The 230,686-nt window shown below is 44.2% G+C and carries 166 protein-coding genes, 14 pseudogenes and 1 other annotated feature (1 of these 181 only partly in view); of the genes and pseudogenes, 23 read left to right on the top strand and 157 right to left on the bottom strand.

Features of this window, described 5'->3' with window-relative positions; translation table 11 throughout:
- From SSV_RS04605 to SSV_RS04565, 7 genes and pseudogenes are all read right to left on the bottom strand, one after another.
- Positions 1-364, bottom strand: the 5' portion of a protein-coding gene (locus SSV_RS04605) for a hypothetical protein (RefSeq protein ID WP_072073867.1). 14 nt of this gene lie to the left of the window's left edge; only the first 364 of its 378 coding nucleotides appear in the window; it begins with the start codon at positions 362-364; the stop codon falls past the left edge of the window.
- A 24-nt stretch (positions 365-388) separates the two neighbouring features.
- Positions 389-2,400 (bottom strand): annotated as a pseudogene (locus tag SSV_RS12205) (EndoU domain-containing protein).
- A complete protein-coding gene (locus SSV_RS04585; protein WP_072073866.1) occupies positions 2,391-2,750 on the bottom strand; it encodes a cingulin in 360 nt (119 codons plus the stop codon). Before SSV_RS04585 ends, SSV_RS12205 begins: the two are co-directional and overlap by 10 nt.
- 1 nt (position 2,751) lies before the next feature.
- Complete coding sequence (locus tag SSV_RS04580; RefSeq protein ID WP_176693624.1) at positions 2,752-3,024, bottom strand: TIGR04197 family type VII secretion effector; 273 nt, start codon at positions 3,022-3,024, stop codon at positions 2,752-2,754.
- Between the two features lie 127 nt (positions 3,025-3,151).
- Positions 3,152-4,789 (bottom strand): hypothetical protein, encoded by a 1,638-nt coding sequence (locus tag SSV_RS04575; protein WP_072073864.1) that lies wholly within the window; start codon positions 4,787-4,789, stop codon positions 3,152-3,154.
- Positions 4,779-5,522, bottom strand: a complete 744-nt coding sequence (locus SSV_RS04570) for an ABC transporter ATP-binding protein (protein WP_072073863.1) — start codon at positions 5,520-5,522, stop codon at positions 4,779-4,781. Before SSV_RS04570 ends, SSV_RS04575 begins: the two co-directional genes overlap by 11 nt.
- Positions 5,523-5,675: 153 nt before the next feature.
- Positions 5,676-8,627 (bottom strand): CocE/NonD family hydrolase, encoded by a 2,952-nt coding sequence (locus tag SSV_RS04565; protein WP_072073862.1) that lies wholly within the window; start codon positions 8,625-8,627, stop codon positions 5,676-5,678.
- A 196-nt stretch (positions 8,628-8,823) separates the two neighbouring features.
- Between SSV_RS04565 and SSV_RS04560 the strand changes: the two genes are divergently transcribed.
- Positions 8,824-10,272: an alpha-amylase gene (locus tag SSV_RS04560; RefSeq protein WP_072073861.1), complete on the top strand. Its 1,449-nt coding sequence runs from the start codon at positions 8,824-8,826 to the stop codon at positions 10,270-10,272.
- Positions 10,273-10,432: 160 nt separating this feature from the next.
- On the opposite strand, the gene SSV_RS04555 is transcribed toward SSV_RS04560, so the two are convergent.
- The 13 genes and pseudogenes from SSV_RS04555 to SSV_RS04495 all read right to left on the bottom strand — a co-directional run bounded on the left by SSV_RS04555 (position 10,433) and on the right by SSV_RS04495 (position 36,767).
- Positions 10,433-11,470, bottom strand: a complete 1,038-nt coding sequence (locus SSV_RS04555) for a M42 family metallopeptidase (protein ID WP_072073860.1) — start codon at positions 11,468-11,470, stop codon at positions 10,433-10,435.
- A 324-nt stretch (positions 11,471-11,794) separates the two neighbouring features.
- A complete protein-coding gene (locus SSV_RS04550) occupies positions 11,795-14,212 on the bottom strand; it encodes a Spy0128 family protein (RefSeq protein WP_072073859.1) in 2,418 nt (805 codons plus the stop codon).
- 380 nt (positions 14,213-14,592) lie between these two features.
- Positions 14,593-23,267: pseudogene (locus SSV_RS04545) on the bottom strand (ZmpA/ZmpB/ZmpC family metallo-endopeptidase).
- A gap of 212 nt (positions 23,268-23,479) precedes the next feature.
- Positions 23,480-24,553, bottom strand: a complete 1,074-nt coding sequence (locus tag SSV_RS04540; protein ID WP_072073858.1) for a hypothetical protein — start codon at positions 24,551-24,553, stop codon at positions 23,480-23,482.
- Positions 24,540-27,023, bottom strand: coding sequence for a phosphoenolpyruvate synthase (locus tag SSV_RS04535; protein WP_072073857.1), 2,484 nt, complete (start codon positions 27,021-27,023; stop codon positions 24,540-24,542). Before SSV_RS04535 ends, SSV_RS04540 begins: the two co-directional genes overlap by 14 nt.
- Positions 27,023-27,922, bottom strand: a complete 900-nt coding sequence (locus SSV_RS04530; RefSeq protein ID WP_072073856.1) for a UbiA family prenyltransferase — start codon at positions 27,920-27,922, stop codon at positions 27,023-27,025. The genes SSV_RS04535 and SSV_RS04530 overlap by 1 nt, the downstream gene beginning before the upstream one ends.
- A complete protein-coding gene (locus SSV_RS04525; protein WP_072073855.1) occupies positions 27,907-28,779 on the bottom strand; it encodes a phosphatidylserine decarboxylase in 873 nt (290 codons plus the stop codon). Before SSV_RS04525 ends, SSV_RS04530 begins: the two co-directional genes overlap by 16 nt.
- On the bottom strand, positions 28,772-29,404 hold the full coding sequence (locus tag SSV_RS04520) for a CDP-alcohol phosphatidyltransferase family protein (RefSeq protein WP_072073854.1): 633 nt from the start codon (positions 29,402-29,404) through the stop codon (positions 28,772-28,774). The genes SSV_RS04525 and SSV_RS04520 overlap by 8 nt, the downstream gene beginning before the upstream one ends.
- Entirely contained in the window at positions 29,391-31,886 is a 2,496-nt protein-coding gene (locus tag SSV_RS04515) for a PEP/pyruvate-binding domain-containing protein (protein ID WP_072073853.1), read from the bottom strand. The genes SSV_RS04520 and SSV_RS04515 overlap by 14 nt, the downstream gene beginning before the upstream one ends.
- Before the next feature lie 13 nt (positions 31,887-31,899).
- Positions 31,900-32,490, bottom strand: a complete 591-nt coding sequence (locus SSV_RS04510; protein ID WP_072073852.1) for a CDP-archaeol synthase — start codon at positions 32,488-32,490, stop codon at positions 31,900-31,902.
- A gap of 348 nt (positions 32,491-32,838) precedes the next feature.
- Positions 32,839-33,840, bottom strand: coding sequence for a UDP-glucose 4-epimerase GalE (galE, locus tag SSV_RS04505; RefSeq protein ID WP_176693561.1), 1,002 nt, complete (start codon positions 33,838-33,840; stop codon positions 32,839-32,841).
- Between the two features lie 17 nt (positions 33,841-33,857).
- Complete coding sequence (gene galT / locus SSV_RS04500) at positions 33,858-35,369, bottom strand: UDP-glucose--hexose-1-phosphate uridylyltransferase (RefSeq protein ID WP_072073851.1); 1,512 nt, start codon at positions 35,367-35,369, stop codon at positions 33,858-33,860.
- Positions 35,370-35,588: 219 nt separating this feature from the next.
- Positions 35,589-36,767 carry a galactokinase gene (locus SSV_RS04495; RefSeq protein WP_072073850.1) on the bottom strand — a complete coding sequence of 393 codons (1,179 nt, stop codon included), beginning with the start codon at positions 36,765-36,767 and terminating at the stop codon, positions 35,589-35,591.
- Positions 36,768-36,973: 206 nt separating this feature from the next.
- Here SSV_RS04495 and SSV_RS04490 point away from each other — a divergent pair, with 206 nt between their 5' ends.
- Together SSV_RS04490 and birA are read left to right on the top strand one after the other, a co-directional pair.
- Positions 36,974-37,975: a LacI family DNA-binding transcriptional regulator gene (locus SSV_RS04490; protein ID WP_072073849.1), complete on the top strand. Its 1,002-nt coding sequence runs from the start codon at positions 36,974-36,976 to the stop codon at positions 37,973-37,975.
- Between the two features lie 16 nt (positions 37,976-37,991).
- Complete coding sequence (birA, locus tag SSV_RS04485; RefSeq protein ID WP_072073848.1) at positions 37,992-38,927, top strand: bifunctional biotin--[acetyl-CoA-carboxylase] ligase/biotin operon repressor BirA; 936 nt, start codon at positions 37,992-37,994, stop codon at positions 38,925-38,927.
- A 54-nt stretch (positions 38,928-38,981) separates the two neighbouring features.
- Here the strand turns inward: birA and SSV_RS04480 are convergent, their stop codons facing one another.
- From SSV_RS04480 to SSV_RS04435, 10 genes and pseudogenes are all read right to left on the bottom strand, one after another.
- Positions 38,982-39,173 carry a DUF3272 family protein gene (locus tag SSV_RS04480; protein ID WP_072073847.1) on the bottom strand — a complete coding sequence of 64 codons (192 nt, stop codon included), beginning with the start codon at positions 39,171-39,173 and terminating at the stop codon, positions 38,982-38,984.
- Positions 39,174-39,211: 38 nt separating this feature from the next.
- Positions 39,212-40,882 carry a DNA polymerase III subunit gamma/tau gene (gene dnaX, locus SSV_RS04475; RefSeq protein ID WP_072073846.1) on the bottom strand — a complete coding sequence of 557 codons (1,671 nt, stop codon included), beginning with the start codon at positions 40,880-40,882 and terminating at the stop codon, positions 39,212-39,214.
- A complete protein-coding gene (locus tag SSV_RS04470; protein ID WP_072073845.1) occupies positions 40,882-41,379 on the bottom strand; it encodes a GAF domain-containing protein in 498 nt (165 codons plus the stop codon). The genes dnaX and SSV_RS04470 overlap by 1 nt, the downstream gene beginning before the upstream one ends.
- A 139-nt stretch (positions 41,380-41,518) precedes the next feature.
- Positions 41,519-42,619 carry an alpha/beta fold hydrolase gene (locus tag SSV_RS04465; protein ID WP_072073844.1) on the bottom strand — a complete coding sequence of 367 codons (1,101 nt, stop codon included), beginning with the start codon at positions 42,617-42,619 and terminating at the stop codon, positions 41,519-41,521.
- Between the two features lie 10 nt (positions 42,620-42,629).
- Positions 42,630-43,040, bottom strand: coding sequence for a helix-turn-helix domain-containing protein (locus SSV_RS04460; RefSeq protein ID WP_008808897.1), 411 nt, complete (start codon positions 43,038-43,040; stop codon positions 42,630-42,632).
- 175 nt (positions 43,041-43,215) lie between these two features.
- A pseudogene (locus SSV_RS04455) lies at positions 43,216-43,344 on the bottom strand (GAF domain-containing protein); the annotation flags it as partial.
- A gap of 29 nt (positions 43,345-43,373) precedes the next feature.
- Positions 43,374-44,207 (bottom strand): alpha/beta fold hydrolase, encoded by an 834-nt coding sequence (locus tag SSV_RS04450; protein ID WP_176693560.1) that lies wholly within the window; start codon positions 44,205-44,207, stop codon positions 43,374-43,376.
- Positions 44,208-44,225: 18 nt separating this feature from the next.
- Positions 44,226-44,849: a Type 1 glutamine amidotransferase-like domain-containing protein gene (locus SSV_RS04445; protein ID WP_072073842.1), complete on the bottom strand. Its 624-nt coding sequence runs from the start codon at positions 44,847-44,849 to the stop codon at positions 44,226-44,228.
- A complete protein-coding gene (locus tag SSV_RS04440) occupies positions 44,846-45,475 on the bottom strand; it encodes a class I SAM-dependent methyltransferase (protein WP_072073841.1) in 630 nt (209 codons plus the stop codon). Before SSV_RS04440 ends, SSV_RS04445 begins: the two co-directional genes overlap by 4 nt.
- The gene (locus SSV_RS04435) at positions 45,472-46,053 is read right to left on the bottom strand and encodes a GrpB family protein (protein WP_072073840.1); all 582 of its coding nucleotides are present in this window, start codon (positions 46,051-46,053) and stop codon (positions 45,472-45,474) included. Before SSV_RS04435 ends, SSV_RS04440 begins: the two co-directional genes overlap by 4 nt.
- A 193-nt stretch (positions 46,054-46,246) precedes the next feature.
- On the opposite strand from SSV_RS04435, the gene SSV_RS04430 reads away from it, so the two are divergent.
- On the top strand, positions 46,247-47,008 hold the full coding sequence (locus SSV_RS04430) for a DNA/RNA non-specific endonuclease (RefSeq protein ID WP_072073839.1): 762 nt from the start codon (positions 46,247-46,249) through the stop codon (positions 47,006-47,008).
- A gap of 77 nt (positions 47,009-47,085) precedes the next feature.
- Here SSV_RS04430 and SSV_RS04425 read toward each other — a convergent pair whose 3' ends face one another.
- The 16 genes and pseudogenes from SSV_RS04425 to udk all read right to left on the bottom strand — a co-directional run bounded on the left by SSV_RS04425 (position 47,086) and on the right by udk (position 62,452).
- Positions 47,086-47,823, bottom strand: coding sequence for a DUF3307 domain-containing protein (locus SSV_RS04425; RefSeq protein ID WP_072073838.1), 738 nt, complete (start codon positions 47,821-47,823; stop codon positions 47,086-47,088).
- The gene (locus SSV_RS04420) at positions 47,820-48,485 is read right to left on the bottom strand and encodes a SatD family protein (protein ID WP_072073837.1); all 666 of its coding nucleotides are present in this window, start codon (positions 48,483-48,485) and stop codon (positions 47,820-47,822) included. The genes SSV_RS04425 and SSV_RS04420 overlap by 4 nt, the downstream gene beginning before the upstream one ends.
- A gap of 90 nt (positions 48,486-48,575) precedes the next feature.
- The gene (locus tag SSV_RS04415; RefSeq protein WP_072073836.1) at positions 48,576-48,893 is read right to left on the bottom strand and encodes a TfoX/Sxy family protein; all 318 of its coding nucleotides are present in this window, start codon (positions 48,891-48,893) and stop codon (positions 48,576-48,578) included.
- Positions 48,894-49,043: 150 nt separating this feature from the next.
- A complete protein-coding gene (locus SSV_RS04410) occupies positions 49,044-50,564 on the bottom strand; it encodes an ABC transporter permease/substrate-binding protein (protein ID WP_072073835.1) in 1,521 nt (506 codons plus the stop codon).
- Entirely contained in the window at positions 50,557-51,285 is a 729-nt protein-coding gene (locus SSV_RS04405) for an ABC transporter ATP-binding protein (protein WP_072073834.1), read from the bottom strand. Before SSV_RS04405 ends, SSV_RS04410 begins: the two co-directional genes overlap by 8 nt.
- A gap of 14 nt (positions 51,286-51,299) precedes the next feature.
- Positions 51,300-51,383 (bottom strand): annotated as a pseudogene (locus SSV_RS12410) (nuclear transport factor 2 family protein); the annotation flags it as partial.
- A gap of 111 nt (positions 51,384-51,494) precedes the next feature.
- Positions 51,495-52,799, bottom strand: a complete 1,305-nt coding sequence (locus SSV_RS04400) for an McrC family protein (protein WP_072073833.1) — start codon at positions 52,797-52,799, stop codon at positions 51,495-51,497.
- Positions 52,762-54,435, bottom strand: a complete 1,674-nt coding sequence (locus tag SSV_RS04395; RefSeq protein ID WP_176693559.1) for an AAA family ATPase — start codon at positions 54,433-54,435, stop codon at positions 52,762-52,764. Before SSV_RS04395 ends, SSV_RS04400 begins: the two co-directional genes overlap by 38 nt.
- Before the next feature lie 248 nt (positions 54,436-54,683).
- Complete coding sequence (locus SSV_RS04390; protein ID WP_037618002.1) at positions 54,684-55,463, bottom strand: L-threonylcarbamoyladenylate synthase; 780 nt, start codon at positions 55,461-55,463, stop codon at positions 54,684-54,686.
- A 99-nt stretch (positions 55,464-55,562) separates the two neighbouring features.
- Positions 55,563-56,153: a 3-isopropylmalate dehydratase small subunit gene (gene leuD, locus SSV_RS04385; RefSeq protein WP_002895722.1), complete on the bottom strand. Its 591-nt coding sequence runs from the start codon at positions 56,151-56,153 to the stop codon at positions 55,563-55,565.
- Between the two features lie 9 nt (positions 56,154-56,162).
- The gene (gene leuC / locus SSV_RS04380) at positions 56,163-57,545 is read right to left on the bottom strand and encodes a 3-isopropylmalate dehydratase large subunit (protein ID WP_072073831.1); all 1,383 of its coding nucleotides are present in this window, start codon (positions 57,543-57,545) and stop codon (positions 56,163-56,165) included.
- Position 57,546: 1 nt separating this feature from the next.
- Positions 57,547-57,813, bottom strand: coding sequence for a DUF1294 domain-containing protein (locus SSV_RS04375; protein WP_060976803.1), 267 nt, complete (start codon positions 57,811-57,813; stop codon positions 57,547-57,549).
- Positions 57,810-58,847: a 3-isopropylmalate dehydrogenase gene (gene leuB, locus SSV_RS04370; RefSeq protein ID WP_072073830.1), complete on the bottom strand. Its 1,038-nt coding sequence runs from the start codon at positions 58,845-58,847 to the stop codon at positions 57,810-57,812. The genes SSV_RS04375 and leuB overlap by 4 nt, the downstream gene beginning before the upstream one ends.
- 12 nt (positions 58,848-58,859) lie before the next feature.
- Positions 58,860-60,428, bottom strand: coding sequence for a 2-isopropylmalate synthase (locus SSV_RS04365; RefSeq protein ID WP_176693558.1), 1,569 nt, complete (start codon positions 60,426-60,428; stop codon positions 58,860-58,862).
- A gap of 537 nt (positions 60,429-60,965) precedes the next feature.
- Positions 60,966-61,634: a YoaK family protein gene (locus SSV_RS04360; RefSeq protein WP_072073828.1), complete on the bottom strand. Its 669-nt coding sequence runs from the start codon at positions 61,632-61,634 to the stop codon at positions 60,966-60,968.
- A gap of 182 nt (positions 61,635-61,816) precedes the next feature.
- Positions 61,817-62,452 carry a uridine kinase gene (udk, locus tag SSV_RS04355; RefSeq protein ID WP_032907433.1) on the bottom strand — a complete coding sequence of 212 codons (636 nt, stop codon included), beginning with the start codon at positions 62,450-62,452 and terminating at the stop codon, positions 61,817-61,819.
- A gap of 80 nt (positions 62,453-62,532) precedes the next feature.
- Here udk and SSV_RS04350 point away from each other — a divergent pair, with 80 nt between their 5' ends.
- Together SSV_RS04350 and SSV_RS04345 are read left to right on the top strand one after the other, a co-directional pair.
- Positions 62,533-63,543 carry a Gfo/Idh/MocA family protein gene (locus SSV_RS04350; protein WP_072073827.1) on the top strand — a complete coding sequence of 337 codons (1,011 nt, stop codon included), beginning with the start codon at positions 62,533-62,535 and terminating at the stop codon, positions 63,541-63,543.
- The gene (locus SSV_RS04345; RefSeq protein WP_176693557.1) at positions 63,533-64,624 is read left to right on the top strand and encodes a DEAD/DEAH box helicase; all 1,092 of its coding nucleotides are present in this window, start codon (positions 63,533-63,535) and stop codon (positions 64,622-64,624) included. The genes SSV_RS04350 and SSV_RS04345 overlap by 11 nt, the downstream gene beginning before the upstream one ends.
- Before the next feature lie 93 nt (positions 64,625-64,717).
- Here the strand turns inward: SSV_RS04345 and SSV_RS04340 are convergent, their stop codons facing one another.
- From SSV_RS04340 to SSV_RS04160, 37 genes and pseudogenes are all read right to left on the bottom strand, one after another.
- On the bottom strand, positions 64,718-66,115 hold the full coding sequence (locus SSV_RS04340; protein WP_072073825.1) for a polysaccharide deacetylase family protein: 1,398 nt from the start codon (positions 66,113-66,115) through the stop codon (positions 64,718-64,720).
- Positions 66,116-66,176: 61 nt separating this feature from the next.
- Positions 66,177-66,563 (bottom strand): lactoylglutathione lyase, encoded by a 387-nt coding sequence (gene gloA, locus SSV_RS04335; protein ID WP_002895748.1) that lies wholly within the window; start codon positions 66,561-66,563, stop codon positions 66,177-66,179.
- A gap of 113 nt (positions 66,564-66,676) precedes the next feature.
- A pseudogene (locus tag SSV_RS04330) lies at positions 66,677-67,615 on the bottom strand (ketopantoate reductase family protein).
- Positions 67,616-67,632: 17 nt separating this feature from the next.
- Complete coding sequence (locus SSV_RS04325) at positions 67,633-69,024, bottom strand: sensor histidine kinase (protein WP_072073824.1); 1,392 nt, start codon at positions 69,022-69,024, stop codon at positions 67,633-67,635.
- On the bottom strand, positions 69,014-69,688 hold the full coding sequence (locus SSV_RS04320; RefSeq protein ID WP_002895755.1) for a response regulator transcription factor: 675 nt from the start codon (positions 69,686-69,688) through the stop codon (positions 69,014-69,016). The genes SSV_RS04325 and SSV_RS04320 overlap by 11 nt, the downstream gene beginning before the upstream one ends.
- A gap of 104 nt (positions 69,689-69,792) precedes the next feature.
- Positions 69,793-70,275 (bottom strand): hypothetical protein, encoded by a 483-nt coding sequence (locus tag SSV_RS04315; RefSeq protein WP_072073823.1) that lies wholly within the window; start codon positions 70,273-70,275, stop codon positions 69,793-69,795.
- A gap of 332 nt (positions 70,276-70,607) precedes the next feature.
- Entirely contained in the window at positions 70,608-74,810 is a 4,203-nt protein-coding gene (locus tag SSV_RS04310; protein WP_176693556.1) for a GbpC/Spa domain-containing protein, read from the bottom strand.
- A 151-nt stretch (positions 74,811-74,961) separates the two neighbouring features.
- The gene (locus SSV_RS04305) at positions 74,962-77,502 is read right to left on the bottom strand and encodes a M1 family metallopeptidase (protein ID WP_072073822.1); all 2,541 of its coding nucleotides are present in this window, start codon (positions 77,500-77,502) and stop codon (positions 74,962-74,964) included.
- A gap of 166 nt (positions 77,503-77,668) precedes the next feature.
- On the bottom strand, positions 77,669-77,995 hold the full coding sequence (locus SSV_RS04300; protein ID WP_072073821.1) for a hypothetical protein: 327 nt from the start codon (positions 77,993-77,995) through the stop codon (positions 77,669-77,671).
- 8 nt (positions 77,996-78,003) lie between these two features.
- The gene (locus SSV_RS04295; protein ID WP_072073820.1) at positions 78,004-78,300 is read right to left on the bottom strand and encodes a hypothetical protein; all 297 of its coding nucleotides are present in this window, start codon (positions 78,298-78,300) and stop codon (positions 78,004-78,006) included.
- 10 nt (positions 78,301-78,310) lie between these two features.
- Positions 78,311-79,651 (bottom strand): annotated as a pseudogene (locus SSV_RS04290) (hypothetical protein).
- Positions 79,642-80,271 (bottom strand): hypothetical protein, encoded by a 630-nt coding sequence (locus SSV_RS04285; RefSeq protein ID WP_072073819.1) that lies wholly within the window; start codon positions 80,269-80,271, stop codon positions 79,642-79,644. The pseudogene SSV_RS04290 and the gene SSV_RS04285 overlap by 10 nt, the downstream one beginning before the upstream one ends.
- A 257-nt stretch (positions 80,272-80,528) precedes the next feature.
- Positions 80,529-81,125, bottom strand: coding sequence for a hypothetical protein (locus tag SSV_RS04280; RefSeq protein ID WP_176693555.1), 597 nt, complete (start codon positions 81,123-81,125; stop codon positions 80,529-80,531).
- A 156-nt stretch (positions 81,126-81,281) separates the two neighbouring features.
- Positions 81,282-81,935: a phosphate signaling complex protein PhoU gene (phoU, locus tag SSV_RS04275; protein WP_002900571.1), complete on the bottom strand. Its 654-nt coding sequence runs from the start codon at positions 81,933-81,935 to the stop codon at positions 81,282-81,284.
- Between the two features lie 14 nt (positions 81,936-81,949).
- On the bottom strand, positions 81,950-82,708 hold the full coding sequence (pstB, locus tag SSV_RS04270; protein WP_032906495.1) for a phosphate ABC transporter ATP-binding protein PstB: 759 nt from the start codon (positions 82,706-82,708) through the stop codon (positions 81,950-81,952).
- 75 nt (positions 82,709-82,783) lie between these two features.
- Positions 82,784-83,587, bottom strand: a complete 804-nt coding sequence (gene pstB, locus SSV_RS04265; protein ID WP_002895769.1) for a phosphate ABC transporter ATP-binding protein PstB — start codon at positions 83,585-83,587, stop codon at positions 82,784-82,786.
- Positions 83,588-83,597: 10 nt separating this feature from the next.
- Positions 83,598-84,482 (bottom strand): phosphate ABC transporter permease PstA, encoded by an 885-nt coding sequence (gene pstA / locus SSV_RS04260; protein WP_002895770.1) that lies wholly within the window; start codon positions 84,480-84,482, stop codon positions 83,598-83,600.
- Complete coding sequence (pstC, locus tag SSV_RS04255; RefSeq protein ID WP_072073816.1) at positions 84,472-85,389, bottom strand: phosphate ABC transporter permease subunit PstC; 918 nt, start codon at positions 85,387-85,389, stop codon at positions 84,472-84,474. The genes pstA and pstC overlap by 11 nt, the downstream gene beginning before the upstream one ends.
- Complete coding sequence (locus SSV_RS04250) at positions 85,386-86,267, bottom strand: phosphate ABC transporter substrate-binding protein PstS family protein (RefSeq protein WP_072073815.1); 882 nt, start codon at positions 86,265-86,267, stop codon at positions 85,386-85,388. The genes pstC and SSV_RS04250 overlap by 4 nt, the downstream gene beginning before the upstream one ends.
- A 130-nt stretch (positions 86,268-86,397) precedes the next feature.
- Entirely contained in the window at positions 86,398-87,702 is a 1,305-nt protein-coding gene (locus tag SSV_RS04245) for an RsmF rRNA methyltransferase first C-terminal domain-containing protein (RefSeq protein WP_072073814.1), read from the bottom strand.
- Positions 87,703-88,473 (bottom strand): inositol monophosphatase family protein, encoded by a 771-nt coding sequence (locus SSV_RS04240; protein WP_176693554.1) that lies wholly within the window; start codon positions 88,471-88,473, stop codon positions 87,703-87,705.
- Positions 88,463-88,741, bottom strand: a complete 279-nt coding sequence (locus tag SSV_RS04235; protein WP_072073812.1) for a UPF0223 family protein — start codon at positions 88,739-88,741, stop codon at positions 88,463-88,465. The genes SSV_RS04240 and SSV_RS04235 overlap by 11 nt, the downstream gene beginning before the upstream one ends.
- A 2-nt stretch (positions 88,742-88,743) precedes the next feature.
- The gene (locus SSV_RS04230; RefSeq protein ID WP_002906786.1) at positions 88,744-89,145 is read right to left on the bottom strand and encodes a Spx/MgsR family RNA polymerase-binding regulatory protein; all 402 of its coding nucleotides are present in this window, start codon (positions 89,143-89,145) and stop codon (positions 88,744-88,746) included.
- A gap of 111 nt (positions 89,146-89,256) precedes the next feature.
- Complete coding sequence (locus SSV_RS04225; protein ID WP_304362494.1) at positions 89,257-90,186, bottom strand: bifunctional riboflavin kinase/FAD synthetase; 930 nt, start codon at positions 90,184-90,186, stop codon at positions 89,257-89,259.
- A 249-nt stretch (positions 90,187-90,435) separates the two neighbouring features.
- Complete coding sequence (gene truB, locus SSV_RS04220) at positions 90,436-91,314, bottom strand: tRNA pseudouridine(55) synthase TruB (RefSeq protein ID WP_072073810.1); 879 nt, start codon at positions 91,312-91,314, stop codon at positions 90,436-90,438.
- Between the two features lie 3 nt (positions 91,315-91,317).
- A complete protein-coding gene (locus tag SSV_RS04215; RefSeq protein ID WP_072073809.1) occupies positions 91,318-92,118 on the bottom strand; it encodes an alpha/beta fold hydrolase in 801 nt (266 codons plus the stop codon).
- Between the two features lie 30 nt (positions 92,119-92,148).
- A complete protein-coding gene (locus SSV_RS04210) occupies positions 92,149-92,592 on the bottom strand; it encodes a GNAT family N-acetyltransferase (RefSeq protein ID WP_072074912.1) in 444 nt (147 codons plus the stop codon).
- 9 nt (positions 92,593-92,601) lie between these two features.
- Positions 92,602-93,873 carry a DUF2130 domain-containing protein gene (locus SSV_RS04205; protein WP_072073808.1) on the bottom strand — a complete coding sequence of 424 codons (1,272 nt, stop codon included), beginning with the start codon at positions 93,871-93,873 and terminating at the stop codon, positions 92,602-92,604.
- A gap of 194 nt (positions 93,874-94,067) precedes the next feature.
- Positions 94,068-95,081: an alpha/beta fold hydrolase gene (locus tag SSV_RS04200; protein ID WP_072073807.1), complete on the bottom strand. Its 1,014-nt coding sequence runs from the start codon at positions 95,079-95,081 to the stop codon at positions 94,068-94,070.
- Positions 95,082-95,086: 5 nt separating this feature from the next.
- Complete coding sequence (locus SSV_RS04195) at positions 95,087-95,575, bottom strand: GbsR/MarR family transcriptional regulator (protein WP_072073806.1); 489 nt, start codon at positions 95,573-95,575, stop codon at positions 95,087-95,089.
- Between the two features lie 109 nt (positions 95,576-95,684).
- Positions 95,685-97,430 carry an ABC transporter ATP-binding protein gene (locus SSV_RS04190; protein WP_072073805.1) on the bottom strand — a complete coding sequence of 582 codons (1,746 nt, stop codon included), beginning with the start codon at positions 97,428-97,430 and terminating at the stop codon, positions 95,685-95,687.
- Positions 97,423-99,189 carry an ABC transporter ATP-binding protein gene (locus SSV_RS04185; RefSeq protein ID WP_072073804.1) on the bottom strand — a complete coding sequence of 589 codons (1,767 nt, stop codon included), beginning with the start codon at positions 99,187-99,189 and terminating at the stop codon, positions 97,423-97,425. The genes SSV_RS04190 and SSV_RS04185 overlap by 8 nt, the downstream gene beginning before the upstream one ends.
- An 18-nt stretch (positions 99,190-99,207) precedes the next feature.
- Positions 99,208-99,819, bottom strand: a complete 612-nt coding sequence (locus tag SSV_RS04180) for a TetR/AcrR family transcriptional regulator (RefSeq protein ID WP_072073803.1) — start codon at positions 99,817-99,819, stop codon at positions 99,208-99,210.
- Positions 99,820-99,994: 175 nt separating this feature from the next.
- A complete protein-coding gene (locus SSV_RS04175) occupies positions 99,995-100,411 on the bottom strand; it encodes a GNAT family N-acetyltransferase (RefSeq protein WP_072073802.1) in 417 nt (138 codons plus the stop codon).
- A gap of 50 nt (positions 100,412-100,461) precedes the next feature.
- The gene (locus SSV_RS04170) at positions 100,462-101,127 is read right to left on the bottom strand and encodes an ABC transporter ATP-binding protein (protein WP_072073801.1); all 666 of its coding nucleotides are present in this window, start codon (positions 101,125-101,127) and stop codon (positions 100,462-100,464) included.
- Entirely contained in the window at positions 101,128-102,189 is a 1,062-nt protein-coding gene (locus tag SSV_RS04165) for an ABC transporter permease (RefSeq protein ID WP_176693553.1), read from the bottom strand.
- Positions 102,190-102,255: 66 nt separating this feature from the next.
- Positions 102,256-102,864 carry a TetR/AcrR family transcriptional regulator gene (locus SSV_RS04160; RefSeq protein WP_072073800.1) on the bottom strand — a complete coding sequence of 203 codons (609 nt, stop codon included), beginning with the start codon at positions 102,862-102,864 and terminating at the stop codon, positions 102,256-102,258.
- A gap of 109 nt (positions 102,865-102,973) precedes the next feature.
- Here SSV_RS04160 and SSV_RS04155 point away from each other — a divergent pair, with 109 nt between their 5' ends.
- Entirely contained in the window at positions 102,974-103,696 is a 723-nt protein-coding gene (locus tag SSV_RS04155; protein ID WP_072073799.1) for a hypothetical protein, read from the top strand.
- A 94-nt stretch (positions 103,697-103,790) separates the two neighbouring features.
- On the opposite strand, the gene SSV_RS04150 is transcribed toward SSV_RS04155, so the two are convergent.
- Together SSV_RS04150 and SSV_RS04145 are read right to left on the bottom strand one after the other, a co-directional pair.
- Positions 103,791-104,828, bottom strand: coding sequence for a zinc-binding dehydrogenase (locus SSV_RS04150; RefSeq protein ID WP_072073798.1), 1,038 nt, complete (start codon positions 104,826-104,828; stop codon positions 103,791-103,793).
- A 180-nt stretch (positions 104,829-105,008) separates the two neighbouring features.
- Positions 105,009-105,479, bottom strand: coding sequence for an SP_0198 family lipoprotein (locus SSV_RS04145; protein ID WP_002917416.1), 471 nt, complete (start codon positions 105,477-105,479; stop codon positions 105,009-105,011).
- 234 nt (positions 105,480-105,713) lie between these two features.
- Here SSV_RS04145 and SSV_RS04140 point away from each other — a divergent pair, with 234 nt between their 5' ends.
- Together SSV_RS04140 and SSV_RS04135 are read left to right on the top strand one after the other, a co-directional pair.
- Positions 105,714-106,181 carry a GNAT family N-acetyltransferase gene (locus SSV_RS04140; RefSeq protein ID WP_072073797.1) on the top strand — a complete coding sequence of 156 codons (468 nt, stop codon included), beginning with the start codon at positions 105,714-105,716 and terminating at the stop codon, positions 106,179-106,181.
- Positions 106,182-106,313: 132 nt separating this feature from the next.
- Positions 106,314-107,459, top strand: a complete 1,146-nt coding sequence (locus SSV_RS04135) for a cobalamin-independent methionine synthase II family protein (RefSeq protein WP_176693552.1) — start codon at positions 106,314-106,316, stop codon at positions 107,457-107,459.
- Between the two features lie 123 nt (positions 107,460-107,582).
- Here SSV_RS04135 and SSV_RS04130 read toward each other — a convergent pair whose 3' ends face one another.
- The 9 genes from SSV_RS04130 to trpX form a co-directional block, all read right to left on the bottom strand.
- The gene (locus SSV_RS04130) at positions 107,583-108,410 is read right to left on the bottom strand and encodes an alpha/beta fold hydrolase (RefSeq protein ID WP_072073795.1); all 828 of its coding nucleotides are present in this window, start codon (positions 108,408-108,410) and stop codon (positions 107,583-107,585) included.
- A gap of 150 nt (positions 108,411-108,560) precedes the next feature.
- On the bottom strand, positions 108,561-108,953 hold the full coding sequence (locus SSV_RS04125; RefSeq protein WP_072073794.1) for a YbgA family protein: 393 nt from the start codon (positions 108,951-108,953) through the stop codon (positions 108,561-108,563).
- 171 nt (positions 108,954-109,124) lie between these two features.
- Entirely contained in the window at positions 109,125-111,530 is a 2,406-nt protein-coding gene (gene pheT, locus SSV_RS04120) for a phenylalanine--tRNA ligase subunit beta (protein WP_072073793.1), read from the bottom strand.
- A gap of 244 nt (positions 111,531-111,774) precedes the next feature.
- The gene (locus SSV_RS04115; RefSeq protein WP_072073792.1) at positions 111,775-112,284 is read right to left on the bottom strand and encodes a GNAT family N-acetyltransferase; all 510 of its coding nucleotides are present in this window, start codon (positions 112,282-112,284) and stop codon (positions 111,775-111,777) included.
- A gap of 45 nt (positions 112,285-112,329) precedes the next feature.
- Positions 112,330-113,379, bottom strand: coding sequence for a phenylalanine--tRNA ligase subunit alpha (pheS, locus tag SSV_RS04110; protein ID WP_072073791.1), 1,050 nt, complete (start codon positions 113,377-113,379; stop codon positions 112,330-112,332).
- 281 nt (positions 113,380-113,660) lie between these two features.
- Positions 113,661-114,395 carry an ABC transporter permease gene (locus tag SSV_RS04105; protein ID WP_176693551.1) on the bottom strand — a complete coding sequence of 245 codons (735 nt, stop codon included), beginning with the start codon at positions 114,393-114,395 and terminating at the stop codon, positions 113,661-113,663.
- On the bottom strand, positions 114,392-115,141 hold the full coding sequence (locus SSV_RS04100) for an ABC transporter ATP-binding protein (protein ID WP_176693550.1): 750 nt from the start codon (positions 115,139-115,141) through the stop codon (positions 114,392-114,394). The genes SSV_RS04105 and SSV_RS04100 overlap by 4 nt, the downstream gene beginning before the upstream one ends.
- A 220-nt stretch (positions 115,142-115,361) precedes the next feature.
- Positions 115,362-115,592, bottom strand: a complete 231-nt coding sequence (locus SSV_RS04095; protein WP_023916089.1) for an AbrB/MazE/SpoVT family DNA-binding domain-containing protein — start codon at positions 115,590-115,592, stop codon at positions 115,362-115,364.
- 180 nt (positions 115,593-115,772) lie between these two features.
- Entirely contained in the window at positions 115,773-116,780 is a 1,008-nt protein-coding gene (gene trpX, locus SSV_RS04090) for a tryptophan ABC transporter substrate-binding protein (RefSeq protein WP_072073788.1), read from the bottom strand.
- A 126-nt stretch (positions 116,781-116,906) separates the two neighbouring features.
- Positions 116,907-117,141 (bottom strand) — a binding site (T-box leader).
- A gap of 171 nt (positions 117,142-117,312) precedes the next feature.
- On the opposite strand from trpX, the gene fbpA reads away from it, so the two are divergent.
- The gene (gene fbpA, locus SSV_RS04085) at positions 117,313-118,962 is read left to right on the top strand and encodes an Rqc2 family fibronectin-binding protein FbpA (RefSeq protein WP_072073787.1); all 1,650 of its coding nucleotides are present in this window, start codon (positions 117,313-117,315) and stop codon (positions 118,960-118,962) included.
- 186 nt (positions 118,963-119,148) lie between these two features.
- Here fbpA and SSV_RS12405 read toward each other — a convergent pair.
- The 19 genes and pseudogenes from SSV_RS12405 to SSV_RS03980 form a co-directional block, all read right to left on the bottom strand.
- Positions 119,149-121,623: pseudogene (locus SSV_RS12405) on the bottom strand (LPXTG cell wall anchor domain-containing protein); the annotation flags it as partial.
- Positions 121,572-129,248, bottom strand: coding sequence for a CshA/CshB family fibrillar adhesin-related protein (locus tag SSV_RS04080; RefSeq protein WP_304362493.1), 7,677 nt, complete (start codon positions 129,246-129,248; stop codon positions 121,572-121,574). The gene SSV_RS04080 and the pseudogene SSV_RS12405, both read right to left, overlap by 52 nt.
- A 430-nt stretch (positions 129,249-129,678) precedes the next feature.
- Positions 129,679-135,414: pseudogene (locus tag SSV_RS04075) on the bottom strand (CshA/CshB family fibrillar adhesin-related protein); the annotation flags it as partial.
- 208 nt (positions 135,415-135,622) lie between these two features.
- A pseudogene (locus SSV_RS04070) lies at positions 135,623-136,204 on the bottom strand (LPXTG cell wall anchor domain-containing protein); the annotation flags it as partial.
- Positions 136,205-136,208: 4 nt separating this feature from the next.
- Positions 136,209-137,057, bottom strand: a pseudogene (locus SSV_RS04065) (CshA/CshB family fibrillar adhesin-related protein); the annotation flags it as partial.
- A 342-nt stretch (positions 137,058-137,399) separates the two neighbouring features.
- Positions 137,400-137,993 (bottom strand): annotated as a pseudogene (locus SSV_RS12370) (LPXTG cell wall anchor domain-containing protein); the annotation flags it as partial.
- Positions 137,994-138,004: 11 nt separating this feature from the next.
- Positions 138,005-143,737 (bottom strand): annotated as a pseudogene (locus tag SSV_RS12400) (CshA/CshB family fibrillar adhesin-related protein); the annotation flags it as partial.
- Positions 143,718-148,343, bottom strand: a complete 4,626-nt coding sequence (locus SSV_RS12395) for a CshA/CshB family fibrillar adhesin-related protein (protein WP_255297035.1) — start codon at positions 148,341-148,343, stop codon at positions 143,718-143,720. The pseudogene SSV_RS12400 and the gene SSV_RS12395, both read right to left, overlap by 20 nt.
- 172 nt (positions 148,344-148,515) lie before the next feature.
- The gene (locus SSV_RS04030) at positions 148,516-149,010 is read right to left on the bottom strand and encodes a flavodoxin family protein (RefSeq protein WP_072073783.1); all 495 of its coding nucleotides are present in this window, start codon (positions 149,008-149,010) and stop codon (positions 148,516-148,518) included.
- Between the two features lie 74 nt (positions 149,011-149,084).
- A complete protein-coding gene (gene budA, locus SSV_RS04025; protein WP_072073782.1) occupies positions 149,085-149,804 on the bottom strand; it encodes an acetolactate decarboxylase in 720 nt (239 codons plus the stop codon).
- Positions 149,805-149,955: 151 nt separating this feature from the next.
- Positions 149,956-151,185 carry a tetratricopeptide repeat protein gene (locus tag SSV_RS04020; RefSeq protein WP_072073781.1) on the bottom strand — a complete coding sequence of 410 codons (1,230 nt, stop codon included), beginning with the start codon at positions 151,183-151,185 and terminating at the stop codon, positions 149,956-149,958.
- The gene (locus SSV_RS04015; protein WP_072073780.1) at positions 151,172-152,350 is read right to left on the bottom strand and encodes an AI-2E family transporter; all 1,179 of its coding nucleotides are present in this window, start codon (positions 152,348-152,350) and stop codon (positions 151,172-151,174) included. Before SSV_RS04015 ends, SSV_RS04020 begins: the two co-directional genes overlap by 14 nt.
- 170 nt (positions 152,351-152,520) lie before the next feature.
- Entirely contained in the window at positions 152,521-153,894 is a 1,374-nt protein-coding gene (locus tag SSV_RS04005; protein ID WP_072073779.1) for a sensor histidine kinase, read from the bottom strand.
- Positions 153,891-154,547: a response regulator transcription factor gene (locus SSV_RS04000; protein WP_002915478.1), complete on the bottom strand. Its 657-nt coding sequence runs from the start codon at positions 154,545-154,547 to the stop codon at positions 153,891-153,893. Before SSV_RS04000 ends, SSV_RS04005 begins: the two co-directional genes overlap by 4 nt.
- A 21-nt stretch (positions 154,548-154,568) precedes the next feature.
- Positions 154,569-155,528, bottom strand: coding sequence for an ABC transporter permease (locus SSV_RS03995; RefSeq protein WP_441005778.1), 960 nt, complete (start codon positions 155,526-155,528; stop codon positions 154,569-154,571).
- On the bottom strand, positions 155,510-155,785 hold the full coding sequence (locus SSV_RS12390; RefSeq protein WP_441005777.1) for an ABC transporter permease: 276 nt from the start codon (positions 155,783-155,785) through the stop codon (positions 155,510-155,512). Before SSV_RS12390 ends, SSV_RS03995 begins: the two co-directional genes overlap by 19 nt.
- Before the next feature lie 12 nt (positions 155,786-155,797).
- Positions 155,798-156,472, bottom strand: a complete 675-nt coding sequence (locus SSV_RS03990; protein ID WP_072073778.1) for an ABC transporter ATP-binding protein — start codon at positions 156,470-156,472, stop codon at positions 155,798-155,800.
- Complete coding sequence (locus SSV_RS03985) at positions 156,459-157,724, bottom strand: efflux RND transporter periplasmic adaptor subunit (protein WP_072073777.1); 1,266 nt, start codon at positions 157,722-157,724, stop codon at positions 156,459-156,461. Before SSV_RS03985 ends, SSV_RS03990 begins: the two co-directional genes overlap by 14 nt.
- A gap of 28 nt (positions 157,725-157,752) precedes the next feature.
- Entirely contained in the window at positions 157,753-158,025 is a 273-nt protein-coding gene (locus SSV_RS03980) for a YgdI/YgdR family lipoprotein (RefSeq protein ID WP_002895853.1), read from the bottom strand.
- Positions 158,026-158,268: 243 nt separating this feature from the next.
- Between SSV_RS03980 and SSV_RS03970 the strand changes: the two genes are divergently transcribed.
- Both SSV_RS03970 and SSV_RS03965 read left to right on the top strand, forming a co-directional pair.
- The gene (locus SSV_RS03970; protein WP_072073776.1) at positions 158,269-159,279 is read left to right on the top strand and encodes a lactonase family protein; all 1,011 of its coding nucleotides are present in this window, start codon (positions 158,269-158,271) and stop codon (positions 159,277-159,279) included.
- A 68-nt stretch (positions 159,280-159,347) separates the two neighbouring features.
- Positions 159,348-159,539 carry a hypothetical protein gene (locus SSV_RS03965; RefSeq protein ID WP_002910045.1) on the top strand — a complete coding sequence of 64 codons (192 nt, stop codon included), beginning with the start codon at positions 159,348-159,350 and terminating at the stop codon, positions 159,537-159,539.
- A 47-nt stretch (positions 159,540-159,586) separates the two neighbouring features.
- On the opposite strand, the gene mgtE is transcribed toward SSV_RS03965, so the two are convergent.
- Both mgtE and eno read right to left on the bottom strand, forming a co-directional pair.
- The gene (gene mgtE, locus SSV_RS03960; RefSeq protein ID WP_072073775.1) at positions 159,587-160,927 is read right to left on the bottom strand and encodes a magnesium transporter; all 1,341 of its coding nucleotides are present in this window, start codon (positions 160,925-160,927) and stop codon (positions 159,587-159,589) included.
- A 352-nt stretch (positions 160,928-161,279) separates the two neighbouring features.
- Positions 161,280-162,584, bottom strand: a complete 1,305-nt coding sequence (eno, locus tag SSV_RS03950; RefSeq protein ID WP_002897814.1) for a surface-displayed alpha-enolase — start codon at positions 162,582-162,584, stop codon at positions 161,280-161,282.
- 208 nt (positions 162,585-162,792) lie between these two features.
- Between eno and SSV_RS03945 the strand changes: the two genes are divergently transcribed.
- Together SSV_RS03945 and SSV_RS03940 are read left to right on the top strand one after the other, a co-directional pair.
- Complete coding sequence (locus SSV_RS03945) at positions 162,793-163,242, top strand: DUF1694 domain-containing protein (RefSeq protein ID WP_072073774.1); 450 nt, start codon at positions 162,793-162,795, stop codon at positions 163,240-163,242.
- 1 nt (position 163,243) lies between these two features.
- Positions 163,244-163,582: a nuclear transport factor 2 family protein gene (locus tag SSV_RS03940; RefSeq protein WP_072073773.1), complete on the top strand. Its 339-nt coding sequence runs from the start codon at positions 163,244-163,246 to the stop codon at positions 163,580-163,582.
- Here SSV_RS03940 and SSV_RS03935 read toward each other — a convergent pair.
- From SSV_RS03935 to SSV_RS03890, 10 genes are all read right to left on the bottom strand, one after another.
- On the bottom strand, positions 163,579-164,697 hold the full coding sequence (locus SSV_RS03935; RefSeq protein ID WP_072073772.1) for a glycerate kinase family protein: 1,119 nt from the start codon (positions 164,695-164,697) through the stop codon (positions 163,579-163,581). The two genes, SSV_RS03940 and SSV_RS03935, sit on opposite strands and share 4 nt — an antisense overlap.
- A gap of 9 nt (positions 164,698-164,706) precedes the next feature.
- Positions 164,707-165,354 (bottom strand): phosphoserine phosphatase SerB, encoded by a 648-nt coding sequence (serB, locus tag SSV_RS03930; RefSeq protein WP_072073771.1) that lies wholly within the window; start codon positions 165,352-165,354, stop codon positions 164,707-164,709.
- A 33-nt stretch (positions 165,355-165,387) separates the two neighbouring features.
- On the bottom strand, positions 165,388-166,056 hold the full coding sequence (locus SSV_RS03925) for a hypothetical protein (RefSeq protein ID WP_072073770.1): 669 nt from the start codon (positions 166,054-166,056) through the stop codon (positions 165,388-165,390).
- Between the two features lie 96 nt (positions 166,057-166,152).
- Positions 166,153-167,877, bottom strand: coding sequence for a septation ring formation regulator EzrA (gene ezrA, locus SSV_RS03920; protein WP_072073769.1), 1,725 nt, complete (start codon positions 167,875-167,877; stop codon positions 166,153-166,155).
- An 86-nt stretch (positions 167,878-167,963) separates the two neighbouring features.
- Positions 167,964-169,913 carry a DNA topoisomerase (ATP-hydrolyzing) subunit B gene (gyrB, locus tag SSV_RS03915; protein WP_072073768.1) on the bottom strand — a complete coding sequence of 650 codons (1,950 nt, stop codon included), beginning with the start codon at positions 169,911-169,913 and terminating at the stop codon, positions 167,964-167,966.
- A 12-nt stretch (positions 169,914-169,925) separates the two neighbouring features.
- Positions 169,926-170,492, bottom strand: a complete 567-nt coding sequence (locus SSV_RS03910; protein WP_304362491.1) for an HAD-IA family hydrolase — start codon at positions 170,490-170,492, stop codon at positions 169,926-169,928.
- 236 nt (positions 170,493-170,728) lie between these two features.
- The gene (locus tag SSV_RS03905; protein WP_072073766.1) at positions 170,729-171,277 is read right to left on the bottom strand and encodes a DJ-1 family glyoxalase III; all 549 of its coding nucleotides are present in this window, start codon (positions 171,275-171,277) and stop codon (positions 170,729-170,731) included.
- A 72-nt stretch (positions 171,278-171,349) separates the two neighbouring features.
- Positions 171,350-172,582, bottom strand: coding sequence for an FtsW/RodA/SpoVE family cell cycle protein (locus SSV_RS03900; protein WP_072073765.1), 1,233 nt, complete (start codon positions 172,580-172,582; stop codon positions 171,350-171,352).
- 12 nt (positions 172,583-172,594) lie between these two features.
- Positions 172,595-173,575, bottom strand: a complete 981-nt coding sequence (locus SSV_RS03895; RefSeq protein WP_072073764.1) for a YeiH family protein — start codon at positions 173,573-173,575, stop codon at positions 172,595-172,597.
- Between the two features lie 99 nt (positions 173,576-173,674).
- On the bottom strand, positions 173,675-176,119 hold the full coding sequence (locus tag SSV_RS03890) for a bifunctional DnaQ family exonuclease/ATP-dependent helicase (RefSeq protein ID WP_072073763.1): 2,445 nt from the start codon (positions 176,117-176,119) through the stop codon (positions 173,675-173,677).
- A 135-nt stretch (positions 176,120-176,254) separates the two neighbouring features.
- On the opposite strand from SSV_RS03890, the gene SSV_RS03885 reads away from it, so the two are divergent.
- Positions 176,255-176,893: an MBL fold metallo-hydrolase gene (locus tag SSV_RS03885; RefSeq protein WP_072073762.1), complete on the top strand. Its 639-nt coding sequence runs from the start codon at positions 176,255-176,257 to the stop codon at positions 176,891-176,893.
- 80 nt (positions 176,894-176,973) lie between these two features.
- Here SSV_RS03885 and ftsX read toward each other — a convergent pair whose 3' ends face one another.
- From ftsX to prfB, 3 genes are all read right to left on the bottom strand, one after another.
- Complete coding sequence (gene ftsX, locus SSV_RS03880; protein ID WP_072073761.1) at positions 176,974-177,900, bottom strand: permease-like cell division protein FtsX; 927 nt, start codon at positions 177,898-177,900, stop codon at positions 176,974-176,976.
- Positions 177,893-178,585, bottom strand: a complete 693-nt coding sequence (gene ftsE / locus SSV_RS03875) for a cell division ATP-binding protein FtsE (RefSeq protein ID WP_002895890.1) — start codon at positions 178,583-178,585, stop codon at positions 177,893-177,895. Before ftsE ends, ftsX begins: the two co-directional genes overlap by 8 nt.
- A 44-nt stretch (positions 178,586-178,629) precedes the next feature.
- Positions 178,630-179,725, bottom strand: a protein-coding gene (gene prfB, locus SSV_RS03870) for a peptide chain release factor 2 (protein ID WP_141640132.1) whose coding sequence is annotated in 2 segments (ribosomal slippage) — positions 178,630-179,652 and positions 179,654-179,725 — 1,095 coding nt in all. Because the reading frame shifts where the segments join, the coding sequence is not laid out codon by codon here.
- A gap of 311 nt (positions 179,726-180,036) precedes the next feature.
- On the opposite strand from prfB, the gene SSV_RS03860 reads away from it, so the two are divergent.
- Positions 180,037-180,897, top strand: a complete 861-nt coding sequence (locus tag SSV_RS03860) for a metallophosphoesterase (protein ID WP_072073759.1) — start codon at positions 180,037-180,039, stop codon at positions 180,895-180,897.
- 153 nt (positions 180,898-181,050) lie between these two features.
- Here the strand turns inward: SSV_RS03860 and SSV_RS03855 are convergent, their stop codons facing one another.
- A complete protein-coding gene (locus SSV_RS03855; RefSeq protein WP_176693549.1) occupies positions 181,051-183,747 on the bottom strand; it encodes a cation-translocating P-type ATPase in 2,697 nt (898 codons plus the stop codon).
- Between the two features lie 285 nt (positions 183,748-184,032).
- On the bottom strand, positions 184,033-184,419 hold the full coding sequence (locus tag SSV_RS03850; RefSeq protein WP_176693548.1) for a YwiB family protein: 387 nt from the start codon (positions 184,417-184,419) through the stop codon (positions 184,033-184,035).
- 115 nt (positions 184,420-184,534) lie between these two features.
- On the opposite strand from SSV_RS03850, the gene SSV_RS03845 reads away from it, so the two are divergent.
- From SSV_RS03845 to SSV_RS03830, 4 genes are read left to right on the top strand one after another with little or no spacing between them, the layout of a single operon-like run.
- A complete protein-coding gene (locus tag SSV_RS03845) occupies positions 184,535-185,836 on the top strand; it encodes an HD domain-containing protein (protein WP_072073756.1) in 1,302 nt (433 codons plus the stop codon).
- Position 185,837: 1 nt separating this feature from the next.
- A complete protein-coding gene (gene yidA, locus SSV_RS03840; RefSeq protein WP_072073755.1) occupies positions 185,838-186,647 on the top strand; it encodes a sugar-phosphatase in 810 nt (269 codons plus the stop codon).
- Positions 186,647-187,861, top strand: coding sequence for an aminoacyltransferase (locus SSV_RS03835; protein WP_072073754.1), 1,215 nt, complete (start codon positions 186,647-186,649; stop codon positions 187,859-187,861). Before yidA ends, SSV_RS03835 begins: the two co-directional genes overlap by 1 nt.
- Before the next feature lie 14 nt (positions 187,862-187,875).
- A complete protein-coding gene (locus SSV_RS03830) occupies positions 187,876-189,111 on the top strand; it encodes an aminoacyltransferase (RefSeq protein ID WP_072073753.1) in 1,236 nt (411 codons plus the stop codon).
- A gap of 33 nt (positions 189,112-189,144) precedes the next feature.
- On the opposite strand, the gene SSV_RS03825 is transcribed toward SSV_RS03830, so the two are convergent.
- The 8 genes from SSV_RS03825 to pcrA all read right to left on the bottom strand — a co-directional run bounded on the left by SSV_RS03825 (position 189,145) and on the right by pcrA (position 201,451).
- Positions 189,145-193,017: a GBS Bsp-like repeat-containing protein gene (locus SSV_RS03825; RefSeq protein ID WP_176693547.1), complete on the bottom strand. Its 3,873-nt coding sequence runs from the start codon at positions 193,015-193,017 to the stop codon at positions 189,145-189,147.
- Between the two features lie 64 nt (positions 193,018-193,081).
- Positions 193,082-193,840, bottom strand: coding sequence for a triose-phosphate isomerase (tpiA, locus tag SSV_RS03820; protein ID WP_002900651.1), 759 nt, complete (start codon positions 193,838-193,840; stop codon positions 193,082-193,084).
- Positions 193,841-194,121: 281 nt separating this feature from the next.
- On the bottom strand, positions 194,122-194,976 hold the full coding sequence (gene rfbD, locus SSV_RS03815) for a dTDP-4-dehydrorhamnose reductase (RefSeq protein ID WP_002919290.1): 855 nt from the start codon (positions 194,974-194,976) through the stop codon (positions 194,122-194,124).
- Between the two features lie 109 nt (positions 194,977-195,085).
- Positions 195,086-196,309 carry a DUF6056 family protein gene (locus SSV_RS03810; RefSeq protein ID WP_072073752.1) on the bottom strand — a complete coding sequence of 408 codons (1,224 nt, stop codon included), beginning with the start codon at positions 196,307-196,309 and terminating at the stop codon, positions 195,086-195,088.
- Between the two features lie 54 nt (positions 196,310-196,363).
- Positions 196,364-197,290 carry a glycosyltransferase family 2 protein gene (locus SSV_RS03805; protein ID WP_072073751.1) on the bottom strand — a complete coding sequence of 309 codons (927 nt, stop codon included), beginning with the start codon at positions 197,288-197,290 and terminating at the stop codon, positions 196,364-196,366.
- Between the two features lie 98 nt (positions 197,291-197,388).
- Entirely contained in the window at positions 197,389-198,669 is a 1,281-nt protein-coding gene (locus SSV_RS03800; protein WP_072073750.1) for an O-acetylhomoserine aminocarboxypropyltransferase/cysteine synthase family protein, read from the bottom strand.
- A gap of 98 nt (positions 198,670-198,767) precedes the next feature.
- Positions 198,768-199,166, bottom strand: coding sequence for an NUDIX hydrolase (locus SSV_RS03795; RefSeq protein ID WP_072073749.1), 399 nt, complete (start codon positions 199,164-199,166; stop codon positions 198,768-198,770).
- A complete protein-coding gene (gene pcrA, locus SSV_RS03790) occupies positions 199,163-201,451 on the bottom strand; it encodes a DNA helicase PcrA (RefSeq protein WP_072073748.1) in 2,289 nt (762 codons plus the stop codon). The genes SSV_RS03795 and pcrA overlap by 4 nt, the downstream gene beginning before the upstream one ends.
- A 260-nt stretch (positions 201,452-201,711) precedes the next feature.
- On the opposite strand from pcrA, the gene SSV_RS03785 reads away from it, so the two are divergent.
- Positions 201,712-202,908 carry a cation diffusion facilitator family transporter gene (locus SSV_RS03785; protein ID WP_072073747.1) on the top strand — a complete coding sequence of 399 codons (1,197 nt, stop codon included), beginning with the start codon at positions 201,712-201,714 and terminating at the stop codon, positions 202,906-202,908.
- 32 nt (positions 202,909-202,940) lie between these two features.
- Here the strand turns inward: SSV_RS03785 and SSV_RS03780 are convergent, their stop codons facing one another.
- The 5 genes from SSV_RS03780 to SSV_RS03760 form a co-directional block, all read right to left on the bottom strand.
- The gene (locus tag SSV_RS03780; RefSeq protein WP_072073746.1) at positions 202,941-203,678 is read right to left on the bottom strand and encodes a hydrolase; all 738 of its coding nucleotides are present in this window, start codon (positions 203,676-203,678) and stop codon (positions 202,941-202,943) included.
- Positions 203,679-203,819: 141 nt separating this feature from the next.
- Complete coding sequence (gene lepB / locus SSV_RS03775; RefSeq protein ID WP_072073745.1) at positions 203,820-204,377, bottom strand: signal peptidase I; 558 nt, start codon at positions 204,375-204,377, stop codon at positions 203,820-203,822.
- Between the two features lie 180 nt (positions 204,378-204,557).
- Positions 204,558-206,063 carry a pyruvate kinase gene (gene pyk, locus SSV_RS03770; RefSeq protein ID WP_072073744.1) on the bottom strand — a complete coding sequence of 502 codons (1,506 nt, stop codon included), beginning with the start codon at positions 206,061-206,063 and terminating at the stop codon, positions 204,558-204,560.
- Between the two features lie 56 nt (positions 206,064-206,119).
- The gene (gene pfkA / locus SSV_RS03765) at positions 206,120-207,130 is read right to left on the bottom strand and encodes a 6-phosphofructokinase (RefSeq protein WP_072073743.1); all 1,011 of its coding nucleotides are present in this window, start codon (positions 207,128-207,130) and stop codon (positions 206,120-206,122) included.
- Between the two features lie 84 nt (positions 207,131-207,214).
- Positions 207,215-210,325 carry a DNA polymerase III subunit alpha gene (locus tag SSV_RS03760; protein ID WP_072073742.1) on the bottom strand — a complete coding sequence of 1,037 codons (3,111 nt, stop codon included), beginning with the start codon at positions 210,323-210,325 and terminating at the stop codon, positions 207,215-207,217.
- A 179-nt stretch (positions 210,326-210,504) separates the two neighbouring features.
- On the opposite strand from SSV_RS03760, the gene SSV_RS03755 reads away from it, so the two are divergent.
- Positions 210,505-211,212, top strand: coding sequence for an ABC transporter ATP-binding protein (locus SSV_RS03755; RefSeq protein ID WP_072073741.1), 708 nt, complete (start codon positions 210,505-210,507; stop codon positions 211,210-211,212).
- 14 nt (positions 211,213-211,226) lie between these two features.
- A complete protein-coding gene (locus SSV_RS03750; protein ID WP_072073740.1) occupies positions 211,227-212,060 on the top strand; it encodes a lantibiotic ABC transporter permease in 834 nt (277 codons plus the stop codon).
- A gap of 42 nt (positions 212,061-212,102) precedes the next feature.
- Here the strand turns inward: SSV_RS03750 and SSV_RS03745 are convergent, their stop codons facing one another.
- From SSV_RS03745 to SSV_RS12185, 14 genes and pseudogenes are all read right to left on the bottom strand, one after another.
- On the bottom strand, positions 212,103-212,798 hold the full coding sequence (locus tag SSV_RS03745; RefSeq protein ID WP_141640131.1) for an LrgB family protein: 696 nt from the start codon (positions 212,796-212,798) through the stop codon (positions 212,103-212,105).
- Positions 212,791-213,171, bottom strand: a complete 381-nt coding sequence (locus SSV_RS03740; protein WP_002900667.1) for a CidA/LrgA family protein — start codon at positions 213,169-213,171, stop codon at positions 212,791-212,793. The genes SSV_RS03745 and SSV_RS03740 overlap by 8 nt, the downstream gene beginning before the upstream one ends.
- A gap of 173 nt (positions 213,172-213,344) precedes the next feature.
- On the bottom strand, positions 213,345-213,566 hold the full coding sequence (asp5, locus tag SSV_RS03735) for an accessory Sec system protein Asp5 (RefSeq protein WP_072073738.1): 222 nt from the start codon (positions 213,564-213,566) through the stop codon (positions 213,345-213,347).
- A 1-nt stretch (position 213,567) separates the two neighbouring features.
- Positions 213,568-213,750 (bottom strand): accessory Sec system protein Asp4, encoded by a 183-nt coding sequence (gene asp4 / locus SSV_RS03730; RefSeq protein WP_002897858.1) that lies wholly within the window; start codon positions 213,748-213,750, stop codon positions 213,568-213,570.
- Positions 213,743-215,095, bottom strand: coding sequence for an accessory Sec system glycosylation chaperone GtfB (gtfB, locus tag SSV_RS03725; RefSeq protein ID WP_072073737.1), 1,353 nt, complete (start codon positions 215,093-215,095; stop codon positions 213,743-213,745). Before gtfB ends, asp4 begins: the two co-directional genes overlap by 8 nt.
- Positions 215,079-216,599, bottom strand: coding sequence for an accessory Sec system glycosyltransferase GtfA (gtfA, locus tag SSV_RS03720; RefSeq protein WP_072073736.1), 1,521 nt, complete (start codon positions 216,597-216,599; stop codon positions 215,079-215,081). The genes gtfB and gtfA overlap by 17 nt, the downstream gene beginning before the upstream one ends.
- 12 nt (positions 216,600-216,611) lie before the next feature.
- Positions 216,612-218,993, bottom strand: a complete 2,382-nt coding sequence (secA2, locus tag SSV_RS03715; RefSeq protein ID WP_072073735.1) for an accessory Sec system translocase SecA2 — start codon at positions 218,991-218,993, stop codon at positions 216,612-216,614.
- On the bottom strand, positions 218,986-219,465 hold the full coding sequence (gene asp3 / locus SSV_RS03710; RefSeq protein WP_072073734.1) for an accessory Sec system protein Asp3: 480 nt from the start codon (positions 219,463-219,465) through the stop codon (positions 218,986-218,988). Before asp3 ends, secA2 begins: the two co-directional genes overlap by 8 nt.
- Positions 219,462-220,991, bottom strand: a complete 1,530-nt coding sequence (gene asp2, locus SSV_RS03705; protein WP_072073733.1) for an accessory Sec system protein Asp2 — start codon at positions 220,989-220,991, stop codon at positions 219,462-219,464. Before asp2 ends, asp3 begins: the two co-directional genes overlap by 4 nt.
- Positions 220,981-222,561 (bottom strand): accessory Sec system protein Asp1, encoded by a 1,581-nt coding sequence (gene asp1 / locus SSV_RS03700; protein WP_072073732.1) that lies wholly within the window; start codon positions 222,559-222,561, stop codon positions 220,981-220,983. Before asp1 ends, asp2 begins: the two co-directional genes overlap by 11 nt.
- 8 nt (positions 222,562-222,569) lie before the next feature.
- Positions 222,570-223,792: pseudogene (gene secY2, locus SSV_RS03695) on the bottom strand (accessory Sec system protein translocase subunit SecY2).
- Positions 223,793-223,824: 32 nt separating this feature from the next.
- A complete protein-coding gene (locus SSV_RS03690) occupies positions 223,825-224,829 on the bottom strand; it encodes a sugar transferase (protein ID WP_072073731.1) in 1,005 nt (334 codons plus the stop codon).
- 16 nt (positions 224,830-224,845) lie between these two features.
- Entirely contained in the window at positions 224,846-228,067 is a 3,222-nt protein-coding gene (locus SSV_RS03685) for an SP_1767 family glycosyltransferase (RefSeq protein ID WP_072073730.1), read from the bottom strand.
- Between the two features lie 343 nt (positions 228,068-228,410).
- Positions 228,411-230,686: pseudogene (locus tag SSV_RS12185) on the bottom strand (LPXTG cell wall anchor domain-containing protein); the annotation flags it as partial.

Raw genomic sequence — 230,686 nt, 5'->3', positions numbered from 1 at the left:
TCACTGGAAAAATATCCTCCCCTCTGTGCATTTTTTCTTCCATCTCTTTCCACTCAATAACTAATTTATATAGTTCATCAGTTGAAATAAAGCAAGGTTCCCCAAGACTTTCATCATCCATTTGATAATACACTTCTGTTTCTTCTTTGCCTATATCAATATTAAGCATATTACCGCCAAAGTCTGATTCTTCTTTTTGACCAGTAACAACCGCCTCTAATTCTTTATAAATGTGAGGGTAAAAAGTATTAACCTCAATGATAAAAAACTCGCCTAAAGTTTGATAGTTTTCATCCAAGAATTTTATCGATAATCTAATATCACCGTCAGGATATTTAAATATTCCATATTGTCTTTTTAACATTTGTTACGTCCTATATCTTTCTATTTATTTACTGCTAGGAAAAGCTGAAATAATCTTTTTCTCAGAGTCTAAATACATCGTAATTTTCATTCCATTCTTACTTATACCTTCATAAATGTTTCTTGAGTTAGTGTCAAATACCCTTGCTTCATATGCCTCATTAATGGCATCTACAACCTCCTGAGGGCTCATATGGTCAGGGAAGAAAGTTGAGTTCCCTCCATTAGCTTTCTTAAGAATTCCATTTACTTCAACTTTCGCTTCATAAACCCCAGCATCATTTAAGGCGGGTCCTTTCGTACCTTCGATAATATTTCCAGAAGTCCCTTCTACCATATCATAATGATAGCCACCTGCTTGTCCTCTCCTATTTAAATCACCTTCAAAGATATGGATTTTAGACTTCTCTGTAAAGTTCTCTGTGTGCTTAAGATTCGCTAAATCATCCATACTGTAGGTTTTAATCTCAACCACCGGCTGACTCCCCATACTCGGAATTTTCCCTTTAATCCAATCTTTTCCTTTGCCAAAAGCTTCGGGGATTGTTGTATATGGTTTATTGTAATACTGGTTATAGCCCACATAAGCAGAATACAAGGCAGCACCCCAGCTAAGTGTTTCAGTGATAGGATGGATGCGATTATACCATTCAGCTGTTTGGATTTCTTCGGCTGTTGCTGGCCCAAGTGTAATCGGATTGATCCCTTCTTCAAGGATGTAATGATTGAACTTTGCCATGTAATTTGGGTCGCGCCAGCTAAGTAATTTCTGACTGTCCATTAGGAAGTAACGATCAATTGCGTAACTGCGATTAGCCCTCTCAGTTTCTGACATGAATAGACCGCTATATGGATTTACATGAGCCTGGGAAATGGCATTTTTGAGCTCAGGAAATTCTTTTTCTATCTCCTCTTGGCTCATACCATCTATTTTTTTCTTGAAAGCTGGATCAACCTTAGCTAATTCTGTGGGGCTCAAGCCTCGATGATCACTTTTTACTTGGTCATATCTCGCCATAATCAACTGAAGAGCGTCTTGACTCATAGTAGCAATAGATGCATCACCACGCCCCGTTGTTAAAAAACGTTCATAGGCATGAATCTTGTCACCATACTTTTCCTCAAGCTCAGCTCGGGTCATATTGAAAACATCCAGGAGATTCTCCCCTTTTTCTGTCTTAAGATCTTTATTAAAGTTTGAAATTATTTTCTTCCATTCCGAACGCGGCTTCCCCTTCAGCTTCTCCTTGAGCTTTCCTCGGTAATAGATTTCAGCAGCACCGGATAACTTCATATCTTTGACAGCCTTGTCTATAGCCTGTTCTTGTGGTGTCCGATAATCACTCTTTGAAACAGTCTGAATCTCTTGAGCCTTCATCTTAGTAGACCAGCTCATATCTATGCCATCAGTAGAGTAATTACCCTCACTGTCTACCAATACCTGACTAAGCTGCGTCGCTCCTTGAATAGCTAAGCCCAAAACCTGCAGACTATCCGCAAAATACTGGGATACCTGAGCCACAAACCATTCCAGTTTGTCAATTTTTTCCTCAATTTCGCGAATGCCGATATTTAGCTGGTTTTCCACCTCAGTCAGAGAAATCGTCTTGGAGAAATTATCAGCTAATTTCCCTGTAAATCCGTCGCTAATTCGGCGAGATAGAGACTGATACTCCGCTAACTGAACTTTGGTTTTCTCCAACATCTCTTGTTTTATTTTCAGCTGTTCTTTCAATAAATCCAAGTCTAACTCGCCGTATTTGGCCACCTCGGTATCGGCACTTTTATAAGAGGAAAGCTCCCCCTGAATATCATCAATAGCCTCTTGCAGCTTCTTGATGGCGGGGATGATCACTTCGGTAAATAAGCCTTTCCCCGCTGTGTAAGCCGCTCCCTGCAACTCACCCGAATCCAAAGAGGAATCAGATGGTCGCAGCCACTAGATAGACGATCTGTCACCTGATTAGCCACCTGCAGGTTGCTGGTCATCGCTTGGATAAGCTGGGCTGAATCCGTCGCACTATATTTTACTCCCATGGCAGACTATTCCTTTCTTTGGTCAGTTTTTCTCGCTCTTCTTCCATAGTCTTTCTTGCTTGATGAGTGAGCTTTCCCAGTTCATCCATCTGAACATCCACATAGTTCTTAACCTCTTGGTTAAGATACTGAGTTTCTGCTAAATCTCGACTGAGGGCAGCAGTATTTTGCGGATGCTCATAAAGTAGATGTTCCATTCGGGTCGTCAAATAGTGGAAATCCGTCGCAAAATTCGCCAGAGAAATCTCGTATTGACGTTTCATCGTCATAAATTCGTCTTCTTTTTGGTCGACTTTGAGAATTTTTTCGTAAAGTGCCTGACGTTCTTTTTCGCTTTTATCTGCCTTCATCTCAACTCTCCCAGCGCTTGGCTTCCTCAATATCTCGTTTCTCAATTTTTGCAGCAATTTCTGGAAATTTATTGGCCTGAGTCAGAACAGCTGAGCTGAAGTCACTGACAGCCTGCAGCATTTGATTGCAGGCCTGACGGCCAGCTTCCATTCCAGCAATTCCTGTTGTATAGGAAAATTCGACTTGTTGATTTTGTGTATTGCTAGTATCAACTCCAACGAGCTCACTGATAGCAGAGCCAGCTGAAATGACGCTTGATTTAATTTGTCCCATCATTGCTTCTCCTTTTGAAATTGTATTCAAGAAAACATAAAATATACCCTTTCATTATAACATATCCCTCAAAATAATAGACTCAAAAAGAAAAAATCAGAAAGTCTTTCGACTTCCTGATGCTCTTTTAATAAAATACCGCTAATTCTTCATTCAGCTTTTTCATGTAGTGTCTGTGGATTAGATAAGATAGTATAGCTAAACCAGCTAAAACTAGAGCCACTATCATATAAATTACCAGAGGCGCAAGAACATTGGATATAAAGAAGAGAAGAGTAATGACAATCATCATTCCTAAAATCAGAGCGATGGCTAGGAGAGTTTTCACCATACTATTATCTCGGCTCATCAATTCTGTGACATTGGACCAATTAGTCACAAGATGCTTATAGTCTCGGTAGTAACCCCAAGAACTCCACATTAGACTAATCAAGGCCCAAACAATCACCATGCCCAAGAAAGTCACTGGATGCATACCGGAAACAAGGTTGGTTATCAAAAGCAAGGTCAGAGGCAGGATAGACTGGACGGCAAAGAGCTGCCAAAACTTCAGACGAATATATTGCTTCAAATCAAAGGGGAGAACCTTGAGATAATCAAAATTTTCCCTTTCCAGAGAAATCCCAATAGCCGTAAGGTTGCTGCCGCCTGAGTTTAGAGTTGCAATCAAAACAGCCAGAGCCATCATTGGCAAGAGGAAACGCGGTCCCAGATAAGGAGTCAAAGAAAGGCCGCCTTGTACCATCCCCATCCCCATACTGAAAATGACAATGTAAGGGAGAAAGGCCGACATAAAGATGGCCTGCATAATGACAGAACCCTCGCTCAAGAGCCTGATATTGTAGCGCCAGACAAACTTTTTGAGATTTTTTGCTTCCGCAATATTGATGTCATGCACGCGCTCCCGCTTTCCTACTGAGGAGCCCGTCATAAGAGCTGCCTCATAAAACTCTGGAATCACCTTGGTCTTTACGATGAAAAATAGAAGAACCGCAACTGCCACCCATCCCAAAAATGCCAGTAAGGAAGCTACATGAAAAGGATTAAGAATAAAATCATAAAAGGCTTGAACTGGCGGGAAGAAAGCTTTAACCTCTGTACGATTTATAACGCTTCTGTTGTTCATTTGATTAATCATAAAATAGAGGAAAAAGGAGCCGACGGAAACAAGAGCTAGAATGACATTGGACAGGATGGTCTTGTACTTCCTGAAAAATGCTGTCTTGGTAATGAAATGGACGGCAATCAAAATCAGAAAGGTGATAACCGAACTTAAAATCAGAATAGCAAGCAGAGCCAAGGGCAGCCCTAAGAAAGGATTACCACCTTGAAAAGCCAAAACCAAGAAATAACTGAACATAGGCAGAATCGCAATCAACAAGGTCAGGATAACCGAAATGCTTTTGCCGACGATGATTTCTGCTTCGCTAAAAGCATAAGGACGGTAAGATTGCAAGTCCTTGCTTTCATAAAATACATTGTAAAAAACCAGAAAGCCCTGAGACATAGAAAAGAGAGCAAAAGCAGAAACCAAATTGGCAAAGAGACCTGGATTGCCAACCAGTTGGTTCAGGGAGCCCATCAAACCGAAAAGAAAGAGATAGACCAGTCCTAAGATCAGATACATGCGGATAGCCTTCAGAGATACATTGACCTTGCGCTCAGGATTCTTAGCTTGCATCTTGCGGTACTGCTGCAGCTGAGACGGCTGAATGGCGTAGAGGATGTTGATATCAACGAGTTTTTTTATAGCTTTAATGCGCATCAGGACTCACCTCTTCTCTACGGCCTGCCAGACTAAGATAAATGGTTTCAAGAGACTGTTCTGGATGTTGGCCTTTTAGTTCTTCAATCGTTCCGTAGAAAATCAATTTCCCTTTTTTGAGAATGGCCACCTTATCACAGAGCTGCTCTGCCACTTCCAAGACATGGGTTGAAAAGAGAACTGTATTTCCTTTATCCGCATGCTCCCGCATCATCTGCTTGAGGTCAAAGGCTGCCTGCGGATCAAGACCAGTCAGCGGCTCATCCAGTACCCAAATATCCGGGTCAGACAAAAGCGCCGCTATAACGAAGACCTTTTGCCTCATCCCATGAGAAAATGAATCAATGACCTCATACCGATGAGAGCCAAAGTCGAAAATATGGAGCAGATTTCCCAGTCGCTCTTCGACTTCAGCATTTGTCATATCGTAAGAAGTCGCTACCAGTTCCCAGAACTCATTGGCAGTTAGGCGCAGAAAGAGATCTGGTGAATCAGCTACATAGCCGATTTTTTTCTTGACTTCCAAGCGATTAGCAGACAATTCTTTCCCATCTACAAAAATCTGTCCACTACTAGGATTGATGACGCTGACCAATGACTTAATGGTAGTAGATTTTCCGGCGCCATTGTGACCAATCAGACCGACGATTTCTCCGCTCTGCAAGGTCAGATTCAGCTGATTGAGAGCTACCGTTCCTTCATAAACTTTAGTGACATCTTTAAATTCAATCATAAGAAAGCTCCTTTACCGATTTCTATACGGATTAGTATACTCTTTTTGCAGCTTTTTGTCTCGTCTCTGCCTAAGGTCGGATATAAGATAAAGCTAAAAGCAGCTGAACTTCATCTAACTATGAAATTCTAACTGCTTTTTTAAACAGAATCACTAAGGTTGTTTGTGTTTCTTTGCTAAACTAGATAAACCTAGTGTGCTGACCAGTAGAGCCAGGCCAAGATGCAGGATTCCCTTATCTGAATTGCTACCAGTTTCAGGTAAGGCAGCTGGAGCTTGCTGCTTGCTTATTTTCTGAACTTTTCCTACTGCCCGATCATAATGTTCTGCATAGTGAACCACCAGCTGAACTGACGGAACTTCTCCGCCTTCCTCGCTATCTAAGATATACTCAGGAACTTCTAAAATTGCTGGTGCGACTAATTTTGCACCAATAATCTCTGGTAGAGCTGCATAAGCTGTATCAAGAGTATTCGGTATATAGTTTGCCTTTTGCAGTCGACTAGCTTCCAAAGTAGGTATTAGGGCACTGATGGAGTCCGTCTTGAAAGTCACTTCATATTGACGATCAATCGTGAGGTCGCTTGGGTCGTACGTGTTGAAAACCAGAGCCAGCTTATGGCCTTTTTTCACCGTATAGAGATTAGGCTGCAAATAGACTGTATAGTCGTGGAACTGGCCAATCTGAGGCTCAATACTATTTTGCGAGCTAGACGGTGCATAGCCCGATTCTGGATTAGCCAGATTGACCCATCCTTTGGCAATGACTTTGTATTTAGTTTTGACAGTCGCAAAATTTTTGATATCCATATTGCTGAGATTGCTGCCCATCCAGAAGCCATCTTTCTGACTTTCATCACTGGCAGCGCCACTTCCAACCACATCAAACTCTTGGTCAGATACATCCACTAGGAGAGCATTGACCTGCAGATTACTGCCGCCACCCTTTGCCAGAGCCGCCTTGAAATGGACTGGGATATGTCCTTTAATAGTCATATCCTCTTTGACATCTGTCATAAAGGTCAAATTAGCTTTAGAAGAAGCTTTGCTAACCGCTTCATCACGCTTGCTGGTATCAATTCCCGCTCCTGCGTAGTCACTGGAAATCGTTTCTTCTAAGCGCTTAGACTGAGCTGTCAGAATCAAGCGATTACTGCTTTTCCAGTTATCATAACTGGTCCATTTATTTGGATCATAGTTATTTTGCGCCAAAACAGCAGGAAGTTTGCTGACATCATTTTTTACATCATAGAGGTAATGAGAGAACCAAGTATTGAGTAAGTCATAAAAATCTTGCTTGTTAGCTGTAATACCAAAGCCTCTAGATACGGCAGCTGGATTGATATGATTCCCTTGGTGAAGATAAAGTTTCACATCTTGACCGGCTTTTTTTAGCGCATCATACATGAGCTCAAAGTGCTTGGTTTTGACATTGTCATCATTCAAACCATGAACTAGCAAGGCACTGGTTTTTATCTTTTCTGGATGAAGTGTATAATCCCGCTCCTGCCAAACAGGACTGTAGTTGCGGCCGTGCTCATTCTGGTCCTTATTTAACTGATTAATGTAGTCAGCATACTTGTTACTAATAGCAGCCCAATCTTTTTGATCCAGCAACCGTGTAGCGACATAGAGAGAAAGCCAAGATAAATCACTGTAGGGCGGATTGGTGTAAGCCGACCCCTGACTATTGAAATAATCATACCAGCTGGCAATTCCAGCAGCTGGAACAATGGTTTTCAAGCCTTCAACACCAGTCGTGGCCACACCGAAAGTTGTCGTACCAGCCCAGGACAGACCAGTCATACCGACCCTTCCATTAGCCCAGTCGGCCTTGATTTCGATATTATTAGTCCTGTCTGTGTAGGCCGTTCGTTTACCATTGACCCATTCGACAATATTTTTAAATGCTTCAATTTCTAAATCAGAGCCAGTTGTATTAAAACCCTCAGAACCTTTTGTTCCTAGACCAGCGCTAGAAACAAAAGCATAGCCTCGGACGAGGAAATAATCATACCAGTTCAAGTTTTCATAGTCATAGATCCCTTCATAAGGACTGTAGTAATACCAATCCGATGACATTGCTCTTTTTGCCGCATCAATACTGCTCATACTAGAAACTGGCTTGCGCTTAGCTGGCTGATTGCGCAGGCTCTTCATGTCATAAGAACCGTTTGTCGGTAGATTGAGACTTTCTAGCGTCACATGGTCTTCGTCTAAAGTTCCAGCGACATAGGGACGAGCTTCCAAGATTGTCGCAGCCTTATAATCACCCTTGGCAGCTGCTTTAGGAAGCTGCACAATAGCCTTGACTAAATCTCGCTTACCGTCACCATCCGTGTCGTGGTCAGTCTCTACATAGACAGGGAAACGAACAATCTCACTGCCTTCATAAGTATACTCCTCATATCTGTCTTCACCACTACTATATGGAAAAATTGGCTGTGAACGTCCATTCAAAAAGAGAGGCTCTTTCTTTTCAGAGCGATAAGCATCATGCAGTTGCTTGGCAACCGAATACATAGACTGCAGATTGGCTCTCTGGACATTGGCTGTCAAATCAGCCTCTTTTTCAATCATCCCCAAGCTCTTTGCTAGATTTGCTCTGTCCTCGGCACTGCTACCCAACTGAGAATCACTGACTGCTGCCCACTTGAGGAGCTCATCCACAGCCTCTTGCAGGGTTATTTCCTTATCTGCTAGGGAAGGGTTTGAAAGGCCGCCAGTATAGGCAGACAAATCTTGACCTTTCACAGCAGTTGAGCTAGCGGAAGGTACTGAGCTGACATCTTTAGCCAGAGCCAGAAGCTTTTGCTCCTGCGCTGGGCTGAGGCTAGGTGCTGCTTCATCAGGCACAAGAGGCGCCTTGTCTAGCTTTTCCGAAATCTGTTCTTCTGAAGAAGTCTGACTTGTAGTTTCTACTGCCGTTGACTCTTGATTCTGGGAGCCAGTTTCAGAAGCCTTTGCAACTGTTTCTGTCTTGAGATTGTCCGTGCGCTCGCTACTAGCTTGAGTCGCCTCATCCGCCTGAACAGCTTGTGCCAATACCAAAGGTGCAAGCAGCAAAGTCGGCAGGAGTAATGTAACTAGTCTTTTCTTTCTCATAAAGACACCTTTCCTTAGATAAAATCTTTTATAATAAGCCCATTATACTATGTAAGCGCTTTTATTTCAATCTATTCTATCTTTTATCTATGGAAATGTCAAAATATCTATAGAAGCAGAAAGACGCAAACGTTTGCATATTTCTGCTTCTTTTGGTACAATAAGGCCTATCAGTAGGAATGAGAGGAATCACAGTATGGAAAATCAAACTTTAATGCAGTATTTTGAATGGTATCTGCCGGATGACGGTCAGCATTGGAATCGCTTGGCGGAAGACGCACCTAACTTAGCAGCGAAAGGAATTCGCAAGGTCTGGATGCCGCCCGCTTTCAAGGGAACCAGCTCTAATGACGTCGGCTATGGTGTTTATGACCTTTTTGATTTGGGAGAATTCGACCAAAAAGGTACTGTACGCACCAAGTATGGATTGAAGGAAGAATACCTCCGAGCAATCGAGGCGCTTGGACAGAACGGCATCGAAGCTATTGCTGATGTTGTCCTCAATCACAAGGCAGCAGCTGACTATAAAGAGCGCTTTACCGTTGTTGAAGTTGATCCTAACGACCGAAACGTAGAAATCTCAAAACCCTTTGAAATAGAAGCTTGGATGCATTTTGCTTTCCCAGGCCGCAATAAAACCTATAATGACTTCGAATGGCACTGGTACCACTTCACCGGCACTGACTATGATGCCAAAAACAACAAGTCAGGCATTTTTCTCATCCAAGGGGACAATAAAGGTTGGGCAGATGATGAGCTAGTGGACAATGAGAATGGCAACTACGACTATCTGATGTATGCGGATATTGATTTCAAGCATCCCGAAGTCATCCAAAATCTCTACGACTGGGCTCATTGGTTCATTGAAAGCACTGGTGTACATGGATTTCGATTAGATGCTGTCAAGCACATTGATTCTTTCTTTATGAAGAATTTCATCCGTGATATTACTGAGAAATACGGCGATGATTTCTATGTCTTTGGGGAATTTTGGAATGGTGATGAGACAGCCAATAACGATTATCTAGAAAGTATTGACTACCGCTTTGACCTAGTCGATGTCAAGCTCCATCAGAATTTATTTGATGCCAGCAAATCTGGAGCAGACTATGACTTGCGCACTATTTTTGATCAGACACTTGCAAAAAATCATCCTGAATCGGCTGTAACCTTTGTGGACAACCATGATACTCAGAGAGGTCAGGCTCTGGAATCTACTGTCGAAGAATGGTTCAAGCCAGCAGCCTATGCTCTTATACTTCTAAGAGAAGCTGGATTGCCCTGCGTTTTTTATGGAGACTACTATGGCATTAGCGGAGAATTTGCTCAAGAGAGCTTTCAAGAGCTACTGGATAAACTCCTAGACATCCGCCTCAATCTAGCCTATGGTGAGCAGACCGACTACTTTGACGATGCAAACTGTATCGGCTGGACCCGCCAAGGCAAGGACGGAGGTCAGCCAATCGCTGTCATTATCAGTAATGACCAAGCAACCAGCAAATCTATGTTTGTCGGTCCAGAATGGGCTGGCAGAGAATTCAGCGACTATCTAGGCAACAACGCTCAAATCATAACTATTGACGACCAAGGCTGGGGAGAATTTCCTGTGGAGGAAAAATCAGTTAGTGTCTGGAGTGTTAGGTAATCAATTTTCTTACATATAGCAAACTAAAAACCGATTCACAGTACACTGACGAATCGGTTTTTAAGTTTCTCTCCTTTGAAATAGCTGAGGAAGAGCTCCTGTTTTATATAGAACTGACGTTACATAGAAATCCCAGCCAATAAGATAGAATGAAGTTCACTTACTCCACCAAGTCACTTCTTAGATAAGCATCTACCATGCGCTCTGTCGCGGCAACTGAATCAATATGGGTACGCTCATAAGAGTGGCTGGATTCAATGCCAGCACCTAGCAGAGCATGCTTGACTTCTGCTCCTGCACTCATGGCTGCAGAGGCGTCTGATCCGTAAAATGGATAGATATCCAGTTTGTAAGGAATGTCCTGCTCCTTGGCCAAATTTACCAAATGCTGGCGGAAGCTATAGTGATAAGGTCCTGATGCATCCTTGACACAGATGGAAACCGTATACTCATCTGTCTGCTGATCGTCACCCATAGCGCCCATATCAACAGCCAGATACTCTACTGCTTGCTCAGGAAGGCTGGAATTAGCCCCATGACCGACTTCCTCAAAGACACTGAAAGCAAAATGCGTCGTCACTGGCAGCTGAATATTTTCCTCTTTATAAACGCGCAAAAGATTGAGCAAAATAGCAGCACTGACCTTGTCATCCAGAAAGCGGGACTTGATAAAGCCTGAATCGGTCACTGTGGTTCGCGGGTCAAAGGAAATAAAATCTCCGACTTCGATTCCTAAATCCCGCGTTTCTTTCTCACTCGTCACTTTTTCATCCAAACGGACTTCCATATTGTCCTGAGTCCGTTCAACCGTCCCAGCATCTTTGTAGACATGGCAGGAAGTCTGGTGAACTAAGATAGTCCCATTGACGGTCTTGCCACTGCTGGCCATATGGACTAGACAGTTTTCTCCTTCAATCATGTTCCAAGGGAAACCGCCAATCCGATCCAGTTTAAGACGACCGTCTGGCTTGATTGCACGCACAATAGCCCCCAGTGTATCCACATGGGCAGTCACTACCCGATGCTGGGCATCATTTTCACCCTTAACCACAACATAGACGCCGCCTTTATTAGTCCGGACAGGCTCATAGCCCAATCTTTCCAGAGTGTGTACCAAATAGTCTGCCACCTCAGCCGTAAATCCTGTTGGCGAAGGAATAGCCATTAATTCCTGTAAATATTGAATAGTTTGATTCATGAATGCCTCCTCATCGTTTTTCTTTATTATAGCATAAAGAAAGCCTGAGCAAATAGATTTTCAGCAGGCTTTTAATGATTTTGAGAACTTATGGCACCTCAATTACTATCGCCGTACTGCTACTCTTTCTCCTCCCGAACTTCAATCTTTTTCAACTCCCAAAAGAAGAGATTGCCTAGAAAACCTAAAAGCAAAAACAGCCATTTAAATGACTGCTTATTTTAGAGTTTATAAATTTAACCGTCAGTACATTATCAAGGATAGATGGTGACAAAGACAAGAAAAAATCATCTCAGCTAGCTGAGATGATTCGTTTGGCTAATATTAATTAACTTTTTTGAAACGATAGACAAGAGCTGATAAAAGAATCAGAGCAAATCCTGCTGCTATCGCAAAGATAGATGTTTCACTGCCAGTTTTCGGCAAAACTTTTTTGCCAGTTGCTGATCCAGTAACATCTTTTCCATCTTTATCTGACGAATTACCTGGGGTTCCATCAGTCGAACCAACTGGTTTGTCACCAGATGATGACGGTGGTGTCGAATCTGAAGAAGATGGTGGTGGTGTTGGTCCTTGTGGACGTCTAGCTTCAAATGTCCATGTGCCTGTAAATTTGACATCTGCGCCTGCAATAGTCTTACTATCTGCGTCATATTTGAGGAATTTCCAAGTACCATCACTTGCTTCAACAGTTTTCTTAGCTGGCTGAACCGCTTGAACGGCAGCACCGTCTGCATATTCAGTGGCATCATTTGGTAACAATGCTGTGACTTCTGCTGGCAAGCTACGGTTCGGATCTGCGCTTACAAATTCATAAGTTGCCTTATATTTCGGTGCTGGAGTGAAATTCCATTTACCAGTAAATTTAAGATCCTTATCCGCAACAGTTTGTGCGTTCGTTTCCGCATAGCCTTCGAAAGTCCATGTGCCTTCAGTAACTGTAACACTTGTTTTAACAGGTTGCTTAGCGTCTACATTAGTACCACTAGTGTAGCGATTAGCATCTGCTGGAAGCAAATCAGTTACTTCTTTTGGCAGATTTGGATAGGCTGCATTGCTGCTGAGAAACTCATAGCTAACACCATAGTCTTTATAAGTGTTTGTGAATACTGGATTATTACCTTCGACGGTAGCTTCCAACTTGCCCTTGCTTGCGGTCACTGTGACAGACACTGTATGCTCTGCGCTATCGTAGGTCACACCAGCTTCATTTCCAGCTACTTCCGTCAGCTTGTAAGTATAAGTGCCTTCTTTATCATAGTTGATTCCAAGGAACTTGATATTACCATTGGCATCGTTAGCTGCTTGAAGCTCCAAGTTATTTCCGCCAACCTCAGTTAGTTTGAAAGTATACTTTTCAGATTCAAGTGCTTTACCATCCAGAACTTTCTTAGCGGTAATCGCTGCAGTTGCTGGCTCTAACTTGTAGGTATTCGTGAAAGCATCACGGTCATAATTAACCGCTGCTGTCTTAACGCCGTTGTTGTTTGTTACAGTAACAGTAACATTGATGTCTGAATTGGCATCGTTTGTCACACCTGGCAGATTGCTTGCTCGTTCACGAATGACATAGTTAAAGGTTCCTTCATTTTTGAAACGAAGTTTCTTAAAGGTTACGGCACCGTCTTTGTTTGTTACCGTTTGAACAACTTTGTCGTTGTCATCCTTATTGATCAAATCAAAAGTAAATTCACCATCTGCCAAATTGCGGCCAGTCAATTCCTTTTTGACTTTGAAGATAACTTCATCCGAACGGGTACCTTCCCCGACACCATCAAGAGTTGTCAAAGGTGCAAATGGACGTGATACTAAATCTGGCATCTTTTGTCCATTAGCCGTAACGGTTACATCGTTAAAGGCTTTTTTGGTCACCTTATCAACTGGCTCTGTCAAGCGAGTCCGGTAAACAACATAAATACCTCTTCCGCTCAAATCTCCAGCATTAACTGTGAAATGATTGGAGTCTGTAATTGAAACGACATCGCTTGGGTTAAAGGATTTACGTGTGCCAGAAGCACCTTCCCACTCAGTAAAGTAGTAACCTGTAATCCCTGTCTCTTCATCCAGCTCTTGACCTTCTGGAATAGTGTCCTCAATGACAACTTGACCAAGATTTTGGACATCACGATTGACACGGATACGCCAGTTGACGTAGTTAGGATCCTTAGAATCCTGAACACCCCACTTGGAATACCCCTGAGGCTCTTCATCAACCTTGATACGCTTCAGCCTATAGGTTCTAGCACCTGGGAAATTAACTTCTTGCTCTTGGTCATAAGGCATATTATCAGCCCAAACCACTGTGAAAGAAGATTGAATACGCTTGGTATCTGGCATTTTCGCAAAATACTCAGCATTTGTGACAGTAATGGTCGCTGTATTGGTAACAGGATCTGTCACCAACTTGGAAACAACAGTACCATCCGGTGCACTTATATTTTCCTCCAAAGTTCGCTCAATTTTGAACTGTGATGGAACACGATAAACCATGGTATCACCATTATTTAATACTTTGCTATCTGCAAATGTATAGGTCGGTGCAATGTAAAATTTACCTTCACCGTAGCCTGTATCCTTTAAAGGATTAGTATTAATAGTGACATCTGTAGTTAGCTGATAATCACTTTCACCTAACTCTGCAGCAGAAACCCTAGGACTTGAGCTTAACAAGGGAAGAAAGGTTGATACCAAAAGCAGCAAAGTCATCAGAGCATGAGACACTTTATGATAAGTTTGTTTCACCTTGAATGCGGTCCTCCTTCTTTTTAAATTTTATTTTTGACAAATGCTGGCAGGCACACCATCATTTGTCTACTCCCTCATTTTCAGTCGATTCTAAATCAAGATTTATTACCAAACTAAAAATGAATGTGTTTGTATATGATAAGCAAATATGACATATACATATCAATTATAACATAAAATATTATAATTTACGCTCTGTAAACTATAATTTTTATTAGCATTTATCTGTTTTTTGTCTACTTCTGTTGTAAAATCGTTACAAATTGTTTTTTATACTGACTTGTGTTAATGATTGTTTTTTTATTAGTAATAAATAAAATTCCTAGACTATCAGGAGTCTAGGAATTTTAGGAGGCATTTCCAAAAGAAACTCTCGCTTACTTATTAAAGATTGACTGTCTGAAGTCGTCTGTTTCACGAAGATAAGCATTGTAAATCTTCTTCTTAAGCAGATTAACCCAGCTGGCATCAACGCGGCTTGTAGCATTGGTAATGTTGCGTACATCCTCTGCTACTGCTTCGTCCATCAGCTTCTGCATCTCTTCATAAGAGCGAATGATTACTTTCTTGGTACTGTTTGGATTTCTGAGCTCGTACTCAATGGTGATTGGTTTAAGCTTGGTCAGCTGATCAATCCGCTCCTTATACATAGCCTTCTTGAAGGCTACCCAAGAGTCATATTCACCTTTGAATACATTTTCCAAGACTTTCTGGTCTGTTATCAGACCAACATCTCTTCCGGACCATCCATCCCACGTTTTCTTACCTTCATCAAAGGCTTCCTTAGAGTACTTACCAGAAACATAAGGGATAAATCCTTCATGGTAACCCTTGGCTGCCAGCAACTCATAGGCCGTACGGCGGAACATGACATCACCTGGCGCTCCATTTGGATTACTCAAGGCTGAGTAAATTGGTGAGAAGAGGCTGAGACTGAGGTAGCCATTTCGGCCATATCTTCCACTATCCTTGTTCTCCCGACGAGTGATAACATCATTTTCAATCAGGGAGTTAAAGGTCTTCAGCTGCTCGATTTCTTCAGCAGTAAAACTTCGCGTCTGGTTTCCAGCATGGGTCTCCTTACCATACTTATCTGTAACATAGTAATTCTCCATCTTCCTGAACCACTGAAGCTTAGCATCATCGCTCTGCTTCAGCATAGAGGTACCTTCTAGGTAATCTAGGGTGTAGATCATGTCAAACATACCATGGACATAGTGCTGCAGATCTTCTGCATTTTGAACGCGTTCCTTGAAGTTATATGTGTGTAGGCGCGTCTTAGAATCCTTGTCCACCTTGAAGAGGGTATTGAGCGTAATGGTTGCCTCATCTGCACTTGGAGTGGACTGCAGGAGTCCGCGAGCATAAAGCTCAGCTCCCAGACCTTCGCGGCGGCCATTGCCCTCAAAGTAAATGCCACCGTCAGAATTATGGGTCATTTCATGCGTGTAGACAGAGTTACCATAGTCTTCTAACAATTTAGCTGCATCAAAGTGGGTTACACTTCCTGTAGCATAGGCATTATAGCCCTTGCTAGGATACCACTTGCCGGCTGGTCCAAAGAATTCCTGCATAGCCAGTGATTTTTTGTCATTAGCTGGAGCCCAATATTTTTGACCATTCTTGTCAACCAATGAGAATCCATCGTAAACCAGAACAGAACGGAAGAGCTTGTCCTTGCTTTCATCGCTTAGAATCTTATACCAGAAGTCATAGTGATCGCGCTGGTATTCAGCTGTTTTTCTCACTCGGTCTTCGACAAATTCAGCTAGCTCTGCATCTGTCCGCACCCTGCCATTGGCATCAAGGCGATAGCGATCATAAGCCCCCATAGAGATGGTAGACATATTGGAGATAGCATAGACACCCTTCTCAGTCATGGTCAAGAGCGGCAGAAGCATGCCCTTGTGTTCCCAGTTATCAGCAGTAATCTTGTCGTAAACGCCGACAGAATACTTGCTCTTGTCCTCAGCAGCATCCTGAAGCTGTCTCGCTTCTGCTACATCCGACTTAGCTTCAACGATGTAGGCTTTTGAATTGGTCTTGAGCCATTCATTATTGGACTTGTCTGGTAGGAAGAGCTGACGATAGCCTTCCAGATAGTTGAAGAGCCCCCGTTTACCAGTCGCTTCAGAAAGTGAGGCATCATAAGCCATATAGTTGTTCTTGGCTTTAAGATTGTTCATGCCTGACTTACCAAGTGAAATGATGGTATCTAAGGTTGAAGCATTATGATTTCCAAAGAAGTCAAATTTATAGGCTGACAAATCCTTTACATTGATATTGTCATAGTTGATATTATACCAACGGTTGAGATAGGTCAGACCAAGTAAGAAGGCTTCTTTATTGTCTTTAATTTGCTGAGCTATATAGTCTGCTACAACATTGCCTTCCGTATTGATAGACTTGTCCATAGCCAGTACCTTGCGCAGCTCTTCTGACAACTTAGTCTTGACTTGATCAAAAGCCTTATCCAGATAGAGATCATCCAGAGAAGTATCTGCATTTACGCCTAAAACAGAACGCATAGCTGGTGAGTCAAGAACAACCTTGTTCAACTCTGGCAGCACTTGATTGAGAACTCTGCTATAGTCTGATAAAAAGGCTTCTGGTGTATAAAGGAGGTCCAAGCCATTTACAGTATATTCTGCAATTGCCTTATATTTGAAATCTCCCTTATAGGTCAGATCCAGGTAGTCAACCGTATTATCCTCAAAGTGCAGCATCAGACGGTTAATTCCGGTCTTGTTGCTATTGATATCAGTGATAATCTGGTCGCCCTTCATCGGAACAACATCCAGCAAGTACTCTGTATTGAGCTTGTGATTATCTGGAAGTTTATTTCCATAGGCAACGATGGTCTCCTTATTGTAGAATGGAAGGAGCTTTTCCATGTTAGCATAAGCTATCAGACGGTCTTCTCGAGCATTCTTTTCTTGGGCATAGTTGACAGAATAAAGGTTGAGATTCGTGTCTTCCAGCGTGGTCGTAATGTCTAGGCTAGTCAGCTTCTCTTCTGCCTGGTCCAGAGTCAGTGTTGATGTGACAAACTTGTCATTTTCCAGTGTTTTATTTCCTTCAACGGCATAAGCTTCTGTGATACGGTTATTCTCATATCCCTGATCGCCAGAAATACTGTAAACATTTGTACCGCTGACATTGCTGATGACATTATCAATCAAGCCATTGAAGTAATTGGAACCAACTACGCCACCAATCTGACCGTTCTTAGTAGAGTTTTGAATCTTTCCAGCTACATAGGAACGGCTGATGCGGGCATTGCTTTCCAAACGGCCAACCAGACCGCCGAAGCGTTGGTTGTTGGCTCTAGCGCCTGCTAGAATGGTCACATCTGCCCTGCTTTGGCTAATTAAGGAGTTTCCTCCCTTAAGATTGGCAACCAAACCACCGACATTGTATTCTTTGCCCTGTTTATCATTTGACACGATAGTTCCAGTAAAGGAACTATTGGTAATTTGCGTATTGTTAGCAATAACGACCAAACCTGCTACCTGCGAAGCATTATCTTTTACTTCTACTCTACCTTGGACAGAAACATCTGTGATTCGAGCATTTTCTGCATTGCGAGCCAGGGCAGCTGAGTCATAAGTACCAACAATATTGACTTCTTTCAAGTCCAGATTAGAAATAGAGGAACCACTCTTGAGGTTTTCAAATAAAGGCTTAGCTAGATTATAAATCGCGTACTGCTTGCCATTATGGTTACCTGTCAGACTGCCTGTGAAGTTCCCTTTGAGGTAGACATAGTCCGCAGGAGCCAGACTGACCTCGCTAGCATCCAAATCTGCTCCCAGAACATAGTTGCCGGCCATATTTTGCTTCATAGCGTCTACTAATCCAGCAAAGCTAGTGTAGACATTTTGTTGGCTGGGGACTGCCTTACTGATATAGAAGTCATAGCCAGACTTATAGCCTGTCTCACCTTCTTGGACCAGCTCAGGCAGAGATACCGTTACCTTATAAACATCCCCGCCATCCTTACGGCTTTCCGCTATGCTGTGAACCGGCAGGAGCATTTCCTTAGATTCACTTGATTTGACTTTGACAAAGTAGGTAGACAAGTCCGTAGGCATAGAGCTCATGGACACGACACGCTTAAACTGGTCGTTTTCTTTTCTGTAAAACTCTACCGAATCAATATCTCGGAAGGCAATCTTCTTGTATTCCAATTCAAAATTGCGGCTGTCCGATTCAAGGTCTGTAAAGCTGCCATTATCCAGTTCATAAGTCAGCTTGGTTTTCAGGGTATAGCCTGTGTAGTAGTCTAAGTCGCCAATCTTCAGACTTCCTGCGAAATTGATAATCGGAAGAGTACGAACAAGCTGATCACCCTGGTACAATTCTGCAGTTGCTGAACGGAAGGACTGGGTCAGGTCTTCTAATCTATATTGGACTGTAACCGACTTGTCATCTGCATTTTCTGTCAAACTTAGAATAGAAACTGTCGGCTTAACTTTAGGCACTCCATTTAGAGCTTCTTTAGCTGCTGTCAGGCTAGCAAATGCTTGATTGACCTGCACTTGTGTAGCAGTTTGATTGTTCAGAACTCTTTCGGCCTTGGCCAATTCGTCAGTATAAGTTGTCTGCTTATCTGAATCTGCATTCTTATATTTAGCAGTTGTTTTAACTTTTGGATTTAAATCGTATTCAGTTTGAAGAGCCGTTTTGACAACCTCAAGACCGCTTAACTGAGCTTTAGCTTGGTTGATTCGTTCAACAAGCTGGTTGACTTCTGCTTGGCTAGCATATGATTGGCTCAGAATCGCTTGACCTGCTGTCAAAGCAGTATCATAGCTAGATTGATGACTCTGACTATCGTTGAAATAACGTGCCTGAGCTTTAATCTGATCCGCTTCCTCTAACAGATTGTGTAGTGGAATTAAATCGAACTCTTCTAAAGCATCTGCTTTTGGCGCATCGTTTGGAACCAAATGCGGCTTAGCTGTACCAACTTTAACAACTTGCGTTACTGGAGCCAAGGTTTCTTCATTAGATAGTTCTTGACGATCAATTTCTTGACCATTAGAGCTGTAGACGCGAGTCTTGATGGTTCGCTCACCTTGAACACCTGGAGTGGCAATTTGACGGGCTTCGCGAACTAGCTCGTCCGTCTCTTCTTCACGAATGGTGAAGTTGATTTTTTCTACACGAGTTTCGTCGGTGTATGTTAGAGGGTATTCTGGAAGAGCATCGGCTTTCGGTGCATCACTTGGGACCATGGTTGGCTTAGCTGTACCAACTTTGACAACTTGCGGTACGGGAGCTAATGTTTCCTCATTAGATAGCTCTTGGCGGTCAATTTCTTGACCGTTGGAACTGTAGACACGGGTCTTGATTGTTCGCTCACCTTGCACACCTGGAATTGTGATTTGACGGGCATCGCGAACAAGTTCGTCAGTTTCTTCTTCACGAATTGTGAAGTTGATTTTCTCAACACGCGTCTCATCCGTATAAGTCAATGGATACTCTGGCAAAGCATCTGCTTTTGGTGCATCATTTGGTACCATGGTGGCTTAGCCGTGCCAACTTTGATGATTTGCGTTACCGGTGCCAAGGTTTCTTCATTAGACAGCTCTTGACGGTCGATTTCTTGACCATTGGAGCTGTATATACGGGTCTTAATCGTCCTCTCACCTTGCACTCCTGGAGTCGCAATTTGACGAGCATCCTGTGGCAACTCATCTGTGTATTGTTCTTCAATATTGAAGGCTATTTTCTCTACACGTGTCTCATCCGTATAAGTCAATGGATACTCTGGCAAAGCGTCTGCTTTTGGCGCATCACCTGGTACCATGGTTGGCTTAGCTGTTCCGACTTTAACAACTTGTGTTACTGGAGCCAAGGTTTCTTCATTGGACAACTCTTGGCGGTCAATTTCTTGACCATTGGAACTATAGACGCGAGTCTTGATGGTTCGCTCACCCTCAACACCTGGAGTAGCAATTTGACGAGCGTCTTGAGGCAATTCATCCGTATATTGCTCTTCAATATTGAAGGCGATTTTCTCTACACGCGTCTCATCCGTATAAGTCAGCAGATATTCTGGTAAAGCATCGGCTTTCGGAGCTTCATTCGGTACCATGTGCGGCTTAGCTGTTCCGACTTTGACAACTTGCGTTACTGGCGCTAGAGTTTCTTCATTGGAAAGCTCTTGGCGGTCAATTTCTTGACCGTTAGAGCTGTAGACACGGGTCTTGATAGTACGCTCGCCCTCAACACCTGGTGTTGCGATTTGACGGGCATCCTGTGGTAACTCATCTGTGTATTGTTCTTCAATATTGAAGGCGATTTTCTCTACGCTAGTTTCATCGGCATAAGTCAACTGGTACTCTGGCAAAGCATCTGCTTTTGGTGCTTCGTTTGTTACCATGGTTGGCTTAGCCGTACCAACTTTAACAACTTGCGTTACTGGAGGCAGAGTTTCCTCGTTCGATAACTCCTGACGGTCAATTTCTTGACCATTAGAGCTGTAGACACGAGTCTTGATTGTTCGCTCACCCTGAACACCCAGTGTTGCGATTTGACGGGCATCACGAACCAATTCGTCCGTTTCTTCTTCACGAATGGTGAAGTTAACCTTTTCAACACGTGTTTCATCTGTATAAGTTAGCGGATACTCTGGCAAAACCTCTGCTTTCGGTGCATCACTTGGGACCATGGTTGGCTTAGCGGTACCGACTTTGATAACTTGCGTCACTGGAGCTAAGGTTTCCTCGTTGGACAACTCTTGGCGGTCAACTTCTTGACCGTTGGAACTGTAGACACGGGTCTTGATAGTTCGCTCGCCCTGCACACCTGGAGTGGCAATTTGACGGTCGTCCTGAGGCAATTCAGCGGTATATTGCTCCTCGATGTTGAAGGCTATTTTCTCAATACGAGTCTCATCCGTATAAGTCAGCGGGTATTCTGGTAAGGCGTCTGTTTTTGGTGAATCGGTTGGAACCAAATATGGTTTAGCTGTACCAACTTTGACTACTTGCGTTACTGGCGCTAGAGTTTCCTCATTTGAAAGTTCTTGGCGGTCGATCTCCTGACCATTGGAACTGTAGATACGAGTCTTGATAGTTCGCTCGCCCTGAACGCCCGGAGTCGCAATTTGGCGAGCACCTTGGGCTAGCTCGTCCGTTTCTTCTTCACGAATAGTATAGTTGATTTTCTCTACGCGCGTTTCGTCGGTGTAAGTTAGCGGGTATTCTGGTAGTTCTTCAACCTTTGGTGCGTCAGCCGGAATCAGGATTGACTTACTTGTTCCGACCTTAATAATTTGAGTAACTGCTGCAAGAATTTCTTCATCCGATAAAACTTGGCGGTCAACCTCTTGGCCATTCGAGGTATAGATACGAGTGGTAATCGCCCGCTCACCCTGTACACCTGGTGTGGCAATTTGGCGACTGCCTTCTGGAATCTCATCAGTATACTGTTCTTCAACAGAAAAATCTATCTTTTCTCTTCTTGTTTCATCTGTCGCAGTCAGCTCTAATTCTGGGGCTTGATGCATGGGTGCTTCATCTGGTGCGGTACTGTAAGTTGTTAGTTCCGGAACTTCTTGTACTGGAGCGGTATCTGGCGCAGTGCCATAAGTGGTTAGCTCTGGGACTTCTTGAACCGGTGCGGTATCTAGCGTTGTGCCATAAGTCGTCAATTCGGGAACTTCTTGCACGGGTGCTTCATCTGGTGAGGTACCATAAGTTGTTAGCTCTGGAACTTCTTGCACTGGCGCTGTATCGGGTGCAGTGCCATAGGTTGTTAGTTCTGGAGCTTCTTGTACTGGTGCGGTATCTGGTGCAGTGCCATAGGTTGTCAATTCAGGGACTTCTTGGACTGACGCTGTATCGGGCGTCGTTCCATAGGTCGTCAATTCGGGAACTTCATTTACGGGTGCGGTATCTGGTGTAGTTCCATAAGTAGTCAATTCAGGGACTTGATGCACTGGCGCTTCTTTTGGAACAGATTTTACTGCAGCAGTTCCAACCAACACAATTTCCGAAACTGGCTCTGCAGTTACCTGGTCTGAAACGACTTCGCTTTTTACAATCTCTTTACCTGCAATATAATTGCGAGTGACGACAGTACGTGTACCAGCGACACCTGCACGAATGACCTGAGATTGCCCCTCTGCGAGTTCATTTGAATATTGGTATTCTGTTTGATAAGGCAGGACTTGGGTCTGGCTGCTTTCTTGGCTCTTGAATTCCAGTTCTGGTACTTCAGTGACTGGAGAAAGCCGAGCAAATTCGCGCTCTTTGGCAGCAATAATCTCTTTTTCTTGCTCGGTTAGTTTCTCTGTCTCAGTAGATACTGGCTTGTTGGCAGCACTCGGATTCCCAGAAAGACTAGCAGATTTGCCCGCCTGCGGATCGACTTCAACAGCTGACAAGTCCTTTTGTGCCGTAGGAAGCTGATGACTTCCTGCTGCGTTCTCCTTGCCCTGTTCACCGCTTTTCAGATAGCCAACATATTCGAAACCAGCAATCTCTAAAGGCTCCGGCAGCTTATCTCCCACTGTCAAATTCAGCCTTTGATTGTAGGCGGCTAATTCAATATTGGTCACTGCAAATACAGAAGGAGCTAGGAGAATAGATCCTAGACCCGTCACCAGCAAAATAGAAGACAGGTATCGCTTACCATTTCTACCTCGTGCAATTACTAAAACTGCTAAAGTCAGCCCAGCAGCTGCAAAAGTTGCTTCCCACAGACTTGAGTAGCCTGTCTTTGGCAAACTTTTTGCCGAAAGTCCCTGGGTCTTAGGACGGTAAACTAGATAATAAGCATCAGAGTTTACTTCCACAAACTTTGGAAGCTCCTTAACAACTGCATTCTTCTCAGCTTCAGTCAGTTCAGACTCTACTACGTAGTGATACTGGACTGGAACGGTTTTGCCGGCTGAGACTTCTGCAGCCTCAACCGTGCTTATATTTCCCCCTATTGCGGTACTCAAAAAGAAGCTTCCGATAGTGGCGGAAACCAATCCTACTGATAACTTTCTAAAAGAATAACGCTGGAGCGTATCGCCAGTGATTCTTTTTTCCATAATAATTCCCTTTTCTCCATATAATAATCTCTTAAAATTTTACAGAATTTCCTACAAAAATTCAATGCTTTTGCTTAAAAATATATCTTTGAAGGCTGAAATCATCATGTTTTTGAACAACCTGAAAATAGTGTTCAGTTTTAACTAAAAAAATTAAAAAACAAATCTTCGGTTAGAAAATCTGCTTTTTAAAATATGATTTACTTTGTTAGTCAGGAGTTCAAATTCAACTCAAAGAGACCATACTCATGCTTGTCTCCTAGCAATTCCGCTGCATAGTGGCGCGTGACTGTTTTTTGATGAATCAAGGCTCCAATAGCTGAGGCTTGTCGCTTCTGCGCTTCTTTAAAAATCGGATAGGCCAAGGCAGAGCCCAACCCCAAGAATTGCTCATCTACTCCTAGATACATAATCGTATAACGTTTGGGAAAACGCTTGGTCCAAAAAAGCTTGGCTAGGTTAAAAGGAGTCAGCTTTTGATAAACCAAAGAGCCATAGTCCGGCATGGCAATCAGAAAACCAGCTAGCTTGCCCTCCTTATAGGCCAGCTTAACCATAGAAAAATCAAGAATGTACTGGTATTTCTGAAAAATCTGACTGAACTGCTGACTGGAAATAGACCGATAAATCGGAAAATCTTGATAGAGGCGATTGAGGAGCTCAAAAACCTGCAGCGAGGCTTCTTCCCAGTCTTTCTTTTTGGGAGAGCAAATGGTGAAGCCCGCTTCTTCAAAAGACTCAAAACGATGAGCTAGCTTATCCTGATGAGTTTGATTGCTGACCTTGGGATAAAAATTGGATAGATAGCGCTCCTTGAGCTCAAAACCAGCAGCCTGCCACAGCTGGGGATAATAGGCTGGATTATGAGGTTCTCCAGTAAAAGGAAGCTCCTCTGTTCCAGTCAGCTGCATTCGATAGCCCAGCCAAAAACTTGCTTGTACGGGGCCGATTATCTTAATCGCTCCGAGACTGCGGGCAAAACCTACTAAATGCTTGATAAAAGCAGATGCAATCCTCTGGTCATTGATTGACTCGAAAAATCCCAAGTAAGCAGCCTCATCACCTGAATAAAAGGTCAAAAGTCCTCGAATACAAGTCTGACTGTCCTCATAGCCAATAAAGGCATAGGTATCTAAGTCACAACTCAGCGGGTGACTGCCTTCAATCAAAGCCAGCTCTTCCTCTTCCGACAGCATGAGGTGGTCTGGCCGGTAAATCTGCTTGGGCAGGGCTAGAAAATCGTCCAGCTCTGCAGTATTGGGTTTGACTGGTTTAATTTCCAGCATGGTCTTCCTCCTTGATCAGTCGAATCTTGCCAGTAAGGCCATCCATCTCAATCCAATCGCCATTTTGCAGCTGACTGCATGCGCCTCTGACATTGACAATGGAAGGAATACCTAACTCGCGGGAAATAATGGCCGTGTGCGAGAGCAAAGACCCCTGCTCGGCAATGACACCCTTGGCTTGAGTCAGAAGATAAACCCAGCCCGGATCGGTCATCTTGGTCACGATAATCCGGTCCTGAGCAGACTCAATCTCCTGCACATCTTCCACGACCAAAACCTGAGCCTTGACGCAGCCAGGTGAGCAGCCAATCCCTTGTAAGTCTTGATTGCCCGTATTATGACTGCTGGTACGGTTTTGCGGTTTCAGATATTTCTCAAAGACCTTTCCAGCAAAAACATAGCGACTAAAGGTTGGCAGTTCTTTATCAGCCTCCAACTTCTCTCGACGCTCGGCTATCAAGCCGCTAACATCTCTGGGCGTTCTGGTAAGCTCAAACAATTCTTCCTTTGTCAGGTAAAAAACATCATCTACTGTAGCTAAGTGGCCTTGCTCGGCTAATTGCTGCCCAAGCGTTCGGAAAATCTGCCGCATCATGCCGTAGATTCGTGTTCGGTTTAAGCGGGAGCTTTCCCGATATTTAACACCAGTCATGGCTCGCTTGCGAAGAAAATTCGTCCACCAGCCTGATTTTTGCACTTCTTCTTCAAGTTTCTGAGGGACCAACTTCTTCTCCTCTTGCTGGCACATTTGCAGCAGGAGCTTGAGCAGACGCTCTGGGTGCGTTCGGAAGGTTGGTGTTTCTAACTTCAACTCTTCCGGAGCCCGATCACCAAATTCATGGATAAAATGGACTATTTCTTTGACCAAAGGATGCTGGCGACTTAGAAAGACTGCTGGGCTTTCAGTTTCCATAGCCTGTCTAATCTCTGCATTTTCTTCTGCTTTCAGCTGAGCTGTTAAAGCCTGCAGAGCCAAAGCCGGCCGCATGCTTTCAATCTGCTCAATTCCCGCAATCTCAGCCTGAACCGCTCCGCCGCGACGCGACTTCTTCAGGAGTCCAGTATAGACAAAAGCATAGAGGTCATTGACCAGCGTAATGTCCCAGTGAGCCAGAATATCCTCCTTTAGCTTGCTTACCAAGGCAATCAAGGTCTCTGCATCTGCATCGGGAGAAAAGCTTGCTTCGTATTCTAGCTGAATCTGGGCAAACTGCTCTTCCAATTGCCGCATTTGCTTGGGTGCTGTCCAAAACTCTCGGATGATACGGAGCATGATTTGCAGGCGTTTGAAAGCAGACAAGTGCACCGGCATCTGAGGCACCTCTGTTTCTCTCACTCCCAGCATATCCTGCCAGATAGGAATAATTTTCTTCGAAAAAGGTAAAAGCTGCAGCAGCTGATACCAGCTCTGAATCTGGTAATATACTCGACTGTTGACCGGCTGCAGCATATTTTGAAAGGTGGCTTCATAGGCAGCCAACTCAGGGGCATCCTTGCCAACCAAGCGTTGAGCCAGGCTTCGGAAAATGCTGGCATAAGCCTCCTGGATAAAGCTAATGGTCAGAGGACTAGAAACGCCCGGATAGCTCTCGACAATGTTGCTGTTATCCAGAATAACCCGCTGTCCCTCTGGCAAGGTAGTAATAGGTCGTGCTTGCAAAAGATAGAGCTGGCCATTGGCGAAGGTAAATTCCATATCCATATAAGGTCCGAAAAGCTGACTTACCTGACTCGCCAAGGCCTGTAACTCCTCGAGTTGTTCCAATGATACGCCTGGTGAGTCCTCCGTCTGCTCTGTATAAAAGAGCTGATCCTTGGGATGGAGCGTCACCATTGTTGTAGGAATCTTATCCTCCACAATCTTATTGCCCAAGCCACGACCGATGACAATGATGTGCTCGTTCAAAATGCCCTTAGGATTAGCCGTGAAGTAAATCCCAGACAAGTCTCCCTCCTGCATGACCTGCACAAGACAAATCATCTGAGACTGTTTTAAAGACAGGCCTTGCTCAAATAAATAACTAAGAGCCGACTCCTGATAAAGAGAGAGCAAGGTCGCTTGTATGGCTTCTTTAAGTCCATCTGGCTTCACATTGAGTTGGCTCTCAAACTGACCGGCAAAGGATGAGGCCTTCCCATCCTCAATGGTTGCTGATGAGCGAACTGCAAAGCGGCAGTCTTTCTGAGAAAACTCCCGCCGAATCCAGTTTTTTGCTGCTGTCAGATCTTCCTGCGCAAACTGCTCTTTAGCCCAATCCTGCAATTGCTGACTGAGTTGGGACAAGTCCAACTCTCCAGACCGATAAGCTTCTTCCATCCGCTCCAAGTCAGCAAAGCTGGCAGATTTTTGAAAAAAGTCAAAAGCAAACACTGCAAAATCAGGAACCGGCAAACCAGCAGCCTGCATTTTCAGCAAATGATAGGCCTTGCCTCCAACCTGGTCAAGCCCTGTCTGCTTGATTCTTTTCATCAAAGTACCCCCATCAAGAGATAAACAGCAACGGACAGAACCATGGTCGTCTCCGTGATATAGGTATAGCGCTCCACCCGCTCCCGTATATTAAAGCGAGTCGGATCCTTGATAAACTGCTCAAACTGGACGGTCATCCAGATGACATTCAGCACCAAGACTACCACTCCGACACGGGAAATATTCCAAAGGAGAACGAAATTGGTCAAGATATCCAGCAGCGTCACGACCTCGATGAAACGAGTAGCTTTTTTGTAGCCAAAGAGTTTAGAATAAGTCACATACTCGGTCTCGTCTTTTGGTGCCCGAATCTTGCGGCAGACTTCCCAGATCAGACTTGGGAAATACATGGTAAAAGCCAGCAAGACGGTCGGCAGGGACAAGAGAGGCAGATTGTACTTGTAGCAGACAAAGGAGATAGTATAGAGATTCAAAATCATCATGACCGGATTATGGGTCACTAGAGCTAATGGCAAGGAATTTTGAATCTTGTCACGCTTGAAGAACCAGAAGGACATGAGGGTTCCGTAGATATAGAGAAAGAGGAACCAGCCGATATTGTTCATAAAGAGGATATTGAGAAGTACAGATACAGCTACGATAAAGCTGAGGGCAATAGCCAGGTCCTTCTTTTTCACTCGGCCAGATGGCAGAGCTCGATGAGGAAAGAGCCGCCTGTCGGTCTCGTAGTCCTTGAAATCATCTGCAATCCGCAGAATCATCAGAAAGACAAAAATCGTAAAAATTCCGATCAACTCCTGATGGTCAAAGTGAAACTTGGTCACTCCGTCATTGAGCAAGAGGACAAAATAAATCTCAAAAAACATGATAGCAGCCACAAAAAAACGCGGCAGCAAGGGAAACATTTCCTTATAATAAACAGCTAATCGTTTAAACATAGCTTTTCTCCAATCTTTTCACCCATTTGAATCTGGGTTTCTATTCCAAGGTCTGAGTAAGTCAGGATATCCTGATCCAAGCGAATCGTGCATGCTGGATAGAGGACAAGGATGGTTGAGCCGCCCAGACCAAAGCAGCCCTTCTCCTGTCCCCTGACCAAATGCTCCTGACTGTGATTGTATATTCTTCCGACCAGAAGTGCCCCTACTTCCATCTGCAGGACAGGTCCTAGGTCGGTATCTAAAAGACAGTATTCTCTTTTATTTTCCTTATAAATCAAGCGCCGCTTCTGGGCTACTTGCCTGACCGTATGCAGGCGGCCCTTGATTTTTCGTCTTTGGGTAATTCTGCCGGATTCAGCAGCCAGATAGCGGTGCAGGTCTTCTACTCCCAAGCGATAGACAAGCGCTGTTCCGCCACTGAACAACTGAACCAACTCTTCATCCAGCAGTAAGTCAGCTAGAGTATAAATCTGACCCTTAATCGTCAACTGTAAGTCCAGACTGATGGTAAAAGCCTCTAGCTTGGCATCTGCCACTGCCAGGACTTGACTGTCAGGACAGACTGGACGCAGAGCGGGCTTGATTCTCCGCTGGAAGAAAGCCGCAAAACAAGAATAGGGGCCATCTTCATGGTCAGCTAGATCCAGCTGATAATTTTCCACAAAAGCTGCTATTTTCTTGCGAGAAAAAGGAGTGTAGTCTTTCAAAGTCAGAAGATAAGACAGGCTAGGTCGGGTCAAGATAGGCAACAAGATGCGGCCCCAAGCAGTACCATAAAGCTTGTCTAACAGACCCGCCTTGTATTCTGTCGGTTCAACTACTTGGCCAGTCCTTCTCTGATAGACCTTAACCATGCGGGAGAACCCCCAGACCAATCAGACTTGCAACAGCTAAAATCGCAAAGACCAGATAGGCCAGCTTATTTGGCTTGGGAATTCGGCAGTTGTAGACAAATAAGAAGGTCAGCAAAAGAGACAAGCCCAGCCACACCCAGGAAAAGAGACCAGGCGCCAGCCATTGACAGACCAGATAGGTCAGAGGAAAAAATAGGGCACTGTAAGTCACGGGCAAGCCGATAAAATAAGCGCCCGATCCTTCATCATGCTTAGCCAAGCGATTAAAATGAGCCAAGCGCGTAACTGCAGCTAAGACATAGAGGACAGCCAAGATGATATTGGCCGCTCCCAAGGGCAGCTGAGTCATGAGGAGAACAGACGGAAGAGACGCAAAGCTAATCATGTCGCAGAGCGAATCAATCTCAATACCGAAGCGCTTCTGACTTTCAGTCCGCTTCATCCGTCGCGCCACGACACCGTCAAAGAGGTCACAGATACCGCTAACGATAAAAGCCATCATGGCTAGCCGCAGCTGGGACTGAATGATGGCATAGACTGCCAACAGTGCAAAAGCAGCACCCATATAGGTCAGGATAACAGATTTGTCGTATTCACCGATAAACAAAGGTTCATTCTTCTTCATGAATTCTTATTTCTCCTCTTCTTCCATCTAAAGTTACCATCATGCCAGTTTCTAGCAGCTGAGTTGCATTCTTAGCGCAGACCAGAGCTGGAATCCCGCATTCCCGAGCGACAATGGAGGCATGGCAGAGAACTCCACCGTACTCTGTCACAAGACCGCCTAGAATACCGAAAACATAGCTCCAACCCGTATCTGTATAGCGAGTGACAAGAATTTCTCCCGGTTCAATCGTCTCAATATCAGCCAAATCCAAGAGAACTCGAACCCGACCGGTTACTTGACCGCTGCTGGCTGGCATTCCCGTCAGCAGAGCCTGACTCTCATAGGCCACTTCTTCCAGTCTCATCTCTTTGTCGGTCAAATCACCGACTGGCTCAAAATTCCGATAGGCCTGGCAATAACGCTGATTATCAGCCGCTTCTTCTTGAAGCTGGTCGGCAGTCTTTTGCCCTTCCATAAAGGCAGTCAGACTTTCTTTCTTAATGTAAAAAATATCTTGAGAATCTTTCAGAAAGCCTTGCTTTTCATAGGCTCGGCCGAGTTTGAGGCTAATCTGACGAATGAGGTGGTAATAGCGCGTGGAAATATCCTTGAACTCCTCTCGCCACCAGAGCAAGTTCCGCAGGTCTTGACTGATTTTTTCAATTTTTTTCTGCTTGGATCGAGATAGATGAGCCAGATCCAGCTCAGACTCTGAGACAGGACTGAGCGAAGCTTTGGCAGCTTGATAATACGCTGAATCAGCAACCAACTGCTGAACCGCTGTCAGCACCTGATGAGCATCTTCTTCGTAGCTTGGCACTCGCAAGTCCAGCTCCCGAGCTGAGTGATAGCCAAAGTCCTTTTGAAGATCCTGAATCTTGATGAAATCTGCTCGCTCAGGATATTGTGCAGTCAGTTCCTGCAATTCTTCCATCGATAGCTTCAACCAGTCGTCTAACAGCTTCTCCTCTGCCAAAATAAGATCCGCAGCTTCCAGCATCCGAGCCAAAGGCTTGGTATGAGAAACATTTCCTAACTTAGCTATCAGCTGGAAAAACTCATCAACCGTCAGCCATTTGAGGAGATTGGTCTTTTTCATAGACAGCTGGATCGTATTGATGTAGGCCTGCCAGAAATAAGTTCCCTCACTGTCTAAATAAGCCTGATTTAGCACCAACTGCCAAAGACTCTCGACCTGCTGCAGTGGGCTTTGGTCGTCTAGTTCTCGTATTTCTTGATTCAGGCGGATAAATTGCTGACGCAGCTCTTGCAGCTTGTCTGGCGCCTGATGCAGAAAAGCCTTAGTTACTTTTTGCGTTTTTAACGCTACCCGCAGGAAATTCAAGAGCAAGGCTGGACTTAATTTGCTGGTAAAACCTTGACCTTGGTAGTCTTTATTGACTCCCAGCTCATCATCAAAGTCTCGCTCAATATAGCCCGGAATCTGCTCCATACCTTGCTTGACCACTCCTAAGTTCCAGAAAGGCCGAGCATAATGGAGACGCATCAGTGGAGGCATCACACCTTCAGGCTCTAGGCCAATTGCCAGCAAAAAGCTGGAGAGTGCCTCTTGCCAAGAGTGGCGATAAAGGCTCCACATCAGGTTTGGACAGGGCTGAGCCGCCACGCCTCCATCCCGAAAATTTGCTGTTGTCCAGCGGCCACTGTCGATTTTAGTTGGTACTGTTGTAATGGGCCGAGCCTGCAGCAGATAGACTTGCTCTTGTACAGCGCACCACTCAATATCCATAGGTCGACCAAAATGCGCTACAATCTCCAAAACCTGGGCATGCAGCTTCTGCAAGACTGCCAGAGGCATTTCAACTTTCTCAAACTGCCTCCAGTCAGGCTTGTACCAAGAAAGAGTCAGCTGCTCAGGATTAACTTGACCGCTAACCAAGCTCTCAGCTGAGCCTTTTACATACTCCAACAGCATGGTTTGGTCCTGGTTAGTCGCTACGTCTAGGGAAAAGCAGACGCCGCTGAAGTCAGGCTCTATCTGCTCTTGAATCAGTACTGCCATGGCAAAATCTTGCTCTGCCATACCCTGACGTTGCCAGTAGGCCAAGGCTTCTGGATTAAAGAGGGAAAGCAGACAAGAACGAATGCCCTGCTCAATTTCTGACAGTGTCCGGCAGTCGCCAATCGAGTCATATTGACCGGCAAATGACATGGCCTGTCCGTCTTCTAAAAGGGCACTGCTGCGAACGATATAAACTTGATTTTTCTGACAAAAAGCTGCTAACTCCTGTAGCCAAGCTGACTCCAAAGGATATTGCTGCAGACGCTCCGCAATTTCCTCCTTGCCCAGTTTGATTAACTCTTCAAGTCCCTGTTTTGAATATTCTAGCAGAGCCGCTCTTAGCCAAGCCATTACTTGGTCCGCAGGCAAAATCAAACCCTTAGGAACTGAAAGCCCCAGCTGCCAGAGACTGATTAACTGATTGATTTTACCGCCATAGACAGCCGAAGGCTCTTTTTCCAGCCATAGTTCTTTCATCAAAACTCCCATCTCACATACGATTTTTTCTAAGCTTAGCCCAGTAGAGCAGGCGATTGACTCCTAGATGCGTGCCCGCCCCTAGGATGAGTATGCCCAGCATCTGCTGCCAGGACAGAGGGATATAGAAAAGCAAGAAAATAATACAGCCAATCAAGGAATCTATCTGGTCAATCCAGATAAAAGTCCATTTCCAGCCATTCTCTGCCGTCTTGCCCTCTCTGATTTCCAAACGGCGCTTGATGAAGCTATTGGGCAGCTCAAACAAAACATAAGCCAGCCCCAAAAGAGCCCCAAAAACCAGATTAAAGAGCACGGTATTTTCGTAGAAGGCATAAACCAAGTGCAGCTTCTCTAGGGTGGGAATACCCTTTAAGAGCAAGCCCCAAAGGATCTGGGCCAAAGCTCCCCAGACAATCATGCCTAGAAAGCCTTTCCAGGTCTTGTTAGCCCCAAAAAGCCTCTTCCCATCCTTTAACATCAGCCCAGCATCCATGGGTCGATATGCCGCCTCTAACAGTGAAGACTTGCAAAAGATCATATTCAGAACTCCAGCCAGAATGACCGGCATCAGGGTGATATATAAGGCAAGAATCGAGTGCATACTTATTTCCTATTCTTTTTATGAAAATCAGTTTGAAAAGATTAAGAGACTTCTCAAACTTTTATGGCTTCATTATATCATAAGTCTCTAAAGCCCTTACACAACAAACTGTCAACATCTGTCTCATCTGATTGTGGTACAAAAATTCGTTATTCTAAAATGTTGTTTCCCGTCGCATCTGTAACTACTTGATTTCTCAAGACATATTAAGAGTTAGTAGCAACTAAACAAGATTGCAGATAATATGTCAATCAATCTTTCTTTTATTATAAAAGGCTTTTAAAAATTTGTAAAGAAGAGCTTCATGTTTCAAACCAAAAAACCAGCCTTTCAAGCTGGTTTGTCAGTTTATTCTCTGTCATCATAGCCATTTGGATGACTGAAATGCCATTTCCAAGCGGTTTCGATAATGGTTTCGATATTGTCAAATTTCGGTTGCCAGCCCAGAACATTTCTTGCTTTCTCAGAGGAAGCAATCAGCGTATCCGGATCCCCTGGGCGCCGCTCTGCTATTTCCAAAGGAATAGGATGTCCGGTCACCTTTCGTGCCGCTTCTACAATCTGCAAGTTGGAAAAACCAGTCGAAGAGCCAAGGTTAAAGGCATCTGAAGGCTGTCCGGCACGAAGATGCTCAACAGCTAGAATATGGGCGTCAGCCAAGTCGAAAGGATGGACATAATCGCGGACATTGGTCCCGTCCGGAGTATCATAGTCATCGCCAAAGACGGCAATCTTCTCACGTTTGCCCTGAGCTACCTGAAGCACAATAGGTAAGAGATGGGTTTCAGGTCCGTGATCCTCGCCGATTGAGCCGTCGGGTTTGGCACCGGCCACATTGAAATAACGCAGAGCTACAAACTTGATGCCATAGGCCTGGTCCGCCCAGCGCATAATGGTCTCCATCATGAGTTTGCTCTCACCATAAGGATTAATCGGCTTTTGCGGAGTCGTTTCCAGAATCGGCACTTCCTCAGGAATGCCATAAGTCGCAGCAGTTGAAGAAAAGACAATGTTTTTAACGCCGCATTCCTGCATGACCTCCAAAAGAGAAACCATGCCGGCTGTGTTATTGTCAAAATACTTGAGCGGATCCGACATAGACTCTGCCACAAGTGAAAAGGCAGCAAAGTGAATGACTGCATCGATGGATGGATGTTTGGCAAAAACGCCACGCATAAAATCCTTATCAGCTAAATCACCCTCATAAAAGACTGCTTGCGGATGGACGGCTGCCCGATGACCGGTCACCAAATTATCAACGACGACTACCTCTTCCTTGCCTGCCGCTACCAGACGGTCTACCATGTGCGAGCCGATATAGCCAGCTCCACCTAATACTAAAATTGCCATAAAACTTCCTTTCCCTGTTACGCTAGATTCATTATAACACATTTCCTAGGGCTGGATGCCAAAACGGATTGGACGAAGCGCATGAAAGCCTCCTGACCCTCCTCCGTTCGCTTGTAAACTCCCGCATCTTCAAGTACTCGGCTGAAAATTTGTCCAACCGAGGCCTGAACTACTCCTTCCACTGTCTCAGCGGTAACATCTGGATTCTGGTCTTTGAGTTGATTGGCCCACTCCTGATGATAGGCAGCAACCTGACAGTCTTCTCCCAGCAAGAAAAGTTCCACCTGCTTGAGTTCTTCCTTGAGCCGAGGCGGCAGAATAGCCAGTCCCATGACCTCAATCAGACCGATATTTTCTTTCTTAATATGCTGCACATCCTTATGAGGGTGATAAATGCCGTCTGGATGTTCTGGGGAAGTTTGATTGTCCCGCAAGACCAAGTCTAGCTCAAAAGATCCATCTTTTCTGCGCGCAATCGGTGTGATAGTATGGTGAGGCTCACCCTCAGACTCTGCCAAGACCTGCACACTCGGGTCAGAATAAGTCTGCCAAGCTTGCAAGATCTTGTCAGCCAACTCAATCAACTGCTCCTTCTTCTCAGACCTTAGACGAATAACGGACATAGGCCACTTGACAATGCCTGCCTCCACCTCTTCAAAGCCGCTAAAGGTAAAGCTGCAATCCAGCTCTGCTATTTCCATAGGGAAGGTGTGACGTCCGCCCTGATAGTGGTCGTGGGTCAGGATAGAGCCACCGACAATCGGCAGATCGGCGTTGGAGCCTACGAAATAACCCGGAAAGGTCTCCACGATGTCCAGCAGGCGCTCAAAGGTCAGCCGACTGATAGCCATGGGAAGGTGTTGGCTGTGCAGAAAGATGCAATGTTCATTAAAGTAGGCATAGGGCGAATACTGGAAGCCCCACTCCTGTCCAGTCAAGTCAAATCGAATAATCCGATGATTGGCGCGGGCTGGGTGGTCCAAGCGGCCTTGGTAGCCTTCATTTTCCATGCAAAGCTGACAGGCTGGATAATTACTATTCTTAGCCTTTTTAGCTGCTGCAATTTCCTTTGGATCCTTTTCTGGCTTAGAGAGATTGATGGTGATTTCCAAATCTCCATATTCAGTCGGCACTTTGAAAGCAATGTTTTTAGCAATAGCCTTGACCTTGATATAGTCATTCTTTTGACTAAGCTGGTAAAAATCAGCTACAGCTTGCTCGGGATTGGAGGCATAAGTCGTCCATAAGTCCCGATTGAGCTGGCTAGGGGCAGGTGTAATCAAGTCCATGAGTTCAGCTCCCAGTATATCCTGCTCAGCCAGAGTATCACCAATCTTGCCATTCTTCACAGCCACAGCTACCAAGTCATCCTTAAGGTCAATTAGCTGCTCAGCCTCAGTCTCCTGCTCTGCCACTGCCTCTCCGACTAAAGCCATGACACGATTGCTCAGATAGATAGTATCCATTTCCTCAAAAGTGCTATTGTCAATCACTGCTGATACAAAAGCATCCAGTAACTTCTTGGACATAGTTCTTCCTTTCTCTTGCTAGTAAAGAGAGTGGGACAGAAATCGGTAATTCGTTAGAATTCGATTTCGTCGTCCCACCTCCACACAGTTGATTAGGGCTGTAAAAGCTGATGAAATCAGCGTAATAGAGCCCACTCAACCACTGCGTCTTGCTCGACAATCCAAAGACAATTGAGAGGCTAGGACTTTTGTCCCAGACTCAAGTTCCTTTTCTGTGATTTAGTCCAGCACCCGGCTTCCGCCAGCTACTTCTGCAATGTAAAAGCTAGGGGCATAGCCGACAACTTCTTGATACTTGCGACCAACATTTTCTTTGAAAGATTCCACCGCATTCTTACCAACTAAAGCAATGGCGCAGCCACCGAAGCCTGCTCCGGTCATACGAGCCCCTAGAACACCTTCTTGCTCCCAGGCCGTGTGAACCAAGGTGTCCAGCTCTAGACCTGTCACTTCATAGTCATGTTCCAAAGAAACGTGGGAAGCATTCATGAGACGGCCAAACTTTTCAAGATTGCCTGCCTGCAAAGCTGCCTGTGCTTGCAAAGTACGTTGATTTTCCAAAACAGCATGGCGAGCCCGTTTGAGACGATTTTCGTCCTCTATCAGATAGCTATACTCGTCAAAGGACCACTCGTCCAACTCACCCAAGGTAGTGATAGACAGCTTACGATTGAGTTCTTCAACAGCTTTTTCGCACTCTGCCCGACGTTCATTGTACTTAGAATCCGCCAACTCCCTACGCTTATTGGTATTCATAATCACTACGACATTGTCCTTGAGATCAAGCGGCACCAAATCATACTCAAGAGTATTGGTATCTAAGTAAATAGCCCGCTGGTTAGCTCCCATTCCGATAGCAAACTGATCCATAATGCCAGAATTAACCCCGATAAATTCATTTTCAGTTAATTTACCGATTTTCACTAGGTCCAGACGTTCCAACTGCAAGTCAAAGAGTTTCTCAGCAATGATACCAGTTAAGAGCTCTAGTGATGCAGAAGACGACAAACCTGATCGGTTGGGAATATTTCCATAAACATAGACATCCATTCCTCGGTCAATCGTATGGCCTGCCTTCTGCAGAAAATACAGAACTCCTTTCGGATAGTTGGTCCAGTCATGCTCAGGCTCAAAGTGCAGGTTTTCCAGCGGCACTTCTATAATACCTTTTTCTTCAAAATTCCCTGAGAAAAATCTCAAGAGCTGGTCGTCCCGCTTGCGAGCTGCTCCATAAGTTCCTAGAGAAATTGCTGCAGGAAAAACATGGCCGCCGTTGTAGTCGGTATGCTCACCAATCAGATTGATCCGACCGGGTGAAAAGAAAGTGTGATCCGCTTCTACTCCAAAAACCTTGGCAAAATCTGCGCGGACTTGCTCCGCTGAAATTAGGTTTGACATAAGCTAAACTCCTTTAAAATGAATGATCGACATTGTAATCGTTTTCTTATATTTATTATAACTGTTTCCGAGTAAAACTTCAATAAATTTAGTAAAATTTTACTTAATTAAGTGCCACAATAATATTTACTAAATTCTTCTTTGTTATTTACTAATTTTTGAGTTATAATTTATGTAGACAGTAAATTGAAAAAGGACCAAATCAAATGGCTACTATCAAAGATATCGCACAGACTGCTGGTGTTTCTCCCGCAACTGTCTCTCGGGTTTTGAACTATGACAAGTCCATGTCTGTCAGTGATGAGACACGTAAGAAGATTTTCGATATCGCTGAACAGCTCAACTACAAAAAAACCAAAAGACAGAAAAAGACTGCACCTCAGACCCATCGCATTGCTATCGTCGAATGGTACACTGAGCTGGAAGAGCTGGATGATCTTTATTACTACTCTATCCGCCTAGGCATTGAAAAGAAAGCCCAGGAACTGGGCTATGATATCGTGCGGATTTTCAACAACGACTCTCTAAGCCAGCTAGAACAGATTGACGGCATCATTGCCATCGGAAAATTCAGCAGCAAGCAAGTCAAGGAGCTAGAGCAATACAGTTCTGCCCTGGTTTTCGTGGACAGCGATACACTCGACCAAGGCCACAGCTGTGTGACAACGGACTTTGAGCATGCCGTTACTCATGTTCTCGACCATTTTCTTCAGCAGGACATTCGAGAAATCGGTATGATTACTGGACGCGAAGAAACTACAGACGGAACGACAAGTCTTGACGATCCGCGCTTGGCCTGCTTCTGCCGTTACCTTAGTGAAAAAGGTCTCTATCAGCCGGCCTATGTCAAGGTTGGCAAGTTCTCCTCAGAGTCTGGCTACCAGCTGATGAAAGACATGATTGACCAGCAAAAGGAACGGATGCCCAAAGCACTCTTCATCGCCAGCGACGCTTTGGCAGTCGGTGCCCTCCGTGCTCTTCAGGAAGCGGGAATAGCTGTTCCCCAAGATGTCCAGATTATTTCCTTTAATGATACATCCATTGCCAAATATGTCTATCCGCCCCTCAGTACTGTGACAGTCTTTACAGAGGATATGGGCAAGCAAGCTCTGCAGATGCTGGACCAGATGATTAAAACTGACGAAAGCTCCATTCCTTACATGATTAAGCTCTCTACCAAGCTGACACTAAGAGAAAGTAGCCTTTAAGCTAGAAAGACCGCCTATGAAAACCTACGAAAAACTCTTTAACATCCTCAGCCAAGCTGACGACTATGTCAACGGTGAAAAAATAGCCCAAGAATTGGGCATTTCACGAACTTCTATTTGGAAGGCCATTCAAAAACTGGAGAAAGAAGGCATCCAAATCGAATCCGTCAAGAACCGAGGCTATCGATTGACAGCGGGTGACTTACTAATTCCTGATTGGATTGAGGAACACTCACCTGTTCAGGTCTCCTTTAATCCTGACTGCCAGTCCACTCAGATGGATGCCAAGGCTGGCATGGAGGCCGGACGCCCTGCCGACACTCTCTATCTAGCCGCTGCCCAATCTGCTGGCCGTGGCCGTTTCGGTCGTGCTTTCTTCTGCCCCAGCCAGGGCGGCTTTTACATGTCTCTCCACCTCAAGCCCAACCTCCCCTTCGACCAGCTCCCCTCCTATACAATCTTGACCGCAGGAGCTATCTACAAGGCAGTAAAAAATCTAACCCTTATAGAGGTTGATATCAAGTGGGTCAATGACATTTACTATCGAAACAAGAAAATTTCCGGCATCCTGACCGAGGCTACGACTTCTATTGAGACAGGACTCGTCACCGATGTCATCATCGGTGTTGGCTTTAATTTTTTCATTACAGACTTTCCAGCCGACATCAAAGAAAAAGCCGGCTCTCTCTTTGAAGAGAAACCAGCCATTAGTCGCAATGAGCTCATTGCAGAGATTTGGAAATGCTTCTACGAAAGTGACCCAGAAGAGCTCATCTATCTCTACAAGCAGCAATCCTTGGTGCTGGGACGGCAAGTAAGCTTCAGCCAAAAAGGCGCAGACTACCAAGGTTTGGCCAAAGACATCTCAGACAGCGGGCAACTCTTAGTCCAGCTGACAGATGGTCAAGAAATCTGGCTCAACAGCGGTGAAGTCTCGCTAAACAGTTGGTAATCAGAAAAATTCATTTCAAAAGGACTGAGTCTTAATGACTCAGTCCTGTTTTCATTATTTCGGTCCTAAATGTTTATCGATTTCATCCACAATCCGCCCCATGACATAGGAAATCTGCAGATTGCGCAGCACTAAAACGGCCAAGAAAGCAGCCATAAAATAGCGCCCCGCCATGATAGATTCATTGAAAAAATAGGTTTCTAAGGCCGTAAAAACAGCCATTACAATAAATTGTCGTCTGTTCATAAATTTATTATAACACGAAAAACTAGAAAAATCTTTTTTTAGTCCTCTTGAATGGTAATTTTTTCTGCTAAAAAGTCAAATCCCTCTGGAATCAAGCTTTCCTCTTCCTTCTCTTCAGCCTCTGCCTTGCCATTGCGGCTGCGAGCTGAAAAGTCCGCCCGAATCTTGGTCCACTCTTCTAAGGAAATAGCCAAAATCTCTGGTGAAAATCCTGCCGCATTGCTGAGGATATTACCAAACATAGTATTGAGATTGTCCCGCTTCATGGTCTGCTCAGCGTTGAAATTAGACCCAAAAGCTAAGATAGCATGGCTTTCATTGGCTGCCACTGGCTGCGATCCTGCCAGCAAGGCCTTATCAGCTCCAGCCAGACTTTCGATAATCTCAGCCCAAGCATTCTGCAGCTTAGTCAGGTTGCTGCGAGCCAGACTAGGATTGTCAACAGCCTCTTCTAGGATGGCATTGACCTTATTGCGGTCTGCTCGGTAGCCCTTAGATTTCTGCGGTCGAATATCCGAAGTTTTGACAGCTGCTGCAGGTTTTCCATTGCCATTAGCCAGCTGCTGTTTAAGACTATCTATCTCTTGTCTCAGACCCTTGAGCTCATCAGCTAGATTATCCGGAATCGCTGGCGCTGCAGGAAGACTGCTAGTCTCTGCCAGTCGAATGGTCATCATTTCTGTATAAATCTTGGGCTGCAGGCTGTTCTTGATGTCTGCCAAACTCTTGGTCGCCATATCGATCATGGCAAAGAGAGTGTCCTGCGGTGTCTTGAGGTTTTCCAGAAAGAGCTCACTAGCATGATGATTCTCCCCGCCAGTTTTGACAATGATTAGGTCACGTAGATATTGCAGGAGGTCCGTCACAAAACGGGCCATATTTTTGCCGCTATCAAAAATCAGATTGAGATTATCCAAGGCTGCTACTGCATCATGAGAAATCAAGGCTGCTACATAGGCATCCAAGGCTCCTAAGCTGATGGAGCCAGTGATTTCTTCAGCTATGTCTGTAGTCAAACGATTTTCCTGAGTTAAGCTAAGAGCCTGGTCAAGTATAGATAGGGCATCCCGCATACCGCCCTCAGCTCGACGGGCAATAATCTGCACACCTTCTTGCTCAAAATCAATACCTTCCTGCTCTAAAATCCACTCAATATGACCAATAATGTCCTGCGTCTTGATAGACTTAAACTCAAAACGCTGGACGCGAGAAAGAATGGTCGCTGGAATCTTATGCAGCTCTGTCGTCGCTAGGATAAAAACCACATTTTCCGTTGGCTCTTCCAAGGTCTTAAGCAAGGCGTTAAAAGCCCCAGTCGAGAGCATGTGGACCTCGTCAATGATATAGACCTTGTGCTTGGCAAGACTGGGTGCATAGGTTGACTTGTCCCGAATGTCACGAATCTCATCTACCCCATTATTTGAAGCAGCGTCGATTTCGATGACATCTTCAAGGCTCCCCTCAGTAATGGCCTTACAAATATAGCAGTCATTGCAGGGCTCGCCGTCCTTTTGATTCGGACAATTCATAGCCTTGGCAAAAATCTTGGCAACGCTGGTCTTCCCTGTTCCACGAGGACCAGAAAAGAGATAAGCATGACTGATTTTCCCTTGCTCCACAGCCTGCCGCAGGGTGGTGGCCACTACTTGCTGACCCACTAGCTGTCCAAAGGTCTGACTGCGGTATTTCCGATATAAAGCTTGATACATTAGGCTTTTTCTCCAAACATTTCAAAATTCCAAGTCGTTTTTTCAAGCAAAATCTGAACAAACTTTTCCAGATATTCGTGATCTACCTTATCATAATCACCCGTCAAGGATGAGTCCAAATCCAGCACTCCAAGAAGGCGACCGTCTTTTACCATGGGCACCACAATTTCGCTTTTCGCTCTGCTGTCACAGGAGATATAGTTGGCATGCTGAGTCACATCATCTACGATGATCGTCTCTTCTTTCTCCGCAGATTCCCCACAGACACCCTTGCCCAGCGTAATATGGACACAGGAAACACCGCCCTGAAAAGGCCCCAGAATCAGCTCATTTCCATCAAAAAGATAGAACCCAGTAAAAACAGAATTGGGCAGTGCTTGATTGAGCAGGGCGCTAGCGTTCGACAAATTTGCCAAAGCATTGGTCTCACCCTCCAACAAGGCTTCCAACTGAGCCAGTAAAAGTTGATAATTTGAAATTTTTTCTTTTGTGTTCATAGAGTCTATTATATCAAAAAAACAGTCTGATGACTGTTTTTGAAATAAAAATAAGAAGTACAACTAAAATAAACTTTAAACTTTTCGTCAAGTGAAAATCCCAATAGATAAAGCAAAAACATCTCTCACCTTTAAGATTCTATTTACACCTTTTTTGTAAATCATCAATCGCCCGAATAAAAATCTCAGGTTTTTCAGCATGAATATCATGCCCACTCTTGATATTATCTATTAGATGATTGTTCAACAAAAGTTTGTCTACTCGCTTAGCATCTTTGTCATCCATAGCACTCAAGAGAATCCCATTTTTATCATAGTAATTTTTCTGATTCAAAGGCCGAGCCACATGAAGCAATATAGATGGACATTGAACTTTTTTCAAGATTTCTTCCTGTTCAAATCCCTTGAACCAAGAAAAATCATAAAATGTTGAGCCAAAACGAAGATCGTAATCTCCTGTTCCATCCTGTAAATTAGCTGTTAAGTCATAGATGAGATTCACTTGTAATTCTGGCGGATAGTACCAAATTCTAGGAATCTTTCCTGGATGATTTTTCATATAGTTCAGAGCTGGTTTTTTGACAATTTTATTAAAATTTTCCTCACCAAAAAGTTTTTTTAAATAAGTATGTTCTAAAAAATAGGCAGTATAATTTTTTTTACCGCTTTTTAAGAAATCATACATATCTTTAAATCCTAACCAAGAAAAAGTAGAAAGTGCTCGACTAGGCTCTGTTGAAAAGAACGGTGCATCTTCTATCAATAGTCCTCTAACAGTATCAGGAGCTAGTGCAGCTACCATTGTTGCCAGAAGCCCTCCTGATGAATGTCCTGAAATGAACACAGGAGCTTTTATAATATTATGAATAAACCAAATGAAATCCTGACTATTTTCCAGTGCTGAATATTTAGCAGGATTTTTACTAGACCCACCATGTCCATAACAATCTACTGCATATACATGATATCGCTTAGACAATTCTCCAAAAACCTTGGCGTAGTCCTCCCAAGATACTTGCTGGCCATGGATCAGGAGTAAAGGGGGACCATTTTTGGGACCTTCGCCATAATTTATAAGAGATCCATCTGGTAAAGTCACTTGCTTTTCTATCATCCCAGCTTGTCGGATATATTCAAGATTAGCCTTATCATAGTGAAGATTACGATAAGCAAACCACCCTGCACTTACCAATATAACAGCTATCAATATCAAAATAACTAACATCATTTTCCTTTTCATTCATTGCCTCCTACTTTTCTGAAAAATACTTAGGAGTTTCTAGAAAAAAATTCGGATCTAATAACGCCAATCCTTGATTTTCATCTCCTAGCAAAAGAAGCTGATCTCCCGCTTTTATTTGAAAAATATTTCGTGCCCGAGGGGGTAAGTGGATTTCACCACGCTCTCCCACCGTTACTGTTCCAAAAATATATTTCCCTTTGATACTAGGAGTTGTCAATAAATTGCTCTCTAAATGTACTAGTTCATCCAAACTCACATCAAAATAATCAGCTAATTGAGAGGAATAAATCACATCTGGAACGCTTTCTCCTGCTTCCCATTTTGCTATAGTCTGTCTTGATACACCTATTTCCTCGGCCAGTTTTTCCTGAGAAATATTCTCTCTTTTTCTTAAAATAGCAATATTTTTAGAAATCATTTTTTAATCTCCTTTTTATGATTACACTGTTAGTATAGCAAAAAAGCTGGTTACTTCAACCAAGCTTTTCTTACTTTTTATAGACCTTTTGTTAAAAATCGTAGCAAAAATACTTTATTACTCCTCCAAAACTTTCACTTCTTCACCCTCCACAAGCAAAGCTTGGTGATTATTAAGGCAAAGCTTGATTGAGCAAGGCGCTAGCATTGGAAAGATTTGCCAAAGCATTGGTCTCACCCTCCAACAAGGCTTCCAACTGAGCCAGTAAAAGTTGATAATTTGAAATTTTTTCTTTTGTGTTCATAGAGTCTATTATATCAAAAAGCCGGTCTTTCAACCAAGCTTTTCTTTAATTTTGTTATCCAAAAATTCATCAATCAGTCTATTTACAACATCGGGTTGGTCGGTATTAGAATTATGCCCCGCCTTATCAATCCATTGAACATACTTCCCAGTATTTCTTTCATAGGCCTTCAAATATCGTATACAAGACCCTGCACGATCTTCTTTTCCACATATAACCAATTGTGGACATTTTACTTCATAAGATAGCTTCTTCTCTACTGCTTCTGAAAATATCTTATATCCGTATCCCGCAAGACGAGCATACCTTTCTTGATCGCCATCATAAACCATCATCATATCATACATCAATTTTCTTCCATAGTCTGTTGTTGATACGCTTTTAGGGCCTGATTTTAAAAGAGATTTCCATGGATAGATTCTATAAATTGCCTCCATATTTTTTAAGAGCCACAATTCCATAGCTGTATAATACTTCCTTTGAAGGGATGGTGAATCGATCGTAACAAGACCTTTTAATTTCTCAGGAAAAAGTTGAGCATAAACCTGTCCTACATATCCTCCCATTGACTGACCAATTACTATTGGATTTTCTATTCTCTCTTTGACAAATATTTCATCCAGCCAAGTTGCTAAATCAAATAAAGTAAAATCGAGACGGAATGGATTAGATGAAGCGTGTCCAGGTGCGTCCCAAACCAAGACTCTATATGTATCTTTAAAATATTCTATTTGTTTTTCAAATAACCTATGGTCAGCGGTTAATCCAGGTAAAAAGATAAGAGCACTTTTTGCTGACGCATCCATATCATTTGTCCAATAGTGAATGACTCCACTTGATGTTTCGTATGTCTTTTCAATCAAAATACTACACCCGCATTCTTATTTATTTTCCACCAAAACCTTCACTTCCTCATCCTCCACCAGCACTGCTTGGCGATTATTAAGGGGCAGCAAATTAAGCTTGTCTCCATAAGTATTTAGGATTGCCTGAGCACTTTCAGCAAAGGGTTCTTCGCCAACATGAGGCAGGACATAAAAATCCACCTCGCTTAGTGCCTCTGTATCATTCAGTTCCTTAGCAACCGCCTTATCGTCCATAATCTTATTATAGTCAATGTCCTTGGCTGTGATGATAGCACCAGCAGATTCGCCCACATAAACCATGCCATCCGCAATCTGCTCTTTTATCAAAGACAGAAGTTGCCTTTTCTTTAGTTCTTGCAGAAGATAAAAAGTATTGCCGCCAGAGACGTAGAGGAGCTTGCTTTGGAAAATTTTGGCCTGAGCCGTTTCTATATCACAAGCTGAAATATCCAAGACCTCTACTTGAAATCCCAAGTCCGCAAATGTTTGCAGGGCTTCGTCAATATAACCTCTGTATTCTTCTACATTTCCAGCCGTCGGGATAAAAAGCACATGTTTGCCCAATTGCTTTTCAGACACATATTGTCCGAACAAGTCCTTGACTCCCGCAAAATAAGAACATAAAAATAATTGTTTCATAGGATACCTCCTTGTTTTTTAACGATCTTATAAAGAATCAATTGTTCCTTTCTTTGACTATCGATGAGATGCAGGTCCAAATCTGTCAAATAGTTTTCCAGTTTTTCTTGCTTTGTAAAGTCTGGTAGGTAATAAACTAATTTGCTCCATTCACATGCCAGTAAGATGATTCCATCTGGCTTAAGTATCCGCTTAAGTTCTAGGAACGCTTGAGTTAGATTTGACCAATGAAAATGGGTCTGAAAGGCTACAATCAAATCAAATTCCTCAACCGGAAGATTTGTTTTCTCAACATTTTTCACCTCGAAAGATAGGCCAGGCTCAGACAATTCTTCAGCTGATTTGATGGCTGTAGTTGAAATATCAATCCCCAAAACTTGGCTATCAGGAAAGTGCATTTTCAAATACTTCGAGGATGCTCCATTTCCAACTCCAACATCCAAAATTGAATCAAATTGTTTCTTATAACCCAGCTGACTGACCGACCAAAAAACCATGGGCATATAAACACGATTCCACAATTTCATCATCCATAAGCCGACAAAACCTGATGGTTTCTTAGATTGGTAAATTAAGTAAGGAAAAGCCAGAATAATCATAAGGCCAATCATTGCTAGATAAATCATCTGTCTTCCCTCTCGTATCTTCTGCCATAAAGCTTTTTAGCTTTCTCTGTATGGTTCTTGATAAAATCTGTTTTCGCCTCTGTATAGGCATCACGATTGTGCTCATATTGCTTCCACAAGGACAGCTTGATCTTTTCATAGTCTTTGGCTACAGTAGGATGTTCCTGTAAATAGTCTCTAAAGTAAAGCTCATCATGATCACCCTCATAGCGCAGATGCAGATGGAAAACACGCTCCGCAAAACCGTTCGGTGTGTAACCTTTATTAAATGACATCCGCCCTTGGCTTTCTGACATAAGCAGATAACCATTTTGCAGCAGCAAGTCTCTCATTACTGCCATATCTGCCGCTTTAGGAATTTCCAGCAAGATATCCACTATAGGCTTGGCCCAGATGGTCTCTACCGATGTCGACCCAATATGACTAATCCGAACCAGCTGATTTGCAGGCAAAAAACTCAAAAGCCGAAGCCGTTCCTCCGCATACCAGTCTTTCCACTCATCCTGATGCTCTCTTAAAAAAATCGGAAAAAGCTGCCACAGCTCCTCGAGTGACATTTCCTCTAAAGTTGGACTCATAAGCACCTCCTTAGGTAATTTATACAAGCGTTTTCTCTAGTTATGATTATAGGAGAAATACACATCCTAGTCAAATCTTGCACTTATTGAACAAATATTTATTTTTGTAATATTTTTGAAAAGTTTCAGTTGTCAAACAATCTATTTTTTAGTAGAATGATGTCGGAGATATATTATTTAAAAGGAGTTCTTTATGAAAAAGTTTAGGTTTGGCACTTGGCTTGTCCTGTCAGCCGGCTCTTTGTTGTTACTTTCACAGGCTCTTCCTGCAGAAAATGTTGCTGCGAATCAGAAGAACCAGATTAAGGTCCAGTTGCTTAACCATAGCGATGAAACAGCTATCGGCACTCTGGAGTTGAATGGAGAGTATCAGCTAAAGCTTGGGAAAAAGGACAAGTACGGTCGGGCTACTGCTGCTCATGTTCAGATGCAGGAGAAACACAAAGCCAAAAAGAAAAAGGAGACCAAGGTCACTTACAATCCCATCGGTTGGCACAATTACAAATTTTACTACGGAAATGGAGATTATCGGGCTTGGCTCATGAATCGAGCTCATCTGATTGGCTTCACTTTCAGCGGCCTCAATAACGAAGGAAAAAACCTCGTTCCGATGACTGCTTGGCTCAACTCTGGCAGTTTCCAAGGACTGGACGACAATAACCCAGACAGCATGCTCTATTATGAACATCGCTTGGAGCGCTGGTTAGAGGAAAATCCAGATTATTGGCTGGATTACAAGGTTACTCCGATTTACACGGACAATGAGCTTCTTCCTCGCAAGATTGAGCTCCAGTATGTCGGGCTTGACGCAGAAGGAAATGTTGTCAGCATCCAGCTAGGGGGCAAGGAAACAATAGACGAGGACGGAATGTCTCATGTCCTCTTGGACAATGTTTCTCCAAATGCAGAGATTGACTACCAAACAGGCACTGCTGTCAATACCATGATTGAGTAGAATTATAGATAAGAACACAAAAACAGACCATCATTCGTGCTTAGCATAATAATGATGATCTGTTTTTTTATTTACTTTTACCAATACAGACAGCCGTAAACCAGCAGGACTGCAATCATACTGAACAGCGAACCAATCAGGTAGTATTCAGCAAAGGACTGGCTTTCTGAAATCTTATTATAGCGGGCGATAGACTTAGCTGTAAAAACTAGCCCAATGGCAGTAAACTGCCCGAAAATAAGAGAAAGTCCCATAATCAAGCGCTCCAAAATCCCAATCATGGCACCAGCCCCCGCAATAGTATCTCCACTGTCTTCTCCAGCCTGATACTTGCTGAAGAAGAGTTTAAAGAGGATATTAATCGGCTTACCAGTCAGGGCGAAGAAAAAGAGAGCCTGCAGCATGAGATAGCGCTCAGACAGCCAATTAGGAGCTGGAATTTGCTGCTGCCCTAAGAGAAAATAAAGAGCAAAAATACTAATCAAATGCAAGATCTGATCCAGTAAAAAGGCTGACTTTTGAACATGATGCCGGACAATCAAAGAATTCAGCCTATACTTCAAGAAGTCAATAAGCGCATGACTGAGCCAGACCAAGAGGAAATATAGCAGATACTTAGGGAAAATTATCCCCAAGAGCAACAAGGGTAATAGAACAATTCCCAAATGGAGAATCAAAAAATTCAACCGCCGGCTTTTAAGGTCGGCCATTTTCTGACTTTGAAGCTGAAAATCAGCTAGTACATGAGCCAGCAAAGTCAAAACAAGAATCGGATTCTGCATGAAAAATTCTGAAAATCCCAAAAAATTTGTCATTCTTCAGCCTCCTTTGCTGCCTGTAGAATCATTCTCATAGCTAAACGGCGATTTCTCAGATAGATCTTCAGACCAGACGACTTAAGCCGCTTACTAAGCGCACTGGGACTAATCTGCAACAGCTCTGCTATTTCTCCATGAGAAAAATTCTCGTCATAGATATATTCCATGAGCATCCGCTCCAGAACTTCTCTCTGACTGTTATTCCACTTACTCTGGATGAATGAAGTAGCTGCCAGCACCGTATTGACCGCCTGACTGAGTTCTTCCTCTCCCAAGGATACAGCTATACGACTGCTACCGTAGTCGTTCTTCTCATGAATAGCCTCAATGGCTGCGCGCGCCCTCCAGTAAGCCGGACCGTCCGCACCAATACTCTGCTCCCGATTAATATCCGTCACAATCTCCCCCAGACCAAGTCCAAAGCGAATCGGATGAGGAAAGCCCAAGGCAATCTGATCAAGGAGCTGCATGATCTCTGGATTAGGCCGCAGCAAAGCCTGAAACTCATCTCCAGTCGTTACCGTGAAAGGCGACACCAGATAATCCTGATAATCCTGATTTAGCGCTGCCATCATGTCCTGCAGGTCCTTCTGGGCCTGCTTACGATTTTTCAGCTGTTTGGATTCAATTAAATCTCCAATAAGAGCAATATAAAGCATACTAACCCCCTTTAAGTCCATTATAAAGGAAAATTTTAAAAATGTCTATTTAAACGGCAACTTTTTAGAATATCCATTGTAAAGGAAAGGCTATTTTTTATTTTTAGGTGCTGGTAAGGCAGGATAGGCAGCTTCAATTAGATTACAGAGGAAGGCAGCATCTTCTACTTCTTTTATATGAAGCATTGGCTTTGCGCCTGGATAAGGAGTTTCATAGACTGGATTTTCCAAAAGATCGAGAGCTGGCTGGACTGCCTTGAGCAACAAGAGATTGTCATAAATCCCACCAAATAAGCGCCCCCGATAATAGAGCAAATACTCTCCCATCATCTTGCGAAAGCTAATTTCTTGACCTAAACCCTGCAGCTGCTTCAGAATAAAATCCAAATATTCTTGACTAGATGCCATCGGAACACCTCCATGAATTGATACTTTATTATACCAAAAATGAATGAAGATTTCCTGACTAAGAGATCAACTCACCTCCTCCAATCCGTATTCTGTCTATCCTCAAGTAAGCAAAAAAGCTAGACCAGACAAGTCTAACTCTTTTACTTCTTATTTTTTTAAAAGTCCTTCCTTGACCAGATAATCACGCGCAACAGCTTCGGCTTTTTTGCCTTCGATGCCAACTTGATAATTCATCTGACTCATCTGGCTTTCCGTAATTTTGCCAGATAGTTTATTGAGAATACCTTCCAATTCAGGGTGTTTTTCGAGCAATTCAGCTTTCATGAGAGGCGCTCCTTGATAAGGAGGGAAAAGGTGCTTATCGTCTTCTAAAACTTGTAAATCATAACGCGCAAGTTCTGCGTCAGTCGAATAGGCATCCGTGATTTGAATATCACCCGACTGGATAGCTTGGTAGCGGAGCGCTGGCTCCATGGTTGACACATTGAGATTCAGTCCATAGACAGACTGGAGTCCCTTGTTTCCATCTTCACGATCATTAAATTCCAAGGTAAACCCTGCCTTAAGCTTGTCTTGGACTGCTTTAAGATCAGAGATAGTTTTAAGATTGTATTCTTTGGCGACACTCTTAGGTACTGCGATGGCATAGGTATTCTGATAGGCCATGTGATTGAGCAAGACTAGATTGTCCTGTTTTTTGATTCCATCACGTGCTGCTTCAAAAACTTCTTCAGCATCATTGCTGACCTTTGGAGCAGGCTGCAAGAGAGTTCCGGTAATCGTACCGGTAAACTCAGGATAGATATCAATATCACCTTTTTTCAGTGCTTGATAAAGGAAGTCGGTCTTCCCAAAATTAGGTTTGACTGTCACAGTCATATCCGTATTTTCCTCTATGAGAAGTTTATACATATTCATGAGAATTTCTGGCTCTGGACCCAATTTCCCAGCTATAACCAGATGATCCTTCTCCTGCTTGGGAAGCAGACTGGGTGTGTAAGAAGCGCCGAGGCCGAGGATTAAGACAGCAAAAGCTGTAAATACCGTCCGAAGCTTAGCTTTTTCCATCCATTTAAGGAGAGTGTTGAAAAGAATAGCCAAAACCGCGGATGAAATTGCTCCAATCAAAATTAGACTGGCATTGCGACGGTCAATTCCTAGAAGGATAAAAGAACCTAATCCACCAGCTCCGACAAGGGCTGCTAGAGTTGCTGTTCCGATAATCATAACTGTTGCCGTCCGAACTCCTGAGACGATGACAGGCATAGCTAGAGGCAGTTCAAACTTCTTGAGTCGTTCCCACTTGGTCATCCCAAAGGCGATTCCAGCTTCTTCTAAACTAGGATCAATCCCATTCAAAGCTGTGACAGTATTTTCTAAAATCGGGAAAATAGCGTAAATCACCAGAGCAGTCAGTGCCGGCAATGTACCAATCCCCATGAGGGGGATAAAGAGTCCCAGCAAGGCCATTGAAGGAATGGTTTGAAAGATTCCCGCAATTTGCAGCACCCAATTGGCTACTTTTTTATGACTATGTAGATAGATAGCAAGCGGAATGGTCAGGAATATGGCCACTAGTAAAGTCAGAAGAGACAGCTGGAGATGTTGCCCTAAGGCTGCCAACCATTCGCCAAAGCGCTCCTGAAAAGTAGAAAACAAATTAGCCATGTTGAACACCTCCAAATAAATCTGCTACGAAGCTGGTCGCAGGTGAAGATAAGATTTCATCAGGTGTCGCCACTTGACGAATCTCCCCATCCTGCAGAACAGCAATCCGATTCCCCAATTTTAAAGCCTCATCCGTATCATGGGTCACAAAGATTGTCGTCATTCCAAACTGGTCATGGATACTCTTGGTCAAGCTCTGCAATTGCTTACGCGAGATGGCATCAAGAGCTGAGAACGGTTCGTCCATCAGCAGGATTTTGGGTTGGGCGATAATGGCACGGACAATGCCCACCCGCTGCTGCTCACCACCAGACAGCTCACTCGGCATGCGCTGAGCATAGTCTTCAGCAGGCAAGCCTACTAACTCCAGCAATTCATCGGTCTTCTGCTCAATATCTGACTTGCTCCATCCTTTCATTTCAGGAATAAGAGCAATATTTTCAGCCACCGTTAGGTTTGGGAAGAGGGCAATCGCCTGTAAGACATAGCCAGTAGAAAGGCGCAGCTCACGCTCATCATAATCCTTAATCCGCTTGCCATCCATGTAAATATTTCCATCAGTTGGTTCCAAAAGACGGTTGATCATCTTGAGCATGGTTGTCTTACCGGACCCAGAAGGACCCACTAAAACCATAAATTCACCATCCTCAATCTGTAAGTTGACATCTCTCAAGACATCCTTTTCTGTATAGCGTAGCGCCACATTTTTATATTCAATCATTCTTTGTCCTCATTTTAAAACTTCCCTCGATTCGTCAAGTCTTCTACCTTAGGCATGACTTCTTTATTGTCCCAATGCTCAACAATCAATCCATTATCATCCAAAACGAACAGTTCCATTGTAACACTTGTGATTTCAACTATCAAGAATTTTGTTCTATTTTGATACAACTTAAAAATAGGTATAGAAAAAAGCAGGTTCAACCTGCTTTAAAATCTAAAATTTATTGTTTCCGATTGATGTATCTGTTGAACAAAATGGTCATAATTTTCAGCTTCTTGAGGAACAAGAATGGACCACTTTTTCAAGAGTGCCCCGTAACCTGCTAATGTACCTATGTCGTTATCAACAACCTTCTCCACGCTTGGGAAAATAAGACCGGCTGTTTTAGCTTCTAAAATGTATGTATAGGAAATCAGTTGATATAAATCCTCTCGATTGATTCCTTTTTCAGTAAATTCTAGCTTTTTATATTTAGCATCTAGTACGATTTTTAAATCTTTATGATAGAAGTCTGGATAAACCTTTCGAATATGACTGCTAAATACAGAAATCCCTTCCGTCTTTTCTTTATTTCGTGGATGAATAAAACCTTCTGGCAATAATGTCTGGACATACTCTTCCCAAAGCCAAGCAACATCAAAGAGAACACCGTGTATTTTTTGCTCTTGAAGTCCTAAACCGTGCTTTTCTCTACTTAGAATCAACAGACAGAGTTCCTGTAATTTTCTATATTCTCGAAAATAGGCATGACGAACAGGTTTAGTTTGATTCAGTCTGATAATCTTAATACGATCAGCTAGTTTATAAGACGGAGTCACGCGGATAATTTCTGTTACATTTTCACGATTAGCATCAAACACTCCACTTCCAATTGTTTTCTGATTCTTAATGTACTCAATAGTGTGTCGAATCAGCTGCATCAATGGATTATCATAAGCAAACTCTCTAGTAGTGTAGGAAATATTTCCTATAAAAGGAACATTTTTCTTAAGATGATTTCCTACATCAATCGCTCCCTTTACATGGCTATCATTATGGAAAAACCTCTGGTATTCCTTATAAAGCCCTTTTCTCAAAGCCGCTTGCAGATATTTTGGAAAGAGGTAAACCAATAGTTGATAGAGTTTATCTTCGCTAGATAAACCAACATCCAAGTTAGTGAGATTGATATTTAGGACCTTCTGCAAGAGATAATGTAAAAAATAGTCGTTATTAGCATTTGAAAAACGAGAGGAAATCGTTAATCTTTCCTGACCGTAACCCAGAAAACCAATCACATTTCCTGTCTTAATGTTCTGATTTACAGTTTCAAAAATTTTATGATCCTTGTCCAAGTCAGAAGTATTTTTCAAGTCATTTGGAAAAATGAAAACACCATCCTCTTGAGAAAGACTTTCTAAAGTTCTATCTAAAAGTACCTGACTAATTTTTGGGTAGATTTCAACAAAATCCTCTTTTTTTATAAGTTGCTGATTATCTGTTATCCGTATCGTCATTTCCATCGCTTTCATTGTCACCAGTTATTGACTGATTGGTTCGCTCGTTGCTTGTCTTATCAAATGCCTTTTTCAAAGTTTCCAAAGTTTCAACTTCTTCATAAGAACCTCGCAAGTAGTCTTCTAGGAGCGGCTTAATATAATCGGACCAGAGCAATTCATAGTCAAAGTCTACTTCCTGCAACTTAAGGAAATAACTTGGTCCAACATGGTAATGACTATTGAGCTCTTCTACTTTTTCTATGGCAGCATTCAAGTTTCTTAGACGTATTTTCGCTTCTTCAGCACCATCTCCAAGAAGTTTATCAAGCATTCCCAGCTGACTTTCAGCCGTGATTTCTACAAAACGGAAACGACGGCGCATGGCAAAATCAAAGGTATCCACCGAGCGGTCAATATCATTCATCGTTCCGATGATGTAGACATTTTCAGGAATATAAAACTTCTCATTAGTTTCATGTAAATTAGCATATTGGGTCGAAACCTCTCCATCCTTACCACGATAGCCCGGATCAATAGAGAAAAAAAGTTCCCCAAAAATCTTAGAAATCTCACCACGATTAATTTCATCGATGATGAAGACGAATTTCTTGTCTGTATCAATTTCTGTTGGAGAAATATAGTCTTTTAGACCAAATTTTTTTCTTAACGTTTCAAGAACTTTTTTTCCCTGACTACGATAATAAGTCTGTTTTAAATAATTTTCATCTTTATAGAGTTCATAGACATAGGATTTAGTCAAGACTGTCCCTTGACTTTTGCTCTCATAATTGACATTAAAATTATTCCGGCTATTAACAGTAAGATAAGAAAAATCTGTCAAACGCTCTTTTTCATTTCTATTATTTACATATTCAAGATAGGCATTCCAAGCTTCATCAAAATTATCTTGTCCTCCTGTTTTTTGAGCTTCGTTAGCTTTCTGACAAAACTTCTTAAAAATTCCATCTTGTAACTCAAAACTTATCTGGCTATTATCATTAGAAACAGGTCGCAACCCCTCTACAAAATCTGTATAGTCATAAGATGGATGGAATTGTACAAAATCGATTTGTTCCTCATTTCCTCCAGTCAACTCCCTTGCAATTTGTCTAGCAAGATAGGTTTTTCCCGTACCAGGAGCACCACGGAGGATGAGGTTTTTTGATTTTTCTAGTTTTTCTATATAATTATTTATATTTTTATTCATAACATTTTTCTCTGTATTGTTTCCGTATGTATCATTTAAAATAGATTTATATAAATTAATACGATCGGTAGATCTATCCCAATTTACAGTCTGCCTAGCTCCTTTTTTATTTTGATATCTCCACTCACCATCTGCTTTTAACCAATCAACTCCAATACAATGTCTAAATTTTTGCTTTCTATCATCATAATAATAAGTTTCTACACATCGCCCAATACCAAAAATTCTATCAAATCCAGAAGTTGCAATAATATAATCATTTACCTTTATATCATGAGCAAATTGCCAGATGAACTGATTTTGTCTAGTTCCTTGATTTAAATCTTCTGGACTTGTATAGTCTAAAAGATTTCCTAGATCTGAACTAAAATCAATGCACGCAATCTTCTCTTTTTTAAAAAGCTCCCATAAGCTTCCACCACTTCCGGCTACTATCATCCAGTAATCTACTTTATTTTCCATAAAAATCCTCCAACTTTTTAACCTAACCTTTAAAATCTTATATTCATTTTCTAATCCTTTGCGTTGCTGCGAAAACAATACAGATAGCGCTCTACATCATGAGATAAGAATTAAAAAATCCTAATTTTAAAAGGATAATATAGTTTTTTTCTATCATAGCATAATTACAGGAAAAATAAAAGAAATTATAAACAAAAAACTCAGTGTAAAGAGGAAATACCCCTACCACACTGAGCTTCTTTTTTATCTTAGTAATATTCACCCTGACGGTAATCCCATGAGTTGAAAGTATCGGACAGGTGCATCATGATTTTATCGATGTCCAAACCTTTGCGAATGACCACTGGTGCTGGTGAGATGGAACGTTGGCCACCTTGTTCTGGAATCAGTTTTCCATCCTTGTCCACCATGGAGACCATAACGCCTTGCTCATAGCGAGTTTCAATGGTCTTGTCTGGCTGGATAGAAGCTACATAGTCATCTGCTTCAATGACTAAGTCAACAGCATTTTCGATACGCTCGCCAATTCCTTCGACCTTGCCGCGGTTTCCTTTACCGGATGGGTTAGCTGAGGAAGCATAAACCATCTTGCCTTCTTCCCAAAGCTTAGCTGCCAGCTGCTCGCCCGCCTTACCAAACTTAATAACAAAACAGCTAGTTCCACGAACATCTGTCATCAGCTCTTCCCGACCGTCACCATAGGCTTTAAGCTTTTCAAATGCTTCTGGCTTCCATGGAAGGATACAGCCCAAGAGGATGTCTTCATCCCAATGCTTTTGATAAAAAGCTTCAATTTCCGGATTCAGCTGAGCCAAAGCACGGAGCTCATCCATACTGCCACAGAGGACAACACCTGGCTTATTACGGTTACGAGCCTTAGCTTCGAACTTACGCTCCAAACCAGCTTTATCGCTGGTCATGATGATGTAACCCACCTTGGTCGGGCAAACGATGCAGCCGCCGTCGCCTTTCAAGATGTCATAACCTTCTTGTGAAAGCTGTCCGTTCCATTGAATGTGTTTTGTCATAAGTTTCTTCCTTTTCTATTAAATTAAGATTTATTTTACCATATATTTTTATCGGATACAAGGTTTTTTCAGAATTTTCTCAATATATCAAAAATAAGGTTACTGCCAATAAGATGGACGATTTTTTTCATATTCTGCAATCAAATCCTCATACTGCAGCGTAATGCCGATGTCATCCAGACCGTTGAGGAGCTTGTGCTTCCATTCACCATCAATGTCAAAGGAGAATTCTCCAACCGGTGAAAAAATCTTCTGCTGCTCCAAATCCACCGTCACTTCATCCGTCGGCTTCAGATTAGCCAAGGCTTGCCGGACTTCCAGTGGCTGGACGATAGGCAGCATACCGTTATTAAGCTCGTTATTGTAGTGAATATCGCCAAAAGATCCGGCAATAACAACCTTGAAGCCATAGTCAGCTAAGGCCCAGGCAGCGTGCTCCCGAGAGGAACCCGCTCCGAAATTATCCCCTGTAATCAGAATAGTCGCCTTGCGGTACTCTGGTCTATTAAAGACGAAATCAGGATCTTCGGTGTACTGATTGTCCAGATAGCGCCAAGCGTACATGAGGTACTTGCCAAAGCCTTTTTTATCAATTAACTTGAGAAACTGCTTGGGCAAAATTTGGTCCGTGTCGATATTATCGTTCATGAGAGGAACCGTTGTCCCCGTGTAAATTGTAAATTTTTCCATAAAACTTCCTTACTGGACCTCCGGTAGTTGGCGGACGTCTACGAAGTGCCCGGCAATGGCTGCCGCTGCTGCCATAGCTGGACTGCAAAGATGGGTCTTAGCACCAAATCCCTGACGATCCTCAAAGTTCCGATTACTAGTCGAAGCACAGTGGACTCCGTCTGGCACCTTATCTGGATTCATTCCCAGACACATGGAGCAACCCGGATCACGCCACTCAAAGCCCGCATCCATGAAAATTTTATCCAGTCCCATCTTTTCAGCAGCCCGCTTGACCGGACGAGAGCCTGGCACGACGATAGCTGTTAGATTGGGAGCAATATGCTTGCCAGCGACAAACTTAGCTGCCAGCTGCAAATCGCTGAGTCTGGCATTGGTACAGGATCCGATAAAGATATAACCTAGGTCAATATCTTCTGCTTTCTTACCCGGTGAGAGGTCCATGTAATTGTAAGCCCGCTCGTCGTTCATATCACGGATTTCAGGGAAAGTCGCGCCGAACTCAACTCCCATAGAAGGATTGGTTCCCCAAGTCACCATAGGTGCCAACTGGGAAACATCAATCTCAATGACCTTATCATAGACAGCATCAGGATCACTGACTAGAGTCTTCCAATCAGCCACCGCCGCCTCAAAGTCCTTAGGAGCGCCCGGCCGCCCTTGAACGTAATCATAAGTCTTCTGGTCGGGGTTCATAATGCCCATCTTAGAGCCAAACTCAATGGACATATTGCAAATGGTCATGCGCTCCTCCATGGTCAGATGCTCAATCGCATCACCAGCATATTCAACCACATGACCGACACCTGCAGCCACACCATATCGGGCAATCAAAGCCAAGATAAAGTCCTTAGAATAGACACCTTTCGGTGGCACTCCGGTAAATTTGACCAACATTTTCTTAGGCTTAACCTGCCAAATGGTCTGCGTAGCAAAGACATGCTCCACCTCCGAAGTACCGATTCCAAAAGCAATGGCACCAAAAGCACCGTGAGTGGCCGTGTGACTGTCACCGCAGACGATGAATTTGCCTGGCTGGGTCTTGCCTGTTTCGGGTCCAACCATATGGACAATCCCCTGCAACTCTGATCCGTGAGACGCATGCTCGATGCCAAAATCCTTGACATTCTCAGAAAGTTTATCAATCTGAGCCTTGGAAATCACATCCCGAATATCATAGATATTGACCGTAGGAACATTATGGTCAAAGGTTCCAAAGGTCAAATCCGGCCGTCTAACTTTGCGCCCTGCATCTCGAAGGCCTTGAAAAGCCTGAGGGCTGGTTACTTCATGAATATAATGCTGATCCACATACATAAGCTGGGGCTGGCCTTCTTCACCTGTTATCAGATGCCTTTCCCAAAGCTTATCAAAAATCGATTTTCCAGCCATACTAGCTTCTCCATATGTAATACAAAATTCCGATTTCCACTATTATTCCGCAAATCCAAGCCAACCAGAAATACCATTTTCTGGTCTTGTGATGAAAGAGGCGACCGCCTAATAAAGCGCCCAAACCTCCGGCTGCCAAAGCTGCCAAGAGCAAAGTCTTCTCTGGAATACGGTAGTGATTTTTCTTAGCCTTTCGCTTATCCCAGCCATAAAGCAGGAAGACGATAAGGTTCCATAGCAGGCAAATACCCGTTAATATCCATTTCATAAGTTCTTAATAATTGCCTCCGTCATTTGAGCTGTTTCTGCCTGACCGCCAAGATCTCGGGTTAAAATCCCTTGAGCCAAAGTCTTCTCGACTGCTGCTTCAATCGCTTCTGCAGCTTCTAACTCTGCAAAACTATCCCGTAACATCATGGCTACAGAAAGTATCATACTGATAGGGTTGGCAATACCCTGCCCCGCAATATCGGGAGCTGAACCATGAATAGGCTCGTAAAGGCTGGGGCCTGCAGCCGAATGACTGGCTGATGGCATAACTCCCAGCGTCCCTGACAGAACACTGGACTCGTCTGATAGAATATCCCCGAAGAGATTTTCCGTTACTACAACGTCAAACCTAGCAGGATTGGTAATCATGAGCATCGCAGCGCTGTCCACCAGCTGGTGCTCCAAGGTCACGTCTGGATAATCCTTGGCCACCTCATCTGCTACTCTACGCCAGAGTTTGGATGTTGCTAGTACATTTTGCTTATCAATACTGGTCACGCGCTTTCTGCGACCACGCGCAATGTCAAAGGCCTTACGGACAATCCGCTCCACCTCTTCATAGTTGTAGTCGTTAATATCACGCGCAGATCTGTCCTCCAAAATATGCTCACCAAAGTAAATCCCACCAGTCAGCTCACGCACGACCACGAAGTCCACGCCAGCAATTCGATCTGCCTTCAAAGGCGACAAATGCTTAAGAGCATCGAAAATCTTAACCGGACGGATATTGGCATAGAGTTCAAGCTCCTTCCGCAGAGCGAGCAAGCCTTGCTCCGGCCGAACCGGTGCATTATCATACTGAGGACTGCCGATAGCTGCTAGGAGAATAGCTTCCGCCTTCTTGGCCGCTTCTAGAGTTGACTGAGGCAGAGGATGACCTTCCGCATCAATACCAGCACCTCCAAAAGCCTGCTCCGTGATATGATAAGTAAAACCGAACTTGTCCGCAACAGCAGCCAGTACTTGGAGACCGGATTCCATGATTTCTGGGCCGATACCATCACCCGCCAGAGCTACAATTTCTTTTGTCATAGTCGCTTCCTTCTAATTATTTGCAGGCAGATCGCGGTAGGATACCTGATGGCCGATTTCACCGGCATTTTCCTTTTGCACAAAGGTATTGGCATGGATATAGGCAATGGCACTAGCCTTAAGAACATCAAAATCAATGCCAGAGGAGTTGAAAATCGTATCTGTATCCGTATTTTCAACAGCTACCAAGACGCGAGCCTGAGAGTCGATACCATCCGTCACCGCTTCGATGTTATAAGATAAAAGCTGGACAGACTGGTTAAAGAATTGGTCAATGGCATTGAAAATGGCTTCAACGCTTCCTTTACCTTCTGCCACACAGCTGACCGTCTCGCCGTCGCCATTAACCAGCTGCACATCCGCTGTGATAGTATGGTCGTCGTTGGTCGTCAGCTGCAGATCATCAAAGTGGAAGCCTTCAGGATTTTCGACGGTCGTTCCGGCAATCAGAGCCCGAATATCAGCATCCGTGACTTCATTTTTCTTATCAGCCAAGACCTTAAACTTAGCAAAGAGATCATTGATTTCAGATTCCGCAAAGTCCAGAGCCAGTTCTTTGAGTTTTTCGACAAAGGCATGGCGGCCAGACAGTTTACCGAGCGGCAGTGAATTGCTCTTGACTCCAACCAGCTCTGGTGTGATGATTTCATAGGTCAGTGGATTCTTAAGAACACCATCCTGATGGATACCGGACTCATGAGAGAAGGCATTGCCACCAACGACTGCCTTGTTCTTAGGCACTGGAATACCTGAGAAGCGGGACACCAGCTCAGAAGTGTTGATGGTTTCATTAAGGACGATATCCGACTCAACCTGATAATAGTCCTGACGAATTTCTAAGGCAACTGCAACTTCTTCCAGCGCTACATTTCCAGCCCGCTCACCGATTCCATTGATAGTTCCCTGAACACGACCAGCACCGTGCTTGATAGCCGTCAAAGTATTAGCCGTTGCCATACCAAGGTCATCATGGCAATGAACACCAAATACCACCTTATGATCAGAAGTCACATTTGCCACTAGGTAGTCGAAAATATTTGCAAACTCTTCTGGCGTGGTAAAGCCGACTGTGTCTGGAATATTGATATAAGTTGCACCTGCATCAACTGCTGTTTGTACCACCTGAAAAAGGAAATCTAGCTCTGTTCTTGTCGCATCCTCTGGTGAAAACTCGACTATATCGAACTTGGAGCGCGCGTAGGAGACATGCTCTTTCACCGCTTCTAAAATCTCTTCCTTGGACTTTTTCAACTTGAACTCTCTGTGAATAGGACTGGTCGCAATGAAGACATGAATCTGTGGATGCTTGGCATCCTTGAGCGCTTCATAGCAGGCATCAATATCGGACTTGACCGAACGCGCTAGCCCAGTAACAGAAGCTTTTGTTATGACTTTAGCAATCTCCTGCACCGCCGCAAAAGAATCTGGACTCGCAGCAGGAAAACCGGCTTCAATGACTGAAATACCCCACTTCTCTAACTGCTTAGCAATAGCCACCTTCTCCTTGATAGAGAAATTCACTCCTGGTGTCTGCTCGCCATCCCGGAGGCTGGTATCAAAAAACTCAACTTTGCGTGTCATAGACAACTCCTTTTCTAAGATACATAGACCATTTAGGAGAAATTCTTCCCCAACTTCTAGGTCGTGTTCAATGACTGAGACGGTATAAGACAAATCGATTTCAGAAAAATCAAGATGTAGCCCCACTCCCGTCGCTCCTTTAGAATCCATTTCTTCCTCATCAGAGCTTGAGGTAAGATAGGTGAAATAAAAAACATCTCACTTGAGGAACAAGCGAGATGTTGATTTACTCCCGCTTGGTAAGCCAAACAGGACTAATGCTTTTGCACTAGCCCGAGTAACGCAACAACAAAGCAAAGTTTGAAGATTGGGTTGACTTCATGTTTGACTAACTCCTTTTTGAGATGGTTTCTTATTGTTTAGTATTTTAACACAGTATCATAAACCTGTCAAGAAAAAGTCGATATTTTCTGAAAATTTTTAATATGCTGGATTATTTTTGTGGATTTAAAACTATAAATACGAGAAAAAGGAAGTAAGGTAACTTTGCTTCTTCTATTTTTTTCAGGAATCGTAGCATGATTCATTCTACTTTCTTCATCTCCTCATATACTGAACACCTCGGAAAAGGAGAAAGGCTGTTAAAATTAGGGAAACAAGCCAGATGGTCTTCAAGAGGTAAAATTGAATCAGATAGGTAGAGATGATGGCTCCGACTACAAAGCTTGCTAATAAGGCTACAAAGAAAAGGCCTTCTTTCAAATCTTTCCCTTTCTTGTTTCGAGCATAGTGGCCAAAAGCTACCATGGTTTTCTTGATATTCCCCGTCATAAAGGAGTTGTTATAGACAATGCCATCCACCTCGCCAAAAGCCGTCGCAACCAGGCCCATGCAGAAAGCCAGTGGCGGCACAATATAGAGATGGGGCACATTTGCTGGTAAAAATCCAGCGACAGCTGTCGTCAATATTAAAGGAAAAACACTGGACAGCCTGCGCCAAGAATGCTCAAAATGATGCTGAAAAACAGTCATCAGAAAAATCCCCAGCATAAAGGCTAGCATAGTTGCCAATTTCACTTCGATTCCTCTTGTCTCCTGATTGATGAGCTCAACCGAAAGGAAAACAACGTTTCCCGTCTGACCTGCCACCAAGGTTCCTCCCCTCTCAATGAAGGTATAAGCATCGATAAATCCTGCACAAAAGGTCAAGAGGCAGGCAAAAAATTTTGAACGAGAGTGAAACTCTCTTTTTACAAATTGTTTCATAAACCACCTACAAAATAAGGGAGTGACCAGACTCCGAAATCCCTAGATTTCAGTCCGTCCACTTCCCCTTACTGAATTGAGTTTTAAAATGTTACGGCTGCTGCTTTTAGCAGAGCCAAAGCTGAATACTTTCGCATCCTTATTTCATATGCTGAAATGGCAGTGTCAGAAGATTACTTTTCCTAGCCTTCTCTGGCTTCCTTAAGGATTTTTTCAATCTTGGTCGTAATCAGGTCAATAGCCACCTTATTAGAAGCTCCCTCTGGAATGATGACATCCGCATAGCGCTTGGTCGGCTCGATGAACTGATGGTACATAGGCTTAACGACACCCAAATACTGCTCAATAACACTATCCAAACTGCGTCCGCGCTCTTCCATGTCCCGCTTAATCCGGCGGATAATCCGAACATCATCATCTGTGTCTACAAAGATCTTAATGTCCATCAAATCCCGCAGGCGCTGATCCTCTAAGACCAAAATCCCCTCAACGATGAACACATCCTGAGGATCCTGACGATAGGTCTTTTTGCTGCGGGTATGCTCCGTATAGTCATAAGTAGGAATATCCACTGGCCGACCGGCCAAGAGCTCCTTGATTTGCTCAATCATCAGGTCCGTATCAAAGGCAAAAGGATGGTCATAGTTGGTCTTCACCCGCTCCTCAAAAGTCAGATGCGTCTGATCCTTATAGTAGGAGTCATGCTCAATCATGGCAATATTTTCGTTTGGAAAATTAGCCAAAATTGCTCGAGAAACGCTGGTCTTTCCGCCTCCGGAACCACCAGTCACACCAATAATAATAGGTCTATTTTGCATTATAAGCTCCATCTCTTGTTATCTTATCTATTTTACCGCAATTCATGTTATAATGAAAGAGCTAAAATAAAAAAAAGTACATGCTTAAAAATAGAAAAAAGGAGGTTTTTATGTTCAAACTTGGAATCATCGGAACAGGTTCTATTTCTCATGAGTTCATCAAGACCGCTCACTCAACAGGCGACTATCAGTTAGCAGCTGTTTACTCTCGGACTCTGGCTTCTGCCGAGCGCTTTGTGCAAAACTATGAAAATACAGCCATCTTTACTGAAATGCTGGATTTTCTGTCATCTGATATCAATGTTGTTTATATCGCCAGTCCCAACAGCCTGCATTTCAAGCATGCCAAGGTAGCTATTCTGGCTCGTAAACACGTCATTGTCGAAAAGCCTGCGGTTTCTCGTCCTAAAGAATGGCGGGAATTGGTCAAGCTTGCTGACGAGCATCAAGTCTATCTCTTTGAAGCTGCCCGCAACTATCATGAGCAGGCCTTTGATACGATCAGTGATTTTCTCAAGGACAAGACCGTCTGGGGAGCTAACTTCACCTATGCCAAGTATTCTTCAAAAATGCAAGCTCTGCTTGCGGGAGAGCAGCCAAATGTTTTCTCAGCTAAGTTTTCCGGCGGCGCTTTGATGGACTTGGGTGTCTATCCAGTCTATGCGGCTATCAGGCTTTTCGGCCATCCGCGCTTCGCTCTCTACAGCGCCCAGCAGCTAGCCAATACGATTGATTTAAATGGAGCTGGCTGTCTTATCTATCCAAATTTTCAAGTTCAGATTCAGGCCGGTAAAAATATAAACAGCAATCTGCCTGCAGAGATTTACACCGATCAGGGAACTCTCACTTTAGACGGGATTGAATTTATCAGCTCTGCTATTTTCCAAAGTCTGGACGGTCAAGAGGAGGTGCTGCCTATCCAGCGTACTTCACACACCATGCTGGAAGAAGCTCAGGCTTTCGCGCGAGTGCTCAAGGGCGGACAGGATGTAGCTTATGAGAAATGGCTGGATGCGGCAGCGGCTGTTCACGAAAGCTTATTTGCTATGCGCAAGGACGCTGGCATTAGATTTGAGGTTGATGATGATTAAGGAACAATTTCCCCCGAGCTGGCAAAATCAGCTGGCTCAGCTTGGCTTTGAAGATTTGACAGCTATTCAAGAGAAGATGTTTGAGCCTATTTCTGCAGGTGATACGGTGCTGGGAATCAGTCCGACTGGTACTGGCAAAACTCTGGCCTATCTCTTTCCCAGTCTGCTCAGGCTGACACCTAAAAAAGCCCAACAACTATTGATTTTAGCTCCTAATACTGAGTTGGCTGGACAAATTTTTGAGGTCTGCAAGACTTGGGCGGAGCCTTTAGGGCTGACAGCCCAGCTCCTGCTCTCCGGTTCCAGTCAGAAGCGACAAATCGAGCGCCTTAAGAAAGGTCCGGAGATTATCATCGGAACGCCTGGGCGAATTTTCGAGTTGGTCAAGCTCAAGAAAATCAAGATGATGAATGTCGAAACCATCATTTTAGATGAATTTGACCAGCTGCTCAGCGATTCTCAGTATCACTTTGTAGATAAAATCACCCACTATGCGCCTCGTGACCACCAGCTGGTATATATGAGCGCCACCGCTAAGTTCGACCACGATAAGATTGCTGAAAATACTCTAGAAATCAGCATTGACGACCAAGTTTTGGACAACATCCAGCACTTTTACATGCAAGTCGAAAAACGTGATAAGGTGGAATTGCTCCGCAAGTTATCCAATGTTGAAGATTTCCGCGGACTGGTCTTCTTCAACGCTCTGTCAGACCTAGGCAGTGCCGAGGAAAAACTCCAGTATCGTGAAGCCAACGCCGTTTCTCTTGCCAGTGATGTCAATGTTAAGTTCCGGAAGGTGATTCTGGATAAGTTCAAAGAACACCAGATTACTCTCCTGCTAGCCACTGACTTGGTTGCTCGCGGCATTGATATTGACTCGCTAGAATGCGTCGTCAACTATGAGCTTCCACGCGATTTAGAAACCTACACCCATCGCTCTGGGCGAACCGGCCGCATGGGCAAGGAAGGCTATGTCATTACCTTTATCAGCCATCCAGAAGAGCTGAAAACATTAAAAAAATACGCTTCTGTTCGCGAAATTGTACTAAAAAATCAAGAACTTTATGTAACGAGTTAAACTAAAAAAGCTTTGGAAATCTCATATTTCCAAAGCTTTTTGCTTTTACTCATTACCAAAAAGAATTTCAAAAATCTAACCCCAAGGATCGTCTTAGTCTCTGCCGTAATAAATACGATGTGGCTCCAGCTGACCTTCCAGCAGCTCATCGACCGTCACCAGAGTATAGCCGTTACTCTTTAGATACTCGAGGACACTTGGCAGAGCGTCAATACTGGTCTGGTGAATATCATGCATGAGGATAATCGAGCCTGGCTGGGTTTTGGCAATCTCTTGCATGATAGCTTTAGTATTGCGTGTCTTCCAGTCTAGACTGTCCACATTCCACATGATAAAGGACTGGTCAACCGAATTTTGAATTGTAGCATTAATAGCTCCATAAGGGGGCCGCGTAATCGTTGGCTTGATGCCTATGACATTGTTAATAGCGGTCTGGGTATCAAGGATTTCTTTTTGGGCTGACTCCAGAGGTAGTTTGGTTAAGACTGGATGGTCCCATGTATGAATCCCAATCTGATGACCTTCATTGTGCACGCGCTTGACAATCGCTTCATTACCAGCAATGTTTTGCCCAACCATAAAGAAGGTCGCCTTGGCACCGTATTTCTTAAGGATATCCAGAGCCTGCGGTGTTGTCTTAGGATCTGGACCGTCATCAAAGGTCAGAGCAACCATCTTCACATGCTTCTTAGCTTCAAAACTCTGATAAGCTTCCAAGTCATCGCCGGTCAGATAGTCCGCATTGATTTGGTCATAAAAGCTGGATAGAGGAATGTCAATGCTGGTTAAGCCTTGCACTTCCTTACTCAGCTTAATAGAAAAATGGCTGTATTCATAACGGAAGGACCACTGACCCAACTCCGTTCCATTGAGGGTGTTGAGAATTTCCGTCTGCACCGCCTCATCGGCCTGTCTAAAGGTCAGCTGGCTGGATATTTCGTTGATGAAGATTTCCTTAGCTGCATCAGGATCCTGAAAGATCTTATCCAGAGTGAAAGGGCTGCCGTCTGCACCGAGATAGCTGTCAGCAACTTCCCGTTCTTCTCCTTTACTGATTTTCATCTCTTTGACATGATAGTCCTTGCGATGCACCAGTATTTCTTTGACGTCCTTCAGGCTCGTTTCTTTTTCCTCAGCATAGTAGAAGGTCAATTCTTCAATCTTATCACCCTTCTTCTGATTATCCTTAATCGTCTGGCTATCTGCGTCCATCTGCTCCTTGACACTTGCCATAACCTGACCATCCAGCAGAGGATAAAAGGCCTCTACGTAGTGACTGCCAATCATCTTGCTCTGCTTTTCAGTATTTTCAGCGTGGAAGGTCTCTTCTTGGGCAATCAGCACACTAACTTTCTCTTGCAGTTCCTTTTCCTGAAAAATAGCATAAATCTTTACAGCACCCAGAAATAGAGCAGCAACAAAAGCTAAAGCTAGCAAGCTGAGAACGATGAGTGTTTTCTTGCCGTGTTTCTTGTTATTTTGTCTTTTCATACACCTGTCCTAAATGAATAAAAATCATCATTTATCTTGCAAAATTAACTGCAGCTAGATGTTAAAGACTCTTCTCACGAATGACTTCCACCTTGTAGCCATCAGGATCTTTTACAAAATAATAATTAGGCGGGTTACCAGGAAGACCCTTTGGATCTGTCACTTCATAACCTTTAGCCTTGTGCTCAGCATGCAGACCTTCCAAGTCTGGCGTGCTAAGTGCCACATGAGCAAAACCGTCCCCAATCACATAAGGACCATGGTCATAGTTATAGGTCAGTTCCAGCTCATAATCATCGCCTTCCAAACCTAGATAAACGATAGTAAACTGATAATCTGGAAAATCCTTGCGACGAAGCTCCTTAAAACCAAAAGCCTCTGCATAAAAAGCGATAGACGCTTCCAAATTCTCCACACGCAAACAAGTATGTAACATTTTTGATGCCATAATTTCACCTCATTCTTTCTTGTTTATTATTATACCCTATTTTGAGCAAAACTTATATTAAATTTTTAAAAAAGTAAATAGATACCAGATAAAAAGCAAGCCAATAAGGCCTGCTAAGAATTGTTTTTCAAAAAATGTTCAATGAAGTCGTTATACGAATTCCATTGAGGCATGGGAATGCTTTCTTTCTCAGCACTTCTTTTGATTTCAAAATATTGATCAACCCACTCGGCATAGCCTGAATGCATGTGATTTGTGACCATTTCGGTGACCAAAGGCTGACTCAACATGAACTTCATTACTGGAACCAAGAGAAATAGGGGCAGGGATAGATATTTAGTAGGTTTATAACGATGTTTAGGAATGCCATATCGCTAACAGAGTTCTAAACCTTCTCGCCAAGCGCAAATCATCTTTCGAATTGCTTTTTTATCTTTCAAGAGTGCATCAAAAGTCCCCGCTTCTGCAACTGCACCTGCCATTACCGCCTCCTGAAGGCAGTGAACCTTCATCCAAGAAGCCAAGTCAGGCATAGCATCAATGCCTATCCCACTAGCTGTAAAGATAGGAGACAACTCTGATATGTAAGAATCATCATCAAGTAACGTAGCTTCTTTGAAAATGATAGCTTGAATCCGACCATCACTCTTTCGCCCTCCTCCAACAGAAGAAGGAAAAGCTAACGACACCTGCTTTCTATCCAAATAAGAAGGAATCCTGGAGTTGATATTCCAGTTATTCTGTAAAATAAGTATATGAGCTTTTTCCTTTATAGCCGCCAAATGATTCAATGCCTGCTTTAGTTGCAAACTATTTACCGTTAAGAGAATCAAGTCATAGTCTTGAGCAATGCTCGTCACCAATGGCGGCTGGAAATGATGTTCTTTATAGACCTGTTCATCTTTCCTTAAATCTTTAATAGAAAGTGTGAAGCCTTGTTCTAAAGTCGACAGCTTATGCTCTCTAACTAAGACAGTAACTTGATGTTGATTAGACAGTAACCAAGCGTATGTCAAACCGATTGTGCCAGCACCATAAACCAAAATGTTCATATTAGGCCTCTCTCCCGCTATTTAACAGAGCGCTTTTTCGTTTCCTTCAATAGCAGTTTAACTTCAAAGACCGTACCTTTTGGTTTGTTGTCCTTGACATAAATAGTGCCCTTGAAAGCATCGACAATCTGCTTGGCCAGAGAAAGCCCCAGACCAAAGCCACCTTTCTGACGGGTCCGAGCCTTGTCCACCCGATAAAAACGATCAAAAATCTTCTTCTTATCTTCATTGCTGATGCCAGGACCATTGTCCGCCACCCGAAAGATGAGATAACGATCGGTTGAGGCAGCCATAACACTGATTTCGCCGTCATCATCTGTGTACTTGATAGCATTGTCAAATAGGATGGTCATCAGCTGCTTGAGGAAAATTTGATCTGTCACAATAGGGGTCTTGATCATATTTTCTGAATGAAAAGCTTTTTTATTTTCCCTTGCGATAATGCAGTAATTAGCAAAGGTCGTATCAAAAAATTCTGGTTCGACTTCACCATATTGAGGTTTGATGCCATCATCGCGACGAGCCAGATTGAGCAGATTAGTCGTCAGCAAGCGCATATTACGTACTTCATCTAAGCTAGAACCAATATTTTCACTGCTCTGCATAATTGTAGCTTCAGGCTTACGAAAGAGCGTTTCTAAGCGGCTCTGCAAAACAGCCAAAGGTGTCCGCAGCTCATGGCTGGCATTTTCCACGAAAGCCTTCTGCTTCTGGATACTTTCCAGCAAGGGCTTAACACTCATCCGAGCCAGATAAATACTAGCAATCAGGGAAATACCCCAAAAGCTGACCATAACCATGGCAATCAGTTGCTCATGCTTACCACTGGTCTGCTCCAACTGGCTGATACTAGTCATGACCACAGCATACTTGATATCTGGATATTCATTATTAGGGTCAATATCAAAGAGATAAGCCCGGTAGCTTTCTGTCTGGCCAAAGCTGTTGCCAATCACAATTTCCTTAATCTGATTCAGATAGGACTTGTTAAAGTCCAAGGAATTAAAGTCCAGAAAGCCATCGCTTTTACTAGTGGAAATATTTTTATAATTATCATCCAAAAGCAGGGCAAAAGTATTAGAACTAAAATTTGGCGTCGTTAGATTGTTAGGCTTAGGCTCTTCATCTGAATCGCCATCTGGCTCTTTACTGCTTTTAGGACTTTTAGTATTGACCTTATTGCTTGGATCAGACTGCTGACCTGTCGTCCGATAGGCCAAATCAGCAACCGAACTAGGATCATTACTCAGGTTTTTCAGATTTTCATCAACTGATGTGTAAAGGCTGGAGCGCATGACCTGAATAATAATCAAGGTCATGGCTGAGAAGATTAATGTAAACAACCCAAAATAGCGAATGAAATAAGAGAAATCATCCGCATAAAAGGTCTTCTTGATTTTATTCAGCATCTTTTAAAATGTAGCCGACACTACGAAGAGTATGTAGGTTTTTCGCAAATGCCGTTCCTTTCAGTTTTTTACGAATCTTGGAAACGTACACTTCAACAACGGAAACAGTGGTATCACTGTCAAAGCCCCACAGACGGTCAAAAATTTGGGTCTTAGGCAAGATTACATTTTGATTTTGCAGGAAATAAACCAAGAGGTCGAACTCTTTACCAAGCAACTCAACGTCTTTACCGTCTTTCAATGTTGAATTTGTGGATAGATTGACCGTCACATCACCATAAGAAAGAGTATTCTCGTTGAATTTACCAGCACGTTTCAAGAGCGCCTGGATCCGCATTTTCAGTTCTTCCAAATAGAAAGGTTTTGTCAGATAGTCATCAGCGCCGAGCTCAAAGCCATGTCCTTTGTCATCCAAGCTTTCCTTAGCTGTCATGATGAGAACAGGGGTTGTGACTCCTTTTGCCCGGAGATCTTTAAGCACTTGGAAACCATCTTTCTCGGGCAGCATGAGATCCAGCAAGATGAGGTCATAAACACCGCTCTCTGCTTCATATAGACCTTCTTCGCCATCAAAAACCTGCATTACGTCTGCAAAATCATCCAAAAAATCAAAAACTGAGTTTGACAGTCCAAGGTCATCTTCTACCAATAGAATTTTAATCATTTTTCTTTCCTCCAATAAAACTTTCCAAGATTATGTCTTTTGATTTTTGTTTTATTTGCTATTCTTATTATATCATGACTTGGGTCAAAATCAGTAAGTTTTTTCTACGACTGCGACGTTTTATTTTCTTTTGTCGACTTATTATTGTTCTTGTCCGATTGTTCATTTGTGTTCGTTGAAGACTTTTTCTTGTTTTTCTTCCCGTTGTCATTTTGCTGAGCAGAAGAATTCTTACTCTTGTCATTATCAGACTGTTGGCCGTCTTGAGGCTGCATTCCTTGGTCTTGACCGTTTTGTCCTGGACCACCATCCTGCGGAGGCATGCCATTACCCGGTCCGCCATTTTGACCATTCTGACCTGGCTGTGGTGGCATGCCATTTCCTGCATCCTGGCCATTCTGCCCCTGCTCCGGTGCTCCAGGCATAGTAGCTGGCTGTTGAATAGCTGATTGCTGACTATTTGTACCGTGAATAGCTGTCGCAAGACCAAAGCCACCCAGAAGTCCGACTGCTAGAGCACCACCCGTTGCAACCGTCAGCCACCATTTAGTACTTTTTTCTACAACAATCATTTTTTCCATATCCATTAAATCTATTTCCTTCTTTCTTTTGTTAATTTTTCAATCTGTTTCTATCAAACAAGAAGCTAATGCAGCTTACAAGTCATCCTATACACATCCTTTCACTTGAATAGCATTATCATATAGATTTTTACTTAAACAGGACTGAATTTTTTCTTAAAAAAGGCTGAAAGATAGGGAAAATGAAGCATGAGAAAGGATTTTTAACTATTTTCTTTCCTAACTGGATGGTATAAAAAAATGCCCAAAAAATCCTCAGTAAAAAAGACTGGGACAAAATTGTCTCAGTCTAAATTTATCATGTTCAAAAGCTCTGGATGCAGGAGCTGCTTATCTTTTTATGACTCTTTCTTAGAAGAACGGAAGCCAGCTGAAGCTAGCAAGACCGCAAAGCCAAGATAAGTGAGAAGAGAGCTCGAACTGCTTCCAGTTTTAGGCAATTGACCTTGACTGGTTTGGTAGCTGACAGATAGCTGCATGTTGCTTGGTTGCTTACTTGCAGATCTTTGATGCTGCCAATCCTGGTTTGACAGAGGCTCAAATTTCTGTGCTGTTTGAATAGTAATTTCTGCAGGAGGTGTCGAAACACTAACCTGATTGGACTCTATCCGGTATTGATTATTAATCAGCAAGCTGAAATGATTGGTATAAGTTCTGCCTGAATACAAGAGTCGACCGACTGCTGCTGGAGCTAGGGTCTCGGTCGCAGAATTCAAGTCAGCATTGTAGCCTTCAAGCAGACCTGGTGCAGCAACAAAAGTCAAAATTCTGCTGCTCGGGTCATAAGAAACTTCATAACCAGGACTTTTCGCTCTAGTCGCTTCTAAATCTAATTCAAAGCCTTCTGGCAGACGATCCTCCAATAGGAAAGAATGAATTGGCAAGCGATAAGCAGGCAAAGCATCCGTTACCAGATTAAGGACAGCAAAACTTCCATGGCTAACCTCTTGTTGATGAATATTCTTATTGGACTCATTCTCCACCTCTTCTCTGACTTTTAACTGGATAAAGAGCTGGTTAAAGTGATAAGTTTGAGTCGGCGCTTGTGGACGGCTTGGCAAAGCTTGATAGCTAGGTTCAGCCGGCTTTTGAGGAACCTCTTTATAGTTCGGCTTGTCAGGCTCCTCAATCAAAGGCAGATCACTTTCTCTGAAAGGTGACTGGGGCTCAGGCTGAAGAACTGGTTCTTTAGGGAGCTGTGGTTCCTGCAGATAGCTTGGCTCCTCAGGCATGTCCTCTAAAGCAATTTCTTCTTCATAAGCAGGCGGTTTCGGACCTTCTCCCGTGCTTACTTCAGGATCTTTTTGAGGTTTTTCTGATTCTTTCAAATAAGATGGTCGTTGTGGTTCCTGTGGCAGTGGATTTTCGACCGGAGCTTGCGGAAGACTCAGCAAGGGCTGCTCCTTCTCATAGGTTGGCTCTTCAACTGCAGTCGGCTCTGTCAATAGAGAAGGGGAGCTAGGTTCTTCTGGCACTTCCTGATAAACTGGCTTTTGAGGTTGAAGCGGCTCAGGCAGATAAGTTGGCTCTTTCGGTAGAATTTCCAGATCTCTTTCTGGTAGAACTGCTGGCTCCTCAGGCCGATTTGGAAGAGGAAGAGGCTGAGTTTCTGTCGGCTGGCTAGGAAGTTCTTGATAGGCCGGCTGAGCTGGCTCTTCTGGCAAAGGTTGATAGACTGGCTGACTCGGAAGAGGATGCAAGACTTTGACTTCCTCATAAGCTGGTTCCTGAGGTTGAGCAACTTCTGTTGGAGCAACAGGCTTCATTGGAACACCTTTGGCTTTAATATCAGAGTTAAATACAAACCAAGCAGAACCCCGATTTCGTGAACCAATGTCAAAAGAAATGACATCACCTTGCGCCTTACCGACAATAGCGCCATACCAGTTATAAGGACTAGTAGGTGTATCCCATTTGTTGTGCTCAAAGCGAGAACCTTCCCGCTCAAAGTTAATTGAAATATCCGCGTGAACACTAGTATCTGGGTGAATATTAATGGCAGAACCTGTAATAGGTATATATTCACCATTAAAATTCTTGATATATTCAATCGCAACTTTGTTCGTATTTAAAGATGAGAAGCTGACAAGCGAGCCTGTCATATCAAGCCTTTCTCCAGCCTCATCGAAAAACTCTGCTTGAACATTGACCCGAGAATGGCCATAAAAATCCAAGGTCCAGACAGTCAAGGTCGGATCTTTAACTAAGAAAACTGGAAGCTTATCCTGACTCTTAGATGATTCTTTCAGAGTATAAGTGTAGACAACTTTAGCAATTTTCTTACCTTGAATACTGGAATTTTTGATATTGGTATAAGTAGCTACCAGAGGCACATCTTTCTGTAGAATGACTTTAGTCTGATGCTCTTTCCCTTTTAAAACACTGGTCAAAGCAGTCATTCCTGATTGATCCATTCTCCAAGAACGAACCTCATCAGTCAGCTCATCATTGGTATAGGTTCTAATAGAGGGATCAAGTGTCAAGACGGCCTGGGGCTCAGATTTAAAAACAAATGGCTGGCTTTCAACCTTACTGAGATAGCCTTCTTCATTTTTCTTAGCTTCAGCTTCCTGCATCTCTCTCTCATAAGTAACAAGAGCTGCATCATACTTAGTTTTGGCAGTATCATAGGCAGCTTTTGCCTTCTTATATTCTTCCAACAGCTTATCATAGTCAGCTTTCAAGCGGGCATTTTTTTCCTTAATGCTTGCATTTTCCTGCTCAATCACCGCGTTCTGCGCTGAAATAGCCGAAAGGTTTGCCTCATAATCTTCTTTTAGTCTTTGATTTTCTGCTTCAATCCTTGCAAGATTTGCTTGGTAAGTCGCTAAGTCCGCCTGATAAGCAGCTAGTTTATTCTTGTTTTCCGTCTCAATCCGAACAGTCGACTCCTGGTAGGTAAGCAAGGCTTTCTCATATGCTTCCCGACTTTTCTGGTTGCTTTCAGTGATTCGAGCCACATCCTGCTCATATTGGGCTAATTGCCTTTTATAAAGCTCTTGTTTTTCCTGATTTTGCTGACGAATCTGGGCTTTTTCAGCTTCAATGGCAGCATTACGGGCTGTTACTTCTGCTTTTTCTGTCTCATAGGCAGTTTGGCGCTTCTTATTTTCAGCTTGGACACGCTCAAGTTCAGCTTGATAGGCAGTCAAAGCTGCTTGATGATCTCTCGCTTTGGCATCATTGGCCGCCTCAATTTCAGAGCGATTCTTTTGATAAGCAGCTAATTTGCTCTCATAGTCTTTCTCTGTCGCTTGATTTTTTTGACGAATCTCAGCCAATCGCTCTTGATAAGCTGCTAAATCAGCCTGATACTGCTCCTTTAAGGCTGCATTTTTCTTCTGAACAGCTAGATTTTGGGCCTCAATCTCTTTGTTCTGCTCCTGAATTTTGGCTAACGCTGTCTCATAAGATTGTTTTGCAGCTTGATTGTCTCTTTGAATGCGTTCTACTTCCTGCTGGTAAGCCCTTAAATCTGACTGATACTGCTGCTCTAGCTCAGCATTGTCTTTCTGAACCCGAGCCAATTCTTTCTCATAGTCAGCCATGGCTGCTTGATAAACAGCTTCTTTTTCTGCCTTAACCTGAGCCATTCTGGAAACTTCAGCTTCATACTGCTTGACTGCTTCCTGATAAGCCTTTTCAGCTGCCTGATTTCGTTCTGTTATGGCTGCATTTTCAGTTTGGGCTGCTTTGTTGTGAGCTGAGACCTGAGCAAGCTTTTCTTCATAGCGACGCTTTGCTTCTGCATTCTTCTCCTGGGTAGCTTTCAGCTCTGTAGCATAGCTCTCCATAGCAGTCTGGTAGGCTGCTTTTGCTTGAGCATTTTCTTGTAAAATTCGTGAACGATCCTCTTGATAGGCTGCTAAAGCTGCTTGATAGGAGACTTCTTTCTCTTGATTGATTTTTACTATACGGTTCAATTCTGCTTGATAAGCCGTCCGTTTCTGCTCATAGTCCGCCTCTAGCTGAGCATTTTCAGCTTGAATACGACTGGACTCTTGTGCATAGGAAGCCAGAGCCTTGTCATATTGGTCTTTCAAGGCTTGATTGGCAGACTCTTTCTGACTGAGTTCTTTCTCATAAGTCTTCAGTTGCTCCTGATAGGCTGCTGTGGTTTCACGTATTTTCTTGACTTGAGTTGCGTAATCGGCTTGGGCTGTCTCCCGTTTACTAGCAGCTTCTTCTGAATTTCTAGCTGTTCCTAAATCAACAGTCGGCTCCTGCTTTAGCTGAACTCTTGCTTTCCCGGCCTCTGCCACAGCTTGGTCCAGGTCCGCATGGGAAACCTCCAAGGGAAGCTTGTCTTGACTTACTGGCCCCGACTGAGCAGGGGCAGCAGTTGGCTGGGACGCTTCGGTTGGCGAAAGTCCAGCTTCAGAAAGGGCAGACTCATCAGCTGCTGAAGATACCTTTTCCTCTGCTTTAACTGATCCGGCAGCTACCAACAAAGCCGCACCCAAAACAGCTCCGCACAAGCCCTTAGAAAGGCGGCTCTTGCGGAAGCCATAGACTATTTTCTTTTCCATAATAAACTCCATTTCTCCTTTAAACAGTTGCCTGTTTATTTCACATACTATTCTATTTTATCAAAGCAAAGGCATATTAGCAATGTTTAAATACTCAAAATGATAAATAAAAGCCTGAGATAGGATCATATCTCAGACTTTCAAGTCATTTTAATCAAATCTATCAGATTGCAGCTCGAATTGCTTTTTCCACTGCTTCTTTCTCACCCTTCACCAGTTCAACACGCGCAGCGATTTCCTTGATTCCCATGCTGATGTTTCGGCTAATCGCCATATCGTCCAACTGTGGTTCAAAGAAGGCTTTGTATTCTGCTAATCTCTTCTCTGTCTTGAAGACCACTGCTGGGCTAATGACAAAGCTATCAAAGCTCATATCGCCACCTAGAGCTGCCTTAATCCAGTCCCAATTCTCACGCGCCCAAGTCCACACTGCTTCTTGAGTAAAATCACGGTTGAGGAAACGGGCATACCAAGCTGACAAATCCTGCGGTTTCACAGTAAATTTATCCTTCCAAGTCGCTAACAGTTCATCCAAGGTTTCCTTGTTCTTCGTATAAGAAAGGGCTGTAGAAAGAGCATTTTTGAAGCTTCCATCATTTGAAGCGACATATAGGTCCAGATAAAGCTTAGTCAGCTCCTTGCTTTCATAATGCTTGATTTGGTTGACCAATACCTGCAAACGAATAGCGGCAGGGAGTTTTTCCAAATTATCACGATAGCGGTCAAAAATCTGACTAGCTTGAGCTTTAGCCGTTTCATCGTCAGCCTTAATCATATTGCCCACAATCAGCTGACGAACCATCTCATCCTCATCGCTTTCGCCTGCCTGTTTTTCAAAACCAAGACGGTCGAAATTGCTTTGACTGAGAATTTTCAGCAGGGCTTTGTAATCTTCTTCTGTCTGACTGCCTTCATCCACAAAGCGGTTCAATCCTTCTAGCACTTGGGAAACAGCTGAAACTACCATATAAGAAGTTTCGTTTGCCAACTTGCTGATGACTGGCAGCAGGTCTGCATAGGAAATCTTACCCGACTCTGCCAGAAGTCGGCGCTCCTGCACGATTTGCAGTTTGCTGATATTGTCCAAAGAGCTGAGATTATTCAGAAGATCATCCAGCAACTCACCCTGATAATCTGTAATATAGTGAGCAGTGTTTTCTGTATTGAGACGCAGGGCCCCGTCATTTTGCGCTGCCAAGGCTGCATAATTAGGAATTTCCAGTCTTTCTGTCGTCAGAGTATCAGGAAGTCCTTGCCAGTTACTGTTGAGCGGTACTGGCCAAAGGCGCCCCTTGTCCTCGTGCTCCCCAATGAAAAACTGCTTCTGGGTCAAAATCAAGCAGTCATTTTCAACCTTAGCTGTGACAACTGGATAACCCGGCTGCTCCAGCCAAGCATCCATAAAGGCAGCTACATCACGGCCAGAAGCTTGAGAAAGAGCGTCCCAGAGATCACGACCGATGGTATTGCCATACTGATGCTTTTCAAAGTAGGCACCTAACCCCTTACGGAAAGCATCATCTCCCAGCCAACGGCGCAACATGTGCATGAGGCGGCTGCCCTTAGCATAGACAATGGCTCCATCAAAAAGAGTATTAATTTCATCAGGGTGCTTGACCTCTACATGAACCGACTGGACGCCATCTGTCGCGTCACGCTTGAGGGCATAAGGAGCCCCACCGGTCTGGAAATCTTCAAAAATCTTCCAGCTAGGCTCAGTCGCGTCAACTGAGACATACTCCATCATATTGGCAAAGCTTTCATTGAGCCAAAGATCGTCCCACCACTTCATGGTAACTAGATTTCCGAACCATTGGTGGGCTAGTTCGTGTGCAACAACCAAGGCAACTGTCTGACGGCTCAGAGCTGTTGAATTTTCATCCACCAGCAGATAAATTTCCCGATAGGTTACCAAGCCCCAGTTTTCCATAGCCCCAGCAGAAAAGTCTGGCAGGGCCACATGAAGTGACTGAGGAATAGGATACTTGACTCCGTAGTATTCTTCGTAAAATTCAATGCAGCGAACCGCAATGTCCAAAGCAAACTCTAGATTGCTGGCTGGGTGGGCCTTGGTCGCATAAACTCCTACCAAAGTTCCATTCTTGGTTTTAGCAGTAATTCCTTGCATATCACCTGCAGCAAAAGCCAAGAGATAGGAAGACATACGTGGAGTCGTTTCAAACTTCCAAACGCCAGTCACTTTGCGGTTTTCAACATCAATTTCCGGCATATTAGACAGGGCCAATTCACTCTCTGCTTGGTCAAATTTCAAAGCCAAATCAAAAGTTGCCTTAGCCTCTGGCTCATCCACACTCGGAAAGGCTTCGCGGGCAAAATGGCTCTCAAACTGCGTAGAAATGATTTCTTTTTTCACACCATCTACCGTGTAGTAAGATGGGTAAATCCCTGTCATATTGTCCGTAATCTTACCAGTATAAGTTATTGTCACCACTACAGGACCGGCCGCTTCCAGCTCAATATAAAGAGCTTCATTGTCCTTATCAAGAGTGAAAGGACGTGCTTGGCCAGCCACCTCTACAGCTTCAACTGTCAAATCTTTTTGATGTAGGGAAATCTGACTCGTCTTAGCTTCCCCAGTAATGGTCACCTTGCCTGAAAAAGTCTTGTCGGCACGATTCAGTTCCAAAAAGAGATCATAGTGCTCAGGAACAAAAGTTTCAATAAAATGTTTAACTGCTTGCATCAGCTTCTCCTCATCTAGTGAACAACATGGCAAGATTACTCCGCCATACTTGTCCGCTTATAATCTGTTATTATTGTATCATATTTAAAAGATTTCGTTGCAGAATAAATGCAAACAAAAAAACAGGTAGTACCTGTCCATGTAGTTTATGAAAATGGAAGAACGGTCAAGAGTTCTTCTTTTCTTTCTCAAGTTCCTCTAATTTTTTATTATAGATTCGATTTTCTTCGTGATAAGTTTTGTTTAGCCGTTCTTCATAACGCTGAATTTTTCTCTCAAAAATTTCCCTGTTTTCCTCTATTTGGCTTAATTCATATGAGAGCACGGTATCAGGACTATTGCGACAAAAAGATAATATCCATTCGCTCATTCGCTCTGAAACATTTTTAGCCTCTCGTCTCATATCCTGATAATCCCATTCATACTCGCTGACTTTCTTTCGAAAAGCTATATGTTCGTCATCAAGGCGCTTCATTTTTTTCTGAATATCCATACGGCCTCCTATAGGATAGGGCTGGACAATTCAGGCTTTGGAACAGCACCTAGCACCTCTTTTACTGAATCCGCCGCCCCACCAGAGAAAGCCCCAGATAAATCTGCAGGCACTTGAGAAGACGCAAAAGACTTCATAGTCTCAGCTTGATTATCCAGCCAGCTTTGCAAAACTTGACTCTCCTCAAGAAGAATGGCTCTTTTAGCTGAAATCAAGCCCCGAATAGCTATGCGTTCCTGAATCTTTAAATATTCTTTTTTTATACGTTCGGCTTCAACTCTATCTTCTGTATTTGGTTCAATCATGCTCTTCCTCCTAACTTTTCTCGAAAATCTGGGCACCTTGTTGATCGATTTCTACTATCCTATCTGCAGCTTTATTTAAGTTCCCTGCAATATTAGTCATAGTATTTTTATAAGAGCTTGCTGAGGCAAGGGTACTTGCTTCTTTTCCATCATTCCAAGCAGTTGACATGCTCAACTCAGATAACAACCCCTCTACCTCATCAGCTGAAAGATTATGGGCTAGAGTATAGGCTGCATTACTCAATTCTGAGATGTGTGCTTAAACTTTCGATTTTGCACTTACTAACTTATCTTTAACCTCTTGCTCATAGACCTCCGCCTGAAGCTGAGCAGTTTGTGCACTTGTTCGAACAAGCTCCTCTCTCAAACTAATCATTTTTTCGCCAGAACTAGTCTTCAAAGAGGCATGCAATTCATCAATGTATTCCCTATTTATGGCGATTAAATCATGCTTAGAAGGCTCGGGAGCGAAGTCTCCGTAGTCCCTTAAATACTCAAGAACATAATTTTCAGGATTCTTTTTGGCATAGTCTAATCCAAAATTTGCGGTTGCGGCATTTATTTCGTACATTTTTGCTTTAAGTTTTGCAATCTTTTTGACTTGCTTTTCGGTCATGCCAGAGCAGAAAAGACCATTTTTTTCATACCATTCAAAATCTGGCCTATTACCTTTAATCTTTGGTAACCCAGCATTATGATGTTTTCCCTCTACAGTAAATACTTTTCCATACGGAATGATCCCTCCATGACCATCCCAACTTATTAAATCTTTCCCTTGATCACTGTATGAATGTAAGTGTTTATTAATATATGCTAATTCTTCATCACTAATACCTCTATAGTCGGCTGTATTTTTTGTCAACGAATTCCACGCACCCCAGTCCATGAAATTTGTAATCTTTTGGACTTTCATTTCCGCAGCTACTTTAGCAACTGCTGGTCCAGCTTGACTAAATCCCGACATATTACTGATATCAACTTCTTGTCCTTTGCCAGCCATTTTTTTAGCACTAGCTAATGATTGATTATAAAATTCTCGAACGTCCTTTGTCTGTTCTGTTAATTGATTTCTTGCCATTACCGCATTGAATACTGATTCTGTAACATGGTTATTAATTTCGTTATTAGGTGATTGAGTACCAGCAACAACAATGGTAGTTTGAGTGTAATCAACTTGTCCATTAATAATTGGTGCTACTGTTACAGCTTGTGTAGTTTTGTTGATTTCCTTTATTACTTTATATTCAATTTCACTTTTATCAGTAGTATAAGTCTGACCTTCATTTTTTTCATTGATTATGTCAAGAACTTCAGTTTGGAGTTCCTGAATTTCCTCGTCTGTTAACGCCATTTGAAATGATCTCCTTTTCTAATTTGAGTATTAAATTTCACTTCAGCACGAGGACTTCCGTTTTGATTCTTTTCTATATTCTTTATTTGTCCAGCTTTGATTAAGGCTGATATATTATTATCAATTCGTTTGCTTGTTGATAATTTTGCTTTTTCCGGCAATATCTGATTATTAGAGATATTGACATAGTCATCATCCACCTTTATTTCAATAACTTCATTGTCAAATCCATCAAAGCTAAGTTGAATACTGCCACTACTTGTAAAACGGCCAAAATCTTCTTCTCCAACAGAACGTCCTAAATAAGCCTTATTACCATGATTGTCATAAATGACAGGCACAATTGTTGCACGAAACATACTCTGCCCATCCCCACCTTGAACAAAAATTGGCGAAAACTCAATTTTACTAACACCAGAGTAATGCTCTTTAATGTAAGTTGCCAGTTGTTCTTCCAACAAACGAAATCCTCGTTTGTAAAGTTTTACTCCTTTATCGTCTAAAACATCACTAACATTATATGGAGAGTTTTTGTGTTCAATCCATTTTGTCATACAATATACTCCTCCTGAAATTAAAACTATAAGAGCTACTCCGATTGCAAAAAATTTTTTCTTCATTATTTACTTACCTCACACCTTTATAAAAACGCTTTTATTTTTTAATATAGTATATCATAATATTTCTAGTCATATCATTATTTCTGGTCCCATTCATTTCTTTATAAAAGCGCTTTTAATTATCTGTTTATGATATCTTGAATCTTTTACATAAAAAAGTTCTATTTCAAATCCTATAAATAACTTCGCTTTCATTCTTTACGTTTTTCTTAAGATTTAACTACATTCTTCGAACCTCTTGATCAGGCAAAGCCACATCATCCTTCCTCTTTACTTAGCTTAACATTGTAAATGATTTCAGCTTCTGGGCTTCCCTTTTCATCCTTGACAACATCTTTTAGCTGACCGTCTTCTACTAACATTTGAATATTTATATCTATACTTTTTGCATCTGTTAATTTAGCTTCTTTAGGGAGTTCTTTAGCATTTGAGACATCAATACTATTATCTTCTGAATCTAACAACTCAATTACTTCATTACCACTCCAATCAAAATCAAGAACAAGATCTGCTTCAATCCCAAAACTATTTGGGATATATTTTTTTATTTGTGTACCTAGAGTTTCTTTATTCCCATATTTATCATAGATTGTCGGACGCACATAGGCATTTAGCATAGAACCGCCATTATCCCCTGTAATATAAATAGGAGAAAATTCAATCTTCTCAATAGCTTTATAGTGTTCTTTGAAATAGGTCCCATATTGTTCTTCTAAGAGCCGAAAACCTTGCTGATAGAGCTTAGTTGTTTTGGGGCTAAAGTTGGGTTTGGTTATTTTTTTATAGACAAAGATGCTACCAGATGCCAAAACAAGAATAAGAGCAAGTGCCGTAAAAAGTTTTTTCTTCATCATTTTCTCCTAAATTCTTCACTATGAAAATACATTACAACCTTTATATTCTTATAGTGTAAAATAGTCGGTCTCAAGTTCCAATGAAAAACCGGATACTTCAGCATAGTCATGAATATACAAAAAAAAGACACGAAATAAATCGTATCTTTTTGATGATCACAACTCAATAATTTTACCTGTTTCAAAGTAAACAACCCATTCACAGATATTCTTGGCATAGTCACCGATTCGTTCCAAGTAAGAGATAACTTGGAAGTAGTCGCGGCCAGTCACAATCAGTTCTGGATTTTGTTTGATTTCCTCTGTAGCAAGATCGCGAATATCATCAAAGTATTGGTTGATTTTCTCATCCATAGCTGCTACAGCATAGGCTTGGTCTACATTTCCATTGAGGTAGACGTTTAGGGTTTCTTCAACGAAATTCTTAACATCGCGCCCCATCTTGCTGATGGCATCTTCTACAGACTCGATGCGGACCTCTCCCTTCATCCGAACAGTGGCTTTGGCGATCGATACGGCATGGTCACCCATGCGTTCCAAGTCACTGCTGGCTTTCAGCACGGTGATAACGGTCCGCAAATCCTGAGACACAGGTTGTTGTAAGGCGATGATTTCCAGAGATTTCTTCTCCAGTTTCACTTCGTAGTCATTGACTTCAGCATCGTCTTCAATGACCTGACGAGCCAGTTCGCGGTCATGCGTGACAAAGGCACGCACCGTCCGATTAATCTGCGATAGAACTTCATTTCCCATCGCATAGAATTGATTATGAAGTTTTTCTAAATCTTCTTCAAATTGTACTCTAAGCATAAGATTCCTTTCTGTTATCCGAATTTACCAGTAATGTAGTCTTCGGTCTCTTTGTGGGCTGGATTGAGGAACATCTTCTTGGTTTCATTAAATTCAATCAAGTCTCCGCCAAGGAAGAAGCCAGTCTTTTCAGAAATCCGAGATGCCTGCTGCATGGAGCGAGTGACCAAAAGCATGGTATATTTGTCTTTCAGACTGTAGAGGGTTTCCTCGATTTTTCCAGCTGAGATTGGGTCCAAGGCTGATGTCGGCTCGTCCAAGAGAATGATCTTAGGACTAGTGGCTAGCACGCGTGCCACACAGACCCGTTGCTGCTGGCCACCGGAAAGACCGATTGCTGAGTCATTCAGACGGTCCTTGACCTCATCCCAGATAGAAGCGCCAATCAGGGAACGTTCTACTGCTTCGTCCAAGACGGCCTTGTCCTTGACACCATTAATCCGAAGTCCATAGACCACATTTTCATAGATAGTCATAGGAAAGGGATTGGGCTGCTGGAAAACCATTCCGATTTCCTTGCGAAGCTCTACCGTATCTGTCCTCGGACTATAGATATTGTGACCGTTATAAATGACCGTTCCTGTAGTCGTTACTTCTGGATTCAGGTCCCCCATTCGGTTAATGGCCTTAAGCAAGGTTGACTTACCTGAGCCTGACGGGCCAATCAAAGCCGTAATCTCATTTGGCATGAAATCAAGTGAAACGCTATTAAGGGCTTTCTTTTTATTATAATAAACCGACAAGTCCTTGACTTGCAAAATAGGTTCTGTCATAGGTTTTTCCTTCATTTTATTTTAAATTCAACCAAAGACCAAGCTTGTTGAATCGTGATGAATACGGATAGCTGCTTAACCAAAGTGGCCTGAAACATAGTCATTAGTGGACTGAAGCTTGGCATTTTGGAAAATATTGGCCGTCTTATCGTACTCAATCAAGTCGCCCAGATAGAAGAATCCAGTGTAGTCACTAGCACGGGCAGCCTGCTGCATATTGTGTGTCACAATGATAATGGTATAGTTGTTCTTAAGTTCGAACATGGTTTCTTCCAGCTGCATGGTCGCAATCGGATCCAAGGCTGACGCTGGCTCATCCATGAGCAGAATGTTTGGCTTGACCGAGATAGCACGAGCAATGCAGAGCCGCTGCTGCTGCCCGCCAGAGAGAGTCAGGGCTGACTTGTGCAAGTCATCTTTGACCTGGTCCCAAAGAGCTGCTTGTTTGAGCGAAGTCTCCACAATCTCATCCAAAACCTTTCTATCTCTGACACCGGCCCGTTCATGGGCAAAAGTGATATTTCGATAGATAGACTTGGCAAAAGGATTTGGCCGTTGGAAAACCATACCTATATGCTTGCGCATTTCATAAACATTGATTTCAGGGCGGTTGACATCAATCCCCTCGTAGAGGATCTCTCCAGTCACATTGGCAATATCAATGGTATCGTTCATGCGGTTGAGGCTGCGAAGATAGGTTGATTTACCTGAGCCAGAGGGACCGATAAGAGCTGTGATTTTGTTTTTTTCAAACTGCATATCAATGCCCTTGATGGATTCCTTTTTACCGTAGTAAACATGCAAATCCTTGGTCGACAGGGCTACCTTTTCTTCAGGAAAAGTAATGATATGTTTTTCATTCCAATTATATTCTGTCATTTCTTCTCCTTTAAGCAGAGGTTAATTTCTTATGTAGATAGCTGCCCAGTTTGCGGGCTCCCAGATTGAAAATCAAAATGAAGATCAGGAGAACTGCTGCTGAACCAGCAGAAACAGCTGTGCCATCAGGAATAGTTCCTTCACTGTTGACCTTCCAGATATGAACAGCCAAGGTCTCAGCCTGACGGAAGATAGAGATAGGGCTCGTAACACTGAAAATATTCCAGTTGGACCAGTCCAGAGCCGGAGCTGACTGACCTGCTGTATAAATCAAGGCTGCTGCTTCACCAAAGATACGACCGGAAGCCAGTACAATCCCTGTCACAATACTAGGCAAAGCTTCCGGGATGACCACATGCAGAACCGTTTCCCAGCGGGAAATTCCCAAGGCCAAACCAGCTTCACGTTGGGTGTGGTGGACATGGCGAAGACTATCTTCGACGTTCCGCGTCATCTGAGGCAGATTAAAGACTGTCAGAGCCAAGGCACCAGAAATGATTGAGAAGCCATACTCAAACTGGACAACAAAAATCAAATAACCAAAGAGCCCAACTACTACTGAAGGCAGTGAAGACAGAATTTCAATACAGGTGCGGACAAAGTTGGTTACTGGTCCTTTCTTAGCATACTCTGACAAATAAACCCCAGCCCCCATAGAAAGAGGAACAGAGATAATCAGAGTAATCACCAGCAGGAAGAAGGAATTGTATAGCTGAATCCCAATGCCACCGCCAGCTTGGTAAGAAGAGGATTTCCCTGTCAAGAAAGACCAGGAAACATGCGGCAGACCTCTAACTAAGATATAGAGGATAAGAGAGGCAAGGATGGCAACAATGATACTCGCTATTGTGTAGAGAACACCAGTCGCCAATTTATCTAATTTCTTAGCGTGCATAGTTTTTCTTACCTCTTTCTTTTGTAATTAGTTTAATCACACTGTTAAAGGCTAAGCTCATCATCAAGAGCACCAGAGCCAGAGACCAGAGAACGTTATTATCCACTGTTCCCATAACGGTATTTCCGATTCCCATAGTCAAGACAGAGGTCAGTGTAGCTGCTGGTGTTGTCAGAGAGGTTGGAATCACCGCAGAGTTCCCAACGACCATCTGGATAGCTAGTGCTTCACCGAAGGCACGCGCCATTCCAAAGACCACCGCTGTAAAGATACCTGAGCGAGCAGCCTTGAGTGTTACCCGCCAAATAGTCTGCCAGCGCGTTGCGCCCATAGCCAGACTTGCTTCACGGTAATGACGTGGCACAGCACGCAGACTGTCCGTTGTCATAAAGGTTACTGTCGGCAAAATCATGACAAAGAGCACAAAAATACCAGACAAAATCCCAAAACCAGTTCCGCCAAAGACTGTTCGGACAAAAGGAACCACGATCTGCAGACCGATAAAGCCATAAACAACAGACGGAATACCAACTAAAAGCTCAATCGCAGGTTGCAGTATTTTCGCTCCTTTTGGAGAAACCTCTGTCATAAAGACAGCTGCACCAATCGCAAAGGGAGTTGCTATCAGGGCTGACAGAATGGTAACGATAAAGGAGCCTAAAATCATTGGCAGGGCACCAAATTCCTTACCAGAAGGATTCCAGACGCCACCAAAAAGAAAATCAAAAATATTAACGCCGTTAACAAAGAAAGTGGATAGACCTTTCTGAGCAACGAAGATTAGAATCATAGCCACAATCACCACAATCAGTGACAGACAGGCAAAAGTCAGATAGCGGCCAAACTTCTCCAAGCGAGAATTTTTAGAAGGCGATAACAACTTTTTGGTTAATTCCTCATTTTTCATTTTGAATCTCCTTCTATTGCTGTGACATTTCCATCAGCATCCTTGCTGACTTTCATATCGTTGATTGAGATATAGCCCATGCTGGTAACTACCACTTTTTGAACATCATCTGACAGCATGTATTCAAGAAACTCAGCAGCTAGACCAGTCGGCTTGCCCAGTGTATACATATGCTCATAAGACCAGAGCGACCAGTTATTGGTAGCAACATTTTCTGCTGTTGGTTCGTAGTTATTGAGTTTCACGGTTTTTACAGACTCATCAACATAGGCAAAGGCTAGGTAAGAAATCGCACCAGGAGTTTGCGAAACGATATTTTTGACCATACCGTTGGAATCCTGCTCCTGACTCTGCACAGCTGATTTCCCATCCATAATGACACTATCAAAGGTTGCTCGGGAACCAGAGCTAGCCGCACGATTGATAATCGAAATCTCCAAGTCCTTACCACCCAGCTCTTTCCAGTTGGTGATTTCACCAGTGAAAATTTTCTGCAGCTGCTCGGACGTTAGATTATCCACATCAACTTCTTTATTGACAATCACAGCAATACCGGCCACAGCGACCTTATGATCCACCAAGTCAGATGCCTTAATCCCTTCCTTCTCTTCAGCAAAAACATCAGAGTTCCCGATTTCAACAGCTCCTGATTGCACTTGAGACAGACCTGTACCAGATCCACCACCCTGCACATTGACCGTTTTACCAATGTTGTTGGAGCCAAAGTCATCAGCTGCCGCTTCAACTAAGGGCTGCAGGGCAGTTGACCCTACTGCTGTCATAGATTCACCACGGTCAATCCAAGATGAGCAAGCTGATAAGGTGAGTCCTAAGCCCAGAGCTGTCAGCGCTAAAGCAAATTTTTTCAATTTGTTCAAAAGATTTCTCCTTTAATAAAATCAAGAGGATGGGAAGTATCTTTAGTATTTCTTACTTAGAAGAAAGAAGTTTTTTTCAATACATTCACATCTTCAACTATATCATATAATACCAGCTTTTCCTAATATTTTATCTAAATCTCAGGCCTTTTGGAAAATAATTTTTCAGGGTTTTTCCAGTCACTTTTGCAAAGCCCAGACCGTTCCCGCCAAGGACCAGCTGGTACCAGCCGTTCGGCTGTGGTTCTGCCAGTTCAATCGTCTCACCTGCCGCATATTTCTTGAAGTCCTGATTACTGATTTCAACTCGATTCAGAACTTCGCTGGGCTTCATAGCCAAGCCTAGGGCAAAGCTAGGCTCAAAGCGATTCTTCTTAAACGTTCCTAGATGCAAACCGTTACGAGCAATCTTTAGCTTGGACAGGTCTGGCAGGCCAGCTGGCAACAAATAAAGATTGTCCCCAAAGGTCTGCAGGTCACCAGTCAAGACTGTTTTTAGATGCTTGCTCTCAAAATCCTGCCATAGCTTTCTTTGCTCGCTCGTCAAACGATTCTTACCTGATTTAATTTTCTTGCAGCTATTCTCACCAGTAAAGCGAAAATGGGCTGCAAACTGACCTTCACCTTTGAAGCGATGCGGATACATCCGAGCTGTCTCAGGAAAGCCAATCCCTTCAGCCATCCCGTTTATCTTAGGAATATCAATCAGTTCAAGTGGAAATTCTTCCAGTAACCAAGCAACGATGTCTTCATTTTCTTCAGGAGCCCAAGTACAGGTCGAATAAACTAGCCGACCGTCCTTGGCCAGCATGCTCATAGCAGCTGTTGAAATCTCTCGCTGGAGCTGGGCGCATTGAGCTGGATAATCTGGAGTCCAATACTGGGTAGCATCTGGCTGCTTGCGAAACATGCCCTCCCCCGAACAAGGGGCATCCAGCACAATCAAATCAAAATAGCCCTCGAAAACCTGAGCCAGACTGTCAGCTGATTCATTGGTAACCACCACATTTCTAGCACCAAAGCGCTCAATGTTCTCAACTAAGATTTTAGAGCGTTTACTATTGATTTCATTGGAGACCAGCAGGCCAGTATTATCTAAAAAAGATAAAAGATGAGTTGACTTGCCACCTGGTGCTGCAGCTAAATCTAGGACCTTCATACCCTTAGATGGCGCTGCTATCTGAGCCACCATCTGAGCTGCTGGCTCCTGCGAATAAACCAGACCAGTCACATGCTCAGCAGACTTGCCAGACACCTTGCCATAAAAGCCCCAATCTGTCTGAGGAATGGCATCTGAGAAATTCTGCTGGCCTTCTTTCAGAGGATTGCTGCGAAAGGCCGAAATCGGCTCCTCTTCAAAAGTCGCAAAAAATTCTGCTGCTTCTGCGCCTAAAATCTGCTCATATTTTTCTTTAAAACCTTTAGGAAAGTCCATCTACTGCTTCCCCTTTTCTAAATAAGGCTTCAGAGCCGATAGTTTGCACTTAGGCGCCATCATGACAGGCTGCCGAGTCTGGAAATTTAGCTGACTGCCATCCAAGGTCTGGACGATAAAGTCTAGCTTCTCCGCCATAATCGAAGCCGCTGCATAATCCCAAGGCCAGTTGTAGGAAAAATAAGCCAAGAGGCCACCAGACAGTACCTTGCTAAAGCTAATCCCAGCACTGCCATAAACCCGAACCCCTAAACACTCTCGGGCCAAGTTTGCCAAGCCCCAATCATTGGCTTGCAGCATACCGGCATTAGAAGCCATGAGAAAATCTTGAAAAGGCCGGTCCTCAAAAGCAGGAAGTTTCCAGTCGTTACAATAGACATCAAAGTCTCCGCCACCATGATAGAGCTGGTCTCTGGTCACATCATAGATCAAGCCAAAACGACCAATGCCCTCTTCAAAATAGGCAATCATAACAGCAAAATCAGCTTTCTGAGTGATAAAGTTGGTGGTCCCGTCGATTGGATCTATCACCCAGACATTGCCATCAGCAATATTATGTCGGAGTCCATTTTCCTCCGCTAAAATAGCATCCTGCGGATAGCGGGCTAGAATCTTAGCCACCAAATCATCCTGAACCTTCCGGTCCATCTGGGTGACCAAGTCAGTGGCACTGGTCTTTTGACTCACATCCAAATCATCATAGAGATGTTCCCTCAAAAAAGCACCAGCTTGGTAGATGATTTCTTTAGCAAAATGAAATTTATTTTCCAAGAGAAATGCTTCCTTTACCTTTACTTTTTGCCTCTTGAACAGCACGATAAAGCGAATAACCGCTGAGGTTTTCGAACTCTCGTCCGATTCGCTTCTCTTGACCCTTGCTCGGAACAACTTGCTTGAAAGCCGCATAGGACTTCAAGAGCTTTTCCGCTTGGACTTTCTGTTCATAAGCTGCTTCTACATCATTAAAAAAAGAGAGCACCGAAGCAAGCTCTTCAGTGCTCCACGATAAATCTAGTGGGTAACTATAATTTTTGTTCATCTTTACTGAATATCTGCCCGCATGGTTGCGGATCTTAACTCTTCCTTACGATAACTCCGAGGCAAGAAAGCACGAATTTCATCCTCGTTAAAGCCGATTTGCATCCGTTTGCCGTCTAAAATAATTGGGCGTCGCAAAAGACTGGGATTTTCCTCAATCAACTGAATCAAGGTTGAAATGGATAAATCCTCCACATCCAAATCTAATTTCTGAAAAATTTTTGAGCGAGTTGAAATAATGTCGTCTGTACCGTTCTCTGTCAGAGAAAGAATGTGTTGCAATTCGGGAGCTGACAGAGGGCTCGTCATGATATTATGTTCCTGAAAGGGCACTTCATGATTTAGCAGCCAAGCACGCGCCTTACGGCAAGAAGTACAACTCGGCGATAAAAATAATGTAATCATGCGTTTCTCTTCTAATTCTGTATAATAACTACCTCTATTATACTAAATTTTATTTGGCTTGACTATATTTTTTTGAAAATTACTGCCGAATGTCATGAAAATATAAATTTTTCAACTATTTCGATAAGCAGTCCAACTTTTAGCAATCTCCTCATCGCTCTGCAGCTGAGCGACCAGCTTATCAATACTATCGAACTTAACCATCTCGCGAATCTTATCCATCCAGAAAATCCGAATGATATCGCCATAGATATCCTGAGAAAAATCAAAGATATTGACCTCAAAACGGAGTTCATCCCCGTCAAAAGTTACATTTTTCCCAACACTAGCCATACCACGATAGCGCTGACCATTGTGCTCAACGTCCGCGACATAGACGCCATCTCCTGGAAGAAGGACTCGATCCAAGGGAGCAAGATTGGCTGTTGGATAGCCAATCGTCCGTCCTCTGGCATTGCCATGAACCACAATTCCTCGAGTGGACAGAGGGTAGCCCAGCAATTCTTGAGTTTTCAGCATATCTCCGACGGCAATCGTCTCCCGAATCCGAGTGGAAGAAATCTTCCGATTATCTAGATTAACCGAGGGAACGATAACAATCTTGCCATTAAAATAATCTCTCAGCTCATGTGACTCTTTGCGGTCTGAGCCAAAATGATAGTCAAAGCCGGCTACCACAGCCTTGGCGCGCAGACGAGACACGTATTTCTCAAAAAAGTCTCGGGCTGTATTGCCTGCAAAATGGCTAGTAAAATCAATCAGGTAAAGATAGTCAACACCCAGACTTTCCAGCTGAGCCATCCGGTCTTCAGGACTAGCTAGATGCAGCATGAGTTCAGGCTGATAGCGGACAAAGGCTAGCTTAGGCGACTCCGGGAAGGTTAGCACTGCAATCTTTAGACCTTGCTCATCAGCAATTTCTCTCGCTTTCTCAAAGAGTGCTTGGTGGCCCTTATGCAGCCCATCGAAATAGCCTAGAACAAGGACCGTATCTTCTGTCTGATCAATCCCTTTTTCATCTATAATTCTCTTGGTTATCATCATTCCTCTATTTTACTACGCATTTGGGATTTTTACAATATACCTACCGTGTGAAAACGCAAAATAAACAAAAAGATTTTTACCGCTCTAAGACAGGATGTTTGTCAAAATCTGAAAAAAGAAAAACAAAAGGACAGCAGTTGTGCAGTTGCTGTCCTTTTGTGAGGTTTAATGAAATTATTATAACATGCAAGCGCACATTTCATATTACAAAAGAATAACAATCTTTTGACAATTCTACTGTTAATATTAAAGGAAGACCTTGCGAGGCTTGTAAACTGCTTCCCGCTTTTCTAAAATGGCTACTAACTTTTCCTTATAGAAGCCAGCTAGCTCAGCTTCTTCTGACATCAAGCTGATAAAACGACCGTTTCTCACGTCCTCGACCTGCTCGTCAGAAAGCTCGACCTTAACTAAATCTCCGATTCCCAATTCGAGTGGTTGGAGAAAGGAGAAATCCTCCGTTGCTACTTGCTCCGCTATTTCATCCAAGGTCAAGGCATCATCTAAGCTCATACCTGCTGAAGAAGTCCGTGTCAGCTGGGACATGTGACTGGCAAAGCCAAGCTTGGCTCCCAAATCAACAGACAGAGTTCGGACATAGGTCCCCTTGCTACATTTGACCCGAAAGCGGAAACGAGCCTGCTCATCTTCGTAAGAAACTGGACTGGTGCGCTCGAAACTATAGATGGTCACCTGCCGCTCTGGCCGCTCCACTTCTTGACCCGCTCTTGCATACTCATAAAGCTTGCGTCCATTTACCTTGACTGCAGAGTACATGGGCGGAATCTGGCGAATCTCACCGGTCATGGACTCCATGGCTTCATCAATGAGAGCTTCTTCTAAAAGTTCCGTCACTGGCGTCCGATCAAGGATGTCTCCGCTAGCATCCTCTGTCGTTGTTGAGCAGCCCAGAGTAATCTCCCCCTCGTAGACCTTGCCTTCCTCCTGCATAAACTCGACCAAGCGCGTCGCCTTGCCCACAGCAATCGGAAGCACCCCTACCACATCTGGATCCAAGGTGCCCCCATGACCGATTTTCTTGGTTTTTAAAATCTTGCGCAGCTTAAATACCGCATCATGCGAGGTCATGCCCGCTTCTTTTCTTAAGTTGATAATTCCGTTCATTGATTAACTTTCTAAAAATACTAAAACTCTCTTTTGGAAATCCTTATGCTGTTCATAGAGTGCGTGGCCACAGTCTGGCAAAATAGTGAGCTGGCTATCTTTGATATGTTGATGCAATTCGAGCGAAGCTCCCACACCTAGAACATCTTCTTCTGCTCCGATGATTAGCGTAGGACAGTTAATCTTTTCCAGAACTGCCAGACTATCATGTCTTAAGCATGAGATGGCCTGAATAGCAATCCGCTGTTTATCTTTAATACGACCAAAGATTCCCATTATTCGATAAAGGTATTTAAACTTTCCAAAGGATTTTGGCGTATAAGAGTGACTTGCAATATCCAACATTAGTTCTTTATAAGCTCCAGTCTGACTCAACTCAAGCCAGCGAGTAATCCTCTCCCTACCAAGATTATTCAGTTTCGTAGTAGTAACTGTCAAAATCAATTTTTCAACTCTTTCTGGGAAATCTGCTGCCAACCATTGGGCAAGCATACCGCCTTGGGAAATTCCTAGGACAGCTACCGTTTTCAGACCTAAAACATCCATAGCTTCAGCTGTATCAGTCGCCATATCTCGTGTTGTATAATTTTCTGGCAACTCATTGATTCTGCTAAAAACATACACTTGATATGCTGCTGCGAATTCCCTATAAGCTAGGGCAAGCATTTGCGCCATTCCCTTAACAGTCGCCAAACCATCCCCTAGACCTGGAATGATGAGCAGAGGCTTCTTCCCTTTTCCAAAGGTCACATAGTCCATGCTCTTATCGTTAAAATATAAGGTTTTCCCTTTTGTTGAAGACATTACTTCGTTTTCCCTACTGATTTATCATGTTTATTCATGTTGACTTTTTAAATGCAGAGCAAAGCCGGCAGTCACTTTTTCAAATCCAACCGCCTGATAAAACTGATGTGCAGCATTTCGTTCAGCAGTTAATCCACTATTTAGAGCCAGCGCCTTAACTCCTTCTTTTACCGCTTGTTTTTTCAATTCATCGATTAGCCTACTAGCAATTCCTTGTCGTCTTGCTTCTTTTGCAACTGACAAAGCTAAAATACGATAGTAAGATCCATCTGTTTCAAAAAAGAAGAGCTTTGCATAACCTAAGAAACCTAAAATTTCTCCGTTTCTTTCAGCTAAAAGACAGCCATAATGCGGCTGAGAAAGAATCGTTTCTAAACGTCGAGCCAGCTTAGAAGCAGTCGTTGGATAGCCCAAGTCTTCGTATAGAGACAGTAAGGCTTCAGCATCTTTCACGGTTGCTTTTCGTATCTGCATAGTATCCACCTAGTCTCCCTTCAAAGCTTCAAACTTAGCTTTCATGGTAGGATTTTTGCGTGTCAGTTTTTTGACAGAGACGTCGTCCAGTTTGTTATTTGCTAAGCGCAGCTGGTTTTCAGAGGTCGTCAGGAACTTCTTGATTTCTTCCATCCGACGGATGGCCTTGTCAATCTCTTCGATGGCCTTGCCAAAGTTGGTCGAAGCAGACTGATAGTTCTTGGCAAAAGCTACTTTAAAGGCATCCAAATCTTCCTCAAAATGCGTAATATCAATGTTCTGCTCCCTAACCAAGGCCAGTTCCTGCTTGTACTGGAGCGAGTTGAGCGCAGCATTACGCAAGAGGGTAATCATGGGCAAGAAGAACTGTGGTCGGATAACATACATCTTCTCATAGGCATAGGACACATCGACAATACCCGAATTGTAGAGCTCGCTGTCAGCCTCTAGAAGTGTCACCAGAATAGCATACTCACAGCCTTTCTCCCGCCTGTCCTTATCCAACTCTTTGAAGAAATGCTCGTTTTTCTTCTTGGTCGCCGTCTCATCGCCTTCATTTTTCATCTCAAACATGATGGAGAGGATTTCTACACCATTTTCATCTACCTCACGGTAAATGTAGTCCCCCTTGCTGCCGGTTCTAGCGTCATTGTCCTTGCCAAACTCCGCTCGCGGAAACATAGCCATGCGATTCTTGTTAAACTCGTACTCGCAGTGCTGTTCCAAACTCTCGCCAATCATCTTAGTGGACTGCTTGGCTTTAAAATCCTTGTAGAACTCTATGGTCTCATTTTTCTGCCGCAGCTCTACCTCATAGCGCTCTTTGAGCGAGGTCTGAGCTAGCGCTGCTTCCTTTTCTTGCAAAACTAGCTGATTCTTAACCTCGTCTCGCTCTTTTTCCAGCGCAGATAAGGTCTTTTGCAGTTGATTTTCATGCTCCAAGCGCAGAGTAGTCAACTGACTTTCCAATTGCTGAACTTCCTTATCCTTCTCCTGCAATTGAAGACTAGCTGCCTGCTCCGCCTCTTTCTTTGCCAATTCCTGCTGGGTCTCAAACTGCGCAATCTGACTTTGAAGATTGCTAATTTCCTGTTCTTTCTGTGATAGCAGAGCTTGTTGGGCATTCTGGGATTTTTGCTCTGCTAAAGCAAGTTCCTGCTCAATCCGAGCATGAATCTCCTTGTCAAACTCTGCTGTCCGAACCTGCGACAAAAGCTCACTATACTGGCTCTCATTGACAGTAAAAACCTCCCCGCAGTTGGGGCATTTGATTTCATTCATGGGGTACCTCTTCATCTAAAATTAAAATCTTTATTCCTTTTCTTTTCCAAGTTGATAGATTATATCGCTATCATTTATTATTTCTAACTCTCTTTTTCATCATTCTCCCAAATTCACTAATCTACTTCTCATGACTATCAACTATTATACCATTCCTACCAATAAATGAAAAACAGCAAGCCACTTGACTTGCTTTAGCTGTTCTGAATTGTGTCTTTAAACTCCAGTAAAGCATGGATATAGCAACGAGGTTTAAATGCGTGGATGACATGGTTAGCTGGAATTTTTTTGTAAATAGTCTGTGGCGCCAACTCCAGAATATGCTGAACGTCCTGGTCATCTAGAGCCCCAACTAGACCGTACTTCTCATATCTTTTCCAGTTAGCATGGAGACATAGTATTGGACAAGCGCTTGCTTTCAGGGCTTCAGCATGATGAATGCCTTGATAAAATCGGCCATCCACAAAAGCGCGAGCAAAATCTGGATCAAACATGGACAGTGATTTCAGAAGCTGCTTCAAGGCAGATGGAAAACCAACTTCCAGTGGCTGGTTGGGATGATTTGTTTGAAATTTTTTGATTCGCTTTGATAATAAACGAATCATCCAGTCAGGCATTTTTTTAACCCGATTCTCCGAGACAGGCATCTCCTGACCTGAAAAATAATCCGCCAAATCACGATTGTCCAAATCCCCTAATTTTTCTACCACATGCTTGAGACCATTGTAAACAAAACGGTCCCTCTCCTTAAAACGAGGCATCTCTGCAGAAAAGACAGGAGCATCCTCAATGACAATTCCTGCCACTTCCGAACCCAAATTGGCTGCACACCAAAGAGCGATAATCCCTCCTGAAGAATTTCCCGAAATGATGACTTTCCCTTGGACGACATTGTCAATAAAGGAACGCATATCCTGACCGATTATAGACCAAGAATAATCTCCTGGTGTCCAGCTGGACTTGCCATGCCCCCGAATATCAATAGCATATACCTTGAACTGCTGAGAAAGAGGAATCAGGACTTTACCATAAGATTCCCAAGTTCCCATTTGAGCTGGAATAAGCAGAAGATTGGGTCCATTGTCTGGTCCCACAACATAATTCAGTTTAATCTGTCCTGTATCATAGAGTTTTTCTTCAAAACCCGCTCGAATGAGTTTTTTGTCTCCAATATTTCCCGATAAATATTGATAAGGATTTCCATACATCTTCGTCACCCTCTTTGCTTGTCTCTGATATGTTTCCGCCAAGCCTTCAACATTTCCTCCTGATAATGAGCCTGGATATCCAGCCATGCTTTCATGTCTTCTAACTGCTGGTGTTCGAGCGAATCTTCAGCCAATTCCTGCTGTCCCCTTTCAACAATCTGCTTGATTGGAAATAAAGCTTCTTTTCGATGTTCGAGAACTCGTTCCCAAGCCTGGGGGGAAAATCTAAAATAGTCAATCCTATCTCCAGGAAAGGTAACCTTTTCTATCCAGCCATTGAGCATCAATGCTCGAATATTGGTAGAAATACTGCTCCTGCTTGCTTGAAGGAGAGCCGACATATCTTCTGCCGACAAAGGTTCTCCAAAAACAAGGCTCAAACCGAAAATCCGACCCCCAATACGCGGAATGCCATAACCTTCATAAATGGCAGCAATATTCTCAATAAACTTTTGTAACTCTGGCTTTAAACTAATCTTCTTTTTCTGATTCATATCTGTTACCTCTTACCTATAGTATATCTCTTTCACTCATTTCAGTCAAGACTGAAATGAGTGAAATCAAACGTAAAAAAACCGCTGATTGACAACGGTTTAAATACTATCACTCCCCCATCTCAATCCGCCAGCTGACAGCCATCTTTCTTTCTTGGATAAACTTACTATAGATACCTTGTTTGGCCAGTAAGTCTTGGTGTTTGCCTTGCTCGACAATGCGGCCTTGATCCAGCACCAAAATCTGGTCTGCATGCTCAACCGTCTTGAGCCGGTGGGCAATCATGATGATGGTCTTATCGCGAGTTAAAGCCTGAATAGCCTGCATGAGGGCTTCTTCGTTTTCTGGGTCAACATTGGCTGTTGCTTCATCAAGAATGATAATAGGTGCATCCTTGATAATAGCCCGAGCGATGGAAATGCGCTGACGCTCACCTCCAGAAAGACTGGCACCTCCTTCACCTATCTTGGTATCATAGCCATCAGGCAGTGAGAGGATAAAGTCATGACAGGCCGCTTTCTTGGCAGCCTCTATCACTTCTTCCTGACTGGCCTCTGGCTTACCAAAACGAATGTTATTAGCAATAGTATCCTCAAAGAGATAGACGCTTTGGAAGACAAAGCTGAAATTACGAATCAGGCTGTCATAGCTATAATCTCTAACATCATGCCCGTCCAAACTGATACTTCCATGGTCCACATCCCAGAAGCGGGCAATGAGGTTGCAGAGCGTTGTCTTGCCTGATCCAGATGGTCCGACCAGAGCAGTTGTCGTTTTTTCGGGAATGGTGAGGGAAACCCGGTCAATGATTTTCTTATTTCCATAAGAGAAGCTAACATTTCTCAACTCAATCCGGCTGCTCTTAGGCTCAATATCCTGACCGCTGATGTCCATCGGCTGGATAGCCAAGACTTGATTGACCATATCAACTGACAGATCAACAATGCGCAGGAGAGAAGAGAAAGAACCAACGCCGTCAAGATTTTCATAAATCATAAAACCACTGACAATCATCATAATGGTTACCAGCAGCTCCATACTGCCATTGAGATAAAAATAGATAGAGAAAAGACCCATAAAGAGACCGGTCAGCTTGGTCACCATGCCCTGGAGGGCAATGTAAGGTGAGGTCACGAGTGTCATTTTGGTATCTAGCTGACTCTTGCCTTCAATAGCCTTGGACAGCTTCTTGGCAGAACGGTTGACCAGATTGTAGTTCTTAACTTCAGCAATCCCTTGGCTGTACTCCAAAACAACGGCTACTAGGTCCATATCCGCCTGATACTTGTCATCAGAAACCTTGCCAACTTGCCAACGCATGAGGGTATTTGGCAGGAGAAAGAGGACGAGACCCACCAAGAGAACCAGACCAACCCGCCAGTCATAGAGAAAGACCAAAATAGTGATGAGACCAGTCGTCAGAAAGCCCTGCACAGTCATCATAACCACTCGCGTAGCTACATCAGACAGCCCTTCCAGCGTATTAGTCGTAACACTGGTAATCTTGCCCAAACTATTTTGATTAAAGTAACCCATGGGCAGATAGCGCATGTGTTCGGCAATTTCAATCCGCTTCTGAGCACAGGTATGATAGCCAGCTTCTGTCTGTAGCATGGTGATTTTCAGGGTAATCCAGACGTTTAGCACAGTTGATACCAGCATGATGCCCAGAGCCAGCCAGAAAGTCTGGATAGAGAGATTCTTCTCAATCAGTCCCATAACGACTAGGCCGATTGCTGGAATACGCAGAGCGATGATAAAGGACTTGATGATGCCCAGATAAATGGATTGATAAAATTTCCTACGGTCCTCTGCCGTACAGAAATCAAAGAATTTCTTCAGTATATTAAGCATGAGTCAGCCCTCCTTCCATCTCATCACTATCCCTGGTAGCAATATGGGCCTGCCACATAGAAGCATAAAGCGGACTGGTTGCCAGCAATTCTTCATGCCGACCTCTAGCTTCAATCCGACCATCATTGACCAGGACTATCTGGTCTGCACTCATAATCGTAGACAGCCTGTGAGCAATGACAATCAAGGTCCGACCCTCAATCAGACGAGCCAGACTGGACTGAATCCGTGCTTCATTTTCCGGATCCGTATAAGCAGTCGCTTCATCCAAGATAAGAATCGGCGCATCCTTAAGCATGGCACGGGCGATGGCAATCCGCTGACGCTCCCCACCAGATAGATGACCGCCGCCAGAGCCTACTTGAGTTCCAAAGCCGTCTTCTAAGTTCATGATAAAGTCATAACAGCCGCAGCGACGGGCAATTTCGATGACCTCTTCATCAGAAGCTGCTGGATTTCCCATCCGGATATTTTCCATAATAGTCTCATCAAAGAGATAGTTATCTTGGGTCACGTAAGCAATCTGCCGACTGTAATAGTCTAGCGGAAGCTGGCGAATGTCCAAGCCACCATAGGTAATCTGACCAGAAGTGACATCCCAGAAAGAAGCTAGAAGCTTGGCAATTGTAGACTTACCTGAGCCTGATGGCCCAACTAAAGCATTGATGCTGCCAGCCTTAATATCTAGCGAAATGCCATGTAGCACCTCCTCTTCATCTGTATAGCCAAAGCTGACATCCGTCATGACCAGATCCCTTCCTTTTGGAAGTTCTCGCAGCTCCTGAGGCCTTTTCAAATCAGGCTTTTCCAGAATATCAATGACTTGACCAAAAATAGTGCCGATTTTCCGTAAATCATCCATGTAACTAGCCACTAAAATCAGAGGAGTCAGAAGACTGAGCGAAAGAATAATCATTAGAATGAAATTGCCGGCAGTCAAGCTGCCTTGCAGATAGAAATAACAGCCAGCCGGCAGCAGAAAGAGCAAGCCTGATGGCAGAAAAGCAGTCACAATGCCCATCTCCAGATTGAACTTGCGCATCCACTCAATAAAGCAGTCTGCTCCTTCTCTAGCAGCTGTCACAAACTTATCGTAAGAGAACTTTTCCTTGCCAAAAACCTTGATAACCTCAATCCCATTGATGTATTCCACCGCTGTATCATTGAGTTTTTTTGTCTTGACTAGAGTATTTTGATAGTCTGCTTCGCTATTAGCAACCATCCGCATATAGGCCAGCGCCACAATGGGAATAGTCAGGAGAGACAGCAAGGTTAGCCGCCAATCAATAACCAGCATAGCAATGAGAACAATAATCGGACCAAAAATCCCAGCAGTAAACTCTGGAATCAGGTGGGCCAAGGTCGTTTCGGTCGCATCCACCCGCTCAACGATAATGTTTTTATAACTGCCTGATGACTGACTAAGCACTGTACCTAGAGGCAGCCTAGCCAGCTTGTCTGTCAGGCGGTGCCGCATTTCCGCTAGAATCTTAAAAGTAGCCGTATGTGACAGCATGGTGGAAATACCATGAAATCCCCAGTAGCCAATCCAGGCTAGACCTGCCCATGCCGACTGTAGCAGGTAGAAATTCCAGTTTTTATTGCCAGCCAAGAGCTGATTAATCATTCCACCAATAAAGAAATAAGGCAGAAATCCTGAAAGTACAGAGACAAAGGCAAAAATCAGACTGAGTCCAAAATATATCTTATGAAGGGAAACAAAGTCCCAGATCCAAGCAAGAACAGATTTTTTCTTCATAGAATTTCCTTCTTTCTATCAAAAACCTAGCAAACCTCCCCAGTCAAACAAGTCCATGATGGAATGGCAAAATTCCAGCGCCTGCTCTTGGGGCCAGTCTTGAGCCAAGGGCTCAAATACAGCTGTGTAATAAGCTGTCATGCACGATCGCAGAAACTCGTGTTTGACCAAATGATTGATCTTACCTTCTTTGTAAGCCAGCTCCAAATAGCGATAAGTCTCGTCAGCAGCCAAATGAGGCAGACGCATCCTGAAGTCCGCTTGCGAAGAACCCTGAGATTTAAAGAGCAAGAGCTGCATAATATCTTTATGCTCATAGAGAATCTGCATCAGGGACTGGAGATCTTCCAAGCTATGGGCCCACATGTCAGACAGGTGTCCCTCTTCTAGGAAAGCATAGTCACGTCGCTTCTGCTCTTGTCCATACTGGTCTAAGGCTGCCAGAGTAGGCTCAAGCAGAGCAGTAAAGAGACTGTCCTTACTCTCATAGCGCTTATAAAGTGCCCCAGTTGTCAAGCCAGCCGCGCGACAAATTCTCCGCAGTGAAGCATCTTGATAGCCATAAGCCAAGAACTCACTCCTCGCGCTTTTCAAGATTTTTTCATTTAACTCATCTGTTTCTTTTTTCATGCTTTCAATTCGATAACACCGTTATCACCTTTCTTCTTTTATTATAAATTCTGACAATTTAACTGTCAAGAAAAAACAAAAAAAGGACGAGAAATATTTTCATAAGTCTAGTTCTACTTCCCTTTCCTCTTGTAAATATGACAAAAGGAGCTTATTGACAAGCTCCTCTAGAATTTTACTTTTTATTAGGTGCATAAATCATGCCAGTACAGTCAAAATATTCCTGTCGACGAAAGCCGAGCTCTTGATAAAACGCTAGATTTTTATCTGACTGCTCCGTTGCCAGCTGGATTTGGTAAACATCCTTAAATCTTTCCAATGTTTTCTGAAGAAGGCTTCGTCCAATCCCCTGACGCTGGTAGTGTGGATACACCAGCAAATCCTGAATGAAGACAATGGTAAGTCCATCCCCGACTGCTCGAATCAAACCAACCAACTTATCTTCGTCATAGGCCGCCATCACAAACAAGGACTGATGGAAAGCCCGCTCTAACTGCTGAGGACGATTGGTGTAATTGCTCCAACTAACCGAATCATAGAGGTCTAGTACTGCCGCAAAATCTAGCTGCGGATTTGTTTTATAATGAATCATAGTCCTCTCCTTGTTTTTTCTCTGTTTGATTGCCGAAACCTTCTAAAACTTTATCGAACTTGAGTCAGCACTCCGTCTTGCATCTCATAGACCTTGTCAACCTCGTCCAGCAAGCGGGTATCATGGGTAATCATGACCACGCTCTTATGGAATTTCTGGGTCACTTCTTTGAGTAGATGGACCACGCGCTTGGCCCGCTCTGTATCCAGACTAGCTGTCGGCTCATCAGCCAAGATAATATCAGGACTGTTGTAAAGTGCTCGGGCGATAGCAGCTCTCTGCCGTTCCCCGCCAGACAATTCTTTCGGATACTGCTTGAGAGTTCCTTTAAGATCCAGCAACTCAATCAGACTGTCCAGTTCTGTCCTTTCTTTTTTAGATAAGCGGTCAATCAGCTGGAACTGGTCTTCGATTTTCAGAAAAGGAATGAGATTGGAAGCTTGCAAAATAAAGCCGAAATCATTGAAACGTAGGGCTGCTCGTTCCTTTTCCTTGAGCTGAAAGGTATCTTTCCCATGCAGCAGAATCTGTCCTTTTGAGGGAGTTTGCAAATGGCCCAGCAAGGTCAGAAAGGTTGTTTTACCCGATCCTGACGGCCCAATAATAGCTACAAACTGCCCTGCTTCCAGTTGAAAATCAGTTGGTTTCAGGGCTTGAACTAGCGTATGCCCCTGACCATATTCTTTTGTAACCCCTTTTAGTTCTATGATTGACATTTACTCACCTCCGATCGCTGTGATAGGGTCAATTTTCAGAACCCGATGAATGGACAAGAGTCCGCCAGCCAGTGACATGAAAACAATCAGGACAATCAATCCAGCATAAGCTCGCCAGTCACTGTAAAAAGGCATAGAAGCTGGCAAGACTAGCTGGGTTCCCAAAAGAGCCAAGACAGCTAAGCTGATTCCCAGAGTGGACAGGATGAAAATCTGCCAAAAAATAGAAGCAATAATCTTCCCACTGGCAATTCCTTGGGCGCGCATAATACCATAAAGATGCGTCTTTTGGATGGTAATGATGTACATAAAAATTCCCAATACCAAAAATGTAATCAGAACCATGGCCCCAATCATAAAGGAAAAAGTCAGTACCTGAGGCTGATAACCAGGGATATTTTCTATAAAATCACTCATAGAGAGCTGACTAAGTCCAGCTTCTTCAATCTTCTGACCATCCTTGACCACAAGTGCACTGATATTCTTAACCTGACTTGAGCCGTACTTTAATTCCCTGAAATCTTCCAGAGTCATAAAGAGAACTGGCTGAGTTAAGTAGCTGTTATCCTCTGTGAAGCCAACAACCTGATAGAGGCGCTCACTGCCATTGAGCTGGAGTTGATCCCCTAGTTTTACACCTTTTTGCTGCAGGCGCTTATCCGCAATAACTTCATAAGCAGTCTCAGCAGGACGTCCCTCAATAATGTCAGGCGCTAGAAAACTATCCCAAGACAGACCAAAAACCTGAGCATTGAGTTTATCAGTGCCATCTTCATAATTGGCCACTGCTGCTGTCTGTCCCAAAGCAGCGATTGAGTCCCCTTGAAGCAGGCGGCTGTACTCCTCTTCCTTGAGAGTCGAAGAAACCAGATTCTTATTGGCGTACTCCGACAAAACGATCGACTCAGCCTGCCATTGGTCCAAAGCCAAGCGATTGAGCCTAGCCAAACCAACGGAAAGACTGGATAAAAAGAAAACCATATAGGTAATGAGAAAGACCATAGCAACCACTAAACGATAACGCCCGCGACTGTAGACAATCTCTTTAAAAGCTAAAAACAAAGCTGTCCTCCTTTGAGATATTCTATCTATTATACCATAAAGAAGCAAACTGGAAAAACTATCCTGTCAATCTCCCTCCATATGCTCTCTGACAAAGCCCGCCAGACCGACTGCTGTCACCCTAGCATGAAAATCACTCATTTGCTGAACCTGATAACAAGGATGAGCCAGCCAGTAAGTCAGAGTTCCCATAAAGGACGCGACCTGATGATTCAGCAGCAAATCCGCTTCTACCAACTCTAAATGTGGATCAGCCAAGGAAATACTCTGCGAGAAAATCCCCCTCAAAGCTTCCTGCAACCGCCGCGAACTAGTTGGACTGCCATTTGGACCCAAAAGAATGGCCAAGTCTTCCAAGTGAGTCTCAAAAAAATGAAAAAGATTTTGTTTCTCATGGATATAGTCTTCCACTTTAAAATCCTTTTCTAACTTGAACAAGCAAGTAGAATCTAGAGCCTCTTGATAATAGACCTGCAAATCATCTAGCAAGCGGTTTTCTATCTTCTCAAGCAGATCATATTTATCCAGAAAATGCCGATAAAAGGTACTGCGATTCACTTCTGCCAAGTCAATCAGCTGACGAATACTGATAGTTTCAAAAGTCTGCTCTTTCATCAGCTGCAGCAAGCTAGTCTCTAACTGCTTTTCTGTCTTTCTTCTTTTTTTCTCATACATGCCATTCACCTCAAAATGCAACAGTCTCTCTAAAATTGATGCTTGTATGCCATCCAGCTCCCACTATATAATAAATATAAGCAGAAGACAAGAACAAGAGGATTAAAAAATGAAGATTATTATCAATCAAAAGGAAGTCAGTCAAGAAAGAATTGAGCAATGGCGGAAGCAGAGAACCCTTAAAGCAGCTAAGATGCTTAATCTACAGCTACCTAATACTGACAACACGGAGATTTTAGACCAAGCCCTACTGGAAGAAAAAATGAAGCTGACATACGAGGAGCTAATTCAGAAAATCGGAACTAAACTCAAATGGAGCCAATATTTGATGAAATGGGCGGCCAAATGGTCCAAGAAACCACGAAAAAGAGCTGTTGTAACGATTTTTGCAAGTGGATTGACTGCTGCTTCTTTCAGTAAAAAGCTAGAAAAGTTGATGTTAGAAAAGACAAATGTTCATAAACGAGTCAATCTTGGTACCTGTCCAGACCATTATGCCATGCAGCCACACGGCAGCAAACTGGAAGTCATTGAGACTGCAGGAAACAGCCCACTGCCAACACAGTTTTTCCTTGACCTTGGTGGTGAAGCTGAAATAGTGGAGCCTCGTGATGCGTCTTATCCCTTCCAAACTGTCGGTGCCGCCAGTCTAGCGAATGGTTGCAATATCGGTGGCATTCGCCATCAGTTTCGCGACACAGAAAAAGGCCTAGAAGCCCGATTCTGCGTCGAATTCCCCAGCCTTTGTCCAGACAGCCTTATCAAAGAACACCAGCTCCACCTAGCTGCCGAATGGTCAAGATGGATAACTTGGTGCAGAGAACAAAAATAATGAATTTTCTTTCATGAAAAGAACTAACAAGCCATGCAAAAACAGCCTACTGCCATCATAAAGAGACCGCAGCAAGGCTGTTTTTCTTCTACACCTAATCAAAGACAATCATGGACTTAATGGTCTTGCGTTCATCCATGTCTTTATAAGCTTGATCAATATCTTCTAGTTTGTAGCTCGAAGTAAAGACGCGACCTGGATTAATATCACCATCAAGAACTGCCTTGAGCAAGATTTGCTTGTCGTAAGTCGTGACAGAGGCCGCACCGCCTGCCACTGTAATATTTTGAGCAAAGGTAGAACCAAGAGCTCGGTTATTATAGTGAGGCACACCGACAAAGCCCAAGCGGCCGCCGTTGTGCAGGACTCCTAGAGCTTGATCAACAGCTGCTTCTGTTCCGACACATTCCAGAGCTGCATCTGCACCACCACCAAGGATTTCACGGACCTTGGTAATTCCTTCTTCACCACGTTCAGCCACAACAGCTGTCGCCCCTGACTCTAAGGCCATCTTTTGCCGATCTTCGTGACGGCTCATGAGAACGATTTGGGAAGCACCACGCATTTTAGCAGCAATCACAGCGCATTGCCCCACAGCTCCATCGCCAATAACGACCACCTTATCACCAGGCTTGACATCTGCCACACGTGCAGCATGATAGCCAGTTGGCATGACATCGGCCAGTGTCAAGAATGATTTGAGCATACCTTCTGTATAATCAGAGGGCTGGCCCGGAATTTTGATAAGAGCCCAGTTAGCAAATTCGAAGCGCATATATTCTGCTTGTACTCCATTTGACCAGTTGTTACCAATATGAGAATCACAAGTGCCATCAAATCCTGCTCGACAGGCATCACATTGCCCGCATCCATGAGTAAATGGAGCAATAACAAAATCGCCAGGTTTAACAGTCGTTACTGCATCCCCGATTTCTTCGACAATTCCAATGGCTTCATGCCCACTATTTTGATGGCCTGCTTCAATATCTGGACTGCGGTAGCGCCATAGGTCAGAGCCACAGACACAGGTCCGAACAATCCGAATAATGGCATCATCTGCCTCAATGATTTGCGGACAATCAATATCAGTCAGTCCAACTTGACCTGCTTTTGTATAAACTGCCAATTTCATCGTTTCTTCTCCTTTGATATCTTTATAGTAACTATTATACAACTTAGAGCACCCTTCAAGTCAAATTTTTGACATCATTTAAGATAAAATTCTTATAAAAAAGGAAACTCCTTTCTCAGAGTTTCCTAGTTAGATTCCCTCACTGCTCATCCTGTTGTCCTGAGCAGAATGAAAAGCGCTTTACTGCTTGGTAAAGGTCAGAGTGTCTGGATCATCATCCAATTCGTCCACAATCAGCTGATTGCCATTTTGGCGGTAACTTTTGACATCATCACCAACAATCAGTCTTTGATTAGCAGCATCTACTTGTACCTGCTTGATTTCCTTACTGCCATCGACCTCGGTCTCAGTCCAGGTACCAGTCGTACCATTGATTTCTAGGACATGCTGGTCACCATCATGGTCGGTTGCTTGGTAGCGCCCGTCTAGATTAGTAGCCTGCCCTGCATTTGATGATGAAGAAGGCTGATTAGAGGAAGATGCGGCTGATGACTGCGAAGTCTGATTTTGCGCAGATTGTGATGTTTGGCCTTGTGTATTCTGTGATGAACTAGTATTCCCTCCTTGGTTGGTATTGCCTGAGCAGGCAGCCAGTAGAACTGCCGCTGTCAGAGATAGAATTCCGATAAAGGCTTTTTTTGTAATAGTCATATCGCTTTCTCCTTTTTCTACATTTGTAGTTTATACTTATATTCTACACTTGTCTGTTTCATTTGTCAAGAAAAAGCAGTTTTTATTATAAGGAAAATACATCTAAAGGAAATGACTCACTCTGACTGAACTTTGCTATTCAGACGCCAATTGTCCTGATAGGTTTCCCGAGCTAACTTGACAAAATAGTTCCCTGTCGTATAATGATTCTATAAAAGATAAAAGGAGAAAATTATGCCAATCAGAAAAGCCCAAGTCAGCGATATTCCTGCATTACAAGGACTCCTTCAGCAAGTCCTGCTTGTCCACCATCAAGCTCGTCCGGACATTTTCAAGGCCAAAGGAAGCAAGTTTAGCAATGAAGAATTAGAGAAGATTCTGGGACAAGAGTCCACCCCTATTTTCGTCTTTGAAAGTGAATCTGGAGAAATCCTCGGTCACCTCTTTTGCTCCATCAAGGAACCTGTCAGTCCTGTACTCAATCCCATCAAGACACTTTTTATCGAGGATTTATGTGTACATGAGAAAGCCAGAGGGCAAAAGGTTGGCGAGCAGCTTTACCGCTTTGCGGAAGACTATGCTCGGAAAATCGGCTGCTATAATCTGACTCTCAATGTTTGGAACGATAATGTCGGAGCCCTGCGTTTCTATGAGCGATTAGCGCTTCAGGCTCAGGAAACTGTGATGGAGAAGATACTTTGATCTTGAAAGACAAATTTTAGGAAGCGCTAGCAATAGTTTTCGGATATACCCTACCAGCAGAATTAACTATTTTATTTGCCGAGGAATTTTCGATACAATAGACCATAATCCCTAATGAAAGTGAGAAATCTTATGACAAAATCAAAATTTCAACTGGTTGGATCACTTCTGCGCCCAGAAAATCTCCGCCAATATAAGACAGAAATTGAGCACCGCGATGATATTCAATATCCCTTCTACGACAGCTTCCCAGGCTACCATGAGACGGAGACAGCTGACATCAAGGAGATTATCGCTGAGCAAAAGGCTAAGGGTATTGACATCCTGACGGATGGAGAATACTCCAAGTCTATGTGGCATCTGGACTTTGTCTGGGGCCTTAAGGGAATTGAGCGCTACATTGCTGACCACGGCTATACCTTCAAGGACCACGACGGCGGGCAATACGAGACTCGGAAAGATATTGGTATCCGAATCACAGAACCACTCTCTGGTAAAAATCACCACTTTATCGAGATTTATAAGCTAGTCAAGGATGAAGCTGCTGGCCAAGATACCAAGCTGACTGTCTGGGGACCTGCCCATGCTTATACTGAGTTAGCCGTCTTTGACCGCTTGGCGGGACCAGGACAAGTTTATGAGACCAATGAAGCTTTGAAAAAAGGCTTGATTCAGGCCTACAAGGAATTTTTGGACGACTATAAGGCTGCTGGCGGACATATTATCCAGTTTGACGATTGCCTCTGGGAACTCTTTGACGAGTCCAATCCTGCCAGCTTCTTTGCGGAAGGGAATGCTAGTCTGGCTGACCTAGCAGACGAGTTTGTCGCTATTAATAACGAAGTCGTAGACTACGCTCATGAGCTAGGACTGACTGTCTGGACCCACAACTGCCGTGGTAACTACGAAAGCCGCTCTGCTGCCGAGGGTACCTACGAAGCTATCGCGGAAAAATTCCTGCGCAACCAACACTATAATCGCTACTTCCTAGAGTGGGACAGCGATGTAGCTGGTGATGTATCAGCCCTAGCAGCTTTGAAGGACAAGAATGCGGAAGTCGTTTTAGGACTGCTCTCCAGTAAAACCACAGGCTTGGATGACGAAAAACGCGTCCTAGACCTGCTTGAGAAAGCAGCAAGCGTTCTACCGAAAGAGCGTCTCCTGCTCTCCCACCAATGCGGCTTTGCCTCTTGCGACTCTGGAAACGAACTCACCATTGAGCAACAATGGGCAAAAATCAAACAAGGCCAAGAAATCGCCCAAAAATTCTGGGGATAATAAGCAAAAAAGCGGAATAACCGCTTTTTTCTATGCTTTTAAAATCAATTTGGGACTGTATTAGATCTCTTAGATGAACTCCAGTTTCATCTGCATCTGTTCAATATATTAAATCTTGGAGTATCAGGAAAGTTCAATTCGCTTGAGCCAATTTTCAACCAAGGCCGTAAAGAGAGCCTCTTGATCTATCTGTGCATTGTGGCCAGCAAGATCCATTACAGCATGAGTTGCCCTTGGATAATAGTGAGACAGTTGCGCTAACTGCTGGAAGCCTACGACTTGGTCCTGCTTCCCTGCTATAAAAAGGCTGGGCTTATCGTAGCCCTTTTCCTGTATCTCTTGATCCACTTCAAACGAAAAAGAATAGTTTTCTTGCAGCTTTTGGACAAAGGGAGCATTCATCATCTGAACCCCTGCTAGGATTTCTTTTTCAAACCGTTGATAAGTTTCTTTAGTCTGTAAAATCGCTAAATCAACGAAATCTTCGCTTTTGCCTGCTATATCAAAACCTACCTCTCTAATTAGCAGGCTGTCTTTTGGAAGAATTCTTTCTTGCGGATTGGGTACAACTACTGGACAAATAAGCAGCAAACCATCAATCTGCGAATTTTTCTTAGCCAAAATTCCTCGAGCAAGATAACCACCATAAGACTCTCCAGCTAAGAGAAAGCTGTGTCCTCCGATTACAGTTTCTATAAAGTTCAGGAGCATCTCTAAAATCGCATCCGCACTTGCAAAAGCAGGATTGGCATCAGACCTACCCATGCCAGGCAAATCTAAATAAATTCTTTTATAGCCAGCATGTTTCTCAAAAATAGGTTCCAAACATCCTTCCATCAATTCAGATGAACAGCCCAAACCATGAATTGCCAAGACTGGTTTTCCTTGGCCAATCACTTTATAATATAATTTATTTCCCTGATAAGTAAAAAACATTTTTTCTCCAATCATACCTTAAAGACACGTTTTGCTCGAGGTGAAGCCTTTATCGAAACTAGTCAAAATAATATTGTTAATAAGCCTAACAAATTATTCTTATCATCTACACCCCTCAAAGCTACTAGACAAACAAGCTTATTCTTTCTCCTTGATTTCAGAGCTTCATGCCTCATCCCCAAATAACAAAGTGGAATTCTGCAGATAAGGATTAGGATACTTGACTAGCAGGTCCCTTACAGCTCTTACCAAGTCTTTTTGCTCAGCCTGACCGGATTGGTAACGAAGCAAAAGTAGCATAAAATCTTCTTTTTCAGTTGTACTGGCTTTTTTCTTAAAATAGCCCCAAACATGCTGAAAGGCATTGCAGACCTGACCGCGATTTTCAGGCAAGGCTACCGCCTGGTCAATCAATTCTTGAACATGTGCTGCTTCCACCGAGTCACTTTTTAGATATTGGCGGATTTCCAGATAGATCTTACTTGAATGACTGAGAACCAGATATTTATTTCTAGCCCAAAGAGTCTGACATTGGGAGATTTGGTTTAGATTATTCATGATTACTTTTCCTACTGATTTTCAATTTCGAATTCTTCTCGTTTCGTCTACATCATTGCTCGCATCCCAGTAATAAGTTTGCCGAGATAGAAAGCAAATCAACTATGATTTGAATTGGATTTCGAAGAGTATTAATCAAAATCCCCAATCACATGACTGGGGAATAATTCATTAGCGCACCTCTGCCCCAAGTTTGTCGGTCAGAGATTTTTCGATTTTTTCCATGTATTTAGCCACTTCTTCGTCAGTCAGGCTGGCTTCTGGATTTTGGAAAGTCAGGCTGTAGGCCATGGATTTGAGGCCGACACCTAGCTTGTCACCAGAGAAGATATCAAAGAGCTTAATATCGGTCAAGCGCTTGATACCAGCTGCTTGGATTGCATCAAGAACCTCTTGGTGAGTGATTTCTGCTTTGAGCAAGAGGGCCACATCACGGCTGACAGCTGGGAATTTAGTGATTTCTGTAAATGGCTGGGCTGGCTGAAGCTGCTCTTCAATAGCAGACAAGTTGAGTTCAGCCACATAAGTTTCAGGAATATCGTAAGCCTTGGCTGTCGCAGGATGGACTTGACCGACAAAGCCGACAGGCTGGCCATTGATAGAGATTAAAGCAGTCCGACCAGGATGCAAACTCTTAATCTGGCTGCTAGCCGCGTATTCAGCTGTCAAGCCCAACTTAGCAAAGAGTGCTTCCACTACACCCTTAGCATAGAAGAAATCAACTGCTACTGGCTTGGTCTGGAAGTCTTTTTCATTAACCAGACCTGTCAAAGCAAAGGCAAAGCTATTGATTTCATTTGGCAGTTCTTCCTTAGGATTGCCGGTCTGCTCAAAGACTTTTCCAATCTCATAGAGAGCTAGGTTCTTATTTTTACGAGCCACATTGTAGGCTAGGGAGTCCAAAATACCAGAAACCATGTTCTGACGAAGAACAGAGCGCTCCACTGTCATAGGCCACATGAGCTCAGTCAAGTTGCTAGGATTGAGAGTGAACTCAACCGCCTTTTCTGGCGTCGTCAAAGCATAGGTGATGATTTCTGTCAGTCCAGCTCCCTCTGCTAAAGTCCGCACTTGACGGCGCAGTTTCTGCGTTGCAGTCAATTCACCAGCAGTCCCGTCATCTTTGGGTAGGCTAGCTGGCAATTTGTCGTAGCCATAAATACGAGCAATTTCTTCATAGAGATCCGCTTCGATTGCAATATCCCAGCGACGGCGAGGTACACTGACAGTGAACTGTTCAGCATTTCCTGACAAGCCAAAGCCAAGTCTACGGAAGACATCAACGATATCTGTATAGAGCAAGTCTGTTCCCAGAACTCGATTGACATCCGTGAGACTGGACACCACTTCTACATCACTAGTGTCTAAGCTACCAGCGGATACGATACCAGCCTGAACTGTCGCTCCTGCCAAGTCCGAAATCATGCTAGCTGCCGCATCCATGGCCTCATTAACCGTTGCCACATTGATGCCTTTTTCAAAGCGGGAAGATGATTCCGAGCGCAGGTTGAGGCGACCGCTGGTCTTGCGGATTGATTTTCCATCAAAGACAGCTGCTTCCAAGACGACACGAGTGGACTGGCCAGAGATTTCGGTCGCTGCTCCACCCATGACACCAGCCAAAGCCACTGGCTTATCTGCCACAGTGATAACTAAATCGCTGACTTCTAGATCCCGCTCTTCGCCGTCCAGCGTCACCAGTTTTTCACCAGCACGCGCTTCCCGCACGACAATCTGGTCGCCCTCAAACGTATCCAGATCAAAGGCGTGCATAGGCTGACCAAAGTAGAGCAGGATGTAGTTGGTCACGTCCACTACATTGTTAATCGGACGGATACCTTCGTTCATGAGGAGATTTTGCATCCACTGAGGACTTGGGGCAATGGTGACATTTTCCAAGATACGAGCCGCGTAATAAGGGGCTTTCTCCGTCTCAAGGGCAACTGAAAGACTGTCAGTTGCCTGCTTTTCATTTTCCACCAGCGGAAAATCTTTGAAATGTACTGACTTGTCATAGATTGCAGCCACTTCATGAGCCACCCCGCGCATAGACAGAGCATCTGCCCGGTTTGGTGTGATGGAAAGCTCGATAATCTCATCGTCCAAGTCAAGATAAGAGAAGACTTCCTCACCTGACACTGCTTCTTCAGGCAGGATTTGAATGCCATCCGCAAATTCCTTTGGCACGACAGAATCAGAAATGCCCAGCTCACCCAGAGAGCAGATCATACCCAGTGACTCCAAGCCCCGGATTTTCCCTTTTTTAATCTTATAATTTTCGGCAATGCGAGCACCCGGCAGAGCCACCATGACCTTGATGCCTGCGCGAACATTTGGAGCACCACAGACAATCTGACGGTTCTCCTCTTCTCCAACATTGACTTTACAGACATGCAGGTGGGTATCAGGAACATCCTCACACGATACCACCTCACCAACAACAATTTTTGACAGGCCAGCAGCTGGTGATGTCACACCTTCCACTTCAATTCCTGTCGTTGACATTTTCTCAGCCAGCTCAGCGCTCGCCACATCAATGTCTACTAACTCTTTTAACCACTTATAACTTACTAGCATTTTTAAGATACCAAGGGCGTCAAAAACGACTGAAAAATAGGAGATTGGCTAAGCATTCGACGAATGATCGCAAATCTATCTTTTTTCCGAGTTTTTAGCCCGGGTTCAATTCCTTTCTCTATTCTATCGCTGAGGAACTTGACCGACCAAATTTTAGGGTTTTGTCTGAAAGCCCGATTTCAGACAAATCATCTAAATTTAAAGCTTTTAGGTCGTATCATTTCCTCTCTTTAAATTTTCTTTTTTATTTCAATTTCTTGCGCAGCAGCCAGTCTGTGTCCACTGTCTCACCAGTGATATAGTCGTGCTGGCTAAATTTTTCAAAGCCGTATTTGAAGTAAAAATCTTGAGCTCTAAAATTCTTTTCCCAGACGCCTAGCCAGACCCAGTCAAAGCCTCGTTTCTCGGCTTCTTCTAAGGCAAATTCAAACATTTCCTTGCCCAAACCTTGACCATGATAGGCTTTCAACACATAAATTCGCTGAACCTCAAAGGCCTGTGGCAATTCGTGCTCCGTTTGAGCCTGTCCCCAGTTAAACTTGAGAAAACCAGCAATTTCACCGTCTTTGACAACAAAATAAGTCTCTGACTCAGGATCCGCCAGCTCCTTTTCGATAGTTGCAAGCGACAGCTCATTGTCAAAATAATGAGCCATATCAGCTTCCTTGATAAAAGGACCAAAGGTTTCTTGATAGGTCGCGACCTCCAACTCCCGCAGGAGGGGCGCTTCTTCTTTTTTGACTCTGACTAGCATACTGCACTCCTTTCTCAGAAAAGCTGCATCTGTGAATACAGGTTTCTACTTAAACTGCTGAGAAAAACGAATATCTCCTTGGTAGAATCCACGAATATCGTTGATACCGTAGCGGAGCATAGCTACCCGCTCTTGGCCGAGACCAAAGGCAAATCCAGAGTACTTCTCTGCATCAATACCGCTCATTTCCAACACGCGCGGATGCACCATACCAGCTCCCATAATCTCAATCCAGCCAGTCTTCTTGCAGACATTACAGCCGGCTCCGCCACACTTAAAGCAGGAAACATCCACTTCAACAGACGGTTCAGTGAATGGGAAGTAAGATGGACGCAGACGGATACTGCGATCTTGGCCAAACATCTTCTGGACAATCAGCTGCAGCGTTCCTTGCAAGTTTGCCATGGAAATATTTTCTCCAACCACCAAGCCTTCAATCTGATGGAACTGGTGGGAGTGAGTCGCATCATCGGTATCCCGACGGAAGACACGCCCTGGTGAGATCATCTTGAGTGGTCCTTTAGAAAAGTCATGAGCATCCATAGCCCGCGCTTGTACCGGACTGGTGTGGGTTCTGAGCAGGATTTCCTCTGTAATGTAGAAAGTGTCCTGCATATCTCGTGCTGGGTGGTCCTTAGGCAGATTCATCCGCTCAAAGTTGTAATAGTCCTTTTCCACTTCAAAGCCGTCCACGACCTGATAGCCCATCCCGATGAAAATATCTTCGATTTCCTCACTAGTCTGACTAAGAATATGACGGTTCCCTACCGGAATTTGACGGCCTGGCAGGGTCACATCCAAGGACTCCTCAGCCAGTTTCAGAGCGACTAATTGCTCTTCCATATCTTGTGCAGTCTTTTCAAAGGCTGCTGTCAGAATATCACGCGCTTCATTGACATGCTTCCCGATAATCGGCCGCATTTCAGCTGAGATATCCTTCATCCCTTTCAAGACTTCAGTCAGTGAACCTTTTTTACCCAAGACAGCTACACGCAAGTCCTGTAGTTCCTTTTGATTCTCAGCCTTGAGCTGCTTGAGAGAAGCTAGAGTCTCTTCGCGCAGGCTTTTTAGTTGTTCTTCAATCGTTTTCGTCATTTTCCCTCCAAAATAAAAAGCGCGCCAATCTCCATAAGCGGAGCGTTGACACGCGGTACCATCCGTTTTTTATCTGGCAAGCCAGACCTTATTTATCAATCCTAGAGCAAGTGAATTCGCCTAGCTTTCATCTAGAGAGCTTTCAGTCGCTGGCTCCCCTCCCTGTTAAACTTCCCCTAGGTTACTGGTCTTGCGGATTGCTATTCAGTTATACTTCATTCTAACAGATTTCTAAACATTTCGCAAGCTAATCCAGCTGATTTCTACATTGAACTAAACCTCTACCCTTTCATCCTCCTTTTGAAAATCCAGACAGAAGGGATAAAGAATAGAAAAGCATAAAGCAAAACCCAAAACAGATGAGGCAAAAGTGAACTCAAATCTTGAGCCAATGCTAACTGAACAGCCTTTGCTGCATGGGCAAATGGCAAGGCATTGCAGAATGCTTCAAAACCACCTCCTATCATCTCAATCGGAAGCACTGCTCCACTGAGAAAAACTGTGGCGTTGACAAGAATAGTCCCAAAACCACTGACTGCATTACTGCTAGAGAAGGCTGAGCCTAAAAGCAAGCCTAACGAAATAAAGAGCAGAGCTACTGGAATCAAAACCAAGAGAGCGTAAAAAGTTCCCAGATTTAAGGATAAACCAAAAATCATGGCAGTCGCAAAACTAGCTATACCCTGCAAGAGTGCCAGAGATAGGACTGGAATCGAATAGCCTAAGATATAATCCACACTTCTAAGCGGTGTAGATAGGAGACGCATGAGAAAAGAGCTATTGCGATCCGTGGCCATTAAACTGCCAACAAAAATAGTTAGCCAAGAAGCACCAAACACCATCATACTAGGGGCAAAATTTTCAATGGAAAAGATGGCTGGCATCCCTTTGAGGCTCTGTTTCATAAGGGACAGGGCGATAATCAGAAAGACCGGAAAACCAATTCCCATCAGACTGCTGACATAATCACGCATGATTTCTTTGAAATTGCGCTTTGCAAAAATGAAGGCTCTCATGCTAATTCCCCTCCTTCCGTATAGGACAAAAAGGCCTCTTCAAAATCCTTCTTGCCGGAAGCTTGGATAATTTCCTCCGCTGTCCCCAAGATCTGCACCACTCCCTTATCCATAATGCAGAGTCGGTCGGCCAAAGCCTCGGCTTCTTCTAGATAATGGGTGGTCAGAATCACTGTAACTTTTCCCTTTAGCTGCTCAATATTCTTCCATAACTCCCTTCTAGCCCGTACATCCAGCCCCAAGGTCGGTTCGTCCAGAAACAAAATCTTGGGCTGACTGATTAGAGCCATTGCAATACTGAGCTTGCGCTGCCAGCCACCTGACAGGGACTTGGCCCGATCATGCTGCCTATCCGTCAGGTCAAATGTCTCCATCAGATGCTCTGTCTTTTGCGCCGCTTCTTCCTTAGAAAATCCATATAAACGAGCAATCATCTCCAGATTTTCCCTGACTGTCAGCTTGGGAGCAACAGCTGTTTCCTGAGGCGAAACATTAATCATTTCCTTGACAGCAGCTTCCTCCTTGCGAATGCTATAGCCTAGCATTAGGGCATCTCCTGCTGTCGGCTCAACTAGACAGGACAGCATCTTAATCGTTGTTGTCTTCCCCGCACCATTAGAGCCCAGCATGGCAAAAAATTCACCCTCTTCAATTTTTAGATTCAAACCATCAACAACCGTTTTTGAGCCGTATTGCTTGGTCAAATCCTGCATCTCAACTGCATACATAAGGACATCTCCTTTCATCAGATATGAGGAACTAAAAAACGAAATGTAATTTAAAGATATGACTTTGACATCTAAAGCTAGTCACAACTTACTCATTTAGCTAAAAACTAAGCTATTTTCACTCAATCTCGAAAGAGTTTGGTATAAGTTGTATAACTTCTTATACTTATTATACACCCATTCATTAGTAGTAGCAAATAAAAGCAAAAGAAAAAATCTGCTTGAGCAGATTCCGATTTTATAAATCACTTTTTGAATTTTTGTCTCCATTGAAGGTCTGATTAAATAGATCTTCATAGAGCTCGTAACGCTGGATGGCAATGCCTTGCTGGGCATCTGCAAAGAGGACCAGAGCATCCCCAGGTTGAATTCCAAACATATCTCTCACTTCTTTGGGAATGACAATCTGCCCCTTGGGACCAACCTTGACCGATCCCATATAGCGGTTTTTTTGAATATCTTCTTCCATTCTTTCTTGACTAACTCCCTTTCCGCTTCTATCTTTTCGTAAAATCTACTGGAGCAAACTGCACTTCATTTGCTCTTCTCATTCACTTGAGCCAATTCTATTATACAACTGCGGGAAAGGTTTTACAAGAAGAGACTATCGAGAAAAAGAAGTCTGTCAATCAACAGACTCCTTTTCTTTCTATTTAATCACTTGTCCTGCTTCTTTCAGAACATCTTCTGGTACAGTAATGCCAAGTTCTTTGGCATTTTTGGTATTGATAACAGATTTACCTGTATCAAAAATATCTACTGCAGTATCAGCAGGTTTAGCACCTTTAAGGACTTTAGCTGCCATTTTACCAGTCGCAACACCTAGGTCATACTGGTCTACAACGACAGAGGCAAGACCTCCTTCTTCTACCATGGCCGTCGCACTTGGATAAATCGGTTTCTTGGCTTCTTTATTGCTGGATATAACTGTCGCAAAAGCTGACGCAATGGTATTATCAATTGGAATCCAGATAGCATCAACCTTGCCAGTCATGACATTCATGGTTGAAGCAATTTCATTGGTCGAAGGAACAGAGTATTCCTCTACCTTGTAGCCTGCCTCTTCAGCCAATTTTTTGAACTCTTCCACCTGAGTTTTAGAGTTGTCTTCACTGCTAGAGTAGAGCACACCAATAGTTTTGACATCTGGAGTCAATTTTTTAATCAGCTCTAGCTGTTGCTTAGCTGGATTGCGGTCAGAGACACCAGTGATATTGCCACCTGGCTTGTCCAGATTTTTCACTAGGTTTGCTCCGACTGGATCTGTGATAGCTCCCATGACAATAGGCTTGTCCTTAGTAGCTGCAGCCAGTCCTTGGGCAGATGGAGTCGCAATCCCAATCAGCACATCGTTTTCATTGGACACCAGCTGCTTGCTCATAGTAGAGACCTTACTCTGATCTCCCTCAGCATTCATAAAGTCAATCTTAATCTTGTCGCCTTTATAGCCTTCTTCAGCCAGACCATCCTGGATCCCCTTGTAAATCAAATCCAGCGAAGGGTGGCTGACATACTGCAGCACGCCGACCTTGACTGTTTGACTGTCGTCGCCAGTCTTAGAGAGATTGGTCTTTCCGCTCAAGCTGGAATAGACAATCCCACCGATTGCCAAAACGGCCAGAAGGCCTAAGATAGTGATTAATCGTTTGTTTTTCATGTTCTTTCTCCATTTCTATGTTTTATATTTTTTCTGTTTAATCCCTAGGGACGCCATCGTTTAAACATAGGCAATTCTCCTTGTTTTTTTATAATAAGCAACAAAAAACCTCACACAGGTACTCTGTGTGAGGGCGTAAATCGCGGTGCCACCTCAATTATGGAAAATAGCAAATATTTCCCATGTCTCTATCTTGTCATCAAACAAGCTGCACTGTAAGGTGTGCCTACCGAATTCTTATTGTTTCAAATTCATTTTATCAATTAGCCCAATTTCGTAAAGATTTGCTGCTTATTTCCACCAACCACAAGCTCGCTAAAAACAAATGCATCTACTACTTTTCTAATTTCCTATATTTTAAGTTTTTCCTGAAAAGATGTCAAGACCTTTTTGAAAATTTTTATAAAATGTTCGGATTTGATTTATCGAGGCAGTTATAGGCAAAAATTAAATTGCTTTTTGGCGAGACTTTAGAAGCTTTTAGCTTGGTTTTTTGTTATAATTTTCTGTAGCAACTTTCAAGGAGAAAAACATGTCTTTCGACGGATTTTTTTTACACCACATGACAGAGGAGCTCCGCCGCGAATTAGTGGGCGGCCGTATTCAGAAGATTAATCAGCCCTTTGAACAGGAGCTGGTTTTACAGATTCGCAGCAACCGCCAAAGCCACAAGCTGCTCCTATCAGCCCACTCTGTCTTTGGGCGCGTCCAGCTGACAGATACCACGTTTGAAAATCCAGCTGTTCCCAATACCTTTATCATGGTTATGCGCAAATACCTGCAGGGCGCTGTCATTGAAGCAATCCAGCAAGTGGAGAATGACCGGATTTTAGAAATCAGTGTCTCCAATAAGAACGAAATCGGCGATAGTGTAGCTGTGACTTTGGTCATCGAAATCATGGGAAAGCACAGCAATATCATTCTCTTGGATAAGGCTAGCGGGAAAATTATTGAAGCCATCAAACACGTCGGATTTTCACAAAATAGCTATCGAACCATCCTGCCAGGCTCAACTTATGTCGCACCGCCTCAGACAAGCAGTCTCAATCCTTTCACTGTGGTCGATGAAAAGCTCTTTGAAATCCTACATACTGAGAACTTAGAGCCCAAACGCCTGCAGCAAATTTTTCAGGGATTGGGCAGGGATACGGCTACTGAACTCAGTGGCCGTCTGACAACTGACAAGCTCAAAACTTTCCGAGCCTTCTTTGCCAGTCCAACTCAGCCAAGCCTGACCGAAAAATCTTTCTCTGCTCTGCTATTTTCCGACAGCAAGACCCAAATCTCCACCTTATCCGAGCTTTTGGACACTTTCTATAAGGACAAAGCAGAGCGCGATCGGGTCAACCAGCAGGCCAGCGAACTCATTCGCCGAGTAGAAAATGAGTTGGAAAAGAACTGGAAAAAGCTGGGCAAGCAAGAGGAAGAGCTCCTAGCAACGGAGAATGCAGAAGAATTCCGCCAAAAAGGGGAACTCTTGACCACCTTTCTCCATCAAGTGCCCAACGATCAGGATCAGGTAGAGCTAGACAATTACTACACAGGTGAGAAGATTATCATCTCACTTGATAAGGCCCTAACCCCCAACCAAAATGCCCAGCGCTATTTCAAACGTTACCAGAAGCTCAAGGAAGCCGTCAAACATCTGACCAGCTTGATTGAGGAGACTCGGGCTACGATTCTCTACCTAGAGAGCGTGGAAACTGCCCTTGCTCAGGCCAGCCTGACTGAAATTGCAGAAATTCGGGAGGAACTAATCCAGACTGGCTTTATCCGCCGACGCCAGAGAGAGAAAATCCAGAAAAGGCAGAAACCGGAGAAATATCTGGCAACAGATGGCCAAACCATTATCCTAGTTGGCCGCAACAATCTACAAAATGACGAGCTGACTTTTAAGATAGCTAAAAAGGACGAGCTTTGGTTTCACGCCAAGGATATTCCAGGTAGTCATGTGGTCATCACAGGCAATCTTCAGCCCAGCGATGAAGTTAAGACTGACGCTGCCGAGCTAGCGGCCTACTTCTCCAAGGCCAGACTCTCTAATCTGGTCCAAGTAGATATGATTGAGACTAGAAAGCTCAACAAACCAACCGGTGGAAAGCCAGGATTTGTCACCTATACGGGCCAGAAAACCCTGCGCGTCACACCGGATGAAGAGAAAATTAAAAGCATGAAGATATAAAGTTACCCTCTTTAACTATCAAACTGACTTAGGAGCAGGACAGTCATTAGCCAGCTGAAGCATTCTATTATCTCCATCACTTTCAAGAATTTTTTGATAACAAAACAGGTAGAACTTATGTTCTACCTGTTTTTGCGCTCTCCTGAAATTCTTCTAGTTCATTGGCGAAATTTCTTCAAGCCTATTTTAGTCTTCAGACTTTTTCTTTCTCTTCTCTAAGCCCATCAGCCCCAAACCTGATACTCCCGCAAGTAAGCTTGCTGCCAAGTAGGAGGTTTCTTCTGTACCTGTCTTAGGAAGGGATTTTGCACCCTCGCTCTTAGAAAGTGATGGAGGTGCAGGCGTAATCGTCCGCTCTGGCTGAACAGGATCTTCTGTCACAGTCGGAACGTAAACCGCTGAAATCGTCTGACCATTGCGGTCTTTGCGAATCACTGTTACACCATCAGCTTGACCGACAAAGCCCGTTTCCGGTACAAAGGTCACGGTGCCATCTGGCGCAATCGTGTAAGTACCTTGACCCGGAACAACCTTTTCGGTACTGCCATCCTCGAATGTTGGCGGAACGGTTGAGTCCACATCGCCTTCAAAGATTGGTTTACCAGTCTGCGGCTGGCCTTTAAGACCTGTGCTGCCGGTATTTTCTGTTTCAGTACTTCCCAAAACAGTTGGGGTATAGGTAGCCGTCACGGCATTGCCATAAATATCGAGACGTTTCACGATGACTCCGCGAGCAGTTCCGACAAAGTCAGCTTCCGGCACAAAGGTCACTGCTCCCAGCATATTGAAACGATAAGTTCCCTCACCTGGGACAACCATTTCGGTGCTGCCATCTGCAAAGGTAGGTGCTACCGCTTGGTCAATCGCCCCTTCAAAGGTTGGCGTACCGGTTTGAGCTTGGCCTTTGCGACCGCTGGACACACTGTCCTGACTGGTTGATGGTGCAACCACGGTCGGAACATAGCGAGCCGTCACCGAGGTACCATTCTTATCACGACGTACAAGGGTCACACCGGTTCCCTGACCAAGGAAATCAGCTTCTGGAGTAAAGGTGACTGTGCCATCAGGTGCGATAGTATAGGTTCCCTGACCTGGAATAGTTTTTTCCTTTTTCCCACCTTCAAAGGTTGGCTCAACTGACTCATCAATTGGAACCAATGGATCACCTGCTTCAAATACAGGTTTGCCGGTTTGAACATGGCCCTTGATATTTGTAGATGTAGCATCTTTACCAGTCGGAGTTACCTTGGTAAACTCTGGACTGTAAGAAGCAGTCACAGGGGTGCTATTCTTATCAACACGTTTCACAGTAATTGGATCTGGTTTGCCTAAAAATTGCTTGTCTGGAGTGAAGGTCACTGTTCCATCTGGATCGATGGTGTATGTTCCTTGACCTGGAATCACTTTTTCCTTGCTTCCATCTTCGAAGCTTGGTTCGACTGCTTCATCAATCGGAACTAGCGGATCACCACCTTGGAAAGTTGGGGTACCGGTTTGCGGGATACCCTGAGGACCTGTGCTAGTTTCGTTACTGCTAGTTGGCGTTACCTTAGTAAACTCTGGGCTGTAAGTTGCCGTTACTGGTGTGCCGTTTTTATCGACACGTTTCACTGTCACTGGTTCTGGTGTACCAACATATTGTTTTTCAGGTGTGAAAGTCACTGCGCCATCCGGAGTGATGGTATATGCTCCTTGACCTGGAATGGTCTTCTCTTTACTTCCATCTTCAAAGGTAGGCTCTACTGTTTCATCAATTGGAACAAGTGGATTACCACCTGTGAAGGTTGGAGTGCCTGTTTGTGGAAGACCCTGAGCACCGGTACTCGTCGCATTGGCACCTATAGGAATCACTTCTTTCACTACCGCTTGGTACTTGACGGTTACTGGAGTGCCATTGGCATCCACACGAGTCAATTCGAGTTCTGGTGTTTCACCCTTGAACTGTTTGTCTGGTGTAAAGGTTACCTTGCCATTGGCATCCACTTCGAACTTACCGACATTTGATACTTCTTTAACTGCGGAACCATTATCGAATAATGGGGTAGAATCTGACGGGAATGGGACTGAGTCATGGCCTGGCGTGAATGTGACTTGGCCTTTCTGGACTTGACCTTGCAGACCTTCTGTCTTAGTGCCGATACCTGTCGGAGTAACCTTGGTGAACTCTGGACTGTAGGTCGCTGTCACTGGTGTACCATTCTTATCGACACGTTTTACAGTGATCGGATCTGGTTTGCCTACAAACTGCTTCTCTGGGGTGAAGGTCACTGCGCCATCTGGATTGATGGTGTAAGTTCCCTGACCTGGAATTACTTTTTCCTTGCTTCCATCTTCGAAGCTTGGTGCAACGGTTTCATCAATTGGAACAAGTGGATCACCACCTTGGAAAGTTGGAGTACCTGTTTGTGGAACCCCCTGAGGACCAGTGCTAGTCGCATTGGTGCTAGTAGGAGTCGCTTCTTTCACTACCGCTTGATATTTGACTATAATAGGGGTACCATTGACATCAGTGCGTGTCAATTCAAGCTCTGGTGTTTCACCCTTGAATTGTTTGTCTGGAGTGAAAGTAACCTTGCCGTCCGCATCCACTTCAAACTTACCAACATTTGCTACTTCTTTAACTGCTGAACCATTATCGAACAGCGGAGTCGAGTCAGCTGGGAATGGAACAGAGTTATGGCCTGGGGTGAAGNGCGACCGCTGGACACACTGTCCTGACTGGTTGATGGTGCAACCACGGTCGGAACATAGCGAGCCGTCACCGAGGTACCATTCTTATCACGACGTACAAGGGTCACACCGGTTCCCTGACCAAGGAAATCAGCTTCTGGAGTAAAGGTGACTGTGCCATCAGGTGCGATAGTATAGGTTCCCTGACCTGGAATAGTTTTTTCCTTTTTCCCACCTTCAAAGGTTGGCTCAACTGACTCATCAATTGGAACCAATGGATCACCTGCTTCAAATACAGGTTTGCCGGTTTGAACATGGCCCTTGATATTTGTAGATGTAGCATCTTTACCAGTCGGAGTTACCTTGGTAAACTCTGGACTGTAAGAAGCAGTCACAGGGGTGCTATTCTTATCAACACGTTTCACAGTAATTGGATCTGGTTTGCCTAAAAATTGCTTGTCTGGAGTGAAGGTCACTGTTCCATCTGGATCGATGGTGTATGTTCCTTGACCTGGAATCACTTTTTCCTTGCTTCCATCTTCGAAGCTTGGCTCGACTGCTTCATCAATCGGAACTAGCGGATCACCACCTTGGAAAGTTGGGGTACCGGTTTGCGGGATACCCTGAGGACCAGTGCTAGTTTCGTTAGTGCTAGTTGGCGTTACCTTAGTAAACTCTGGGCTGTAAGTTGCCGTTACTGGTGTGCCGTTTTTATCGACACGTTTCACTGTCACTGGTTCTGGTGTACCAACATATTGTTTTTCAGGTGTGAAAGTCACTGCGCCATCCGGAGTGATGGTATATGCTCCTTGACCTGGAATGGTCTTCTCTTTACTTCCATCTTCAAAGGTAGGCTCTACTGTTTCATCAATTGGAACAAGTGGATTACCACCTGTGAAGGTTGGAGTGCCTGTTTGTGGAAGACCCTGAGCACCGGTACTCGTCGCATTGGCACCTATAGGAATCACTTCTTTCACTACCGCTTGGTACTTGACGGTTACTGGAGTGCCATTGGCATCCACACGAGTCAATTCGAGTTCTGGTGTTTCACCCTTGAACTGTTTGTCTGGTGTAAAGGTTACCTTGCCATTGGCATCCACTTCGAACTTACCGACATTTGATACTTCTTTAACTGCGGAACCATTATCGAATAATGGGGTAGAATCTGACGGGAATGGGACTGAGTCATGGCCTGGCGTGAATGTGACTTGGCCTTTCTGGACTTGACCTTGCAGACCTTCTGTCTTAGTGCCGATACCTGTCGGAGTAACCTTGGTGAACTCTGGACTGTAGGTCGCTGTCACTGGTGTACCATTCTTATCGACACGTTTTACAGTGATCGGATCTGGTTTGCCTACAAACTGCTTCTCTGGGGTGAAGGTCACTGCGCCATCTGGATTGATGGTGTAAGTTCCCTGACCTGGAATTACTTTTTCCTTGCTTCCATCTTCGAAGCTTGGTGCAACGGTTTCATCAATTGGAACAAGTGGATCACCACCTTGGAAAGTTGGAGTACCTGTTTGTGGAACCCCCTGAGGACCAGTGCTAGTCGCATTGGTGCTAGTAGGAGTCGCTTCTTTCACTACCGCTTGATATTTGACTATAATAGGGGTACCATTGACATCAGTGCGTGTCAATTCAAGCTCTGGTGTTTCACCCTTGAATTGTTTGTCTGGAGTGAAAGTAACCTTGCCGTCCGCATCCACTTCAAACTTACCAACATTTGCTACTTCTTTAACTGCTGAACCATTATCGAACAGCGGAGTCGAGTCAGCTGGGAATGGAACAGAGTTATGGCCTGGGGTGAAGCTTACTTTTCCTTCTTGAACTTGGCCTTGCAGGCCTTCTGTCTTAGTGCCAGTACCAGTTGGAGTTACTTTCGTAAATTCTGGGCTGTAGGTAGCCGTCACTGGAGTGCCATTCTTGTCCACACGTTTTACAGTAATTGGATCTGGTTTACCCACAAGCTGCTTGTCTGGGGTGAAGGTTACTGATCCATCTGGAGTAATGGTGTAGGTTCCTTGACCTGGAATCTTTTTCTCCTTACTTCCATCTTCGAAAGTTGGCTCTACTGAGTCATCAATTGGAACTAGTGGATCACCACCCGCAAAGATCGGTGTGCCAGTTTGAGGGACCCCTTGAGGACCTGTGCTAATCGTATTGGTGCTTGTTGGTGTCACCTTGGTAACTTCTGGGGTATAAGTAGCAGTTATTTCTGTGCCGTTAGCATCGACTCGTTTAACCCTAACAGGTGTCGCCTTGCCAGTGAATTGCTTATCTGGAGTGAAGGTAATGGAACCATCTGAATTAATGGTATAAGTTCCTTGATTAGCCACTACCAAAGTATCAGTCCCATTTTCAAAGGTCATTGGTTTGGTCATATCGATTGGAACTGCTTGGTCGCCTGGACTGAAAGTTGGCTTGCCACTTTGCGGTTGACCTTGAAGGCCGGTTGATTCAGCATTGGTGCTGGTAGGCGTTACCCGTATTACCGTTGGCGTATAGGTGGCAGTCACTTCCGTTCCGTTTTTATCTACACGTTTAACAGTAACTGAAGCTGGGGTCCCCACATACTGTTTGTCTGGGGTAAAGGTGATAGTACCATCAGAGTTGATGGTATATTCCCCTACTCCTTGAACCGTCTTCTTAGGTTGACCATCTTCAAATGTCATTGGAGAATCCATATCAATCGGAACAAGTGGATCACCACCTTGGAAGCTTGGGCTACCTGTTTGCGGAACACCCTGAGGACCTGTGCTAGTCGCATCGGTGCCTCTTGGAACCACTTCTTTCACCACTGCTTGGTATTTGACTGTAACAGGGGTGCCGTTGGCATCGATGCGAGTCAATTCGAGTTCTGGTGTCTCACCTTTAAACTGCTTGTCTGGAGTGAAAGTCACCTTGCCGTCCGTATCCACTTCGAATTTACCAACATTTGGTACTTCCTTCACTGTTGAATTATTATCAAACAGCGGAGTCGAACCAGCAGGGAATGGAACTGAGTCATGGCCAGGTGTGAAGGTCACTTTACCTTCTTGAACTTGACCTTGCAGGCCTTCTGTCTTGTTTCCAACACCAGTTGGCTTTACAGCCGTTACTGTTGCTTGATATTTTGCCTTAGCAAGGGTACCGTTGACATCTGCACGACTGACTTCAATTTCAGGTGTTTTACCTACAAATGTCTTAACCGGTGTAAAGGTAATATTACCATCAATATCCACTTCAAACTTGCCAACATTTTCAATTTCTTTCACATTAGTACCAGTGTCAAAAACTGGGGGATTATCTGCTGAAAAACCAACTTCTGGTCTTCCGGCTTCAAAAGTAATCTTACCATTCTGAACCAATCCTTGTGGACCTTCAGTCTGATCGCCAGTTGCGTTTGGAATAACTTCTTCAACAGTAGGAGTATATTTAGCTGTCACTTCGGTTCCATTCGCATCTACACGTTTGACCGTGACTGGTGTTGCCTTACCAGTAAATTTCTTCTCCGGCTTAAAGGTAATGGAACCATCTGAATTGATGGTATAAGTTCCTTGAGCAGCTACTACTAACGTGTCAGTCCCATTTTCAAAAGTCATGGGCTTGGTCATATCGATTGGGACTGCTTGGTCACCTGGGGTAAAGATCGGCTTGCCGCTTTGTGGTTGTCCTTGCAAGCCTGTTGACTCAGCATTGGTACTAGTTGGTGTGACCCGTGTTACTGTTGGCGTGTAAGTAGCAGTAACTTCAGTGCCATTCGTATCTACACGTTTAACTGTAACTGGTGTTGGTGTGCCCACATATTGCTTTTCTGGAGTGAAAGTAATCGAGCCATCTGACTCAATGACATAAGTACCGACCTTGTCTACTTTCTTGGTTGTTTGATTATCTTCAAAGATCATGGGTTGGGCCATATCAATAGGTACAGACTTGTCACCTGGGGTGAAAGTAGGTGTACCTGATTGTGGTAGACCTTGAAGACCTGTGCTAGTCGCGTCGGTTCCTCTTGGAACCACTTCTTTCACTACCGCTTGGTACTTGACTGTTACTGGTGTACCATTCACATCTGCTCGAATCAATGTTAGCTCAGGAGTAGTTCCCTTAAACTGCTTGTCTGGCGTGAAAGTAACCTTACCACTCGCATCGACTTCAAATTTTCCAACGGTTGAGACCTCTTTAACAGTCAAACCGTTATCGAAGAGTGGAGTTGTTTCAGCTGGAAACGGCACAGAATCATGACCTGGTGTGAAGGTAACACGGCCTTCTTGAACCTGACCTTGCAATCCTTCTGTCTTATCACCAGTACCAGTCGGAGTTACCTTTGTAACAGTTGGTGTGTAGGTTGCTGTTACTTCGGTGCCATTTCCGTCAACTCGTTTGACCGTCACCGCGGCTGGGGTACCCACATATTTCTTATCTGGAGTAAAGGTAATAGATCCATCTGAATTGATGGTGTATTCTCCCACGCCCGCAACAATCTTCTTAGATTGATCATTGTCAAAAGTCATTTGCTTATTATAGTCAATTGGGACCGCTGGGTCGCCTTCCTTGAAGACCGGCGTTCCTGTTTGTGGCAACCCTTGAGGACCTGATGAAGTAGCAGGTGTGCTGGTTGGTGTGACCTTGGTCACGTTAGGTGTATAGGCAGCAGTCACTTCTGTGCCGTTGGCATCGACGCGTTTAACCGTAACTGGTGTCGCCTTGCCAGTGAATTGCTTAAGCGGCTTGAAGGTAATGGTATCATCTGAATTGATAGTATAAGTTCCTTCATTCGCCACTTCCAAGGTGTCCGTCCCATTTTCAAAAGTCATGGCTTTGCTCATGTCAATTGGGATTTGTTGGTCACCTGCAGTGAAAGTTGGCTTACCACTTTGTGCTTGACCTTGAAGACCAGTTGATTCAGCATTGGTACTTCTTGGCGTTACTTGGGTTCCCTTAGGTTGATAACGTGCTCGGTGTGCTTTACCGTCGGTATCACTGACTTGAACTACCACTGGGTCTGGCGTGCCATAAAAAGTCTTGATAGGCTTGAAGGTCACTTGGCCGGTATTTGGATCCAATTCATAGGTTCCCACTTGCTGGCCATTGGCCATGGCAGGCACCGTATTTTCTGTTACCAGTCGTCCATTCGCATCCACAAAGCTAGCCGGACGAGTAGCTTCTGGCATGACAGGGGTCGTATTCGCATCATCATCATTAAAGACTAGCGTTTTATTTTGTTCCAGTCCCTGAAGACCACTTGATTCGTAGTTTGGAATCTTACGGACTGTTGGCACATAACGGCCGTCCATGTTATTCAACTGATCATTTTTATTAGGGTCAGAAGCATCCGTCGAAGTCCAACCAGTCGAGGTGCCATTGCTGTCAGTCCAACGAATATTAATTCCATCAGCAGTTCCAGAAAAGGCCGCATTTGGTGTGAAGGTTACTTGAACATCATTGCCATTGACGGTCAAGCGATAGGTCCCTTCTGGACGAATATAGTTGCCATCAACGGCTGTCAGAACTTGGCCTTGCTTATCCAAAACCTGAGGCGCTTGGGTGCTCATAACTGCATTGATACTGTCGTCTGAGCGATCCGTTCCTTTAGGTGTGAAGTGAAGAATCGCAGTTTGAGTCTCGCCTGTAAAGCCGTCTGTAGTCTGCTTCTCCCCCTTTGGAGGATAAATGCGGTGCAAGAGCATATCTTCTACTTCACCGCTAAAGGCAATACCGGTTGGTTGCTCAATATCGCCTGCATTTGTGGCAATACGAAAACGCATACCCAATTTGTCCACTTGACCGCCAGCCAGCCCAGGAATAGCCTGAAAAGTTAAGGTGTGGTCGCCGGCAGATGTAATCTCTTGTAGGTTGCTATCTTCGCTTTCATTAAAGACTCCATCATTATTGAAGTCTATCCAGGCCTTGACATAAGATTTAGCATTACCATTTGGGTTAGCTTTGATTTTAATCGTATAAGTTCCATTTTTTGCTTTGTCTAAATCTAGCAAATCATTAGAAGCGCTTAATTGATTGTCCGCTAGTAATTGGCTGGCCCCCTCGTCCTTGTGTTCCTTTTTATCATCCAGAACCCAGTCATTTGCTGACTCAACATCAATATCAGCTGGCGTAGTCCCTAAATAAGGTTGATTAATAGGGGCGTCGGTCACCGAGTCACGTCCCGAAATGGTATGGAAGGCTTCGCCATAACTCTCAGGCCCATCACTCCCATCTACTACGAGGAAGCCCATCATCATGGCTTGTTGCCCAGATGAAGCTACATAGAATCCTACTTCAGAGGCCCCACGCGTCATCACGACAGGAACCGTCCGTTCGTTAGAACGGTTTGGTCCGAAGACCTGAGTACCCAGACCTCCTGTCACAGTATCTGGACTGAGATATTTATACCAGTCTACGCTCTTATCTTTTAAGATTAAAAGACCCCTTAACTTAACGTCCTCATCATCCAACATTTTTTTGGTGATCACCGTATAGGCTTCTTTGGCCTTGCTATTCTTCTTCCACTCACCTAGGTATTCCCAACCCGTCCCGTTGGTAGTAAACATCGCGAATTCACCTGGGTTGGCATCTTCACCATCGGCCATAACCACCGTAGGGGCTACACGCTTACCAAGATAGGTAGCCTCAATATCGAATTTTACCCCCCAGTTGGTAGAGTTCTCAGGATAGACAAGCTGCGTTTTACGACCATTCGTATTAAAGCCTTGGTCACGTATAGCGGTCCATTGGTTTTGAATGGCCCCCGTCACTGAAGGAGGCGTTTGACCATATTTTGCCGCAGATTTTAAGAAACCATTCTCAGCGTTGGGGTTATAGGTCCCCTCTGTTGCAGTACCTGCAACCCGCTTTTTATAGATTTCAGTTGAGTTAAAAGGCTTGAGCTCTTTGACCGTTAAGGTCACTTTGTAACCAGGTGAAATTTCCTTGGTGAAGGTGGTCCCTACCTTAAGACCGCCACGTGGATCCAAGTTTTTCCAACTTGCACTATCTGAAAAATCAAGCCAACTAATCTGTTTGGCTAATTGGGTACTATCTTTCTTGACAGATTCCTCCAAGCTTGGTTTAGGTACTCGTGGCGTAGAGGTAGCATCATCTGCCCCAGCTGGTCCAGTACCTATCGGAACTCCTGTTGTTATGCTGTTCTGCTGTCCAGTAGTTGCCGCATCCCGTCTCACACGACGAGAGCGATTAGGCTGAGATACATCTGCTATTGCTTCTGACTTTTCAGCCACGACAGCCGCGTTAGATATTTCTGGGTGAACAGTGATTGGTTGAGTATTCTCAACTGATTTAGTTGCTGTAGATTCAGTAGATCCTTCAACTTTCTCAGGCTCTGAGCTTCTTGGACTAGGATTATCATCTGATTGAGGGGTCTCAGCAGCAAAAGCAAGTGCTGAACTTTCTTTTGCTTGTATATGTTCAGAAGCAACAGTTTCAGCAGAATTCACTGATGATTCGGCTATTCCTGTTTGCGAAACTTCGTTTTGGACACCAGAATCACTAGCTTCGTCAGCACTAACTTGTGCCGCTGCTCCCAAAAGAAGCAGGGTTGACAAGAGCACAGAACAAACACCGACGTTTAGTTTCCGAATCGAAAACTTACGCAGGTGAGGATTAAATAAATCTTTTCCCATAATAATCTCCTAAATTATCATCTAGTTACAATAGTTTTATTATACAACATTCCATTTTACTTAGCTATTTATATAACTATAATTATATAAATTTTTTGAAAAATGGACATAAAGTACTTTTAAGTCTATTTTTTAAAACAAAAGAAAAAATAAACCATAGAAAAATCCTTATAAATTAAATAAATCTAAGGATATTTCAGATTCTGCTTTAATATTTAGTATTTTAGAAATGCTATTATTATGAAGTTTTCAAGAGTTTTTCTCTTTGGACATAAAGAAAAAAGATTCACTAATGAATCTTTCCTCTTTTAATTCAGCGGTTAGAAGCTAAGTTCTCACCTCTTAGTCTTCAGACTTTTTCTTTCTCTTCTCTAAGCCAATCAGTCCTAAACCTGACACTCCCGCAAGTAAGCTTGCAGCCAAGTATGAGGTTTCCCAAAACAGTTGGGGTATAGGTAGCCGTTACGGCATTGCCATAAATATCTGAACGCTTCACGACAACTCCGCGAGCAGTTCCGACAAAGTCGGCTTCCGGTACAAAGGTTACTGCTCCCAGGACGGTGAATCTGTAAGTTCCCTCACCTGGGACAACCTTTTCAATGCTGCCATCCGCAAAGGTCGGTGCTACTGCCTGGTCAATCGCCCCTTCAAAGGTAGGCGTGCCTGTTTGAGCTTGACCCTTGCGACCGCTAGATACACTGTCCTTGCTAGTTGATGGTTCAACTACGGTCGGAATATAGCGAGCCGTCACTGAGGTGCCATTCTTATCGCGACGGACAAGGGTCACACCGCTTCCCTGACCAAGGAAATCAGCTTCTGGAGTGAAGGTGACTGTACCGTCTGGTGCGATGATATAAGTTCCCTGACCCAGAATAGTCTTTTCCTTGTTTCCGTCTTCAAAGGTTGGCGCAATCGTTTCATCGATTGGAACCAATGGATCACCTGCTTCGAAGACAGGTTTGCCAGTTTGAACATGTCCCTTGATATTTGTAGAGGAAGCATCTTTACCAGTTGGAGTTACCTTGGCGAACTCTGGGCTGTATGTCGCAGTTACTGGAGTTCCATTCTTGTCCACACGTTTCACAGTGATTGGATCTGGTTTACCTACAAATTGCTTGTCTGGCGTGAAGGTCACTGCTCCATCTGGGGCAATCGTGTACGTTCCTTGGCCTGGGATGGTCTTCTTCTTACCGCCATCTGCGAAAGTTGGCTCAACTGACTCATCAATTGGAACCAGTGGATCACCACCCGCGAAGGTTGGGGTGCCGGTTTGTGGAAGACCCTGAGCACCGGTACTCGTCGCATTGGTGCTAGTAGGAATCACTTCTTTCACTACTGCTTTGTATTTGACTGTAACAGGAGTACTGTTGGCATCGGTGCGAGTCAATTCGATCTCAGGGGTTGTACCCTTGAATTGTTTGTCTGGCGTGAAAGTAACCTTGCCATTGGCATCCACTTCAAACTTACCGACATTTGGTACTTCTTTAACTGCGGAACCATTATCGAATAATGGGGTAGAATCCGATGGGAATGGAACAGAGTCATGGCCTGGGGTGAAGGTGACTTTCCCTTCTTGAACTTGACCTTGCAAGCCTTCTGTCTTCTCACCAGTTCCTATTGGAATTACCTTAGTGAACTCTGGGCTGTATGTAGCCGTTACTGGGCTACCATTCTTATCTACTCGCTTCACTGTGATTGGATCTGGCTTCCCTACAAATTGCTTATCTGGAGTAAAGGTCACTTCCCCATCTGGAGTGATGGTGTAAGTACCCTGACCTGGAATTACTTTTTCCTTGGTACCATCTGCGAAAGTTGGCTCAACTGACTCATCAATTGGAACCAGTAGATCACCACCTTGGAAGCTTGGGGTACCGGTTTGTGGAACGCCCTGAGGACCTGTGCTAGTCGCATTAGTACCTACTGGTGTCACCTTGGTAACGGTTGGAGTGTATGTAGCCGTTACCGGGGTTCCATTTTTATCAACACGTTTTACTGTAACTGGTGTTAGTGTGCCAACATACTGTTTCTCAGGAGTAAAGGTGATAGAACCATCTGAGTTAATAGTGTATACCCCCACTCCCTGAACAGTCTTCTTAGGCTGACCGTCTTCAAAGGTCATTGGACTATCCATGTCAATCGGAACTAGCGGATCACCACCTTGGAAAGTTGGGGTACCGGTTTGCGGGATACCCTGAGGACCTGTGCTAGTTTCGTTACTGCTAGTTGGCGTTACCTTAGTAAACTCTGGACTGTAAGTGGCAGTCACTGGTGTGTCGTTCTTATCAACACGTTTCACAGTAACTGGATCTGGCTTCCCTACAAACTGCTTGTCTGGCGTGAAGGTCACTGATCCATCTGGTGCAATCGTGTATGTTCCGTGGCCTGGAATTTTCTTCACTTTACTTCCATCTTCAAAGGTAGGCTCTACTGCTTCATCAATCGGAACTAGTGGGTCACCGCCCGCAAAGGTTGGAGTGCCCGTTTGTGCAAGACCTTGAGGGCCAGTGCTAGTCGCATTAGTACCTACCGGTGTTACCTTAGTCACAGTTGGCGTGTAAGTTGCAGTCACTTCCGTGCCATTTTTATCAATACGTTTTACTGTAACTGGTTTTGGTGTGCCAACATACTGTTTCTCAGGTGTAAAAGTGATAGAACCATCTGAATTGATGGTGTATATCCCCACTCCCTGAACAGTCTTCTTAGGCTGACCATCTTCGAAAGTCATTGGAGAATCCATGTCAATTGGAACAGCTGAGTCGCCAGGAGTGAAAGTAGGCGTCCCCTTTTGCGCTTGACCTTGGAGGCCGGTTGATTCAGCATTGGTGCTGGTTGGGGTTACTTGAGTCACTGTAGGTTGGTAAACTGCTTCTGCTGTAGAACCGTTTTTATCCCTTACACGAAGACGCGCAGGAGTTGGCGTCCCATGGAAATCTGGTGCAGGTTGGAAACTAATATCTCCATTAGCTTGAACAGTGTAAGTTCCTTGTAGCTTGCCACTTGCGTCGTTAACTGCCAAGGTATTACCCTGTTGAACCTGCCCATCCACAACGAATTGTGGTCCTGCTGGGTTTAATGGGACTGTTTGTGTTTGGTTATTAACAGTTGCTTGACCTGGAGTAAAGTTAAGCTGGCTAGTTTGAAGTTGTCCTTGAAGCCCAACAGTCTGTGTATCTTGACCTGTTGGAGTTGCGGCCTTAACTTCAGCTTGATAAGCAGCGGTTACTTCAGTCCCGTTCATATCAACACGTTTAACAGATTCAGCACTTGGACGGCCAGTGTAGCTAGGAACCGGTTGGAAGGTTACACGACCTGCCTTATCAACCATATAAGTTCCAACATTCGGAACAACCTTAGTTGTTTGACCGTTATCAAAAGTTGGAGCAACTGCCTCATTAATTGGCACACGATTATCACCTGGCGTAAAGATCAAATTACCAGATTGTTCAGCACCTTGAATACCCTCAGAGTTTGCTCCTTGTGCTGTTGGAACAAGACGCGTTACTGTCGGTTGATAGGTTGCACGGTGCTCTGTTCCATCGGTATCATACAATTGTAGGTTAACAGGGTCAACTGTCCCCACAAATGACTTATTCGGAGTGAAAGTCACACGCCCAGTAGCTGGCTCTAACTCAAAGGTTCCCACTTCTTGGCCTTGCGAGGTTGCCTTCACGTTTGTTCCAACAATACGATTGCCATCAGCATCCAAGAAAGAGACAGGATTCGTTGCAGATGGTTGAACAGGTGTCTTAGCAGGATTGCCATCATTAAATACAATATCTTTCACTTGAGGCAAACCTTGTGCGTCCGTCGAACGATGTTCCGCGAAATTCAAAACAGTCGGAATATAGCGGGCATCCATATTATTCAACTTATCGTTGATAATAGGTTCTCCATTATTCTTCGCAATCCAATCTGTACTTGCACCATTAGTATCAACACGGCGGATATTAATTCCTTGAGTAGTACCGATATAGCCAGTGCTAGGTTCAAATATCACATCCACATTTGCACCCTTGGCTGTTACTTTATATCGTCCCTCAGCAGTACTGTACCAACCGTCGCCATCTGCTGTTAATGTATGGCCTGCATTGTCCAAAACAAGAGGTGCTACAGTTGTATCAATAGCCGCTTTCTTGCTTTCATCATTTTGATCGATACCTTGAGGTGTAAACTGAAGAGTAGCTTTCTGAGGCTGGCCGATTATTCCTGAACTTTCCTTCTTTTCACCTTTTGGCGGATAGGTCAAGATGACTTCTAAATCCTCTACTTCCCCACTAAAGGCTGTTCCCGTAGGTTTTTCAATATCTCCCTTATTCAGGGCAATGCGGACCCGCATTCCCAGCTTGCTAACTACAGGATCGGTCATAGCTGGATTATTCTTAAAATTAACAGTATAGTCACCAGCCGTTGTTACTTCAGTAAATTCGCTGGCCTCATTTTCATCAAAAACACCGTTTTGATTGAAATCAATCCAAGCACGGACATAGGCCTTGCTATTGTCATTGGCAGAGGCTTGGAGACGAACTGAGTAGTCACCATTTTGAAGACGATTAACTCGGAAAAGGTTATTTGTCTTACCAGTCAAATCTGAAGGCAAGAGTTGATCAACCCCTTCGTCTGCGTGATCAGTATCGTAATCATGTCTCCAGTCATTGCCCGAAGTAGTATCAATATCAGCTTCAACTCGACCCAAGAATGGCTGAGGAGTTCTTGCACCTGTATTGGCATCGTAACCAGAAATAGCATGAACAGCATTCCCATAAGAAGCTGGTGCATCTCCCTCATCTACTACCATAAAACCAATCATAGCAGCTTGCTGACCAGAAGAAGCAATATAAATCCCAACTTCTGAAGCTCCACGTGTCATCACAATCGGAACTGTATGATCTTTAGAAGTATTAGGACCAAAGACCTGAGAACCTAAGCCTCCTGTTTTTTGATCTGGATTAGTAAAAGCAGTCCAGTCAATGACTGGTACAGTCGCATCATCCCCTATGTATTGACCATATCTATTAGGATTCATTGGAGAATAGGTATCCGTAATTACAGCACCATCTGGCCGAACGCGTTTCCATTCTGCCAAGTGTTCCCAACCTTGGCCATTGGTCGTGAAGATAGCATACTCCCCTGGGTTGGCCTCTTCTCCATCTGACATGATAACGGTTGCTTTTACAGGTTTTCCAAGGTAAGTCGCTTCTACCTTAAATTTTATTCCATAGCTAGCACCATTTTTAGGGACTAGTAATTGAGTCTTTCGACCATTGGTATTAATCCCTTGGTCTCGGACGGCTGTCCATTGATTCTGTTCCGCTCCTATAATTTTCGGTCTAGCTGAATCTCCCTCGACTTCTTGTTTTTGAAATTCTTCTTTTACATATTTAAACCAAGTGTTTTTCGCATTCGGATCATAGCTGTTTTCATACGCAGTACCCTTGACGCGGTCACGATAAATCTCTGTTGAGTGGAAGGGTTTTAATTCCGTCACTGTCAGTTTAATACGATAGCCTGGTGAAATTTCTTTCTCATACACAGTACCGACTTTAAAAGAATCGTCCGTATCTAAGTTGCTGATGGCACTTTTATCACCAAGATCCAGCCAGTTAATCTGCTTCATCAAGTCTGTCGGGTTCTTTTTTTCAGAATCAGCCAAAGTAGGCTTCTCAATGGTGTTGTTAGGATCACCATCTCGCAGACCAGTAGGTGCCGCATCCCGTCTTACCCGACGAGAGCGACTAGGCTGAGCTGCCTCTGTGGTTCCTGCCGGTTGAGCAGGAGCTGGTTGGTTGTTTTCCTCAGACTTAACTTCTGCAGGAACAGTTGTTTGCGAAGAGGCAGTTTCTGCCGCCGGCTGCTCACTTGTTGACTTGCCATCTGAATTAGGCGTTGTAGTCGTTACAGCAGATGCATCTTCTGCCTGAGCTGAAATAGTGGCTGGATTACTTTCCTCAGCTGGTGAATTTACTGATTCTGCAGTACTTCCTGCGGAACCTGCTGTATCTGTTTGCGAAACCTCGCTTTGGGCATTAGAACCAACAGTTTCATCAGCGCTAACCTGTGTTGCTGCTCCCAAAATAAGCAGGGTTGACAAGAGCACAGAACAAACACCGACGTTTAGTTTCCGAATCGAAAACTTACGCAGGTGAGGATTAAATAAATCTTTTCCCATAATAATCTCCTAAATAATCATTTAAATTGCAGCCTTTATTATACACTATTCTATTTTAGTTATCCATATATATAACTATAATTGTAAGAAACTAACATTATAATTAGACACTTTGTTAAAAACGGTCTATTTTTAACAAAAATAGGAAAGATCCATAAACGAATCTTTCCTATTTTGATTTAGCGGTTAGAAGCTAAGTTCTCACCTCTTAGTCTTCAGACTTTTTCTTTCTCTTCTCTAAGCCAATCAGTCCTAAACCTGACACTCCCGCAAGTAAGCTTGCAGCCAAGTATGAGGTTTCTTCTGTACCGGTCTTAGGAAGGGATTTTGCACTCTCGCTCTTAGAAAGAGACGGTGGTGCAGGTGTAATCGTCCGCTCTGGCTGAACAGGAGCTTCTGTCACAGTCGGAACATAAACTGCTGAAATAGTCTGACCATTGCGGTCTTTGCGAATCACTGTTACGCCGTCAGCTTGACCGACAAAGCCCGTTTCCGGTACAAAGGTCACAGTGCCATCTGGCGCAATCGTGTAAGTACCTTGACCTGGAACAGCCTTTTCGGTGCTGCCATCCTCGAAAGTTGGCGGAACAGTTGGATCCACGTCGCCTTCAAAGATAGGCTTGCCGGTCTGAGGTTGCCCTTTAAGACCCGTGCTGCCAGTATCTTCTGTGGTAGTACTTCCCAAAACAGTTGGGGTATAGGTAGCCGTTACGGCATTGCCATAAATATCTGAACGCTTCACGACAACTCCGCGAGCAGTTCCGACAAAGTCGGCTTCCGGTACAAAGGTTANTTAAGAAACCATTCTCAGCGTTGGGGTTATAGGTCCCCTCTGTTGCAGTACCTGCAACCCGCTTTTTATAGATTTCAGTTGAGTTAAAAGGCTTGAGCTCTTTGACCGTTAAGGTCACTTTGTAACCAGGTGAAATTTCCTTGGTGAAGGTGGTCCCTACCTTAAGACCGCCACGTGGATCCAAGTTTTTCCAACTTGCACTATCTGAAAAATCAAGCCAACTAATCTGTTTGGCTAATTGGGTACTATCTTTCTTGACAGATTCCTCCAAGCTTGGTTTAGGTACTCGTGGCGTAGAGGTAGCATCATCTGCCCCAGCTGGTCCAGTACCTATCGGAACTCCTGTTGTTATGCTGTTCTGCTGTCCAGTAGTTGCCGCATCCCGTCTCACACGACGAGAGCGATTAGGCTGAGATACATCTGCTATTGCTTCTGACTTTTCAGCCACGACAGCCGCGTTAGATATTTCTGGGTGAACAGTGATTGGTTGAGTATTCTCAACTGATTTAGTTGCTGTAGATTCAGTAGATCCTTCAACTTTCTCAGGCTCTGAGCTTCTTGGACTAGGATTATCATCTGATTGAGGGGTCTCAGCAGCAAAAGCAAGTGCTGAACTTTCTTTTGCTTGTATATGTTCAGAAGCAACAGTTTCAGCAGAATTCACTGATGATTCGGCTATTCCTGTTTGCGAAACTTCGTTTTGGACACCAGAATCACTAGCTTCGTCAGCACTAACTTGTGCCGCTGCTCCCAAAAGAAGCAGGGTTGACAAGAGCACAGAACAAACACCGACGTTTAGTTTTCGAATCGAAAACTTACGCAGGTGAGGATTAAATAAATCTTTTCCCATAATAATCTCCTAAATTATCATCTAGTTACAATAGTTTTATTATACAACATTCCATTTTACTTAGCTATTTATATAACTATAATTATATAAATTTTTTGAAAAATGGACATAAAGTACTTTTAAGTCTATTTTTTAAAACAAAAGAAAAAATAAACCATAGAAAAATCCTTATAAATTAAATAAATCTAAGGATATTTCAGATTCTGCTTTAATATTTAGTATTTTAGAAATGCTATTATTATGAAGTTTTCAAGAGTTTTTCTCTTTGGACATAAAGAAAAAAGATTCACTAATGAATCTTTCCTCTTTTAATTCAGCGGTTAGAAGCTAAGTTCTCACCTCTTAGTCTTCAGACTTTTTCTTTCTCTTCTCTAAGCCAATCAGTCCTAAACCTGACACTCCCGCAAGTAAGCTTGCAGCCAAGTATGAGGTTTCTTCTGTACCGGTCTTAGGAAGGGATTTTGCACTCTCGCTCTTAGAAAGAGACGGTGGTGCAGGTGTAATCGTCCGCTCTGGCTGAACAGGAGCTTCTGTCACAGTCGGAACATAAACTGCTGAAATAGTCTGACCATTGCGGTCTTTGCGAATCACTGTTACGCCGTCAGCTTGACCGACAAAGCCCGTTTCCGGTACAAAGGTCACAGTGCCATCTGGCGCAATCGTGTAAGTACCTTGACCTGGAACAGCCTTTTCGGTGCTGCCATCCTCGAAAGTTGGCGGAACAGTTGGATCCACGTCGCCTTCAAAGATAGGCTTGCCGGTCTGAGGTTGCCCTTTAAGACCCGTGCTGCCAGTATCTTCTGTGGTAGTACTTCCCAAAACAGTTGGGGTATAGGTAGCCGTTACGGCATTGCCATAAATATCTGAACGCTTCACGACAACTCCGCGAGCAGTTCCGACAAAGTCGGCTTCCGGTACAAAGGTTACTGCTCCCAGGTACTTCCCAAAACAGTTGGGGTATAGGTAGCCGTTACGGCATTGCCATAAATATCTGAACGCTTCACGACAACTCCGCGAGCAGTTCCGACAAAGTCGGCTTCCGGTACAAAGGTTACTGCTCCCAGCATATTGAACCTGTAAGTTCCCTCACCTGGGACAACCATTTCGATGCTGCCATCCGCAAAGGTCGGTGCTACTGCCTGGTCAATGGCCCCTTCAAAGGTTGGCGTGCCCGTTTGAGCTTGGCCCTTGCGACCGCTAGATACACTGTCCTTGCTAGTTGATGGTTCAACTACGGTCGGAATATAGCGAGCCGTCACTGAGGTACCGTTCTTATCACGACGTACAAGGGTCACACCAGTACCCTGACCAAGGAAATCAGCTTCTGGAGTAAAGGTGACTGTGCCATCAGGTGCGATAGTATAGGTTCCCTGACCTGGAATGGTCTTTTCCTTACTTCCGTCTTCGAAGCTTGGTTCAACGGTTTCATCAATTGGAACCAATGGATCACCTGCTTCGAAGACAGGTTTGCCAGTCTGAACATGGCCCTTGATATTTGTAGATGTGGTATCTTTACCAGTTGGCACTACTGCTTTCACTATCGCTTGATATTTGACAATAACAGGAGTTCCGTTAGCGTCTAAACGAATTAATCCCAGTTCTGATGTTTCACCCTTGAATTGTTTTATTGGGGTGAAGGTCACCTTGTTATCCGCATCCACTTCGAACTTACCAACATTTGGCACTTCTTTAATATTCTTTCCGTTACCAAAGAGTGGAGTCGAACCAGCTGGGAATGGAACTAATTTATGTCCTGGCGTGAAAGTCACTTGACCTTTTTGAACCTGACCTTGCAGACCTTCTGTCTTGGTGCCAGTACCTGTCGGAGTTACCTTGATGAACTCTGGACTATAGGTCGCTGTCACTGGTGTACCGTTCTTATCCACTCGCTTCACAGTGATTGGATCTGGTTTTCCTACAAACTGCTTGTCTGGTGTGAAAGTCACTGCGCCATCCGGAGTGATGGTGTAAGTTCCCTGACCTGGAATAACCTTCTTCTTACTGCCATCGTCGAAGCTTGGCTCGACTGAGTCATCAATTGGAACCAATGGATTACCACCTGTGAAGGTTGGAGTACCCGTTTGAGGCAGGCCTTGAGGACCGGTGCTGGTTGCGGCGGTGCCTGTCGGAGTCACTTTCTCAACAGTTGGTGTGTACTTAGCCGTCACTGGTGTACCATTCTTATCCACTCGCTTAACAACAACCGGGTCTGGTGTCCCAACATATTGCTTATCTGGGGTAAAAGTAACAGAACCATCTGGTGCCACTTCAAAGGTACCGACATTTGGAACTTCCTTGCGTTTGCTTCCATCTTCGAAAGTCGCTGGAGTATCATCATCCAGTGGTACATTCGGGTCGCCACCGACAAAGTTTGGCTTACCTATCTGTGGACGGCCTTGTGGGCCAGTGCTGGTTGAGGTGGTGCCTGTTGGAGTTACCTCTTTCACTACCGCTTGGTACTTAACTGTAACAGGGGTACCATTGATATCAGTGCGAGTCAATTCAAGTTCTGGCGTTTCGCCCTTGAATTGTTTGTCTGGAGTGAAAGTAACCTTACCGTCCGCATCCACTTCGAACTTACCGACATTCGGAACTTCTTTGACAGACGAACCATTGTCGAATAATGGAGTCGAATCTGCTGGGAATGGAACAGAGTCATGACCTAGCGTGAAGGTGACTTTTCCTTCCTGGACTTGACCTTGCAGACCTTCTGTCTTGGTACCAGTACCAGTCGGAGTTACCTTGGTGAACTCTGGACTGTAAGTCGCAGTGACAGGTGTACCATTCTTATCGACACGTTTAACGGTAACTGGATCTGGACTGCCTACAAATTGCTTGTCTGGCGCGAAAGTCACTGCGCCATCTGGAGTGATGGTATAAGTTCCTTGACCCGGAATGGTCTTTTTCTTGCTGCCATCGTCGAAGCTTGGCTCGACTGAGTCATCAATTGGAACCAATGGATTACCACCTGTGAAGGTTGGAGTACCCGTTTGAGGCAGGCCTTGAGGACCGGTGCTGGTTGCGGCGGTGCCTGTCGGAGTCACTTTCTCAACAGTTGGTGTGTACTTAGCCGTCACTGGTGTACCATTCTTATCCACTCGCTTAACAACAACCGGGTCTGGTGTCCCAACAAATTGCTTGTCAGGTGTAAAAGTGACAGATCCATCTGGTGCCACTTCAAAGATACCGACATTTGGAACCACCTTGCGCTTGCTTCCGTCGTCGAAAGTCGCTGGAGTATCATTATCCATTGGTACATCTGGATTGCCACTGACAAAGTTTGGCTTACCTATCTGTGGACGGCCTTGTGGGCCAGTACTGCTTGAGGTAGTACCTGTTGGAGTAACAGCTGTCACAGTCGCTTGGTAGTTAGCCTTAGCTACTGTGCCATTTACATCTGCGCGGCTGAGTTCGATTTCCGGTGTCTTACCAACAAACGTTTTAACTGGAGTAAAGGTGATATTGCCCTCTCCGTCTACTTCGAACTTACCGACCTTGGCAATTTCTTTCAGATTAGTACCGGTATCAAAGACTGGAGTGCTATTCTCAGGGAAACCTACTTGTGGACTTCCTGCTTCAAAAGTAATCTTACCTTTTTGAACTTGGCCTTGAAGCCCCTCTGTCTGAGCACCTTTCGCCGTCGGAGTGACTTTCTCAACAGTTGGTGTGTACTTAGCTGTCACTGGCGTACCATTCTTATCTACACGCTTAACAACAACTGGGTCTGGTGTACCTACAAATTGCTTGTCAGGTGTAAAGGTGACAGATCCATCTGGTGATACTTCAAAGGTACCGACATTTGGAACTTCCTTGCGTTTGCTTCCATCATCAAAAGTCGCTGGAGTGTCATTATCCAGTGGTACATCTGGGTTGCCACCGACAAAGTTTGGCTTACCTATCTGTGGACGGCCTTGTGGGCCAGTGCTGGTTGAGGTGGTGCCTGTTGGAGTTACCTCTTTCACTACCGCTTGATACTTGATGGTTACTGATGTTCCATTAGCATCAGTTCGAGTCAATTCCAGTTCTGGCGTTTCACCCTTGAATTGTTTGTTTGGCGTGAAAGTAACCTTGCCGTCCGCATCCACTTCGAACTTACCAACATTCGGCACTTCTTTAACTGTTGAATTGTTATCGAACAGTGGAGTCGAATCTGCTGGGAATGGAACGGAGTCATGGCCTGGCGTGAAGGTGACTTGGCCTTCTTGAACTTGACCTTGTAGACCTTCTGTCTTGGTGCCAGTACCAGTCGGAGTTACCTTGGTAAACTCTGGACTGTAGGTTGCCGTTACTGGAGTGCCGTTCTTATCCACACGTTTCACAGTGATTGGATCTGGTTTACCAACAAACTGCTTGTCTGGCGTGAAGGTCACTGAGCCATCTGGAGTAATAGTGTAAGTCCCCTGACCTGGAATGGTCTTCTTCTTGCTTCCATCTGCGAAGGTAGGCTCTACTGTTTCATCAATCGGAACCAGTGGGTCACCGCCCGCAAAGGTCGGAGTACCGGTTTGTGGAACACCCTGAGGACCGGTGCTAGTCGCTGTGGTGCCGGTTGGAGTTACCTTAGTAAACTCTGGACTGTAAGTCGCAGTCACTTGTGTGCCGTTCTTATCAACACGTTTCACTGTGATTGGGTCCGGTTTACCTACAAACTGCTTTTCTGGTGTGAAGGTCACTACGCCATCCGGAGTGATGGTGTAAGTTCCCTGACCTGGAATAACCTTCTTCTTACTGCCATCGTCGAAAGTTGGCTCGACTGTTTCATCAATTGGAACTAGCGGATCCGCAGCTTTAAAGATTGGAGTTCCTGTTTGTGGGATACCTTGTGGACCGGTGCTCGTAACGGTGGTACCTGTCGGAGTTACCTCTTTCACTACAGCTTGGTACTTAACTGTAACAGGAGTGCCGTTGACATCCACACGAATAATTCCTAGTTCTGGTGTTTCACCCTTGAACTGTTTGTCTGGAGTGAAGGTCACAATGCCATCTGCATCCACTTCAAACTTACCGATATTTGGTATTTCTTTAATATTTTTTCCGTTACCAAAGAGCGGAGTCGATCCTGCTGGGAATGGAACTAATTCATGGCCTGGCCTGAAGGTGACATGACCTTTTTGAATTTGACCTTGAAGCCCCTCTGTCTTGTCACCAGTACCTGTCGGAGTAACAGCTGTCACAGTTGCTTGGTAATTGGCTTTTGCTGCTGTACCGTTGACATCTGTATGGCTAAGTTCAACTTCTGGTGTCTTACCGACAAACGATTTGACTGGTGTGAAGGTAACATTCCCCTCCGCATCAACCTCGAACTTACCAACTTTGGCAATTTCTTTGACATTTGTGCCGGTATCAAAGACAGGTGTGCTGTCGGTTGGGAAGCCGACTTGCGGACTTCCGGCTTCAAAAGTAACCTTGCCTTTTTGAACTTGGCCTTGAAGTCCCTCTGTCTGAGCACCTGTCGCTCTTGGAGTCACTTTCTCAACTGTAGGCGTATACTTGGCTGTCACTGGAGTGCCATTCTTGTCCACTCGCTTAACAACAACTGGATCTGGTGTGCCAACATATTGCTTATCTGGGGTAAAGGTAACAGAACCGTCTGATGTAACTTCAAAGATGCCGACATTTGGAACTTCCTTGCGTTTGCTTCCGTCGTCGAAAGTAGCCGGAGTGTCATTATCCAGTGGTACTCCCGGAGTGCTGCTGACGAAGTTTGGCTTGCCTGTTTGTGGGCGGCCTTGCTCACCAGTGCTAGTGATGTTTGTTCCCGTTGGAACCACTTCTTTCACCACTGCTTGATATTTGACGGTGACAGGAGTGCCATTCACATCAGCTCGAATCAATGTTAGCTCAGGAGTGGTTCCCTTAAACTGCTTGTCTGGCGTGAAGGTCACCTTACCATTAGCATCCACTTCAAATTTACCGACGTTTAGGACCTCTTTAACAGTCAAACCATTGTCAAAGAGCGGAGTTGTTTCAGCTGGGAATGGTACAGAGGCATGACCTGGGGTGAAGGTAACATGACCTTCTTGAACCTGACCTTGCAATCCTTCAGTCTTATCACCAGTACCAGTTGGGGTCACTTTGGTGAACTCTGGGCTATATGTTGCAGTTACTGGTGTAACATTCTTATCCACTCTCTTCACTGTGATTGGGTCCGGTGTGCCTACAAACTGCTTCTCTGGCGTGAAGGTCACTGTGCCATCTGGTGCAATGGTGTACGTTCCCTGACCTGGAATAGTCTTTTCTTTTCTACCATCTTCGAAAGTTGGCTCGACCGCTTCATCAATCGGAACCAGTGGATCACCACCTTGGAAAGTTGAGGTACCTGTTTGCGGAAGACCTTGAGGACCGGTGCTAGTCACGTTAGTACCAGTCGGAGTCACCTTGGTGAATTCTGGGCTGTAAGTCGCGGTCACTGGTGTACCATTCTTATCGACACGTTTTACAGTGATTGGATCTGGCTTTCCTACAAACTGCTTCTCTGGTGTGAAAGTCACTGTGCCGTCTTGTGCAATGGTGTAAGTTCCCTGACCTGAAATAGCCTTTTTCTTACTGCCATCTTCGAAGGTTGGCTCAGCGGTTTCATCAATTGGAACCAGTGGATCACCACCTTGGAAAGTTGAGGTACCTGTTTGCGGAAGACCTTGAGGACCGGTGCTAGTCACGTTAGTACCAGTCGGAGTCACCTTGGTGAANAGTACCAGTTGGGGTCACTTTGGTGAACTCTGGGCTATATGTTGCAGTTACTGGTGTAACATTCTTATCCACTCTCTTCACTGTGATTGGGTCCGGTGTGCCTACAAACTGCTTCTCTGGCGTGAAGGTCACTGTGCCGTCTTGTGCAATGGTGTAAGTTCCCTGACCTGAAATAGCCTTTTTCTTACTGCCATCTTCGAAGGTTGGCTCAGCGGTTTCATCAATTGGAACCAGTGGATCACCACCTTGGAAAGTTGGGGTACCAGTTTGCGGAAGACCTTGTGGGCCAGTGCTAGTCACATTAGTTCCTGTTGGAGTTACTGATGTAACCGTCGCAATATAAGTGACTTTCGCTGCAATACCATTTGCATCTTTGCGAGTAATACTAATTTCTGGCGTTTCACCTACAAAGCGCTTGTCTGGTGTGAAGGTAACAACACCCTCAGCATCTACTTCGAACTTACCGACTTTGGCAATTTCTTTTACGTTCGTCCCCGTGTCAAAGACCGGCGTGCTGTTGGCTGGGAATCCTACTTTAGGATCGCCAGCTTTAAAAGTTACACGGCCCTTTTGAACTTGGCCTTGCGGACCTTCTGTCTGATCTCCAGTTCCCGTCGGAGTTACAGCGGTCACAGTCGCTCGATATTTGGCCTTGACTACTGTGCCATTGACATCTGCGCGGCTGAGTTCAACTTCTGGTGTCTTACCGACAAACGTTTTGACTGGAGTGAAGGTCACATTCCCCTCCGTATCAACCTCGAACTTACCGACTTTGGCAATTTCTTTCACATTCGTGCCAGTGTCAAAGACTGGCGTGCTGTTTTCTGGGAAGCCGACCTGCGGACTTCCTGGTTCAAAAGTAACTTTTCCTTTTTGAACTTGACCTTGAGGGCCTTTCGTCTGAGCGCCTGTTGCTCTTGGGGTTACTTTCTCAACAGTAGGCGTGTACTTAGCCGTCACAGGAGTGCCATTCTTATCTACACGCTTAACAACAACCGGGTCTGGTGTCCCAACATATTGCTTGTCTGGTGTGAAAGTGACAGATCCATCTGGTGCCACTTCAAAGATACCGACATTTGGAACCACCTTGCGCTTGCTTCCGTCGTCGAAAGTCGCAGGAGTGTCATTATCAAGTGGTACATCTGGGTTGCCACTGACAAAGTTTGGCTTACCTGTCTGTGGACGGCCTTGTTTACCAGTGCTGGTGATGTTTGTCCCTGTTGGAGTTACAGCAGTGACTGTTGCCTTGTAGATAGCTGTTGCTGTGCTGCCATTCGTATCTGTACGAGTAATCCTGATGTCTGGCGTAAGGCCTTTAAATTGTTTCTCTGGAGTAAAGGTTACATTTCCATCCTCATCCACTTCAAACTTACCAACATTCGGTACTTCTTTAACAGTCGAACCATTGTCAAAGAGCGGAGTTGAGGCAGCCAGGAAAGCCACAGTTTGTTTTTGACCGTTGACTTGCGCAGAACCTTCTGTGAAGCTGACTTTGCCTCGCTGAACTTGGCCTTGTATACCATTGGTTTCAGCATTCGTTGCACTTGGTGCTGCTGCTTTTACATCAGCCTGATAGGTAGCTGTTACTTCTGTTCCATTGACATCTACTCGCTTGATAGTCTCTGCAGTTGGACGTCCAGTATAAGTCGGCAGTGGAGTGAAGGTAACTAGGCCTTGATTATCCACCTGATAGGTGCCAACACCAGCAACTGTTTTAGTCTGGCTGCCATTATCAAAGGTTGGCAACTTCTTGCTATCAATAGGCACACGGTTATTGCCCGGATTGAAGGTCAGCTGTCCTGTCTGAACTGCACCTTGAATGCCCTCGCTGCTGGCACCTTGAGCAGATGGTCTAACAGGAGTCACCTTTGGCTGATAAACAGCTTGATGCGGAATACCTTTGCCATCAATCATTTGAACAGACACAGGGTCTACAGTACCAACAAAGTTTTTGTTTGGTTTGAAAGAAATCTTACCTGTTGCAGGTTGGACTTCAAAACGACCGACTTCCCGACCATTTGATAAAGCTGGAACTCTAGTATCATCTGTAGTCGTTCCATCTGCTTTCACAAATTTTACAGGATTTGCTGTACTTGGACTTGCAGGAGTTTTGCCAGCATCACCATCATTAAAGACAGGCGTCTTTTCTTGCGTTAGTCCTTGAACATCCCTTGTTTCATACTTAGGAACATTGAGCACGGTTGGTACATAGCGTCCGTCCATGGTGTTGAGCTGGTCATTGATGACTGCTTCAGCCTGATTCTTAGCAATCCAATCCGTACTTGCTCCATTAGTATCAAAACGACGGATGTTAATCCCCTGAGCTGTGCCGATAAAGCCTGCCTTAGGCTCATAGACAACATCTACATCAGCCCCATTTGCTGTTACTTTATAACGGCCTTCAGCAGTGTTGTACCAGCCTGCTGCATCAGCAGTCAGAACTTTTCCTCTCGCATCCAATACAATCGGAGCTTTAGTAGTATCAATTGCTACTTTCTTATTTTCAGTATTTTGAGCAATGCCTTGCGGAGTAAAATGAAGAGTGGCTGTCTGTCTCTGATCACGGATTCCAGTACTTTCCTTCTTCTCGCCTTTTGGTGGATAGGTCAGTTCAACTTCTAGGTCTTCCACCTCACCACTAAATGCAGTTCCGGTTGGCTTTTCAATATCTCCCTTGTTCAAGGCGATACGAACACGCATTCCCAGCTTGCTAAGTTCAGGATTGGTCATAGCTGGATTCTTCTTAAAGTTGACAGTATAGTCTCCCTCAGTTGTTACTTCGGTAAATTCACTGGCTTCATCTTCGTCAAAGACACCATTATTATTGAAGTCAATCCAGGCACGGACATAGGCTTTTTCGTATCCGTTAGCTGAAGCATGGATGCGGAGAGAATAATCTCCGTCGTGCAGACGGTTTACTGGAAAAAGACCATTGGTTTTCCCGACTAAATCATCAGACAAGAGCTGATTAATACCTTCATCGGCTAAATCATTCTGATCATCATGCTTCCAGTTGTTTCCAGATGTGGTATCAATATCAGCCGCAACACGGCCCAAGAATGGCTGTGGATTTTGACCGCCAGTTTCTGCATTGTATCTTGAAATAGCATGGATAGCTTTTCCATAGGAATCCGGTGCATCCCCTTCATCGATTGCCATAAAACCAATCATCGCAGCCTGCTGACCAGAAGAAGCTATGTAAATACCAACCTCTGAAGCACCACGAGTCATCACAAGTGGAATTGTATTATTTTTAGAAAGATTAGGTCCAAATACTTGACTTCCCAGTCCGCCAGTCTTTTGGTCAGGACTGACATAGGCCTGCCAATGAACACCAGTACCGTCATCTCCAATAAATTGGCCTTCTGTAGTAGGCTTCATCGGCTTATAGGTTTCTGTAATCTCAGTAGTCACACCATTTGCATCTGTAACTGTGCGCTTCCACTCAGCCAAATGTTCCCAACCCTTACCATTGGTTGTAAAGATAGCGTACTCACCAGGGTTTGCCTCTTCTCCATCAGCCATGACAACTGTTGCTTTAACTGGCTTCCCACGATATCTAGCTTCAACTTTGAACTTCACACCATAGTTGGCTTCATCTTTAGGAACCTGCAGTTGGGTTTTACGGCCTTTAGTATCAATTCCTTCTGACTTAATAGCAGACCATTGATTCTGAGCAGCACCAGTAATTTTAGGGCGGTAATCATCACCATACCAATACTGATAAGCATAATTATTACTATTGTTATATTGAAGCCAAGTATTTTTTGCATTGGGATCATAACTGCTTTCGTACTCAGTTCCCTTTACTCGATCACGATAGATCTCTGTAGCATAGAAAGGTTTCAATTCCGTCACGGTCAGTTTGACCACATAGCCCGGCGAAATCTCTTTTTCATATACTGTTCCAACTTTAAAGGAGCCATCTTTATCTAGATTTCTCAGTGATTTCGTATCACCAAAATCTAGCCAGTTCACCTGCTTCATCAACTCATCAGAGCGTTTTCTTACAGATTCTTCCAGTGTTGGTTTAGAAACTGTAGGATTGGCTGTCGCATCTCTTAACGCAGAACTAGCTTGATTGCCAGTACGGAATGAAGTTCCTGCCTCCATTGGCTGACCATTACGTTCGGACCTAGGCATAGCCGCAGAACTTGGTTTTGGCGTATATTGCACTGAATAAGAGCGCGTCCGACTAGCTTCAGCAGGTCCTGCTTCATTAGAGGTCTCAGCAGAGGTCTCAGCTGTTTGATTAGCTTCTTGTGCCTTTTCCGGTGCCGCTTGCTCTGGAGCTGCAGCTGGACTTACCAGCTGATTTTGATCATCACTTGCTTCTAGGTTAGCTGTTTCAGAAACAGCAGATGTTGCTGTATTATCAAGAGCAGGCTGACTGACTGACTGACTGACAGCTGACTCCGTCGGCTTTTCTGGCAGTGAGATATTATCATCTACAGATCCGTTGGCAGTTTCATCTGCATTTACTGTAGCCGCAGTACCTAAAAGGAAAACGGTAGATAATAATACCGAACAAACTCCAACATTTAATTTTCGAATTGAAAACTTGTTTAAATGGGGATTAAATAATTCTTTTCCCATAGAATCTCCTATATTAATATTTAATAGCAATAGGTATTATACACCATTTAATTTTAGTTAGCCATGGATATGACTGTAGTTGAGGGCCATAGTGTCCAAAAATAGACACCTGAAAAAAAGACTCCATTTTTAGAGCAAAATAAAGAAGATTCGTTCGCGAATCTTCTCACTTTTAACCTTCTGATGATAAAACCTTATCTAATTTTTCTTTCAGTGACGTTAATTCCCAACCGTCGATTTCTTTCAGTTCATGAGTGGTTACTGCCAGCCCCTTATATTTGAGTCCGCAATTCTGGCAAAAACGGCTCATTACGTAGTCCAGCATTTCAATTTCTTTGCTAGGCTGAGAACCTTGAAAGAGCAAGAACACCTTTTTGCCCTTGAGTGCTTCTTGCGGCTCATGCACATCAGCCACTCGGTCCAACAGAGTTTTTAGCAAGCCTGAAAAAGACCACCAATAAATAGGACTGGTAAACACCAGTACATCGGCTTGGCTCAGCAGCTCATAGACTTGAAAGAACTGATCGTTTTCTGCTGACTGGCCATATTGCTCAATATGATAGTCCACTAATTGAAGGGCCTCATAATCTCTATCTCGCAGAAAAAAGTGCCCCAGCTTAAAACTATTGCCATTCCTATTTGGACTGGCGTTTACCAAATAAATCATAGCTTCTCTTCTCCTCTGTTCTTTTTCCAATTATATCAAAAAAGAGGGAAGCAAACAATGCTCCCCCCTACTATTTATTCCGACTTTTCCATATCTTCTTTCATCTCATCCATATTAAACTTAGCAAAGAGATACTTGCGATCTTGTACTGGGAAACGCTGATCCAGCTGATCTACAGCACCCAACTCGACGACACCTTCTTTGATAACAAAATCCATAACATGTCCGCCAAAAGTCAGATCGTCCGATACAAAATGCAGATGATAGCCTGCCAGACTGACCCCGTGGAAAATCTCTGGCGTCCAGATACCAACTATGGTGCCTGTGATATTTTCCTTACAGTACTCAGGCTGATTAACCGCTACTTCTGCAAACTTCCGCTCCGTTGTAGACTTGGGAATCATTCGAACATGCATGCGGGCGAAATCACCATGAATCTTGATTGAGCGAAAAAGATTTTCCCCATCGTAGTATGACTCAATCCGCTTTTCCAGCTCCTTGTCATTCATTTCAAAGCGCTGACGGAAAATGACCTCCGCCTGGTGAGGAACGACTGCCGCATAAGGCACAGTCATATCCGGTGACACCTCAACCACTTCTGGTACTTCTCCAGAGCCCTTTGCCTGATAAGCCTTACCATCGAGAACAATGAGCTCGCCATCAATAGAGTCCAGTGTTCCCAAACCCAAATCTCCATACTGCAGCAGCTCTCCAACAGTCATACTGCCATCGTAAAGACCAGCCATCAAAGCTCCCAAAGTATTATATTGAAATAATTTGATTGGTTCTGCCATTCTTTTTCCTTAATCTTTCTCTTCCTAAAAATATTATTGCCCATCCAGCTAAGTTTTTTTCATCTTTATTACAGTGGCTTACTGGAATTTCTACCGCCAATCATTATACCATAAATTGTGGGAAAGGGCTGAGCGAGTGCTTCTTAAACTCTTATAAGCTTTCATAAAGCTCCTGCATACTCCCATCATCAGGTACCAATCTCAGGTACGAAGCAGCAGACTTTTTAGCTTCTTCGAATCTGCCTAGTTCTCGCAAAAGATAGACATACTGCTCTAGAAACTCTGGATTATCTTGCAATTCACGAGCTAATTGATTGTAGAGTTCCTCTGCTTTTTCCAGATTTTCCAAAGCCTGATAAGCACGCGCCAGATTCCAGCGGGTCAAGGCATTATCGACTTCTTGCTCTGCAAATTCTAAAATATCCTCATAGCGCTCCTGCTCCAAATAAAGAGTCGTCAGTCGCAAGGCAATCTCTTCCAAATCATCCGCATCTTCCTGAGCCTGCAAGAGATAATCTTCAGCCGCTTTCTCATCATGAAGTTCATAAGAAAGCTGCGAGGCTAAAAGCAAGAGCCGAGTCTCAAAAGGATTCTTAGCCAAACCCTGCTGGGCAAGGGTCAGGGCTTCAGCCGTCCGATGCTCCGCATGAAGAGATAGGGCATAGCCATATTCGTAGCCTTCAAAATCCGGCGACAGAGTATCCAGCTGCTTGAAATAAAGATTGGCCTTCTGGTATTCTTCCTGATCCGCTAATATAGTTGCCAGCTCATAAACCGCAGCATCGTCATACTCCAGCTCAACAGCCTTTTCTAAGAACTCAATCGCCGCTGCAAATTTTCCAAGACTTGCATAGCAGACCCCAATCCGCTGATAGGTTGAGACGCCTGTCTGCTCAAAAATTGTACGATTATCTAGCTGGGCGTATTCCTTAATCGCCTGAGAAAAATCCCCCAACTCCAAATCTATCTCAGCCAGACCAAAGGTTACTAAAGCCTCATCAGTCAGCTCTGCTGCCTGAGCCAGTTTTTCTCGAGCTACATCAGGCAGCCCTTCTAGCTGATAGAGGTCAGCCTTAGCCAAGAGAGCAGCGACATACCAGTCACTGCTTGGCTGAATCTCCTCCAGATAGGCAAAAGCCTGCTCCAAGTCCCCATCGTCACTGGCAATAGCTGCCAGACTGACATAAGAAGCTGGATAGTCAGGAGCCAACTTTTCAAAAATACGCTTGGCCTGAGGGAAAAAGCCGATACTCTCTAAGTAATCGGCCAAATCCAATAATTCTTCTTCGCTGTCTGCAGTCAGGGCTTGCTCGAAATAGCGGTCAGCCAGAGCTAGGTTCTGTTCCTGTAAAGCTGCCAACATTTGCTCACTCTTGCTCACTGATTTCTCCTTCTTGTTCAAAATCGGCTTCGTAAAGGCCGCTTACTTTCTGATACCACTTAAAGATGGCTGCAATAGCTACCTTGGCCGAAGCATAGGCAGGAATTCCCAGGAAAACGCCCCAAATGCCAAACATAGTACCGGAAGTCAATAATACGAATAAAATCGTAATCGGATGAATGCTGAGCTGACTGCCCAAGACCAGAGGAGAAACAAAACGCCCCTCGATAGTCTGTTCAATGATGAAAACGACAATGACTTTAGCCAACATCACTGGACCGCCAGCAATCAAACCGATTGCCAGAGCCGGAAGCATGGCCAAAAAGCTGCCCAGATAAGGTACCAGATTGAGAACGCCCGCAATGACTCCAAGAGTGACACCATAGCGCAGGCCAATAATCTTGAAGAAAACAATAAACATCAGAGCTACAATGATAGCAACCGTCACCTGACCACGCACATAGTTAGCTAGCTGGCTGTTGATATCCGTCATCACTTGACCAAAGGATTCTCGGAATTTAGTCGGCAGAAACTGGGTCACATAGCCTTTCAGATTTTTCCCGTCTCTCAGCAGGTAAAAAAGGATAAACGGCATGATGATAATAGCCACGACAATCTGCGAAGTTGTACTGATTAAGTTCCCCGCCCAATTGACTGCCCGCGATGAAAAATTGCTGGCCCAATCGGTAATCTGGCTAGACAGATTGCTAGTGTATTCCTCAATCTGCGGCTTGAAATCTGCCGAAATATACTTAGTCACGACATCATCGATGAACTTGTCAGCCTGCTTCAGATAAGCCGGAACATTTCTGACAAAGGCCATGACCTGATGCTGCAAGCTAGGAATAGCAACAGCCAAGCCCCAGATAATCAAAAAAGCAATTAAAACAAAGACAATGGTAATAGCAACCAGTCGATTAATTTTGTGCTTTTCCATCCAGTCGACGATGGGATTTAACAGATAATAAAGCAGACCAGCTAAAATAACCGGCAGCATGATTACTCCCAAAAATTCAATGACTGGACTAAAAATAAAACTGATTTTACTAAGTATAAAAATATTCAGTCCCATCAAAAGGGTTACTAGAAATACTGTAATGGCCTTGTTATCCAAAAACCATTTAAAAAACCAAGATAGGCTAAAATCTTTTTCTTTGTGCTCCATATTCTCCTCCTTTAACTTGTCATTTCATTGTAACATTTTTCGGAGAAAAATTCTCTGCTCAGCTATATGGAAAAGCAAAAAAAGAGAGGAGACAGGAGACTTGTATTTTTCGCAAAATACAGCTTCTGACTTCTCTCTTCGGCTCCTGCAGGGCCAGCTAGAATACAAGGCTATTTCTCGACAGCCGGCAGAGAAATGCTAAAGCGCATTTTCCGCCCATCAACAGCTTCAAACTGGTAACGGAGACCATGCTTATCCAAAATCTGCTGAACGATAAAGAGTCCCAGACCAGTCCCGCCATCCTTACGATTGCGACTGTAGTCTGGCCGGTAGAAAGGCTGAAAAATCTGCTGAATTTGGTCTTTGTTTAAGACTCGTTCCGCCTCATTTTCGATGACTAACTCGTGTTCTTCCAGCCTGAGTAGAATCTCTCCGCCTTCTACTGTGTAATGAAAGGCATTGTCCAGAAGATTCTTGATAGCCTTGAGCAGATAAGTGCGGTTACCCTTGACCTTCGCTTCTGCCAGCTCAACTTGAAAATGGTAGTGTCTGACATCTGCTAAAACTCGATAGGTACTCAGATTTTCCTCCAAGACCTGCTTGAGTGAAAAGACTTCCTGTTCAGTTTCAGTCTTCATCTCCAGTTTAGAAATGGCTAAGATAGACTGGACTAACTCAGACTGCTCCTCTAGGATTTCTCGACACTTCTGCAAGTACTTGTCTCGATCCTTGAACTCTCCTACACCATAAATCATGCCATCAACCATCCCCATCATGCTGGTAATGGGTGTCTTGAGCTCATGCGATGTCATCCGTAAGAACTCAGCCTTTTCCCGCTCGCTTTCTGCTACCTTTTCATTTTCTAGGCGCAGAGCCTCGATACTGGTCAGTAGATTAGCATAGAGGTGATTGATATCTTGGGCCAGTTCGGCAATCTCATCGCGCCCCTTGACCTGACAGGTCACATCTGGAGCCAGACTCGTCATTTGACGGGTGCTCTTAGAGATGGCTTTGATCCGCTGACTAGAAGTCCGGCTGTAGAGATAGGCTGCCAGACCACCCAAACTTAGAGATACAAGCAAGACAAATGGATAGAGATTGAGCAAAATCCGGCTAGCATCAGAAACCGGCTGTAAGGAGTATTCCCCTCTCAGGACAACTTCTTTACCATCAGAAGTTCGAAAACTTTCTGATAAACTCTTGCTCTCATAGTCACTGTTGGCAATCGTTGGGACGATGGTCAGTTGCAAAGAACTTTCATCGCCAGCTTCAAGAGAGGGATAGAGAATCGTATTGTCTTTCGCCAGCAAGGTAAACCAAATTAGATTGCTCTTTTTACTATAATCACTCAACAGCTCGCCGATTTGCTGACTGGACTTTCCCTTGACTTGCTTGGAAACTTGGTCAAATTCCCGCTGAGCTTCTCCACTCTTAACCTGCTGATAATACACTGGCATGGCAAAGTAAAGACTGGCTAGAACGATAGTCACCACCACGAAAATGATGGACGAGGTCAAGAGAAAGTTCTTTTTGACAATTTTCACTTGTCTTCTCCTCCAAGCTGGTAGCCCATACCTGTAATGGTTTTCAGTGGCACACCAGGAATCTTTTTGCGGATATTCTTGATATGATTATCCAGTACCCGGCTATCCAGCTCGCTGTAGCCCCAAATGGTATTCATCAGCTGATCACGGGTCACCAAGTGGCCCTTCCTCTTAGCCAGAGTCTGCAAGATTTCATATTCTTTCTTGGTCAGAGGCATTTTCTCACCTTGCCAGTAAACCGTGCAGTCATCAATAGAAACCGTCAGGTCGCCAACAGCAATCTCTGAAGCAAGAGTATTTCTGCGCAGAATATTCTCAATCCGTTTGACCAAGATTAGCGGTGAAAAAGGCTTGGTTACATAATCACTGATGAGATGGTTAAAGCTGACCAGCTGGGTATACTCGTCATCCAGAGCTGTCAAAATCATGACCGGAATCTGTGAAGTCTTGCGGATTTCCTTCAGTACTTCCAGACCACTCTTGGTCGGCAGCATCATATCTAAGATGACCAGATCGAAGGGCTCTTCTTCAAAAGCCTGCAAGGCATCGCCACCATCAAAGACCGGCCTCACCTCATACTGACTTTCCTTTAAAAACTCGCAAATCACTTGATTAATCGTCGTATCATCTTCCACCACTAGAATCTTGTGCATACTTAGATTTTTCTCCTTTACCTATTCAAATCGCAGGGCCTCGATTGGATCCAGCTTGGATGCTTTCACAGCTGGCAGGAGCCCAAATACTACTCCTATTATACAACAAAAGAGCAAACTTACAAAGACAGAAAAGAGGGATAAAATATAAGGATAGGCTAGAGACTGGGTGATGGCAAAGCCCGAGGCGATACCAGCCACCACGCCAATAATTCCTCCCATCAGGGTCAGGATAACTGCCTCAATCAGGAACTGCTTGAGAATGATCTTCCGCCGAGCTCCCAGAGCCTTTTTAATCCCAATTTCACGAGTCCGCTCTGTCACTGAAACCAGCATGATATTCATAACACCGATACCTCCGACTAGGAGAGAGATGCTGGCAATACCTGCTAGCAAGACGAAGTTAGACTTGTTAAGATTATCCAGCTGCCGTTCAAATTCCTGCAGGTTGAGCACACCAAACATATAGTCCGACGGTGGCATTTGCTGATTGAGATAATCACTGACCTTCTTGGCAACCTTCTTCAAATCATCAGCCTTGTGGGTTTGGACGGTCACTTCAGGACTGACATTAATGGTATCAAAAATCCGATGCCACTGCTGCAAGGGAATATAGGCCACCTTTTCCGCACCAGCTGTTAAGCCACTCTGCTCAGTAGACTCAAACACGCCAATAACCTTAAAGGGATTGCCCAAAACTTCAACATATTTACCGATACCATCACCCTTTGGAAAAAGACTATCATAAAGCGACTTTTCCAGATAGGTCACCTGCTCCTGATTTTTAAAGGCTTCTGAGTCAAATCCTTCACCTTCTAGCAGACGTTGCTGCTTGATGTCAGCGGCTGTCTGCGAAACCGCCTGAATCTTCCCAGATGATTTTTGGCTCAGGTAGTAAATCTTCTCATCTGTACCATAGGTCAGCAGAGCATTCTTGACCCCAGAGATTTCCTTAATCTTGCTTAATACATCCTCTCCCATAAAGGGAATATAAGAAGGTTTCTGAGCTTGAGATTTCTCTGGAATGGTTGGATGATGGCGCTTTTCTTGTCATAGACGACCTTGATTGTGTTATTATTCCCGCCAATGAGCTGACGCTTAGTATTTTCCGTATTTCCCTCAATGATAGAAAAGATAGCGATGATGGCGCCTATCCCGATGATAATCCCCAACATGGTCAGCATAGAGCGCATTTTATGCGACAAGATTGAATTCAGAGCTACAAAAATATCTTCCATAAAGCTTCCTTTCTATCCTATCGCTTTGCTCTCTATATTACCGTCCCGCAGGATAACCGTCTGCTTGCAGAGTTGAGCTACTTCCGGCTCATGGGTAATGATGACAATGGTCTTTCCCTCATCATTAAACTGCTTGAAAAGGTCCATAATCTGCACACTGGTCTTGGTATCCAGAGCCCCAGTTGGTTCGTCACCAAGGATGAAGCTGGGATTGGTTACCAAGGCTCGTGCAATAGCTACCCGCTGCTTTTGACCACCGGACAGCTCCATAGGCTTGAAATCACTTCTTTCTTCCAGCCCGACTAACCGCAGCATTTCCATCGCCCGCTCCCGTCTCTCTTTTTTAGGAATTTTCATGTAAGTCAGAGGCAGTTCTACATTTTGGCAGGCTGTTAGCTTGGGCATGAGGTTAAAATTTTGAAAAACAAAGCCAATCTTCTGATTGCGCAAATCGGACAGCTGATTGTCAGACAGCTCAGACACATCGGTCCCTTCAATATGATAAGTCCCTGAACTTGCCTTATCCAGACAGCCGATAATGTTCATCAGAGTGGACTTGCCAGATCCAGATGGTCCCATGATAGCCAGAAAATCCCCCTCTTTCACATGCAGATCAATTCCTTTTAAAATTGGAAATTCCTGACTGCCCTGCTGATAAGATTTGTGGATATCCTTAAGCTTTAACATGCTGTCCTACCTCCATCCCTTCTTCCATACCAGCTCTTGGGGTCGAAATGGTATCCTGCATAGTCAAACCTTCTGTAATCTCTACCAAACGGTCAGACACTTTCTTGGTCTTGACTTCATGCATTTTCAGAGTCTTACCCTCTACTTTCCAGACATAGGTCTTGCCATTTTTACTGAAAGTATAGGCCTTATTGACAACTACCTTGCCGGCCTCGGGAGCATTCTCCACGATGTTGACATAGGAATGGGAGCCCACCAGTGGCATTTCACCACCTTGATCCAGCTCTACAGTATAAGGATACTTACCTTGGTTGGGGTTTTCCTGTTGCTTATTCCCACCATTATTATTGGAAGTATTTTCTGCTGTCAGGCTGCCGACCTGAGTTACTGTACCACTCCAGCGTTTCTTAGGATCCTTGCGATCCACCACTTCCACTTTCTGGCCAACACTCAGCTTCTCACGGTCAAATTCACTGACAGTCCCTTTGACCAGAGTTTTGGACTTGTCCATAATCTCAATAAAGTTTTCTTCTTCCTTTTTGGCCTTGGACTGATTGGGCAAATCTTCATTCATAGAGGTAATTGTTCCTGCTGTATCGGCAGTCACAGTATCATACTTCATTCGGTCTGATTCTGTCTGAGCTGTCACCTGAGCCTTTTCAGCCTCAATCTGAGCTGTCGTTACTTCATTATCCGCCGTCTTGGCATCGCTCAGCGCTTGAGCCAGCTCGTCTTCAGCAGACTTAATCTGCTCCAGCAGTGACTCATCCTGACTGGAATTGTATTTGTCTTTGAGAGCATTGAGACTGGCCAACTTGCGATTATAGGTTTCCCATTTAATCGCAGCGCTGTTTTGAGCAGCTGTAATGCCATTAGCCTTGGACTGGGCATCATATTGTGCCGACTGGGCTGTCAATTGCTGCTCTGTCACATAGGAAAAGAGCGGCTGCCCTTGTGTAACGGTATCTCCATTTTTGACAAATACTTCCTTGACTTCCCCTTTAGAAGGGTCAATCTTGACCTTACTGCTATTGTTGGCAACTACTTCCCCAGATAAAACCAGGCTTGTTTTTTTACTGTTATTGACAGCTTCTTGGACTGTCAGCGAATCAATCGTCTTATCTACCATTTTCATGGCCTGTTGTTGATTGATCTGTCTAAAATACAGATAGCCTCCCAGCCCAGCACAAGCAAGAATGACCGTGCTGCCCAATAGAATGGTCTTACGATTCATTTTTTTTCTTCGAAACATATTGCCTCCAACCTACATGTTTTAATCTTTATTCAGCTTCTGAGCTAGATCCTGATCCATCTTCTGGAATTTCCTCACCATCTGCTGGAATTTGGATAACATTTCCATCAGGCATTGTGTATTCTGTCACTTCTTTCCCATCTACTGTCTTGGTCTTCTTATCAACAGCATCCTTCTGGAAGTCCACTTGTTTCCCGTCCTTAATTTCTGAGTTATCAGCTTCTTTATTTCCGCATGCGGCTAAAAAGAATCCTGACATTCCGATAAGAGCAACGAGCATAGCAATTTTTTTAACGTTCATTTGATTTCTCCTTTGTTTTAGCAAGCAGGAAGTTTGTTGCTTCCTGACAGTATTTGTTTTTTTGAACAATTCTATTCTAACAAAGCCATCTATCCCCTTCCTACCCGCTATCTGTTTTTTATCTGTTTTTTCAAAACCAATACTATTCTTTTGAAAATCAGGCAAATCCTCCGCTCCAAGACCTATCATCTGCTTTTATGATATAATAGTAGCAAGCAATCTAAATACATACGAGGTAATGTCATGACACAAACGGTTTACTTTGGAACCTATACTCGCAAAGATTCCAAGGGAATTTACAAGGCAGATTTCAATTCTAACAAGGAAACACTAGAAAACTTGACCTTGGTTGCTGAAGAGCCAAGTCCAACCTACCTAGCCTTCGACAAAGCTGGACATCTCTATTCTGTCGGAGCAAAGGACGGACAGGGAGGTATTGCAGTCTTTGACCAGGCAGGTCAGCTCCTCAACCATGTCGTTGAAGAAGGGGCTCCGCTCTGCTATGTCGCAGTAGACGAAGAACGTGACTTGGTTTACGGTGCCAATTATCATAAGGGACAAGTCTTGGTCTACAGACGACTGGCTGATGGCAGACTGGAACTGGCTGACTCAGCTATCCATCAAGGTCAAGGACCGCATGCCAACCAAGCTTCAGCCCACGTCCACTATGCTGACCTTACACCAGATCAATACCTGATCACCTGCGACTTGGGAACTGATGAAGTCACCACCTATGATATTGCTGAAGACGGAAAAATCGCTCCTCTGAACACCTACAAGTGTGCCGCTGGAGCTGGTGCCCGCCATATCGTTTTCCACCATCATTACAAAATCGCCTATTTGATTTGTGAGCTTAATTCTACTATTGAAGTCCTGATTTACGATGGAGTCGGGCATTTTGAACACCTGCAAACTATCTCCACCTTACCAGAGGACTTTGAAGAAGCCAATGGAACAGCTGCTATTCGCCTGTCTGCTGATGGCAAGTTCCTCTACGGTTCCAACCGTGGTCATGACTCTCTTGCCGTCTACAAAATCTTAGCTGACGGCAGCTTAGAGTTAATCCAGATTGCACCTACCAATGGCCAAAATCCACGGGATTTCAACATCACACCGGATCAAAACCATATCATTGCTGTCCATCAAGACTCAGACAATGCAACCATCTTCAAACGCGATGTAGAGAGTGGAAAATTAACAGAAATCTCCCATGATTTCTACGTTCCCGAAGCTGTTTGCGTGACCTTTAAATAAGCAGATTTCTTGTTTTTCTATTAGAAATTTGATTAAATAGTATAAAAAATTACTAAGGAGCAACAGCTATGAATCCAGTAGATTTATTTAACCAGGTAAAAGAAATGATTGAAAAGAAAGACTTTGATGGCGCCAAAAAGTTTATCGAAGAAAACAAAGACAAACTCGGTGAATACCTTGATCAAGCTAAAAAATTAGTAGCTGGAAATGAAATGGCCAGCGGTGCTATTGATAAAGTTAAAGGTTTGTTCGACAACTAAGAAAACAAAAACGCTTGATTTTTCAAGCGTTTTTTGTGTATCATTTTTTATACAATTAATGGTAAGAAAATTTGTGCTAAGCCTAGAAAAGCTAGATAACCCAATACATCTGTTGCCGTGGTAATGAAAATGGTCGAGGCTAGAGCCGGATCCTGATGCAGTGTCTTGATAATCAGCGGTACAAAGTAACCAAATAGAGCACCACATGCTAGATTAATCATCATAGCCAATACCACAATAACAGACAGATAGAAATTTTGATAGAAGACAAACATGACAATCGCTGCAATCAAGCCTGTAAAGAAACCATTAACCAAAGCTAGCACGATTTCTTTGAATACTAAATTCCGATCTTCTTTCAGATCCAGTTTTCCCAAGGCAATTCCCTGGATAACCAAAGCAAGTGTCTGAGAGGCAGAATTTCCACCCATTCCCGTGATAATAGGACTAATCGCTGCTAATGCTACAACTTTTGAAATCGTATCATCAAAAAGTGCTACTGTCGCAGAAGCTAGAAAGGCTGTCACTAGGTTAATCATCAACCAAGGTAAGCGTTTCTTGAGTGATTCTTTGAAAGGTCCTCCAATTTCTTCACTTTCTTGGACACCACCCATCCGCAAGATATCTTCTTGATACTCTTCTTGCAAAACATCGACGATATCATCAATTGTGATGATTCCTAGCAATACCTGCCGATGATTGACGACCGGTACGACAGATAAATTATATTTGGCAGAAAGCTGTGCCACTTCCTCTTGGTCAACCTCTGGCGTCACAGTTACTAACTGAGTGTTCATAAATTCACTGAGTTTCATCTCCGCACCATGAATAAACAAATCACGGATATCAATCCAGCCAACTAGCGAATGATGCACATTTCTAATAAATAAGGTATCAATAACTTCCGTATTGGGCGAAATCTCCCTCAATTTATTGAGAGTTGCTGAGACGGTCAGATTTTCATTTAAGGTGATGAATTCTGTCGTCATCAGACCACCAGCTGTCTGAGGATCGTAAGCCAACATAGCTTTCAAATTCTCTTGACTGGTATTTTTCATCATACTTAAGTATTGCTTACGCAAGTCCACACTCAAGTAACCCAAAATATCTACCACATCATCATCTGGCATAAGATGAAAAAGAGTGCTGGTACGTTTGAAAGAAATCGATTGGATAATCTGCCGTTGCAACTCCGGCTCGGCTTCTTTTAAAATCTCTACCAATTGATCATCGCTAGCCATTTCCGTAAAGGTTTTGAGGAGATTCCCTTCCTCATCCTCCAAAGCCTCCAAAGAAAGAGCAATATCAATGGCATAGTAATCGTCAAATATCTGATTGAAAACTTCACTATCCTGTGATAGTAAGACCTGATTTAATAATTCTTCCATTGTACTCCTCCTTCCACTTTGCTAGTATACCATAAAAGACTGATTTTGATACAAGAAAGCTATAAAATCTTCAGTAAATCACTCACTTTTTCAAGCAAGTAGTCACAAGGAAACGCAGGGATCTCTTGATTATATTTTCCAAAAGAAAAACTGTCATCTTGTCCTCTAATTTTTCAAGGGAAAGAGCATGACCAAGCCCTATACACTACTTCTAGGCAATTTTCTAGACAAAGATGATAAATCTCCCTCTCATCAATTAGGGTTGATCCTAAATCAAAAAATATCCATTGTTATATCTTTACACATCAAAAAAGCTAGGACTAAGTCCTAGCTCCTCTTATATGCTGTTAGATTATTTTTTCAAGTTATAGAAAGCTTGAAGACCTTTGTATTGAGCAACTTCACCAAGTTGATCTTCGATACGAAGCAATTGGTTGTATTTAGCAATACGGTCTGTACGTGAAAGTGAACCAGTCTTGATTTGACCTGCGTTAGTTGCAACTGCGATGTCAGCGATTGTTGAATCTTCAGTTTCACCTGAACGGTGTGATACAACTGCAGTGTAACCAGCTTCTTTAGCCATTTCAATCGCTTCAAAAGTTTCAGTAAGAGTACCGATTTGGTTAACTTTGATAAGGATTGAGTTAGCAGCACCTTCTTTGATACCACGTGCAAGGTAGTCAGTGTTTGTTACGAAGAAGTCGTCACCAACAAGTTGTACTTTCTTACCAAGACGTTCAGTAAGAGCTTTCCAACCATCCCAGTCATTTTCATCCATACCATCTTCGATAGTGATGATTGGGTATTTGTTAACCAACTCTTCAAGGTAGTCGATTTGTTCTGCAGATGTACGAACAGCAGCGCCTTCACCTTCAAATTTAGTGTAGTCGTATACTTTACGTTCTTTATCGTAGAATTCTGATGATGCACAGTCAAATCCGATAAATACATCTTTACCTGGAACATAACCAGCAGCTTCGATAGCAGCGATGATAGTTTCTACACCATCTTCAGTTCCTTCAAAGCGAGGAGCGAATCCACCTTCGTCACCAACGGCAGTTTCCAAACCACGAGATTTAAGGATTTTCTTAAGAGCGTGGAAGATTTCAGCACCGTAACGAAGAGCTTCTTTGAATGTTGGAGCACCAACTGGCAAGATCATGAACTCTTGGAATGCGATTGGAGCATCTGAGTGAGATCCACCATTGATGATGTTCATCATTGGAGTTGGAAGAACTTTAGTGTTGAATCCGCCAAGGTAGCTGTAAAGTGGCACTTCAAGGTAGTCAGCAGCAGCACGAGCTACAGCGATAGACACACCAAGGATTGCATTAGCACCCAATTTACCTTTGTTAGGAGTACCGTCCAAAGCGATCATTGCACGGTCGATGGCTTGTTGGTCACGAACATCGTAACCGATAATAGCTTCAGCGATAACATTGTTTACATTATCAACTGCTTTTTGTGTACCAAGACCACCGTAACGAGATTTGTCGCCATCACGAAGTTCAACTGCTTCGTGCTCACCTGTAGAAGCTCCTGAAGGAACCATACCACGTCCGAAAGCACCTGATTCAGTATAAACTTCTACTTCAAGTGTTGGGTTACCGCGTGAGTCTAGGACTTCGCGAGCGTAAACATCAGTAATAATTGACATTTCTTACTCTCCTTATTATTTAAAATTATTTACTAGTCTATGATACCTCAAAAACGCTTTTTTTTCAAGGAAAAATAGAGAATCTAAGCAAATTTGAGAAATTTTGCACAAGAAAACGATTCCAAATTTACTATATAAATGTTTTTCCGGCAAATCAGAAAGAAGATTCGACCTTTTAGAATTTCTCCTTTTATGGTACAATTTTATTATGACTGATATTAATAAAGTAATTATGGAAAAAGCTCAGGGCGGAGTCAAGCTCAACCCTGATGAACAGCGTAGATTTTTAGGGACTTTTGAAGAGCGAGTGCTGGCCTCCTGCTCTATTGAGCAAGCTAACAGCTCTCTCATTCGCAGTCATTTCAAGGAAATGCTCAGCAGCATCATGAAAAACTGTCAACCTGTAATTGTCAAAATTTCTCCAGAAGTCGAGTCTAGTAATCAAATCTTTTATCTAAAAACCTCTAAGGAACTGGGCTGCGAAGCGACTATCGTCTCAAGTGATTACCAGGCTTCTCCTTTTGGCCTGATTGTCCATAGCGACCATCTTGTCCAAGTAGATGATAAGGATATGAACCAACAGTTTGCTGGACTCCTTCAGCCAGCAGAAAAACCAGCAAAAGAAAAGCGCTCCCTCTGGAAAAAATGGTTTGGATAGGATGAAAAATTTAGAAAAACTTTTTGCCTTCTTTGAAGCAGAAAATCAACGCGATTGGCAAACCTATGAGACCTTTCTTTCTGATCATGTTAGCTGGGAATTTGAAGGTGACACAATCGAAATTATCAAAGGTAAAGCTGACTATCTGACTAAAATTCAAAAAGTCTACCATAAGAACCCCGTCCAGTTTCGTTGCACTTATTATCAGCTTAGTCCCAACCAGAATCGGATTGTGACCATTTTAGAAAATGACTTTGGTGACCTGTCTTGTGACATCTTCTTCTTTGAGAAAGGCATAATAGTCAAAGAAATTGAATACCTACTAAAAAAAGCGGACTAACCGCTTTTTTTCATTTTTAATACATTGCCAATATTTCTGGCTGTGCGAATCAAATTTTGCTCCGCCTGCTCTAGAATCCTATCCAAACTATCTGCTCGCGCAATAATCGGAAAAGCTGCCTGGATATTCTCAACTGGGAAATCCGGTAAATCATCTGCCAAGCTACCGCAAATAGCCAGTACAGGGATGCCTTCTGGTGTTCGTCTTGCGACTCCGACTGGTACCTTGCCCGCCAAAGACTGACGGTCCAGCCGTCCTTCGCCCACTACGACCAAGTCCGCTTTTTTGACTCTTTCATCAAAATCCAGTAAATCTAGACAGGTTTCAATACCCGAAACGATTTTTCCTCCGGCAAAAGCAACCAGTCCTGCTGCCATTCCACCACCAGCCCCAGCTCCATCCATATCAATCACCTGAGGATTGACCAACTGATAGAAATCAGCCATAGCTTGGTCTACTTGAGAAAAGAGTAGGGGAGATAGACCTTTCTGTCCTCCGAAAACAGTTGTCGCACCTCGCTCTCCGCAGAGAGGATTGTCTACATCCGTCAAAATCTCAATCTCAACTTCTTTCAAGAAAGCGGGAACCTGCTCAGCTGAAATTCGAGCGACCTTTCCCAAAGACGAGCCAATGGGGCGCAGTCTATGATTCTCCGCATCGAAAAATTCATAGCCTAGGCCTGCTGCCAGTCCAATTCCACCGTCATTGCTGGCCGAACCACCAACACCAACTAAAATCTTTCTGACACCATCTTCAGCTAGGTGCAAAATCAATTCTCCCAATCCTTTGGTCTCTATGGCCAAGGGATTTCGTTTTTCCTGAGGAATAGAAGCGAGTCCGACCAAATCAGCCATCTCAAAAAGCGCTTGCTGACCATTTCTGGCGTAAGACATTTTTACTGGCTGACCGAAGGGGCCAGCCACAGTGTGGTAAAATTCAGCCCAGCCCAAGGCTGCTGTCAGCGCAGCCATTGTCCCCTCGCCCCCGTCACCAACTGGCAGCAAGTCAAAGCTGGCATCTGGCAAGGCCTGAGAAAATCCAGTCTGAAGAGCTTGAGCAACCTGAGCAGCTGACAAACTTTCTTTGAAAGAATCCGGTGCAATTAGAATATGCATGCCTCTCTCCTATTCTTTTCTATTGTCTAAAAGATCAATGACCCGATAGAGATTGCATTCTTGAATCTGGTAAGGAGCCTGCTCGCGCACGATCGGCTTGGCCATAAAGGCAATTCCCATCCCTGCCGCTTGAATCATAGGCAGATCGTTGGCGCCATCTCCCATAGCAATCGTTTGATTTAATTCCAACTTGTTTTCGGCTGCCCATGCTTTTAGCATGGCAAGCTTGGTATCCTTAGTGACAATCTCTCCTAAGACTTGGCCTGTCAAAAGCCCCTGCTGGATTTCCAAACGATTTGCCTTGACGTAGTCAATTCCAAGCTGCTCAGCCAGTCTGTCCACGGTCTCATGAAAACCACCTGACACCAAGCCTACTTTATAACCACGTTTATGCAGCTCATAGACCAGTTCCTCGGCTCCCGGAGTGAAGTGAATCCTTTCAGCAATTCGAGCAAAAATATCCTCCGGCAGGCCTTTTAAAAGAGCGACCCGCTCACGTAAAGCAGCTTCAAAGTCCAATTCACCTCGCATGGCACGTTCGGTAATAGCCGCAACCTGATCTCCTACACCCGCCTCCTCACCTAGCAGATCAATCCCCTCTTCCATGATTAAGGTGCTGTCTACATCCATGACTAACAAGCCTTTGACTCTTTTCATCTCTTACTCCTTCCCAATTATTGATTATCCAGCTTATTGTTTAAATATAGTTAAATCTATTTGAACAGCCTCATCCTTCGATTCCATTAGTATTGAAATCCCATAAATTGTTCCACTAGAGTGATCTAATCTTATTCGACAGGTAGTATCCTCTGGTAGATCATACTTGTTTTTGAGATGTTTAAAGAGTTCAGATTGATTTTCTGGCTGGTAGATGATATCGCGAAGCTCTGTTTCTGCACTCTTAAAAGTCTCTTTCACATCTAAGGATTCAAAATAATTTCTTTGAACAACTAAGTTAAGAATCTCTTCATCAAATAAAGGACTTATCTCTGAGCTGTAAGTTAGTTTGCCGTTAGAATAAGTAACAGGAACAGTCTCTTCTTTATCACCGATTGTTATTGTATAGTCACCTTTAATGTCAGATTGAGTAGTATCTAATCTAATCTCATAATCTTTCACTTCGTCTCCCTTTTCTATATAAACACTACTCTTATAAAGCTTTAATCCAGTAAAATCCTTTTTATCTTGTTCTAAAAACTTAAACATTGGCTCAAAAGTGCCTTCAAAATCATACTGTTCTCTTGTTCTGTTTTTTGGGACAGTGTAATCATCCAGACGCCAGCCATTTATCAATGCTATCGATAAAACTGCTACACCTCCGAGAATAATGAGAGTAATATATTTTTTAATCATTTTCATTTCTTTTATAGACTTTCCACTTTCATTTGTCCCTCTATTATAACATAAGAGCCTTTTTGCTGAGAATGAAAAAAGAAGCTCCCGAAGGAACTTCTTTTAAAAACGAATATTCTCGCGTGTTTTTTCGTAGGATGTCACAAAGCGTTCTGTCACACCTGGCTCGACAAGATCCAAAGCTTTTGAAATGATTTCCAAGGATTGAGCATAGTCGTAGTCATGTTCAAAGACATACAAGGACTTGTTGAAAGCTGCTTGTACATTATCATCAAAGGAACGATAGCGGTTTGAATACTGCAGCAGCTGCTCGGTCAATGTAGCATCTTGGACGATACGATAGGTTTCTTCTTCCAATTGCTCCATATCATTTCCTAGAATTTCCAGCCAACGGTTAACTGATTCGATATTGACTCGAGTAGCTTCCAATTCCTTCACCAACTCTTCAATATTGTTGCTGGTTGAGAAGAAAATTTCTAAGAAAGTGTCTGGAATACCTGGCAAATTGCGTTTTTCCATATATCTCTTAATGGTATGCAATTTGTTAGCATAGATATTGACCTTCTGGCGAGCATTAGCATCATCTTTTTCAATCTCAGCCAGTGCTTCACCAAGAGAAATCTGTTCATCTTCGATTTCTTTCAAACGCTCTTGGATAGCTTCCAACTCTTCCTGAACCACAGAATAAGCTTGCTTGGTTTCAGAGGAATCTTCTACCGCGCTAAGTACCACATCTTCCTGAGCAGAAAGCTCAGCCTGCAACTCCTTGACATGAGAAGTTTCCGTATCAGAGAGAAGGAAAGTTTGAGATAAACGTTCTATCTCTTTTTGGAGTTGCTGGTTGTTTTCCTTTGTATGAGCCAGATAGCTAGGCAAGTTTTTAATCAGCTTCTCCACTACTTTGTGGGCTTCAATTTCCCGCGTAAAAATTTCATAGAGAGCGTTAATCTCTTCTTGCGCCTGCTCATTTTCATACTCAGCATTATCCAGCTCTAGGGCTGAAATGTTGGCTTCGTTGCGTTTGAGACTTGCATGAAGCTGCTGGAAGCGCGACTCTATATCTGTTTCGATAAAGTGATAACCAGATTCCAAGAGCTTACGGTGACCAGATTCTAAGTCTTCCAACTGATCTGGCAATTTCACAGTCAACTCTTCGACAATGGCAGGAACTTTCTCAACGATATGTGTCAAAGCAAGAATATGATCCTCGGCTTTATCCAAAATTTCAGCCGCCTCAACCGGGTCACCTGAAGAATTAAGGGTCACAAACTGAGAAAACTCTGACTGAATATTTTCCAGCTGTTTTTCAATCTCAGCTAGGGCTTGCCCATACGAGTCTGCATTCTCCGCCACCTGAGTTTGCAGTTTTTCAAACAAATCCAAGGCATGGAGCACACGACCGCTGTTTTTAGACTCTTGCTCTTTAAGATCTTCCAAGGCAGCACGAATCATCTTGATATCTTCGTCAATCAAATCAATCTGACTCTCAATATTGCCAATGGCATGCTTGGCTTTTATGAAACGGAAAGAATTATTGTAACCTTCTGCTTCAAATAGATTATTTTCGATATCAGCAAATGAATTTAAGGACAAGTCTACCCATTTTTGATTCCATTCACGGAAGGCTACCTGACTCTGCCCAATCAAATGCATATTTTTTACTTCTTCAACTTCATCATTCACAGGGAGATTGTAAAGTGCTTCTTTTCTCTCCTCCAAATTTTGAAGTAAAGCTTCATTTCTCTTTCTCATCAGAACTGCAGTACCATAGCCGACAACCAAAAGCAGAGCTACCACAGCAACGAGAATAACTAGTCCAATAGACATATAGAACTCCTTCACATTGTTACTATAAAGCAAACATAATGATTATATCATATTTTTGCCCATAATGGTTGATTTTTCTGATTTTTTTAGACGTCGAGCGTACTGTATACAGCATTTTCTTCGATAAATTCACGACGAGGTTCAACGCGATCCCCCATCAGCATGTCAAAAACCTTGTCAGCTTCCGCTGCATCATCCACTGAAACCCGAGCCATCAAGCGATGTTCAGGATTCATAGTTGTCTCCCACAGCTGATGGTCATCCATCTCTCCGAGCCCCTTGTAGCGTTGAATGGTTGGCTTGGAGCGACCTTCACTGTAGCGAGCCAAAGCAGCTTGAAGCTCTTCTTCCTGATTAGCACCTGGCTGGATGTATTCTTTGACTTCACTTCCGACCTTAACACCATAGATTGGCGGCTGAGCGATATAGACAAATCCAGCTTCCAGAACCGGCTTCATATAGCGGTAAATCAAGGTTAAGAGGAGGGTCCGAATGTGAGCACCGTCTACATCGGCATCGGTCATGATGACTAATTTTTGGTAGCGGGCCTTGCTGACATCAAAGTCAGCTCCAAAGCCAGTTCCCATAGCAGTAAAGAGACTGCGAATTTCTTCATTGGCCAATATCTTGTCCATGCTGGCTTTTTCAACGTTGAGAATCTTACCACGAATTGGCAGAATGGCCTGAAATTCACGGTTACGACCGGACTTAGCTGAACCACCCGCTGAATCCCCCTCCACGATGAAGAGTTCAGTTTCCTGAGGGTCGTTGGACGAGCAGTCAGCCAATTTACCTGGCAGATTGGAAATTTCCAAGCCAGACTTCTTGCGGGTTACTTCCCGAGCTCGCTTGGCAGCAATTCTAGCCTTAGATGCCAAAATTCCTTTTTCAACGATTTTTCGAGCCACCGCAGGATTTTCCAAAAGGAAATCTGAGAAAGCTTCGCTGAAGAGGCGATTAGTAATCTTGACCACTTCGCTATTGCCCAGCTTAGTCTTGGTCTGACCTTCAAACTGAGGGTTGGGGTGCTTGACAGAGATGACCGCTGTCAGTCCCTCACGCACATCTTCCCCAGTCAGATTGTCCTCGTTTTCTTTGAGAAGTTTATTTTTCTTGGCATAGTCATTGATAACCCGCGTTAGGGCTGTCCGGAAACCTTGCTCATGCGTTCCACCCTCGTGGGTGTGGATGTTATTAGCAAAGCTCATGACTGTTTCGTGGTAGCCAGTCGTATACTGCATAGCTACTTCAACCGTAATGTCGTCCATTTCGCCGTCGGTATAAATCGGCGTTTCAAAGATTACATCCTTGTTTTCATTGATGTATTGGACATAGCTGGCAATCCCACCCTCATAGTGGTAATCCTTGGCCTGCTCCATTCCATCCCGCTTATCAGTGATGGAAATTCTGAGACCACGGTTGAGGAAGGCTAATTCTTGCACCCGCTTATTGAGCTTTTCAAAGTCAAATTCTACTGTTTCAGTGAAAATCTCTGGATCCGGTGTAAAGTGAACTGTCGTACCTGTACGGTCTGTCTCACCAATTACTTTTAGGTCTGCGACTACTTGACCGCGACTGTATTCCTGGTAATGAATCTGACCGTTCTTATAAACGCGGACATCCAGCTGAGTGGACAGGGCATTTACAACGGAAGAGCCCACACCGTGCAGACCTCCTGATACCTTGTATCCGCCACCGCCGAATTTTCCTCCAGCATGGAGAACAGTAAAGACGGTTTCCACGGCCGGACGGCCTGTTTTCTCCTGAATATCAACGGGAATTCCCCGACCGTTATCCACTACTGTGATGGAATTGTCTTTTTCGATAAAGACCTGAATGTGACTGGCAAAACCAGCCAGAGCTTCATCAATCGAGTTGTCAACAATTTCCCACACTAAATGGTGCAGACCTTCCTTGGAGGTCGAACCGATATACATCCCTGGACGCATACGAACGGCTTCTAGGCCTTCTAAGACCTGAATCTGACTGGCATCATATTCCTGGGCCTGTATATCTTGTTGCTTTTCTTCTGTCATAGTGTTCCTTTTCTAATCAATATCTATAAATTCTTCAAGATGCTGCATATTATCAAAGAGATAGGTATCAAAGCCAGCTGCCTGCCCTGCTTCAATATCCAGTGGACGGTCACCAATGACCAAACCAGAGACAATCTGATACTTGTCTTTTAAATATAGCATGGAGTCTGGTGAGGGTTTCCTTGGAAAGCCATTCGCCGATGTCACCACTTCTGTAAATGCTGATGCAATGGCAGTTTTCTCCAAGAATTCCAGCACTTGATTGTCCCTGTGGGAGACCAGAAAGTTCCGACCACCCTTGTCCACAATCCGCCTAAGCAAGTCTGCTGCGCCGTCAAATAAGACAGGATGAGTCAACTCTTCTGCTTCATTGGTCTTATAAAACTTCAAAAAGTCTTTTTCTTGGGGAGCAAAATGCTGGACTGCATAGTCCGTAGACACCTTGAGGGCCTTATAAACTTCGTCATGACCAGCTTGCAAACCGTACTCTTTCAAGGTTTGAACAAAAGCTGCTGTTGAAGTTTCATAATTATCCAAGAGTGTTCCACCTAAATCCCAGATGTAATCTTGATAATTCATACCTTTCATTATACCATAATTTTCATGAAAAAGGGGCTAATATTTGCCCGAACCCAGCACTTTTCCGACTTTTTTCAACCCTTTTTCTAAACAAAATATCTCAAAGAATCTAAAATTTAAAAATGGCTGCTAATTTCGTCCATTCCAACATCTCTGAACCCGTCCCATGTAGGGGGCGGCAAAGGTGCATAAGACTTCAAAAAAGCTGGGAAACATTATGAATCCCAGCCTCTTCTTTAGTTTCCAAATACATCTGTGTAAAGCATGGCATCAGCCAACTGGTCAGCGTCTCCGCCCAGCTGACGAACCAGCTCATAGGCGAAAGCCAAGGCAGTCGATGGACCACGGCTAGTAATCAGCTTCCCATCAACAAGAACTGTTTCTTTACGGTAAGTTCCATTTTTAATATTGTCTTGAGCACCATCATAGCAAGTGAAATATTTACCAGTCAAGATACCTGCGCGGTCAAGAGCAATGGGAGCGGCACAAATGGCAGCGATACATTTATCCGCCTGCTGAAAATCCTGCAAAAGCTGCATCAGGCGGTCATCGTCACGAAGATTAGCCGATCCTGGCATCCCCCCTGGCAAAATGACCATATCGTAGTCATCCAGTCTGCCCTTCCAGACCTGATCCGCTTGAACAGTGATGGCGTGAGATCCAGTCACTGATTCATCAAAACCAATCATATCACAGACAAGACCTGCACGGCGCAAGACATCCACAACCGTCAGGGCCTCGATTTCTTCAAAGCCGGGAGCTAAGAGTAAAGCTGCTTTTTTCATGAAAATATCCTTTCTGAGATGAGCCAGTCACAAAATCGCATCTGATTTGTGAGTCAAAAACTTACTTTATCTTTATTTTAATTTCTTCAGTACGACTTTTTTTCGGACTGCAGGAATTCGCTCCTTCTTTTCATCCGCCAGGCTGTTCTGATAGGAGACGGACAGCAGGAGACCGACACCAATAAGATTACTGATGATGGAAGAACCACCCTGTGAGATAAAGGGCAGCGGAATCCCTGTCAGAGGCAGAATCCCTGTCACTGCTCCAATATTTTCAAAGATATGGAAGAGTAGCATCATGATAAAGCCAGTTGAGATATAAGTATAAAACTGGTTGTTAGATTTAATCGTAATCTTGAGCATGCGGTAAATCAGCAGTAAATAGAGCATGATAACCATGGTCGAGCCCAAAAAGCCAAAATCTTCTGCAATGACGGTAAAAATCATATCGCTTTCCCGAACAGGCACCAAGAGATTAGAGACATTAAAGCCTTGGCCAGTCAGACCGCCGCTTCCGACAGCGATTTGTCCCTGTGCTTGCTGGAAAGTGGTCGTCTGAGCGTAGTCAAAAGGATGAAGCCAAGCCAAAATCCGATTGATTTGGTAGGTTGGCATGCCTAGATTATGCAGAAAGGCACGGCCGCCATCGGAAATAAAGATAAAGAGAAATCCTCCCAATAGCAGGACTCCCGTCAGAAAGACCGGCAGGATAATCTTCCAAGAAACACCTGACAGTAGAACAATGCCGCCGTATATAGCAACAAAAACCAGAGCTGTGCCCAAATCACTTTGAAGGGTTAACAGAACCAGAACAGGCACTGTGTAGAGCCCAAGCTTCAGAATCAGAAAAAAGTCTAAAGCCAAGGTTCGCTCATCCTGCTTGTGTTTCTGGAGAAAATGAACCACCAGCCGCGACAGCATGAGAATATATGAAATCTTCATGAACTCCGAGGGCTGAAAGAGGGTCACACCACGAATAGCAATCCAGTTTTTGGCACCAGTGGAGGCTACCAGAGATTGGCTGTAAAAAATCAGAGGCAAGACCATGAGGCCAAGACCAAAAACATAGAGATAAGGCGTAATTTTCCAGAGAAACTTGGTGTTAAAAAACATGAGGATAAAGCTGAGCAGGAAGCCCACCGCAATCCAGGCAATCTGCTGACCAACCATGGGCCATGCATTGTCAGGATAATCATGACTAACAGCAATGTAAATAGCTACAACTCCGATTGAAAGCAACATCAAAACGGGCAAAATTAAACTATAATCAATCCGAGACTCAAACGTCCGTCTTTGATAGGGCATAGTCCCTCCTTTTTAGAAAAAATACTGGATAATCAAGCTTGAAACAGCGACGCAAAACCAAGCAAAGGCACCAGTCAGCAAAGGCGCTGCTCCTGCTTGCTTAAACTGCTTAAAGGAAACCTTGGCGCCAATAGCTGCCAAGGCCATAGCCATCAGCCACTGAGAAATGAATTTTGTATAGGGGATGACAGCAGCCGGCAGAAACCCAAGACTGCTGACAAGTGAAGCTAGGACAAACCAAGCTATAAACCAAGGAAAAATCTGTTTCAAGTTTGTCTTTTGCGACGACTTCTTAGACTTGATATAGCGATAAGCTGCGAAGATCAAGCAAGCAGGTACAATCATCAGGGCCCGACTAAGCTTGACAATGGTCGCCAAGTCCCCAGCTGACGGGCTATATGTATAGCCTGCTGCCACTACTGACGAAGTATCATTGATGGCTGTTCCAGCCCAAGTCCCAAAAAAGGCATCCGACATCTGTAACAAATGCCCTAAAAAAGGGAAAATGAATACTGCTAAAATATTGAAAAAGAAAATAGTGGAGATAGACAGGGCGATTTCCTCTTCATCAGCTTCCAAGATTGGTGATGCGGCCGCAATGGCAGAACCGCCGCAGATGGCTGTTCCAAAACCGATTAAAATAGTCAAGACACGGTTCATCTTAAAGAAACGCCCAGCCAGATAGGCTGCCAGAAAGGCTATCAGAATAGTGATAAGACTGATACGAAGAGAAGAAATCCCCGTCTCAGAAACCTGACCAATGGACATAGAAAATCCCAAAAAGATGATGGAATACTGCAGCAATTTCTTCCCCGAATAGCTGAGACCTTCCTGAAAAGCAGCCGGCAGCTTCATGCTGTTGTTCAAAACAATCCCCAAGACAATAGCCAAAACACTAGAGCCTATCAAGGGAAACAAACCGCCTAAAAAGATAGAAACAGCCGCTATGCCAAAGGATAACAGAATTCCTGGTAAATATTTTTTCACGAACACCCCTTCTTTCCTATGCCTCTCATTATAACAAATTCTATCCCAAAAATCTGAATGGAACTAAAAAATCAGCCAATAAAACTCAGCTGATTTCAGATAGTTTCAATCAAAAAAGTCTTGTAATTCCTGCATAATGGCTGCCTCCGGCAGAATATCCAAAGACGCTAATTGTGACAGATGATGCTGAATCTGCTTGCCATAGCGTTTACTAGAGATTCGGTTGTCCAAAAGAATGACGGCTGATTTCTGATGCTCATTGCGCCGGGTCCGGCCAATGGCCTGCTTAAGCCGTAAGATTGCAAGAGGCAGTTGATAATCATAAAAGGCATTCTTGCCTTCCGCTTTCAGGCGGCTATTAATCTTCTGTACAAAAAAATCCTTGGGATTGTCAAATGGAATCCGAGTAATCAGCTGAATAATCTGATCTTGCTCAGCAAAATCAGTCCCCTCCCAAAAACTGCCAGATCCCAAAAGGATACCTGCTTCTCCTCTATCAAAACGCCGCTTGATATTGCCGGCATCGCCATTTTTATATTGGGCTAAATGCGGCAGAGCCAGCAAGTCCGAAACAGTCAAAAGCAAGTCTTTAGAGGTGAAGAGGACGACGATAGGCAGACTAAGTTTTGCCACTTCTTGCAGGCAAGCAACAATCTCTCTAGCGAAATCCTCAGTTGACAAATCCACTACTGCTGGAAAACTTTCATCTAAAAAGAGCTTCTGCAGTGGCTTCTTCTTACTTCTCAGCTTGTAAAAGCGATAACTTTCAAAGCCTAGCAACTGCGCCAAATTGACCTTAGAGCTGATTTCCAGAGTAGACGAAACCAAGATAACCTTGGCCCTTTCAGGTATAAAGTCGGTAAAATGCAGCAATTCTGACCGGCCAGCATGTAGAGTCATAAAGCGATGGTCTGCCAAATCTTCATCAACCAACCAATAATACTGGTATTTGCCACTGAACAAGTGCTGCAGCTCAGGCAGTGCACTAGTCTTTAACTCTGACACATCCTGAAGCAGCCGGGCAATCTTTTCCTGACTTAGCTCAGATGTTTTCTTGCGATGCTTCTCTGCGGCATCAGCCAGCTCAAACTGAATACTTTGCAAAAGCCGTTGCTGCAGAAGTTCCCCTTCTTCCTGAAGGAGATGATTTATCTGCTGCAGCGTTTTAGTTAGATTTATACTGGCCTGAGAGAAGCTTTCCAAGGCGAAAAACATTTTCTGAGCTTCATCAACTACCAGAATGCGATTGTCCAGCAAAGACTGGTCATCCTCTAAACGCGTCAGCAGGTAAGCATGATTAGTAATCACGACTCGACTGGTAGCTGACTTGACCTGTCCCAACCGCCAAAAATCTTCCTCATAAAAAAGAGAGTGCTTGCTTAGCTTGCCGTCATGACGAATTTCATTGAAGTAACTTGAGAAGCGATGAGCTTGCCCGATTTCATTCAAATCACCTGTTTTAGTTTCTGTCAGCCAAACCAAGAGTTGCAGCTTGCAGCGATTAACCAGACGGTTGTCATATTCCCTATCCAATGTCTGATAGAAATAGTCAAGCTTGAGATAATTCTCCGGACTCTTGAGACTGTGAAAGGAAATACCAAATACTTCCTCCAACAATCGCCCTTCCTTTTGAAGCAGCTGGTCCTGCAGGATCTTAGTCGGAACCGTAACTAGTACTTTTTCTTGACCTCTAGACAGAATAGGCAGCAAATAGCCAAAGGTCTTGCCCAAGCCTGTCTGCGCCTCTAGAAAACTAGGCTCCTGCTGATCCAGAGCTTCCTCCATAAAGCTAGCAAACTTGAGCTGTTCTGGCCGCTCTTCTAAGCCCAGCAAGTATAGATTGGTCAGGAAATCTTGCGACAGTTTCTTTTCCGAAGTCAGCTTTTGGGGAAGTCGCAGGAAAATACCATGGCAGGATTGCAGTTCCTTATCTTGCTGATCCGGCATAGTCTGATAAACTTCCTCGATAGCCAAGCGGGACTCATAGATAATGCTATCTGCCAAAGTTAACATTTTCTCAACCAAGGCCTTGGGCAGGCTCTTGATTTTGTCTTGTATTTTTAAAAATAGCTGAGCCGTCGCTTGAGCATCTGCCAGAGCAGTATGGGCGTTTTCTAAAGAAATATCCAGCAAATTACAGAGATTTCCCAAGGAATATTTATCAAAGGTCGGGTAAAAGACCTGAGCCAACTCCACCGTGTCCACACGCGGTGTCAGCAAGTCAAAACCTTCCCAGAAAAGGGCCTCCGCTAATAGATTGGCATCAAACTTGACATTATGAGCGACAAAAATCGCATCCTGAATCAGCTCATATACCTCAGCTGCTACCTGAGAAAACTCCGGAGCTCGGCCAAGCCGCTCATCATCCAAACCTGTCAGCTCTTTGATATGCTCATCCAGTTCCTCATGAGGATTGACATCTGTTTCATAAGTCTTGGCAATGATTCCATTCTCAATCAGAACAATGCCAATCTGGATAATCTTTGCATTGCTACCCGTTCCTGTAGCCTCCAAGTCCACAACGGCATACTTATAATCATTTTGTGTCATACTGCTATGATTATATCATAAAAGCCATTCTGAGACATCTGAAAATTTTCAGCCCAAGCGCAGAAAGTAATTCTGTGCAAAAAAACAGCTTTTCTGTTACACTCAATAGCAGAATACATTTTCCGAGGAAATCAAATGAAGATTCATAAAATTACCAACCTTGTTGCATTTGAAAACACCTATATCTTAGAAAATAATCAAGGCCTCCTAATCGTCGATCCTGGCAGCGACTGGAAAAAGATTGAGCGCAAGCTGGAGGAACTCACCAAGCCTGTGATTGCTATTCTCCTAACCCACACCCATTATGACCATATTATGAGTTTAGAAAAGGTCCGAGAGCACTATGCGGCCCCACCTGTCTATGTGGCCGATAGCGAAAGCAGCTGGCTCTACACACCGACAGATAACCTATCTGGTCTGGCGCGCCATGATGACATGGAAGATATTATTTGCCGACCAGCAGAGGAGTTTTTCTCCTACGAGACAGACTATGACCTTGGTGGTTTCCACTTCTATGTATTGCAAACACCTGGGCACTCCATCGGAGGTGTCTCTCTAGTCTTTCCAGATGATCGCCTTGTTTTGACGGGTGATGCACTCTTTCGGGAAAGCATCGGACGAACGGATCTGCCAACTGGCAATACGACTCAATTGCTAACATCTATTCGTGAGAAACTTCTGGTATTGCCTAAAGACTATGTTGTTTATCCTGGTCATGGTAATGATACCACTATTTCACATGAAAAAGTCTTTAATTCATTTTTAGCTCAGTAAGCATTTAAGCAATTATCTATAGTTATCTATAACAAAAACAGAGTTTGAAATTCTTCAAACTCTGTTTTTGTTATGAATTATTAAATCTTCAAGAAGCGTCTCATAGAGAAGACAGATCCCAACGATCCGATAAGAATACCCAATACGAAAAGTATTGCTATCATAATCGGACTAAAGAGTTTCGGATCAATCATAGAAAGCCCTTGACCGACTAGGCTCTTATTCATAGTCTGGAAGGCTATTTTGTATATAAAATACACTGCCACTGACGGAATTGTTGCCCCTAGCAAGCCAATCCATGCCCCTTCAAACAAGAAAGGTCCACGGATATAGCTATTCTTGGCACCAACCAAGCGCATGATTTGAATCTCGCGACTGCGGGAAATAATGGTAATCCGAATAGTATTGGAAATGAGAAGGACAGCAACAAAAATTAGAAGCGCTGCACCAATCAAGCCCCATGTTTGGATAAAATTAGAAAGCGCAAAGAGCTTTTTAGTATTGGTACCACCATTTTGAACCTCTGAAACACCATCAATTTTCCGAGCATCTTTTGTAACAGATTCTACATACTTAGGTGCCTTGGTCTCAAGAATATAAGCATCGTAAAGTGGGTTGGCATCACCGTCAAAAATCTTCCACTCGCTACCCATGGTTTCTGTCAGCTGCTCATATTGTTCTTCCTTACTAGAAAAAGTAACCTTATCTACATTTTTCATAGAAGTCAGAGCATCATAGACCTTATGGTAGTCCTCATTCTGAACTGTTTGGCCTTCTTTTACAATCGTTTCGCTATTGTCAGCAACATCCTTACGCATGTACACCATGACGCGGACATTATTTGAAATATCATTTGCCAGCTTGGCTGTATTTAAAATTACTGAAGCAAAAACAGCCACTAAGCTCAAGGTAATCATAACCGAGCTGACAGCCGCTACAGTCATCCAACCATTCCGCGTAAGACTCTTAAGCGACTCAATCAAATGACGAAAAAATCTTCTAATCATCGTATCCGTATTCTCCTTCCGCTTCATCACGTACCACACGGCCATTTTCAATAGCAATAACGCGGTGACGCAGAGTATTTACAATCTGGCTGTTGTGGGTTGCCATCAGGACAGTTGTTCCCTGAAGGTTAATCCGCTCCAGCAGGTTCATAATCTCCCAAGAATTATCTGGGTCCAAGTTTCCTGTCGGCTCATCCGCAATCAGGACTTTAGGGTTGTTAGCAATAGCACGCGCAATGGCAATCCGCTGCTGCTCACCACCGGACAGCTCATTAGGGAATGAGCGAACCTTGTGCTTAAGACCAACCAGATCCAGCACTTCCATAACCCGCTTTTTAATATTGCGACGGCGCTCACCGATAACTTCCATGGCGTAGGCAATATTCTCATACACTGTCTTTTTAGGAAGAAGTTTATAGTCTTGGAAGACGACTCCAACCTGACGGCGCAGCATTGGAACATCACGCTTCTTAATCTTAGCTAGGTCAAAATCAGCTACTTTCAGACTTCCCTTATCCAGCTTTATCTCCCGGTAAAGCAAACGAATAAAAGTTGACTTTCCTGCTCCTGAAGGGCCAACAATATAGGCAAACTCCCCAGGTTCTACGTTAATAGACACACTACGTAAGGCAGTGGTCCCGTTGCCATACTTCTTGACAACATCTTTCATTTCAATTATTGACATCTATTGAAATTTCCTTTCAATCTAATTCTAATCTCTTGCATTTCCTAGCTCAAACGCCATTTCAAATAAGCGTCGATGAAACCATCTAAATCTCCGTCCATAACCTTGTCCACCTGTGCTACTTCGTAACTGGTCCGATGGTCTTTGACCATGGTATAAGGCGTAAAGACATAGGAGCGGATTTGGCTGCCCCAGGAAATTTCCTTCTTATCTCCCTTGAGTGAGTCGACTTCGGCTGCTTGTTTCTCTTGCTCTAGCTGATAAAGCTTGGCCTGTAGCATCTTCATCGCTCGATCACGGTTTCCATACTGAGTCCGGTCAACCGTAGACTGCACCACAATTCCTGTAGGAATATGGGTCAGCCGCACACCAGTAGAAACTTTATTGACATTCTGTCCGCCGGCTCCTCCCGAGCGGAAAGTGTCCATCTTAATATCGTCATCGCGAATTTCCACCTCAATGGTGTCATCCAGCTCTGGCATGACCTCTACTGAGGTAAAGGAAGTATGACGACGTTTAGCTGAGTCAAATGGCGAAATCCGAACCAAACGGTGGACTCCCATTTCTGATTTGAGCAGACCATAAGCGTGCGGCCCTTCAAACGAAAGAGTCACTGACTTAATGCCTGCTTCATCACCAGCTTGATAGTCCAAGACCTCTACTTTGAAGCCCTTGGCATTGCCAAAGCGTGTATACATACGCAGCAGCATATCTCCCCAATCCTGGGCCTCTGTACCACCAGAGCCTGGGTGAATTTCAAGGATAGCATTGTTATTGTCGTAAGGCTCAGATAGGAGCAGGGTCATTTCATAGCTGGTCATCATTTTCTCGAGTTCAGCCAGCTTTTCTTCCAACTCTCCTTGAACCGACTCATCTTCAGCCAGAAAATCAAGCAAGATTTCCGATTCATCAAAAAGCTCAGTCATCTGATGGAAATTTTCATAGGTTTGCTTGAGTCCATTCAGCTCTTGAGATGTCTTCTGGGCTGCAATGTTGTCATCCCAAAAGTCGGGTTCTGTCATCTTATTTTCTAAGATGGCAATTTCTTCTTCCAGACCTTCTAAGTCAAAGAGACCCCCTGAAAGAAGCTAATTTTTCACGATTTGCGTCAATCTTTTGACGAATTTCTGAAATGTCCATAAATACCTCTTTTCACATATCGTTTAATTATAACATAAATTAAACAGTTTGCCTAATCTCACATTCAGCAGCTTACATTTTATCGGATTTTCCCTAGCTAGGCAAGACAAGCGACTCCTTGTCACCTAATTGTTAGAAAAGTAATATAATGACATGGGGTTGGAAGAATTATTTCAAGCCTTCCTGGACTTCATTCATGGATAAACGAAATACAAGATTACGAAAATTTATGAGGTGTTCTGATAAAAAGGGAGACTCTCCATAGGTGCTTAAGCATTTCCAACTTTTAAAAAATATGCTAGACTAAAACCATGATAAGAATCGGATTTATGAGCGACCTCCATCTGGACTCCAATCAGTTTGGGAATTTTGAGCACCAAGCTCTTCGACTGCTTTTAAAAGAGGAAGGGATTGACCACCTACACATTGCTGGAGATTTATCCAACGACCTGACCAAGATCAGTTTGCCCTTTATTGAAACTTTGAAGCAAGAGATTCCCCTTTCTTTTAATCTGGGAAATCACGATATGCTGGGACTTTCTGAGCAAGAAATTTCAAACTATGATTTTCAGGTCCAGCAGTTCGGCCAGACCAAGCTCGTCAGCTTTTCTGGCTGGTATGACTACAGCTTTGTTCCAGAAAAAAGCAAAGAAGAGCATCTGAAAACTAAGACTAATTTCTGGTTTGACCGCAGATTGGAGCGTCAACTGGACGACCCTAGCATTACATCTCAGACGCTGCAAGAGTTAGAAAAACTGCTGATGACTTTAGATGGTCCCATTATTGTTGCTCTGCATTTTGTGCCCCATCAAGACTTTCTATACGACCATCCCTATTTCCAGCGCTTCAACGCCTTCCTAGGAAGCCAAGCTTTTCATCAGCTTTTTGTCAAATACAGAGTGAAAGAAGTGATTTTTGGTCATCTCCATCACCGCCACCAAAGCCGTGTTATCGAAGGAGTTCGCTATCATATGCGTCCCCTTGGCTACATTCGTGAATGGGAACTGACTCGGAACTTTTTTAATGACTTTCCTCAGTATCAGATTCCTCAGATGTATCGCTTGCATAAGCGTTATAACGCTATAAAAGATTTAGCCGAATTTCGAGACTATAAGAAAAAACACCTGGCAGCTGAACTGAGAGATGCTTTAACAGTGATTGAAGTTCAGTAATGGAAATGTTGAATAGCAGCTCTCAGCTCATCTGAGAGCTGTTTTTTGCTGTCCAACTGCACATAGACTTCTAATAAGCAGGAGCGAAAATTGGAAAAAGCAATGAAGTCTTGGTTGCTATAAAAAAAGCCATCCGCAGATGACTTTTTGCTGTTAAATAGCATTCTTGTCCATACCTAATTTACGTTGGATGAACTTAACAATCTCAACAATGACAATCATGGCAAAGCTACCAATCAGAACAACTGTCCATTGTGACAAGTCCAGCTTGGTCACATGGAAAATCTTTTCCAGTGGATCAATTACAATAGTCGAAATCAATAGGATGAAAGAAACCAGAATAGACCAATTGAAGGTCTTAGACTTGAATGGACCAACTGTAAAGATAGATTGGTAAACAGATTTTACATTATAAGCATGGAAGAGCTGGATGAGGCCAAGAGTTGCAAAGGCCATTGTCAGAGCGTCCGCATGGATAGCAGTTTGATTACCAAGATGAACTGGATTCGAAATAGCATAGCCATAGACTGACAGGACTAGCATAGCTTGTAGAATACCTTGATAAATAATTGAATTCATGACTCCACCTGAGAAGAAACTTGACTTACGACCACGAGGTTTATGATTCATAGCACCAGGCTCAGCTGGTTCAACTCCCAGAGCAATAGCTGGGAAGGTATCTGTTACTAGGTTAATCCAAAGTAGGTGAACTGGCTGCAGCACATCCCAACCAAATAACGTTGCAAAAAATATCGTTAATACTTCTGCTATATTAGCTGAAAGTAGGTATTGAATAGTCTTTTGAATATTAGAAAATATTTTCCTTCCCTCTTCAACAGCTACGATTATTGTCGCAAAATTGTCATCCGCTAAAATGATATCTGAAGCACCCTTAGATACTTCTGTACCTGTAATGCCCATACCGATACCGATATCGGCTGTCTTCAAAGCTGGTGCGTCATTGACACCATCACCTGTCATAGCTACGACCTTACCTTGGTTTTGCCAAGCTTTGACAATCCGTACCTTATGCTCAGGAGAAACCCGTGCATAGACAGAGTATTGACCAACAACCTTTTCGAATTCTGCATCAGAAATCTCATTGAGCTCTGCGCCAGTCAGAACATGGTCTTCAGTATCTCCTTCTTCGATGATACCCAAACGCTTGGCGATAGCTTCTGCTGTATCCTGATGGTCACCGGTAATCATAATTGGACGAATACCTGCTTCCTTGGCTACACGAACAGCTTCTGCTGCTTCTGCACGTTCTGGGTCAATCATACCGATTAAACCAGTAAAGATTAAATCATTTTCTAGATTTTCAGATGTCAAGTCAGTCGGAACTGCATCAATAATCTTGTAGCCGCCAGCCAGCACGCGCAGAGCTTGGTGAGCCATGTCTGAGTTGTTCGACTTAATCAACTGTGAAGTAGCATCATCAATCGCTGCAACATCTCCAGCCTTATCACGAGCAACACAGCGTTTCAAGAGTTGGTCTGGTGCTCCCTTTACTGCCGCAAGGAATTTCCCATCTGGCAATGGATGAACAGTAGACATGAGTTTACGATCTGAATCAAAGGGCAGCTCAGCTACTCGAGGATATTTCTCTAAAAAGGCCTTCACATCATAGCCCTTGTCCAAAGCATACTGGATAAAGGCTGTTTCTGTTGGGTCACCAATTAGCTTCCCTTCTTGGTCAATCTTGGTATCATTGGCTAAGACAACCGAACGTAAGAGCGGCAGCTCCAGTCCAAGTTCAATATCTTGTCCAGCTTCATTCAGGACTCCGTCATAAAAGACTTTTTCGACCGTCATCTTATTCATGGTCAGGGTACCAGTCTTATCTGAAGCGATAATCTCAGTTGATCCCAAAGTCTCAACAGCTGGAAGCTTACGGACAATTGAATTCCGCTTAGCCAAAACCTGAGTTCCCAAAGCCAACACGATGGTAACGATAGCAGGCAGGCCTTCTGGAATAGCAGCAACTGCCAAGGCTACAGAGGTCATCAGCTCATCCAGTGGATTTTTCCCTTGAATGAAGACACCGACTACAAAAGTCACTGCAGCAATCACCAAGATAGCATAGGTCAGAACCTTAGACAGACTATTAAGATTTTGCTTGAGCGGTGTGTCCGTTTCATCCGCATCCTGCAACATACCTGCGATGTGGCCTACTTCCGTATACATCCCTGTATTAACAACCAATCCAACCCCACGACCATAGGTCACATTTGAGTTTTGGAAGGCCATATTGACCCGGTCGCCAATACCAGCATCTGCAGCTACCTCAACAGTCAAATCTTTCTCAACCGGCACAGACTCACCTGTCAGAGCCGCTTCTTCGATTTTCAGTGAATTAGCTTCTAAAAGTCGCATATCTGCTGGGACAACATCACCGGCTTCCAATCTAACGATATCACCAGGTACCAAGTCTTTAGAATCTACTTCTGTAACATGGCCATCACGCAGGACACGCGCAGCCGGACTGGACATGGATTTGAGAGCTGCAATCGCTTCTTCAGCCTTGCCCTCCTGATAGACACCGAAGATGGCATTGATGATTACGACAGCTAAGATGATTAAAGCATCTGCAATATCTTCACCACCTGATGTGACAACAGACAAGACAGCCGCTACCAACAAGATGATAATCATCAAATCCTTAAACTGCTCCAAAAACTTCATTAAGAGAGATTTTTTCTCCCCTTCATCCAGTTCATTGCGGCCATAATCAGCTAAACGCTTGGCAGCTTCTTGACTGGACAAACCTTGCTCTGAAGCGTCCAAAGTTTTGAAAATTTCCTCAGGACTCTGGGTGTAAAAAGCTTGGCGCTTTTGTTCTTTTGACAATGTATTCCTCCTCTTGGCCTCTTTTATTTCTGAACTTTTCTGACCACTACGACTTACCATCTCGAGCCGCATCAGTCATATCCAAAAAGTCAGAAACAAAAAAGAGACCTGTTTATTAACAAGTCTCGCTATTTCATACAAGGCCGGAAATTTCTTTCGTATTGACGACCTTGTAACGGTTATTCCGTTAGCTACTCCCTTGAGTTAGAAACTATTATACCAAATTTTCAAGCTTTTGCAAGGGGAAACATTATGATTTTCAAGAGTTTTCTCAGAGGATAGCAGTTAACCCCAGCTAATCTCCATTTCATAGCTGGCAAAAATCTGCTCCCCATCAACAGTTTTTAGCTGATAATGAAGTTCCAGAACTTGATTAGTAAAATCAACCTTATAGAAAGGAGTATCGGTCACAAACTGCTGCAAGCCCACAGGTGTATGGATGCCAACCAGCGCCTGCCCTTGACTGATGAAGCGCATGATAGACTTAGGCTCAGAAAAGCGGGTCATAACCAACTCTTTATCGTGAAACTTCAGAACTACTTTCTCTCCTTCTTCATTTTTGTATAGCAGATAATGATAGTTTCCTTTTTGCGTCCAGTCCGTATCGTAGATTTGATCAATTAGCTCGGTATGCCCGTCCAGTTGGATGTGATTTTTTATTCTAATTTGCATCTTCATCTCGTTTCTGTTTTTCTTTCCCTATTCTATCAAAAAAAGGACAAAATTGCTCTTCTTTCAGTTGCAGCTTTGATTTTTTTCCTACTATGATTTGTGGTATAATGGTAGCATGATTGAAAAAGTATTTCGGGACCCGGTTCACAATTATGTGCATGTGGATCATCAGGTCATTTATGATTTAATCAATACCAAAGAATTTCAACGGCTGCGCCGCATCAAACAGCTGGGTACCTCCGGCTATACTTTCCACGGCGGGGAGCACAGCCGTTTTTCGCATTGTCTGGGAGCTTATGAGATTGCCCGGCGCATCACCAAGATTTTCAATGAAAAATACCAATCCAACTGGGACAGCCACGAAAGCCTGCTGACCATGACAGCCGCTCTCCTGCATGACTTGGGGCACGGAGCCTATTCACACACTTTCGAGCGCCTCTTTGATACTAATCACGAGGACATTACGCGGCAAATCATCACCAGTCCAGAGACAGAGATTCATCAGGCCTTGCTGCAGGTTTCGCCAGATTTCCCAGAAAAGGTAGCTAGCGTCATCAACCATACCTATCCCAATAAGCAGGTGGTCCAGCTGATTTCCAGCCAGATTGATGTGGACCGGATGGATTATCTCTTGCGAGATTCCTTCTTTACTGGCGCTTCCTATGGGCAATTTGACTTAACTAGAATTTTACGAGTGATTTGTCCTGTAGAAAACGGCATTGCCTTCAAGCGCAATGGCATGCATGCGGTAGAAGACTACGTAGTCAGCCGATACCAGATGTACATGCAGGTTTATTTCCACCCGGCCAGCCGAGCTATGGAAGTTCTGCTGCAAAATCTGCTCAAGCGGGCCAAGTTTCTCTATCCGGCTCAGAAAGATTATTTTGCGCTGTCATCGCCCAATCTCATTCCATTCTTTGAAAACAGAGTGACCCTGCAGGATTATCTGTTCTTGGATGATGGTGTTATGAATACCTATTTCCAAGTTTGGATGGCTAGTCCGGACAAGATTTTATCTGACTTGGCTCAGCGTTTTATCAACCGCAAGGTCTTTAAGTCTATCGTCTTCTCTCAGGAAAACGAAGGGCATTTGGATATCATGCGAGACCTAGTTGGACAGGTTGGTTTTGACCCTGATTACTATACTGCTATCCATCGTAATTTTGATTTACCTTACGATTTCTACCGGCCTGACGTTGAAAAACCTCGGACCCAGATTGAAATCCTACAAAAAGATGGCAGCTTAGCAGAACTGTCCAGCCTGTCTCCTATCGTCCATTCGCTAGCCGGGACCAGACAGGGTGATAATCGCTTCTACTTCCCCAAGGAAATGCTAGCAGAGACCGGACTTTTCAGCGAAAAAAACCAGACCTTTATGCACTATATCAAAAATGACCAATTTACCTACGGAGAATAATATGTCTATCAAATTAGTTGCCGTCGACATTGACGGCACCCTTTTAAATAACCAAAAAGAAATCACTCCTGAAGTCTTCAGCGCTGTTCAGGATGCCAAGGCTGCTGGTGTCAAAATCGTTATTGCAACCGGCCGTCCTATTGCGGGTGTTCAAAAGCTTCTCGAGGAGCTAGAGCTTAATCAGCCAAACAACTATGTCGTTACTTTCAACGGCGGACTGGTGCAGGATACTGTCACAGGTCAAGAATTAATCAAAGAAACACTGACCTATGACGACTATCTGGATATCGAACTACTCGGGCGAAAATTAGGTGTTCACATGCATGCCATCACCAAGGACGGCATTTATACAGCCAATCGAAACATCGGCAAGTACACTGTTTACGAGTCCAATCTGGTCAGCATGCCTATCTTCTACCGCACACCTGAAGAAATGACCAATAAAGAAATCGTTAAGTGCATGTATATTGATGAACCGGAAATTTTGGATGCGGCCATTGCTAAGCTACCACCAGAATTAGCCGAAAAATATACACTGGTTAAATCAGCTCCTTTCTATCTGGAAATTGTCAAAAAGACTGTCAATAAAGGGGCTGCTATCCTTCATTTGGCTGAAAAACTGGGCTTAAGCAAGGAGCAGACTATGGCTATCGGTGATGAAGAAAATGACCGCGCCATGCTGGAAGCCGTCGGCTCTCCTGTTGTCATGGAAAACGGCAAGGAAGAACTCAAGAAAATCGCCAAATATATCACCAAATCAAACAACGAATCCGGTGTAGCACACGCTATTAGAGAGTGGGTTTTAAAATAATGTTTAGTTACAAAATTGGAATTTCAGCTCAGGAACACGACGATTTTGTCACGACTCATCCGCAGGCCAATCTTCTGCAGAGCTCAGCCTGGGCTCAGATCAAGGACAACTGGGCCAATGAGCGCTTGGGCTTCTATAAAGACGACCGCTTGGTTGCTGCAGCCAGTGTCCTGATTAAACCACTTCCCTTGGGAATGACCATGCTTTATATCCCGCGCGGTCCCATAATGGACTATGGTGACAAGGAGCTGCTGACCTTTGTTTTGGCCTCGCTCAAGAAATTTGCCAAGGAGAAAAAAGCGCTCTTTATCAAGTTTGATCCTAGCCTCTTTCTGGCAGAAAGCAAGATGGGTGGCGAATTGCAAGACAAGACAGAAACGATTGAGCTGATTCAACAGTTACAGGAAGCAGGAGCTGTCTGGGTCGGGCGGACGGAGTCTCTGGACGAAACCATCCAGCCTCGCTTGCAGGCCAATATCCATAAAGAAGATTTTAGTGAGGAGCTGCTTTCTAAGAGTACTCGCCAGGCTATTCGTACAGCCCGTAACAAAGGCATTCAAATCCAATTTGGCGGAGCAGAATTACTGGATGACTTTTCAGCCCTGATGAAGAAAACAGAAAACAGAAAAAACATCCACCTGCGCGGCAAAGACTATTACCAAAAACTCTTGGATACTTATCCTGAGCATTCCTATGTCACCTTATCCAGCATTGATCTAAAGGCACGATTGGAAGACTTGCAGGCTCAGCTGACCAAGACACTCAAGGAAGCAGAGAAATTTACCAAGAAAACCAAGCCTGGCAAGATTGAGAATAACCAGCAAGAACAGAAACGCCTCCAAGAAGAGATTGACTTCCTGCAGGACAAAATCAGCCAAGGTGCTACTGTCGTTCCCCTGTCTGGCACACTGGTCTTGGAATACGGCAAAACCTCTGAAAATATCTATGCCGGAATGGATGAGGAATACCGCCGTTACCAGCCAGCCATTATCACTTGGTACGAAACGGCCAAACATGCTTTTGAGCGCGGAGCTGATTGGCAAAATATGGGCGGAATCGAAAACGATCTCAAGGGCGGTCTCTACAGCTTTAAATCCAAGTTCAATCCGACCATTGAGGAATTCGCTGGTGAGTTTAACCTGCCAACTAATCCCCTCTACCACCTCTCTAATCTGGCCTACACACTCAGAAAGAAACTGCGCAGCAAGCATTAACAGAAAGGAAGCCTATGACCTTTAAACTTCTCAGCCAAGAAGAATTCATCCAGCATACCTCAGCTAGCTCCCAACGCTCTTTTATGCAGACCGTAGAAATGGCAGAGCTGCTGAGCAAGCGTGGCTTCAGTACCCAGTATGTTGGCTACACTGACCCACAGGGACAGGTCGTGGTGTCTGCTGTCCTCTACAGTATGCCGATGACTGGCGGCCTCCATATGGAAATCAACTGCGGTCCTGTCTCTACCGATGCTAAATACCTGACTCCCTTCTATCAAGCTTTGCAGGCTTACGCTAAAAAAGAAGGCGCTCTGGAACTCATCATCAAGCCCTACGAGACTTATCAGACCTTTGACAGCAATGGCCAGGCAACTTCTGATGAAAAATCCGAGCTTATCCAGCAACTGACTGACTTGGGCTTTGACTTTGACGGCCTACAGACAGGCTATCCAGGCGGGGAGCCTGATTGGCATTATGTCAAAGATTTAGCTGGTCTGACGGAGAAAGACCTGCTCAAGTCCTTCAGTAAAAACGGCAAGGCGACCGTCAAAAAGGCGAATACCTTTGGCATCAAGCTAAAAAGGCTGGAACGTGACCAACTCAGCGTTTTCAAAGACATCACAGCTGCCACTTCTGACCGGCGGGAATATGATGACAAGCCACTAGACTACTATCAAGATTTTTATGATAGCTTTGGTCAGCAAGCAGACTTTATGACAGCCAGTCTCAACTTCAAGGATTATCTTCAGAACTTACAAAAAGATCAAGAGAAACTGGGCCAGAAAATCCAGAAACTACAGGCTGACTTGGAAAACAATCCTCAATCTGAAAAGAAGCAAAACCAGCTACGAGAGCTTTCCAGCCAGTTTGGTAGCTTTGAAACCCGCAAAGCAGAGGCTCAAGATCTGATTGACAAATACGGCGACCAAGACCAGATTCTAGCTGCCAGCCTCTTTATCTATACTCCTCAGGAAACAACCTATCTTTTCAGCGGCTCCTATCCTGAGTTTAATAAATTCTACGCCCCAGCCCTGCTGCAGGAATACGTTATGACCGAAAGTATCAAGAGAGGCATTCCATTTTATAATTTCCTCGGTATTATGGGAATTTTCGATGGTTCTGACGGTGTTCTGCGCTTCAAACAGAACTTCAACGGCTTCATCGTCCGAAAAATGGGAACTTTCCGTTATTATCCTAATCCTCTCAAGTTTAAGCTGCTTCAGCTCATAAAGAAAATTCTAAGACGTTAAAAAACCAAGGTTTTCCTTGGTTTTTTTGTATGTTTATCTATAACGAGGTGTCGCAAAACCACGGATATTTCCATGACCGATACGGTAAGTATTGCGTTTAACTACGTTATTGCTGTTGCCTTCAATCGTGTGAATAATGCCATTTTCGACTTTTTCGACAATACCGATATGATCAGCCCAGCCATCATTTTGCTGGGTATCTTTATCCCAGTTAAAAGTGATGATATCGCCTGCGCTAGGTGTCGAATTGCCATCTTCATTCCAGATACCTAGTCTTTGGAAAATATGAATATGGCGCTCTACACCGCACTCACGGCCAATAAGATCACTCAAGCCCTCTCTTTGGAAAATAACTGTAGTAAAAATGTCGCACCAGTCATCTGTGTTTTTCACAGCATAGCCAACTGGCAACGGTCTGACACTGTTATAATCGTTGACCAAGCGCTGATGCTCAGCACTGCCTCCCCTGACACCTACCATAGCAGCTGCCGCCGCAAGAACACGGTCTCGCTGACTAGCTGACTGAGGACGGTTCACGGAGATAGAGGTCTTTTCTCCACCAGCTCCCTGCAGCTGATTTTGATTATTTAAGTAATACAAGTGAACATTGTATTCGCCTGCATTATTCTTATGGTCACGCGCATATACATGCTTACGATAAGTGCCATCAGCCTGACGATCCGCTGTGTACCATTGGATATCATCTTGACCATTCGCTTCTGACCAAGTCGGCAGGTAAACTGTCTTGAGACCTTCTGGTGCCACAATTCCTGATACTACAATGTCAAACTCTCCAGTATCATTATTCTTATTTTGAATACTGATTTTACCCTGCGGCTTACTGATAGAAACATTGGTCTTGATGCCACCTGCTCCTACTAGGTTGCCATCATTTTGGACATAGTAGAGATGGACATTATATTCGCCCTGAACGTTGTTATGGTCGCTCGCACGAACTCGCTTCTTATAGGTACCATCCGGCTGACGTTCAGCGTTGTACCACTTGATATCATCCTGACCATTGGCCTCTGACCAAGTTGGCAGGGAAACAGTCTTGAGACCGCCTGGAGATACAATATCTGAAACCACAATATCAAAATCGCCAGTTTCGCTGTTACGATTTTGGATACTGATTTTGCCCTGTGGTTTAACTGCTGACACATTGGTTGTAGTACCACCAACACCGACTAACTGCCCGTCGTTACGGACATAGTAAAGATGGATATGATACTTACCAACTGAGTCTTTATGTTTACTAGATTCAACAGTAACTTTATAGGTACCATTAGCCTGATGAGTAGCTGTATACCAAATAATATCATCTTGACCGTTAGCTTCAGACCAAACCGGAACACTGACAACAGACACTTCATAAGGGGCAGAAACGTTTGAAATCACAACATCGAAACTGCCGTTGACATTATTCTTATTTTGAATACTGATGTTGCCCTTTGGCTTACCTAGAGAAACATTAGTCTTTATGCCACCAGCACCAACCAGCTTGCCATCATCTTGCACATAGTAGAGATGAATATTGTACTCGCCCTCAACATTTTTGTGATCACTCACACGAACTCGTTTCCGATAAGTACCGTCAGCCTGACGCTCTGCATTGTACCACTTGATATCATCTTGGCCATTGGCCTCTGACCAAGTTGGTAGGGAAACTTCCTTCAGACCGCCTGGCGATACGATATCTGAAACCACAATATCAAAATCGCCAGTTTCGCTGTTGCGATTCTGAATACTGATTTTACCTTGAACTTTTGGTTTTTCTATAGAAATAGTCGTTTTAGTGCCACTTACACCTACCAAGCTGCCATCATTTTGCACATAGTAGAGATGAATATTGTACTCACCCTCAACATTTTTGTGATCGCTCAGACGAACACGCTTACGATAGGTGCCATCAGCTTGACGCTCAGCGTTGTACCATTTGATATCATCTTGGCCATTAGCCTCAGACCAAGTCGGCAGAGAAACTTCCTTCAGACCGCCCGGAGATGAAATACCTGAAACCACAATATCAAAATCGCCAGTTTCTTTGTTTCGATTTTGAATACTGATGGTGCCCTTAGGTTTGCCAAGAGAAACGGTCGTTTTAGTACCGCTTACACCAACCAAGCGGCCGTCATTTTGGACATAATAGAGATGGACATTGTACTCACCCTGTACATGATTGTGGTCGCTTATGCGCACCCGCTTCCGATAGGTTCCGTCAGCCTGACGTTCAGCAGTATACCACTTGATATCATCTTGACCATTGGCCTCTGACCAAGTCGGCAGAGAAACGCTTTTCAGACCGCCCGGAGATGAAATACCGGAAACTACAATATCGAAATCTCCAGTTTCGCTGTTGCGATTCTGAATGCTGATTTTGCCCTTTGGCTTGATGACAGATACATTAGTTGTAGTACCGCCAACACCGACTAATTGGCCGTCATTGCGGATATAGTAGAGATGGACATTGTACTTGCCAACTGAATCTTTATGTCTGCTAGACTCAACTGAAACTTTATAAGTACCGTTGGCCTGCTGAGTGGCTGTGTACCAGATAATATCGTCTTGACCATTAGCTTCAGACCAAACCGGAACACTAACGACAGACACTCCATAAGGAGCAGAAACGTTTGAAATCACAACGTCAAAGCTGCCGTTGACATTATTCTTATTCTGAATACTGATGTTACCCTTTAAAGGCTGCTTAGCAAGAGCAGACTGCTGGGTAAACCTACCAGTGTAATCAACGCTATGGTCAAATACATGCTTGCCAGCTAACAGCTGAGCCTGGGCTGTAAACTGCCATGCTCCAGCGCCACTATTGTATTTGAGAGATTTAGCTCCATCAAGATTTAAATTAGAAGACGGATACTGGGCCACCCAGAAGTTGCTATAGCCAAATTGCGATGTATTAACCGGTCCTTTGCTACGAAGATTATTTTGATCCAGCCAGCTGGCGCTAGTATAATACATCAGGTTTGAATAACCCAGTCTGCGCATCTCATCCGCCCAAGCCTGGGTATGCTGGTTAATCCCATTTTGCATTTTGGGATCTTCCATGTCATTGACCATGACTGTGTTTTTAGGCAGGCCTAGTCTATTAGCAAAGGCAGCGTAATAACGAGCTTCAGCTCTCGCTTCTTCATCGTTAGTATAGTGCGAGAAGGCATAGGTCGATACTTGTAAACCGGCTCCCTGAGCATTTCTCACCTGAGACTCGGCAAATGGATTGGTGTAATGGGTTCCTTCTGTCAGTTTGACAACGACCCCTCCAACCCCTTTCTGGGCTAATTTACGATAGTCGTCTACGCTGATATGGCCATTGTGGCTGCTGACATCTACAAAGGAAGTACCTTTAATCTCCGCTTGGGAATTCCCGCGGGCTGCCTGAGCCTTTGACCCAGCATTATAAAATACAGTTTTTCCAGCATTACTAGCTTTTGGTGCTGATGCTACTGCAGGACTAGCCTTGGGCTCTGAGGCAATACCAGAATCTGCAACTGAAGAGCTTGCTTTTGCTGACTGATCAGCTACAGTTTCATTCTGATTAAAATTATTTGCATCTGACTGAGTTTGCCCTTCTGGCTTAGCAGGTGCCACCTGAGTTTCTACAGTAGCTGATTGAGCTGCTCCTCCAGACTCAACAGCTGTTCCTACAGCATTCGTTATTTGCTCCTCTTGCTTAACTGCTTGAACTGACTGTTCTGCAGATGATACTCCTACAATCGGCTGATTAGACGCTTGCGATGCAGCCGCATTCACTATCTGATTCTGGGAACTAACAGACCTTTCTGTTTTTAAAATTTCTGACTCAGCGATTGTATGTTCCTCGGCTTTTGCAACATTGGCAGTCGCTGCCAACAAAATAGCCGTACTCGCTAAATAAACCAATTCTTTCGATTTCAACTTTTCTCTCCAACTTTTAAAAAACTTGTCACCTTTGGGAGGACAAGTCTTTTTTCAACATTTTTTATTTTACAAAATCAAGCAATGCTAAGAAGCTTTCAGCTTCAAGTGATGCACCACCAACAAGAGCACCGTCAACATCTGGACAAGCCATGTAAGACGCAACATTTTCAGGTTTTACAGAACCACCGTACTGAACACGAACCTTGTCTGCTACTTCTTGACCAAAGTCGGCTGCTACAACGTCACGAACTGCTTTACACATCTTTTGAGCGTCGTCTTGAGTTGCTGACTTACCAGTACCGATAGCCCAGATTGGCTCATAAGCGATAACCAATGATGCAACTTGCTCAGCTGTCAAGTCTTTCAAAGCAGCTGATACTTGAGCACCAACGAAATCTACCGCTTTGCCAGCTTCGTAAGTTTCAAGCGATTCACCACAGCAGATGATTGGCACCAGACCATTGCGGAAGATAGCGTGCGCTTTTTTGTTGATGTCTTGGTCTGTTTCATGGAAATAATCGCGACGTTCTGAGTGACCGATAACGATGTAGTCAACTCCAACTTCTGCAAGAACTTTAGGGCTGTTTTCACCAGTGAAAGCACCTGCATCTTCAAAGTAAGCGTTTTGGGCTGCAACTTTAAGATTGCTTCCTTTAGCTGCTGCCAAAACAGTTGTCAAATCAAGTGCTGGAGCAGCGATACCAGCTTCTACTAAATCTGAAGAAGGTAGCTTAGCAGCAACCGCTTCTACAAAAGCCTTTGCTTCTTCAGGATTTTTGTTCATTTTCCAGTTACCAGCAATAAATGGTTTACGTGACATATTCACACACCTCTTCTATTTTATTTATAGTAACATTGTAACACAGTTGCATGAAATAATAAAGGTTATCCACAGAATTTCATCAAATTGAAACATCTTTATTTTAAGGGGATAAGATCTGTGGAAAATTCTTCTCATTCTCATTTTCCACCCGTATCTTCAAACCAGCTCTTTCTCCACCAGAGCACGCACCTCAAAATCACCTCTTCAGTCTGCTAGAAGAAAAAAACAGAACCTAGTTTGAGACTAAGTTCTGTCGCTATTATTAACTTCAAAGAAAATCACTGTTTCTTCTCTTGCTTGTAAAACTCTTTTAAGGCATCCTGCCAAGTCGGAATGACAAAGCCTGTAGCCTTAGCCTTGGTCAGACTCATAGTTGAGTTGAAAGGTCGCTTAGCCTTGGCTGGGAACTTGCTGGAATCAACCGGCTGGACTTCCACATCTGTATCTTTGAGAATTTCCACTGCAAAGTCATACCAAGTGGTGTCCTCAGCCGCATCATTAGACAGATGGTAATAACCAAATTCCTTTTGATTTTCAGCCAGATGAGTCATAAATTCAGCCAGCGTACGAGTCCAAGTCGGACGGCCATGTTGGTCATTGACTACAGTCAGAGTTTTGTGCGTCTTGGCAAGATTTTGCATGGTAAAGACAAAGTTTTTACCGTAGTTACCAAAGACCCAGGCAGTACGGATAATGTAGAAACGGCTGGAATATTTCTCAACCAGCTCCTCACCCATGCGCTTGGTACGGCCATACTCAGTCTGCGGATCCGGCCGGTCATCTACTTCCCACTCCTCACCGACAGGCTTTTGTCCGTCAAAGACATAGTCTGTTGAGATGTAGACCAAGGTTGCTCCATGTGCTTCTGCTGCTTTTGCAACATTTTCGGTCCCTGTCACATTGATGGCATAGTCCAGCTCTTTTCCTTCATCCTCAGCCGCATCAACTGCAGTATAAGCTGCGCAGTGATATACCAAGCTTGGCTTGACTTCCGCAAAGACCTTGTCCACCATTTGGGCATTTGTAATATCCATTTCTGCCACATCAACAGCCACATACTCCTCATTGCGCTCATCCAAAAGATAGCGAAGCTCTGTACCCAGCTGTCCATTCGCACCTGTAATTAAAATCATTTGTCTTTCCTTTCATATCATAAACATTCAATGAGTTTATTATAACAAAAAAAGCAGAAAAAATCTGCTTGATCAAATTCCTATCGGAAAATATACTTCATAGTATGATTTAGAGAACAGCCTCTTGCCGCTTTTGATATTCTGTATACAAGTGATACAACAATCTGCAAGTAATAATGAATAGACTTATCATCAGAGGCAAAAAGGTTCGAGTGCTTGAGGCGTAGAGAGTGGGGGATAATGAAATGACCATGCGGCCAATAAAACCAATTACAAATAAATAGATCAGCCATATTTTTTCTTTAAAATCTGAAACTACAAGCCATAAAGCATAAAGAATCATTAATAGCAGCAAGCCATAAAAAGCGACCGCGCTCATATACGTGATATTAAAAGAAAATGTCCCTGATTCTCTGGCTGCTTTACTGATACCTGTTAAGGTACCAAAAATAGTATTCCAGCCCATTTTTTGCGAAAAAATATTGAACAAAACAAAACCGCTCAGAGCTATGGCTGTTACATTTTTCTTATGAAGAGCATAAACAAAGAGCACAAGCAAGAAGACCATCACAAAGGCAAAGGACGTGGAAAGCAGATTATCCCCTGTCTCCAGAAAGCCAAGCCCAAGCTTTTGGAAGATATTCAAGTTCGGAAAGTTGGGGAACCAACTGACAATATTCTTTTCCAAACGCAGAGCATTCCCAGGAGACAGCTTGGCTGATATGATTCCTAAAGCGCTCAGTGCCAAATAGCATAGATTACCCAGTAAAGGTTTTTTATCTTTCTTCGCAAGGACAGTTTCAAACAGAAGCCACAAAAAAGCATAGACTGCTAATTGTTCTTGCATGATTGCAACTAAAAAGCACAAAAGACTAGCTATATTAACCCAAATATTTTTAGATTCTCTGAAAAAAAGTGCAAAAAGCAACAAGGATGCAGGGAAAATGTAATTAACATAGGTCGGAATAGATCCCGCGCTTAAAAATTCAGTTGCCGGAAGGAATATAAAAATTAGTAAAGCTGGCAGCCAAGGCAAGGAGGGAGTAAGATTCCTTAAAGCATAAACCAAAAGCAAGGTTGCCAGAAAGGCTGCTGCTATAAACAGCTTTTCGTGAACGGAAAATAATAAGGTAGCTGACTCAATGAGCAGTCTACTGCTCCATGTAAAATAACGATCAAGCCCAAAGAATAAATAATTGTAATGAAATTCCTTAGCATATTCTAAAAAGGCTGTTTGGTCTCCTACTGGGGTGATTTTATTATTGATGTAAAACTGTATCGCATAAATAAACGAAGACAAGCATAAGACAATATTAATTTTTTTATTTTTCACAATCTCTCCTCAGCTAAATAAGAGTCACTTAAGCTCAAAAACTCTCTCAAAGACTCATTTACTCTTCTCCTTAATCACATAAATCGGCCGATGCTTAGTTTCCATAAACACTTTTCCGATGTATTTGCCGAGTATGCCGATGGTCAGCAGCTGGAAGCCTCCGATAAGGAGAATGACAGTCATGAGGGACGGCCAGCCCGATGTCGGGTCACCAAAAACCAAGGTACGGATAATAATCACCGCCATTAGGATAAAGGCTAAAATCCAAGACAGGATACCGCCTAAAAAAGCGATGTTCAGCGGTGCATCAGAGAAATTGACAATACCTTCCAAGGAATAGTTGAAGAGGGACCAGAAATTCCAAGAGGTCTTGCCGGCTACTCGTTCGACATTTTTGTATTCCAAGTACTCTGTATTGAAGCCTACCCAGGCAAAAATCCCCTTGGAGAAGCGATTGTACTCTGAAACATCCAGAATAGCCTCTACCATCTGGCGGCGCATCAGTCGGAAGTCACGCGCACCATCCACCATCTCTACCTGACTAATCTTATTAATCAGTTTATAAAACAGATTGGCAAAAAAGCTCCGGATAGGTGGCTCTCCCTCTCGAGTAGTGCGACGGGTCCCCACACAGTCCAGTTCTGGATTCATGTCCAACATAGCTTTCATCTCAATCAGAAGCTCGGGCGGATCCTGCAAGTCCACATCCATGACCGTCACAAAATCCCCACTTGCCTCTTGGAGCCCAGCATAGAGCGCTGCTTCTTTTCCGAAATTACGAGAAAAGGACAGATAGTGCACATCTGGACAGCGTCTGCTGAGCTCACGCAAAACAGCCAAGGTGCGGTCTGTCGACCCGTCATTGACAAAAATATATTCAAACTGGTCACGGATTTGATATTTGACCGCTTCCATGGCTTCATGAAATAAAGGAATAGACTCTTCTTCATTGAAGCACGGAACAATCACTGAAATTGTCATATTGATTACCTACTATTTTTTAATATCTTTCATTATACCAAAAAACTAGGCGAAAACCTAGTTTAAATCATATTTGCTCTATCTAGAGGTTCTGAAAATTAGATAGATTCCAAGGCTAGTTTGAGATCCTCTATCAAATCATCCACATTTTCCAGCCCGATAGAGAGACGGATTTGATTTGGTGTAATGCCTGCTGCCAGCTGAGCCTCTGGCGACATCTGACCATGAGTTGTCGTAGCTGGATGGACAACCAAGGACTTAGCATCGGCTACATTGGCCAAGTCAGAGAAAATCTCCAGGCTGTCAATAACCTTACGAGCTTCTTTCTCTCCGCCATTGACATTAAAGGTGAAGATAGAGCCCACGCCTTTAGGGAAATATTTTTCTGCCAAAGCATGATAAGGACTGTCAGCAAGCTTGGGATAATTGACCTGCTCGACCTTAGGATGCCCTGCTAGGAAATCTACAATCTTCTCGGCATTGGACACATGGCGCTCTACGCGCAAAGAGAGAGTTTCTAACCCCTGCAAGAAGAGAAAGGCATTGAAGGGGGACATGGCAGCGCCTGTATCGCGCAAGAGCTGGGTCCGGACGGCGGTGACAAAAGCTGCTGCTCCGACATCGCGCGTATAACTGATATCATGATAGCTCGGGTCTGGGTCTACAAACTGCGGGAACTTGCCAGAAGCTTCCCAGTCGAAACGACCGCTGTCCACAATCACACCACCAATGCTGGTTCCATGACCTCCAATAAACTTAGTAGCAGAATGCACCGCAATGTCCACACCATGAGAAAAAACATTGATCAGATATGGTGTAGCAAAGGTATTGTCGGAAATCAACGGAATCTTGTGAGCATGAACCAGCTCTGCCAAAGCTTCAAAGTCAGGAATATTAATCAAAGGATTGCCCAAGCTTTCAATCAGAACCAGCTTGGTATTGTCCTGAATGGCTGCTTCTACTTCAGCCAGATTTTCAATATCCACAAAAGTCGTGGTAATGCCATAGCGAGGCAGGGTTTCCTTGAGCAGATTAAAGGTGCCACCGTAGATGGTGGAGGCTGCCACTACATGGTCGCCAGCATGCGCCAAAGCTAGAACGGTATAGGTAAGGGCCGCCATACCAGAAGCTGTTGCTAGAGCTCCGACTCCACCCTCCAAAGCCGCAATTCGCTCCTCAAAAGCAGACAGGGTCGGATTGGTAATCCGAGTGTAGATATTTCCCGGTTTGCGAAGGGCAAAGAGATCTTCTCCCTCCTGAGTATCGTCAAACACATAGGAAGTTGTCTGGTAAATAGGCAGAGCCCGCGACTTAGTTGTCGGGTCCACTGTTTGTCCGGCATGAAGCTGCAGAGTTTCAAATTTAAATTCACGTGTCATAAGGTCACCTCACTATAGTTATGTGATAAGTCTACCACTAAACGCCCCCCTTGACTAATAGAATTTCCTTATCAAAAGAAATAAAGAGAAGCTATATCTTATAGCTTCTCGGTTATAATCTCAAAAGTCGCTTGATTGCTGGGCCAGTACAACTGCGACGAAACTTTGTCTAAAGCTACCCACTGAGCTCCTACATGCTCATCAGAAATCTGGATTTCCTTCTGTTCTATCAGAACTAGAAAGAGATTTTTGTGGATGGACAGATTTTCATCAATCTTTACCATAAAATCTCCAAGACCCGTCAGACTTGAACAAGCTAAGAGCAAGCCGGTCTCCTCTTTTATTTCACGAAGGCAGGCTTCTTCTGGACTCTCACCACTCTCAATCCCACCAGTAATGGGCTGCCAAAAGGAAACTTTCTCATCCTCAACTTTCAAGAGCAAGATTTCTCCATCCTCTGGATGAAAGAGCCAGGCTTCAATCGACTGCCTCATCATGATTTTTTCTCAATCGGTGCTATGCTGGCCAGCACTTTCTTCAGACCAACTTCTTGGAAATTAATCTTGAGCTCTTGACTGTTTCCACTGCCAGAGACTGCCAAAACTGTTCCATCGCCCCATTTCTTATGGTGGATAATATCTCCGATAGCCCAAGCAACTTCAGGCTTAGATGGCTGGCTCTGACTGCTCTTTCCAAAAGGCAGACTGCCAGTAGAAATCGAACTAGGAGCCGCCTGACGCTTCCGCTCTTGTAGAGCCTGGGCTAGACTCATGCCCTGACCGAATTTGCTAGTATCGCTATTGGTGTAACTGACCTTAAAGGAGCTATTTGCCGGCCGAGCCAGTCCCTGATAGTCTAGCAAGTCTGAGCTGATTTCTCTCAAGAAGCGATTAGGATGATTATAGTTGGTTTTACCATAAAGCATACGGGAATTGGCATTGGTCAGATAGAGAATCTTCTCTGCTCGGGTGATGCCAACGTAAGCAAGACGCCGCTCCTCTTCCAATTCATCCTCATCTTCAGATGCTCGGCTCAGAGGGAAGACATTTTCCTCCATTCCAACCAGAAAGACGACTGGAAATTCCAATCCCTTAGCCGCGTGGAGGGTCATCAGAGTCACTTCGGAATTCTCCTGGTCTCCGTCATCTGTGTCCGCAATCAAAGCTAAGTCATTGAGAAAACGGCTGAGCTTATCAAGGCCAGACTCATCACTAGGATTATCTGGACTTTCATCAAAGTTCTTGGTTACAGACAGGAATTCTTCGATATTTTCAATTCGAGCTTGACTTTCCAAGGTTGCCTGGGCTGCCAAGGCTGCAGTATAACCTGTCTTTTCCAACACGGCTTCTACCAGCTCCGTCACTGTATAATCGTCCAAATGCTCCCGAAAGTCAAGAAGCATATTGGCAAAATCATAGACTGCCTGAGCCGCCTTACCCTTGACTGGCGAGAGCAGGATATTAGCCGATGCATCCAGGAAAGAGATTTCCTGACTGGACGCAAAATCCCGAATTTTCTCCATCGTTCCTGGTCCGACACCACGCTTAGGCTCATTGACCACGCGCTCATAGCTGATATTGTCGCTGGGATTGGCAATGAGGTTGAGATAGGAAATGACATCTCGGATTTCCTTGCGGCTGTAGAACTTGGTTCCACCGACCATGGTATAGGGAATATTGGATTTGAGCAGGGCTTCCTCCACCGTCCGTGACTGGGCATTGGTCCGGTAAAGAACTGCAAAATCCCTATGACTGTAGCCTTCTCGGTTCAGCTGATCAATGGTTCGAGCGACAAAGAGGGCCTCATCCTGCTCGTCATTAGCCCGATAGTAGACAATTTCCTCACCGTCTTCGTTTTGAGTCCAGAGATTTTTAGGACGACGGTTGCGGTTGTTTCGGATGACTTCATTAGCTGCCTGAAGAATGGTCTTAGTAGAGCGATAATTTTCCTCAAGCAGGACTACCTTAGCTTCTGGATAATCCTTTTCAAAGTCTAGGATATTCTGCATATCAGCTCCCCGCCAGCCATAGATAGACTGGTCAGCGTCTCCGACCACGCAGATATTCTTAAAGCGGGAAGCCAAGAGCTTGACCAACTGGTACTGGGCATGGTTGGTATCCTGATACTCGTCCACATGGATATACTGGTAACGTTGCTGGTAGTAGGTTAGGACGTCAGGATTTTGGTCAAAAAGCCGCAGGGTCAGCATGATCAAGTCATCAAAGTCCATAGCCTCAGACTGGCGTAATTCCTTTTGATAGGCCGTGTAGCACTTGGCCACAATCTGAGTATACATATCACCAGCTAGATTCGCATAGGCCACCTCGTCAATCAGGTCATTCTTAGCATTGGAAATGGTCCCCAGAATGGCACGCTCATTCCACTTTTTTGGATCTAGATTGAGATTTTTAAGAATCCGCTTCATCAGGGTCCGCTGCTCGCCCGGATCGACGATGGTGAAGTTGCGGTTGTAGCCAATATGGTCTGCTTCTCGCCGCAGGATGCGCACACACATGGAGTGGAAGGTAGCGATTAAGCAATCTTGGGCCTCCGTTTTGAGTTTTTCAGCCCGTTCTCTCATCTCCCGCGCCGCCTTATTGGTAAAGGTAATGGCAAGGATATTCCAAGGATTGACCATCTTTTCATCAATCAAATAGGCAATACGGTGGGTCAGTACACGGGTCTTACCCGAACCAGCTCCCGCCATTATCAGCAAAGGCCCTTCTGTTGTTTGAACCGCCTCAGCCTGACGGTCATTCATACCGTTTAATAAAGGATGCATATTTCTTCCTCTTTCAAAGTCAATGCTACTATTATAACAAAAATCCTGATGAAGCTAAACCAGAAAGAAGAGGAATTTCTGATTTTAGATTAGATTTTAGGCAAAGTCATTTAAGTCGCCCTAAGCCCGAAGGAAATTGAAAATCAACCCTATTTTTGCTATAATATGCCCATATGAGACTTAGAACATTTGTCCAGAGATGACATTTCTTCTCAAGTCTCTTTTCCATTCTGCTGCCCCACTTAGAAAGAAAGGCTGTCATGAAAAATCCTAGTAACAATCTGAAGCTAGCGGAGAGAGGAGCCATCCTGTCCATCGCTACTTATCTGATTCTATCTGCGGTCAAGATTATCGCAGGCTCGACCTTCCAGTCCTCCAGTCTGACGGCCGATGGCTTCAACAATGTCTCTGATATCGTGGCTAATATCGCCGTTTTAATTGGCCTGCGTATGGCCAGAAAACCAGCCGACCGTGATCATCGCTTCGGCCACTGGAAGATAGAAGATCTGGCCAGTCTCATCACATCTTTCATCATGTTTTTCGTTGGATTTGATGTTTTGATTGAGACTATTCAAAAGATTATCTCTAATCAAGAGACTAAGATTGACCCAGTTGGTGCCGTGGTCGGAATCATCTCGGCTATCATCATGTTGGGTGTTTATTTTTACAATAAAACACTGGCTAAAAAAGCTCATTCCAAGGCTCTGGATGCTGCAGCCAAGGACAACCTGTCAGACGCTGTCACTTCTATCGGCACTTCAGTTGCTATCATTGCCAGCGCCTTTAACTTTCCAATCGTTGATAAGCTAGCAGCCATTGTCATTACCTTCTTCATTCTTAAGACAGCCTATGACATCTTTATGGAATCTTCCTTCAGCCTGTCCGACGGCTTTGATGAAAGCCTGCTGCAGGACTACAAGCAAGCTATCCTGGAAATTCCTAAAATCACTCAGGTTAAGTCCCAGCGGGGTAGGACCTATGGCAGTAATATCTATCTAGATATTATTCTTGAAATGAATCCAGACCTCTCTGTCTATGAGAGTCATGAGATTGCGGACCAGGTTGAGGATATGTTGATGGAGCGCTTCGGAGTCTTTGACATTGACATTCATATCGAGCCCGCTCCCATTCCCGAAGATGAGAGATTGGAAAATCTTTATCCAAACCTACTCATGCGTGAGCAGCTCGTGGAGCAAGGCAGCCAACTGGATATGCTTCTGTCAGCAGAATTTCTTTATATTTCCCAAGATGGCCGACAGCTAAACAAGGCTGAATTTCAGGCAGAAAGAGCCTCAAAAACTCCTCTCAAAAACTTTGAACTGCTTTCTGTCAGCCAGAAAACCAAGCTCATCCGATATGAAATGGACGGTGTCATCCATACCAGCCTCTGGCGCCGTCACGAAGTATGGCAAAACATCTTTCACCAAGAGACACGAAAAAACCAGTCTGATGATTAAGTCAGCCTGGCTTTTTCTTTGCAACACATCCTTCATTTCTCCGTATAATAAATAACAGTAATGCTATCTAGACTTTGCAAATTTGTTGGTTTCTCTTTAGCTTTCAGGCCATCTTTTTCAGGATTGTCAGACAAATGATAGTCATCATAGCTGTCATCTAGGTCGGTATAAATCTTTATCTTATCATTAACAAGTAAAGCAGCATATCTTGCCTGTCCAAAAGGCTTTCTTGAAATCTTTGTAAATTCAATTTTTTCAACATTTTCATAGTGATTCAGTAAAAATAAAGCCAGACCCTCTTCCTGGTTGCGTACCTTTACTTTTTCCTCTGTCGTCAGCCAAGCATTCTGTCCAGAATAAATAACATCCGTCTCACCCGCATCTTTAAAATCTGTGACCTTCTCTTTCTTTTTCAGACGAAAAGTCAATTCTTTCGAATCAGTGTGAGAGCTATCATTTATATTATAGTTTTCATCTTTTGAGTCCAAAGAAACATGTGGGATATAACTGGTGTCATTTACTATGAGACTAACGGAATCTCCTTTCCATAAATTTCCCTTGGAAAATTCATCAAATTCAATTTTTTGAACATCTTCATAATGATTAATGATATAAAGTGCAATCTTTTCCTCCTTCTTACGAAGCTCCGACATTTCAGTATCTGACATCCATATTTTTTCACCATCTCTATTTACTATACTGCTGCATGCTGTCAAAAAACTTAGAGCAAGTATAGCAAACAATAATAATTTCTTCTTTCTTGACTTCAAAAGTAATCTCCTTTTTGCGGTCTTTTGATATTAGTATACCACATCAGGACAAGTATCTTTATGTTTACTTGTAACTTTAAAGTTGATTTTCAAAGAAAAAAACCAAGACTTGCCCTGCCTTGGTTGAAAATAGACTTCAGTTTACTTATTCTTAATAAAACCAAATTCATTAAGCGGTGAGAGTCGGAACTCCACCACTCCCTTGATTTGACTGGCTTTGATGAGCCCAAATTCTCGGCTGTCCTTGGTATTTTCACGTCGGTCATTAAGAATCAGATAAGAATCTTTAGTAATTTTATCAGACTTTGAGTCTTTTAAATCCATAACAGAGAAATCATGAGTGTAGTAACCAGAACTTCCTGCTGAAGCCAAATATTTCTCGCGCATTCTTTCGATGTATTCTTCCGACATGACCTGACCGTTCAGGTAAAGGAGGTCATCCATATAGGTTACCTGATCTTTTTCCTGAGCAATGACCCGGCCGACATAGTCTTTGCCGTCCACTTCATAGAGGACAAAGTCTCCACGCTTGATGTCTTGCTTTCTCGTCGCCAAGACCAAGTCATTCTTTGCCAAATAAGCATTGCTGTCTTGCTCAGTCAGCCGATAAGGCGTATAAATAAAAACTCTCAGCCCTATAATGATAGCTGCCAGTACTGAAAAAATAATGACATTTCTTAATAAATCTCTCTTTAACATCTGTCTCTCCCATCTCTTTTATACCATTATATCATTTTTCGACAAAATAGACAAAGGGACAATCTTATTTCAAAAATCAAAACACTGGCGTGTCCTCCTTCTCAAGCAAGATAATGGTCATCACTTTGACAAGAAAAAACCGATGATTTTCCAATCAACGGTTCTTTTTATTGTCTTAGATTAACGTACTGTACGGATACGCATTGTGTTGGTACGAACTGCTTCACCAAGCGGCACACCAGCAACGATAACGATATCATCACCAGATTCAACCAAGCCTTGCTCAACCGCAATCTTTTCAGCGATGTCAAACATATCATCTGTGTTAGATGGAGTGTTTGTAGTCACTGGAATTACACCCCAGTTCAGCATAAGACCGCGTTGAGTCAATTCGTCAAAAGTGATAGCCAAGATATCAGCATTTGGACGGTATTTAGAAATCAAGCGAGCTGTGTGACCAGTCTTAGTAAGGGTAACTACCAACTTGATATCCATTGAGTTTGTAGCATCTTTAACTGCTGAAGCCATAACTTCAGTCTTAGAGTTGCGCTCAAAGTTATCAGTTGTCAAGCGGCCATATTCGTTAAGAAGGGTTTGAGCATTCTTATCGATAGTCGCCATTGTTGTTACTGACTCAAGTGGGTATTTACCATTTGCAGACTCGCCTGAAAGCATAGTTGCATCAGTTCCGTCGATAACAGCGTTAAATACGTCTGATACTTCTGAACGAGTTGCACGTGGTTTTTCTGTCATGGTTTCAAGCATGTTAGTTGCTGTGATAACCACTTTACCAGCTGCATTTACCTTCGTGATGATCATCTTTTGGTAAACTGGAACCATTTCGAATGGTACTTCGATACCCATGTCACCACGGGCAATCATGATACCATCAGCAGCTTCAATGATTTCGTCCAAGTTATCAATACCTTGTTGGTTTTCGATTTTTGCAAACAATTGAACATGGCCATTACCAGTTTCTTCACAGATTGCACGAACTTCGTTGACGTCTTTTGCAGTACGTACAAATGAAATCGCGATGAAGTTGATTCCTTGCTCAAGACCAAAGCGGATATCGTCATTGTCACGCTCAGCAAGCGCTGGGAAAGGAATCTTAGTGTTAGGGATGTTCACACCTTTTTGCTTAGCAATGATGCCGTCGTTTTCAACTTCTACTTCAAATTCACGAGTAGCATCGTCTTTAGCGATAACACGAAGACCAAGTTTACCATCATCAACCAATACTTGACGGCCAACTTCAACATCATCGTAGATGTCCAGTCCACCAGCAACGTTCAAAGCAATGACTTCACGAGTAGATTTGATACCTTGCTTAGTAGCAACACGGATTTTTTCACCAGTCTTGTATGAATACTCTTTTACATCGCCTTCGAACAATTCTGTACGAATTTCTGGTCCTTTTGTATCAAGAAGGAAACCAACTTTTTGGCCGGCAATTTCTTCTGCACGCTTAACAGTTGCCATGCGCTCTCCTTGCTCAGCATGGTCACCGTGTGAGAAGTTGAAACGGAATGTGTTTGCGCCAGCTTCAATCAACTTAGCAATGTTTTGAGCTGATGCTTCAACATCCAGCTTTTCTCCCCAATATCCGTCATCACCGAATTTTTTACCACCACGGATTTCTACCGCAGGACCTAATGTTGCAACGATTTTTACACGTTTATTCATGATTGTATGAAACTCCTTCTTCTATTTGGCCTCTTGGCCTGAATAACAAATAATAATTAAATATTGATGCTGCGGTTCAAATCAGCCAAGCCCAGATCAGCCTTGTGCGGATTGTTGACGACAATCTTGCCTTCGGCAGTCAAGCTAAAGAGTGCTCCTTCTTCAGCAGTTCCCAAGATTGGGCTTTCAACCATCTGCTCATTGCGGATTCCAACAGCAACTCCGCCGATACCTTCTTTAAGCAGTTTAACAGCATGTGCTCCCATACGAGATGCAAGAACACGGTCACGCGCAGTCGGTGATCCTCCACGCTGGATATGTCCGAGCTCTGTGACACGCAAATCGCTCATATCTCCAGCTTCTTTCAGCTTTTCAGCAAATTCATCCGCTGACATGACACCCTCAGCCAAGACGATGATGTTGTGCTTCTTACCCTTGGCATAGCCACTCTTAATGCTTTCAACAACTTCTTCGATCTTGAAACCTTCTTCAGGAACGATGATTTCGTCCGCACCAGATGCGATACCTGCCCAGAGAGCAATATCACCAGCATTACGTCCCATTACTTCGATAACGAAAGTACGGCGGTGACTGGATGAGGTATCCCGAATCTTGTCAATTGCATCCATGGCTGTAGTAACAGCTGTATCAAAACCGATAGTGAAGTCTGTTCCGACGATATCATTGTCAATGGTTCCTGGAACACCAACAGCTGGGAAGCCGTGCTCTGTCAAGCGCATCGCACCGTGGTAAGATCCATCACCACCGATAACAACGACACCTTCGATTCCATGTTTTTTAAGCTGCTCAATCCCTTTCAGCTGCCCTTCTACGTGGGCAAATTCAGGATAACGAGCAGAGTGAAGGAAGGTTCCACCGCGAGAAATAATGTCACCAACTGATGTCGCATCAAGTGGGTAAATCTCGCCAGCAACCATTCCAGCGTAACCATCATAAATCCCGTAAACTTCCATTCCTTCGGAAATTGCTTTACGAACAACCGCACGGATGGCAGCATTCATACCAGGGGCATCACCACCACTAGTCAAAACAGCAATACGTTTCATTTCGCTTTTTGCTCCTTTTTCTTTTTAACATTCTTATAGATTATACCACAATCATCATGAAAATTCTCTTATTTTCCATATTTTTTAACGAAAAATCGTTTTCATAGTATAATTCTTCAATTCCTCTTGCAGCTGCTCTGATTTCTCCACTCGGAAATGAGGTGCAGATATGGTTCGCTTCTCATCTTCATAGCGCAGGACAACCGGAATATTGCCGGGGTATTTCTGCAAAATCTGAGATATTTCCTGATCATGTTCATGGCCTGCAAGCTTTATCCAGAAGCGTTCTGTAGTGGCTTCTTCTATATCTGACAAGACCAACTGTAAGCGTCCATCCCGTTCCTGCACCTTGCCGGTCAAGTAGTAAATACCCTTCTCCTTAATGCGTTCACCCAGCTGGCGATAGGTATCAGGAAAGAGGGTGACATCGAGCTTTTTCTTGGTATCTGAAACCTGCAAAAAGGACATATTCTCGCCCTTCTTAGTCCGAATAGTCTTGATAGTCTGGACTTCAGCCAGAATCCTAGCTCTGCTATTTTCTGTCAGCTCACTAATCCAGCTAAAGGGCTGATCCGCTTCTTTGGCCAATTTAACCAAGGGGTGATCGCTAAGCCCTACACCGATAATGCTCTGTTCCAGCTCAAACTTTTCAGCATCGCTGAAATCCTGAGCCTCTGTCCAAGAATAAGTCGTATCAGCAAAGAGGCTGCCCAGCTCATCCGCAAATACAAATAGATTAGGCAGATTGGCTAGAATTTTTTGGCGATTTTTCTCAAAACTGTCAAAGAGCCCCAGCTGGATCAGAGGAGTCAGCAGCGGAATCTTATGGTAATTCTGAGGCAGGCGCAGAATAAAGTCTTCCACCCCAGTAAAGGCGGCATTTTGTCGCTCTTCGATAATCCAGTAAGCCAAATCCCTAGGCAGGCCCTTGATATTTTTCAGGCCCAAAAAAATCTTCTTATCCTGAAACTTATCATGATAGGGAATATTGTTGATACTGAGGGGTGCTGTTTCAAAGTCAAAATTCAGGGCATCGGTGATATAATCGCTGCTAGAATAATTGAGCATAACATCAAAGAAAACATCTGGATAGTGAGCCTTGAAGTAAGCCAACTGAAAGGCTAGAGCTGAGTAGGCGTAGGCGTGGCTGCGATTAAAGCCATATCCAGCAAACTTCTCCATAATAGCAAAGACTTCCTTGGCTTTGGATTTCGAATGCCCTAGCTTGAGAGCACCTGCAACAAAGTCTTCCTGCATGCGGTGCATTTCAGCAGCACTTTTCTTGCCCATTGCCCGCCGCAAAATATCGGCTTTACCTAAACTAAAACCACCAAAGCGCTGGGCTACCTGCATGACCTGCTCTTGGTAGAGCATGATACCGTAAGTCGGGGCTAGAATATCAGCCAAACTATCATCAATCAACTCCACTTGCTCCAGTCCATGCTTTCTCTTGACAAAATTGTCAATATAATCACTGGCTCCAGGACGGTTGAGAGAGGTTGTGGCCACTACTTCCTCAAAGCAAACTGGCTGAACCCGCTTAAGCAGGCTGATAGCACCTGGCTGCTCAAACTGGAAAATCCCCTTGGTCTGGCCAGCTGCAAAGAGTTTCAGAGTTTCTGCATCCTCCAAGTCAATCTCTGCAATCTCAATATCCACCTCGTATTTTTTCAGGGTTGCTTCTTTCATCCGCTGGACAAAGGTCAGATTGCGCAAGCCCAGAAAGTCCATCTTGAGCAGACCGTTGCTTTCCACACCGTGGGCATCATATTGGGTGATATACATGTCCTCACCATATTTGAGCGGTATCTGGTCTGTCAGGTCATTGTCGCTCATCACAACGCCGGCTGCGTGGATAGAAGTCTGACGGGGATTACCTTCGATCTTTTTAGCAATATCAAAGGCCTTTTGATATTCCAGCTTACTATTGATAATCTGACGAAAGGCCATATTTTTCTCATAAGCAGCGGTCAGACTATCCCCAAAGCGGATTTTCTTGGTGATATTGGTCAGTTCATACTCTGGCAGACCGAAGCGCTTGAAGACATCACGAATGGCCTGCTTGGCTCCAAAGGTCGAGTAGGTCACAATCTGAGCCGCATGCATACTGCCATAGCGGTCGCGAACATAACGGATAAATTCCGGCCGGTAAACATCGGGAATATCGATATCAATATCGGGCATGGTATAGCGCTCCAGATTGAGAAAACGCTCAAAAAGCAAGTTGTTCTTGACTGGATCAATCCCAGTGATTTCTAAAGCGTAGGCTACTAGACTACCGACAGCAGAGCCTCGGCCCATTCCCATATAATAGCCCTGACTGCGACCAAAGCGCAACAAATCCCAGACGATGAGAAAATAATCATCAAAGCCCATCTGATGGATGACATCCAGCTCCTTTTCCAGTCGTTCCTGATAAAGTTTACCTGTTAAACCGCGTTTTTTTAAGCCAGCTTCGGATCGCTCCCGCAGTTCTTCCACGGCTGGCCGCTCCCGATTAAAGCGGGGCAGTTTCAGCTCCCTATTTATATCATAGTGAACATGACAGACTAGCTTCTCAAGATTAGCCAGACTCTCTGGGAAAGTTTCCTTAAAAGCTCCTGCCAGAGCATCTGGTGCCAGCAAAAACTCATGATTGGGAAGACTGCCAATCTCCCGCAAGCTGGCATTTTCTCGAATAGCCCGGAGCATCTGCAAGGTTTCCAAATCCCCCGTGTCAAAATATCGGACGGTATGCAGGGGCAGGGTTGGCCGACCAAACTCCTGCTGGGGCGTTGCTGGAAAGACTCCAACATAAAAATCCAACCCCAAATCCAGATCTGCTACTCCGTCAAAAGCAGGAACAATTACAGCCAATCCCTTAAAAAGATGCTGGAAATCCTCCCAGTTTTTTTGTCCCATCATCTTGAGAGTCGAGACTTTCATCAGATTGCGATAGCCCTGACTGTCTAAGGCCAACAGACGGAGATGAAGCTCCTGTTCTGCCTTGATCAGACTCAGCTCCAAGCCTAAAAGCGGCTGCAGTCCCGCAGATTCGGCTTCCTCTAAGAAATGATAAGCCCCATAGAGATTGTCCACATCCATCATGCCCAGATGACTGTATCCTAATTCCTTGGCTTTCTGCACATATTTCTTTATCGGGATCAAGCTATCCATAAAACTGTAAACAGTTTTGGTATCAAGTTGTATCACCACATTTTTCTCCTTGAACACGCTCTAGTTCTTCTTATAACTATTATACCGTAATTCATCTAATGAGGGAAATAAGAGTTGACTAGAAATAAATATTCCGGTCGTCTTTTCTGAGTTTCTTTGCCATTTTTTAAAGGAAAAGGTATAATAATTGTAAATTGAAGAAAACAAAGGAGACATGTATGAATCAGTATCCTCTGGTCTATCTTGACCACGTCCATAAAAATTATGGTGACGCACCCGCCCTGTACGATGTGAGCTTAAACATCCAGCCTGGCAGAATCATCGGACTTCTAGGTCCTAATGGCAGCGGCAAGACAACTATTATCAAGCTTATCAATGGTCTCTTGCAGCCCACCTCTGGCCATATCTATCTAAAAGGCGTCAAACCTTCTCCTGATACCAAAAGAATCGTTTCCTATCTGCCAGATACGACTTATCTAAGCGACAGTTCCAAAGTAATCGAAGCTGTAAAATATTTCCAAGATTTTTATGATAATTTTGACAGCGCGAAAGCCATGCAGCTTCTAAAGGATCTTCATATCGATCCTCAAGCACGCATCGGAAGCCTTTCAAAAGGAAACAAGGAAAAAATGCAGCTCATTCTGGTCATGAGCCGTCACGCGGAACTCTATATCCTAGACGAGCCTATCGGTGGTGTTGATCCGGCTGCTCGCGACTATATCCCGCAGACCATCATCCAAAATCGCACGCCTCAGTCTTCTGTCATCATTTCCACCCACTTAATTGCAGATATCGAGCCAATCTTGGATGAAGTAATCCTGATTAACCAAGGTCAGATTCTTTTGCATGAAAATGCTAATCAGCTGCGTCAACAGTACAATCAATCAATTGATACTCTCTTCCGCAGCCAGTTTCGCTTTTATTAGGAGGTCTTCATTATATGTTTGGAAAACTGTTTAAATACGACTTTAAGTCTAATTACAAATGGTATTGTATCACCTTTGCCATTCTTCTGTCTCTCTCTATCTTGATGGGATTTATAACTGGCAGCAGCTTGAGACCTGAGGTCATGGAACGCTATAGTGACTACCCAATGGCTACTAGTGGTGTTATTGTCACTTTATACCTACTCTTCTTCTTGCTTTTTTCTGCATCCTGCGCTGTCTTTCTGTCCAATACCATCATTATTATCCGTCGGTTTTATAAAAATGTTTTTGGGCGAGAAGGCTACCTGACTTGGACCTTGCCGGTTACGCCGCATCAGATTCTTCTGTCTAAGCTTCTTTCCGCATTTGTTTGGACCCTCTTGTGTATGCTGACCATGTTTATTAGCGGCCTTGTCATTTTTGGCATTGCCCTCCCTATTACAGGCTATTCATTTAATGATTTTTTTAAATATATTGGCGAAATCCCAGATTTATGGCTTTGGATTGTCAAATACGGCTTCCTTAATCTCCTTCAAATCCTTTCTGGTATCCTCTTCTTTTATCTAGCAATCTCAGTCGGACAGCTATTTAAGAAGAATCGGATTATGATGTCTGTGCTTTTCGGATTTTTGATTTGGAGTGTTCTGGCGGTCATGTCAATCTTCTTACCTAGTTTCTTCAATCCATATGGCCTATTTGCTCCATACGATTATAGTAACTCCGCTACGAACTTTGAACAGATGCTAGATGTCTTTCTTATTATCCGAATCGTCTTTGAACTGGTCAAAATTTTTGGTTTCTATTTTACAATCCATGCCATTGTAAAAAACAAACTAAATCTTCAATAAGCAAAACAATGTTGAAACAAAACGTTTCAACATTGTTTATTTTTACTTCAGAATAATGGCTGCCACGATGGGGCTGACCAGAACGTACATGAGTCCGGTCACGCCAATCGCAAGTCCTGCCATAGCTCCTGCGACTTGACCGTATTTAAAGGCGGTTCCCGTTCCTACCGCATGGCCGGTCCCCCCTAAAGCTAGACCGATAGCTACTGGATCTGTGATTTTTAAGAGCTTAAGAAGCGTTGGCCCCAAAACACTGGTCAGAATTCCCGTCGCAACCACCACCACTAATGTCACTGTAGCAAGACCTTGCAGCTTGTCTGTGATACCAACAGCCATGGCCGTTGTGACAGACTTCGGAAAAAGAGAAACAGCCAGAAAGAAATCCATGCCGAAAAACTTAGCCAGCAGAGCAGTGAAGCTGGTGTTGACTACGACTGCTGCAAAGGTCCCAATCAAAATACTGCGTGCATGGTGCTTCATCAAATGAAAAGTCTTGTAAAGCGGAATCCCCAAAGCAACCGTAGATGGCACAATTAGGTTGTTTAAATAGGAGCCGCCGACATAGTAATCCTTGTAGGAAATACCGGTTAATTTTAAAAAAGCAATGACCAAAACTGCTGCAATCAGCAAAGGAGTTGTCAAGGGATGAGGAAATCTCCGAAAAATCAATAGACCGAACAGATAGGCCAAGATAGACAAGGCAAGGCCAAAGAAAGGGTTGCTCCATAAATCAGACATTGCTGGCGTCTCCTTCCTCATAATCTCCTTCAAAACGAGTCTTAATCAGCTGCACCACAACTGCAATCACGCAGACATTGAGCACAATCGCTCCTAAAACAATCAAAATAATCGGCAGCAGATAAGGTGCAATGACCTGAAATTTATCCATGATACCAACCGCAGGAGGCAGAAAAAGAATGGTCATATTTGCCAAAAGAAAATTGCCAACCATGCTGATATGACGCAGGCGTAGGAGCTTGAACTGCAGAGCCAAAAACAGCAAAACCAGACCTATGATACTGCCCGGAACAGGCAGGTGGAAAACACTTGAAATCCCTTCTCCAACGAGGGAAATCATAAAAATAATCATCAACTGAACGTATAATTTCATACCAAACCTCCATCACTTGTATATCCAGTTTACTCCTTTTCAGAAAAATATCAAGGTGCTTTCAGAAATTAAAACCTTTACATCCAAAATTTGCTTATAAAAATTCCCTCCATTGTCTGCAATAGAGGGTCATTCTTATTTAGCAGTCGTCTGAGTAGCTTCCTAAACAGATGCTAAAGGGATTGAATCATAAAGAAAATCATAAGCACAATCAGGGCAAGACTTGCCAAAAGAACTAGGATTTTCTTTGCAAAGTGAGTTTCCCAGTAGCCTGACTTGCCGATTGATGTATTGGTGTCTCTGTAAAATTGCTGGTTTTCTCTGGGAAGAAGACTAACCAGCAAAATCAAGACAAAGGCTGCTACAATGGTAAGTGTAATCAATATTGTTTGCATTTTATTTCCTCAAGGCTCCAATCAATGTAAAAATCAAGCCAATCAAGATCATCAAGCCCAAGGCGATGACAAAAGCCTTGTTGAGATTTTCACCCAAGCTGGCCTTTTCTTTTTTGGGCTTGCCATGCTTGAGCTCATCTAACCGCCCCTCAATATCCTTATGAAATAAATCTTTTTTAGCCATGCTGACCTCCTAGTACGCTTTGGAGAGTCTCCTGATAAAGACTGACGGGCACATCGTTGGCATGCCGACCTTGAGCTTGCAAGGCTGATCGCATCTGCTCAACACCAGATAAGGCTTCTTCCAGAGCGGCTGCCAACTGATCTGGCTGGCTGCTGTCGAAAATATGCTGCTGGGTAATGTAGTGCCTGTCATGCAGGGTCTGCTCAAAGCCTAGGATCAAGAGATTATTCTCAAAAGCCTTGCGCACTGCCTGCAGGACCTGACCACCGTGATTGATATCCAGATAAATATCTGATTCCAAGTAGAGCTGCTCAATCTGCTTGAGACTGGCATTTTGATAAAGAACGACATTCTTGTAGGACAGCATAGACAAGAGCTTGGGCGACATTTCCGTGAGAGCTGCAATGCGAAAAACTATCTGCGGCAAGGTCTGAACCAAGGTCTCTAAGCCTTCAATCTGATCCGAGTGGGTCAGGATTAAGGCATCTTTTCGTAGGAAGTTGTCCCGCTTGAAATCATAATGATAGCCCAGATGCAGGAACTTCTGCTGCTGGTCAGCTGCAGCCAAACTCTTGGCCTTTTCATAGGTCGCCAAGTCTGGAATAACAATGGTCTGCGCCCGCAGCTGACTATTTTCCAGAATCAGCTGCATATTGCCGGGCAGCTCGTCATACAGAGGCTCCTGCCAAAAGAGAATATCCTGGCCAGCACGCCCTGTCAAGCTGTGGGAAACCAAGAAAGAGTAAGCCAGCGAATTAAAGAGAATATGTTCCAAGTCAAAGTCTAGCCGCTCCAAAAAGAAACGGATAAAATCCACTCGGTTTTTAAAAATCCGCAAGGGCTCTTGGTCCAGAGTCAGGATGATGTCACCAGTGGCATGGTTTTCCACGATACGTTCCTGACCATCAGTGCTGTAATAGGTTGTGTTGAAGGCTTCCTGAGCAGATTTATAAGCCGTTTTAGCAAAGCAGCGGCCTTGCTTATTATAGCGCTCACTCAGTCGCAGTTGGCCTTTTTTATCCAGCCAGTCCACCTGCTTGACCAGGCGCCCCTTGGCCTGACTGGCATAGTGAATCCGTGCTCTTTCTTCTCCCATGTCACTGACACGCGCCGACTGATGATCGCCTGTGATTTCCCAGAAAGGGGGCGCTGGTACTTGATTGAAAAAGAGCGGGTGGTCTACTCCCTCTTCATCCCCTAAAAAATAAGTATAGGGGGAGATCATGTCGTCCGGCAGAAAGCCATTGGCCTCAATGACAATGGTCGGACAGTCATAGCCAGCTGCAAGGAGGGAATCATGCAGATCCTGGGTTTCCTGATTGTAATAATCAAAGAGCTGAATCATCTCTAACCTCCTTTAAAAGCTGGGACCAAGCCGCTTCAACCCGGCTGGTCAAATAATTCTCAGCCACTTGATAAGAGTGTTGGCTCATCTCCTGCTGGCGTCCTTGGCTAAAGAGAGCTACTATTTTCTCCACAAAAGCAGCAATAATCTGGTCCTCGACCTGATTGGAACTGACCGGCAGCAGATAGCCATTTTTACCATCATCAATAAAAGTCTGATTGCCATAGCGGACATCAAAACCAATGAGGGGCAGACCTGAGCCGACTGCTTCCATAAGCGTCAAACCAAAGCCTTCGCTGGTTGAAGCCGTCAGATAAAGCTCATAGCCTGCATAAATCTGGCTCAAATCTGCATGCCCTTTGAGTCGAATGTAGTCCTGCGCTCCTGCCTCCTCAATCCTACGGCGCAGCTTCTCCTCTTCGCCCCCCTTACCGTAAATATCCAGAGTCAGCTCAGGCAGCTGGGCAAGGGCTTGGACGGTCGCTGCCACTAGCCAATCAATATGCTTTTCCGTAGCAAGACGCGAAGCAGTAATCATGGAAAAAGGCTTGCGAGGCTCTTTGGGATAAGTCAGCTGGTCCAGACTCCCCACCGGTATGGTGACAATCTTGGGCTGCTTGTTCGAGTAATGCTGGAACTGCTGCTCTAGAATTCTTTTCTGAGCCTCTGTTGCTACGATGAAGAAGTCCACCTTGTCAGCATTGGTAAACTGGTAGTCATAGAAATTGTTCCAGAGAATGTAGTCGTCACTGCTGGCATTTTCACTGAAATGCTCCGCATGGACCACTACTCCCAGCTTAGCCTTCTGGCTTTCCTCAAAGACAACCTGACCAATCCCTGTCTCCCGATCCAAGATGACCACATCATCTGCTTGCAGCTGCAGGCATTGGAGGAAATAACGGACCAGCTCAGCCTTGGAATAGAAAATCCGGTCTGGGAAGCGATAGAGCTCTTCCTGAACATCTTCGATCAGCATATCATAAGCCACACTACCGTCTTCATTGTAAAAGCGGCGCTGGTAGAGGGTGGCGGCGTCATTGTGGGGCGCGAAGTATTCACTGGCATAGCGGACATAGGAGAAATAATCCTTGCGAATCAGTCTCCCCCGCGAAACGTACTCCACATGCTCGACAAAGTCCTGATCTTCCTGTCGCAGATAGCAAGTGATAAACTGATCATCCTGCGGATAGAAATAGCGGACAATCTTGCCCTCTCTCTCCGAGCGCTCCAGCTGACCTGCGACTTGAGCCAGCACTTGATCCAGTGTCACCGTCGTCGGTGCAATCTTGATGTCCGTAAAGTAGTTATAAAGCCAGATAACTTCCTCATCCAGAAAACCGATATTTTCCGTTAGATGCTGGATATTATCTGCTAAAATCATATCCATAAAGATAAACTTAGCCGGCTGTTGGATCCTGCGCAGAAGCTGGGCCCGATAAGCTTGGGCGTATTCTACACCGCTGCTGGCCCAGCCGATACCTAAGTTAATGTTATATACTGTCATATTCTCCTCGTCTTACGGGAAGTACATGATGACTTCTCCTTTAGGGTTGAGTGCCAATTCACTCATCAAAAGATTCTTGACAATCTGCTGCTTCATGCGCTCCTTCATATATTCAAAGCCATCGTAAGCCTCTTGATAGTACTCTACCAGAGGATTTTTCATAGAGAAGTGCTGACCGCTCAAGGCTGTCTTGAGCTGCTGCAGATAGTCTACCTGCTCGACCCAGTTCTCATCAATAGCCTTGAGAACGGACACCCGCTGAAAATGGGTAAAGAGCTTGTCAGACTTGAGATAGTCTTTCTTTGCCTGCAATTCCTGCTCGGCAATATCCTGCAAGAGCTCTGCAATTTTCTCTGGCGAATAAATATCGAAATCATAAGGAATACGCTCAGCATGATAGCTGAAATGGTCTAAGATAAAGCGATAGAGGTCTGCCCGTGTCCCATAAGATTGCTCATAGGCCGCCTGATGAATGACCTGACTGAGGACGCGGCTGATTTCTTCGTCAATCCGCTCCTCAGCTTGAATCAAGCGATTGCGCTCAGCATAGGTAATCTCCCGTTGAATCTTCATACACTGGGCATATTCCAGCGTCATCCGACGGGACATCTTGGCGCTGCTTTCGCTGGCTCTCTGTGCCTTGGCTACTAAGCGTCTAAAGCGGCGCTGTCCCAGCTGGACTGGATGCTGCTGAACTTCTTCGGTTGAGTAGTCCTTGTAGAACTTCTTGAGCCAATCTGGCCCCCACTTCCTGAGCAGATCATCCTCTAGCGAGATGAAAAACTTACTAATTCCCGGATCACCTTGACGGCCTGAACGGCCACGAATCTGTAGGTCAATCCGCTGGTTCTCCATCCGCTCAGTACCAATCACCACGAGACCACCCAAATCTGCGACACCCGGTCCCAGCTTTATATCCGTACCGCGGCCGGCCATGGATGTAGCCACTGTCACCGCACCTTTCTGCCCAGACTCAGCGATGATCTGCGCCTCACGGGCCGCATTGTTGGCATTGAGCAGGTTGTGGGCGATGCCTTCTCTCAGCAGTAGGGAAGAGTAAATCTCTGACATCTCTACTGAACCGGTAAAAATCAAGAGGGGATTGCCTTGAGCATGGTAGTGCTTGACCTCATCCAATGAAGCAAAGACTTTTTCTGGCAGGGTCTGGTAAAGCTGGTCTGGTAAATCCTGCCGAATCACTGGACGGTTGGTCGGGATCTTGATGACGGCCATGGAGTATGTTTCCATAAACTCGCTCTCCACCACCTTGCCGGTCCCGGTCATACCAGAGATTTTCCGGAAGAGGCGGAAGAGATTCTGATAGGTGATGGAAGCCATGGCCCGTGTTTCCTCTGTCAGCGCGACATGCTCCTTGGCCTCAATGGCTTGGTGCTGGCCTCCCTGAAGCCGAGTCATTTCCAGCAGACGGCCGGTTGAGCGGTCCAAAAGTAGGACCTCTGCTTCTTTGTCTCCCTGCCGGACTACATAGTCCTTATCTTTCTTGTAAAGCTTGTGAGCCCGCAAAGCCAGATTTAGATGGCGGACCAACTCTTGATTTTCCTTGGAATAGAGATGCTCCAAGTCCAGAAAAGACTCTGCTGCCAGGATACCTTTCGAGGTCAGCCAGACTTCATTTTTCTCGTCATCATAGTGATAATCCAACTTTTCTCTCAGGGTAGTAATGAAAGTATCCAAAATGGCATAGAAGTTAGACTGGACCCGAGGGGCACCAGAGATAACCAGAGGCGTCTGTGCGCTGTCCAAGAGGATGGAATCAATCTCATCTATGATGACATAGTTGAAAGGGCTAAGGTATTGGCTATCCTTATTCTCTGCGAGATTTTCAATCAGATAGTCAAAGCCCAAGGCACTATTGGTCGTATAGACAATATCCGCTTGGTAAATCAGCCGCTTCTGCTTGGGCGTCAGCTTTTCAGTCTCATCTGCTACCACCGCAGCCTCAATAGTCAGCCCCAGAAAACGATAGACCTGCCCCATTTCCTGAGCGTCCCGCAGAGCCAGATAGGTATTGGTGGTCACCAGCATAGCTCCTTGACCAAACAGGGCATTGAGATAGAGCGGCATGGTAGCCGTCAGAGTCTTGCCCTCTCCCGTAGCCATCTCAGCGACATTGCCCTCATGGAGCACAATCGCCCCCATGACCTGCACATCGTAGGGGAACATGCCCAGCACCCGCTTGTCCGCTTCCCGCACCACAGCATAAGCCTCCGGCAGCAAGTCGTCTAAAGTCTCACCTAAGGTCAGTCTCTCCTTAAATTCCTGTGTTTTCTTTCGCAGATCAGCATCTGACAGGCCAACCATTTCTGACTCAAAGCTCTTGACTTTGGCTAAGATTTTCTTTAAGCGCTGAATGTGAAAATGATTTTTAATCATCAGACTCCTCTATGATTTGGTCAATGTTTAGGCAATGAAACTCTAAGGACTCAACTCCTGCACTCAGCAGCTGAACCTTATAGCTATAGGCTTCCTTTGGGTAGGTAAAGATCATACTCTCCGAGCGCTCCACTTGATTAATAATTTCTTTATCATAGCGGTCAAAGAAGATGATTTTCAGAAAGACGCTTTCTTCAGGATAGGTGGTCATATCTCTGGACAGGCAGTAGCGAGCTCCCTTTTTAAGCAAGGGAAGTGCAGGAATCTGCCGATCTCTCTGATGGTTCCATTTAGAAGACCACTCATGAATGGTCTGGCCAGAAGCCATTAGTTTATTTTCAAAAAATATATGTGAAGGAGAATGAATGATAAGGGTAGTGCCGTAGAGATAGGTAAAGTCAGTCATGGTGACAGCTACCGAAACCCCTCTCAGCTCTCCCCAGTAAATTCCCTTCCTTTTTTGAATCTTCATTTCTTTCTCCCAAATTCCTTTTCCAATACCATACGATAGTAATTCATAAACCAAGACACCGAAATACTGAAATCATCATTATGGCGGCCTGGAACCCCTCTGCTGACTAACTTGGCCTCGGTCAAATGGAGAGCCGCTACCAGATCCTCATAGGCCGTCGGATCATAGTCTTCTTCCTTCATATAGGCGATACCAAAGGTCGTTCGGCTAAAATCAGCTTTCTCAAACTTGCGCCAGAAGCGCCTATCCAGCTCATTCATATGCTCCTGCTCCTTACCCCCGGTATGGCGATGAAGGACATCCAAAGCCGTCGGAAAGACCTTGGGCAGGCGTAAACGACCACGCTTAGCAATGGTTCCCAAATTGCCCAAGGGCTTGGATAAAATGATAGCTCGCGGTCGGAACTCCGAACCATAATAAACCGATGCATAGGTCCCCATCGATACCCCCGACAGAATCAAATCCCGCTCGGTAAAGTCCAGATAGTCCAGATGCTCTTGGATAATCTTATGAATACCGCTCTCTAGCTCCTGACTGCCTAGATAAAACATGCCGCCATCCACGCGCGGATCTGAAAACAAGAGAAAAGGACAGCCCAAACTGCGCATCATCCCAAAGCCCTCGAAGCCTTCCGCCCGACGGTAACCAGAGAAATAAACAGCCAAAGGCGGCTTCAAATCTCCTGGATAAAAGAAGTAATTAATCTCTTGTCGATGGCTATCGCGGAGAATCTTTCCACCCAGGACGTACTTGCCAAACTCATAGCGGGTTAAGCGCTGATGCAGAGCCCCGACCTGAATCCGTCCCTTGCCTCTAGCCTCCAAACTGACGCCCAGATAGGAAGTAAAGTCATTGTCCAGAACCATGGATTCCCGCATGTCCTCTTCTGCGAAAATAGTCTCGCGAGCAATGTCCGCAGTCGATCCTTCTTGGATATTATAGAGGCGCAGCCGCAGCTCACAGCTGCCTGACTTTTCATATTCAAGCCAGAGTTCAACTGGATTAGAGGCATTGGCCACGACATTGTATTTCCAAGAGAGGACAGGCTGAAAGTCCTGACCAAAGTCACCTTCCAGTTCTAGATTTTCATAGCCATTGTAACAAATCTTGCCCCGAAATCCAGGGCTGACCACCATATCAAGCGGGGTCATCTTATCGCCATACTGGCCGGAAAAGAGAGCCTTGGACAGCTTGCGGATGAGATCAGCTCGATCGCTCATATCCGTTGGCTGAGCGCAGTGACGCTTGAGAAAGTACTCAATATCCGCTTCCTGGGTTTCCTGTTCCTGATTATAGAAAACTGTATAAGGGATAATCTTGGGCTCAATCATAAACAAATCAGGAATCCGACGCAAATCGTCCACCAGAATCGCATCAAACTTGCTAATCTTATCCATCTCCATGACTTTTTTGATAGCCAGATTGGAGTTAGGAAAGAAATAATACCAGACCATATTGTCCGGAATGGCAAGCTCCTTGCTCCAGTCGCTTGAGCCAATCTGTAAGATTTTCAGCTTATTTTGCATTCTCAGCCTCCTTGAGCCACTGCTCCCACCGGCCAATCAGCTCCAGACTAGTATTATGATGGATTTTTTCAATGGAATAAATCAAGGCCTGGTTCCAATTTTTCAAACCTTCCAAGTAATAGTCTGCAGCAGTCGGAACATCAGAGATAGAGTCCAAGATATAGCCATTTTGCAGATGGGTCACATAGTCTGAGCCCACCAGATTGATCTGCGGAATCCCGGCAGAAATCCCAGCAATCTGCGTATAGAGATTGGGCTGCTCACTCAGGTCGATGATTAACCGTGTATCATCCAGCTCCTGAATCAAGCTGAGCTCGTCCGTGATATTCTTAATGGTGAAACGGAGGACCTGTTCCTGATTTTCCAGCAGGGCATTCTCAGCCTGCTCACTGCGGCGGTAGTTCTTGACAAATTCATACCGATTCAAGAATTCATCAATAACCTCCTGCACCTTGGTCTCCACCTTTTGGATTCCTTCCTGCCAGGCATTGTAAACACCGATAATCAGCTCCGTATCCGGATGCTTGGCCACATAGTGGAGAACCTTGAAGATGGCATAGTCATTAAGCCCTTCTTCCAGATTAATCTGATAAAAAATCTTGGATTCACGACGACGCTGGCTCTTGCCCAACTGCAGACGAGTATCAAAAGGCGATAGGTAATGCACCTTCTGAGCCTGCCCAGGCAGGTAACGCTGAATAGCCTTCTTGAAGTCCATACGATCAGTCAAGACTAAATTCGCCTGCTGCAAATCTGCTTCTAAAGCTGACCAATCAACTGTATGATTGCGCTCGTGGAAAAAGCTGAGAATGATTTGAACATTCTTGGGCAATAAGCGCAAAATGGCTTGAGTGTATAAGGGATGCGTTGCTAGGACAAACCGGCTGTCCTCTCCTGCATTGCGCTCGATATAGTGGCCCAATTTCTCCAAGATTAAGTCTGGCATTCGCTCATACTCCAGCTTATCAAAGTCCAGTAAGTAAGCAGGGTTGACCTCTACCCGGCAGTTGTCAGGCTTAAGATGCTCACGAATCCGCCAGTCACCATCCGGCTGCAGGTAGTCCTGATAAAGGGGCTGCCCCTCTTCATAATAGGTGATACTGGAGACAAAGCCCCGATCATCAAAGATATAAAACTTCTCCAGCTGGTCATCCTTGAAAAACTTGATGAAGCTTATAAAGCCTTCTACACCAAACTCGACATGGGCATAGAGCTGTCCCTGCCTGCGGACCATGATTAGAAAGGGCGTATAGACAAACTCGCAGTCTGACTCCCAGTCCAGATCCTTGATTTGCAAGACCTGCATTTCTTTAGACTGGATTCCCTGAATCTCATCAAAAACCGAGTAATAGTCCGTCTCAAAAATATCCTGCCGATGCAAGAGATAGCGGGCATGCGGCATATAGGCTGGCAAAAGCAGCTGGACTGGCAGATTCTCACTTTGAAAAATCCGAATCTGATGAATGGTATCATCAAACTCCAATCGCTGCATAGAGCGGTACCAAGGGATAATATCCCGGTGCCAAACCCGCTCCCCACTACCACTCCACGAAGGAATAAAGTAATACATAGTTTCTCCTACAACAATGAACGATAACGGTCATTAAGCGTCAAGGCCTCCACCTCGTCCTTAATAGAAAAGACCATTCCGATAAAAATCATAAAAATCCCCGGAATCATACTGATCCGCAGATACTTAATATCTACTAGCACCACCATCATGGGCAGGCCAGCAGTCATAATCAGATAGATAGCTCCCACAATAGCAAAATAAGTCACCAAACCATTGATATAATGGCGGGTCGCTGCTCCCGGTAAACATTTTCGATATACTCTCCGCTCTTTTGCATCCGCTCAGCAATTCGGTCGCCACTGATATTGATAAAGGCGAAAGCCAGCCCTAGGATAAAAATAGTCACCAGATAGAGGATGAACCAAGCTAGACTACCCATGGATAGCTCCTCTATCCACTGCTCAATCAGCTGGTTTTCCGGCTGGAGAAAGTGGATAATCAAAAGGAAATACTGGGGAATGCTGACCAAGGTCATAGCGTACATAATCGGCATACCACCAGCAGGATTAAGACGAATATCCAGATAAGAGTATTTCTTAAAACGGTTATGGATATTGATCTTATTGACTGGAATTCGGTACTTGGACCGCTCAACTGTAACAGCCAGATAGAGAAAGACTAAGCTGAAAACCAGCATCAAGGCCAGACAAAGTGAAGAAATCTTCAGCTCCTGAATGGAGTTCCAAATATCCTGCGGAATGTAGGCAATCATGCTGGCCATGACAATCATGATGGAGCCGCCAAGTCCCATGGCAGCATTCAAATCGGTAAGCCAGACCAGCATGTAAGTCCCAGCCATCAAGACCAAGGTATCTAAGACCATAATCGTAGTCATATCCACCCCACCTGCTTCTTGCAGTGGCAGGTTTAGAACCAGTGCCACGGACTGAATCAAGGCAATGACCAAAGTCAGCAGCATCCGCCGCCTTTCCTGCACTTCCAGAGGGAGCTTACTCAATCCTAGGCGCTTGGACACAGCAAACATCTGCCAGATCAGCATAGAGGACATCCAAGGAGACAGGCCGACAGAAAAGAGCGACATACTGCGCAGATTCCCACCCATCAGGGCTGTCGCATAGTTTAAGGTCGTAGAGGTTCCGTCCATGGCAGCTGCCTGACTCATATCGATGAAAGGCAGGGTCAGCTTGGTTCCCAAGACATAGATAAATAAGAAAAATAAGGTCCACAGAAACTTCTTGATAATGACCGGTTTAAAAAATGACTTCACACTGACTCCTCATGACGATGGCTGGAGGGACTCTAAGATAAGACTTCCATCACCGCATCTACTAAGACTTTCTTGCTAAAATAACCTTCCTTGAGCAAGAAAGAGAACTTTCTAACCCGCTCGACCATAGCCTGATACTCCTCGGCAGTCAGACTTTCAACGATCCGACTGGCCTCTTCCAGACTGTCTACGACAAAGCCCAGACCACGCTCGCGAATCAGCTCTGCATTGGACAGGTAAGAAGGGACGATAACCGGAATCCCAGCTGCCAGATAGGTGGCAGACTTATGAGAGATATTGAGACCGTAGTATTCCGGCTCGTCTGCTGGATTTTCCTCGACACCCCAGACCAGACCTAGACCGCCCTTGGACAGCTCCAAGAGCAACTCTGGCCGGCTGACCCAGCCCCGATAGCTGACATTGGCCTCTGGATTTGACTCTTCTTCAGGCGAAAAAATCTCCAGAGGCGTAGCATAAGACCAATTAATCAGATGTGGAAAACGCTCCACACTTCCTGCGAAATACAGCTTAGGCGCAAACTGAGGCTGGTGCAGGGGCAGATCATAGGGATGATCCCACATGCGCTGGACCAAAATCTTGTCCACAGTCAACCCCTCTGCCAGAAGCTTGTCTCGCATCTGCTCAGAAGGCACGATGACCGCATCGGATTGATTATACATATCGATATACTCCGGCATCAGATAGTAGTTTGACGGGAACATCAGTGGTGGTACATCATGGATAAAGGTAACCAGCTTGGCCTGCAAAATCTTGAGCTTGCTGATAAAGGCCTGGTCAAACTCTCGACCATTCCAAGTGGGCGACTGGTAAATCACGACATCCCCATAGCCCACACTAGCCATGATGCCATCCAGACGCCGACTGAGCTCAGACTGGCTGTCACTGTAAATATCGTAAAAGTAAAAACTCAGCTCATTAAAGCCCAGCTGCTTGGCTAACTTGGTCACATCATTCTGGGCAATCAAGGCCGTACTCTGGCCAGACATACCGTATAGATTGGTAATATTAACTTTCATATTCTTTTTCTAATCTTCATTCCTGAGCCAGATTGGCAACAATCTGACTATCATAAGCTTGGTCGTCTCTAAACTCAATATCCTGATCAAAGTTGTGCTCAGCTGTATGCTTGTGCGACAGCTTGACCTTGTGGCTAGCCCCCATCTGGAACCACTCATACTCTGAGTCAATATGCCCAATATCCAGCACCCGATAACCTTCCTGAACCAGATCATAGACCAAGACCTTGGCCGTCGGACCCAGCATAGTCAAAATCAGACGATTATCCGCATGTTCTCGAACAGCCTGCTTGATAGCCTCCAGCTTGCTGTAGGCGTTGCGCGAAGGACAGATAATCCGCTTGATGGACCTAGCCCCGTCAAAGAGGTCATTGCCCACACCAGAACGGGAAGTCAAGCCCTCTACGATCAAGAGGTCCTTGTCCTGCCATAACTGCTTGAGCTTGGCAAAATAGCCCGCAGACGGCGTCTTATCTTCCAAGTCGATATAAGGCCTGGAAATAAAAGTCGATCCGTACCAAGGTGCTCGGCAAATCTCTTGGTAATCTGCTAAGTGATAATACAAGTGAACTTTCCAAAAATTCTGGGCGTCAATGGAATAGCGTTCTAACCCTGTGAAGACATCGGACAGACAGACCATCAAACGTTCATCGCTCTCCATAGACATGATTTCTCTCAAGCGTGCTGACAGCTCTGGATCGTATTCCTGATAGACGATACCACGACCTGCAATCAAATCCATCTCCCCATCTCCAAAGCGAACTACTGAAGCACCTTTCTCCAAGAGATAATCCAGTGATTGGTCGATAGAGAGGACAGAAATCTGCCGCTCTTCAGGCTCGGCCAATCTTAGTTTCTCAATAGCCTGCACCATGACTTCAGGATTATCGGTTGGAAAGACTTCCTGCCCCTGCTGGCCATGGGCTGTACTGTCAAAGGCAAAGACTCGCTTGCCAGCAGACTTAAAGCGAGCAATGATATCACCAACCTCATCACCAGCATTGATATCCAGCAGCAGCTGAGACTTGGCTTCCAGCGACTCCAAGAGAGCCGGAATCCCAGCAATATCTGAGCTGACGCTGACATTAGGATACTGGAGCAGACGCGTGATTGGCTCTGCTACCACTACCGGTGCTGCAATATAGAAATGACAGGCAGGCAGGGCTTGAATCAGATAGTTGATATGCATCAGGTCACAAGAGTAGGTATAGACTAGGCAGGACAGACTTGAGCCTTCTTCACCTTCTACCATCTTTTGAGTCAGAGCTCCGACTGGCTCCCGCATATCCGACCAATCCAGTCCCTGATAGAACCACCAGACCTCACGATAGATAGACTGGGTATACTCTTTCCAAGGCTTGCGCTCGGTCAGATAGTGAATCACAGGCGGATAGAGACCTTTTTCTGGCTCATAGTCCGAAAAAGTCGTGTGCAACGTAATGCAGTTATAAGCAAAAGGCAGCTCCAGCCAGCGGTTCTCAAAGAGCATATTGAGAATGCTTTGGTCATCCTGACTGACTTTATCATGTAAGTTATCAGTCATCTCAATCAATTGACCCGCAATATCATTTTCTCTCCAGTAGTTCACATTAATTAGTAAAACACCTGAATTAAAAATCTGCTCGCTAAAGTATACTTCTCCGCCCAGATCTCTTACTGCTCCAAGCGGATAGGAACCTAAATCAACTGCAAAAATTTCTGATAAGTCACGTGTAACTACAATATCGCAGTCCAAATAAAGAGCCTGATCTTCCTCTACAAAAGTAGCCGTAAAATATCTCAAAAAAACTGAATAATGGATATTTGTCTTATATTGACTAATATGACTGCCATCCACACGAGCATTGACGATCTGGCAGTTCAGCTTGGCCAGTTTTTTTTGCATGCCGACAAACCACTCTGTCGGAAAGTCACTGTTGATGACATAAAACTTGATAAAGCGATTGTGGCAGACGATGGACTTGATGGTCGTTAAGACCTGCTCACTATAGGCAGCATTGGCCGCTAATACGACAGCTCGAAATGCTTGAGACTTCTCTTTTTTCATCAGACTGTGCAGCTTTCTCACCATCTCCTGTGGATTTTCATGCAGATAGACTAGCTCTTCGTTATCATTTTTCTTAGTATTGTCAAAAGCTAGAACCAGTTTACCCAGTTCCTTAAAACGGCTTCTCATTTCATAGTGCTCGCTTCCATGGTGAATATCCAAATAGACCTGGCACTTATCAATGAGCTCATCCAGCACCACATGGATAACCTGAGGATAGAGATGGATATTTTCAAAGCGATCCAAAGAACGCAGATAATCTCCCATCTCGGTGTAGCTGGCAATATGAAAATGAACCTTAGGTAGGGACTGAGCCAAAAACTCGATCTGCTCCAACTCCTGCACATCCGTCAGGAGCATACAGTTCAGACCCGACTCATCCCAAGGGTCCGGCAGCTCAAACTCCCCCCGATGATGTGCTACAATCTCATCCAGTTTCAAAGCCTGAAAATCCCACCAAAGCTGACGGTAGCGATAGCTGACTTCCGAGTTCCAAGGCTTGCGATAAGTCGTATAATGAATAATCAGCGGCTCCTGATCCAGCTCAAAATGTCCATTCCAGCCGCTGTAAAAGGCCACCAAATCATGGCCTACCTGCAAATTATAAATCTTATCCAAGGGCAGCCAATCCTGATCCAGCACATGATTTAGCACTGTCTGATCACCATTGAAATCCTCCATCTTACCAGACTGGACCAGACTCATGATGCGGTCCGTCTCCTTGATAAAGGTCTCCTGCAGCTGCTTTTCTTTCCATGCTTGATTATCAATCAACAGAACCCCTGAGTTAAAACCGTAACCTCCGGCATCTCCAACTGCAGCTACTAGCTTGCCTTCCAGAGAAATATTACATAAAGGCTGCAAGTCCCCATTGACCACCAAATCGCTGTCCAGGTAAAGGACACGGTCCTCCGCTACAAACTGCGGGATAAAATAGCGAGCATAAGCTGCTGAACTGATATGGTCCTGCGTAAGCCAGTCCGGACTGACAGACACTTCCTCCAGACTGACATTGACCAGCTCGCTCCCCAGCTGCCCAGCAACCTCTTGAAAATCACGAAACCACTGGTCGCTTAATCCCTGATTGAAAACATAGATTTTGACATTTTTATTATAATATAAAATCGACTTAATCGTTGTAGAGACTTGCTCCTGATAAGCCTGATCCCCAACTAAAACTATCGTTTTCATTTCCACCCTTACTCTTTCATTTCATAAACTCTTAAACATCAATTCTATACTTGATATTATATAAAATATTGTCCAAAAAATCTATATTCTCAGGGACTTTCCTGCAGAATATAGAAGACTTTTTCTGTAAAATTGTCAAAAAAACAGGAAGTTGTCAAAACTTCCTGTTTCTATAGCCTATCCGTTTATTTTTACCAGTTATTAGCATGGGATGTTTGCAAGCAAGCACTAGAAATCATGACATGATTTCCTTAATAACTTGCTTTATCTACCACTTCCTAGAGTTCACTCACCGAGCAAACTGTCGACAGAATGAAAGATAAACTGATTGGCTTTATTACTGCTACTCTTCAGAGTCACTGTGATTTTTACGTCGCTTGAAGGCCAAGCCCAAGGCTCCTATGCCCAGAGCCAGGATGGAAGCCTTGCTCTCAATTTCCCCTGTCTGAGGCAAACGACCTCTAGAAATCATATCCAACTCAGACTGTCTTGCGGAAGCTGACAGACTTTCAGATATGCTCTGACTAGCTGACAGGCTAGTAGACAAGCTTTCCGATACAGACTGGCTGACACGGACTAGCTCGCTGAGACTGACTGCTGCTGACAGTGATTCACTTGTAGAAAGGCTGAGTGAGTAAAATTCCTTCTCATGGACAAGATCTAGCTGACTGTGCAAGACTGAGGTGCTAGTGCTCAATGACATTGACTCGCTGATTGATTGCGAATCACTAATAGAAGCACTTTCTGAACCAGACAGACTAGCTGATGTGCTTGCACTTACGGACGCACTCGTTGAAGCTGATGTACTTGCACTCACTGACGCGCTCGTTGAAGCAGATGTACTTGCTGACACTGACGCGCTAGTCGACGCAGACGTGTTTGCACTTACAGACGCACTTGTAGACGCGGACGTACTTGCTGACACTGACGCACTGGTCGACGCTGAAGTACTTGCGCTTACAGACGCGCTCGTTGAAGCTGACGTACTTGCGCTCACTGAAGCGCTCGTTGAGGCTGACGTACTTGCTGTTGCTGATGCGCTCGTGGACGCTGAAGTACTTGCGGATACGGACGCACTCGTAGAAGCCGATGTACTTGCAGATACTGATGCGCTCGTTGAGGCTGACGTGCTTGCTGTTGCTGATGCGCTCGTGGACGCGGACGTGCTTGCGCTTACTGACGCACTGGTCGACGCTGATGTACTTGCACTTACAGACGCACTCGTTGAGGCGGATGTGCTTGCTGACACTGACGCGCTTGTGGACGCCGATGTACTTGCGCTTGTAGACGCGCTAGTCGATGCGGACGTACTTGCTGATACAGACGCACTCGTTGAGGCGGATGTACTTGCGGATACAGATGCACTCGTCGACGCTGATGTACTTGCGCTTACGGATGCACTGGTCGACGCAGAGGTGCTTGCAGATACTGATGCGCTCGTGGACGCTGATGTACTTGCACTTACAGACGCACTCGTTGAGGCGGATGTGCTTGCTGACACTGACGCGCTTGTGGACGCCGATGTACTTGCGCTTGTAGACGCACTAGTCGATGCAGACGTACTTGCTGATACAGACGCACTCGTTGAGGCGGATGTACTTGCGCTTACGGATGCACTCGTTGAAGCCGACGTGCTTGCTGAAACAGATGCACTAGTCGATGCAGACGTACTTGCTGATACAGACGCACTCGTTGAGGTGGATGTACTTGCGCTTACTGACGCACTGGTCGACGCTGAGGTGCTTGCAGACACTGACGCGCTCGTTGAAGCAGATGTACTTGCTGACACTGACGCGCTAGTCGACGCAGACGTGCTTGCACTTGTAGACGCGCTCGTGGACGCAGACGTACTTGCGCTTACAGAGGCACTCGTTGAAGCCGACGTGCTTGCTGATACTGAAGCGCTAGTCGACGCAGACGTGCTTGCACTTACAGACGCACTTGTAGACGCGGACGTACTTGCTGATACGGATGCGCTTGTAGAGGCAGACGTACTTGCGCACTTACCGACGCACTCGTTGAAGCCGATGTGCTTGCACTTACCGACGCACTCGTGGACGCAGACGTACTTGCGCTTACAGACGCACTCGTCGATGCGGACGTGCTTGCTGATACGGATGCGCTTGTTGAAGCAGACATACTTGCGCTTACAGATGCACTCGTTGAAGCGGACGTACTTGCGCTTACGGATGCACTTGTAGAGGCTGACGTACTTGCACTTACCGACGCACTCGTTGAAGCGGAGGTACTTGCACTTACGGACGCGCTCGTTGAAGCAGATGTACTTGCTGAAACTGACGCACTCGTGGACGCTGACGTACTTGCACTTACGGATGCACTCGTGGACGCTGAGGTACTTGCACTTACGGACGCACTCGTGGACGCAGACGTACTTGCACTCACTGATGCACTTGCGGACGCTGAAGTACTTGCACTCACGGACGCACTCGTGGACATAGACGTACTTGCGCTTACAGACGCACTCGTCGATGCGGACGTGCTTGCTGATACAGAGGCACTCGTAGACGCTGAGGTACTTGCACTTACGGACGCGCTCGTTGAAGCAGATGTACTTGCTGAAACTGATGCGCTCGTTGAGGCGGACGTACTTGCGCTTAC

Origin of the sequence: Streptococcus sanguinis (genome assembly GCF_001078705.1) — a bacterium.
GTDB lineage: Bacteria > Bacillota > Bacilli > Lactobacillales > Streptococcaceae > Streptococcus > Streptococcus sanguinis_D.
The sequence above is the reverse complement of the archived record's forward strand: the minus strand, read 5'-3'. Positions and strand labels throughout refer to the sequence as shown.

Bases quoted from the DNA above. Each gene is read 5' to 3' on its own strand.
- birA (WP_072073848.1), top strand. From the start codon at position 37,992: ATGAAAACCTACGAAAAACTCTTTAACATCCTCAGCCAAGCTGACGAC.
- SSV_RS04395 (WP_176693559.1), bottom strand. From the start codon at position 54,435: ATGGAAAATAAAGTAGATTACTGGATGATAGTAGCCGGAAGTGGTGGA.
- pfkA (WP_072073743.1), bottom strand. From the start codon at position 207,130: ATGAAACGTATTGCTGTTTTGACTAGTGGTGGTGATGCCCCTGGTATG.
- pstA (WP_002895770.1), bottom strand. From the start codon at position 84,482: ATGCACGCTAAGAAATTAGATAAATTGGCGACTGGTGTTCTCTACACA.
- SSV_RS04100 (WP_176693550.1), bottom strand. From the start codon at position 115,141: ATGAAAGGAGATGTCCTTATGTATGCAGTTGAGATGCAGGATTTGACC.
- SSV_RS04155 (WP_072073799.1), top strand. From the start codon at position 102,974: ATGAAGATTATTATCAATCAAAAGGAAGTCAGTCAAGAAAGAATTGAG.
- SSV_RS04280 (WP_176693555.1), bottom strand. From the start codon at position 81,125: ATGATGAAGAAAAAACTTTTTACGGCACTTGCTCTTATTCTTGTTTTG.
- pcrA (WP_072073748.1), bottom strand. From the start codon at position 201,451: ATGCATCCTTTATTAAACGGTATGAATGACCGTCAGGCTGAGGCGGTT.
- SSV_RS03685 (WP_072073730.1), bottom strand. From the start codon at position 228,067: ATGAAAACGATAGTTTTAGTTGGGGATCAGGCTTATCAGGAGCAAGTC.
- SSV_RS04285 (WP_072073819.1), bottom strand. From the start codon at position 80,271: ATGAAGAAAAAATTTTTTGCAATCGGAGTAGCTCTTATAGTTTTAATT.
- SSV_RS04520 (WP_072073854.1), bottom strand. From the start codon at position 29,404: ATGAAGAAGAATGAACCTTTGTTTATCGGTGAATACGACAAATCTGTT.
- pheS (WP_072073791.1), bottom strand. From the start codon at position 113,379: ATGACGAAAACGATTGAAGAACAACTAAAAAGCCTGCGCGAAGAGACT.
- lepB (WP_072073745.1), bottom strand. From the start codon at position 204,377: ATGTTAAAGAGAGATTTATTAAGAAATGTCATTATTTTTTCAGTACTG.
- SSV_RS04535 (WP_072073857.1), bottom strand. From the start codon at position 27,023: ATGAAAAGAATCAAGCAGACAGGGCTTGACCAGGTTGGAGGCAAGGCC.
- pyk (WP_072073744.1), bottom strand. From the start codon at position 206,063: ATGAATAAACGTGTAAAAATCGTTGCAACATTAGGTCCTGCGGTAGAA.
- leuD (WP_002895722.1), bottom strand. From the start codon at position 56,153: ATGGAAAAATTTACAATTTACACGGGGACAACGGTTCCTCTCATGAAC.
- SSV_RS03965 (WP_002910045.1), top strand. From the start codon at position 159,348: ATGAATCCAGTAGATTTATTTAACCAGGTAAAAGAAATGATTGAAAAG.
- SSV_RS03935 (WP_072073772.1), bottom strand. From the start codon at position 164,697: ATGCATATTCTAATTGCACCGGATTCTTTCAAAGAAAGTTTGTCAGCT.
- SSV_RS03890 (WP_072073763.1), bottom strand. From the start codon at position 176,119: ATGACACAAAATGATTATAAGTATGCCGTTGTGGACTTGGAGGCTACA.
- SSV_RS04310 (WP_176693556.1), bottom strand. From the start codon at position 74,810: ATGGAGTTTATTATGGAAAAGAAAATAGTCTATGGCTTCCGCAAGAGC.
- mgtE (WP_072073775.1), bottom strand. From the start codon at position 160,927: ATGGAAGAATTATTAAATCAGGTCTTACTATCACAGGATAGTGAAGTT.
- SSV_RS03690 (WP_072073731.1), bottom strand. From the start codon at position 224,829: ATGAAAGTTAATATTACCAATCTATACGGTATGTCTGGCCAGAGTACG.
- SSV_RS04170 (WP_072073801.1), bottom strand. From the start codon at position 101,127: ATGTCAATCATAGAACTAAAAGGGGTTACAAAAGAATATGGTCAGGGG.
- pstB (WP_032906495.1), bottom strand. From the start codon at position 82,708: ATGACAGAACCTATTTTGCAAGTCAAGGACTTGTCGGTTTATTATAAT.
- SSV_RS03805 (WP_072073751.1), bottom strand. From the start codon at position 197,290: ATGACAATTTCAGTGATTGTTCCGTGCTTCAATGAAGAAGAGTCTATT.
- rfbD (WP_002919290.1), bottom strand. From the start codon at position 194,976: ATGATTTTAATTACAGGTGCGAATGGACAGCTGGGTACAGAGCTTCGC.
- SSV_RS04460 (WP_008808897.1), bottom strand. From the start codon at position 43,040: ATGATTTCTAAAAATATTGCTATTTTAAGAAAAAGAGAGAATATTTCT.
- SSV_RS04400 (WP_072073833.1), bottom strand. From the start codon at position 52,799: ATGAAAGCGATGGAAATGACGATACGGATAACAGATAATCAGCAACTT.
- dnaX (WP_072073846.1), bottom strand. From the start codon at position 40,882: ATGTATCAAGCTTTATATCGGAAATACCGCAGTCAGACCTTTGGACAG.
- secA2 (WP_072073735.1), bottom strand. From the start codon at position 218,993: ATGATTAAAAATCATTTTCACATTCAGCGCTTAAAGAAAATCTTAGCC.
- SSV_RS03940 (WP_072073773.1), top strand. From the start codon at position 163,244: ATGAAAAATTTAGAAAAACTTTTTGCCTTCTTTGAAGCAGAAAATCAA.
- SSV_RS03905 (WP_072073766.1), bottom strand. From the start codon at position 171,277: ATGAAAAAAGCAGCTTTACTCTTAGCTCCCGGCTTTGAAGAAATCGAG.
- SSV_RS04305 (WP_072073822.1), bottom strand. From the start codon at position 77,502: ATGCAAGCAGTTAAACATTTTATTGAAACTTTTGTTCCTGAGCACTAT.
- SSV_RS04215 (WP_072073809.1), bottom strand. From the start codon at position 92,118: ATGTCTTCAACAAAAGGGAAAACCTTATATTTTAACGATAAGAGCATG.
- pstB (WP_002895769.1), bottom strand. From the start codon at position 83,587: ATGACAGAATATAATTGGAATGAAAAACATATCATTACTTTTCCTGAA.
- SSV_RS04530 (WP_072073856.1), bottom strand. From the start codon at position 27,922: ATGTTTAAACGATTAGCTGTTTATTATAAGGAAATGTTTCCCTTGCTG.
- pstC (WP_072073816.1), bottom strand. From the start codon at position 85,389: ATGAAAAATGAGGAATTAACCAAAAAGTTGTTATCGCCTTCTAAAAAT.
- SSV_RS04180 (WP_072073803.1), bottom strand. From the start codon at position 99,819: ATGAAAAAAGAAACAGATGAGTTAAATGAAAAAATCTTGAAAAGCGCG.
- SSV_RS04495 (WP_072073850.1), bottom strand. From the start codon at position 36,767: ATGTCAAACCTAATTTCAGCGGAGCAAGTCCGCGCAGATTTTGCCAAG.
- SSV_RS12390 (WP_441005777.1), bottom strand. From the start codon at position 155,785: ATGGAAGATATTTTTGTAGCTCTGAATTCAATCTTGTCGCATAAAATG.
- SSV_RS04390 (WP_037618002.1), bottom strand. From the start codon at position 55,463: ATGACAAAACACATTCAATGGAACGGACAGCTTTCACAAGAAGGTTAT.
- gyrB (WP_072073768.1), bottom strand. From the start codon at position 169,913: ATGACAGAAGAAAAGCAACAAGATATACAGGCCCAGGAATATGATGCC.
- SSV_RS04435 (WP_072073840.1), bottom strand. From the start codon at position 46,053: ATGAGTCCAACTTTAGAGGAAATGTCACTCGAGGAGCTGTGGCAGCTT.
- SSV_RS04445 (WP_072073842.1), bottom strand. From the start codon at position 44,849: ATGAAACAATTATTTTTATGTTCTTATTTTGCGGGAGTCAAGGACTTG.
- SSV_RS04540 (WP_072073858.1), bottom strand. From the start codon at position 24,553: ATGCTGGAAATTAAACCAGTCAAACCCAATACTGCAGAGCTGGACGAT.
- serB (WP_072073771.1), bottom strand. From the start codon at position 165,354: ATGAAAAGAGTCAAAGGCTTGTTAGTCATGGATGTAGACAGCACCTTA.
- asp5 (WP_072073738.1), bottom strand. From the start codon at position 213,566: ATGCAAACAATATTGATTACACTTACCATTGTAGCAGCCTTTGTCTTG.
- SSV_RS04095 (WP_023916089.1), bottom strand. From the start codon at position 115,592: ATGGAAGAAGATATTCAAAAAAACCGCTATATGGGATCGGTCAAGGTT.
- eno (WP_002897814.1), bottom strand. From the start codon at position 162,584: ATGTCAATTATTACTGATGTTTACGCTCGCGAAGTCCTAGACTCACGC.
- tpiA (WP_002900651.1), bottom strand. From the start codon at position 193,840: ATGTCACGTAAACCATTTATTGCTGGTAACTGGAAAATGAACAAAAAT.
- SSV_RS04190 (WP_072073805.1), bottom strand. From the start codon at position 97,430: ATGCTTAATATACTGAAGAAATTCTTTGATTTCTGTACGGCAGAGGAC.
- SSV_RS04125 (WP_072073794.1), bottom strand. From the start codon at position 108,953: ATGAATAATCTAAACCAAATCTCCCAATGTCAGACTCTTTGGGCTAGA.
- SSV_RS04415 (WP_072073836.1), bottom strand. From the start codon at position 48,893: ATGGCATCTAGTCAAGAATATTTGGATTTTATTCTGAAGCAGCTGCAG.
- udk (WP_032907433.1), bottom strand. From the start codon at position 62,452: ATGCAAAATAGACCTATTATTATTGGTGTGACTGGTGGTTCCGGAGGC.
- SSV_RS04235 (WP_072073812.1), bottom strand. From the start codon at position 88,741: ATGAACAAAAATTATAGTTACCCACTAGATTTATCGTGGAGCACTGAA.
- SSV_RS04360 (WP_072073828.1), bottom strand. From the start codon at position 61,634: ATGAAACAATTTGTAAAAAGAGAGTTTCACTCTCGTTCAAAATTTTTT.
- SSV_RS03795 (WP_072073749.1), bottom strand. From the start codon at position 199,166: ATGATGAGGCAGTCGATTGAAGCCTGGCTCTTTCATCCAGAGGATGGA.
- budA (WP_072073782.1), bottom strand. From the start codon at position 149,804: ATGGCAGAACCAATCAAATTATTTCAATATAATACTTTGGGAGCTTTG.
- SSV_RS04565 (WP_072073862.1), bottom strand. From the start codon at position 8,627: ATGAGAAAGAAAAGACTAGTTACATTACTCCTGCCGACTTTGCTGCTT.
- asp4 (WP_002897858.1), bottom strand. From the start codon at position 213,750: ATGGCTAAAAAAGATTTATTTCATAAGGATATTGAGGGGCGGTTAGAT.
- SSV_RS03745 (WP_141640131.1), bottom strand. From the start codon at position 212,798: ATGTCTGATTTATGGAGCAACCCTTTCTTTGGCCTTGCCTTGTCTATC.
- SSV_RS04350 (WP_072073827.1), top strand. From the start codon at position 62,533: ATGCTTAAAAATAGAAAAAAGGAGGTTTTTATGTTCAAACTTGGAATC.
- ftsE (WP_002895890.1), bottom strand. From the start codon at position 178,585: ATGTCAATAATTGAAATGAAAGATGTTGTCAAGAAGTATGGCAACGGG.
- SSV_RS03800 (WP_072073750.1), bottom strand. From the start codon at position 198,669: ATGACACGTGAATTTAAATTTGAAACTCTGCAGCTTCATGCCGGACAA.
- SSV_RS04205 (WP_072073808.1), bottom strand. From the start codon at position 93,873: ATGAATGAAATCAAATGCCCCAACTGCGGGGAGGTTTTTACTGTCAAT.
- SSV_RS04555 (WP_072073860.1), bottom strand. From the start codon at position 11,470: ATGAATCAAACTATTCAATATTTACAGGAATTAATGGCTATTCCTTCG.
- SSV_RS04575 (WP_072073864.1), bottom strand. From the start codon at position 4,789: ATGCGCATTAAAGCTATAAAAAAACTCGTTGATATCAACATCCTCTAC.
- SSV_RS04175 (WP_072073802.1), bottom strand. From the start codon at position 100,411: ATGATTCATTATAAAACAAATCCGCAGCTAGATTTTGCGGCAGTACTA.
- SSV_RS03900 (WP_072073765.1), bottom strand. From the start codon at position 172,582: ATGCCCTATCAAAGACGGACGTTTGAGTCTCGGATTGATTATAGTTTA.
- SSV_RS04510 (WP_072073852.1), bottom strand. From the start codon at position 32,490: ATGCACTCGATTCTTGCCTTATATATCACCCTGATGCCGGTCATTCTG.
- SSV_RS04135 (WP_176693552.1), top strand. From the start codon at position 106,314: ATGACAAAATCAAAATTTCAACTGGTTGGATCACTTCTGCGCCCAGAA.
- SSV_RS04440 (WP_072073841.1), bottom strand. From the start codon at position 45,475: ATGATTTATCTAGCAATGATTGGCCTTATGATTATTCTGGCTTTTCCT.
- SSV_RS03755 (WP_072073741.1), top strand. From the start codon at position 210,505: ATGAATCAGTATCCTCTGGTCTATCTTGACCACGTCCATAAAAATTAT.
- SSV_RS04410 (WP_072073835.1), bottom strand. From the start codon at position 50,564: ATGGCTAATTTGTTTTCTACTTTTCAGGAGCGCTTTGGCGAATGGTTG.
- SSV_RS03995 (WP_441005778.1), bottom strand. From the start codon at position 155,528: ATGGGAGAGGATGTATTAAGCAAGATTAAGGAAATCTCTGGGGTCAAG.
- SSV_RS04185 (WP_072073804.1), bottom strand. From the start codon at position 99,189: ATGAAGAAAAAATCTGTTCTTGCTTGGATCTGGGACTTTGTTTCCCTT.
- SSV_RS04145 (WP_002917416.1), bottom strand. From the start codon at position 105,479: ATGACTATTACAAAAAAAGCCTTTATCGGAATTCTATCTCTGACAGCG.
- SSV_RS04515 (WP_072073853.1), bottom strand. From the start codon at position 31,886: ATGAAAGAACTATGGCTGGAAAAAGAGCCTTCGGCTGTCTATGGCGGT.
- ftsX (WP_072073761.1), bottom strand. From the start codon at position 177,900: ATGATTAGAAGATTTTTTCGTCATTTGATTGAGTCGCTTAAGAGTCTT.
- SSV_RS04300 (WP_072073821.1), bottom strand. From the start codon at position 77,995: ATGGATATTCAGAAAAAAATGAAGCGCCTTGATGACGAACATATAGCT.
- SSV_RS04150 (WP_072073798.1), bottom strand. From the start codon at position 104,828: ATGAAATTGGCAGTTTATACAAAAGCAGGTCAAGTTGGACTGACTGAT.
- SSV_RS03850 (WP_176693548.1), bottom strand. From the start codon at position 184,419: ATGCAAATTAGAATAAAAAATCACATCCAACTGGACGGGCATACCGAG.
- SSV_RS04470 (WP_072073845.1), bottom strand. From the start codon at position 41,379: ATGAACACAAAAGAAAAAATTTCAAATTATCAACTTTTACTGGCTCAG.
- SSV_RS04580 (WP_176693624.1), bottom strand. From the start codon at position 3,024: ATGGGACAAATTAAATCAAGCGTCATTTCAGCTGGCTCTGCTATCAGT.
- SSV_RS04140 (WP_072073797.1), top strand. From the start codon at position 105,714: ATGCCAATCAGAAAAGCCCAAGTCAGCGATATTCCTGCATTACAAGGA.
- truB (WP_072073810.1), bottom strand. From the start codon at position 91,314: ATGAACGGAATTATCAACTTAAGAAAAGAAGCGGGCATGACCTCGCAT.
- SSV_RS04345 (WP_176693557.1), top strand. From the start codon at position 63,533: ATGATGATTAAGGAACAATTTCCCCCGAGCTGGCAAAATCAGCTGGCT.
- SSV_RS04000 (WP_002915478.1), bottom strand. From the start codon at position 154,547: ATGCACAAGATTCTAGTGGTGGAAGATGATACGACGATTAATCAAGTG.
- leuC (WP_072073831.1), bottom strand. From the start codon at position 57,545: ATGGCTGGAAAATCGATTTTTGATAAGCTTTGGGAAAGGCATCTGATA.
- SSV_RS04130 (WP_072073795.1), bottom strand. From the start codon at position 108,410: ATGATTGGAGAAAAAATGTTTTTTACTTATCAGGGAAATAAATTATAT.
- SSV_RS04405 (WP_072073834.1), bottom strand. From the start codon at position 51,285: ATGATTGAATATAAAAATGTGGCGCTACGCTATACAGAAAAGGATGTC.
- SSV_RS04030 (WP_072073783.1), bottom strand. From the start codon at position 149,010: ATGATTTATTTGGTAAACGCCAGTCCAAATAGGAATGGCAATAGTTTT.
- SSV_RS03985 (WP_072073777.1), bottom strand. From the start codon at position 157,724: ATGTTTCGAAGAAAAAAAATGAATCGTAAGACCATTCTATTGGGCAGC.
- SSV_RS04585 (WP_072073866.1), bottom strand. From the start codon at position 2,750: ATGAAGGCAGATAAAAGCGAAAAAGAACGTCAGGCACTTTACGAAAAA.
- SSV_RS04375 (WP_060976803.1), bottom strand. From the start codon at position 57,813: ATGAAATGGATATTAACGGGTATTTGCCTGCTATGGAACCTTATCGTC.
- trpX (WP_072073788.1), bottom strand. From the start codon at position 116,780: ATGAAAAACAAACGATTAATCACTATCTTAGGCCTTCTGGCCGTTTTG.
- SSV_RS04430 (WP_072073839.1), top strand. From the start codon at position 46,247: ATGAAAAAGTTTAGGTTTGGCACTTGGCTTGTCCTGTCAGCCGGCTCT.
- gloA (WP_002895748.1), bottom strand. From the start codon at position 66,563: ATGGCATCAAAAATGTTACATACTTGTTTGCGTGTGGAGAATTTGGAA.
- SSV_RS04200 (WP_072073807.1), bottom strand. From the start codon at position 95,081: ATGTATGGAAATCCTTATCAATATTTATCGGGAAATATTGGAGACAAA.
- SSV_RS03980 (WP_002895853.1), bottom strand. From the start codon at position 158,025: ATGAACGTTAAAAAAATTGCTATGCTCGTTGCTCTTATCGGAATGTCA.
- SSV_RS04490 (WP_072073849.1), top strand. From the start codon at position 36,974: ATGGCTACTATCAAAGATATCGCACAGACTGCTGGTGTTTCTCCCGCA.
- SSV_RS03970 (WP_072073776.1), top strand. From the start codon at position 158,269: ATGACACAAACGGTTTACTTTGGAACCTATACTCGCAAAGATTCCAAG.
- SSV_RS04560 (WP_072073861.1), top strand. From the start codon at position 8,824: ATGGAAAATCAAACTTTAATGCAGTATTTTGAATGGTATCTGCCGGAT.
- SSV_RS03945 (WP_072073774.1), top strand. From the start codon at position 162,793: ATGACTGATATTAATAAAGTAATTATGGAAAAAGCTCAGGGCGGAGTC.
- pheT (WP_072073793.1), bottom strand. From the start codon at position 111,530: ATGCTAGTAAGTTATAAGTGGTTAAAAGAGTTAGTAGACATTGATGTG.
- galT (WP_072073851.1), bottom strand. From the start codon at position 35,369: ATGTCCAAGAAGTTACTGGATGCTTTTGTATCAGCAGTGATTGACAAT.
- SSV_RS04210 (WP_072074912.1), bottom strand. From the start codon at position 92,592: ATGCAGATACGAAAAGCAACCGTGAAAGATGCTGAAGCCTTACTGTCT.
- SSV_RS04325 (WP_072073824.1), bottom strand. From the start codon at position 69,024: ATGCTGAATAAAATCAAGAAGACCTTTTATGCGGATGATTTCTCTTAT.
- gtfB (WP_072073737.1), bottom strand. From the start codon at position 215,095: ATGATTCAGCTCTTTGATTATTACAATCAGGAAACCCAGGATCTGCAT.
- SSV_RS03845 (WP_072073756.1), top strand. From the start codon at position 184,535: ATGATTGAAAAAGTATTTCGGGACCCGGTTCACAATTATGTGCATGTG.
- SSV_RS03740 (WP_002900667.1), bottom strand. From the start codon at position 213,171: ATGAAATTATACGTTCAGTTGATGATTATTTTTATGATTTCCCTCGTT.
- SSV_RS04015 (WP_072073780.1), bottom strand. From the start codon at position 152,350: ATGGAGCACAAAGAAAAAGATTTTAGCCTATCTTGGTTTTTTAAATGG.
- SSV_RS03835 (WP_072073754.1), top strand. From the start codon at position 186,647: ATGTTTAGTTACAAAATTGGAATTTCAGCTCAGGAACACGACGATTTT.
- SSV_RS04245 (WP_072073814.1), bottom strand. From the start codon at position 87,702: ATGGACTTTCCTAAAGGTTTTAAAGAAAAATATGAGCAGATTTTAGGC.
- SSV_RS03785 (WP_072073747.1), top strand. From the start codon at position 201,712: ATGAAAAATCCTAGTAACAATCTGAAGCTAGCGGAGAGAGGAGCCATC.
- SSV_RS03990 (WP_072073778.1), bottom strand. From the start codon at position 156,472: ATGTTAAAGCTTAAGGATATCCACAAATCTTATCAGCAGGGCAGTCAG.
- SSV_RS03830 (WP_072073753.1), top strand. From the start codon at position 187,876: ATGACCTTTAAACTTCTCAGCCAAGAAGAATTCATCCAGCATACCTCA.
- SSV_RS04195 (WP_072073806.1), bottom strand. From the start codon at position 95,575: ATGAATCAGAAAAAGAAGATTAGTTTAAAGCCAGAGTTACAAAAGTTT.
- SSV_RS04340 (WP_072073825.1), bottom strand. From the start codon at position 66,115: ATGAAAAGACAAAATAACAAGAAACACGGCAAGAAAACACTCATCGTT.
- fbpA (WP_072073787.1), top strand. From the start codon at position 117,313: ATGTCTTTCGACGGATTTTTTTTACACCACATGACAGAGGAGCTCCGC.
- SSV_RS03925 (WP_072073770.1), bottom strand. From the start codon at position 166,056: ATGAAAATGATTAAAAAATATATTACTCTCATTATTCTCGGAGGTGTA.
- gtfA (WP_072073736.1), bottom strand. From the start codon at position 216,599: ATGACAGTATATAACATTAACTTAGGTATCGGCTGGGCCAGCAGCGGT.
- asp3 (WP_072073734.1), bottom strand. From the start codon at position 219,465: ATGAAGATTCAAAAAAGGAAGGGAATTTACTGGGGAGAGCTGAGAGGG.
- SSV_RS04230 (WP_002906786.1), bottom strand. From the start codon at position 89,145: ATGATTACATTATTTTTATCGCCGAGTTGTACTTCTTGCCGTAAGGCG.
- SSV_RS04365 (WP_176693558.1), bottom strand. From the start codon at position 60,428: ATGACACGCAAAGTTGAGTTTTTTGATACCAGCCTCCGGGATGGCGAG.
- SSV_RS04160 (WP_072073800.1), bottom strand. From the start codon at position 102,864: ATGTATGAGAAAAAAAGAAGAAAGACAGAAAAGCAGTTAGAGACTAGC.
- SSV_RS04420 (WP_072073837.1), bottom strand. From the start codon at position 48,485: ATGCTTTATATTGCTCTTATTGGAGATTTAATTGAATCCAAACAGCTG.
- asp1 (WP_072073732.1), bottom strand. From the start codon at position 222,561: ATGTATTACTTTATTCCTTCGTGGAGTGGTAGTGGGGAGCGGGTTTGG.
- SSV_RS04105 (WP_176693551.1), bottom strand. From the start codon at position 114,395: ATGAGAGCCTTCATTTTTGCAAAGCGCAATTTCAAAGAAATCATGCGT.
- SSV_RS04465 (WP_072073844.1), bottom strand. From the start codon at position 42,619: ATGAAAAGGAAAATGATGTTAGTTATTTTGATATTGATAGCTGTTATA.
- leuB (WP_072073830.1), bottom strand. From the start codon at position 58,847: ATGACAAAAGAAATTGTAGCTCTGGCGGGTGATGGTATCGGCCCAGAA.
- galE (WP_176693561.1), bottom strand. From the start codon at position 33,840: ATGGCAATTTTAGTATTAGGTGGAGCTGGCTATATCGGCTCGCACATG.
- SSV_RS04570 (WP_072073863.1), bottom strand. From the start codon at position 5,522: ATGATTGAATTTAAAGATGTCACTAAAGTTTATGAAGGAACGGTAGCT.
- SSV_RS04315 (WP_072073823.1), bottom strand. From the start codon at position 70,275: ATGGATATGGAAAAAATGATTGTTGTAGAAAAAAGTACTAAATGGTGG.
- phoU (WP_002900571.1), bottom strand. From the start codon at position 81,935: ATGCTTAGAGTACAATTTGAAGAAGATTTAGAAAAACTTCATAATCAA.
- SSV_RS03860 (WP_072073759.1), top strand. From the start codon at position 180,037: ATGATAAGAATCGGATTTATGAGCGACCTCCATCTGGACTCCAATCAG.
- SSV_RS04320 (WP_002895755.1), bottom strand. From the start codon at position 69,688: ATGATTAAAATTCTATTGGTAGAAGATGACCTTGGACTGTCAAACTCA.
- SSV_RS04115 (WP_072073792.1), bottom strand. From the start codon at position 112,284: ATGCTAGTCAGAGTCAAAAAAGAAGAAGCGCCCCTCCTGCGGGAGTTG.
- SSV_RS03910 (WP_304362491.1), bottom strand. From the start codon at position 170,492: ATGAATTATCAAGATTACATCTGGGATTTAGGTGGAACACTCTTGGAT.
- SSV_RS03750 (WP_072073740.1), top strand. From the start codon at position 211,227: ATGTTTGGAAAACTGTTTAAATACGACTTTAAGTCTAATTACAAATGG.
- SSV_RS04425 (WP_072073838.1), bottom strand. From the start codon at position 47,823: ATGACAAATTTTTTGGGATTTTCAGAATTTTTCATGCAGAATCCGATT.
- SSV_RS04295 (WP_072073820.1), bottom strand. From the start codon at position 78,300: ATGATTGAACCAAATACAGAAGATAGAGTTGAAGCCGAACGTATAAAA.
- asp2 (WP_072073733.1), bottom strand. From the start codon at position 220,991: ATGCAAAATAAGCTGAAAATCTTACAGATTGGCTCAAGCGACTGGAGC.
- yidA (WP_072073755.1), top strand. From the start codon at position 185,838: ATGTCTATCAAATTAGTTGCCGTCGACATTGACGGCACCCTTTTAAAT.
- ezrA (WP_072073769.1), bottom strand. From the start codon at position 167,877: ATGTCTATTGGACTAGTTATTCTCGTTGCTGTGGTAGCTCTGCTTTTG.
- SSV_RS04480 (WP_072073847.1), bottom strand. From the start codon at position 39,173: ATGAACAGACGACAATTTATTGTAATGGCTGTTTTTACGGCCTTAGAA.
- SSV_RS04225 (WP_304362494.1), bottom strand. From the start codon at position 90,186: ATGATAACCAAGAGAATTATAGATGAAAAAGGGATTGATCAGACAGAA.
- SSV_RS03885 (WP_072073762.1), top strand. From the start codon at position 176,255: ATGAAGATTCATAAAATTACCAACCTTGTTGCATTTGAAAACACCTAT.
- SSV_RS04525 (WP_072073855.1), bottom strand. From the start codon at position 28,779: ATGGTTAAGGTCTATCAGAGAAGGACTGGCCAAGTAGTTGAACCGACA.